This window comes from Paenibacillus sp. Soil787 (assembly GCF_001429545.1).
Classification (GTDB): domain Bacteria; phylum Bacillota; class Bacilli; order Paenibacillales; family NBRC-103111; genus Paenibacillus_E.
Map to the genome: position 1 here is coordinate 1 of NZ_LMSP01000005.1, position 185,254 is coordinate 185,254.

At 44.2% G+C, this 185,254-nt stretch carries 142 protein-coding genes, 2 rRNA genes, 3 pseudogenes and 1 riboswitch; of the genes and pseudogenes, 130 read left to right on the forward strand and 17 right to left on the reverse strand.

The window, feature by feature from the left end:
* The 15 genes from ASG93_RS07950 to ASG93_RS08020 all read left to right on the forward strand — a co-directional run.
* Positions 1 to 2,741, forward strand: a 23S ribosomal RNA gene (locus tag ASG93_RS07950); the annotation flags it as partial.
* A gap of 160 nt (positions 2,742 to 2,901) precedes the next feature.
* A 5S ribosomal RNA gene (rrf, locus tag ASG93_RS07955) occupies positions 2,902 to 3,018 on the forward strand.
* 593 nt (positions 3,019 to 3,611) lie between these two features.
* Complete coding sequence (locus ASG93_RS07960) at positions 3,612 to 4,202, forward strand: chromate transporter (RefSeq protein ID WP_047685772.1); 591 nt, start codon at positions 3,612 to 3,614, stop codon at positions 4,200 to 4,202.
* Positions 4,199 to 4,732 (forward strand): chromate transporter, encoded by a 534-nt coding sequence (locus tag ASG93_RS07965; RefSeq protein ID WP_056830635.1) that lies wholly within the window; start codon positions 4,199 to 4,201, stop codon positions 4,730 to 4,732. Before ASG93_RS07960 ends, ASG93_RS07965 begins: the two co-directional genes overlap by 4 nt.
* Before the next feature lie 374 nt (positions 4,733 to 5,106).
* Positions 5,107 to 6,612, forward strand: a complete 1,506-nt coding sequence (locus ASG93_RS07970; RefSeq protein WP_056830872.1) for an ABC transporter ATP-binding protein — start codon at positions 5,107 to 5,109, stop codon at positions 6,610 to 6,612.
* 86 nt (positions 6,613 to 6,698) lie between these two features.
* A complete protein-coding gene (locus tag ASG93_RS07975; RefSeq protein ID WP_414858850.1) occupies positions 6,699 to 7,730 on the forward strand; it encodes an ABC transporter permease in 1,032 nt (343 codons plus the stop codon).
* Between the two features lie 56 nt (positions 7,731 to 7,786).
* Positions 7,787 to 8,716, forward strand: a complete 930-nt coding sequence (locus ASG93_RS07980) for an ABC transporter permease (protein ID WP_056830639.1) — start codon at positions 7,787 to 7,789, stop codon at positions 8,714 to 8,716.
* 24 nt (positions 8,717 to 8,740) lie between these two features.
* A complete protein-coding gene (locus tag ASG93_RS07985; protein ID WP_056830641.1) occupies positions 8,741 to 9,229 on the forward strand; it encodes a nucleoside deaminase in 489 nt (162 codons plus the stop codon).
* 721 nt (positions 9,230 to 9,950) lie between these two features.
* Positions 9,951 to 11,081, forward strand: a complete 1,131-nt coding sequence (gene chvE, locus ASG93_RS07990; RefSeq protein ID WP_056830643.1) for a multiple monosaccharide ABC transporter substrate-binding protein — start codon at positions 9,951 to 9,953, stop codon at positions 11,079 to 11,081.
* Between the two features lie 90 nt (positions 11,082 to 11,171).
* On the forward strand, positions 11,172 to 12,722 hold the full coding sequence (mmsA, locus tag ASG93_RS07995) for a multiple monosaccharide ABC transporter ATP-binding protein (protein ID WP_056830645.1): 1,551 nt from the start codon (positions 11,172 to 11,174) through the stop codon (positions 12,720 to 12,722).
* Positions 12,706 to 13,869 carry a multiple monosaccharide ABC transporter permease gene (gene mmsB / locus ASG93_RS08000; RefSeq protein ID WP_056830647.1) on the forward strand — a complete coding sequence of 388 codons (1,164 nt, stop codon included), beginning with the start codon at positions 12,706 to 12,708 and terminating at the stop codon, positions 13,867 to 13,869. The genes mmsA and mmsB overlap by 17 nt, the downstream gene beginning before the upstream one ends.
* Before the next feature lie 89 nt (positions 13,870 to 13,958).
* Positions 13,959 to 15,680 (forward strand): methyl-accepting chemotaxis protein, encoded by a 1,722-nt coding sequence (locus ASG93_RS08005; protein ID WP_082614783.1) that lies wholly within the window; start codon positions 13,959 to 13,961, stop codon positions 15,678 to 15,680.
* A gap of 41 nt (positions 15,681 to 15,721) precedes the next feature.
* Positions 15,722 to 16,738 carry a substrate-binding domain-containing protein gene (locus tag ASG93_RS08010; RefSeq protein ID WP_056830650.1) on the forward strand — a complete coding sequence of 339 codons (1,017 nt, stop codon included), beginning with the start codon at positions 15,722 to 15,724 and terminating at the stop codon, positions 16,736 to 16,738.
* A 31-nt stretch (positions 16,739 to 16,769) separates the two neighbouring features.
* The gene (locus ASG93_RS08015; RefSeq protein ID WP_056830653.1) at positions 16,770 to 18,632 is read left to right on the forward strand and encodes a sensor histidine kinase; all 1,863 of its coding nucleotides are present in this window, start codon (positions 16,770 to 16,772) and stop codon (positions 18,630 to 18,632) included.
* Complete coding sequence (locus ASG93_RS08020; protein WP_056830655.1) at positions 18,629 to 19,846, forward strand: response regulator transcription factor; 1,218 nt, start codon at positions 18,629 to 18,631, stop codon at positions 19,844 to 19,846. Before ASG93_RS08015 ends, ASG93_RS08020 begins: the two co-directional genes overlap by 4 nt.
* A 92-nt stretch (positions 19,847 to 19,938) precedes the next feature.
* Here ASG93_RS08020 and ASG93_RS08025 read toward each other — a convergent pair whose 3' ends face one another.
* Positions 19,939 to 20,247, reverse strand: a complete 309-nt coding sequence (locus tag ASG93_RS08025) for a hypothetical protein (RefSeq protein WP_056830657.1) — start codon at positions 20,245 to 20,247, stop codon at positions 19,939 to 19,941.
* 833 nt (positions 20,248 to 21,080) lie between these two features.
* Here ASG93_RS08025 and pucL point away from each other — a divergent pair.
* The 13 genes from pucL (at position 21,081) to ASG93_RS08090 (ending at position 36,702) form a co-directional block, all read left to right on the forward strand.
* Positions 21,081 to 22,550: a factor-independent urate hydroxylase gene (gene pucL / locus ASG93_RS08030; protein ID WP_056830659.1), complete on the forward strand. Its 1,470-nt coding sequence runs from the start codon at positions 21,081 to 21,083 to the stop codon at positions 22,548 to 22,550.
* The gene (gene uraH / locus ASG93_RS08035) at positions 22,547 to 22,903 is read left to right on the forward strand and encodes a hydroxyisourate hydrolase (protein WP_056830661.1); all 357 of its coding nucleotides are present in this window, start codon (positions 22,547 to 22,549) and stop codon (positions 22,901 to 22,903) included. Before pucL ends, uraH begins: the two co-directional genes overlap by 4 nt.
* A 48-nt stretch (positions 22,904 to 22,951) precedes the next feature.
* Positions 22,952 to 24,346 (forward strand): allantoinase, encoded by a 1,395-nt coding sequence (locus tag ASG93_RS08040; protein WP_056830663.1) that lies wholly within the window; start codon positions 22,952 to 22,954, stop codon positions 24,344 to 24,346.
* 1 nt (position 24,347) lies between these two features.
* Positions 24,348 to 25,628 (forward strand): Zn-dependent hydrolase, encoded by a 1,281-nt coding sequence (locus tag ASG93_RS08045; RefSeq protein WP_056830665.1) that lies wholly within the window; start codon positions 24,348 to 24,350, stop codon positions 25,626 to 25,628.
* Positions 25,615 to 26,859: a pyridoxal-phosphate-dependent aminotransferase family protein gene (locus ASG93_RS08050; RefSeq protein WP_056830667.1), complete on the forward strand. Its 1,245-nt coding sequence runs from the start codon at positions 25,615 to 25,617 to the stop codon at positions 26,857 to 26,859. The genes ASG93_RS08045 and ASG93_RS08050 overlap by 14 nt, the downstream gene beginning before the upstream one ends.
* Positions 26,853 to 28,448, forward strand: a complete 1,596-nt coding sequence (gene ggt / locus ASG93_RS08055; protein WP_056830668.1) for a gamma-glutamyltransferase — start codon at positions 26,853 to 26,855, stop codon at positions 28,446 to 28,448. The genes ASG93_RS08050 and ggt overlap by 7 nt, the downstream gene beginning before the upstream one ends.
* 33 nt (positions 28,449 to 28,481) lie before the next feature.
* Entirely contained in the window at positions 28,482 to 29,471 is a 990-nt protein-coding gene (locus tag ASG93_RS08060; protein WP_056830670.1) for an XdhC family protein, read from the forward strand.
* Between the two features lie 5 nt (positions 29,472 to 29,476).
* Positions 29,477 to 30,112, forward strand: coding sequence for a nucleotidyltransferase family protein (locus ASG93_RS08065; protein WP_156410845.1), 636 nt, complete (start codon positions 29,477 to 29,479; stop codon positions 30,110 to 30,112).
* Between the two features lie 670 nt (positions 30,113 to 30,782).
* Complete coding sequence (locus ASG93_RS08070) at positions 30,783 to 31,703, forward strand: FAD binding domain-containing protein (RefSeq protein WP_056830674.1); 921 nt, start codon at positions 30,783 to 30,785, stop codon at positions 31,701 to 31,703.
* Positions 31,687 to 34,071, forward strand: coding sequence for a xanthine dehydrogenase subunit D (gene pucD, locus ASG93_RS08075; protein ID WP_056830676.1), 2,385 nt, complete (start codon positions 31,687 to 31,689; stop codon positions 34,069 to 34,071). Before ASG93_RS08070 ends, pucD begins: the two co-directional genes overlap by 17 nt.
* The gene (locus ASG93_RS08080; RefSeq protein WP_056830678.1) at positions 34,064 to 34,549 is read left to right on the forward strand and encodes a (2Fe-2S)-binding protein; all 486 of its coding nucleotides are present in this window, start codon (positions 34,064 to 34,066) and stop codon (positions 34,547 to 34,549) included. Before pucD ends, ASG93_RS08080 begins: the two co-directional genes overlap by 8 nt.
* A gap of 8 nt (positions 34,550 to 34,557) precedes the next feature.
* Positions 34,558 to 35,703 carry a BMP family ABC transporter substrate-binding protein gene (locus tag ASG93_RS08085; RefSeq protein ID WP_235550781.1) on the forward strand — a complete coding sequence of 382 codons (1,146 nt, stop codon included), beginning with the start codon at positions 34,558 to 34,560 and terminating at the stop codon, positions 35,701 to 35,703.
* A 21-nt stretch (positions 35,704 to 35,724) separates the two neighbouring features.
* Positions 35,725 to 36,702: an aromatic ring-hydroxylating oxygenase subunit alpha gene (locus ASG93_RS08090; RefSeq protein ID WP_056830682.1), complete on the forward strand. Its 978-nt coding sequence runs from the start codon at positions 35,725 to 35,727 to the stop codon at positions 36,700 to 36,702.
* A 111-nt stretch (positions 36,703 to 36,813) separates the two neighbouring features.
* On the opposite strand, the gene ASG93_RS08095 is transcribed toward ASG93_RS08090, so the two are convergent.
* The gene (locus ASG93_RS08095) at positions 36,814 to 37,251 is read right to left on the reverse strand and encodes a hypothetical protein (protein ID WP_056830874.1); all 438 of its coding nucleotides are present in this window, start codon (positions 37,249 to 37,251) and stop codon (positions 36,814 to 36,816) included.
* A 521-nt stretch (positions 37,252 to 37,772) separates the two neighbouring features.
* Between ASG93_RS08095 and ASG93_RS08105 the strand changes: the two genes are divergently transcribed.
* From ASG93_RS08105 to ASG93_RS08120, 5 genes and pseudogenes are all read left to right on the forward strand, one after another.
* The gene (locus ASG93_RS08105) at positions 37,773 to 40,097 is read left to right on the forward strand and encodes a sensor histidine kinase (RefSeq protein ID WP_056830686.1); all 2,325 of its coding nucleotides are present in this window, start codon (positions 37,773 to 37,775) and stop codon (positions 40,095 to 40,097) included.
* Complete coding sequence (locus tag ASG93_RS08110) at positions 40,094 to 40,732, forward strand: response regulator transcription factor (protein WP_056830687.1); 639 nt, start codon at positions 40,094 to 40,096, stop codon at positions 40,730 to 40,732. The genes ASG93_RS08105 and ASG93_RS08110 overlap by 4 nt, the downstream gene beginning before the upstream one ends.
* A gap of 7 nt (positions 40,733 to 40,739) precedes the next feature.
* Entirely contained in the window at positions 40,740 to 41,663 is a 924-nt protein-coding gene (locus ASG93_RS08115) for a polyprenyl synthetase family protein (RefSeq protein ID WP_063891810.1), read from the forward strand.
* A 432-nt stretch (positions 41,664 to 42,095) separates the two neighbouring features.
* A pseudogene (locus ASG93_RS37125) lies at positions 42,096 to 42,281 on the forward strand (catalase); the annotation flags it as partial.
* 10 nt (positions 42,282 to 42,291) lie between these two features.
* A complete protein-coding gene (locus ASG93_RS08120) occupies positions 42,292 to 42,564 on the forward strand; it encodes a Fur family transcriptional regulator (RefSeq protein ID WP_056830691.1) in 273 nt (90 codons plus the stop codon).
* A 181-nt stretch (positions 42,565 to 42,745) separates the two neighbouring features.
* Here the strand turns inward: ASG93_RS08120 and ASG93_RS08125 are convergent, their stop codons facing one another.
* Positions 42,746 to 43,807, reverse strand: a complete 1,062-nt coding sequence (locus ASG93_RS08125) for a DctP family TRAP transporter solute-binding subunit (protein WP_056830693.1) — start codon at positions 43,805 to 43,807, stop codon at positions 42,746 to 42,748.
* Between the two features lie 114 nt (positions 43,808 to 43,921).
* Here ASG93_RS08125 and ASG93_RS08130 point away from each other — a divergent pair, with 114 nt between their 5' ends.
* The 22 genes from ASG93_RS08130 (at position 43,922) to ASG93_RS08235 (ending at position 72,262) form a co-directional block, all read left to right on the forward strand.
* Positions 43,922 to 45,520, forward strand: a complete 1,599-nt coding sequence (locus ASG93_RS08130; protein ID WP_056830695.1) for a sensor histidine kinase — start codon at positions 43,922 to 43,924, stop codon at positions 45,518 to 45,520.
* On the forward strand, positions 45,498 to 46,211 hold the full coding sequence (locus ASG93_RS08135; RefSeq protein WP_056830875.1) for a response regulator: 714 nt from the start codon (positions 45,498 to 45,500) through the stop codon (positions 46,209 to 46,211). Before ASG93_RS08130 ends, ASG93_RS08135 begins: the two co-directional genes overlap by 23 nt.
* 127 nt (positions 46,212 to 46,338) lie before the next feature.
* Positions 46,339 to 47,763, forward strand: a complete 1,425-nt coding sequence (locus ASG93_RS08140) for an NAD-dependent malic enzyme (RefSeq protein ID WP_056830877.1) — start codon at positions 46,339 to 46,341, stop codon at positions 47,761 to 47,763.
* A gap of 55 nt (positions 47,764 to 47,818) precedes the next feature.
* Positions 47,819 to 49,075, forward strand: coding sequence for a C4-dicarboxylate transporter DctA (gene dctA / locus ASG93_RS08145; protein ID WP_056830697.1), 1,257 nt, complete (start codon positions 47,819 to 47,821; stop codon positions 49,073 to 49,075).
* Positions 49,076 to 49,394: 319 nt separating this feature from the next.
* Positions 49,395 to 49,496, forward strand: a riboswitch (purine riboswitch).
* A gap of 172 nt (positions 49,497 to 49,668) precedes the next feature.
* A complete protein-coding gene (purE, locus tag ASG93_RS08150; protein WP_056830699.1) occupies positions 49,669 to 50,154 on the forward strand; it encodes a 5-(carboxyamino)imidazole ribonucleotide mutase in 486 nt (161 codons plus the stop codon).
* Positions 50,151 to 51,332 (forward strand): 5-(carboxyamino)imidazole ribonucleotide synthase, encoded by a 1,182-nt coding sequence (gene purK, locus ASG93_RS08155; protein ID WP_056830701.1) that lies wholly within the window; start codon positions 50,151 to 50,153, stop codon positions 51,330 to 51,332. The genes purE and purK overlap by 4 nt, the downstream gene beginning before the upstream one ends.
* Before the next feature lie 26 nt (positions 51,333 to 51,358).
* Complete coding sequence (gene purB, locus ASG93_RS08160; RefSeq protein WP_047676348.1) at positions 51,359 to 52,654, forward strand: adenylosuccinate lyase; 1,296 nt, start codon at positions 51,359 to 51,361, stop codon at positions 52,652 to 52,654.
* Between the two features lie 69 nt (positions 52,655 to 52,723).
* Positions 52,724 to 53,581, forward strand: coding sequence for a phosphoribosylaminoimidazolesuccinocarboxamide synthase (locus tag ASG93_RS08165; RefSeq protein ID WP_056830879.1), 858 nt, complete (start codon positions 52,724 to 52,726; stop codon positions 53,579 to 53,581).
* Between the two features lie 424 nt (positions 53,582 to 54,005).
* Positions 54,006 to 54,245 (forward strand): phosphoribosylformylglycinamidine synthase subunit PurS, encoded by a 240-nt coding sequence (gene purS / locus ASG93_RS08170; RefSeq protein ID WP_056830702.1) that lies wholly within the window; start codon positions 54,006 to 54,008, stop codon positions 54,243 to 54,245.
* 105 nt (positions 54,246 to 54,350) lie between these two features.
* Positions 54,351 to 55,046 (forward strand): phosphoribosylformylglycinamidine synthase subunit PurQ, encoded by a 696-nt coding sequence (purQ, locus tag ASG93_RS08175; RefSeq protein WP_056830705.1) that lies wholly within the window; start codon positions 54,351 to 54,353, stop codon positions 55,044 to 55,046.
* Positions 55,024 to 57,267 carry a phosphoribosylformylglycinamidine synthase subunit PurL gene (purL, locus tag ASG93_RS08180; RefSeq protein WP_056830706.1) on the forward strand — a complete coding sequence of 748 codons (2,244 nt, stop codon included), beginning with the start codon at positions 55,024 to 55,026 and terminating at the stop codon, positions 57,265 to 57,267. The genes purQ and purL overlap by 23 nt, the downstream gene beginning before the upstream one ends.
* Positions 57,252 to 58,784 (forward strand): amidophosphoribosyltransferase, encoded by a 1,533-nt coding sequence (gene purF / locus ASG93_RS08185; protein ID WP_082614785.1) that lies wholly within the window; start codon positions 57,252 to 57,254, stop codon positions 58,782 to 58,784. Before purL ends, purF begins: the two co-directional genes overlap by 16 nt.
* A 100-nt stretch (positions 58,785 to 58,884) precedes the next feature.
* On the forward strand, positions 58,885 to 59,925 hold the full coding sequence (purM, locus tag ASG93_RS08190; protein WP_056830708.1) for a phosphoribosylformylglycinamidine cyclo-ligase: 1,041 nt from the start codon (positions 58,885 to 58,887) through the stop codon (positions 59,923 to 59,925).
* Positions 59,925 to 60,536, forward strand: a complete 612-nt coding sequence (gene purN, locus ASG93_RS08195) for a phosphoribosylglycinamide formyltransferase (RefSeq protein WP_056830710.1) — start codon at positions 59,925 to 59,927, stop codon at positions 60,534 to 60,536. The genes purM and purN overlap by 1 nt, the downstream gene beginning before the upstream one ends.
* Before the next feature lie 814 nt (positions 60,537 to 61,350).
* Positions 61,351 to 62,898, forward strand: a complete 1,548-nt coding sequence (gene purH, locus ASG93_RS08200) for a bifunctional phosphoribosylaminoimidazolecarboxamide formyltransferase/IMP cyclohydrolase (RefSeq protein ID WP_056830712.1) — start codon at positions 61,351 to 61,353, stop codon at positions 62,896 to 62,898.
* A 69-nt stretch (positions 62,899 to 62,967) separates the two neighbouring features.
* Positions 62,968 to 64,230, forward strand: a complete 1,263-nt coding sequence (purD, locus tag ASG93_RS08205) for a phosphoribosylamine--glycine ligase (RefSeq protein WP_056830714.1) — start codon at positions 62,968 to 62,970, stop codon at positions 64,228 to 64,230.
* 497 nt (positions 64,231 to 64,727) lie between these two features.
* Positions 64,728 to 66,458, forward strand: coding sequence for a sensor histidine kinase (locus tag ASG93_RS08210; protein WP_056830716.1), 1,731 nt, complete (start codon positions 64,728 to 64,730; stop codon positions 66,456 to 66,458).
* A complete protein-coding gene (locus ASG93_RS08215) occupies positions 66,455 to 67,231 on the forward strand; it encodes a response regulator transcription factor (protein ID WP_056830718.1) in 777 nt (258 codons plus the stop codon). Before ASG93_RS08210 ends, ASG93_RS08215 begins: the two co-directional genes overlap by 4 nt.
* 186 nt (positions 67,232 to 67,417) lie before the next feature.
* Positions 67,418 to 69,064: an extracellular solute-binding protein gene (locus tag ASG93_RS08220; RefSeq protein ID WP_056830719.1), complete on the forward strand. Its 1,647-nt coding sequence runs from the start codon at positions 67,418 to 67,420 to the stop codon at positions 69,062 to 69,064.
* A gap of 91 nt (positions 69,065 to 69,155) precedes the next feature.
* Positions 69,156 to 70,046 (forward strand): ABC transporter permease, encoded by an 891-nt coding sequence (locus tag ASG93_RS08225; RefSeq protein ID WP_056830721.1) that lies wholly within the window; start codon positions 69,156 to 69,158, stop codon positions 70,044 to 70,046.
* An 18-nt stretch (positions 70,047 to 70,064) separates the two neighbouring features.
* Entirely contained in the window at positions 70,065 to 70,949 is an 885-nt protein-coding gene (locus tag ASG93_RS08230) for a carbohydrate ABC transporter permease (RefSeq protein WP_056830883.1), read from the forward strand.
* Between the two features lie 29 nt (positions 70,950 to 70,978).
* On the forward strand, positions 70,979 to 72,262 hold the full coding sequence (locus ASG93_RS08235; protein ID WP_056830723.1) for a CehA/McbA family metallohydrolase: 1,284 nt from the start codon (positions 70,979 to 70,981) through the stop codon (positions 72,260 to 72,262).
* A 320-nt stretch (positions 72,263 to 72,582) separates the two neighbouring features.
* Here the strand turns inward: ASG93_RS08235 and ASG93_RS36765 are convergent, their stop codons facing one another.
* Complete coding sequence (locus ASG93_RS36765) at positions 72,583 to 72,711, reverse strand: hypothetical protein (protein ID WP_268795995.1); 129 nt, start codon at positions 72,709 to 72,711, stop codon at positions 72,583 to 72,585.
* Positions 72,712 to 72,859: 148 nt separating this feature from the next.
* Between ASG93_RS36765 and ASG93_RS08240 the strand changes: the two genes are divergently transcribed.
* Entirely contained in the window at positions 72,860 to 73,822 is a 963-nt protein-coding gene (locus ASG93_RS08240; RefSeq protein ID WP_082614786.1) for an N-acetylmuramoyl-L-alanine amidase family protein, read from the forward strand.
* 1,068 nt (positions 73,823 to 74,890) lie between these two features.
* Complete coding sequence (locus ASG93_RS08245) at positions 74,891 to 75,676, forward strand: DODA-type extradiol aromatic ring-opening family dioxygenase (protein ID WP_056830727.1); 786 nt, start codon at positions 74,891 to 74,893, stop codon at positions 75,674 to 75,676.
* 214 nt (positions 75,677 to 75,890) lie between these two features.
* Here ASG93_RS08245 and ASG93_RS08250 read toward each other — a convergent pair whose 3' ends face one another.
* On the reverse strand, positions 75,891 to 76,304 hold the full coding sequence (locus ASG93_RS08250; protein ID WP_056830729.1) for a thiol-disulfide oxidoreductase DCC family protein: 414 nt from the start codon (positions 76,302 to 76,304) through the stop codon (positions 75,891 to 75,893).
* 274 nt (positions 76,305 to 76,578) lie between these two features.
* On the opposite strand from ASG93_RS08250, the gene ASG93_RS34925 reads away from it, so the two are divergent.
* Together ASG93_RS34925 and ASG93_RS08265 are read left to right on the forward strand one after the other, a co-directional pair.
* On the forward strand, positions 76,579 to 76,794 hold the full coding sequence (locus tag ASG93_RS34925; protein WP_156410846.1) for a hypothetical protein: 216 nt from the start codon (positions 76,579 to 76,581) through the stop codon (positions 76,792 to 76,794).
* Positions 76,795 to 76,838: 44 nt separating this feature from the next.
* Positions 76,839 to 78,005 carry a DUF3048 domain-containing protein gene (locus ASG93_RS08265; RefSeq protein ID WP_156410847.1) on the forward strand — a complete coding sequence of 389 codons (1,167 nt, stop codon included), beginning with the start codon at positions 76,839 to 76,841 and terminating at the stop codon, positions 78,003 to 78,005.
* A gap of 226 nt (positions 78,006 to 78,231) precedes the next feature.
* Here ASG93_RS08265 and ASG93_RS34930 read toward each other — a convergent pair whose 3' ends face one another.
* On the reverse strand, positions 78,232 to 78,858 hold the full coding sequence (locus ASG93_RS34930) for a hypothetical protein (protein WP_056830736.1): 627 nt from the start codon (positions 78,856 to 78,858) through the stop codon (positions 78,232 to 78,234).
* 238 nt (positions 78,859 to 79,096) lie between these two features.
* On the opposite strand from ASG93_RS34930, the gene ASG93_RS08275 reads away from it, so the two are divergent.
* From ASG93_RS08275 to ASG93_RS08330, 14 genes are all read left to right on the forward strand, one after another.
* The gene (locus ASG93_RS08275; RefSeq protein ID WP_029198698.1) at positions 79,097 to 79,387 is read left to right on the forward strand and encodes a YerC/YecD family TrpR-related protein; all 291 of its coding nucleotides are present in this window, start codon (positions 79,097 to 79,099) and stop codon (positions 79,385 to 79,387) included.
* 151 nt (positions 79,388 to 79,538) lie between these two features.
* Positions 79,539 to 80,345 carry a sirohydrochlorin chelatase gene (locus ASG93_RS08280; RefSeq protein WP_056830738.1) on the forward strand — a complete coding sequence of 269 codons (807 nt, stop codon included), beginning with the start codon at positions 79,539 to 79,541 and terminating at the stop codon, positions 80,343 to 80,345.
* Positions 80,324 to 81,292 (forward strand): diacylglycerol kinase, encoded by a 969-nt coding sequence (locus ASG93_RS08285; RefSeq protein ID WP_056830740.1) that lies wholly within the window; start codon positions 80,324 to 80,326, stop codon positions 81,290 to 81,292. Before ASG93_RS08280 ends, ASG93_RS08285 begins: the two co-directional genes overlap by 22 nt.
* Positions 81,293 to 81,512: 220 nt before the next feature.
* The gene (rlmD, locus tag ASG93_RS08290) at positions 81,513 to 82,976 is read left to right on the forward strand and encodes a 23S rRNA (uracil(1939)-C(5))-methyltransferase RlmD (protein ID WP_235550782.1); all 1,464 of its coding nucleotides are present in this window, start codon (positions 81,513 to 81,515) and stop codon (positions 82,974 to 82,976) included.
* A gap of 7 nt (positions 82,977 to 82,983) precedes the next feature.
* On the forward strand, positions 82,984 to 83,121 hold the full coding sequence (locus ASG93_RS35720) for a hypothetical protein (protein WP_162262838.1): 138 nt from the start codon (positions 82,984 to 82,986) through the stop codon (positions 83,119 to 83,121).
* Between the two features lie 496 nt (positions 83,122 to 83,617).
* Positions 83,618 to 84,412, forward strand: a complete 795-nt coding sequence (locus ASG93_RS08295) for a hypothetical protein (RefSeq protein WP_056830744.1) — start codon at positions 83,618 to 83,620, stop codon at positions 84,410 to 84,412.
* Between the two features lie 497 nt (positions 84,413 to 84,909).
* Positions 84,910 to 85,122: a hypothetical protein gene (locus ASG93_RS08300; protein WP_056830747.1), complete on the forward strand. Its 213-nt coding sequence runs from the start codon at positions 84,910 to 84,912 to the stop codon at positions 85,120 to 85,122.
* A 338-nt stretch (positions 85,123 to 85,460) separates the two neighbouring features.
* Positions 85,461 to 85,991: a hypothetical protein gene (locus ASG93_RS08305; RefSeq protein ID WP_056830749.1), complete on the forward strand. Its 531-nt coding sequence runs from the start codon at positions 85,461 to 85,463 to the stop codon at positions 85,989 to 85,991.
* A gap of 14 nt (positions 85,992 to 86,005) precedes the next feature.
* Entirely contained in the window at positions 86,006 to 86,143 is a 138-nt protein-coding gene (locus ASG93_RS34935) for a hypothetical protein (protein WP_156410848.1), read from the forward strand.
* 57 nt (positions 86,144 to 86,200) lie between these two features.
* Positions 86,201 to 89,101, forward strand: a complete 2,901-nt coding sequence (locus ASG93_RS08310) for a Z1 domain-containing protein (RefSeq protein WP_056830751.1) — start codon at positions 86,201 to 86,203, stop codon at positions 89,099 to 89,101.
* Positions 89,101 to 91,107, forward strand: a complete 2,007-nt coding sequence (locus tag ASG93_RS08315; RefSeq protein ID WP_056830753.1) for a hypothetical protein — start codon at positions 89,101 to 89,103, stop codon at positions 91,105 to 91,107. The genes ASG93_RS08310 and ASG93_RS08315 overlap by 1 nt, the downstream gene beginning before the upstream one ends.
* Positions 91,100 to 92,044: a hypothetical protein gene (locus ASG93_RS08320; RefSeq protein WP_056830754.1), complete on the forward strand. Its 945-nt coding sequence runs from the start codon at positions 91,100 to 91,102 to the stop codon at positions 92,042 to 92,044. The genes ASG93_RS08315 and ASG93_RS08320 overlap by 8 nt, the downstream gene beginning before the upstream one ends.
* Positions 92,044 to 92,727, forward strand: coding sequence for a hypothetical protein (locus ASG93_RS08325; RefSeq protein ID WP_056830756.1), 684 nt, complete (start codon positions 92,044 to 92,046; stop codon positions 92,725 to 92,727). Before ASG93_RS08320 ends, ASG93_RS08325 begins: the two co-directional genes overlap by 1 nt.
* 25 nt (positions 92,728 to 92,752) lie before the next feature.
* Complete coding sequence (locus ASG93_RS08330) at positions 92,753 to 93,658, forward strand: PD-(D/E)XK motif protein (protein WP_056830758.1); 906 nt, start codon at positions 92,753 to 92,755, stop codon at positions 93,656 to 93,658.
* A gap of 1,056 nt (positions 93,659 to 94,714) precedes the next feature.
* Here ASG93_RS08330 and ASG93_RS08335 read toward each other — a convergent pair.
* On the reverse strand, positions 94,715 to 95,479 hold the full coding sequence (locus ASG93_RS08335; RefSeq protein WP_056830760.1) for a DUF6602 domain-containing protein: 765 nt from the start codon (positions 95,477 to 95,479) through the stop codon (positions 94,715 to 94,717).
* A 146-nt stretch (positions 95,480 to 95,625) separates the two neighbouring features.
* Entirely contained in the window at positions 95,626 to 97,941 is a 2,316-nt protein-coding gene (locus ASG93_RS08340; RefSeq protein ID WP_056830762.1) for an AAA family ATPase, read from the reverse strand.
* Between the two features lie 916 nt (positions 97,942 to 98,857).
* Between ASG93_RS08340 and drmA the strand changes: the two genes are divergently transcribed.
* The 12 genes from drmA (at position 98,858) to ASG93_RS08400 (ending at position 119,537) form a co-directional block, all read left to right on the forward strand.
* Positions 98,858 to 102,382, forward strand: coding sequence for a DISARM system helicase DrmA (gene drmA / locus ASG93_RS08345; RefSeq protein ID WP_056830764.1), 3,525 nt, complete (start codon positions 98,858 to 98,860; stop codon positions 102,380 to 102,382).
* Positions 102,379 to 104,076 (forward strand): DUF1998 domain-containing protein, encoded by a 1,698-nt coding sequence (gene drmB, locus ASG93_RS08350; protein WP_056830766.1) that lies wholly within the window; start codon positions 102,379 to 102,381, stop codon positions 104,074 to 104,076. The genes drmA and drmB overlap by 4 nt, the downstream gene beginning before the upstream one ends.
* A gap of 132 nt (positions 104,077 to 104,208) precedes the next feature.
* Positions 104,209 to 107,964 carry a sigma-70 family RNA polymerase sigma factor gene (locus ASG93_RS08355; RefSeq protein ID WP_056830768.1) on the forward strand — a complete coding sequence of 1,252 codons (3,756 nt, stop codon included), beginning with the start codon at positions 104,209 to 104,211 and terminating at the stop codon, positions 107,962 to 107,964.
* Positions 107,965 to 108,795: 831 nt separating this feature from the next.
* Complete coding sequence (locus ASG93_RS08360) at positions 108,796 to 108,981, forward strand: hypothetical protein (RefSeq protein ID WP_056830770.1); 186 nt, start codon at positions 108,796 to 108,798, stop codon at positions 108,979 to 108,981.
* A gap of 56 nt (positions 108,982 to 109,037) precedes the next feature.
* Positions 109,038 to 109,850, forward strand: a complete 813-nt coding sequence (locus ASG93_RS08365; protein WP_056830772.1) for a ParB/RepB/Spo0J family partition protein — start codon at positions 109,038 to 109,040, stop codon at positions 109,848 to 109,850.
* A gap of 161 nt (positions 109,851 to 110,011) precedes the next feature.
* A complete protein-coding gene (dcm, locus tag ASG93_RS08370; protein WP_056830885.1) occupies positions 110,012 to 111,211 on the forward strand; it encodes a DNA (cytosine-5-)-methyltransferase in 1,200 nt (399 codons plus the stop codon).
* 86 nt (positions 111,212 to 111,297) lie between these two features.
* The gene (locus ASG93_RS37130) at positions 111,298 to 111,750 is read left to right on the forward strand and encodes a zinc-ribbon domain-containing protein (protein WP_056830774.1); all 453 of its coding nucleotides are present in this window, start codon (positions 111,298 to 111,300) and stop codon (positions 111,748 to 111,750) included.
* A gap of 369 nt (positions 111,751 to 112,119) precedes the next feature.
* Positions 112,120 to 113,679, forward strand: coding sequence for an AAA family ATPase (locus ASG93_RS08380; protein WP_056830776.1), 1,560 nt, complete (start codon positions 112,120 to 112,122; stop codon positions 113,677 to 113,679).
* On the forward strand, positions 113,657 to 114,973 hold the full coding sequence (locus tag ASG93_RS08385) for an LlaJI family restriction endonuclease (RefSeq protein ID WP_056830778.1): 1,317 nt from the start codon (positions 113,657 to 113,659) through the stop codon (positions 114,971 to 114,973). Before ASG93_RS08380 ends, ASG93_RS08385 begins: the two co-directional genes overlap by 23 nt.
* Positions 114,974 to 115,063: 90 nt before the next feature.
* On the forward strand, positions 115,064 to 116,038 hold the full coding sequence (locus tag ASG93_RS08390) for a type II restriction endonuclease (protein WP_056830780.1): 975 nt from the start codon (positions 115,064 to 115,066) through the stop codon (positions 116,036 to 116,038).
* A gap of 234 nt (positions 116,039 to 116,272) precedes the next feature.
* A complete protein-coding gene (locus ASG93_RS08395; RefSeq protein WP_235550783.1) occupies positions 116,273 to 118,534 on the forward strand; it encodes a restriction endonuclease-like protein in 2,262 nt (753 codons plus the stop codon).
* Positions 118,535 to 118,556: 22 nt separating this feature from the next.
* Positions 118,557 to 119,537, forward strand: a complete 981-nt coding sequence (locus ASG93_RS08400; RefSeq protein WP_235550784.1) for a restriction endonuclease — start codon at positions 118,557 to 118,559, stop codon at positions 119,535 to 119,537.
* A 63-nt stretch (positions 119,538 to 119,600) separates the two neighbouring features.
* Here ASG93_RS08400 and ASG93_RS33985 read toward each other — a convergent pair whose 3' ends face one another.
* A complete protein-coding gene (locus tag ASG93_RS33985; protein ID WP_082614788.1) occupies positions 119,601 to 119,825 on the reverse strand; it encodes a helix-turn-helix domain-containing protein in 225 nt (74 codons plus the stop codon).
* Positions 119,826 to 120,123: 298 nt separating this feature from the next.
* Here ASG93_RS33985 and ASG93_RS08405 point away from each other — a divergent pair, with 298 nt between their 5' ends.
* A complete protein-coding gene (locus ASG93_RS08405; RefSeq protein WP_056830782.1) occupies positions 120,124 to 120,699 on the forward strand; it encodes a DUF3238 domain-containing protein in 576 nt (191 codons plus the stop codon).
* Between the two features lie 151 nt (positions 120,700 to 120,850).
* Complete coding sequence (locus ASG93_RS08410; RefSeq protein WP_056830784.1) at positions 120,851 to 121,300, forward strand: DUF6843 domain-containing protein; 450 nt, start codon at positions 120,851 to 120,853, stop codon at positions 121,298 to 121,300.
* A 269-nt stretch (positions 121,301 to 121,569) separates the two neighbouring features.
* Here the strand turns inward: ASG93_RS08410 and ASG93_RS34940 are convergent, their stop codons facing one another.
* On the reverse strand, positions 121,570 to 121,731 hold the full coding sequence (locus ASG93_RS34940) for a YvrJ family protein (protein WP_156410849.1): 162 nt from the start codon (positions 121,729 to 121,731) through the stop codon (positions 121,570 to 121,572).
* Positions 121,732 to 121,980: 249 nt separating this feature from the next.
* On the opposite strand from ASG93_RS34940, the gene ASG93_RS37135 reads away from it, so the two are divergent.
* From ASG93_RS37135 to ASG93_RS08485, 15 genes are all read left to right on the forward strand, one after another.
* Positions 121,981 to 122,223 (forward strand): sigma factor-like helix-turn-helix DNA-binding protein, encoded by a 243-nt coding sequence (locus tag ASG93_RS37135; protein WP_414858851.1) that lies wholly within the window; start codon positions 121,981 to 121,983, stop codon positions 122,221 to 122,223.
* The gene (locus tag ASG93_RS08425; RefSeq protein WP_056830790.1) at positions 122,178 to 122,396 is read left to right on the forward strand and encodes a helix-turn-helix domain-containing protein; all 219 of its coding nucleotides are present in this window, start codon (positions 122,178 to 122,180) and stop codon (positions 122,394 to 122,396) included. The genes ASG93_RS37135 and ASG93_RS08425 overlap by 46 nt, the downstream gene beginning before the upstream one ends.
* A gap of 360 nt (positions 122,397 to 122,756) precedes the next feature.
* Positions 122,757 to 123,026 (forward strand): hypothetical protein, encoded by a 270-nt coding sequence (locus ASG93_RS08430; RefSeq protein ID WP_056830793.1) that lies wholly within the window; start codon positions 122,757 to 122,759, stop codon positions 123,024 to 123,026.
* A complete protein-coding gene (locus ASG93_RS08435) occupies positions 123,023 to 123,205 on the forward strand; it encodes a hypothetical protein (RefSeq protein ID WP_056830795.1) in 183 nt (60 codons plus the stop codon). The genes ASG93_RS08430 and ASG93_RS08435 overlap by 4 nt, the downstream gene beginning before the upstream one ends.
* A 239-nt stretch (positions 123,206 to 123,444) precedes the next feature.
* Positions 123,445 to 123,723 carry a type II toxin-antitoxin system Phd/YefM family antitoxin gene (locus ASG93_RS08440; protein ID WP_056830797.1) on the forward strand — a complete coding sequence of 93 codons (279 nt, stop codon included), beginning with the start codon at positions 123,445 to 123,447 and terminating at the stop codon, positions 123,721 to 123,723.
* Positions 123,724 to 124,059: 336 nt separating this feature from the next.
* The gene (locus ASG93_RS08445) at positions 124,060 to 124,506 is read left to right on the forward strand and encodes a hypothetical protein (protein WP_056830799.1); all 447 of its coding nucleotides are present in this window, start codon (positions 124,060 to 124,062) and stop codon (positions 124,504 to 124,506) included.
* 227 nt (positions 124,507 to 124,733) lie between these two features.
* Positions 124,734 to 124,877, forward strand: a complete 144-nt coding sequence (locus ASG93_RS36930; RefSeq protein ID WP_321166677.1) for a hypothetical protein — start codon at positions 124,734 to 124,736, stop codon at positions 124,875 to 124,877.
* A gap of 652 nt (positions 124,878 to 125,529) precedes the next feature.
* Positions 125,530 to 126,441 (forward strand): sulfate adenylyltransferase subunit CysD, encoded by a 912-nt coding sequence (gene cysD / locus ASG93_RS08450; protein WP_082614793.1) that lies wholly within the window; start codon positions 125,530 to 125,532, stop codon positions 126,439 to 126,441.
* A 1-nt stretch (position 126,442) separates the two neighbouring features.
* Positions 126,443 to 128,182, forward strand: a complete 1,740-nt coding sequence (locus ASG93_RS08455) for a GTP-binding protein (protein ID WP_056830801.1) — start codon at positions 126,443 to 126,445, stop codon at positions 128,180 to 128,182.
* A gap of 194 nt (positions 128,183 to 128,376) precedes the next feature.
* Positions 128,377 to 129,207 carry a vWA domain-containing protein gene (locus tag ASG93_RS08460; RefSeq protein WP_200984463.1) on the forward strand — a complete coding sequence of 277 codons (831 nt, stop codon included), beginning with the start codon at positions 128,377 to 128,379 and terminating at the stop codon, positions 129,205 to 129,207.
* An 11-nt stretch (positions 129,208 to 129,218) separates the two neighbouring features.
* A complete protein-coding gene (locus ASG93_RS08465) occupies positions 129,219 to 129,980 on the forward strand; it encodes a protein phosphatase 2C domain-containing protein (RefSeq protein ID WP_056830804.1) in 762 nt (253 codons plus the stop codon).
* Positions 129,981 to 129,994: 14 nt separating this feature from the next.
* Positions 129,995 to 132,187: a protein kinase domain-containing protein gene (locus ASG93_RS08470; RefSeq protein WP_056830806.1), complete on the forward strand. Its 2,193-nt coding sequence runs from the start codon at positions 129,995 to 129,997 to the stop codon at positions 132,185 to 132,187.
* An 18-nt stretch (positions 132,188 to 132,205) separates the two neighbouring features.
* On the forward strand, positions 132,206 to 132,577 hold the full coding sequence (locus ASG93_RS08475; RefSeq protein ID WP_056830808.1) for a hypothetical protein: 372 nt from the start codon (positions 132,206 to 132,208) through the stop codon (positions 132,575 to 132,577).
* 373 nt (positions 132,578 to 132,950) lie between these two features.
* Positions 132,951 to 133,262, forward strand: a complete 312-nt coding sequence (locus ASG93_RS08480) for a hypothetical protein (protein ID WP_056830810.1) — start codon at positions 132,951 to 132,953, stop codon at positions 133,260 to 133,262.
* A gap of 98 nt (positions 133,263 to 133,360) precedes the next feature.
* Positions 133,361 to 134,056: a nuclease-related domain-containing protein gene (locus tag ASG93_RS08485; RefSeq protein ID WP_056830892.1), complete on the forward strand. Its 696-nt coding sequence runs from the start codon at positions 133,361 to 133,363 to the stop codon at positions 134,054 to 134,056.
* A gap of 29 nt (positions 134,057 to 134,085) precedes the next feature.
* Here ASG93_RS08485 and ASG93_RS08490 read toward each other — a convergent pair whose 3' ends face one another.
* Entirely contained in the window at positions 134,086 to 134,847 is a 762-nt protein-coding gene (locus tag ASG93_RS08490; protein ID WP_056830812.1) for a ThiF family adenylyltransferase, read from the reverse strand.
* A complete protein-coding gene (locus tag ASG93_RS08495) occupies positions 134,844 to 135,458 on the reverse strand; it encodes an N-acyl amino acid synthase FeeM domain-containing protein (RefSeq protein ID WP_056830814.1) in 615 nt (204 codons plus the stop codon). The genes ASG93_RS08490 and ASG93_RS08495 overlap by 4 nt, the downstream gene beginning before the upstream one ends.
* A 197-nt stretch (positions 135,459 to 135,655) precedes the next feature.
* Between ASG93_RS08495 and ASG93_RS08500 the strand changes: the two genes are divergently transcribed.
* On the forward strand, positions 135,656 to 136,867 hold the full coding sequence (locus ASG93_RS08500) for an HD-GYP domain-containing protein (RefSeq protein WP_056830816.1): 1,212 nt from the start codon (positions 135,656 to 135,658) through the stop codon (positions 136,865 to 136,867).
* 466 nt (positions 136,868 to 137,333) lie between these two features.
* A complete protein-coding gene (locus tag ASG93_RS08505; RefSeq protein WP_056830818.1) occupies positions 137,334 to 138,464 on the forward strand; it encodes a glycoside hydrolase family 105 protein in 1,131 nt (376 codons plus the stop codon).
* A 66-nt stretch (positions 138,465 to 138,530) separates the two neighbouring features.
* Here the strand turns inward: ASG93_RS08505 and ASG93_RS08510 are convergent, their stop codons facing one another.
* On the reverse strand, positions 138,531 to 139,352 hold the full coding sequence (locus ASG93_RS08510; protein ID WP_056830820.1) for a helix-turn-helix domain-containing protein: 822 nt from the start codon (positions 139,350 to 139,352) through the stop codon (positions 138,531 to 138,533).
* Positions 139,353 to 139,551: 199 nt separating this feature from the next.
* Here ASG93_RS08510 and ASG93_RS08515 point away from each other — a divergent pair, with 199 nt between their 5' ends.
* From ASG93_RS08515 to ASG93_RS08570, 14 genes and pseudogenes are all read left to right on the forward strand, one after another.
* Positions 139,552 to 141,855: a helix-turn-helix domain-containing protein gene (locus tag ASG93_RS08515; RefSeq protein ID WP_056830822.1), complete on the forward strand. Its 2,304-nt coding sequence runs from the start codon at positions 139,552 to 139,554 to the stop codon at positions 141,853 to 141,855.
* Between the two features lie 14 nt (positions 141,856 to 141,869).
* A complete protein-coding gene (locus ASG93_RS08520) occupies positions 141,870 to 143,363 on the forward strand; it encodes an extracellular solute-binding protein (RefSeq protein WP_056830824.1) in 1,494 nt (497 codons plus the stop codon).
* 268 nt (positions 143,364 to 143,631) lie between these two features.
* Entirely contained in the window at positions 143,632 to 144,525 is an 894-nt protein-coding gene (locus tag ASG93_RS08525; RefSeq protein WP_414858852.1) for an ABC transporter permease, read from the forward strand.
* 34 nt (positions 144,526 to 144,559) lie between these two features.
* Entirely contained in the window at positions 144,560 to 145,432 is an 873-nt protein-coding gene (locus ASG93_RS08530) for a carbohydrate ABC transporter permease (protein WP_056830827.1), read from the forward strand.
* 39 nt (positions 145,433 to 145,471) lie between these two features.
* The gene (locus ASG93_RS08535) at positions 145,472 to 147,037 is read left to right on the forward strand and encodes a glycoside hydrolase family 43 protein (protein WP_056830829.1); all 1,566 of its coding nucleotides are present in this window, start codon (positions 145,472 to 145,474) and stop codon (positions 147,035 to 147,037) included.
* 68 nt (positions 147,038 to 147,105) lie between these two features.
* A complete protein-coding gene (locus ASG93_RS08540) occupies positions 147,106 to 148,626 on the forward strand; it encodes an extracellular solute-binding protein (protein ID WP_056830831.1) in 1,521 nt (506 codons plus the stop codon).
* Positions 148,627 to 148,751: 125 nt separating this feature from the next.
* Positions 148,752 to 154,637 (forward strand): pectinesterase family protein, encoded by a 5,886-nt coding sequence (locus ASG93_RS35725; RefSeq protein ID WP_063891813.1) that lies wholly within the window; start codon positions 148,752 to 148,754, stop codon positions 154,635 to 154,637.
* A 33-nt stretch (positions 154,638 to 154,670) separates the two neighbouring features.
* Positions 154,671 to 161,165: a pectinesterase family protein gene (locus ASG93_RS36255; protein WP_056830833.1), complete on the forward strand. Its 6,495-nt coding sequence runs from the start codon at positions 154,671 to 154,673 to the stop codon at positions 161,163 to 161,165.
* A gap of 341 nt (positions 161,166 to 161,506) precedes the next feature.
* On the forward strand, positions 161,507 to 163,690 hold the full coding sequence (locus ASG93_RS36935; protein ID WP_056830835.1) for a glycosyl hydrolase family 28 protein: 2,184 nt from the start codon (positions 161,507 to 161,509) through the stop codon (positions 163,688 to 163,690).
* 35 nt (positions 163,691 to 163,725) lie between these two features.
* Positions 163,726 to 165,315 carry a glycoside hydrolase 43 family protein gene (locus tag ASG93_RS08560; RefSeq protein ID WP_056830837.1) on the forward strand — a complete coding sequence of 530 codons (1,590 nt, stop codon included), beginning with the start codon at positions 163,726 to 163,728 and terminating at the stop codon, positions 165,313 to 165,315.
* 550 nt (positions 165,316 to 165,865) lie between these two features.
* A pseudogene (locus ASG93_RS37140) lies at positions 165,866 to 165,925 on the forward strand (hypothetical protein); the annotation flags it as partial.
* Positions 165,926 to 165,951: 26 nt separating this feature from the next.
* Positions 165,952 to 166,074, forward strand: coding sequence for a stalk domain-containing protein (locus tag ASG93_RS34000; RefSeq protein ID WP_414858849.1), 123 nt, complete (start codon positions 165,952 to 165,954; stop codon positions 166,072 to 166,074).
* A 122-nt stretch (positions 166,075 to 166,196) separates the two neighbouring features.
* Complete coding sequence (locus ASG93_RS08565) at positions 166,197 to 166,508, forward strand: DUF1806 family protein (RefSeq protein ID WP_056830839.1); 312 nt, start codon at positions 166,197 to 166,199, stop codon at positions 166,506 to 166,508.
* Positions 166,505 to 167,209 carry a PIG-L family deacetylase gene (locus tag ASG93_RS08570; protein ID WP_056830841.1) on the forward strand — a complete coding sequence of 235 codons (705 nt, stop codon included), beginning with the start codon at positions 166,505 to 166,507 and terminating at the stop codon, positions 167,207 to 167,209. The genes ASG93_RS08565 and ASG93_RS08570 overlap by 4 nt, the downstream gene beginning before the upstream one ends.
* Before the next feature lie 13 nt (positions 167,210 to 167,222).
* Here ASG93_RS08570 and ASG93_RS08575 read toward each other — a convergent pair whose 3' ends face one another.
* A complete protein-coding gene (locus ASG93_RS08575; RefSeq protein WP_056830843.1) occupies positions 167,223 to 168,383 on the reverse strand; it encodes an acyl-CoA dehydrogenase family protein in 1,161 nt (386 codons plus the stop codon).
* 165 nt (positions 168,384 to 168,548) lie between these two features.
* Here ASG93_RS08575 and ASG93_RS08580 point away from each other — a divergent pair, with 165 nt between their 5' ends.
* The 4 genes from ASG93_RS08580 to ASG93_RS08595 all read left to right on the forward strand — a co-directional run bounded on the left by ASG93_RS08580 (position 168,549) and on the right by ASG93_RS08595 (position 172,617).
* Positions 168,549 to 169,373: a hypothetical protein gene (locus ASG93_RS08580; protein WP_056830844.1), complete on the forward strand. Its 825-nt coding sequence runs from the start codon at positions 168,549 to 168,551 to the stop codon at positions 169,371 to 169,373.
* A gap of 84 nt (positions 169,374 to 169,457) precedes the next feature.
* Positions 169,458 to 170,003 (forward strand): hypothetical protein, encoded by a 546-nt coding sequence (locus tag ASG93_RS34950; protein WP_156410850.1) that lies wholly within the window; start codon positions 169,458 to 169,460, stop codon positions 170,001 to 170,003.
* 547 nt (positions 170,004 to 170,550) lie between these two features.
* The gene (locus ASG93_RS08590; protein ID WP_056830849.1) at positions 170,551 to 171,984 is read left to right on the forward strand and encodes a patatin-like phospholipase family protein; all 1,434 of its coding nucleotides are present in this window, start codon (positions 170,551 to 170,553) and stop codon (positions 171,982 to 171,984) included.
* 156 nt (positions 171,985 to 172,140) lie between these two features.
* Entirely contained in the window at positions 172,141 to 172,617 is a 477-nt protein-coding gene (locus ASG93_RS08595; protein WP_056830851.1) for an N-acetyltransferase, read from the forward strand.
* A 71-nt stretch (positions 172,618 to 172,688) separates the two neighbouring features.
* On the opposite strand, the gene ASG93_RS08600 is transcribed toward ASG93_RS08595, so the two are convergent.
* The 3 genes and pseudogenes from ASG93_RS08600 to ASG93_RS34005 form a co-directional block, all read right to left on the reverse strand.
* Complete coding sequence (locus ASG93_RS08600; protein WP_056830853.1) at positions 172,689 to 173,687, reverse strand: type I glyceraldehyde-3-phosphate dehydrogenase; 999 nt, start codon at positions 173,685 to 173,687, stop codon at positions 172,689 to 172,691.
* Positions 173,688 to 173,772: 85 nt separating this feature from the next.
* A complete protein-coding gene (locus ASG93_RS08605) occupies positions 173,773 to 174,000 on the reverse strand; it encodes a DUF896 domain-containing protein (protein ID WP_056830855.1) in 228 nt (75 codons plus the stop codon).
* A gap of 102 nt (positions 174,001 to 174,102) precedes the next feature.
* Positions 174,103 to 174,210 (reverse strand): annotated as a pseudogene (locus tag ASG93_RS34005) (FAD-dependent oxidoreductase); the annotation flags it as partial.
* Between the two features lie 521 nt (positions 174,211 to 174,731).
* Between ASG93_RS34005 and ASG93_RS08610 the strand changes: the two are divergent.
* From ASG93_RS08610 to ASG93_RS08640, 8 genes are all read left to right on the forward strand, one after another.
* Complete coding sequence (locus ASG93_RS08610) at positions 174,732 to 175,256, forward strand: DUF5317 family protein (protein ID WP_056830857.1); 525 nt, start codon at positions 174,732 to 174,734, stop codon at positions 175,254 to 175,256.
* Positions 175,246 to 177,612 carry an EAL domain-containing protein gene (locus ASG93_RS08615; RefSeq protein ID WP_056830859.1) on the forward strand — a complete coding sequence of 789 codons (2,367 nt, stop codon included), beginning with the start codon at positions 175,246 to 175,248 and terminating at the stop codon, positions 177,610 to 177,612. The genes ASG93_RS08610 and ASG93_RS08615 overlap by 11 nt, the downstream gene beginning before the upstream one ends.
* Positions 177,613 to 178,132: 520 nt before the next feature.
* Complete coding sequence (locus ASG93_RS08620; RefSeq protein WP_056830861.1) at positions 178,133 to 180,571, forward strand: TOTE conflict system archaeo-eukaryotic primase domain-containing protein; 2,439 nt, start codon at positions 178,133 to 178,135, stop codon at positions 180,569 to 180,571.
* Positions 180,572 to 180,654: 83 nt separating this feature from the next.
* Positions 180,655 to 181,173, forward strand: a complete 519-nt coding sequence (locus tag ASG93_RS08625; protein ID WP_268795998.1) for a DUF6155 family protein — start codon at positions 180,655 to 180,657, stop codon at positions 181,171 to 181,173.
* A 385-nt stretch (positions 181,174 to 181,558) separates the two neighbouring features.
* The gene (locus ASG93_RS36770; protein ID WP_261304047.1) at positions 181,559 to 181,687 is read left to right on the forward strand and encodes a hypothetical protein; all 129 of its coding nucleotides are present in this window, start codon (positions 181,559 to 181,561) and stop codon (positions 181,685 to 181,687) included.
* Positions 181,688 to 181,739: 52 nt separating this feature from the next.
* Complete coding sequence (locus ASG93_RS08630) at positions 181,740 to 183,278, forward strand: amino acid permease (protein WP_056830866.1); 1,539 nt, start codon at positions 181,740 to 181,742, stop codon at positions 183,276 to 183,278.
* 65 nt (positions 183,279 to 183,343) lie between these two features.
* Positions 183,344 to 184,096, forward strand: coding sequence for a YwmB family TATA-box binding protein (locus tag ASG93_RS08635; protein ID WP_056830868.1), 753 nt, complete (start codon positions 183,344 to 183,346; stop codon positions 184,094 to 184,096).
* A 296-nt stretch (positions 184,097 to 184,392) separates the two neighbouring features.
* Positions 184,393 to 184,629, forward strand: a complete 237-nt coding sequence (locus ASG93_RS08640) for a hypothetical protein (RefSeq protein ID WP_056830870.1) — start codon at positions 184,393 to 184,395, stop codon at positions 184,627 to 184,629.
* Positions 184,630 to 185,254 lie beyond the last annotated feature (625 nt).

Consider the following 185,254-nt stretch of genomic DNA (forward strand, 5'->3'; position numbering starts at 1 on the left):
GAGGCATACCCAGGGAACTGAAACATCTAAGTACCTGGAGGAAAAGAAAACAAAAGTGATTCCGTCAGTAGCGGCGAGCGAAAGCGGAATAGCCCAAACCAAGGAGCTTGCTCCTTGGGGTTGTAGGACCTCGWTRTGGGGTTAGTTCGGTAGGCGAAGYGATCTGGAAAGGTCCGGCATAGARGGTAAAAGCCCYGTAGCYWAAATCGAACGAAACCCCTAGAGGTATCCTGAGTACGGCGGGTCACGTGAAACCCCGTCGGAATCSGGCAGGACCATCTGCCAAGGCTAAATACTCCCTAGTGACCGATAGTGAAGCAGTACCGTGAGGGAAAGGTGAAAAGCACCGCGGAAGCGGAGTGAAAAAGAACCTGAAACCGTGTGCTTACAAGAAGTCAGAGCCCTCTATATGGGTGATGGCGTGCCTTTTGTAGAATGAACCGGCGAGTTACGTTCCCGTGCGAGGTTAAGYTGAAAAGRCGGAGCCGCAGCGAAAGCGAGTCTGAATAGGGCGCTTTAGTACGTGGACGTAGACCCGAAACCGTGTGATCTACCCCTGTCCAGGGTGAAGGTGAGGTAACACTCACTGGAGGCCCGAACCCACGCATGTTGAAAAATGCGGGGATGAGGTGGGGGTAGCGGAGAAATTCCAATCGAACTCGGAGATAGCTGGTTCTCCCCGAAATAGCTTTAGGGCTAGCCTCGGATGTTGAGTTGTGGAGGTAAAGCACTGATTGGGTGCGGGGCCCGCCAAGGGTTACCAAGTCCAGTCAAACTCTGAATGCCACAAACTTAAATCCGGGAGTCAGACAGTGAGTGCTAAGATCCATTGTCAAAAGGGAAACAGCCCAGACCATCAGCTAAGGTCCCCAAGTGTGTGTTAAGTGGGAAAGGATGTGGAGTTGCACAGACAACCAGGATGTTGGCTTAGAAGCAGCCACCATTGAAAGAGTGCGTAATAGCTCACTGGTCGAGTGACTCTGCGCCGAAAATGTAACGGGGCTAAACACGCCACCGAAGCTATGGCTTGCACGTWAGTGCATGGGTAGGGGAGCGTTGTATGTACGTTGAATTCTGACCGTAAGGACAGGTGGAGCGCATACAAGTGAGAATGCCGGTATAAGTAACGAAAAGATCAGTGAGAATCTGATCCGCCGAAAACCTAAGGGTTCCTGAGGAAGGCTCGTCCGCTCAGGGTAAGTCGGGACCTAAGGCGAGGCCGAAAGGCGTAGTCGATGGACAACAGGTGGAAATTCCTGTACCACCGTAGCCGTTATGAGCGATGGAGTGACGCAGAAGGATAGTGACGCGAGCTGATGGATGCTCGTCCAAGCAGTGAGGCTGATGTGTAGGCAAATCCGCACATCGTAAGGCTGGGCTGTGATGGGGAGGGAAACTTTAAGTACCGAAGGTCATGAGTTCACACTGCCAAGAAAAGCTTCTAGCCAGGCGAAGGTGCCCGTACCGCAAACCGACACAGGTGGGTGAGAAGAGAATTCTAAGGCGCGCGGAAGAACTCTCGTTAAGGAACTCGGCAAAATGACCCCGTAACTTCGGGAGAAGGGGTGCCTCGGTAGGGTGAATAGCCCGAGGGGGCCGCAGTGAAAAGGCCCAAGCGACTGTTTAGCAAAAACACAGGTCTGTGCGAAGCCGCAAGGCGAAGTATACGGGCTGACGCCTGCCCGGTGCTGGAAGGTTAAGAGGAGTGGTTAGGGGKYAAMCCCGAAGCTATGAATTGAAGCCCCAGTAAACGGCGGCCGTAACTATAACGGTCCTAAGGTAGCGAAATTCCTTGTCAGGTAAATTCTGACCCGCACGAATGGCGTAACGACTTGGGCGCTGTCTCAACGAGAGATCCGGTGAAATTTTAATACCTGTGAAGATGCAGGTTACCCGCGACAAGACGGAAAGACCCCATGGAGCTTTACTGCAGCTTGATATTGGACTTTGGTACGATCTGTACAGGATAGGTGGGAGCCTTTGAAGCCTGAGCGCCAGCTTGGGTGGAGGCGCCGTTGGGATACCACCCTGATCGTATCGGAGTTCTAACCTGGTACCGTAATCCGGTATGGGGACAGTGTCAGGTGGGCAGTTTGACTGGGGCGGTCGCCTCCTAAAATGTAACGGAGGCGTTTAAAGGTTCCCTCAGAATGGTTGGAAATCATTCGCAGAGTGCAAAGGCATAAGGGAGCTTGACTGCGAGACCTACAAGTCGAGCAGGGACGAAAGTCGGACTTAGTGATCCGGTGGTACCGAATGGAAGGGCCATCGCTCAACGGATAAAAGCTACCCTGGGGATAACAGGCTTATCTCCCCCAAGAGTCCACATCGACGGGGAGGTTTGGCACCTCGATGTCGGCTCATCGCATCCTGGGGCTGAAGTAGGTCCCAAGGGTTGGGCTGTTCGCCCATTAAAGCGGTACGCGAGCTGGGTTCAGAACGTCGTGAGACAGTTCGGTCCCTATCTGTCGCGGGCGTAGGAAATTTGAGAGGAGCTGTCCTTAGTACGAGAGGACCGGGATGGACGTACCGCTGGTGTACCAGTTGTCTCGCCAGAGGCATCGCTGGGTAGCTATGTACGGAGGGGATAAGCGCTGAAAGCATCTAAGCGCGAAGCCCCCCTCAAGATGAGATTTCCCAGTATGTAAGACCCCTTGTAGACGACGAGGTTGATAGGTTCGAGGTGGAAGTGCAGCAATGCATGCAGCTGACGAATACTAATCGGTCGAGGGCTTAACCTTTAACCTAATCCCATTAAAGTGATGAAGAGCTCCGAAGTGGACTCAAGTACTTTAACGGGGCCCAAAGGATTTAACCCCTAAGGGCCAAGAAATCCTAAGTGATTCAACTTTACGCTAAGTTTCGTATCTAGTTTTCAAGGCGCAAASCACGCTTTGACTGTTTGGTGATGATGGCGGAGGGGACCCACGCGTTCCCATMTCGAACACGACCGTTAAGCCCTCCAGCGTCGATGGTACTTGAACCGCAGGGTTCTGGGAGAGTAGAACGTTGCCAAGCACATTAAAAACCTTACAAGGAGAAATCCTCGTAAGGTTTTTTTTGTTTACAGGTGTTCCGATCGGTCAAAAAGCTTGTCCTAGGAGTAAGAGTCTCCAAAGACTCCTATTTCCACGAAAAGCACCACAAATTCAAAAATAGCAGTCTCTAGAAGCTCTTATTCAGCTCAAAGCAACCCAAATCCAAGCCCCACCCCACAAATAAGAGTCTCCAAAGACTCCTATTTCCACGAAAAGCATCAGAAATTCAAATATAGCAGTCTCTAGAAGCTCTTATTCTGCTCAAAGCAACCCAAATCCAGGCCCAATCTCACAAATAAGAGTCTCCAAAGACTCCTATTTCCACGAAAAGTACCACAAATTTCAATAATAGCAGACTCCTAGAAGCTCTTATTCTGCTCAACGCATACCCATAATAAGCACAATCCGCCTATACAAGGCCATTTATCCACTTTCAAGCCAAGTCCCAAGAATCTGAAGAATCTTTGTCATTTTTACAAAGATGAGAAAAGAATCGAATGAATCCTTTCAACTTATATTACAATAAAACTTAGTATACTTTAATGGGCGCTACAGAGACAGGAGTGATACATAGTGGGAAATGCCTATGTTCAGATAGGTATGGCGATGTTCCGGACGGGGATATTGGGATATGGCGGTGGGCCGTCGATTGTGCCGTTGATACGGTACGAGGCGGTGACGCGATTTCAGTGGATGAAGGATGAGGAATTCATGGAGGTGCTGGCGATAGCTAATACGCTTCCAGGACCGATAGCAACGAAGCTCGCGGGCTATTTGGGATATCGGCTCAAAGGGGGATGGGGAGCGGCGATTGGTGTTTTGGCTCACATCGTTCCTACCTGTGTAGCCATGGTGGGGTTGTATTCGTTCATAAATTTCTTTAGTACTTCTCAAGTGATTAAAGGCATGATAGCAGCGGTTGTGCCTATTGTGGCGGTTATGCTAGGCGTGATGGCGTATGAGTTCGGAGAGAAGGCGGTTAAAGGTTTGGGTTGGGCGGCAGGCCTCACATTTTTTGTTATTTCTTTCTTGCTGCTACAGACTTTCTCTGTGCATCCGGCTATTGTTATTTTTATGTTTTTACTATATGGTGCTTTTCATCATAAGTTAAAGGACAAGTGGAGCAAGAACAAGAAACAGCTTGGCAAAGGTGAGGGTGTATGAGTGAGTGGTTGCATTTACTTGTTAGCTTCTTTTTAGCCAATGTATTCGGATACGGAGGCGGACCCTCGTCGATCCCGCTCATGTATCAAGAGATTGTTCCGAATCATGCTTGGATGACCAGCAGTGGATTCTCGAACATGTTAGCGCTTGGGAATGCGCTGCCGGGTCCGATCGCCACGAAGATTGCCGCATATGTCGGATTTCAAATCGGTGGCTGGGTCGGTGTTCTAATTGCCGTGGCTGCAACGGTTGTTCCTTCCATTATTGCACTCGTTATTTTGTTGAATATCCTGCAGAAGTATAAGCAATCTACGGTTATCAAAGGTATGACGCTGCTTGTTCAACCAGTTATTGCGATCATGATGGTGTTGGTCACTTGGAGCAGCATGGTGGAATCAACGAAAACGATAGGATATTTGCAGTTTATTGGTATTGCGGCTGTAGCTTTCTATCTCATTCAAAAGAGGAAGATTCACCCTGCGTTTGTGATTGTGGCTGGTTTCGTTTATGGCGGTATATTTCTTTCTTGATGAAAAGACTAGGATGTTAATGGGAGCATTCTCCATGGAGGAGTGCTTCCATTTTGCTGTCTGCGTAACTTAATGTAACATTCTGAGAGGACGAGTTTTGAGACTTTGGTATTAGGCACAAATGAATCGTCATTTTTCGTTAGCTACCCTAATATGATGTGATGTTAATTGACGTATAATTCACCTGGACAGTATAGTGGGGGAAGATAGATATAGACTAGGTTCACGTAAGATAAGGCCTAAACGATATCCAAGTTATTGTTTCCAGCAACAGCAGATCCCAAAATGGGAGATGCTGTTTTGAATATATAGGGGTGTGTAGAGGACCAGAAGGAGGGGGCTCATTGCTTAAAACGGAGGGTTATTCAGTTGAGATGAACCAGATCGTAAAGCAGTTCGGTTCTGTTGTGGCTAATCATCATGTTGATTTCCGGGCGAAGGCTGGAGAAATTCATGCGTTGTTAGGTGAGAACGGCGCCGGTAAAAGCACAATGATGTGCATGCTCTCAGGTGTATATCGCCCAACAAGCGGAGAGATTCTCATCCACGGAGAGAAGGTGCGAATTCGTTCGCCGAAGGATGCGATGAATCTAGGGGTTGGCATGGTCTTTCAGAATTTTCGGCTTGTTCAAACGTTAACTGCCGCGGAGAATATTGTGCTTGGGGAGTCTTCTTCGTTCTGGCGCGGTCCACGATGGCTCGCTAAAAAGTCCGAGGAGATCGAGGCAATCTCCAAACATTTTGGTCTACCGTTTCCGGTGGACCGGCCTATATGGCAGCTGTCGGTCGGGGAACAGCAGCGTGTTGAAATTGTGAAGACGCTATATCGGGGAGCGGATTTCATTATTTTGGATGAGCCTACCTCGGTGTTGACACCAGGTGAGGTAGATCAGTTGTTTGAGACACTGAATCGCATGAAAAATGAAGGCAAGACCGTCATTATGACGACGCATAAACTCAAGGAGGTTATGTTTGCTGCGGATCGCATTTCGGTCATGCGTAAAGGCGAGATGATTGCAACGATGGCGAAGTCAGAGACGAGCGAGAGGGATCTAGCGCAGTTGATGGTCGGCAAGATGAGCCTAGAAAGCCGCACGGTTGTTAGAGAGAAACCGCAAGGAAAGCCAATGCTTGTGGTGGGTGGTTTGGATGTTTATGCGGATCATGGACGTAAGGTGCTGGATGGGCTTCATTTTCAAGTGTGTGAAGGCGAGATTGTAGGTGTTGCCGGGGTATCGGGAAACGGGCAAAAGGAGCTTGCGGAAGTGCTAACAGGGCTCCGCGTATGGAAACAAGGCGATGTCGAGTTTGACGGCAAGGCATTGCGTAACGGATCGGTGCGCGCGGCCATTGAGCTGGGGATTGCCCATGTGCCGGAAAACCGCATGAAGAGCGGTCTAGCAGGCAGTTTAGGCGCCGTGGATAACCTGCTCTTGAAGACATATCGTTCTCCGGAACGATCGCGATTCGGTTTACTTCGTACAGGTAGCAATCGAAGCTGGTCGCAGAAGCTTGTTGAGCTTTTCGAAGTGAGGACATCGGGGATTGATGCACCTGTTCAGTATATGTCGGGGGGCAACCAGCAGAAGCTGCTTTTTGCCAGGGAAATTGATCAAGATCCAAAGCTGATGGTAGCTGTGCATCCAACGCAGGGGCTTGATGTGGGCGCCACTGAGGGTGTGCACCAATTGTTAGAGGAACTACGCAGCAAGGGGAGTTCTGTACTCCTCATATCGGAAGATTTGGATGAGGTGCTGCAGCTAGCTGACCGAATACTGGTCATGTACGACGGGCGCATCGTGGGCAATATTCCCCGAGAGGAAGCGAGCCGTGCGTATATCGGCATGTTGATGGCGGGGTCTGAGGAGGATGCAGGGTGAGCGAACAACAAACGGCGGGAACCATTCCGATAGAAAATAAAGTACCTAAGCGAGAAGCTAGCTTTCGTTTGCCTTACCGTTTTGAGATGGATCCTGCGGGGCCAGCCAGTCCGTGGTGGGTGACGATTGTATCCATTGTTTTGGCGCTTGTGGCCTGCGGTATTTTTATAGGTTTGAATGGCATGAATCCGATTACGGTGTATGCCAAAATGTTGAAAGGTGCTTTTGGTTCTTCCTTTGGTATTACGGAGACTCTTGTGAAGGCGATTCCGCTGCTGCTTTGCGGTCTTGGCGTGTCGATCGCGTACCGGATTTCGGTATGGAATATCGGTGCCGAGGGGCAGTTCCTGGCTGGAGCGATGGCAGCTACCGCGGTTACGGTTTATTTTCCGCAGCTGCCAATGTACATTTCGATTCCATCTATGGTGGCGGCGAGCATCGTAGCCGGCGGGGTCTGGGGATTGCTGACGGCGATTCCGAGGACTTATTTTCAAGTTAATGAACTGATTACATCCTTAATGTTGAATTATGTGGCTCTTCTTGCCTTAAATTATGCGGTATTCGATCCATGGAAAGATCCGAAAGGCTTTAACTTCCCAGGAACCCCGATGTTCACCGCCGCGCAGTCATTGCCTACTTTTGGAGCTACCCGACTTCATTTTGGGGTCGTTTTTGCTATTATAGCTGTGCTGCTCTATGCCTTTATGATCCGATATACACGTTGGGGTTATGAATTACGACTCATTGGTGCGAATGCGGAAGCTGCGCGGAACGCAGGAATTCGAATTTCCAGACATGTTCTCGTCGTTATGATCATTAGCGGCGGGATGGCTGGATTAGCGGGAATGAGCGAAGTTTCCGGTGTGGCGCACCGACTTATGTATGGTATTTCGCCGGGATATGGGTACACAGCGATTATTGTGGCTTGGCTTGCGAAGCTGAATCCGGCAGGGCTGGTGATATCATCGGTGCTTTTCGGAGGGCTCATTGTTGGAGGATACAGTGTGCAGACGATCGGTCTTCCTTCATCGACCTCTTCTATGATTCAAGGGGCTATCCTATTTTTCCTCATTGCGGGCGGTATGGCTGGGAAAATCCGCATTCGCCGCAATCGGTAATAGGTGAGTTTAAGGGAAAGCGTAGATTGAATCATGCTGAAAAGGGAGGGAATGTCATGGATATCGTCACACAATTAATTGTTTCCGCTATCTCTTCCGGTACGCCGCTGCTATTAGCTGTATTGGGTGGAATTCTTATCGAGAGATCTGGCATCACACAATTGGGTGCGGAAGGACTTATGTTGATGGGGGCAGTGACTTCTTGTCTTGTCTTCATTCAAACTGGGAGCTTGGCGTTGACCCTCCTCTGTGTACTTGCGGTAGGCGGTATTCTGGGTCTGCTTCATGGATTTCTTTGTGTGACCCTGCACGCCAATCAGGTCGTAAGTGGTCTGGCCATGACGATATTCGGCGCAGGTCTTAGCGCTTATCTGGGGAAACGTGTTAGCGGCATCCCATTACTCGGAGCGGTACCGAAGTTCGATTTGCCATGGCTGGAGAATGTACCGTTTGTTGGGAAGGTTTTTGCGCACTTGGATCTTTTTACTTGGTTTAGCTTTGTACTGGTTATTGTCATGCATCTATTCATTCATCGTACATCATGGGGGTTGCATCTCAGAGCGGTGGGGGATAACCCGGCAACAGCTGACGTTATGGGCATTCCCGTTATTGCGATTCGTTACGTTTGTATCATTATTGGCTCTATGTTGATCGGTCTTGGGGGAGCAGATTTGCTGCTCGTTTACACGCCAACGTGGAATGAAGGCATGACCTCTGGACGCGGTTGGATTGCGGTGGCGCTTATTATTTTCGCGAGATGGAATCCTGTTCGTGCCTTGGTATGCGCTTATTTCTTCGGTGTGCTCGATACGCTGGGGTTCCGTGTGCAGCTGATAGGCAGTCATATCCCTTCTTATTTTCTGAAAATGATACCCTACATCGTCACCATTCTGGTTCTGATGTTCCTCGGTTGGCGTAATCGAAATAAACCTTCGGGTGCGCCAGAGGCACTAGGAGTACCTTATATTCGAGAGCAAAGATTTTAACATTGAGCGCAGGGGTGATGGTACGTGTTAACTGACCGTGATAAGCATATTCCATTTTTGAAAAGATGTGTGGAGTTATCTGTCCTAGCTAGAGAATCGGGGAATACCCCGTTTGGTGCTTTGCTGGTTGGACCGAGTGGAGAAATTTTGCTGGAACAGGGAAATATCGAGATCACGGAGTCGAACTGCACTGGTCATGCGGAGACAACTTTAATGGAGGCAGCTTCCAAACGGTATAGCAAGAAAGAGTTATGGGAGTGCACCTTGTATACGTCTACAGAACCATGCGCGATGTGTGCCGGATCGATTTATTGGGGGAACGTTGGGCGTGTAGTTTACGGCATATCGGAAAAACAGCTAGCTATATTGACGGGGGATGATGAACAGAATCCGACACTCGATCTACCATGTCGTGAGGTATTTGCCAGGGGGAATAAGGCCATTCAAGTGGTCGGTCCTTTCCCAGAGGTAGAAGTAGAAGCTGTAGCTGCTCATGCTGGATATTGGTCTTAAACGTAAAACAAAAAAATGAGGAGGCAAGGTTATTCTTGCCTTCTTATTTTTTTGTTTTCTGTCGATAGCATGGGAAAGTCACCCAAACTCTAGTTAGCGGAACGCGTTGATTCGCTTCAAAGATTGATGACCAAGCAATCGAAAGGGAACTACGATTCGTTATTTTGATAAATCTGCGCGAAAAATCGAATTTGAGGAACGTGGGTTCGCTATTTGTTCGAAATTAACGCTCAGGACGCAAAAACCAAGAAATAACGCATCGTCGTTCCTCTTCCTCATGTTTTAGGCTGTTTTTCGTCCCAATAGCGTATTCACGTTCCGTCAACTCAGCAAATTCCGGTTACCTTAGCAAAGTAGGGCAGGGGAAAGGGGGTAAAGGATAGAGAGTAGAGGGTAAAGGATATAGAGTAGAGGGTAGAGAGTAGAGAGTAGAGAGTAGAGAGTAGAGAGTAGAGAGTAGAGAGTAGAGAGTAGAGAGTAGAGAGTAGAGAGTAAAGAGTAAAGAGTAAAGAGTAAAGAGTAAAGAGTAAAGGTTAAAGAGTAGAAAGGCGTTTTTCGGGACAGCCCCTATTCTATGTTTCGTGTACACATATTTGAAAGCGGTTTAATAAGTTTAATATTTATAAAAACGAGTTGTTTTTTTGAAAAGACGCTGACTGCCATCAGCCCTATACTTATGACTATGAAACACGAACTTGAGGCAAAGAGAGGGGTAGTTCAGATGAAAAAAGTGTTATCTTTAGTGTTATTATCTTTGTTATTGGTGATTTCCGCTTGTGGTACTAAAACCGCGACGACGGATCAAAAAGATGCGGCAAGCACAGCGGCGCCGACAACAGCAGCCAAAACGGATGCGAAAGCCGGAGGTAAAGTAGGGATCTCGATGCCGACGAAATCATCCGAAAGATGGGTGAGCGACGGAGCTAACATGGTGAAGGAATTCGAAAAGTTAGGTTATAAAACTGACCTGCAATATGCGGAAGACGTAATTGAGAACCAAGTCGCTCAAATTGAAAATATGATTACCAAAGGTGTTAATATCCTCGTTATCGCACCGATTGACGGAGAATCTTTGACTGACGTTCTTAAGAAAGCGCATGATGCCAAGATTGAGGTTATCGCGTACGACCGTTTAATTAAAAAGAGTGAGTTTGTGAGCTACTATGCGACTTTCGATAATTTCAAGGTAGGCGTACTGCAAGCTTCCTATATCGAGAAAAAGCTAGGTTTGAAAGATGGCAAAGGCCCTTTCAATATTGAGCTTTTCGCTGGATCACCTGATGATAACAATGCACATTTCTTCTTTGATGGAGCTATTTCCGTGCTGAAGCCTTACCTGGATTCCGGTAAATTAGTGGTGAAGAGCAAGCAAACAGGGTTCGAGCAAGTGGCTACATTAAGATGGGATGGTTCAGTTGCCCAATCCAGAATGGATAATCTGTTAAGTAAAAACTATGCTTCTGAGAAAGTGGATGCGGTATTGTCTCCTTATGATGGCATCAGTATCGGAATCCTATCTTCCCTTAAAGGTGTTGGCTATGGAACAGCAGGCAAGGCGCTTCCTGTAATTACTGGGCAAGACGCAGAGCTCGCTTCCGTTAAATCGATCATTTCTGGGGAACAAACACAAACAGTATTTAAGGATACTCGTGAGTTAGCTAAAAAAGCGGTTGCCATTGCAGACAGTATTCTAAAAGGAACAAAACCCGAAGTAAACGATACGAAAACGTATAACAATGGCGTTAAAGTTGTTCCTTCCTACCTGCTTGAGCCAGTATCCGTAGATGTATCCAACTATGAATCAATCTTAGTAGGCAGCGGCTACTACACAAAAGATAAATTAGGTAAATAATTGTCAACTTAGGAACTGCCTAAATGATCTAGTGATAGCCGAGCGTGACTATCGCTAGATCATTTATTACATGGAAGGCTTGGTGATCGCATGTCGGATGCCATATTGGAAATGAGAAATATTACGAAAACATTTCCGGGTGTGAAAGCGCTCAGTAATGTGAATTTACGCGTTCAAGAAGGTGAGATTCACGCCCTGCTTGGCGAGAATGGTGCAGGCAAGTCCACGCTTATGAAAGTTTTAAGCGGCGTATATCCACACGGATCTTATGATGGCGACATTCTGTTCAGGGGTCAGGTTTGTGAGTTTAAGGATATCAAACAAAGTGAAAATCTGGGGATCGTCATTATTCACCAAGAATTAGCGCTTATTCCCTATTTATCGATTGCAGAGAATATCTTTTTGGGGAATGAACAAGCTTCACGAGGGATCATCAATTGGAACGATACGATTGTGAAGACAAGGGAACTGCTGCAAAAGGTTGGATTAAGTGAGCAGCCCACGACACTGACCATCAATATTGGTGTCGGCAAGCAGCAATTGGTGGAAATCGCAAAGGCGTTATCTAAAAAGGTAAAGCTGCTGATCTTGGATGAACCTACAGCGGCCTTGAACGAAGAGGATAGCGATAATCTGCTGAATTTATTGCTGGAATTTAAGAAACAAGGAATCTCTTCGATTCTGATTTCCCACAAATTAAATGAAATTTCTAAGGTGGCGGATTCGATTACCATTCTTAGGGATGGTCAAACCATAGAAACGTTGGATATGAGGAAAGACCAAATTACGGAAGACCGCATTATTAAAGGCATGGTAGGCCGGGATTTAACACATCGTTATCCAATCAGGGAGCCGCGAATCGGCCAGACGCTGTTTGAAGTAAAGGATTGGAATGTCTATCACCCCCTGCAAGACAATCGTAAAGTCATCGATCAAGTAAATTTGAACATTCGTAAAGGTGAAATTGTCGGTATTGCCGGGTTAATGGGAGCAGGTAGAACGGAACTGGCTATGAGCATTTTCGGCAAGTCCTATGGGAAGAAAATCAGCGGTCATTTATATAAAGATGGCAAGGAAATTCACCTGCCAACGATTGATAAGGCCATTCATCATGGTGTTGCTTATGTGACGGAAGACCGCAAGAACTATGGATTAATTTTGATTGATGATATTAAAAGAAACATAACCCTGGCAAGACTGGATAAGATTTCGAGAAATAAAGTCGTCAATGAGAATGAAGAAGTTATCCACGCGGAGAGCTTTCGCAAAAAGATGAATATTAAGACGCCAAGCATTTTACAGAAAACAGGGAATTTAAGCGGCGGCAATCAACAGAAGGTCGTTTTAAGCAAATGGATCTTCTCAGAGCCGGATATTCTCATTCTTGATGAACCTACACGGGGTATCGATGTGGGGGCCAAATATGAGATTTATACGATCATCAATCAGTTAGCAATGGAGGGCAAAGGAATCCTGCTTATTTCCTCGGAGCTTCCCGAAATTCTGGGTATGTGTGACCGTGTTTACGTGATGAATGAGGGGAAAATGGTTGGCGAATTAAGTAAAGAGGAAGCTTCACAGGAAGAAATCATGAAGTGCATAACGAGGGCAGGGGGACACATGCATGGAAACACTGACTAAAATGTTTAAAAGCAACATCCGTCAATACGGCATGATTATTGCACTAGTCTTAATTACGGTATTTTTTCAAATTATGACGGATGGGGTTCTGTTAAAATCGCTGAATGTAACGAATTTGATTTTGCAAAATAGTTACATTTTGGTGCTGGCGATAGGCATGCTATTGGTCATTATCACCGGAAATATCGATCTATCTGTAGGATCTGTAGCCGCTTTTGTAGGGGCTGTGTCAGCCGTTCTGATGGTCGATATGAAAATGCCTTTTGTCTTAGCGGTTATCATTTCTTTGCTCATTGGAGCATTGGTAGGGGCTTGGCAGGGCTTTTGGGTCGCCTATGTGAGAATCCCATCTTTTATCGTTACGCTGGCGGGGATGCTCCTCTTCCGGGGGTTGACGATGATCGTTTTGAAGGGGATGTCTATCGCACCGTTTCCGAAGGCTTTTCAGAAAATCAGCTCTGGCTTTATACCTGATGTATTAAATGGAAGCACAATGCATAACACTACACTGATCATCGGAGTTGTATTATCCCTTATTTTGGTGTGGAGTGAACTTCGAAAAAGAAAGAATCAAATCAAATATGATTTTGATGTTATGCCGATGGGATGGTTGATTGCCAAAATTGCCGTCATGGTCCTGATCATTAACGTATTTACGTATGTATTGGCTACCTATGAGGGTATTCCCAACATTCTGGTTCTATTGTTTGTACTCGTTGTTATTTACTCCTTCGTTATGAATAGAACGGTCATGGGTCGCCATATTTATGCGCTTGGCGGAAGTGAGAAAGCGGCTAAATTATCAGGAATCAAAACGAAGCATGTGACCTTCTGGGTGTTCGTAAATATGGGAGTCATGGCAGCGCTATCCGGTCTCGTATTTGCGGCAAGATTAAATGCAGCTACGCCTAAAGCAGGTGTTAACTTTGAGCTGGATGCCATCGCGGCGTGCTTTATTGGCGGTGCTTCTGCGACTGGCGGCATTGGTACGGTTATTGGTGCAATCATCGGTGGACTTGTAATGGGTGTCATGAACAATGGGATGTCCTTAGTCGGTCTAGGTATTGACTGGCAGCAGGGGATTAAGGGATTGGTGCTGTTATTTGCGGTAGGTTTTGATATTTACAATAAATCCAAAACTGCTTAATAAGATATCCAGGCAATATAGGTTCAAATAAGACTTTTCCTGAAGGGGAAGGTCTTATTTGCGGCTTACACCTACGGAGTGGGGGATAAATGATGAGTAAACGTATGGCATGGCCAAGAAGTAATCCCTTCAAGCTCTCTCTTTCCTTGCGTTCAAAACTGATGATAGCCTTTGTGGTTATCGCTTTATTGGTCGCAGTGACGAGCGGATTATCGTACTATTTTCTGAAAAAGATTAATCAATCCTATGTGAATTTGTTAAATCATCATGGAGTGATTCTTCAGTCTGCGTCTGATATCCAGTACCAAACCCAATTGCAGTATAGCCTTATGTCCAGCTATGTCATTGAACCTTCACCGGAGAAAGTTCAAGCTATTCTTGAAAGCAATCAGAAGCTTTCAGCTTTGGTGCAAGACGTCAAGGGTATAGATGAGAATACGGAAGATCAGACTTATTATAAGGTCATGGGTGAGTCCATCGAGACGATTGCCGGATTGGTGCATGATCTTGAGAAGACGAAATCCAGTTTTCAAAGGACCGTCCCCCTCACTCAAAATTTAACCAAGCTTGCTGAGAAGATTCAGAAAAAGCAAAAGAACATCATGGAATTGAAGAAAGTGGAAAATGGCAATATGATGGATCAAACCATATACAAACTTATATGGGTAAGCATCACGGCTTTAGTGATCGCGTTAGCCATAGGATTGATGGTGTCCAGAATGATTATCGTTCCTCTCAGGACGATTGTTAAAGCGGCGAGAGATATCGCTTCTTGTGATTTAACGGGCCCGGATATCAGAGTCCGCAGCCGCGATGAGCTTCATGACTTGGCGGAAGCTTTCAATCAAATGAAAGGCAATTTGTTTAAAATCATTAGCCAGGTTGACGATCATGCGAAGCATGTATCTGCAGCGGCAGAAGAACTCAGCGGCAACACCGAGCATTTGAGCCAAGCGTCGGAGCAAATTACGACGGTTGTGCAAGAGATTTCCGCAGGCTCCGAATCCCAGGTACAACAGATGATGACGGGTGTCTCTTTCCTTGCGCAAATGGATCATTCCGTACAGCAAATTGCCTCGATTACGGGATTAACGAATGAAACGTCGTCTCACGCATTGATTGCTGTTAGTAAGGGGACGGCCTCTATCGAATTATCCATTAGCCAAATGAACGCCATTTATTATAAAATGAAAGTGCTTTCGGATTCCGTTGGGCGCTTAGGTATTCATGTCATGCATGTCCTTGCCGCGAACGGTCTTATTGCCAATATTTCCAGACAAACCAATTTGCTTGCACTTAACGCTTCGATTGAAGCGGCTAGAGCAGGTGAAGCGGGCAAAGGCTTCGCGGTTGTTGCTCAAGAAGTTCGTCATTTGTCTAAGCAAACCACAGAGGCTGCAGATGAAGTGACGAGATTGGTGAATGCGATTCAAGAGGAAATGAGCGAAGTCGTACATTCCTGTGAGGCAGGTTCACAAGAAGTGAGCACAGGGATTTCAGTTGTCAATGAAGCGAATGTGGCGTTTGAACGAATAAAAAAAGAAATCGAAGAGGTTAGCGCGCAAATAAGTCAGGTATCCCTGCAATCCTCTGACATTTCTCAGAAATCGCAAACAGCTCTAGAAGTTCTTCGTTCAATAGAAGATGTGGCCAAGCATACGGCTTCGGGAACGAAAGAAGTGTCCGTAAACATGGAAGAGCAATACGCAAGCATGGAAGAAATCGTTTCTTCAGCCAATGTTTTAAGCGGGATGGCGGAAGAATTAGATGAATTAATCGGTAAATTTCAATTAAAGTCGAATGACATATAGAGCCCATCTACGTTCGTGCAAAAGTTATAGGAGGAACAAGTATGAAAAAGCTGTTGATGGTGTATGCGATACTGATCGCAACTTTTTTGCTTTTCCTTTATTTTTATCAATACAACGGTTCTACGGATCAATCGCTTAAGCAAATGAATCGCGGTCTCCAAGGACAAATCGAAGAAAAGTATGTGATGGTCAACTTCCAATCCGGCATTGATTATTGGAAAAGCTGTCTGAAAGGCTTCGAGGATGCCGCGAAGATATTGAATGTTTCCGTTGAGTATCGAGGTGCTACACAGTACGATGTGTACGAAGAGATAACGGTTTTGGAACAAGTAATTGCCAAGAAGCCGGCAGGAATTGCGGTCTCGGCGATTAATCCGAACGCACTCGTTGCTACCATTAATAAAGCTGTCGAAGCGGGCATACCTGTCGTATTATTCGATTCTGGCGCACCTAAGAGTAAAGCCTACTCTTTTCTGGGAACGAATAATTATAATGCTGGCGTAAGCGCGGCTCACAAAATGGCTGAATTGACCGGGACTAATGGTAAGCTTGCAATTATTACGCTGCCTAATCAACTGAATCATCAGGATCGCATGGCCGGATTTCAGGATACGATCCGAAGCAGCTACCCCAATCTACAAATTGTAGCGATAGAAGATGGTAAAGGGGATCAATTGGCATCCGAACGGATTGCGGCTAAAGTTCTCAAGGATCATCCGGATTTGAACGGTATATTCGCTACGGAGGCCAATGGCGGTGTGGGTGTTGGCAATGCAGTGAAAAGCTTGAATCGGCTGTCACAAGTGAAAATTATTGGATTTGATACCGATAAAGGGACACTCGATATGGTAAAGAACGAGACGATTTCCGCAACACTCGCGCAGGGTACCTGGAATATGGGGTATTGGTCGCTGATGCACTTACTCCATCTTCAAAAGGAAGCCCAGAAATCGCATTTACCGCTGCAGAATGCCAAGGAACCGCTTGTTCCTACCTATGTGGATACAGGAATTACAATCGTTACGAAAGAAAATGTCGATATTTATTATGCCAAATGACAGCTTAGAGGCAAATGATGAGGTGAAGCGCATGAAGATGTTCAAATGGATTACACTAAATAACTGGCCCATCCGTTATAAGTTAATCATGCACTTCTTGCTAATTAGCATTTTGCCTGCTATTTGTCTCGGTATTCTAATCGCGTTAGCGACGGATCGCATTATCGAAAAACAGGTTAATGAGCATACGTCTCAATTAATCGGCAATGTGAATAAATCGCTTGAAGCGTATGCAGGGAATTTGCAGAATATTACCTATTTCACTTCCTTTAACCCACAAGTCAGGCGGTTTCTAAGCGGGGATCCAGCCATTCCGGCATCGGAAACCTACGATATGCGGATATTCCTTCAAGGATTTACAACCCTGTACTCAGAAGTGGCGGGTATCCTGGTGGTGAATGCGAAGGGGGATTACATCAGTAACGAAATGTATGCCCGAACAACTCGGAGCCTAACCGAAGAAGGTTGGTATAAGGAAGCTGTTGATCAAAAGGGGATATTCAGTATCGTGGGTCATCCCTCCGGAAGAAATGTCACCACTCACGTTGACTACAAGGATGAGGATATTGTCTCCGTGGTTAGAGCGATTCTGGATCCCGAAACCCAAGCGGTCAAAGGCGTCATCCTTATTGATTTAAAGCTTAGGGTCATCGCAGAAACCGTACAGGACGTAAGCTTAGGCAAATCGGGCTACTTGATGGTTATAGATGATAAAGGCGAAAGTATCTATACACCGGACCATCCTCTTGTGAGCAAGTTTCAGCGAAGTTGGATTGACGAGAATCCCGCGGGTACTTTTTCTAAAACGATCGATAGCATCAACATGCAGTTCATTTATCGGAAATCCGCCTTTACGAATTGGACGACGGTGGGTGTATTTTCAACGCAAGAGACGGTCCGAGAGGTCCGAGAAATCCGCTTATATTTAATCACGTTTGTTTTCGTTGTATGCTTGCTCGGGATTGCGGCTTCCTATTATTTATCCTATACCATCTCGTTCCCCATTTGGCAGCTCACGTCATTCATGAGGAGAGCTGAGGATGGTAATCTGTCTATCCGTTTCAAGGATGAAAGAACAGATGAAGTCGGCATGCTGGGACGAAGCTTCAACCATATGCTGATGCAAATTACGAAGCTGATCGGTTTGGTCGAGAAGGAACAGCGGCAAAAGAGGGAAGCAGAACTGCGAAGTCTGCAAGCGCAAATTAAGCCGCATTTTTTATACAACACACTCGATACGATTCTATGGTTAGCTCGTAAAAGCGGAGCGCATGAAGTGACAGAAGTGGTCGATTCCCTATCAAGGCTTTTTCGCATAGGCCTTAGCAAGGGAAATGAAGTCATTACGCTTATGGAAGAATTCGAACACGTGAAGAGCTACCTCATCATTCAAAAAACAAGGTATAAGGAAAAATTGAATTATTCCATTGTCATTGACCCCTCGCTCCATCAGCTTTATGTGCTCAAATTGATTCTTCAACCGATTGTCGAGAATGCTATCTATCATGGGATTAAAGAGCGCCGTGGACCTGGTAATATCGATATACACGCTTGGAATGAGAATGAAAAAGTGGTCATCACGATTAGGGATAACGGAGCTGGAATGTCCGAGGAAAAGCTGGAACGTTTAAGACGAACCTTGGAAGCGGCTGCTTCTAAATCAAATCCGTCAGCAAGTGAGTATAAGCAGGATACGCCGCCTGTAAGCTTGCAGGATTCGTCATTTATAGTAACAAACCCTCAATCGGGTGAGGGGTATGGATTAACGAATGTACATGAACGAATTGTGATCAGCTTCGGAGAAGCTTATGGGGTATCCATCGAAAGCATAAAGGGAGAGGGAACAACCGTAACGATTACACATCCTGTTTTAAAAAGAGAGGTGCCCGTATGATCGTAAGTCCGCACTGGAAAGTATTGATTGCAGATGATGAATCGATCATTCGTGAAGGCATACTGAGTTCAATAAATTGGCAGCAGCTTGGCCTGGAGGTTGTGGCAGAGGCTGAAGACGGTGAAGAGGCCCTAGAGCTTGCGCGTCAGCATAATGTTCATATCCTCCTTGTTGATCTCAATATGCCCATAATGAACGGAATGTCATTGATCAAACATATGCGTGAGGAGCTGCCGGATTGCAAGATCATCATCATAACCGGACATGATGAGTTTGCCTATGCACAAGCAGCCATTCGCCTGGATGTGGATGATTATATCCTCAAACCGGTGAATCCCGCGCAGCTTGCTGATGTTTTAACGAAAATAACGAAGCAAATGGCTTCTTCCTTGGAGAAAGAAGAGCATTTGCAAATGGCTTCCAAACAGATCGAAAGGAACTTCTCGCTATTAAGAGAACGCTTCTGTCTGGAATGGATGGATGGGGGACTTAGTGAGGTTGAGATCAGAGAGCAGCTTGCGTTTCTCAAAATGCCCGATCGAGCGCCGAGCACGCTAGGCGTTATTCAATGGTCTGGGAATTCAAGAGGTAAGGAGCTTTTATCTGAAAGAGACCGGCAGCTATACTTGTTTGCCATTGAAAATATCGTTGAAGAGCTGTTATCTCCCTACACGCTGGTCAAATTTCGAGACCATTTGGGGATGCTGGTTGTACTCGTATGGGAACCGATGCCAGCAGATCATTTCGTGAAAATTGATGCAGCTGTGCAAACGTATTTGAAAATATCCATAGCCACTCAATTCCTGACAGACATAGAAGGCGTTACGGGTGTTTCTAACGTGTACCAGCAAGCGAGAACTTCCTTGTATAAAGAAGTCCATCTGTCTCCTTTTGTTCGTTTGGCGAAGGATTTTATTGCACAGAGATATAGCAACCCGGAAATAACACTGGAAATGATCGCCAATGAAATGAAGGTATCCCCTGTGTATTTGGGAAGAATATTTAAACAAGAAGTAGGTATACCTTTTGTGAATTTGCTTACGCATACGCGTATTAAACATGCGATTCATTACCTGAGTACAACGGATATGACGATAATTGAGATTTCTGAAAAAGTGGGCTATGACTCCCAGCATTATTTCAGTACAGCCTTTAAAAAAGTAGTAGGCATAGCGCCAAATCAGTACCGCAAAGAAGGAAGCATGCAGTCGTAATCGCCTAGTCAAGATAGTCGCTAAATTAAAATCCCCTCTAAGTAAACTTTAGTGTCAACTCTTAACACTGTCTACTTAGAGGGGATATTAGCTTAATATTTTGTTGCTTTTACATATGTATCATTTTTCTTTATAGCAACAGAATTTTTTTGATCAACACCCCATATTTTATATAATTTACTCCCTACTTCTGTGTCATTTGCTTCACCATTTTTTTGAGGCATAGGACTTACTTTTTTTCTTATTTCACCTATTTCATCTCCAATATCTTTTGATTCTACAATCTCAGTCGATACACCATAGATGGTATCGTCCCACATAAGTTGAGAAGGATATGTTCCTTTTTTAGCACAAGCAGTAAGCAATGCAAGCATTATAATCATACATACTAATTTTTTCATCTGAGGTCACCTCAACAAAAATTTTTTATAAATCGAATAATATAATTTCGCAACAAAATCCTCACCCTTTTCAAAATTAGGGTATCCTTCGGAAATAACTTTAACATCTTTAGTTCCCCCACGATCAATTCTAATTACCAGAAATCACTTTTAGTAGTCACTCCGTTTATTAAATATTTCTTTGATTAATTACATAAATCTACCACTATCTATCTTTTTTTGACAATATGAAAATACTACTATTATCTATCATGTAGTATCTGGATTCAATTGCATATAAGCTAAAATACGATCAATATCATTGGAGAAAATCCAATAGATTACTTGTTGAGACATGAGATATCGTACTTTCATTGGAAAAAATCCAATGGAATCCCAAATTCCCCATCCTAATTATCATTTGGAAGCAGTTTGATTGGAAAATATCCAATAGATCGTGTCATCTCTATGCGCAAATGAGTAAAACAGTGGATAATACTTCGAAGTGGAGAGTTTGTTGTGTTGGTTGACGATGCGCTTCAACAGGAAAGTGTATTAGAACGTCTCCAACATGTTGATTACAACACTTTGATCAAGAACGTAGCAGATGGCACGAGCGTCTTCATGAAGGGACTAAACATCAAAGCTTTAGAATCGCTTGTATGTTAATTGGTCAATCCGTAGTTTTTTACATAATGACACGAAAAGGTGCAGGCTCACAAAAAAAGTTGCCGGTGTTATGAAAGTTTACAAACTTCATTCATATAAATTGACCATGATACACAGCGGATTTACAATGAAACAAATCTTGATGAAGAATGGTTGGATTTTCATAGAAATAGAGGTGACGGGTAGTGAAGTTGACGCTGCATAAAGTGAATGATTTGAATCAGGAAGAATTCATCGATAGGTTCGGACCTCTATTTGAGCACTCACCTTGGGTGGCAGAGCGTGCTTGGAGCTCGCGGCCTTTTGCAGCGGAGCAGGATTTGATCAGTGCTTTGGAACGAGAGGTTTGGCGTGCTGATCGGGTGGAGCAGCTAGCACTGCTTAGGGCGCATCCAGACTTAGGGACGCGAGTGCGGATGACGGATGATTCTGTGCAGGAGCAGTCCGGTGCCGGTCTTGACCAGTTAACAGCTGAAGAATATGAACAGTTTCTAGCTTACAACAAGCAGTATACGGACGCCTTTCAGTTTCCTTTTATCATGGCGGTCAAGGGCCAGACCAAAGAGACGATTCGAGAAGCGATTCGCATTCGGATACAGCGAGATAAAGAAGAAGAATTCGGTAAAGCTTTGCAGGAGGTTTGTAAAATTGGGCGGTTCCGTCTAGAGGCACTGTTAGTCAATGAAGCGGAGGGGAAAGCGATGAGGCAGGGGAACGGATCAGAGAGAATCATGTACTATGGTAAAGGTGATGTATGGGTGTATCGTTCTTATGCGAAGCCGCTGACGAATCTGACGTTAATACCGGAATCGGGCTTTACCGGACGAGATAATGTGCTGTTTGGGATGAATATCAAGGTGGCGGTTAGCGGAGAGAAGTTCTTTACCTCTTTTACAGAAGGTGATAACTCGTTGGTTGTTGCCACAGACTCGATGAAGAATTTCATCCTGCGCAAAGCTGGAGAGTATGAAGGCGCTACTGCTGAAGGGTTTCTGGAGTTCGCCGGCCGCCACTTTCTAGAGACGTACCCACAGATGACAGGTGTGAAAATGACGGCAGATCAAGTATCTTTTGAAGTGCTGCCGGTTCCTGCTGCAAAAGGATTTGACGGAAGTGATCTTGTTTACCGTTATTCGCAAAATGAACACCCGACCGCGCTGGTTGAAGTCGTGCGCACAGATGAGGGGATCGCTACCCTAGATCTTGCAGGCGGCATAGCTGACTTGAAGCTGATTAAAGTAAAAGGAAGTTCCTTCGCGGGCTTCGTTCGAGATGAGTATACGACGCTTCCGGAATCTTTTGACCGTCCTTTATTTATTTTCTTAGACATTGCTTGGAGTTATGAAGAAGTGGCGGATGCACTGGACTCTGATCTCGGACGCTATGTGGCAGCTGAGCAAATTCGGGATATTGCGCATACCGTATTTCATGAACAACATTCACCGTCGATCCAAAATCTCATTTATCGAATCGGGCAGCGCTCGCTCACTCGTTTTCCTCAATTACAAGAAATTCGCTTTGAGTCTAACAATCGCACATGGGAAACGATTCTGGAGCAAGCTTCCGTTGGTGAAGGTAAGGTGTTTACAGAGCCTAGACCGCCGTATGGTTTCCAAGGCTTTTCCATGACAAAGAGAGACCTGGAGGGCCTATGATCGCTGGTTTAACATCGCACGTACTGGATATTAGCAGTGGACGACCGGCTAGTGGAGTGCGAATTGATTTGTTCCGTCTGCAAGAAGGGCGCTCAGACCTGCTTCGCTCGGAAGTGACGAATGCGGATGGACGCCTTCAGGGGCCGATGCTTAGCGGGGATGATTTTATACCGGGAATTTATGAGCTGGTCTTTCATATAGGAGATTATTTCAGAGGAATCTCTGCTAACCTTGCAGAGCCTGCATTCCTGGATCAAGTACCGGTTCGGTTTGGCATATCGGCTAAAGATGCTCATTATCATGTGCCGCTGCTCATCGCGCCATGGGGTTATAACACATATCGAGGAAGTTAACGCTGGCAGGATGGCTGCAGCATGAAAGACTCCGAGGGAGGGTTTCGTATGACTAACCAATTTGACCTCGTAATTCGGAAGGGTACCGTAGTCCTGAGAGAGGAAGTACGCCAGTTAGACATCGGTATTCAAGACGGCAAAATCGCTGCGCTAGGCGAAAACCTCACATACTCGGAGGATACACCTGTCTATGATGCGGAGCATTTGCACATTATGCCGGGGATGGTTGATGCGCATGTTCATTTCAATGAGCCGGCACTCGGTCACTGGGAAGGCTTTGCTACCGGATCAGCGGCGCTTGCGGCTGGCGGATGCACGACTTATATTGACATGCCGCTGAATGGCGTGCCTCCAACGGTTCGGCTAAATGCGCTTGAGCGGAAGCTGGAAGCGGCTGAAGGACATTCCTTGGTCGATTATGCGCTGTGGGGCGGACTTGTTCCCGGCAATGCGGGCAATCTTCAAGAGCTGGCTGAAGCTGGCGTCATTGGATTTAAGGCGTTCATGTCTTGTCCTGGCGGAGAAGGGGAAGATATATTCGCTGAAGTGGACGATGTGACCCTCCTGGAGGGAATGAAGGAGATTGCCCGTTTGGGTATGGTGTTAGCGCTTCATGCCGAAAGCGAGGAGATGGTATCCAAGCTGGCTGCGCAAGCTGTGAAGGAAGGCAGGCGCGAGCCGCTGGACTTCGTCGCGACGAGACCAATTGCAGCGGAGCTGGAAGCGGTGAATCGCGCACTGCTCTACGCCGAGGAGACGGGCTGCAAGCTGCACTTCGTGCATATTAGCAGCGCGGAAGCTGTGCACGCCATCACGGAGGCGAAGGCCAAAGGGCTGGACGTCACGGTGGAAACGTGTCCGCATTATTTAGTGCTTACTAGCGCCGATTTGGAGCGGCTAGGTCCAGTTGCCAAATGTGCGCCTCCGCTGCGCACACCCGAAGATCAAGCTCAGCTGTGGGCCGCGCTGGCAGCTGGGCAGCTGGACATCCTCGCCTCGGATCACTCACCTTGCCCAACGCATATGAAGCAAGGGGATTTCTTTGAGGCGTGGGGCGGGATATCCAGCGCGCAAAGCTCGCTGGAGCTCATGCTGGACGAAGGCTGCCTACGCAGAGAGGTGCCGCTGCCTATGTTGTCGCGGATGCTTTCTCTGGAGCCGGCTAAGCGGTTTGGGCTGCATCCCCGCAAAGGTGAAATCGCTGTAGGTGCGGACGCTGATCTAGCTCTAGTGGATATGAAGCTGAGTTATTCGCTTCAGGAAAGTGATTTATTTTACCGCCATAAACATAGTCCCTATGTAGGAAAAGAGTTCGGATGTCGAGTGAGGGCGACCTTCTTACGAGGTACTAAGGTCTATGAGCTTGGCGAAGGGGTAGCGGAGAAAGCAGACGGGATTTGGTTGCGCCGCTCAGCCGTGATCGGAGGTGAGGAAGGTGGCTAAAATGACACCAAACTCGCTGGATTTGCTGTCCCAATACGCCGAGCAGATGCTCGATGTACTGGAGAGGCTTTCCTCTTATGGGGCTGACTCAGGCGGGGGAGTTACCCGTTTGCTATATACGGAGCCATGGCTGCAGGCGCAGCAGGCTCTTACCCGGAAAATGCATGAGTTGGGGCTGGAAGCAGGCTTCGATGCTGTTGGTAATGTATTTGGTAAACTGCAAGGGAATAGCCAAGCCTTGAAATCGGTTCTCACAGGTTCGCATGTAGATACGGTGAAAAATGGCGGTAAATACGATGGGGCATACGGCGTAGTAGCCTCTATGATGGCACTTGGTTATTTGAAGGCGGTTTATGGGACACCGAAGCGAACTCTAGAAGTGGTTTCTTTTTGTGAAGAAGAGGGAAGTCGCTTCCCGCAAGCTTACTGGGGCTCAGGACATGTGACGGGTGTGAGGTCGCTGAATGGAGCTTCGGGGATTGTTGATCTAGAAGGTGTGACTCTGCTTGAGGCGATGCAGCAAGCTGGATTCGACACGGCAAGTGTAGGTGAACAACCTGCGAAGCGCGAAGGTATTGGAGCGTATATGGAGATTCATATCGAGCAAGGCTCTGTTCTGGAGTATAAGCAGAAACAGATCGGTGTAGTAACAGCTATCGTAGGTCAGATTCGGTTGACTGTAGTGGTAAAGGGGACCTCGAATCATGCCGGGACGACTCCGATGACGATGCGAAAAGATGCTCTTGCAGGAGCTGCTGAAATGGTGGCTTTGACGGAACGTCTGGCGCTGCAGGAGGGTGAGCCGCTTGTAGCTACCGTTGGGCGTTTGGAAGTGAAGCGGGGAACGTCGAACGTGGTGCCGGGGGAAGTTGAATTTACGCTGGATATTCGGCATACTGACGAGTGGAAGATGGATGCTTTTCGTACGAGATTGCTGGTTGAGTTCGAAGTAATCGCGATGCGAAGAGATCTTCAAATAGATACAATTGAAAATTTACATGCTTCGCCAGTGGCTATGCATGAAGGGATTTCGGCAGAAATTGAAGCTGTCTGCGATGCCCATGGGCTCCAGAGCATGCGGCTGCCGAGTGGGGCAGGGCATGATGCTCAGCTGTTCGGGCCCATATGTCCGACGGCAATGATCTTCGTTCCAAGTCGGGCAGGTATTAGCCACAGTCCTGATGAGTTTACGGAACCGGCCGATTTGGTCGCTGGTTTCCAAGTACTAGTGCATGTGTTATACCAATATGGCTATGGGGGGAAAGTAGATGAAATCTTATAAAGACTTGTCGCCCTCGCTGCGAACGATAATGACCCCTGGACCTGTAGAGGTCGACCCGCGGGTACTGCGGGCGATGTCTTATCCGATTCTGGGACAGTTCGATCCTGAATTCACTGAATTGATGAATGAAACCATGGAAATGCTTCGCGATGTATTTCAAACCAAAAATCAATGGGCTTTTCCGATAGATGGCACCTCGCGTTCTGGCATTGAGGCTGTTCTTGTGAGTGTGATTGAACCGGGGGACAAGGTGCTTGTTCCTATTTATGGCCGCTTTGGCAATCTGCTCGTCGAAATCTCGGAGCGCTGCGGTGCTGAGGTTGTCCTGCTGGAGAGAGAATGGGGCACGGTGTTCGACCCAGAGGAAATCATCGCTGCCGTACATCGGGAAAAACCGAGCATCGTTGCGATCGTCCACGGCGAAACCTCCACGGGTTGTATCCAACCGTTTGATGGCATCGGAGCAGCCTGTCGTGAAGTGGATGCCCTGCTCGTTGTTGATGCCGTCGCTACGATTGGCGGAGTTCCGGTTAAGACTGATGAGTGGCAGCTGGATGCTGTAATCGGCGGAACGCAAAAGTGTCTATCTGTCCCATCCGGGATGTCGCCAATTACGTATAACGAGCGAGTCGAAGCCAAGGTGTTGCGGCGCAAAACCATTGAACGGGGACTGCGTGAGAAAGGCTCAGCGGTGTCAGCTGGGAAGCCGGTCGCGAGCAACTATTTCGACCTCGGCCAACTTCAAGACTACTGGAGTCCGAAACGGCTCAACCATCATACGGAGGCAACTTCGATGCTGTACGCTTTGCGCGAAGGTCTGCGTCTTGTCCTGCAGGAAGGCCTAGAGGAGCGATTTTATCGTCATAAACGACATGAGGCTGCGTTAGTTGCAGGTCTTCAAGCAATGGGCTTATCGCTATATGGAAATCCAGACTGTAAGTTGACAGTTGTGACTTGCATCTGTATTCCAGACGGAATCGCTGGTGAATCCGTGCGTTCGATGCTGTTAAATAGTTTCGGGATTGAAATCGCCAGTTCTTTCGGACCTCTGAAGGGTCAAATTTGGCGAATCGGCACGATGGGCTTTAGCTGTAATCAAAAAAACGTGCTCCACGTGCTCGGTGCACTGGAAGCCGTTCTTCTATGGCACGGAGCCGATATTACAGTCGGCAAGGCTTTGCAAGCAGCGTTAACGTTATATGCTCGTAAAGAGGAGGGGCTGCCATGTTAAACATTATGCCTCGAGCCGAGCGTGCCATGATTGCTACGCCTCATTATTTGGCTAGCAGTGTGGGAAGTGCCATTTTGCAGCAGGGAGGCAATGCGTTTGATAGCGCGATTGCGATCAGTGCGACATTAGGAGTCACCTACCCACATATGACGGGGCTTGGCGGCGATGCCTTTTTCCTCATGCACGATGCTGCGGCGGGCACCTTTACGGGCTTTAATGGAAGCGGGAAGTCAGCTGCGCAGGCGACGCCTGATTTTTACAAAGATAAAGGGTTAAATACGATTCCCCAAAGAGGAATTCTAAGCGCGATAACCGTTCCGGGCATGGTCGATGCCTGGTGGCAAGTATGGGAGAAATACGGGAAGCTGCCGTGGGAGAAGCTGTTTGATCCAGCGATTGCTTATGCGGAAAACGGTTTTCCTATCTCGCGTAATTTGTTTTTTTGGATGCGCAAAGACGAGGCTTTCATTCGGGCTTCCGAGCAGCTGAGTGCCTTATATATGGCGAATGGCGAGCTTTTGAAGGAAGGGGATCGTCTTGTTCAGAAAGATATGGCCCAAACGTTACGTATCGTTCAACGAGAAGGTAAAGAGGCCTTTTATAAGGGTTCCTTGATGCAAACTATGATTGATAGCATTCAGCGGGATGGCGGATTGCTGCAGGAAGATGATTTCCGTACTTATTCGGGAGAATGGGTGGAATTGCTTTCGACAACCTACCGTGGGTATGACATTTATCAAATGCCGCCGAATTCACAAGGATTCACGGCGCTCATGATGATGAATATGCTGGAAAATATAGAGGTAAGCAGCGTTCCGCGGGCCTCCGCGAACTTTTATCATATCATGTCAGAAGTGATCAAAAAGGCGTTCAAAGACCGTGATCTTTACTTGACGGATCCTCGTTTTCGGGAAATTCCGCTGGAGCGCCTGCTTTCAAAAGCCTATGCGGCGGAGCTCTGGAATGAGATTCAGGCAGAACCTCTCAAGGTGAGTGAACACCTCTCACCAGCAATCGGGCAAGATACGGCTTATGCGGCTGTTGTTGATGATGAAGGGAATTCGGTTTCATTTATCCAAAGCTTGTATTTCGACTTCGGTGCTGCTTACGTACCAGGCGATACGGGCATTATTATGCAAAATCGAGGTTCTTTTTTCTCACTGGATCCTGCGTGTGCGAACGTTCTAGAGCCGAATAAAAGGTCGTTTCATACGCTAATGCCTGCCATGGTGAGCAAAGCGGGGAAACCTTACATGCTTTTTGGGACACAGGGTGGAGAAGGCCAGCCACAAACACAGCTTTCCATACTCACTGGCGTGCTGGATTATGGTTTGTCCATTCAAGAAGCTATATCGCTGCCGCGTTGGGTATACGGCCGTACGTGGGGGGAAGATGACGATGCGTTGAAGCTCGAGCACCGTCTGGACGGCGATGTGTATACGCGTTTGAAAAAATGGGGGCATCGAGTTGAACCCGTGAACCCTTGGGATGGGATTATGGGGCAAGCGCAGGGTATTGTGATTGATGAGAAGGGTTTCATGAGCGGTGCTGCCGATCCTCGGGGCGACGGTTTAGCCATCGGTTGGTAGGAGAATAAATCCATAAGCGAGGTGCGATGAGTGATGGAGGCTTATGACATTTTGCAAGCGGTGGAGAGTAATGCGCAGGCGCGTGTATTAGCGACGGTTATTCATGTGGAGGGCCATGCTTATCGCAAGCAAGGAGCAGTTATGCTGCTGATGGCGGATGAAAGCTCGCTAGGCAATATTTCTCCCGGCTGTTTGGAAGCAGATCTATCCTCATATGTACCTGCTGTATGGGAGTCGCAAAAACCGCAAATGGTGGAGTACGACATGAGACCGGCGGACGATTTCGGCTGGGGCGAAACGATTGGGTGCGGCGGGTTGATTCGTATCCTGCTGGAGCCTGTTTCCGGGGAACTGCTTGTTAACCTGCTGGCGGCAAAAGCCAGCTTGGACCGCGGGGAGTCCGTACAGCTGCTGCGCACATTCTCGGATGGGTATTCGAATATAACCTATACGTTGTGTGATCCCGTTGAGGGAGTGCCATCTGATCGACACGCTGGGTATGTCTCGCTGTTTACGCCGAAGCCGAGGGTTATTGTGTTTGGGGCGAATCCAGATGCGATTCCGCTTGCTCAAATGGCGGCCAGTGTTGGGTTTCGCGTGGTGGTAGCGGACTGGAGGGAAGCTTTCTGCAATGAGGAGCTTTTTCCGGGGTTGGAGACGGTTGTGGCTTTCCCTGAGAAATTGGTGGAACAACTGGAGCTGAATGAGCAGGATTACGTCATCGTCATGAGTCACCAGTTTGAGAAGGATTCAGCCTTCGTACGAGGAGCTATGGAGTCAAGACTGCGTTATCTCGGTATCATGGGTTCGAGGGTTCGAACAGAGAAGATGCTTGAAGGACTAGAGCGGCCGGATTGGCTGCATTATCCCGTTGGTTTAGACATTGGCTCGGAAGGCCCTGTTGAAAATGCAGTCAGCATAGCAGCTGAATTGATACGTATGAAGCGTGGTGTTCGCACGACTGCAGAGTGGACCTCCGCTGTAGCCATGGGGCGAGATATCCAAAGCTGCCGCCCTTGGTGAGCATTGTGAAGAAGAAGATCGTTGGCGTGTACTTGGCGGCAGGCAGCAGCAGACGGATGGGGACAGCGAAGCAATCGCTAGAAATGGTCGAAGGAGTACGGCTTGGCGGTGTTGCTTTACTGCAAGCTCTTCATTCTGAACTGCATAGTGTGGTTGTTGTCGTACGTGTTGGTGACTCCTTGGATTGGTTGCCAAAAGAAGTTCACATGCATATGTTATTAGGCAGATGCCGTATTGAGAGATGTGCGAACGCTGAAAGCGGGATGGCGCACTCACTGCGCACGGGGATCCAGGTGGCAGAAGAGATGAGTGCAGATGGCGTCTTAGTCCTGTTGGCGGATCAGCCTTTCGTAGATGGTCAGATGCTATTACGACTTATGAATGCGTTTAATAAGGAAGCGGGTTACGATTATATCGCCAGCGGGGATAAGGGGATGCCGAAGCCTCCTGTTATTTTGGGGCGAGGGATGTGGCCGGCTGCTGCTGCCTTGGAAGGGGATGCCGGAGCGCGATCCTTGTTTCACTTACCTGCATTCCGTGGTCAAATTGTGGAAGAGGATAACCAGGTGAAATTTATGGATGTTGATACATTGGATCGTTATGAACAGGCGAAAAAAATATATTTGCTCCATTGTATGTAAACTTAAATGACATAAAAGAGGGGATGAGTGCATTATTACTAATAATGCGCTATTTTTTATACAAAAACACAAAATGGTGTTAAGTAAGTTGACGCGGTTTTTGAAAATTGTTTATAGTATATCTAATTTATATGCGGATGGCTTTTGAGTGATGGTGGGTAAGTAAAGTAGATGGTGTTTGATGGGCATAGGATGAATAATGGCATGAGCTGCAYGGAATGAGTGACATGRRATGAGCTGCATGGAATGAACTGCATGGAATAAGTGACATGGAATGAGCTGCATGGAATGAGCTGCACGGAATGAGTGACATGAGATGAGCTGCATGGAATGAGTGACATGAGATGAATTTATGACTGTGAAAATTATTCGGGGAACGTGGGTTCGCTATTTACCGAGAAACGTTCGATTTCATGAGGAAAAGGAACGACGATTCGTTATTTCGTTGTTTTTGCCTTAAAAGAGCACGAATTTACTCAATTAAGTACTCACGTTCCGCGAATTCGAATGATTGGGCGCTTTTACCTAATATAGAGGATCGTCGTTCCTCAAAAGCAGGCAGTTCCAACGAAAAGTGCGCAGTAACAGTTACGAAACCAGTTTTCTCGGAAAAAAGAGTAACGGTTACGAAGCCAGTTTTTCTAAAGACAAACTCTTAGGAGGGTTGTTTATGTCAGTTCCTTTGTATCAGCTACCAGAGCAGCAGCCTTCCGTATGGCAGCCTACGAGCGTAGAGGAAGCCATGCGTTTGAAGCATAAATGGGGAGATGACTCGGTACTTATTGCTGGGGGAACCTGGCTGCGTACTCGCTGGGAAAACGGCCATTCACCGATCCCACAGCATCTGATTAGCCTTGGAAATATTTCATCTCTCTCGGGATTAACGGTCGATTCTCTAGGGAGAATTCTTGTAGGGCCAGCCCTTTGTTTAGCTGATTTGATGAAAAATGAGCTGGTTAGGCAAAGATGCGGGCTCCTAGTGCAAGCCTGCTCGGAGATCGCAGCGCCATCTGTTCGTAATTTAGCCTCTATAGGAGGCAACGTAATGTCACGAACGGGGGACCTCATTCCTGTATTGCTTGTCATGGATGCCCAAATCATTTGCTCGGATGGGCAGAATGAACGTTCTCTGGCGCTGATGGAGTGGCTGGAGAGTCCGATTTCGAGCCAGAACGAGGTAATGACTGGGATTGTGCTGCCAATAGCAGCTCAGATGAATGCGGAAGAGGGAAGTATCTACGAGTTTTATCTAAAGGTGGGACGCAGAGAAGCGTTCACCCCATCAGTTGTAACGGTAGCTGGGAGGGTGGCGCTAGGTACGGATGGAACCCTCACAAGCATTGCACTAGCTGCGGGTGGAGGAAACGCTGTTCCTGCAAGGTTTAAGACTCTGGAGGCAGCTGCCATTGGTCAGCCTTTATCCAAGGAGCTTCTGAAGTATCTGCATAAGGGCGTGTTCGCGGAGTTAGATGCTGTGGCTGATGATTATGCCGGTGTAACTTATCGCAAGCAGACGGCGGCGAATCTCATCGTTTCTGAATGCTATAAAGCGTGGCAAAAAGGGGGCGGAGCGGATGCTCCTAAATCGTGATGTGTATGCGAAAAAGTGGATTATCCGACCTGACGGTGAAGAGAAGGTAACCGGAAAGCTCCGATATCTCACGGATTTAACCGCACCCGGCATGCTGCATGGGAAGGTGCTTCGCAGTCGTTACCCTCATGCATGGATTCTTTCCATCGATACAAGCAAGGCGGTCATGACACCGGGTGTGCGCGTCGTGATAACGGCAGAGGATGTGCCGGGTATGAATTTATTCGGCATTGCCTTCCCGCATCAGCCTGTGTTCTGTCATGATCGGGTTCGTTACATTGGAGACGCTTTGGCGGCGGTAGCTGCGGATACGGAAGAGATCGCTGAATATGCGCTTAGCTTGATCGAGGTTGTTTATGAGCCGCTGCCTGTTGTTGATGATCCGGAAACGGCGCTAGACCTGGGCGTTGTTATGCTGCATCCCGATGGCAATCTGCTGCACCGAACTAGCTTGAAGCATGGGGAGGCGGAAGCGGCGTTCGAGGGGTGTGCGCATATTGCCCAGGAGACGTACTTTACACCTCGTCAAATGCACACCTATATGGAAACGGAGGGCGGTTTATTTATCCCAGAGGATGACGGCCGATTGACGGTTTATTCGCCGACGCAGCATGGCTACAAGGATCGGATGCAGCTCTCACGGATTCTAGGGATGGCAGAAGAGCAAATTCGGGTAGTATCTAGTCCGATTGGCGGATCGTTCGGCGGTAAGGATGAACTCAATGTGCAGCCGTTCGGTGCCTTAATGGCACTGAAGACGGGATCTCCGATCAAGATGCACAATTCGCGTCGTGAATCTGTCATATCTGGTATCAAACGGCATCCGATGCGGATTAGGATGAAGACCGGCGTGGATCAAGAGGGACGACTCGTCGCGCATCAAGTCAGCATTCTTGCGGATACAGGTGCCTATGCAACCTTGGGTTGTGAGGTATTGAATTTTGCTACGGAACATGCGATAGGACCTTATAACATTCCGAATGTAGATATTCAGGGGACGAGTGTATATACGAATAACGGCGTATCCGGTGAGTTTCGGGGCTTTGGCGGCAATCAGGTGATTTTTGCCATTGAGAGCCAAATCGAGCGGTTAGCCGAGAAGCTAGGAATGGACTCCTGGGAGCTGCGCAAGCTGAACTTGCGTGCTCCGGGTGACCCGGGGCCGATGGGGCAGCAGATTGTGCAAACCGAGGGCGCGAACCAAGTGTGGAGCAAGGTGAAGGAGTCGCCGCTATGGGCGAAGCGCGGGAAGCCGGAGCAGGGAGGCGAAGGAGCGGTACAGCAGGGCGGGGGCGAGGAGCAACAGGATCAAGCGGAGAGGCAGCAGGGTGACGAGCGGAAAGACAAAGGCGAAGATCAAGCCCCGTGGATCCGCCGGGGCGTCGGCGCAGCGATGGTGATGCACGGCGCCGGGCTCGGCCTAGGCATCCCGGACCACTCCGGCGGCCGCATCGAGCTTACGCCGGAGGGCAAGATCCAGGCCTCCTTCGGCTTCGAGGAGTTCGGGCAAGGGCTCTATGCAGCGCTCACGTTGATGCTGCAAGACTTTTTCGGCTGCGCCGCCGAAGACATCCGCATCGTCATCGGCGATACGGATCGCGTGCCGAGCAGCGGATCCAGCACCGCTTCACGCGCCACCACGATGATGTGGCGCGCACTGCAGCGGCTGAAGCCGCCGTTCGTGCAGGCGCTGCTTCAGCAGGCGTCTGCCCTCGCCGGCCTCGCAGCCGAAGAACTGGCAACCGGCGCAGGCGGAATTCATCGCAAAGGCGATGAATCGGGCACGCCGGTTGTAACGTATGCGGAGTTGGCGGAGGCTGCGGATGCAGCAGCCAAGCCAATCATCGCGCATACGGAGTTCGACTACCCGACGACGCCGGAAGGGCTGGTCGGCGCTCATTATTTATACTCCTACGCATCCGTCATCGTGGAAGTGGAAGTGAACATGCTGACGGGGCGAGTGAAGGTACTGCAAACCGATCACGTCATTGCAGCCGGTCCTGTCATTAATCCGATGGGGTTCCTCGGACAGATCGAGGGCGGCAGCGTAATGGCGTTGGGATATACGTTAACTGAGGATGCCGTCATGAAGGAGAGCAAATACGTACGGCACAATTTGGACACGTACTTGGTGCCAACCTTCAAGGATAGCCCTCATACCATTCGGGTAGAAGCGATCGAAGATTTACCCGAGAGTGACACATTTGGCCCGCGTGGGGTTGGCGAAATCGGCTCCGTCGGCTTGGCCCCGGCCATTACCGCAGCGGTCCGGCAAGCAACGGGTATCTGGGTAAATCGGCTCCCAATTTCACCGGAAAACATCGTGCAGTCCATCGACTGGTTAGAAGGGGTGGAGGCCATTGATTAATACAACTTATGTGCTTGAATGTTCCATTAATGGCAAGGCTGTCTCGGTACCTGTCCCTGCTTCCAAAAGGATGTCGGATATCCTGCGCGATGACTTGCTTTTAACAGGAACCAAAGTTTCTTGTGAGATAGGGCGATGCGGGGCCTGCATGGTACTGCTTGATGGTAAACCCGTTAATTCTTGTTTGCTTATGGCTTATCAAGCGGCGGGAAAGGAAGTAACGACCATTGAGGGGATATCGGCAGGGGAAGAGCTGCATCCCGTTCAGCAAGCTATGTTAGAGGAAGGAGGGCTGCAGTGCGGTTATTGTACCGCTGGTATGGTCGTTACGCTTACGGCTTTATGGGAAGAGAATCCTACCCCGACTAGGGCGGAGGCCGAAGAGGCACTGTGCGGCAATATATGCCGATGCACGGGCTACGAAGGCATTTTCAGAGCAGTAGAAAGATGTGGTTTGTCGATAAAAAGAGAGGGGTAGAAACCATTATGACCAAAAAATGGATGTTTTCCTTAACAGCTATCTTACTTATGATCCTAACCGCTTGCTCTGGACAATCAACTACGACTAGCACCACGACCGCACCTAATGCGTCCCCTGCTTCAACCCCAGCTGCCAATGCAACACTCCAAACTGAGAAAAAGCTGCCTAGAGTCGCCTTTGTCTATATCGGAGTTCCCGGTGATGGAGGCTGGACCTACGAGCACGATCAAGGCCGTTTAATGATGGAAAAAGAACTCGGCATCAAAGCGACAACAGTTGAAAATATTCCTGAAGGTCCTGATGCGGAGCGTGTTTTTGAAGAGTTGGCACAGAAGAACGATATCATTTTCGGAACATCCTTTGGTTATATGGACCCGATGTACAACGTAGCTCAAAAGCACCCGAAGGTCACATTCCTACATTCAACTGGCTATAAAACACTGCCTAACCTAGGGACATACATGGGGCGCGAATACCAAAGTGCTTATCTCGTAGGTATGGCGGCCGGTAAAATGACTAAGAACAATCACATAGGTTATGTCGGCGCATTCCCAATTCCAGAAGTTATTTATACCATTAATGCTTTTACCCTTGGCGCACAAAGCGTTAATCCGGACATTGATGTGTCTGTGGTTTGGAGCAATACTTGGTTCGATCCGGCGACAGAGAAGCAAGCTGCGATTTCTTTGCTGGATAAGGGCGTTGATGTTTTGGCGGCGTACCAAGATTCACCTGCAAGTATTCAAGCGGCAGCGGAACGAAAAGTGTGGGGGATTGGAAACGATTCGGATATGGGCCGATTTGCGCCAGAGACGTATATTTCGAACCCGAAATGGAACTGGGGACCTTACTATGTGCAGACGGTTAAAAGTGTCATGGACGGGACTTGGAAATCCGGCGCATATTTCGGAAGCATGAAAGACGGCATTACAGATATAGCTCCACTAGGTAAAAATGTGCCAGCCGACGTTAAGGCCCTTGTTGAGAAGAAGAGGCAAGATATTTTGAACGGTACCTTCGAAGTATTCCAAGGACCTATCGTGGATCAAGATGGCAAGACGCGTTTTGAACAGGGTAAAAAGATGACTGACGAAGAGATTCTGGGCACAACCTGGTTTGTTAAGGGCATTAAGGGTGTCATTCCTAAATAGGTGTGAGAGGATGTTACGACAATGACGATACAAGATATTGCTTTGATTGATGAGTGGCATCCGGTGTTATTGTCGTCAGATCTGTTAGATAAGCCTATACCTGTCATTGTGTTAGGTGAAAAAGTGGCTGTATTCCGCACTTCGCAAGGCGTTCACGCCTTCAAAGACTTATGCATACATCGGGGAGTACCGTTATCGCTGGGCAAAGTGAAGGGGGATGAACTCGTCTGTGCTTACCACGGTTGGTCATACAACGGCTGCGGTACTTGTACGCGAATTCCGTCGCTGCCTGCTGATCGGGCGATTCCCTCCAAGGCGAAAGCGTTCGTTTACACAAGTGTAGAGGCACACGGGTTCATTTGGGTGAGCTTGGGTAAACCTGTTCATTCTCTACCAAAAGTAAGTTCGTTTATCCCTGACGGCTTCAAAGAAGTCATCATGGGACCTTACACCCTGCAAGCTGCAGGACCTCGTATTATAGAGAACTTCCTCGACGTATCCCACCTGATGTTTGTACATGAGGGTCTGCTGGGTGATAGTGAATTCGCCGAAATTGGCGATTATCAGGTTAATGAGGAGGACGGTGTCCTTACTTCAGAGGAAATCGTCGTCTATCAACCCGATCCGGATGGAACGGGGCGCGGCGTACATAGCCGATACGTATACGAAGTGTTCGGTCCGCTCTGTGTCGCTTTTACCAAAAGAGATCGCGATTCGGATCACATCTTCCGGTTGTTCTTGATGGTGCTGCCGGAAACGGAGCAGACGAGCAAAGCGTTCATGTTAAAGCAGAGGAACTATGCTTATGAGGAACCTGACGAGGTTTTCGTTCAGTTCCAAGATCTGCTCATTGAGCAGGATCGTGAAATGGTCGAAAACCAGAAGCCTGAGCTGCTGCCGCTCGATCTTCAGGCGGAGCTGCATCTGAATACAGATCGCTTGAGCATCGCGTACCGCAAGCGGCTTCGGGAACTGGGCGTTACTTTCGGGACGGCTTAGGGAACGGAAAGAAAGCAGTTTTTGTGCGCTAAGCGAGGCTGTAACGATGTTTTTCATCGTTAAGTTGGGGTGAGATGGAGAACTGGCTACTTTAAGGATGTTTTACATCTGTTATCTTTTTTTCCTGCTATTCTTCATCAGCGTCATTCTCCTGGAATGGCGCAGCCAAGAATAGTAGGCTCTTAAGTCACGCAATTCCATGGTTTTGGACATAAATCCGAGGAAGGTGATGATAATCATTCTATGTAAAGGCTTGCCTAGCAGATCGGTTTCATTCTCTGCCACGGTAAATTGAACAACCATTAGTAAATCATCATCGATAACGTATACGTCTTCTTCATTGCGGTAGTAGGATGCTATTTTGCCGCTCTTAAGTTTATCCCACAAATAATTACATATATCCTCAAGCTTTGTTTGTTCACCTTCCACACGAGTAATCCACCGACTATGGGCATGATGGGTGATGACAATATCGACGATCTTTTTATCAGCTAGTTCGATATAGAAGGGGTCATAGGTACTCCATCGACTCATTATTTTATCTTTCATACCTTGAGCTCCTTTCTTCTCATCCATAATAAGATTCAAGTGTGTTTTTCCATATATATACTTATTATCATAATGTTAACTTGTTATTGGAGCATCACATAAATCATTTCACTGATTTCAACCTATTTTTCATACTTGTGCAAAACATGCAAAAGGAATTGCATGAAGACGAAAAAAAGGATTGCATGATTAGCGGGTTGCTAATTATACAATCCTTTTTTTATTTGGTAAAATAATGCTAGGGATCAAGTCCAATTACCATTAAGTACTGTTAGTTCTTTCTGTCTAGTAATTGCAGTGTGACTAAAAGTTCTATCCAGTGCGGAAGACTCTTCTTTCGATAAGGATAGTTTATCCATGGAAGTGCTTTCAACTTCGTGTGAATCGCCTTTTTTCAAGATATGTACGGCCCGATGTAACTGCGGGTTTAGCTGGATTGTAAGCATTGAGATCACCACCTTCCCAGACGAATGTACTACAAAAATATTATAGCAAATAAAATGGAACATGGAGGGGAAAATATGACGAAAAGTAAGTTTGTGGTCGGGTTGTTAGTGTCAATATTCCTCGCGTTGCAGATTTGGTGTTCGTCCCTTATATTTAATTTCCCCTATATCGGGATATATCTTGAATTAACTCCACAGCAACAATGGGTGATTAACGAGTTGGATAAGGAAAGCGCCAGCATGAAGCTAGACGTTAAAGTAGGGGATATTGTCAAACAAGTAGACGGCAAGCTTCCCGATGAATTCCCGTCCGTTCAAAAATGGAGAATTATAGAACAAGCTCATACGTTGTTGATTTCAAGAGACGGGCTTGAGTACATGGCCGAGGTTAACATCAACAGCACTACTGTCTACGATCTGATTCCGCTAGTAGAGGAATTCGTGTGTCTGTTCATGGCGGTTTTCATTTTTATAAAAGTGCGCCGTTCTCCATCAGCTAGGCTGCTCTCGGCTGTATTTTTGACCATGGCTATCATTTATATGAGTCTAGGAGCTTCCGTGAGGGGAGATGTAATAGGGAAGATTGCAATTGCCAGCTTTATGATGGTTTTGCCGATTGTCTTTTATCATTTTTTGGCTGTCTTTTTCAAGGAAAAAGGCAATATGGAATTGTCGACGAGGATTTTGAAATATTTGTATTCGATTTCTGCCATTGGATTTGGTATAAGATGTCTTTACATCTTTCCCTCGATGGCATACTCGATTCATTATTATGATGCCTCAGCTACCTTGATTTTTTTCGTGATCGTATTTTTATTCAATATGTATATTTTAACCATTCTGTATAACAAAGTTCGCAAAGAACAATCCTACATGTCTAGCATTATAAAGAGTGTATGGTTTTCATTGATGATCTCATTTTTACCGGTCATCTGCATCTCCTTTCTCCCTCAATTGATCACGGGAGATCGAATTTTGGACGCTGTGTACACAAGCTGGATTATTTTATTTTTCCCCATTTCTTTTGCTTACTTGATCGCTTCCAACCAGTTGTATGATATAGGTCTTGTTGTCCGGCGTTTTTTATTCGCTGGTCTGCTGGCCATTTTACCGGTCAGTTTATTTACTGGGGCATATGCTTTCTTATTTCGCCATGTAGTGGACGAAAAACAAATTCTGTTCATTTTTGTCGGGTTGATACTGCTAGTTTCCACGGTGCTGTATGCAGCCGAATATTTGACAACGCGGCTCGAACCATTTTTGTTCCCAAGAAAATTCGCCCTGCAATCGGCTTTGAAGAAAATTTCCAAAAACCTTGGGACCATCTCCAGCTTCCGTGAGTTGAAGGAGATTATTCTCGTGGATATTGTGGGTACTCTTCAGGTGATGGGTGGAGCCATTGTGTTCCAGCATAACAACGATACCGAGATCATTTACGAAGGGGAAATAGATTCTTCAGAAGTTCAGCGGCTTGTCAACTCGTCATCCTTGCTCGATCATCCGCTTTATACGTGCATAGAGATGAATAGCCATGAAGAGTATACGAGTTATTTGATTATGACACGCAAAAAGACGAACACGATGCTTGCGAAGGAAGAGAGGCAGTGGCTGCAGCTGATTACAACCTATTTGGAAGTTAGCTTGGAAAATGTCCACTTGATCCGCAAGTTAACAGCCAGATTGCACCAATTTGCTTCCCAGCTTCCTAATGAAAACGCAGCGCAGGATATTCAATGGTTTCGTAAGGTCATGTTTGAGCTTCAGGAAGAGGAACGTATTCGGATTGCTAGCGATCTTCATGATACGACGATGCAGGATCTTTTCTTTCTCAAAAGAAGAATAACTACTCTTGCAGATAAGCCAACGATGCATCAAGAAGATCAGGTACAATTGAAAAATATGAATAATTTTGTGGAAATGATTAATGCCAGTCTGCGCCAAAGCTGCTTTGAGCTAAATCCCCATTTACTAAAAGAGGTAGGTCTGATTCAAACGCTAAAGATGTATTTGGAGAAGGAGTCATATTCAACGCCATTTGAGCTTGAATTTCAAGCAGGACATGCTGCTGTTATCGAAACCAAAGATTTGCTTATTAAACGGCACATATTCCGAATCGTCCAAGAACTGCTCAATAATGCCAAAAAGCATTCTCAGGCTTCCAAGGTTACCTTCCAAATCACGGAAAAAGACAATTATTTTTGTTTATTTTATGAAGATGACGGGGTAGGAATTCGTGACAGAGACAAAGTTCATCTGGAGATTGGCGCATCAGGCATGGGGCTAGAACAAATGAGGAGCAGGGTCTTGCACGTGGGTGGGCGTTTTGAGCTTAACACACAAAACGGAAACGGAACGAAAATTATCATCATGATACCCGCCAAGGAGGTAATTTCAGCATGATTGAAGTTGTCAAGACACTGGTTGTCGATGATCATCCATTATTTGCCCGTGCGACCAAAACGTTATTAGAAGAGATTGATGGTATTGAAGTTATCGGTGTTGTCTCTAATGCTAAACAATGCTTGGAACAAGTGGAGCTGCATCAGCCAGGTCTCGTATTTCTAGATTATCAGCTTCCTGATCTATCCGGCACAGAAGTTGCTGCTCAGCTAAAAAATAGGTATCCCAATATGCATATCGTTATTTTCACAGGAATCGATGTTACAGGTATCTTGAATAAGCTGATTGAAATAAAAGTAAGCGGCGTTCTATCGAAGGAGTCGAGCGAACGAACGATTAAAAATATGGTGAATTGTATGTTGGATGGTCATACGATGCTGCCGCTAGCATTCTTTCACCAGATGCAATTAAGTGGAGAATCTACCAAGGATGACTGTGTGTTACTAGAGGAAGAAGTACTCATGATGAACATGTTGGTTAAGGGAGCGACTCACGATCAAATTGCGGAACGCATCTTCATGAGCAAGCGAACCGTCGATAATTATTTACGCAAGATTTACGATAAATGGGGCGCCAAATCAAGAACAGAAGCACTCGAGAAGTTTATTAAGAGCAAATATTACACACAGGCTTAGGGGGGAAATGATGCAGGACATCCAGCAGCATATGCATCGTGTTATTGATGACTATATTTATGTAGAAGATTTAAATACTCTGCTTAAATCTTTTGTAGATGACAAAGAAAAGGAAAATTGTACATGGTCTAAGGTCACGATTTGCACACACAAGATGTTAGGAGGAGACTCGCCTGACATTTATCGACTTGCTGCGGTAACAGAGCTGGTCATTCTAACTTTGGACATTATGGATGATTTGCAGGATCAAGATCAGGTTGGTAAGCCGTGGATGCAATGTTCACAAGCTGTTACCTTGAATGCTGTTATGGCACTGTTCATGGGATTTGTAGGTGAATTGGGGCACTTGCAGGTCAAAGATAAGATGCTAGTTGAGGTAAGTAAAATCATCTCGAGATCGATTAATGGCCAACAAAAAGATATAACTAATGCGATATCAACCGTAGATGACTATCTGATGATGACGCAAGAGAAATCAGGTTCCTTATTCCAGCTTGCCTGTTTCATGGGCTATTCCCTACTTGCATGTACGGAGGAAACCATTGAACAGATTCATCAATTAGCTGACTGTATTGGCCTTATTCATCAAATTCAAAATGATATGAGAGATCTTACTCGGCTTGATGTGAAAAACGATGTGATTGGTAAGAAACGAACGCTTCCTGTGTTGTATTTACTATCCATTGATGATGCGGCATTCAGTCCATTGAAAGCATATTATGAAGGTGAAATTACCGTCGACTTTCTGTTGGCAGAGAAAGATAAATTTTTGCAAATGATTCACGATTCCGGATGTATGGAATATGCCCGAATTGTCCAATCCGTGTGTATTCAAAAGGCGGAAGAGATTTATGAGAATTTGCAAGCCAGTACTCCTTGGAAAGAAAGGTTTAAGCAAATTACGTTCGGGGATTTTCTGGATGTAGACTAGGAGGTCAAACGCGCTCGTTAGTCGTTTATCCTTGACTTCTCGAATCGAGTTAGAAGGAATTGAAGAGTTATGAGGAACGTCGTTCCGCTATTTTGAGAAAATACGCTAGATATTGAATTATGGGGAACGTGGGTACGCTATTTCGTGCAATAATGGCAATCTGGAGGGAAAAACTGCGAAATAGAGGATCTACGTTCCTCTTAAACCTGAATTCGGTTATTTTCGCACAAATAGCGGCTGCACGTTCCTTTAAAGGACTGACCTATGTAGATTGCAGCTAACAAGCGCAGGAAAGAAAGGGACGAGTAAGGGAAGGGCAATAGTGTCCAGTTGGAACCAGCAATCGAAGAAAGAAGGTATATGAAAGTTTATTGACAACTCTTCTCAATTAAAATAAAATGGATATTATATAATAATTATTATAAATAAACTATCCGCGATGCGATGAAATTCCCTGATATGATTCACTCCTTGAAGCCAGCGCCTGACACGAATGTGCAGACACCCGACGGCTATTGGGATTTCATGTCCCTGACACCGGAATCGACGCATATGCTGACTAGGGTATTCTCGGACTACGGCACACCTGCGAATTACCGTGAGATAAATCGAAAAGGAGGTTTCCATCATGGTACAGCATGATCTGAATCAAGCGCTGCAGCGGATGCACGCCAAAAACATACCTTTAACACCGCAGCGGTGTGCAATACTTACGTTTCTATATGCCCAGGGCAGCTACACGACGGTCAAAGACATATGTGAAGCGTTGATCGATAAGTATCCCCATATGAATGCAATGACGGTTAATAGCAGCTTGCATGTGTTTAAACAACTTGGTTTAGTTAATGAATTACCTGTAGTCGGTGCCTCCTTACGATATGAAGCGGCAATTTGTTCGTAGATAAGAAAGTATAAGTTTTATACTTTTGCTTCGCATCTACCTTGACAAACGCGCTCGTCCTGAAGGACGACGGAGTCGTTTATCCTTGGTGAATGGTTTGTAATAAGTAAGGCGCTGCAGTGGGAGAAGAGATAAGATGGACTCTTCTCATGCTGCAGCGCCTTTTTTAATATAACCCTGTTTAGTCTTTAGTGCTTTCGCGTCTAAGTTCGTACACGGCATCCATGAGCTCTTTACTAATGTACGATCGAGCTTCTTCATAAACAGGCTCAAGCGCCTGCTGCCATTCATCCCGTTCCTCTTTCGTCAGGAGGTGAACGTCCATCTGTCCAATCTTCTGTAACTCGTTCCACTGTTTACGGTTGATCTCGACCGCATTTTGATTGGCCCAAATCGTTGTTTCCTGCATGGCTTCATTAATCGTCTTTTGCTGCTCAGCCGATAATTTCTCCCAAAATATTTTATTCACTAGCACGCTATAACCAAGATAGGCATGATTACTGATGGTCAAATATTTTTGGACCTGATACAGCTTTTTAGAGTAAATGTTCGAAATCGTATTCTCTCCACCGTCTACCTGACCGGATTCCATGCTGCGATATACTTGGTTAAAAGGAATGGGGACCGTCTTCGCATTGAGTAGCCGAAATTGGGATTCGATGATCTTGCTTGGAAGGATCCGAAATTTCAAATCTCGAAAATCTTCGGGATGAGCAAGCGTACCGCGGTTTGACGTCATTTGCTGAAAACCATTAGACCAAAAACCGAGACCAACGATACCCTTCGGTTCTAACTTTCGCATCAGGATGCTGCCAATCTTGCCTTGGAAAGCTTTGGCTACATCCTCATCGTTGTGGAAAACGAAGGGAAGATCCATGGCCATCCAATCAGGAACGACTTCGGATATATTAGAGAAGCTTGGCGCGATCATTTGAATGCTGCCGCTCTGCAAAGCGCCAACTTCATCGGTTTCATTGTATAGAGTACCATTGGGGAATAATTCTACCTTAATGGTGTCGTTGGTCTTTGCTTTGACTAATTGGGCAAATTTCTGAGCCGCTAATCCTTTGGGTGTATTCTCCGCCACGACAAAGCTGAATCGAATGATCGTTTGTTGGCCGAGTCCGATCTGCTCATCATCAACCACAAGCGGACCGTTACCCAATTGCCAGGAGAAACCGAATCCCAACGCTGTCAGGAGGCCAATTAAAAGAAACATAGTGATACCAATAAACGTTCTCATATAGACCCCCATTGTTCTGTATAATAAATTCAGTGTAACATAATGTAGGATGATGTTTGAAATTAACGGCAAGCTGAAAGTGGGTGATCGGCTTTGAAGATCAAGGGGCTTCGCATGAATTGGAAAATCACGATCCTGTCGTTCGGCATTGTACTATTTGCCATTTGTATCGGCGGTATCATTTTAATAGGCCGTGTAATCCATCTTCAAGAACAAGAGCTTGGACAAAGACTGCTTGTTACAGCGCGTACGGTTACCCAATTACCTTCAATTATTAACGGGCTAACGGAAGAGGCCCGAAGGCAGGAAATTAATCCGATTACTGAACGTCTTCGAATTGTTAATGACGTTGACTATATCGTTGTCATGGATATGAACGGCATTCGTTGGTCTCACCCATCATCCTCTCGAATTGGGGAGCTTTCTCGGGGAGAGGACGAGCATTCCGCATTTGCTGAGCACACGTATCTTTCCAAGGCAAAAGGCGAGCAAGGGACGGCTCTCCGAGCCTTTGTACCGGTTATGAATGAGCAGCACGAACAAGTTGGTGTCGTATTGGTAGGGAAGCTGGTGCCGGGACTATCCGGGATCATTCTCGCTATGAGGGGGCAAATATATGTGACGGTATTCTTGTCTTTGCTGTTTGGGATTTGGGGTTCGTGGATGCTTTCGAGGCATATTAAGGAGCAGATGTTTCGCTTGGAGCCTGAGGAAATCGCCCAGCTGCTCGTAGAGCGAACCGCCACTTTCAACGCGATGCATGAAGGCGTAATTGCCATAGACAGCCATGAATCCATCACGGTTTTTAACGATAAAGCCAAAAAAATGCTTCAAATCGAAGGAGAAGTACTCGGACGCCCTATTCGAGAAGTGCTGCCGGATACGAGGCTCCCAGAAATTTTGCAGTTTAACCATGCTATTTACAACCAAGAACTGCATGTTGGTCCTGCTCATATTTTGAGTAATCGGGTTCCTATTAAAGTAGGCCAACAAGTGGTTGGCGCCGTAGCTATTTTTCAAGATCGCTCGGAGGTGACGAAAATTGCTGAAGAGTTGACGGGAGTGAGGGCATTTGTTGATGCACTTCGGGTGCAGAATCATGAATACATGAATAAGCTTCACACTATAGGAGGCTTGATTCAACTTGATCATAAGCAGAAGGCGCTGGACTATTTGTTCGAAACGGTGGAAGCGCAATCCGAGCTTAGCAGCTTTGTATCGAGCAGGATTGCGAATGAGAGTGCGGCCGGTTTACTTTTGGGGAAAATCAGCCGCGGCAGAGAGTTGGGTATTGACGTTCGTTTGGACCGGGCAAGCAGGTTAGTGCGGTTTCCGGAGCATTTGGATCAACACGACGTTGTGGTCATTTTGGGGAATCTGATTGAGAATGCCTTTGATGCCCTGAAGGAGAAGGATGGGAAGAAAGAGATCTTTATCAGTATAGAGCAGGATGATGAGGTATTATCCATTTTGGTCGAGGATAATGGTAAAGGCATGAGTGAGGAAACCAAACAGCACAAATTTGAGCGAGGCTTCTCGACGAATGCGGGCGAAGGCAGGGGCATTGGCTTGTATTTAATTCATAATATTGTGAACAAATGCGGGGCTCATCTGGAAGTGGAGTCCACACTTGGCGTGGGGACGAGCTTCATACTTACTTTCCCCATGCAGACAAGAGAGGAAGAAACTCATGTACAGAGTCGTACTGATTGAGGACGATCCGATGGTTCTTGAAGTGAACAGACAGTTTGTTGAGAGGGTTCCCGGCTTTGAAATTGTAGGGACATCCTCTAATGGCATAGATGGGATTGAGAAAGTTCGTCATTTGAAGCCTGACCTCGTTATACTTGATATTTACATGCCGGGGCAAAACGGAACCGAAGTGCTGCAGCAGATTCGTAATGAACAGTTAGGTACGGATGCCATTGTGATTACGGCCGCTAATGATATTCCAACGATTAAGCGGATGCTTCAGCAAGGGGCAGTGGACTATATCATGAAGCCTTTTAAATTTGAACGGGTTCAAGAGGCATTGGAAAATTATCGGACGATGAAGAGAAGATTAGGCAAGGAATCGACGTTGACGCAGGTTGAACTGGATCAACTTTTGCACGGAAACGAAGTCGAACCGATTTCTAAAGCGCCCTCTGTTTCCATACAAATGGATTTGCCCAAAGGATTGCAAGCACTGACAATGAATCAAGTTATGCTGTTTCTGATGCAGCAGACCAAATCGTTATCCGCAGAAGAAGTAGCCGAGGGAGTAGGATTGGCAAGAGTCACGGCACGCCGCTATCTGGAGTTTTTGGAGAAGAACAAGCACGTGAAGTTAGACCTTGAATATGGCGGGATTGGGCGCCCGATTAATAGGTATGTATGGACGAAAGAGAATAAAAGATCATAAGTCAAAGTGAAGACCAAAAAGACCATAAGTACCAATATGGTCAAATTCTTCACGTCTTCTTTTGAAAGCGATATCATGAAAACAGAAATACAAGGAACAAAGAATGATATCGCTTGAGGTGAAGAACGTGTCAATCCCATCGGGAGTTAATACAAGTATTATTTTGAGACTGGAATTAGATAAGGATAAAGCGTCGTTCGGCAGTGTGGCTACGGCCATTAGTGATGCAGGTGGAGATATTATAGCAATTGACGTCGTCAGAACGGATAAAAACATCACGGTTCGGGATATCACGATTAATGTATACGATAACAAGCATACCGAGTTGATCGCCGCGGCCATCCGTACATTGGCGGGAGTGAAAATCGTTCATGTTTCGGATCAAACGTTCCTGCTTCATTTGGGCGGGAAAATTGAAATGAATCCCAAGTATCCCATTAAAAATCGAGATGACCTCTCCAGGGTGTATACACCAGGTGTTGCCAAGGTGTGCATGGCGATCCACGAAAAGCCGTCGCTTGCCCATACGCTCACCATCAAACGCAACACGGTCGCGGTCATATCGGATGGAACTGCCGTACTTGGTCTGGGTAATATCGGACCTGAAGCAGCAATGCCCGTCATGGAAGGTAAGGCAATGTTGTTCAAGCAGTTAGCAGGCGTTGACGCTTTCCCAATATGTTTGGCTACACAGGATACAGATGAAATTGTCAATATCGTGAAAGCGCTATCGCCAACGTTCGGAGGAATCAATCTAGAGGATATATCTGCACCTAGATGCTTTGAGATCGAACAGCGGCTTATCGAGGAACTGGATATTCCCGTATTTCATGATGATCAGCATGGTACAGCGGTGGTGCTTTTGGCGGGATTGCTTAATGCCGTTAAGATTGTGGGCAAGAAGCTTGAGGATTGCAAAGTCGTGCTTTGCGGAGTCGGCGCGGCAGGAACGGCATGCACCAAAATGCTGATGGCTGCAGGTGTTCGAAACATTATTGGTGTCGATCGACAAGGTGCAATCACGCGTGAAGGCGTTTACGACAATCCGTTTTGGCAATGGTATGCGGAGCATACGAACCCGCGGCAGATTCAAGGATCGCTGTCGGAAGTTATTGAAGGAGCGGATATATTTATCGGCGTATCGGGTCCCGGTGTACTTAAAAGGGAAGACGTCGCCAAAATGGCGAAAGATCCTATTGTCTTTGCGATGGCAAACCCGACGCCGGAAATTCTCCCCGAAGAGGCTGAGCCTTATGTGCGGGTTATGGCTACCGGCCGTTCGGACTATCCGAACCAAATCAACAATGTGCTGTGCTTCCCGGGCTTGTTCCGGGGGCTGCTGGATTGCAGGGCATCCAGAGTTACTGAGAATATGAAGCTTGCCGCAGCCAAGGCGATTGCATCGGTTGTTCAAGAGGATGAGTTAAATGAGTCTTACATTATTCCAAGTGTGTTTAATCAATCGGTCGCGGAACGAGTGCGAGATGCGGTTATAGAAGCGGCTTATGAAGACGGGGTCGCCAGAAGACGTAAAGAGAAAGTCCAAGCCTAATTTAGGTAGAAATCGGTCGAAAACAAAAATAATAAAAATATAAGGAGTGCGAATCATGAAGATTAATTTCAAGAGTCTCACGTTGCAAGTTATTGTTGCCATGATCTTGGGTGTCTTGTTTGGGGTATTCTTTCCTGCACAGGCAGGAAACATGAAGGTTTTGGCAGACATCTTCGTAAAAGCCATTAAAATGGTTATAGCTCCTATTATTTTCTTAACGATTGTCACTGGTATTGCTGGAATGGGTGACATGAAAAAGGTCGGAAGAATAGGTGGAAAGACTTTACTTTATTTTGAAGTTGTATCCACAATCGCTCTTGCGATTGGAATCCTCTTCGCCAACGTGTTTCATCCCGGTACTGGCGTAAATGCTCATTTGGCTAAAGGAGATATCTCTCAATATACAAAAGCAGCAGCCGAGGGCGGTCATGGATTCATGGATTATATCCTCGGAATCATTCCTGACAGTTTTGTAGGATCATTAGCTAAAGGGGAATTACTTCCTATACTTGTTCTGGCTATTTTATTTGGCGCTTCTCTATCGGGGATGGGTGAAAGAGGAAAGGTTGTCATTGATTTCTTTGAGAGAGTTTCTGAAGTATTCTTTAAAATCGTTAAAATCATTATGTATTACTCCGCGGTTGCAGCATTTGGTGCAATAGCTTACACCATCGGTAAGTTTGGAGTCGGTTCCTTGGTTTCCCTTGGAAAGTTGTTCGCTCTTATGCTGCTTGCTATGGCAGTGTTTATAATCGTTGTTTTAGGTGCTATTGCTAAGTTCTACAACTTTAACATTTTCAAATTTATCAGCTACATCAAAGATGAAATTTTCCTAGTGCTTGGAACTTCCTCTTCTGAGTCTGCTTTACCTAAAATGGTGGAGAAACTTGAGAATTATGGATGTTCCAAATCGGTTGTGGGTCTTGTAATTCCAACAGGTTATTCCTTTAACTTAGATGGTACGAATATCTACCTCGCATTCGCAGCACTGTTTATTGCTCAAGCATACGGGGTTAACTTACCTCTAGGTCAACAGATTGCACTTCTTGGGGTTCTAATGCTAACATCTAAGGGAGCAGCAGGGGTAACAGGTGCAGGATTTATTACACTTGCAGCGACTTTAGCAGCATTCCCAAGTGTTCCTGTGGAAGGGATCGCACTTCTCCTTGGCATTGACAGGTTCATGAGTACCGCTCGTGCGATAACTAACCTAATTGGTAACGGTGTGGCTACAGTAGTTATCGCCAAAATGGAGAAAGAGTTTAAGCAACCAGTTATGGCAATTGAAAATAAGGTTAGTCTTAGTGCATAAGGTAAGAAAGCAATAGGTAATAAAAGTAAGAGTATGACGACAGAGATACCTCCTGTCTCATACTCTTTTCTTTATGATCAGATATCTAACCTTCAGCATGTCGAAAAAAATATAGATTCATAAACGTCTTCGGTATATGGCTATATGAGATAAAGAAGAGTGAAAGACGTATTTTTTGTTACGAAGCGCATGAAAGAATTAAAATGTAGCCCAAAAGCGAACTTTTTGAAAGATTCGAGTAAAAAATGTTCGTTTTTTCAAATTGACATGACACGTCAGTTGGTAGTAAACTAGGTAAGCGGGAAATCGGTCCGCACTAATTGAAAATGTCGAATCAACTCGTATAAAATCAGGGATAAGGCCTGAAAGTTTCTACCCAAAAACCATGAATTTTTGGACTACGAGGAAGCGAATGAGGGGAACCATAGGAAGATGATGGTCTTTTTGCATTCGGTTCTTTTGCTGTCCAGCGGATAGAATCATGAATTCTAGCTCTGGGCGTTTTTTAGGTTTGAGGGCATGATAGTGTAGTAATTGGTTTTAAAAGTCAGGCTTTTAAAACTACCATATAAGATGAGAGTAGGTTTGTAGTGATGACTGCACGTGTTGGTGTCATAATGGGAAGCCAGTCGGATTGGGAAACGATGAAGCACGCCTGCGACATGTTGGAAGAGCTGGGAGTGCCTTATGAGAAAAAGGTGGTCTCTGCGCACAGAACGCCGGACCTTATGTTCGAATATGCTGCCTCTGCAGCAGGCCGCGGCATTCAAGTGATTATTGCCGGAGCAGGCGGAGCGGCGCATCTACCAGGGATGGTAGCAGCCAAAACGGAGCTTCCGGTTATTGGTGTTCCAGTCAAAACGTCCACGCTGAACGGACTGGATTCCTTGCTTTCGATCGTGCAAATGCCAGGCGGCATTCCAGTCGCAACGGTTGCAATCGGTCATGCGGGGGCCACGAATGCAGGCCTCTTGGCAGCGCAAATTCTGGGCGCATTCGAACCGGAACTGCAAGCGAAGATCAGAGCGCGTCGCGAGCGCATAGCACAGACCGTGATTGAAAGCAGTGACCTGTTATGAGCGAAGCTTCAAACTCAAGCGGTAAGGTCATCAAGCCAGGCGGCACCATCGGCATCTTGGGCGGTGGGCAGTTAGGCCGTATGCTAGTCTTGGCCGGACGCAACATGGGGTATCGCTTCGTGACGCTTGACCCTACGGATGACGCGCCTTGCGGTCAAGTCGCGGATGAGCAAATTCAGGCGGACTTTGACGATGTGAAAGCGGCGAGAAAACTAGCAGTCCTGTCGGACGTCATCACGTACGAATTCGAAAACGTTGATGCGCATGTGACCAACATATTAATGAATGAGTCCTATGTTCCTCAAGGAAGTGAGCTTTTATACACGACCCAGCATCGTCTGCGTGAAAAGAAAGCAATTGAAGCAGCGGGCGTACCCGTAGCTCCATATGCTGAAATCACCAGCGCAGCTGATCTGCGTGAAGCGGCTGAACGCTTCGGGATACCGTGCGTGCTCAAAACCGCAACTGGCGGCTACGATGGCAAAGGGCAGTGGGTGCTTCGCTCGCTGGACGAGGTGGAAGAAGCTTACGAAACTCTTAGCCGCGCCAAAACAGAGCTGGTTCTCGAACAATTCATCCGTTTTGACAAAGAATTGTCCGTGATTGCGGCAAGAAGTCCCCGCGGCGAGGTAAAGGCTTTTCCCGCTGCTGAAAATATACATGTACATAACATCCTGCATCAATCGATCGTTCCGGCGCGAATCCCTGCTCAGGTGCAGAAGGAAGCTGAAGAGCTTGCTGTACGCATCGCAGAATCGCTTGGTGTGATCGGCTTGATCGCAGTGGAGTTATTCTTGACGAAGGATGGACAGCTTTACGTCAATGAGCTTGCGCCACGCCCGCACAATTCAGGTCATTACACGATGGAAGCCTGCCGGACTTCACAGTTCGAGCAGCATGTTCGCGCGATTTGCAACCTGCCGCTTGGTTCTACCGAGCTGCTGTCACCGGTTGTGATGGTCAATTTGCTTGGTGAGCATATCGAACCGCTGCAAGAGATGATCGACCAACCAGATTTCCTAGAACACAATGAATTAGGCGTTAGTGCGAAGGTTCATCTATATGGCAAGAAAGAAGCGAAAGACAAACGCAAGATGGGACACATCAATCTCCTGACAAGCGACGCAGCGAAAGCACTGACTTGGATAGAACAGACAGGGATTTGGGAAAGTAAGTAAAAGAACTCATTGGAGGAACGGATAACATGATTGAACGTTATACACGCCCAGAAATGGCACGCATTTGGACAGAGGAAAATAAATTCCAAGCATGGCTTGAAGTCGAGATTCTTTCTTGCGAAGCATGGTCAGAGCTCGGAGTTATTCCTAAGGAAGATGTGAAAGTACTGCGCGAGAACGCAAGCTTCAACATTGACCGCATTTATGAAATCGAGCAAGAGACGCGTCATGACGTGATCGCCTTCACTAGAGCAGTTTCCGAAACGCTGGGACCTGAGCGCAAATGGGTTCACTACGGTTTGACTTCGACAGACGTTGTCGATACGGCACTGGGCTACTTGCTGAGACAAGCAAACGAGATTTTGGACAAAGACATTCAGAATTTCATCGAAATCCTTCGCAATAAAGCGATCGAACATAAAGATACAGCTATGATGGGCAGAACGCATGGTGTGCATGCAGAGCCGACGACGTTTGGTTTGAAAATGGCCCTTTGGTACGAGGAAATGAAGCGTAACCTGGAGCGTTTCCGTTTTGCCGCTGATGGCGTACAATTCGGTAAAATCTCAGGTGCAGTAGGCACCTACGCGAACATCGATCCGTTCGTTGAAGAGTATGTGTGCGGCAAGCTGGGCACGAAAGCAGCTCCGATCTCTACACAAACCTTGCAGCGTGATCGTCACGCTGAATACATGGCGACGCTGGCATTGGTTGCTACGTCCCTTGATAAATTCGCGACTGAAATTCGCGCGCTTCAGAAGAGTGAGTTCCGCGAGGTTGAAGAGCCGTTTGCAAAAGGTCAAAAAGGTTCCTCTGCAATGCCGCATAAGCGCAACCCGATTGGTTGCGAGAGCATTTCCGGTCTGTCCCGTGTCATTCGCGGGCATATGGTTTCCGCTTACGAGAACGTAACGCTTTGGCATGAGCGCGACATTTCGCACTCCTCTGTTGAGCGTATTATCCTGCCGGATGCGACGCAGCTGCTGAACTACATGCTGAACCGTCTAGGCAACATCATCAAGAACTTGACTGTGTTCCCTGAAAATATGAAGCGAAACATGCGCAGCACTTATGACGTTCCTTTCTCTGGCCGCGTGATGACGAAGCTGATCGACAAAGGCTTTGCTCGTGAGCAAGCGTACGATACAGTTCAGCCAAGAGCGATGCAAGCATGGGAAGAACAGCGTTCGTTCCGCGAAATCGTGGAGAATGCTTCCGTGATTACAGAAGTGTTAAGCCCAGAAGAAATCGCGGATTGCTTCGATCCAAGCTGGCATTTGAAACATGTGGATACGATCTTTAACCGTTTAGGTTTGAAATAGTAAACAACATTTTTAGCAGGAAAGGATGTGTGGTTCGTGGCAAGCAATATCGTGGATTCAGCCGCTGAAATGATTAACGCTCCCCTGGTTCATAAGGGTAAAGTACGTGAACTGTATGATCTGGGCGAACATTTCCTTATCGTGGTGACGGATCGGATTTCGGCTTTTGATTATATGTTGAAGCCTGGAATTCCTGATAAGGGGTACGTTCTGAACGCGCTAAGTAAATACTGGTTCGACGTGACGAGCGGTTATATGAGCAATCATATTGTGCATACGGATGTGGAAAAGCTTCACGCAATTATTCCGAGTGCGGAAGACAGAGAGCTTCTAAAGGAACGTATTATTGTAGCGAAAAAAGCGGAACGTATCTCTATCGAATGCGTGGTTCGCGGGTATATCACAGGCAATGGCTGGAGACAGTACGAGAAAACCGGCGAGATTAACGGTCGCAAGCTGCCTGAAGGCCTGCGCAAGAACGAGCGCTTGCAAGATCCTATTTTCACACCTGCGGCTAAAAATGATGTCGGTCATGACGAAGACATTTCCGTGGAACAAATGACCCAATTAGTCGGCGAGAAGCTAACTTACGAGCTGCAAGAAAGAAGCATTATGCTCTACACGTTGGCTCATTCGATTTGTGAGCAAAAGGGTATTATTTTAGCAGATACGAAGTTTGAATTCGGTTTTTATGCGGGTGAACTTATTATTATTGATGAAATTTTCACACCGGATTCCTCGCGTTACTGGTCCCAAGATAAATACGCCCTGGATATCGAGATTGATTCGATGGACAAAGAGCCCGTTCGCACTTATTTAGCAGGATCGGGCTGGGATAAAAATAGTGAGCCGGATGAGCTGCCAGCTTCCGTTGTGGAAGAAACTTCGAACCGTTATAAGGAAATTTTACACCGTTTGGTGGATTAGTAGAAAAATGATGGGGCATTACTCACTGAGAAATTAGCTGTAGTGATGAAGGGCGAGGATGGCGGCGATTATTTCCCTCCAATTCCCACCGAATTCCCATGGAGTTCGCTACCGAATGCACCACCGAATTCCACGGATTTCCACCGAATTCACGACCGAATTCCCACCCGGGTTGAAAATAAGAGTCTCTAGAGACTCCTATTTCTAAGAAAAGAGCAAAAAATTGCGGAATAAGAGTCTTTAAAGCCTCTTATTTGCAGGATAGTCAGTGAAATTGCTGCTTTTTGGGGAAATAAGAGTCCTTAGAAGCTGCTATTTCCCGGATATAGTAAGAAAAGTGAGAAATAAGAGCCTTTAGGGACTTCTAAATGGGCTCCAGTCCATGCCAGCTGCTCTGGCGAATAACGTTAAGGAGAGATTAGAGATGAAAGCAACGGTCTACGTAACGATTAAGCAGAACGTATTGGATGTTCAAGGAACGGCGGTGCAAGGAGCGCTTCATTCCATGGGTTTTGAGGAAGTTGGCAAGGTGCGCATCGGGAAATACTTGGAGTTAGAGTTAGATACAACGGATAAAGCAGAAGCGGAAGCACGCGTTAAAGCAATGTGCGAGAAGCTGCTTGCGAACACGGTTATCGAAGACTACCGCTACGAGTTGGCGTAATAAATCAGAGAATATGCTTACGAAGAAAGTTTTGCTAAAGCAAAACCTCAGCACATGCTTACGAAGAAAGTTTTGCTAAAGCAAAACTCTAAGGAGGAATACGTCATGAATTTTGCGGTTCTTGTATTTCCGGGATCGAACTGCGACATCGATTTGTACAAAGCAATCGAAGATACTATTGGTCAGCCAGTTGAGTATGTTTGGCATACGGATGGCGACTTGTCCAAATATGACTGCATCCTCGTACCGGGTGGATTCTCTTATGGGGATTACCTGCGTTGCGGAGCGATTGCACAATTTACGAACGTGATGAAAGCTGTGGTTAAGGCTGCGGAAGAAGGCAAGTTCATTCTAGGTATTTGTAACGGATTCCAAGTGTTAACGGAAGCAAGATTACTGCCAGGCGCTTTGCTGCGCAACAACGGAATGAAATTCCGCTGCCACCAAACGCTCCTCAGAGTGGAGAACAACAATACGGCTTTCACGCGTGATTACGCGGAGGGCGAGCTGATTGAAATCCCGATCGCTCACGGCGAAGGCAATTATTATTGTGACGAAGCTACACTAAAAGAATTGCAAGAAAACAATCAAATTGTTTTCCGTTATGAAGCGGGTAACAACCCGAACGGATCACTCGATGATATCGCTGGAATCAGCAATAAAGCAGGTAATGTCGTTGGTATGATGCCTCATCCGGAGCGTGCCGTTCATGAAATTCTTGGCTCCGCAGACGGTAAGAGAATGTTTACATCAATTCTAAACGCTTGGAGGGAGAAACATGACGCAGCAGCTATCCGTTAATGAACCAACAGCCGAGCAAATCGCGGAGCAGAAAATTTACAAGCAAATGGGCGTAACGGACGAAGAGTTTGCCAAAATTTGCGGCTTTCTTGGACGCAATCCGAACTACGTTGAGATCGGTGTATTCAGCGTTATGTGGTCCGAGCACTGTTCATACAAAAATTCCAAACCTGTACTTCGTAAATTCCCAGTTACAGGACCTCGCGTTCTTATGGGACCTGGCGAAGGCGCAGGGATTGTAGATATCGGAGACAACCAAGCGGTTGTTTTCAAAATAGAAAGTCATAACCACCCTTCAGCGATCGAGCCTTACCAAGGCGCGGCGACAGGTGTGGGCGGTATTATTCGTGATATTTTCTCCATGGGCGCGCGCCCGGTAGCGCTTCTGAATTCCTTGCGATTCGGCAAGCTTGAGAACGACCGCGTGAAGTACTTGTTCGAGCACGTTGTATCAGGAATCGCTGGATACGGGAACTGTATCGGGATTCCGACAGTCGGCGGCGAAGTGATGTTCGACGAGAGCTACGAGGGGAACCCGCTCGTTAATGCAATGTGCGTGGGTCTTATCGACCACAACATGATTCAACGCGGTGTTGCCAAAGGTGTTGGCAACCCAGTGTTCTACGTCGGACCAGCGACTGGCCGCGACGGTATCCACGGTGCGACTTTCGCATCCGAGGAGCTTACGGCGGAGTCCGAAGCGAAGCGCCCAGCGGTACAAGTGGGCGATCCGTTCATGGAGAAGCTCGTGCTGGAAGCGTGCTTAGAGTTAATCAATTCCGGCATCGTGCTCGGAATTCAAGATATGGGCGCTGCGGGGCTGACTTGCTCCAGCGCAGAGATGGCTAGTAAAGCGGGCAACGGCATGGAGCTTTACCTTGATGAAGTTCCGCAGCGCGAAGAAGGCATGACAGCCTATGAAATGATGCTGTCTGAGTCTCAGGAGCGTATGCTTTTCGTAGTTGAGCCGAAGCATGAGGCGCAAGCTAAGGGCATTTTTGAGCGCTGGGGCTTGCACTGCGCGAAGGTCGGCAAGGTAACCGATGACGGTTACCTGAAGCTGATCCACCACGGTGAAGTCGTGGGGAACATGCCTGTCGGCGCACTCGTCGACGAGTGCCCGGTTTACAATAAGCCGAGCCAAGTGCCGGCTTATTACGAAGCTAGCGCATCGATCGACACGACTCGTTACCCGGAGGTAACGAAATTGACGGATGCGCTTAAGGCTGTCCTCGCGTCTCCGACGGTAGCGAGCAAAGAGTGGGTGTACAACCAGTATGACCACATGGTTCGTACGGATACGGCTGTGCGTCCGGGTTCGGATGCAGCGGTTGTGACCATTCGCGGTACCCGTAAGGGCCTCGCGATGACAACCGACTGCAACGGACGCTACGTGTACTTGGATCCGGAAGTTGGCGGACGGATCGCAGTTTCGGAAGCAGCGCGTAACGTAGTTTGCTCCGGCGCTGAGCCGCTCGCGGTTACGGATAACCTCAACTTCGGCAGCCCAGACAAGCCTGAGATTTTCTGGCAGCTAGAGAAATCCACAGATGGTATGGCAGAAGCTTGCCGCTTCTTGGATACGCCGGTTATCGGCGGTAACGTCTCGCTTTATAACGAGAACGCCAAAGGTGCGATCTACCCAACTCCGGTTATCGGGATGGTTGGTCTTGTGCATGACATCGACCACATTACGACGCAAAGCTTCAAAAAAGAAGGCGACATCATCATCCTGCTCGGCGAGACGAAAGCGGAGCTCGGCGGCAGCGAATTCCAGTATGTGATTCACGGAGTAACGGAAGGCCGTCCTCCTGAATTGGATTTGGCTACAGAGAAACGCCTGCAAGATGCTGTGTTGAAGGCAATTCAAGAAGGTCTTGTTGCTTCTGCGCATGACTTATCCGAAGGCGGCTTGGCCGTTGCTTTGGCTGAAAGTTGTATCGGCGGTAAATTAGGCGCAGCTGTTAATGTGGCGTCTGACCTACGTCCTGACTTCACGCTATTCAGTGAAACACAATCCCGTATTTTGTTGAGTGCTTCTCCTGATAAAGCGGACGCTCTGAAACATTGGATTGCTTCACAAGGCGTACCATATCAAGAAATTGGAACAGTTACTGGTGCAGATTTAACCGTTAAAATCAACAATGAACAGCGTCTCCAGTCTCCGGTAAGCGAGCTGGCGAAAGTCTGGAAGGATGCGATTCCATGTCTAATGGCGTGAAACAATCAAAGGCCCTGAAGCTTCCTGCTGCACCTGTTGTCCAAGTGGGCGACGGGCAGCATGAGCTTTGGACAGGTGAGTATTTCAACGAAGGTGTAGGCGGCCAAGGTGGATTGTTTGATAAGCTGAATGAGGAGTGCGGGGTGTTCGGGGTGTATGGTCATCCCGAAGCTTCCTCTCTATGCTATTACGGGCTGCATGCCCTGCAGCATCGTGGACAGGAAAGTGCGGGCATTTGTACAGTAGATGACGGTAAGTTTAACTACTACCGCGGTATGGGTCTTGCCAAAGAGGTATTCACCAATGATAATTTGGAGCCTCTCGTAGGGTCGACAGCAGTCGCGCACGTTCGCTATTCTACAGCAGGCGAGAGCAAGTTGGCGAACGCTCAACCGCTTGTTTTCAAATACCGCGAAGGCGATCTTGCGATTGCTACGAATGGTAACCTCGATAATGCGAACATTATTAAAAAAGAACTTGAGCGGAAGGGATCCATCTTCCAAACAACAAGCGATACGGAGGTTCTGGCTCATCTGATTGCTCGTTCCGAGCATGATGATATCGTGGATGCGGTGAAAGATGCATTGAATCAAGTCATCGGCGGTTATGCCTTCCTGATCACAACCAAGGATAAAATGATTGCTGCGCTTGATCCGAACGGTCTGCGTCCGTTTATGATCGGACGTCTTGGAGATGCTTACTTGTTCGCTTCCGAGTCTTCTGCATTCGATGCGGTCGGTGCAACTTATTTCCGTGATGTGCAGCCAGGTGAGATCATCGTGCTGGACCGTGACGGATTTCATGAGGATCGTTTCGCCGAGGGCCGCAACCGTGCTATCTGCGCGATGGAGTACATCTACTTCGCTCGTCCGGACAGCGACATCGATACGGTGAATATTCACTCCGCACGTAAGCGGATGGGTAAGAAACTGGCGATGGAAGCTTTTGTCGATGCGGATGTGGTAACGGGCGTGCCGGATTCGAGTATTTCGGCTGCAATTGGTTATGCGGAACAAACGGGTATCCCTTATGAGCTGGGTCTGATTAAGAATCGCTACACAGGCCGGACGTTCATCATTCCAAGCCAAGAGCTTCGTGAGCAAGGTGTTAAAATGAAGCTGAGCGCCGTTCGCAAAGTCGTTGAAGGCAAGCGTGTTGTCATGATTGATGACTCCATCGTGCGCGGGACAACGTCTTTAAGGATTGTGAATTTGCTTAGGGAAGCCGGCGCTACGGAAGTGCACGTACGTATCTCTTCGCCGCCTTTTATGAATCCATGTTATTACGGGATTGATACACCGGATCGGAAAGAGCTGATCGCTGCGATGAATTCTATCGAAGAGATTCGTAAGGCGATCAACGCGGATTCCCTGCACTTTTTGACCAAAGAAGGGTTGTTGGATTCGATCGGTCAAGGTTCGGCAGGGTCGGAGAGCGGCTACTGTACGGCTTGCTTCGATAATACCTATCCAACTGAAATTGTGGATGTTACTAAGGTTGGTTGTGCTTGCGATTAATTGGTTAAGGAAATGCGGAAAAATGGAATGGATACAACGGGTGGGTCTCGCTTAGGCGACGACCACCCGATACATAGACAAACTAAGGAGTGATTGCTAAGTGTCGGATGCTTACAAAAAGGCTGGAGTGGATATCGCGGCGGGGAACGAAGCAGTAGAACGGATGAAAAAGCACGTCAAACGGACTTTCCGTCCTGAAGTGTTAACTGACCTCGGTGGCTTCGGCGGGCTGTTCAGCTTGAACAAAGACAAGTACGAGGAGCCTGTGCTCGTATCTGGAACGGACGGCGTGGGCACGAAGCTGAAGATCGCTTTTGCAATGGATAAGCATGATACGATTGGGATTGATGCTGTTGCGATGTGCGTGAATGATATTATCGTTCAAGGTGCGGAGCCGCTTTTTTTCCTCGACTATCTCGCTTGTGACAAAGTAGTTCCAGAGAAAATTGAAGCTATCGTCAAAGGGATCGCTGACGGATGTGCGCAGTCTGGCTGCTCACTTATCGGTGGCGAAACGGCGGAAATGCCGGGCATGTATGCGTCAGGGGAGTATGACATTGCCGGGTTTACGGTTGGAATCGTCGACAAGAAAAAGATCATCGATGGTCGGGCAATCCGTCCTGGAGACGTGGTTCTTGGTCTAGCATCAAGCGGTGTGCACAGTAACGGGTTCTCTCTTGTGCGCAAGCTTTTGCTGGAAGATGGCGGTTATACGCTTCACGGGCATGTGGATGAGCTGGGTGATAAGCTTGGCAACGTGCTGCTGGAGCCAACGAAGCTTTATGTGAAGCCGGTTCTGGCGATGCTTGAAGACGTTGCGATCAAAGGGATGGCACATATTACAGGCGGCGGCTTTATCGAAAATATTCCGCGCGTTCTGCCTGATGGCGTGAACGTCGAAATCCAATATGGATCATGGCCGATCCTGCCGATCTTTGGGTTGATGCAGCGTGAGGGCAACATTACGAACAACGATATGTTCCGCACGTTCAATATGGGCATCGGGATGGTTGTTATCGTTGACGCGGATGATGCTGAGAAAGCTATTGCAGCAGCAGAAGCACAAGGCGAGAAAGCTTACCGTTTAGGTGTTGTTACTGAAGGCGAGCGTGTAGTGACGTTCCAAGGAGCTGAGGTTTAATGCAGCCTTACCGAATTGCGGTTTTTGCTTCGGGCAGCGGCTCGAATTTCCAGGCTATCGTAGATCAGGTACAGAAGGGGAAGCTTGATGTCAGCATCGAGCTTCTTGTCTGTGACCGCCCTGGGGCCTATGTAGTGGAGCGTGCTAGGGAGGCGAAGGTGCCTGTTTTCACCTTTCGTCCACGGGATTATGATAATCGCGAGGCCTATGAGGCTCTTATATTGAAGGAGCTGCAAGATCGTCAGGTTAATCTAATCGTAATGGCCGGCTACATGCGGATCATTACGGATGTACTTGTTGAGCCGTATTTCGGGCGCATGATCAACATTCATCCTTCGCTGCTGCCGTCGTTTCCGGGCGTGCGTGCGATCGAGCAAGCCGTCGAGTACGGCGTGAAGCAAACCGGCGTGACCGTTCACTTCGTGGATGGCGGACTGGACTCCGGGCCGATCATCGCCCAGCGCGCCGTGGAGATCCACGAGCACGAGACTGCGGACTCGCTGGCCGAGCGCATCCATGCGGCTGAGCACGTGCTGCTGCCGCAGGTGATTCGCTGGCTGCGCGAGGATCGCGTGAGCTTGGATGGCCGCAGGGTTAGCGTGCGGTCGTAGGTTAGTGCCGTAACTCCTGAGACTAAGGTCCCTTGTGGATAACTCGGCTGTGCGTGCTGGTGTTTTATATCACTTAAAGTAGCTGTTTTCCACCAAATGCGTGAGCTTGGTGAAGTTAAGGATGTTTTTCATCGCTAAGTAGGGATGAGCGGGAGAAATAGCTACTTTAATGATGTTTTACATCGCTACCGAGGCGGTTTTACCCTATAAGAGTGAATTTGGTTGAAGTTAATGATGTTTTTCATCGCTACCGAGGCGGTTTTACCCTATAAGAATGAGCTTGGTCGAAGTTAATGATGTTTTTCATCGCTAAGTAGGGATGAGCGGGAGAAATAGCTACTTTAATGATGTTTTACATCGTTACCGAGGCGGTTTCACCCTATAAGATGAGTTTGGTCGAAGTTAATGATGTTTTTCATCGTTAAGTAGGGCTTGGCGGGAGAAATAGCTACTTTAAGGATGTTTTACATCGCTACCGAGGCGGTGTTACCCTATAAGAGTGAGCTTGGTGAAGTTAAGGATGTTTTTCATCGCTAAGTAGGGATGAGCGGGAGAAATAGCTACTTTAAGGATGTTTTACATCGCTACCGAGGCGGTTTTACCCTATAAGAGTGAGCTTGGTCGAAGTTAATGATGTTTTTCATCGCTAAGTAGGGGTGAGATGGAGAACTAGCTACTTTAAGGATGTTTTTCATCGTTACCACGGCGGTTTTACCCTATAAGAGTGAGTTTGGTTGAAGTTAATGGTCTTTTTCATCGCTAAGTAGGGATGAGCGGGAGAAGTTACAAATATTATTTTCTGGGAGGAAGCATAGTGGCAATCAAAAGAGCACTTATCAGCGTTTTCGATAAGACGGGAATTGTTGAATTCGCGAGCGAGCTGTCGAAGCTGGGCGTTGAGATTATTTCTACGGGCGGTACGCTTAGTTTGTTGAAGGATAAAGGGGTGCCGGTGATCGGTATTTCCGAGGTTACAGGGTTTCCGGAGATCATGGATGGCCGCGTCAAAACGCTGCATCCGAATGTTCACGGCGGACTGCTGGCGGTTCGTGACAACGTGGAGCACCAAGAGAGCATGAAGAAGCTCGGCTTGGAGTATATTGATCTGGTTGTCGTGAATTTGTATCCTTTTGCTGAGACGATTGCGAAGCCTGATGTGACTTACGAGGATGCGATTGAGAACATCGATATCGGTGGGCCGACGATGCTTCGTTCCGCAGCTAAGAACCATGCGTTCGTTTCCGTTATCGTGGACACGACTGATTATGCGAAGGTGCTGGAAGAAGTGCAAGAGACTGGCGACACAACGCTGGAAACGCGTAAACGTCTAGCTGCCAAAGTGTTCCGTCATACAGGAGCTTACGATGCTTTGATTGGTGACTACTTGACTGGCCTGCAAGGCGAGCCTTACCCAGAGCGTTACACAGTAACGTATGAGAAAATGCAGGAGCTTCGTTACGGTGAGAACCCGCATCAAAGCGCGGCTTTCTATCGTAAGCCGAATGCGGCTGCTGGCAACATTACAACAGCTGAGCAGTTACATGGGAAAGAATTATCCTACAACAACATTAATGATGCGAATACAGCTCTACAAATCGTCAAAGAGTTCAGCGAGCCTGCAGTTGTAGCTGTTAAGCACATGAATCCTTGCGGCGTAGGTATCGGTACAAACGTACTTGAAGCTTACACAAAAGCGTACAATGCAGACCCGACTTCCATCTTCGGTGGAATCGTAGCTGCGAACCGCGCGGTAGATGAAGCGACAGCTCAACTGCTGCATGAGATTTTCCTGGAAATCGTCATTGCGCCTGATTTTACACCGGAAGCATTCGAGATCCTTTCCAAAAAGAAAAACATTCGCCTACTCAAAGTAAGCGGCTTAGATACAATAGCTGGCCGCAAAGCGGAGCCAGTGATCACAACGGTTGAAGGCGGCATGCTCGTTCAAGCTAGCGATGCTTATCAGCTAACCGAAGCAGATCTGAAGGTCGTTTCTGAGCGTCAACCGACGGCTGAAGAGATGAAGCAATTGCTTTTCGCATGGAAAGTAGTTAAGCACGTTAAATCTAACGCAATCGTACTCGTGGCAGACGACATGACGGTTGGCGTGGGCGCTGGTCAAATGAACCGCGTTGGCGCAGCCAAAATCGCTATTGAGCAAGCGGGCGACAAGGCGAAGGGCTCCGTCCTTTCTTCCGATGCGTTCTTCCCAATGGGCGACACACTCGAAATGGCAGCAAAAGCGGGAATCACTGCGGTGATTCAACCGGGCGGCTCCATTAAAGACGAAGAATCCATCCGTGTAGCGAACGAAAATGGCATTGCCATGGTCATGACAGGCGTTCGTCACTTTAAACACTAAAACAATTGAGAATGCTCACGATCGATTTCCAGACCGTGGGCATTCCCCATGAGAGGGGTTTCCAAAACGATGCGTGTATTAGTTATTGGACGTGGCGGACGCGAGCATGCGATTGTGTGGGCACTCAGCAAAAGCCCAAAAATCAGCAAGCTGTTCTGCGCACCAGGGAACGGCGGGATTGCCGGCTTAGCGGAATGTGTGCCGATTACGGAACTGCAATTCGAGGAGATCAGTACTTTTGCGAAGGAGCAGGCGATTGACCTCGTGATGGTAGCACCTGACGATCCATTAGCAGCAGGTTTGGTTGATCACTTGGAGTCCAAGGGTATCGAGGCTTTCGGACCTCGCGCGAATGCGGCGATTATTGAGGGCAGCAAGGTGTTTATGAAGGAGCTTTTGAAGAATTACAGCATCCCTACGGCAGCTTACGAGTCTTTCGATGCGTATGAGCCAGCTCTTGCTTATTTGCGCAGTCAATCGGCGCCGATTGTTATCAAAGCAGATGGCTTAGCCGCTGGTAAAGGTGTTACCGTTGCACAAACCATGGAAGAAGCAGAAGCAGCGCTTAAAGACATCATGGTAGGTCAGGTGTTCGGTAAATCCGCAGGCGCGAGCGTGGTCATTGAGGAGTTCCTGACAGGACAAGAAATGTCCCTGCTAGCTTTCGTTGATGGGTCCACGGTTCGCCTCATGGTACCATCGCAGGATCATAAGCCTGTTTTTGATAACGACAAAGGGCCAAATACAGGCGGAATGGGTACGTACTCCCCGCTGCCGCATATCCCTGAGTCCATCGTGCAGGAAGCACTTGTGAACATCGTTCAACCTACAGCGGATGCGATGGTAAAAGAGGGCCGTCCCTTCAAGGGCGTGCTGTATGCCGGTTTGATTTTGACCCCGAATGGCGTGAAAACAATCGAGTTTAATGCTCGTTTCGGTGATCCAGAGACGCAGGTCATTTTACCTCGCCTCAAAACTGATCTTCTCGATATTTTCCTAGCTATCAATAACGGAACGTTGGCTGACCAGCCAATCGAGTGGAGCGAGGAAGCGGCAGTTTGTGTGATTGTAGCTTCACCAGGCTACCCGGGTCCTTACCCTAAAGGGCTGCCGATTACTGGTTTGGATCAGGTGCAGGATTCCCTTGTGTTCCACGCGGGGACAGCCATCGAAGACGGACAAATTGTCACCAATGGCGGACGCGTTCTTGGAATCACAGGCCTTGGCAAGGATATCATCGAAGCTCGTCAGAAAGCTTACGCGGATGCGGATCGGATTCATTTTGACGGGAAGCATTACCGCACGGATATTGCAATGAAAGCTTTGAAATAGCGTAAGCCTATAAAGCACAGCCTTTTGTTTATCAAAAGGTTGTGCTTTTTTCGTTTTTCTGAGTCCGTTTGTAAAAAAAACTACGACAGACCAATTAACGCATACAGCTAATGAAACCAACCGGAAATAGACGTTTAACGGACCTGGGGAGGCTGTCTATTCACCGTACAATGAATAGACAGTCTCCTACATGCCGTTAACTGCCTATTTGGACATTAGATTTTCAAATTCACTCTTTTTCGGGGATTAACGTCGCTCCAGTCCTTTATCCGGGAAAGATGAATCTGAAGTTGATTTCGAACCTATTCCTTACTCAACAGCTGTATGTTGATGGGTCAGTCTTAAAAAAATATGCAATTAATTGACCGTTGTAAGCGTTTTATATGTTAGGTATACTAGGCAATGTTAGGCAACTAGCCGTATAGTTTATTCCTTGCTGATCATTCTCGAATTGTGTAGAAGGTTAACCTGATTAACAAAAAAAGCGAGGCTGAATCATGAGAATACATAAAATTACAGGTTTACATCCGAAGCCGTATTCGTTGAAATATCGTCTAATCCTGATCCTGTTTATCAGCTCACTTGCACCCTTAATTCTCATTGGGAGTATTTCCTATTTCTCCATGTATGCAATTTTACAAAATAAAGCAGAGGGCGGGGTCCAAAGTAATTTGCACCAAGTAAGGCTATTGCTTGAAGATACGCTCGGTCAGTTAAATCACGCTTCTCAGCAGCTCGCCTTTGACGGGAGGGTTGGTAAAAACCTAGAGAACTATTTATCCGCTGATTTATATGAAAAGAAAAGATTGAACGACGAGATCAGAAGTGAGTTAGGCTTGATTCATTTTACGAACCCGACCCTTGGACTAATGTTTTATTACTTTGAGAATGACAAGCAGGTATTATTTGAGAATTTTAACGTTCGTGACGATTATGACCTTAAGCAGCTGCCTATACTTATCAAATTCGACAAACTTACTTATATGGGACCGCATCTTTCTTTAAACCCGATCGACGGCAATGAAGTACTGTCCATACTGCGCAAAGTCGAGCTGCCGGATCGTGACGATGTGTATGTCTATATTGAAACTAATTTTAAATTGGCCGAAAGCATACTCAAAGACAACGATCAATTCGGCGGCAACTTGGTACATCTTATCGTCGATCATCATGGCCAAATTGTTTATAGCGAGAATTCAACTGATTTTCCTGTCGGCGTGCTGTATAGTGCCAATAACCAATCGAATAAAGACAGCAAATATATGATGTTTGAGGAGACCAGCAATCAATCTTGGAAGGTATTGGCTGCTGTCCCTAAATCCGTGTACAACCTCGAAGTAAATAGGTGGATCAAGCAGTTCGCTTTCTTTGCCATCTTAACGCTTATAGCAAGCTTCTTTATTGCCTGGCTGATTTGGCGAACGGTATACCGTCCGCTCAAGCTGCTGAGTACGGATATTCGCAATGTAAAAAGCAACAACGAGGTTTTCCCGAGAAGACAATCTCAGATCCTGGAGTTTGCCGTTATTTATAAAGAGTTTGCCGAAATGCGAAGGCGCATCTTCGAATTAATCGGCGAGGTGGAGCAGAAGGAACAAGGCAAAGCATTTCTCGAAGTCGAGAAGTTAATGACGCAAATCAATCCTCATTTCATTCATAATACGCTCGATACCATACGCTGGCTGGCTCGTGCCAATGGGCAGAAAGATATTGACCGCTTGGTATCGACGCTAAACAAAGTGCTCTATTATAATCTCGGTAAAGGCGGCCCTGCCAGAATTAAAGATGAGATTGAGGCTTTGAAAAATTATGTTGAGCTGCAAGGCATCCGTTATAATTTCCACTTTGATGTGAATATCCACGCCGATTCCAAGGCGCTTGAGCTGCCGGTTCCAAGGTTCATTTTGCAGCCGCTTGTTGAAAATGCATTGTATCATGGTTTGGAAGATAAAGGCGTGATCGAAGTCAGTGTCATAGAAGACGGCGAGTCGCATGTCATAATAGAAGTTAGAGATAATGGAGACGGGATGACAGAGGAAGAAATTGTTCAATTAATGAGCGAGAACACGTTGGAGAAGAAGAAGGTAGGTATGGGAATCGGGCTGCAATATGTAAACCGGATGGTGAAGTTCCAATTCGGAGCAGCCGCGAGTTTTCATATTAAAAGCACAATCGGCTCAGGAACGACGATCATACTTCGTCTTCCAATAGGAGGTATACTCGGATGATAAAAGTTATGGTTGTGGACGATGATCACTTGGTGCGTAAAGGCTTCATCGCGATGATGCCTTGGCGTGAGCATAATCTAGAGGTCGTAGGGGAAGCCGGTAACGGTAAAAAAGCGTTGGAGTTTCTGGAGAATAATCAGGTGGACTTGCTCATAACCGATTTGGCGATGCCTGTCATGTCAGGTATAGATTTGATGAGGTGTGTGAAAGAACGTTATCGGGATATTAGCATGGTCGTATTGACGTTTCATCAGGATTTTGAACTGATTCAGGAAGCGCTTCGCCTAGGGGCGCTGGATTATATGACCAAGGTCGAGCTTGAACATGAGCAGATGGACGAAATATTAAGAAGAATTGTAGAGAAAATGCAGGAGCAGCATGTACGAACAAGGGAAACGAAGGTGGAGAACCATCTGTTTGCCGAAGAGGATGAGGGGCCGTATTCGCCGGAAGTGAAAGCGAGTATTTGGAAGGCCGTAGACATTATTCATCAAGAGTTTCAAAATGAGCTTCTTCTGCCGGACATCGCGAAAAGGGTGAACATGAGCCGCAGCTATTTCAGCCGCTGCTTTCGGGATATTGCCGGGAAAACGTTTAACGATTTTATCCGGGAAGTGCGAGTGAATCACGCGAAAGATCTGCTTAGTCAGACAGGGAAAACAATTGGTTGGATCGCCACGCAGGCTGGTTATCCGAATGAAAAATATTTTGGCAAAGTATTCCGTGAGTTGACGGGGATGCTGCCCGGTGAGTTTCGCAAGAGCCAGAGATAAATTCGGGCTTATCTCAAACGACAGTAACACAAATCGTCTCCAAAGAAGTGCACTTTTGTCTCCTAAACGTTCCCGGAATGCTGATTTAAGAGATGATTTGCTCCTAAACGTGAGACATTAACTGACCCGAATGTCTTGCATTTTCTTTAAAATGTAAGTGCAGGGTTATTAATGAGGAGGGGCAATATGACAAAGAAAACAACGCTAATTTCTATGATGGCATTGGTTGTTCTGATGACGGCATGTTCAAGCAATACCGCAGGGACCAGCAAGGATGGCGGCGGGCAAGCTGCTATTCCGAACGTTAAAGTGGACCCTTTTAAGATGCCTAATCCGATCGAAGTGACCACCTTCAAAAGCTTAAGCCCAGGCGCAAAGCTACCTGCTGGCGATACAGTCGAAAGCAACCAATACATGAAATATATCTCACAAAAAACAAATATCAACTTTAAAATTTTATGGTATGCAGCTTCACAGGACTATGAGCAAAAGATGAAACTGGCCATCGCGAGCAATGATCTGCCGGATGTTATGCTGGTAAACGAGCAAATCTTCCTTTCCCTCGCCGAAGCCGGACAAATTGAGGATTTAAGCAAAGTATATGACAAGTATGCTTCCCCATTAGCCAAGGAATTGTATGCATCAACGAACAACAAGGCGATTGAGAAAGCAACCTATAAAGGTAAAATGATGGGTATTCCGAATATTAGCGTACAAGCGGATGCTGCAAGTATGGCGTGGGTACGCAAGGACTGGATGGATAAGTTAGGACTCCAGCCGCCAAAATCGATGGACGATGTCGTTGCGATCGCCAAAGCTTTCGTAGAGAAAGATCCAGACGGGAATGGCAAAGCGGATACCATTGGAATCGCTGGTTTCGAGAAAGCATTAACGGTAAGCGGTAAAGCGCAACGAGGCGACTTCAAAGGTATTTTCCAGGCGTTCGGCGCGTATCCTTCCAACTGGATCAAGGATAGCTCCGGCAAGGTCGTTTACGCTTCGATTCTTCCTGAAACGAAGCAAGCGCTCGGCAAGCTGCGTGACATGTATGCTGTAGGCGCAGTTGATAAGGAATTTGCTTTGCGCAAAGATCCGAACGAGAATATCGTATCCGGCAAAGCGGGTATGTTCTTCGGACCTTGGTGGTCCGGCGGGTTAGTTTCTGATGCTATGAAGCTTAATCCGAAGGTTGATTTCGTGCCTTATTTGATCCCTGATGCCAAAGGGACAGTGAACACGATGATGGTGCCGGTAAGCACACAGTTTATTGTGGTGAAGAAAGGGATTAAGAATCCGGAAGCGGCTATGATTTATGCGAACACGTTTATCAATGCTCAGCGTAAAGTAGATCCGGACGCTTTGAAATTAGACTTCACGGTAAGCGCCGAGTACTGGCCGATTGGAAATTCCACCTATGATTATGCGGATGCTGTGGAGCGAAAATCCGATACATTGAAAAAGGCTATGGGCGGACAGATCAAGCCTGAAGAGCTGAATCCGGAAATGAAAGAAATGTTTGCGAAGGCAACTCGCGATAAAGCCAATCCGAAAGCAGATCTGAAAGATTGGTCAGGATATTTCGGATACACCGTTCCAGCAGATTTGCTGAAGCAGAATATGAATAAGGTGTACAGCGAATTTACAGCTAATACGAAAACGATGGAAAGAAAATGGGTTAATCTGCAAAAATTAGAGAATGAAACGTTCTTCGGCATCGTAATGGGCGAGAAGCCCCTTGATTCGTTTGATAAGTTCGTTACCGATTGGAAAGCGCAAGGCGGCGACGAAATCACGAAAGAAGTAACGGATGAAATCAACAAGTCCAAAAAGTAACGTGTAATGAAAAGAGCGCATCGCCTAACCGAATGGTGGTGCGCTCTTTCTACAATCAAAATGGATAAGTTTGAACAGAGGTGTATCGCTTATGAACATAAAATCGTTTTACAAGCACTACCATTTGATGCTTCTGCCGGGTATCGTGCTTCTCATTATTTTTCATCTGGTGCCGATGTTCGGAATCGCGATTGCGTTCCAAGATTTCAAGATCGGGTTGGGCATATGGGACTCCCCCTGGATCGGCTTAGAAAATTTTACGTACATGTTTCAACTGAGAGACAGTAAAGTTATTTTCTTCAATACGGTATTTATTGCCGTTTGTAAAATTATTGCACACCTCTTCATTCCGCTTACATTTGCCATTCTACTCAATGAGATTAGATTTCGGATATTCAAAAGATGGGTGCAGACGGTTGTGTACCTGCCACATTTTATATCCTGGGTTATCTTGGCGGGGGTTGTGATGGATATGCTGTCGCTCGATGGCATTATCAACCATGCGTTGAAAGCGTTAGGTTTCGAGCCTGTTATGTTTATGGCAAAGAACAGCTTGTTTCCTGGCATTGTCGTCAGTACAGACATTTGGAAAGAATTCGGATTTGCTGCCATTATTTATTTGGCTGCACTAGCTGGCATTAACCCATCCCTCTATGAAGCGGCCGAAATGGACGGAGCTAATAGACTGAAACAATTGGTTTATGTGACGCTGCCGAGCTTGGTTCCTACGGTTGTTTTGCTGGCTACTTTGAGCATAGGCAATATTTTGAACGCAGGGTTTGATCAAATTTTCAATTTGTATAATCCGCTTGTCTACGAGTCCGGCGATATTATCGATACGTATGTGTACCGGGTTGGACTTGTGCAGGCTCAATATGGCTTAGCTACGGCCGTCGGTTTGTTGAAATCGGTGATCGGTTTCATTCTCATCTTTATTTCTTACAGAGTTGCCTATACGTACGCGAACTACAGAATTTTCTGATGAAGCAGGTGAATGCCAGTGGTACGTAATAAAACGATTTCGGCCCGTATAACCGAAGCAGCTCTAATCCTAGTGATGCTAGTCATCTCAGCCATGTCGCTCGCGCCTGTTGTGCACGTGTTCTCCGTCTCGTTTAGCGACAACGCGGCAGCGGCTGGGGGATTCGTTAAGTTTTGGCCTGTTGGCTTTTCTTTGGAATCGTATCGTAAAATTTTGGAAGAACCGTATTTTTTCAATGCGTTCTTAGTTTCTGTCAAACGGGTTTTGCTGGGCGGGGGAATCAATTTCGTATTGACCGTTATGATGGCGTATCCGTTGTCGAGAAGCAGCAAGGAATTCCCGTACCGGAACGTGTATATGTGGTTCATGCTGTTTACGATGCTGTTCAGCGGCGGGATTATTCCGTTATATTTGACCGTAAAATCTTTAGGGATGTTTAACTCCATCTGGGCTCTGGTACTGCCGGGCGCGGTGCCGGTTTTTAACGTTATTTTGTTAATGAACTTCTTCCGGAACCTGCCGAAGGAGCTGAGTGACGCGGGTTACATGGACGGTGCGGGACCTTGGTACATGATGGTCAAAGTTTATCTACCGCTTTCGCTGCCAGCGATGGCTACTGTCACTTTATTCAGTATTGTCGGTCACTGGAATTCGTTCTTTGACGGCATGATCTTTATGCGCAGTGCGGAAAACTATCCGCTGCAAACGTATATTCAGCAGCTCGTCGTCAACCAGAATGTGTTGGAACTTGATTCGACTAAGCTTGAGTTACTGATGAAAGTATCGGATAAGACACTCAACGCTGCCAAAATCGTGGTTTCGATGGTGCCGATTCTGATCGTTTATCCGTTTCTGCAAAAGTATTTTATACATGGCATCATGCTGGGTTCTGTAAAAGAATGAATACTCCCGCAGAACAAGGAGAGCGACAGATGAAACAGGTGGAAAGAAGACGTTCCGTTACAACAATTACGCGAAAAATTGCTCATTCGGAGCAAAGCACCTATATCGAAGTGCCTTTTAAAATGCCCGAGCATGTCGAGGAAATTGTGGTCACTTACGTGATCGAATCACACGGTGAGCAGAAGGCCGTAATCGATTTAGGCCTGAGGGACACCGAAAGAGTGAGAGGCTGGAGCGGAGGAGCGCGCAAAGCATTTCGACTCGGACAGGAACAATCAACTCCCGGCTATTTGTCGGGTGACTTAGCACCGGGAAACTGGGCGGTCCTGCATAATGCCTACAAGGTACCGCAGGAAGGTTGTTCCGTTACCATTACCATCGAGTTTCTTTATAAGACACCTCGCTGGCTGAAAGGCGATCTACATACGCATAGCGTGAACAGCGACGGCACTTTTACACTGGAAGAGAATGCGGCAAGGATGGAGGAACTCGGCTGTGATTTCATCGCCATGACGGATCACAATACAGTCAGCCAAAACATGACCTACCCGCGCCATACAAGCGTTGTCATGATACCGGGAATGGAATTTACAACGAATTTCGGACACAGCAATTTCTTGGGCGTTACCGATCCAATCCGTGATTTCCGGGTGAAGGGTCAGGAAGACGTCAATGCCAAGATTGCCGAAGCCCGTGCTAACGGAGCCAAAATCGTGATCAATCATCCGCACTGCGAGTATTGCCCGTGGGAATGGGATTTGGGTGTAGACCACGACTGGGTAGAAATATGGAATGGCCCTTTTACCGAGCGGAATGTTAGAGCGCTGAATTGGTGGCATAGTCAACTCGTCTCTGGTAGAAGGCTTGTTGCTGTTGGCGGCAGCGATACCCATCGTCCCGATCCGTATGTGAAGCATGCGATGCCATGTACTTGGGTGTACGCTACTGAGAAAACCGTGGATGGCATTTTGAGCGCCATTGGGCTGGGTCATGTGGTGATTACTTATGCGCCAAACGGGCCCTTTGTTGAACTGAACTGCGGCTCATATCGGGTTGGAGATATTGTTCCAGCAGGAGAGAAAAACAGAGAAGTGTGTTTGCAAGCCGAGGATTTGATGGCCGGAGATAAGATCAAACTGTTCAGCAACAACAGATTGGAAAAGGAAGTACTAGTGTCCTCAGACGGGGTGATTGCCATCTATTTTGACGCACAGGGAACAACGTTTGTACGCGCTGAAGTTTGGCGGCATTTCGATGGGGTCAACATGACCCTTATGGCTGCGTTAACGAATCCGATTTATTTTGACTGGTAAAGGATGGGAGGCGTCCGCTAGGACAGACCGTACATATTAAAGCAGAAACACAACCTTTTGTACGTTAAAAGGCTGTGTTTTTTATTTTCACGATACATAAACAACTAAATAAGGTCGAGTAGCATGGAATGACCTTAACAATAAAAAATTTGTGCTATTTTCAGTAAAACGCTAGAGAGCACACACAGCATAGCCGCAGCAGCTGAGCAGCAGCTTGCTTCCATGAAAGAAGTTAGCGCAGCTTTCCAATCGTTGTCCAAAATGGCTGACGAGCTCCAAGAGGTCGTCAAAGTATTTAAGGTATAATAAGTTAAGATCATTTAATTATCATCGGTGCCTCTGATATACTTGTCCTTGTCTTTGTATACGTACCAAAAGGCAACGAGTACACCAACGATTAAAGCAATCGATAACCAGTGGTGAGAAATGAAGCTCCAGAAAGTATTCATGTGAGTACCTCCTCTAAATTTTTTATATTGAGGATAGTTTTGGCAGGAGATGTTTGTTTCATGCATCGGGCGATTCGCTTAGGGCGAAGAACCAGTAAGATGAAGGCGGAGAACCGTGTGAAAGTAACAACAAGAAAGGCGGAGAACCGTGAAGGTAGCAAAAAACTGGATGCCGTGTATGGCTTTCATGAGTGTAGTTGTATGGATGGTCTTTGTAGTGGTTGCAGCTGGTTGTACGCAGCAAGTATTGGATAGACCGGCTATACTGCAGGAATCGCCTATCGTAAACAAGGAAACGCCAAGAGTAAATAACGAAACGCCCAGAGTAAACAACGAATCGCCTGTGGTTACGAGTAGTGTGACCATGCAGGCGGTAGCGGAGAGTTCTACTGCCGAGAAACCATTACAGAAGCCTGCAGCAGATGCAACAAAGCCTAGAACAGAGCCCGCGGCTTCCAAAACCGCTGCCACGCCACACCAAGGGAAGCTCGTCATGCTGGATCCCGGACATCAGCGTTATGGGAATAATGCTCCTGAGTCGGTAGGTCCGGATACGCGTGAAACCAAGCCGAAAGTCAGCTCCGGCACGGTTGGCGTACGAACGAAAAAACCGGAATATATCCTCAATTTGGAGGTATCCCTGCTGATCAAGGACGAGCTGGTCCGCCGCGGCATAGAAGTTGCGATGACCCGCGAGTCGCATGAGGTCGATATCAGCAACAAGCAGCGCGCGGATATGGCGAACGAAGCAGGAGCAGCGCTGGCTGTGCGCATTCATGCGGATGGCGATTCTTCACCGAAAACCAAAGGGTTTTCGGTGTTGTATCCGTCGGCCTCCTCAGCGGCGGTAAAGCCCATCGCATCAGAAAGCCATGAAGCTGCTGGCTTTATTCTAGAGCATCTGAAGGCTGCGACTGACACGGCTGGAAGAGGATTATCAGCACGCAGCGACTTATCAGGCTTCAATTGGTCCAAAGTGCCAGTCGTGCTGGTCGAGCTTGGCTTCATGACCAATCCGGAAGAAGATGAGCTGATGTCCGAAGCGTCATACCAGAAGAAGCTAGCCCAAGGTATCGCAGATGGGATTGAGCAGTTTTTGAAAAGCCGATGAGCCTCCCCTATCAGGGCGGTTAACCTACAGCCAGTGCACAAGCTGTAACGATGTTTTGCATGTAAAACATCCTTAAAGTAGCTAGTTCTCCATCTCACCCCAACTTTAACGATGAAACATCATTAACTTAGACCAAACTTACTCTTATAGGGTAAAACCGCCTCGGTAACGATGTAAAACATTATTAAAGTAGCTAGTTCTCCATTTCACCCAAACTTAACGATGAAAAACATCATTAATTTCAACCAAACTCACTCTTATAGGGTAAAACCGCCTCGGTAACGATGAATAACATCATTAAAGTAGCTAGTTCTCCATCTCACCCCAACTTAACGATGAAAAACATCATTAACTTCAACCAAACTCACTCATGTAGGGTAAAACCGCCTCGGTAACGATGAAAAACATCCTTAAAGTAGCTAGTTCTCCATCTCACCCCTACTTAGCGATGAAAAACATCATTAACTTCGACCAAACTCACTCATGTAGGGTAAAACCTCCTCGGTAACGATGTAAAACATCATTAAAGTAGCTAGTTCTCCATCTCACTCCTACTTAGCGATGAAAACATCATTAACTTCGACCAAACTCACTCATGTAGGGTAAAACCGCCTCGGTAACGATGTAAAACATCATTAAAGTAGCTAGTTCTCCATCTCACCCAAACTTAACGATGAAAAACATCATTAACTTCAACCAAACTCACTCATGTAGGGTAAAACCTCAGAAGCCGCCTCGGTAACGATGTAAAACGATGTTTTGCATTGTTACAAACGAGAAAAAAGCAATTATATGCGCTGAGCGAGGCTGTAAAGATGTTTTTCATCGTTACAGATGCAAGGGGATGTGGAATCGTGTCTCTAACGATGTATTTCATCTTTACAGACGAGCAGCTGGTGGATTGGTATCTAAACGAGCGAGTGATAGCAAAGAGAAGCTCGTTCCCCATGCTCAAACGTAGCTTTAGACAAGAACCTGGCCATCGGTCAGGTTTTATTTGTGCCCAAAGGCGTATAATGTATAGTATATTGGTAAAAAGTTACCATTTAGGAAGAAGGGGGATCTGCCATGCTGCCATCTTTTTTCATTGCCCATGGAGCACCGAGTTTGGCGATCGAGCAGCATGCTTATACCGAGTTTTTGCAGAAGCTGGCCAAGAGCATTCCTGCGCCCAAAGCCATCGTGCTGTTCAGCGCACATTGGGAAAGTCCCGTGCAGAAGATTAGCTCGGCGGTTCATCTGGATACGATCTATGATTTCTCGGGTTTTTCAGAAAAGCTTTATAACATTAAGTATCCAGCAAAAGGGGATTTGACGCTAAGCTTACATATACAGCGACTGTTTCAGGAAGAGGGCATTCGTTGTGAGCTCGATGATGAGCGAGGCTTGGATCACGGGGCGTGGGCACCGCTGCATATCATGTATCCGGATGCGCAGATACCGGTGGTGGCGCTCTCTGTGAATCCGCGTCTGACGGCGGAAGAGCATTATCGCATTGGTGCAGCATTAGGCCCTTTGCGGGAAGAGGATGTTCTTATCCTCGGCAGCGGAGGGACGGTTCACAACTTGCGCAGACTGGATCGGAATAACCCTGTGCCGCAGGTATGGGCGGTGGAATTCGATGAGTGGTTGGCGGAGCAGCTGGAGACGTGGAATTTGGATGCGCTGGTTCGATACGACGAAAGAGCGCCTAACGCGCGTGAGGCGGTTCCGACGCCGGAGCATTTTGTGCCTTTGCTGCTTGCACTAGGTACGGCAGACACTGCACGCAGGGCGAAGCTGCTGCATCATAGCTTCCAGATGGGCTCGCTGAGCTTGTGCTGTTGGATGTTTGGCGGGATGAGGAAGTCGTAGTCGGACTGAATAGGATGAAATGGGGCTGCTCAATTTGCACTGGAACAGAGATGGAACGTGAGTCACATATGGAAAGCGAGTGAAGGTGCAGAAACTGAGCGAGAAACAGCGTGAAATTAAGCGAGAATCGGATGGAAACCGAGCGAAACAGCGAAAAACCGAGCGAGATTCGGATGGAGCCGGAGCGAAAACTACGCGAAAATCATGCTGCTCGCTAATCCAGGAATCGCGCCTTGAACTCAGGCTTGGGCAGCATGCAGTGCTCGGCCTTGCCGAACCAGCGATATCGATTGCGCGCCACGAACGAATAACCAAGATTCCTCAGCGGAGCGGGAATGATGATGGCCGCATAGGCTAGGGGCCAAGCGCCACGCAAACGGCGGGCAATGCGCAGCGCAGCAGTCGAACGGGTATAGGAGCGGCCGCCCTCAATCAGGACGATCGTACTGATGATATCCGTAGGCAGATTGTGCTGCTCGAGCAGCTTTTGGCCGCTATCCGATTGCAAGGAAGCGAAGCGGAAAATGCCCTTCGGGTCGTTCCGCAGAATGAACTGAACAGCTCCGCTGCACAGATTGCAGACCCCGTCGAACAATACGATGGCTTGGTCATCGGTGAGCATGGTCATGGAATAGCCTCCTTTTTGGCGAGTGGGGAATAGGTGAATAGTGTGATGCAAAAAGTGCATCTAATTCCGGTGGTCAGACCGTTTCATTAGGTAGAAGCTGCAAAAAGTGCAGCAAATATGGCACATTTCGGCCAAATAAACTTGTTATGAAGAAATTAGCTGTAGTTTTTGCAGCAAATCTACTGAAAACGCCTGTTTGCGCCGAATTTGATGCACAAAATGCATTAACTTGTTTAAACACACCCATCACGCAACCAGAAGCACTCCAGCAACCATGTCGATCACCCGTAACCAGAAGCACTCCAACAAACAAGCCAATCCAGCAACCGGAAGCACTCCAGCAACCATGTCGATCATCCGCAACCAGAAGCACTCCAGCAACCATATCGATCATCCGCAACCAGAAGCACTCCAACAAACAAGCCAATCCAGCAACCGGAAGCAATCCGGTTTACACGCACATCACACTTACCAAGCAGCTAACACATAATCCCTCTCTCCCTACTATATCATAGACGCGGGTCCAACTACCTTTTGACCCACAGCACAAAAAGTCTTCTATCTATCGCATCACTAGCATATATATTTACTAGAACGATTAAGAGAAGAGGTGCAGCCCTGTTGAAATCATTGCCTATATTTCGCCGAAAAAAACTTAGAGCCTGGCTCGTCCTTGGATGCTCTGTCATAACCATTGTCGGTTGCAGCGATACGCCTGCCTCCTTGCCACCTGCCAGCCCGAATGCCGCTGAAGCCACGTCCGCCGCCGCATCGCCACCTTCCAAACCTACAGTCACAGCTGTGGAGACGGAGCAACCGTACAAATTCCCGTTAACGGGTTTGCCTACCGATAAAGAAGTGAAGAGCCGGCCCTTCATGGTCATGGTCGAAAATGCCCCGCAAGCCAGGCCCCAAACCGGCCTAGATCAAGCGGACATCGTCTATGAGATCCTCGCAGAGGGCGAGATTACGAGATTCGTCTCCGTTTTCCAGAGCCAAGCAGCGAAGACCATTGGTCCCGTGCGCAGCATTCGACCTTATTTCGTGGAGATCGGCGACGCGCTCGATGCGGTTATCGTCCATGCCGGCTGGAGTCAGGAAGCGATGGATATGATGGCAGGCCGCAAGCTGGCCCATCTCGATGAGGTGTACGGCGATGGCGCCTACTACTGGCGCGCGAGCGATCGCAAGGCACCGCACAATCTCTATACCTCTGTGGATAAAATGAAGCAAGGCGCCGAGGCGCGCAAATTCCGTTCCGAGTGGAACGGACCGCTGCTCACTTTTGCCAAGGAGGGTCAAAGTAAGCTTGCCGGCGCAGCCGTGAATTATATTCAAATTCCTTATATTCAAGGGTATTTCGTTTCCTATGAATACAATGCCGCTGAAGGTGTATACAAGCGCAGCATGGAAGGCAAGCCGCATCTCGACAGGGAGACGGGCAAACAGCTGCAAACCAAAAATCTGCTCGTACTCGAGAGCAAGCATAAGATTGTAGACAAAGAGGGGCGACGTGAAGTCGACGTATTCGGACCCGGTAAAGGTGTGATTTTGCAAGAGGGTAAATCGCAGCAGATCACCTGGGAACGCAAAAATGGCATGCTTCGCGCCTATGCGGAGGGTGGCAAGGAAGTGCCGCTGCTGCCGGGCAACACTTGGGTCCAAATCGTGCCGGAGGGCACAGCGCTGAAAATGGAATAGCACTAGATAGGCGCAGAGAAGCCGCCCTGCTTGGGTTTAGAACCAAGACGAGGCGGCTGTTCTCGTGCGCTTTTTTGCCAGAAAGTATAAGCTTTATTACACTTCGCGTCATCAGTCTTGACAAACGCGCTCGTCCCTGAAGGACGGCGGAGTCGTTTATCCTTGGAACTATTTTGACCTGCGTATGACTAGAGGTTGACCTGAGAGTAATCCGTATAGGATAATCTTATCGGCGTTTACGTTTGGTTAAGGCAGTTTTGGAAGCTCCTTTTCTTCTAGGGCCTGAGCTTGTTTTCTTACGGCGTTTGCGTTTGGGTTTAATGATTTCTTCCAAGTCAGCAGATGAATTCACTTTTCCTTTGCCAATCGAACTCAAAATAGTTTTCACCATAGGTGCCATTTGTTGAAACGTGCTCATGAATTTCTGGACCTTGCCCATTGTGCCGAGGATGCCGTCAATACCACCCATACGTTCAACGAAGCTGGAGATTTGCTTCAAATTCAAGCCGCTAAGCGGGTTAGACGAGGCCCCACCTGCAGCTCCACCGCCGCCGCCACCTAAGAGGTTGCTGAGAAAACCGCCACCACCGCCACCACCTGCGCCGCTAGGATTTCCACCACCGCCAAAAAATCCGCCACCCGCATTACCGCCGCTGGGGCCACCGAAGAGATTGCCACCTCCATCGAAAGGAGCAGGAAATCCTCCGCCTTGTGAAAATAAATTGCCGCCACCGCCTAAGCCGGGATATTGCCCGAAGCCGCCATCCCCGAGTTGAGTAGGTAAAGTGAAGCTTCTTGTATGCACCTCAGGGCGAATACCGCCATTGCCAATGATTTGTCTTTGGTTAGTCACTAGGATTCACGATCCTTTTTATCAAATTTGTCTCCTACAGGATATGTCACTTGCCTACCGTTGGTATGGACGAATGTCACGGGTCTAGTTAATTGTCACAATTCACCTCATTAACGCATAGAAATTTTAACGTTTCGCAAAGCTAAAGGAAGGAATTATTCGTCAAGTGTCGAATGATACACAGAGCTTAAACTGATCTTATAAGCTAACATGCTTTTCTACCGGGAGTTGACAACCTATGCAATTAAAAAAATTAAATGATAAAGCAATAGACCAGCTTTTTGAAGCCGTGCTGACGCTCAAAGATATTGAAGAGTGCTATGTCTTTTTTGATGACTTATGCACAGTGAACGAGATTCAATCGCTTTCCCAACGCCTAGAAGTTGCTCGCATGCTGCGCAAGGGCTGTACCTATAACCAGATCGAAGCCGAGACGGGCGCATCAACAGCAACCATTTCTCGTGTCAAAAGATGCCTAAACTACGGAAACGACGGCTACGTGCTGACGCTGGATCGTTTAGGTCGTTAATTAGTCGGCTGTTCAAAAAAGAATTCAAGATCCTGCGTTACCTTGCGTAATGCGGGATTTTTCCTGTTTATTTGCAGGTCAATTGACATGTGTGAACACATTCGTTAGCATAGGAATTATAGGCATGGTTAGAACGGGTGGGGAAAATATAATGAGTGAGTATGGTGTGCTAGTCATAAGCCATGGATCTCGCGATGAGGGCTGGGTTCAGCTGGTCGATGATGCCGTGACTGCGGTCAGGATGCCGATGAATGTTCCGATCTACGCTTCTTATCTGGAGTTGGTGGAAGGCCGATTAATTCAAGATGGTATTTATAGCTTAGAGGCGCAAGGCGTGACCGATATCATCGTCGTTCCACTGTTCGTGTCCTCTGGGAGTACACATATTGATGAAATCAGCTACGCCCTAGGTGTGATTGAGCAGCCACTGCTCGAGACAGATATGGAACCTTTTGATATCAAGGCGCGCATTCATTTCACATCGCCGATCGATGACGACCCCGTTATTGCTGAGATTATATATGCGAAAATCAAAGAGCTTTCCGAATCGCCAAGTCAGGAAATCGTCCTGCTCATCGGTCACGGAAGTAAGGAAGAAGGCTTCCATCTCAAATGGCGCCAAGGCTTAGAGCTGCTCGCAGAGCGGTTGAAAGCGTTAGGCGGCTACGACGAGGCGGATGTCGCTATGCTTTTGCCAGATCAAGTGAAACAGAAGATGACCTGGTGGGCCCAGAAGAAACCTGACCACGCAGTTGTCGTTGCACCGCTTTTTCTAAGTGAAGGCTATTTCACGACGCAAGTCATCCCTTCCCGCATGGAAGGGTTCGAATATCGGTACAATGGACGGGCGCTGCTGCCTAGTCCGCTAATTTCCAAATGGATCGAGAAGCAGATTGCTTCAGAAATCGCAGAAGGCGAAACAGGTGATGAGACACAATGGTCAAAAGAGCAAGGCTGATCTATAATCCGACTTCTGGCCGGGAAGAAATGAAAAAACGTTTGCCAGAAATACTTCAGCGCCTAGAGCGCGGCGGCTTCGAAACATCCGCTCACGCCACCATCGGTGAAGGCGACGCCACACTCGCAGCGGCACAGGCCGTTAGCCGAGGCTTCGATCTAATCATCGCTGCAGGCGGCGACGGCACCCTGTGCGAAGTCGTCAACGGCATGGCCGAGAGGGAAGGCAGGCCCCCGCTGGGCATTTTGCCGCTGGGAACGACCAACGATTTTGCCAGGGCGCTCGGCATTCCTAAGAATTTGGAGTACGCCTGCGACCTGATCACTCAGCAGTACACAACCGACATCGATGTAGGCAAAATCAACAACCGCTACTTCATTAATATCGCCGGCGGCGGTTCAATGACCGAGCTGACCTACGAAGTCCCGAGCAAGCTCAAGACCGTGATCGGCCAGTTGGCCTATTATATGAAGGGACTGGAGAAGCTGCCTAGGCTGAAGCCGATTGAGCTATACGTCAAGGCAGGCGATCTGGAGCTTCATGAGGAAGTCATGATGTTCCTTGTCGGCAACTCCAACTCCGTCGGTGGCTTCGAGAAGTTGGCTCCGGAAGCTAGTATGAATGATGGACTTTTTGACGTGTTGATACTGCGCAAGTGTAATCTTGCTGAGTTCATAAGAGTGGTTACGCTCGCATTGCGCGGCGAACATTTGAATGATCCGAATCTGATTTATTTCCAAACGAATCATATCGAGATTAATTCGCCGGACTACGTCCAGTTGAATCTGGATGGGGAGTTCGGGGGCACACTGCCTTGTGTGATGACGAATCTGAAGAGTCATTTGCAGATTATTGTGGATGAGTCGGGGCAGTCGATTTATAAGAAGACGTTCCTAGAGACGTTGGCCACGCCGTTTCAATTGAGAGGGAATGGGGATCAGGAGTAATTCAACCAGTCTAGCTACTAAGAAAGATTGTTTAATTTTAGGTTTTTATTAAAGTGAGGGTCTTATGAGAGCAAAAGGTAAATCTGGCTCTGTGTCAGGTAAAGATAGAGGAACTGGGAAGACAGGGACGGCAGGGAATAGAGGGAATTCCGGTAGGACGGGGAATACAGGGAGTTCTGGAAAGATAGGGAATTCCGTCGCGAAGGCGGCTCCGGCTTGGATGGCGGATCTGCCGGTGCAGATTGGGCAGCAATATGAGGCTGAAATCATTGGGATCAGCCATGATGGCGAAGGGGTGGGCCGTGTGAACGGCTTTACCCTTTTTGTCGCTGGTGCGCTGCCTGGTGAGCGCGCGCTTGTACGGGTGGAGCATTTGAAGAAGCAGTATGGGTATGCTGCACTTGTGGAAGTGCTGGAGGTGAGTCCGGATCGGGTCGTTCCGGATTGTGGGATATATGAGGAATGTGGCGGCTGTCAGCTGCAGCACCTAAGTTATGAGGCGCAGCTTCGTGTGAAGCGCCAGCAGGTTGTGGATAATTTGCAGCGGATTGGGAAGCTGCAGGTTGTGGGGGAGCCAACAATAGGTCATCTTGATGCTGGTGCTTCTGATGAAGGGATTATTGTTCATCCCACGCTGGGGATGACCGATCCATGGCGGTATCGGAACAAGGCGCAGGTTCCTTTTGGAGAAGAGCAGGGTGGACTCATCGGCGGATTCTATGCGCAGGGAAGCCATCGCATCATCAATATGGATGAGTGTTTGATCCAACATGAGTCGAACGACGAAGTCGTTGCTCGTGTCAAAGAGATCGGCGTGCGGCTTGGTATTCGCGCTTATAATGAAGAGCGCAATGACGGACTGCTTCGCCACGTCGTCGTCAAAGTCGGCTTCCGCACGGGGGAGATCATGGTCGTTTTGGTGACCAATGGTGTGGAGATTCCTCGTGTGGCCGAGTGGGTCGCTGGTATTCGGGCTGCGCTGCCCGGCGTGAAGAGCATTTGCCATAACATTAATGTGAAACAGACGAATGTTATTTTTGGGGAAGAGACTCGCGTCCTGTGGGGCAGCGAGGTCATCTATGACTATATCGGCGATGTGAAATTTGCAATTTCCTCGCGATCTTTTTATCAAGTGAACCCCGTCCAGACGGAAGTCTTGTACGGGAAGGCACTTGAGTACGCCGCGCTGACTGGCGGCGAGACGGTAGTCGATGCCTACTGCGGCATCGGGACGATCTCCCTGTTCCTAGCGCAGCGCGCGGGACAGGTGTACGGTGTCGAGATCGTCGAAGAGGCGATCGCGGATGCACGGAAGAATGCCGAGTTAAACGGCATGACGAACGTGCATTTCGAGGCAGGCCCCGCGGAAGTGGTCCTCCCCGAGTGGACACGTCAGGGCGTCCGGCCCGACGTGATCGTGGTGGACCCGCCCCGCAAGGGCTGCGATCCGGCGCTGCTGGCGACGATCCTCGAGCTGCAGCCGCGGCGCGTCGTGTACGTGTCGTGCAGCGCATCGACACTTGCGCGCGACTTGCGCGTGCTCGTCGACGGAGGTTACAACGTCGTCGAGGCACAGCCGGTGGATATGTTTCCGCATACGACACACATCGAATCCGTCGTACTACTAACTAAGACTAATACAATTCATAGTTTACATTCCCCCTTCTTTTTTTGGAAAATGTAGGAATGGGATGGAAAAAATGAAAGGTTTTGATTTGATCTGTGCAAGTTGTGGAGAAAAGGCTGAATTGCGCGGTGGTTACAAATCCGACGGTATAATCCCAAATTCTAAAATTAGTGTTGATTTTGAGTTCGACGAAGATGTGTAACGGATTCTAGGCTAATAATTACTTGTTACAGTTGCCACAACATATTTGACATTACAGACTAAGCACCCAAGTGGTGCTTTTTATTGCATAAAGCCTGTATAACAAAGCAAAAAAGTAGTTTTTACTGGTAAATTCTCAGATTTGGTGAGAAAGCTAGAAACCCATAACCACTGATATTAGAGTATTTGCATAATTGATGCATAAACGTTCTTTTTGTCATAGGCTAAAAAATATTATGTTTAAGGGATCCGCCGCACCGTTAAGGGGAAGTACTTCTGTACAAAATTCAACATTTTTGGGTGATTGAATGTACTTAAGAAAGGAGCCAAGACCGTAAGAATGCCATTAAGTTATGCTTGAGAAGTGATAGGCAGATGAAACCAGCTCCATAGCTGAAAAGCTTGGGTGTTAGTGCGGTGTTTATCGGAAAAATGTTCCAATTTGGGGTGAAAGGTGATAATCTTTTTTTATTAAAATAAAAAGGGGATCAAAATAAATGAAAGTAATGGATTTTTTTAATCAAGGTTGGATTGGATCCTTTATTGGAGCAGTTGGCATCATTTTTTCCATAGTGTTCTATAAGTTTACGCGTGTTAAAAATCAGCTCTCTATTAAAACAAGCTTTATAAGACTTATCGGAAAAAGAAAATCTCTATCTGATGATGTAGATATATTGTATAAAGGGATTAGTGTGCCTAGGCTTACAAAAAGCTATATAGTATTATGGAACTCTGGTACTTCTACTGTAAATGGGAACGATAACATTAAGGACGATAGGCTTAGACTCGAATTTTCCGAAGGTACACAAATTCTTAGAACAAATATAATTAAAGAGAATCGTAGAATCAATAAATTATCCGTTCAACTAGATACTGAGTGTTCTAATTTAGTTAACGTTGATTTTGATTTTTTAGATCCTAATGATGGTGCTGTAATAGAATTACTACACACGGATCAAAAAAAATATCCACATATTAAAGGGACCATAAAAGGTATTCCAAAAGGTGTTACAGATCGTGGGAGAATGATTGATATTAATGAGAAAACAACATATCGTATTTTTGGCTTTAATCTAAATTTAAGTAACTTTTCTAAGTTAGGGACAATGGTCTTTTTTGGTTCTGTATCAATTTTAGCCGGTATTTTTAGCAACCAAATGCCAGTAACATTAAAGTGGTTATTCATCATTCTCGGGATATTTTATGCTTTGTTAATATTTATGTATATTTGGATTATTAGAAAGACTACTTATCCTAAAACGCTACGGGTCGATGATTTGGATTTAGAATAGAAACGATAATTGGTTGCTTACAATCCTCGTCCTATGTTGGAAAATGTAGGTATACGTAAGAAGTGTCAGCTGCATTTAAGGAGCAGTACAAAGCGTGGAAGTCTGGACAAATAACAGCAACAGCAGCATATAAGGCGCTAGGTATGAGTGATAATACCTTTTATCGTAGGGTCAAAGAGCTGGAGCCATCGGTTTTATGAAAAGGTTATAAAACAATTATTGCCGAGGTGATGAAGGCTGACGGATAAAAAAGATATTCGCGATGATAGGTTCATTTGGAATGAAGGAGATATCGTTATCACGAAACCTGCAGGCGATAAAACAGAGCCAAAAGAAACCAATAAGAAGTAACGAGCACTCACAATTATCGTGGGTGCTTTTCGCTTGTATCGATTAAAATGATAACAATGAGAATAGGTTTATTTCCTCCAACATCTACCCAATATTATGGTAATATATCAATATATCGACAAATTTCACAGGTTGAGGTGCTAGAAATGAGCCATTTGGCTTTATACGAGAGGCATTTTGTTCATGATAAACTCAGTACTACAACCCAAACGGTTTCTGAGGCAAGACTTATGGATTCTGTTCCAGAGCAAGACGAGATGCAGCTCGACCGCATCCACTATGTTTTATCTATGCTGCAAACGATACTGAGCAAGGCGGATCCGTATTTAGTACCGAGTTCCAATTTGGATACAGCCTAGGGAAATTTAGATAATATTTTATCTTATGTCCAAGAGTACAAAAGGTCACGAAGCTCTAGGCAACTGAGTGCTGCATTAAATCATATTGACGCTATATGTAGTATTTTAAGAAGTATATATATACCTATAGGGCCAGAAGAATATGAAACAGTTAAAGATTCTGCTGTTTCACTACGTCAATCGCTCTCACAGCACATGCGTTATGCTCAGAAGGAGGCCGACGCAAGCGGAGGATAGAAACAGAACAGGTTCGTGTAGATGGAATTTCAGCAGAGTTTCAACGCCAGTTCACACTAAATGAAGGCAAGCGGGAAGAGGCTTTCAAAGATAATGAACAAGTGCGACAGGAAGACTTCGACAGTTTTTTCACGGCTTTAGAAAGTAAGGTATCCGATTTTATGACTCAGCTACAGCAAAGTGCGGAAGAAACAACAGCAAAAATGCTAGCTAACGATGAAGAAAAGATACTTTTAATTGAAAAATTACAGTTGGCATTGGTTTCCAAAGGTGATGATATAATTAAGAAACTAGCTGAGTACCAGGAAAACGCTAAAAGCATACTTGGCAACATGTCTATCAATAGCCATGCCGCTGGTTACAAAATAGAAGCAGACAAGGCTAGAAGGACAAAGAACTTATTCTACTGGTTGACCGGAATATCTTTTGTTGGTTTGATTTCGAGTGCTCTATGGAATTCCCTCCATGTCCCTGCGGAGGTAAACTGGACCGCGGTAGCTTCAAAATGGGTGGCCACATTTGCAATCTCTGCAGCTGTAACTTATTTTGCCAGACAAGCCGCCAAGCATGACATTAATGAGCGTGACAATCGATATATGCAGTTACAATTAGCCACGATGATCCATATCTAGAAATTTTTGAGGAGATGGAGCGTAAGGAAGTTAAGAAAGCTTTAGTTGATCGTATTTTCACTGGTGTTCGTCAAGGGAAGGATGCCGAGGAAAAAGCAGCCGGCTTAGCAACCGAGGATTTCGTCAAAATCATCCAGGCGCTACGAAAGTGAAATTATGTATGAAATAAATGAAGTATTTTTAAAAGATAGAAAGAGAGGCACATAATAATGGTGATGAACATGATAAACGTGATTAACGATTTTTCTTCCCCCAAATACGATGAGCATCGAATGGCAATCGAAAAGTTGCGTAATAGAGGACGCGACTGGGATTTTATTAAATATTACGGCAAGCAGGATGAGGAAGGGCTGCAAAATAAACTCGAACTATTACAAGAAGATGGTATGATTCCAGAAGATTTGAATGCACCAATCTGGTTAGCAATTGTAAAGTTTTTGCGTGAAGCAGCAGAGCGTGAACAAATGATTGAAGAGAAAATTGCCAATAATCGCATATTAAGTCGTCGTCAAGATAATGATTTGACAATCCCAAGTGGCGCTGCGAGTAGCTGGCAATTATATAAGAACAAGTTAATCCGACAAGGTTGGACTGATGAATCAGTAAAAGATATTGAAAATACAACAATCAGTATTTTAAGAAAGCTCCGAGTAGAGACTGATAAACCGATTAAAGGTTTAACTATTGGTCATGTGCAGTCTGGTAAAACAGGAAGTATGGCTGCATTAATGGCAATGGCTGCTGATTGGGAGTTTAACTTATTCATTGTTTTATCCGGAACAATCGAAAATTTGCGTAAACAAACAGAAGAACGCCTAATGAATGATTTAAAAACGTCAGGCAATCTCTCTTGGGAACGTTTAAGTCAGCTTTCATTAAAGTCAGGTTCATCGCATAAAGTAAGCAGCCTTTTATTAAATAAAGGGTCACGTGAACGTTACTTAAATGTTTGCCTGAAAAATAAAACGCGTTTGAATGATTTAATCCTTTGGTTAAAAGAAGATGGCAAAAAGCTTTCACAAATGCGTATTTTAATCATTGATGATGAATCGGACCAAGGTGGAATCAATACAAATGATATAAATGATTCATTGGCAGAACGTACAGCATTGAATAAAGCAATTGTAGAGCTAGTGAAAATTCAAGCAAAAGATGGTTCGAAATCGTTAAGTATGAATTACATCAGTTACACAGCTACACCTTATGCTAACTTTTTAAATGAAGCTTCAGAAGAGTCCCTATATCCACATGATTTTATCGCGGTATTAAATCCAGCGAAAGAATATTTTGGTGCAAAACAAATATTTGGATTAGAAAATAATGAATATTATCGCGGGCTACCAATGGTACGTGAAATTACTGAAAATGACTGTGATTTAGTCAATAGTATCCATAAAGAAGAGGGGGGTTATTTACCACAATCATTTAAAGATGCACTTCATTGGTTTTTATTAGCGACTTCGATTATGCGTTATCGCAAATATAAAAAGCCGATTAGTATGCTTGTACATACAAGTCAGAAGCAAACACATCATCAAATTTTTGCGGATTTAATCAACAGTTATTTCAGTAGTACATCGAAAGTGAAAATCATTGAAGCGTGTCGTGTACTATACGAACAAGAGCAAAAAAAGTTTACAAAAGAAGACTTCGATATGGAATTTGAGGTATACCCAAATAAAGATGATGTGAAAGATTATCCACCATTTGAAAAAATTGAAGAAGAGCTAAAACGTTTAATCCGTAATCATCCTTCTCATATAAATGTGTTAGAAGATACAAAACGATTGGAATATCATGACGGTCTTCATTTATGTATCGATAACTGTGCAAATAATGGGATCACGGAAGATTTAGAGCATGTCCGTTTAGTTTACCCAGATCCCAAATCACCGAATTACCCAGCCCCAGCCCCAGCATTTATTGTTATTGGTGGTAGTACGTTATCGCGTGGTTTAACAATTGAAGGGTTAGTGAGTACATATTTCCTTCGTACGACTTCTCAGGCAGATACATTACTTCAAATGGGGCGTTTCTTTGGTTACCGTAAAGGTTATGAAATGTTACCGCGTATTTGGCTAACAACGGATACAGAGGCGAAGTTTAAATTTATGGCGACCCTTGAAGAAGAATTACGTGAGGATATTGAAACATATATTTTAGAAGGCATGGATGCCAACGAATACGGACCGAAAATTAAAAACTCACCAAAACTAACATGGCTACGTATTACAGCGAAAAATCGTATGCAAAGTGCAGAGGAAATCGATTTAGACTTCTCTGGGACATCGAGTCAAACGATTGCATTTGATGATGATGCAGCCATTCAAAGACAAAATATCGAAGTAACGGAGCACTTATTAAATCGTCTAGGCACGCCAAACGAAACACGTAATAGTCGTGGTCTTTATTGGGAAGATGTGCCGTTCCAACAAATTATGGATGACTTTTTTCGTAAATTCACGTTTAGTAAACAGAGCGAATTCTCCAATATGGAAACCTTCTTTGAATGGTATTCAAAGAAAGAAACGGAAGCCGGCTTTACGAATTGGAATGTCGTGTTATCCGGTAGCGGTAAGTTAGATGATGACGAACATAAACAATGGATAGTCGGTGGTCGTGGTGTAGGGCTAGTGACACGTAGCCGTCGTGGTTCGGCAACTGGCGAAAAAATTAATATTGGTGTGTTACGTGCGCCATCGGATTTATATGCAGATATGACGAAAGAGATGTATGACTCGATTCGAGAGGAATTTAAGTTAACGCAAGCTGGGAAAGCAGAACGTGCACGTATCGAAGATGAATTAGAAGAAATTGATCAAGAACAACCAAAGAAAAGTGTTGTGAATGAGTTGCGTAAAGCTGCTGGTATTGGTTTAACACCGCAGCTACTTTTATATCGTATTGATCAAAATTCGGAATTTAAAAAAAGAAATAGACCAAATACAAAAGAAGCTAATAGACGTTATGGCTTAAATGCTTCAGAAGATCTAATTGGTGTTAGTTTATTTGTGCCGGGGTATCGTTCGGGCAAAAATTTAGCGACAAAATTATCGATTCGTATTGAAAATCCAATTGGAGAGTCTGAAACGGAAGAAGGAAAAGAGTAATGCAAATCGAGATTGCAGAGTTCGGGAAAATGTCCCAATCCGGCAATTCATTATTAAAACTTATTCAAAATAACGATTTACCAATTTTAGATTTACTTGTACGTGAAGCTGTGCAAAATAGTTTAGATGCGGGTATTTGTGTAGAAGGGCACGATTCTGTATATGTGGACATTGGCATCAAGGATGTCAATGTCCCAAACTTTGCTAAGCATTTAGATGGAATTACAGATCGATTAAACGAAAAGTTTGGAGTCTCGCCACAAAAGGCGATTTATATTGAAGATGCCAACACAACCGGATTAACGGGTTCATTAGACTTTAAACATTCGCCAAACGGTAATATTTTCAAACTAATTTATGGGATTAGTATGGCACAAGAAACACCAGGTGCTGGCGGGTCTTGGGGATTAGGGAAGACTGTCTATTTCCGTTTAGGCATTGGCTTGGTTGTTTACTATTCACATATTTTAAATGACGATGGTCAGTACGAGCATCGTTTAGCTGTGACATTGGTAGAAAACGAGAAATTACCAGAAACGATTATTCCAAAATCTGCCGGAAAAGTCCCAAGCGGAATTGCTTGGTGGGGCCAACGTGTAGCACCAGTTAGTTATGATACAATTCCAATTACAGATGAAGCAATGATTCGTGATATTTTACAATCATTATCAATGAAGCCGTTTGAGGGAAAGCGTTTAGGGACAAAAATCATTATTCCATTTATCGATGAACAGCAATTACTTATTAAGCACGAAATTAATCCAGATGAAAACAAACCGTGGGAATCGAATGCAGTAGATTATATTCGTGTGGCAATGCAACGTTGGTATGCACCGCGCTTAGCTAATGAAAAATATACTTATGGCAAATATTTAGACGGACATATCAATGGAGAGAGACTGGAAAAGGATGATTTTTTACCATTATTCCTTGAGCTACAAATGATGTACAACGCAGCTGTAATCGGTAGTAAATCCAAGCGTTATTTTGTCAATGATATTCAAATTCGCAATTATTTTGAAAACAATACCATAAATAATGCGGGGCGTGTAGCATATAAAAAGTTCACGAAGAATGAGCTAGATATGTTAGCACCACTGAATGGTCCGAGTCCGTTTACATGTGTGAATGAGAAAAATCCGTTAGGTGAGCAAAATGCACCGTTGATGGCTTATGCGAGAAGACCAGGAATGATTGTTAATTATGAAACAGATGGCGAATGGTGTAAAGGACTTAGTGCAACAGAAGAGCACGAATATTTAGTGGCTATTTTTGTGCCAAATTCCATTACGAAATTAGTGAATCCAGATAATGATGTCCTCGATTTAGAGGCGTATTTACGAAAAAGTGAGATGGCCGATCACACCTCTTGGACAGACATTATTATAAAAAGTAAGCCTCTTGACATTGTTGAGAAAATTCGCTCGCAAATTCTTCGGAAAATTAAAGGGTCATATGAAAATAAAGAAGAAGTGAAAGAAAAGCAAGGTATGAACAAACTAGCACGTAATGTCGGAAAGATGCTGTTACCACCGACCGGTTTTGGTCGTCGTGCTTCTAGTCGCAATCGAGCTGGAGGTACGAAGCTTCCTACTGATATTGGTAGTCGTGGTAATAGTTTTGCGATTGTATCACAAAAATATTTAGATACTGGTGCTTTAGAAGTTCATTTTCAACTGAAACTAGCGAAAAATGTCGCTGTATTTACAATAGAGTTATTTATTGCTTCTGAAGGTGGAAAAATCTCAGCAACAGATTGGGAATCAGCTGATAGTGTAGGGACACCATTCCCAGCAGTAATTACGGGTATTTTTTTCCCAAATACGGTTGGTCTATTTGGTCGATCCGCGGCTCAAAAAAGTGACAACAAAGTGTTGCATGCTGTACGTATTGAGAAAAACGATGTGCCTGTTGAATGTTCAGGCAATTTAATATTCACTTGTACGGACCCTCATGTACAAGTCGAAATCTCGATGAAGCCAGAAGGAAGTGTAGACAATGGCTAATAAGGTTAGCATGAATCGACTTTATGATGAGGCTATGGAAGAATTGTTAAATGTCTCGATAGATTTGCAGTTCTTTTATAAAGATGAAGATGGTTCAAAGCAAGTCCTTAATCAAACCGAAGACTATGAGTATAAAACATTATTGAGTAATGACGATGATAGCTGGGACTATGTAGAAAAAGGTTTTGGGCTCTCAGGTAAAGTAATATTAGGTAGTCCGTCTAGTATGTTTGGTCCTACGCAATTGGTCAATGCTGATGCAGAGTTAGGGTTTGCATTGCAATGGTTGTCAAAGCAATCTTCTCAGCGCGGTGTAATCCCTTTTGCAACCATTACAAGTACAACGCCAAATGACGTGATTATCCCGATTGATTATTATTTCCTAAATGATAAATTATTTGGCGAAGTACATATTTCGCTTGTTGTTTATTTGAAAAAGGCGAGCCGCAATAGTATGCGAGGACAGGCACAACTACCAGGTACAATTTTAGGTAGGTTAGTAGAATGGGTTGTTATTTTAGATGGCTCTGGTTCGACATTCCCGATTGTGGTTGTAAATGAACCGGATAAACCTTTATGGTTTGTGGATTTCAATTATTCGGAGCCGTTAGTCGAACCGTTTGATAAAGAATATATCGCGATTTATTTAAATAAAGCACATGTTGCATTCCGATCGATTCAAAAACCAAAAACGAAGCTTGATCAGGCATTGTATGTAGAGTTTTTAGCAAGCGCCCTGCAGCTTGTTTTGCAAAACTTGATGGAATGTCCGGATTGGCAGGATATTCAAGACGGGAGAAACTGCGAGGAAGGTTCTATCGGGCAAGTCATGCATTATTTTAAAACAACACTAAATTGGGATTTCGATACACCAGAAAAACTAGCGATGTCTCTACGCAAAGATTTAGAAACACGAGTAAAGATAGGTGAAATGTAGTGTGGGAGAATGTAATTTATACAAAAGCCCAAGCAAAATTTAAGTTTCAACAAATTGAGGCCGAACCAGAAAACTGTGCACCACGTCAAGTCAAAGCACCTTTTGATCAGCTACGTGATATCATGATGAACGAAAAGAAAACATTTTTAATGGATGAAATGAAGAAAATTAATTCTTATGCATTTGATTTGCATATGGGATTGACATTGTACCATGTGCTAAATGAAGAATACGGCTTTAACGAGAGACTAGCAGCTCAAGATGAGATGTGGCGTTATTTATCGTTGGAGGTATTTCCTGACTTAGTATACGAACGTTTTGGGATGAATGATCAACGTTTTTATAAAGGAACACGTCGTATTTGGTTGAAAAGTATTTGGTGGTATATTCATCTTTCTTGGCAAGGAACAGAGGAAGAAACATTTGATATATTAAAAGGTAATTCGGCAGATGAAATCCTTCAACTACTCGACCGTTCAGGTAGTGGTGGTTATCGTGTGGAATTAACACGCAAAATGATGCGCCAGTTTAAAGTACATGCTAATAGCAAAGTGCCACAATTATTTCGTCGTGTGTTGAAATTGAACACAGCACGGTTAAATATGATTGAACCTAGTTTAGTAGAAGGTGGCATAGAAACATACGTAACAGATTTGTATAAGTATTTTCAAAAGGACTTTTAGAAAAATTGGAGAAAGAGTCGAGTATATGGAAACAATACAAAAAATTAGAGAAGGCTTCGCATATTTTCGAACATCTGCAAAACGTTCCATTACATTGAAAGAGCAGTATTATTGGATTGCGAAAATTGATGGTACGCAAGGTGTTGCCATTGAAATCCCAGCAGATAAACATGTAAATGAGCAGTTAACTAGCATTTCTTATTATACGAAAGAATATGTAATTGGTGGTGAAGAACGCCATTTATTAATGCTCGTATCTGATCATCCGAAGTTATACGATGATTTTGCTATTATATGTGCTGGCTTTTTAGAGAAGGTGCTCGATGCAGAATCGTATCAAGAAATCCAACAGAATCCGATTTCTTGGTGGCATGCGATGAAAGAACTGATGGGCAATGCCAATATTGAAAAAGCAGCCTATAGCGTACTAGCTGAAATGCTAAGTTACCATTATTTGTTGAAACAAGAAAAAGACGTTTCTTGGGTAGGGCCATTTGATGGTTCTGTTGATTTTAATTGTAATGATGGTTGCTATGAGGTGAAATCGACTGTAGCACGTTATGGCTCGCAAATTATAATTAATAGTCAATATCAGCTAAAAGCAAAATATTTGTTGTTTTATCGTTTTGAGCCTGATGCTTACGGTATTTCGATTCAAGATATGCTTACAAAATTAGTAGAATTGGACGTAGAAGAATCGGAAATCGAACGTGCACTTGAAAAACTAAAATACCCAATTGGCAGTGAAGTTCGTACAAAATCATATCGCCTGCTCGAAGTAATGAAATATGAAATCGATGAAAGCTTTCCAAAAATTGTACCAGAAAGTTTTATAGATGGACAATTGCCTAAACATATTAGTGGACTCATTTATAAATTAGAATTAGATGGTTTGAATGGGGAAGTTATTGATTTAAAGGAATTCAAATAGAATTAGTTGATGTTCTTTATAATGGATATCGACTATATCTGAAGCTTCCAACAAAACTCTTAATAACAACTCAAATATACTTCGACCAGTGGAATTTACAAATTAGCCTTGATAGAACTAATAAGGCTAGTAATCCAATGCTGTATTGACTTTTGAGTAGTTTTTTGATGTTTCCATCGAATTAATTCGAGATATCTTAAAATTACTCTATTAGCTATTTTAATGAAACAGTTCATCCAATATGTTTATTTCATCACATAATTAGTGATTTGTTCTGTATGTAGAAGATTTTCCTACGATAGAAGAGGAAAAAGTATGTTGCAGAACTATAATATAATCATTGGATGAAAATATCATTGGACTAAAGTGCATAAAAAGGGGTGCTATTTGTCAAAGAGCCACAATTGCAACCCTTTTCTTCTAGTTTCATTTTCTTTCCTGCTCGGTTAACAGAAGTCCGGATTTATCTTGTTATTTTTAGTCACGAAGTGTTTTTTGGTTCTCTTTGGCTTGATCGATAAACTGGACCATTCCCTGATTGGTCATCTCAAAATCTCCTTTGACATTTCGGTACAGCTTTGAAACCCAGTAGTTGTTATTATATATTTTGTACTTTCAATTCATGAAATTAGTAATTTGTCTCAACAGGGGTATGGTGTTGCTTAGTAGAAATAGCAAGATACGGGAATCAATATAGAGGGTTACTATTCAACCTCCCTAAATATCCTCTCATCAAGAGGCTTCAAATTGTAATTTACACAAGACACGGTTCGTCTGCATTTATAAATCATTGGGGACGAAAGCACTCAGTGTCTATTACATTGCACCAAAATATAACAATACTAATGTTGAGAAAACCCTAATAAATCAAGACTTTAGCCCACCTCGCAAGATGGTAGCAAAGAGGGCTATGTTCAGTGAAACGGTGCATTTATGGAAGACTTCTTATACTAAGAACATTATTTATAAAGGTTGTACTGCCGTGTTGGTGGAAACTTGGTGTAATATAAAAAAATCAAATAAAGGGATCTAAACATTCGAAAACCCCTTATTTTATTAATTATCAACAAAAACATCTGCTATTTTTTTACTTTCCTTTCCTCCTTCTATAGGAAACAAGAACCATTGTCTGTCAAACATCTCAATTTCTAAACTAAGAGATTCTATCAAGTTTGAAATAAAGTAAGAAAAAGATAATTGGTTAATTTCATATATAGAATAACACGGTCTGTTATCATATCCTCTGTTAGTAGGATTACCATTACTCCAATACTTTACAAAATAATTTTCCCCAATACATAGGTGATTGATTACTCCCTTTGAGCATTTTAGTGCAGTTACTAGATACTCTTTAATGTTTTGGTCAGTAATTAAACTACCTGAGTTGTATGAAAAAATACCATTGAATCTGCATGGTGCAAGCATTTTACCATTGTCTGTAGCGGACTTAAATATTTTATCTAAAGTTTCCTTATCTGAAGCAAGCCTTGTTTTTACTTCAATAATAGCTTTTACGTTTGAAGGTGTTGTAATAATAAAATCACCTTCTTTAAATAAAAGGGGTATTGTATTGTCATATATAATTAAATCAACTTGTTTAGAGCGCTCAATATCTCCATTATTAGCCTCGCGTACAATAAATCCAGAACCAATACTTAGATTACCTGGTAGTCGTTTAGCTATTACGCCCTTGAGAATTTCTTCTTTATATCTACCTTCCTCGGCCCAGTTACCATCTGCAATAAGATACCGTACACGGTCCTGAATTGCTTTAAGTTCAAGTGTCACTGTTTCTTGGTATTTAATAGGATTAATTCGCATAAAATATCTCTCCTAAGTAGTATTATTTACCTTTGATGATTTTCAGTTGTACTCTCAATAAATTGCCAATAGTATTTAACGGAAATAAGATATATCAATGGCCTGCAACTTCTGTAGCAGGCCATATTACAATTTTGATAATAAAATCAACTCACCGCATTATGTAAGCCCCTGACAGCTTGTATGGTTCTTTCAACATAAGTTAGCAACTCGGATTCGTTTATTGGTTCACTGTCTGCAAAAGGGTTTTGATCGTGATGAAACTTTTTACTATAATCATTAATTTCCTCTAGATCCCTTAATTGACACTGCATTTGAACAAGAGGCCCCTCAGTTGCTGTTCGGACGTTTTCGATAAATCCTCCCAACCATTCAGTACTTTTAAAATCACGTGGGTATCGAATGCGTAAATTGCCTTCTAAAAGAGGCCGAATACACATTGCAACGGCTCGATAATTCAAATTCGCTTTTCCCTCCAAAAAATCAGCGAGAGTGAAAAAGCTTTGATAGTAGTCGGACTTTGTAGCTTCTTCTATATCCCACACGTCTATTGTGCTGTCCAGTACTCCATCTCTTCTTAAACAAAGTTGAGTTAATAAAGTCTTTTTCTCGGAAAATTTACTCCAAAGAGCCCTTGCAAAGAAAGTATCATGTGTCAACACAATAACCTGCTTAGCAAGTTGCGAAATTTTCATTACTTGATCGGCAGTATGACCTTTTCTATGATTGTCGAGACTCGATATTGGATCATCGAAAATGATAACCTTTTTATCAATTTCTGGGTCGGACTCAAGTTTTGCAAGGAAGAATGCGAATGCTAAACTGCTTTTATCTCCTTCGCTCAAAGTATTTTTAAATGCTGGAGTGGTTGAAGGAGTTTTTTCATTTCCAAGATCAACTTCTACATTATTAATAAGTAAGGTGAAATTACTGCTAGGCTTACCACCTAGAAAGCTTGATTTATAACCGGAGATCTTAAAGCTTGCTCCACAATTTTTCAGATGGTAATTAATTCGTTCTTCATATTGTGTAAATATGTTTTTAGTGTAAGTATTTAGAGAAGTTCTAAGCTCGGTCTTTTCATTTTCTAATTTCTTGATTACTTGGTCCTGTGATATATATTGTTCAATAACCGATTTCTTCTCATCACTTTGGCGTAATTTAACGTTTCTCAGATAGCCTAATCTACTTTTGATATCCTGAGCCTTAATGTTATCAATAGATGCCTTTCTTTCTTCTACTTTTCGGTTTATTCGATCCACTATATCATTGTAGTCCATGAGTGTGTCTAATATTGAGAGATAGCTTTCAATAACGGAATTAAGTTCGTCAGGGATAGTCAATTTGTCTAAAGGTGACATCTTTTTTGTTTCGATTACAGACTTAATACCAGCAGTGAGTTGTTTCCAGACTAAACTTATCTCATCTAAAGCAATAAGTAATATGTCATCAATCTGTATATATTGTCCCCAAAAAGTAAGTAGTTCTGAATTTAGTGCGATGTTTTTTTGAAGATTAATTATAACTTCGTAGTTAAACCTTTCGGTGAGTCCAACTTCCATGGCTTCAATTGTTTTTAATGTTTTTTTGTATTCTTCACTAAAATAGGATCTGAATACTTTGATTAGTTCAACGTCACGGATATCCTGATTGCAGAATGGGCAAGACTCATCATGAATCTTATTAATACCATACTCGATCCATTTTTCACCATTCTTATCTAACTTTTCTGCAATGTGTTTTCTTGTAAGAGCTTCTGCGTTATTGAAGACATGATCGACTTGAGTTCCCCCAAAAATACTTTGTAATTTAATCTTATCAATGATAGGAAGCTCAAGCTTAGTAAGAATAGACTTACCTTTAATCTCCATTTCCCTGGCTAGTGCAAGTAAGGATTGTTCATTACGAAGAATTTCATCTTCAACTAGATCCTTTAATGGTAATTTGATAAAATCAACTGCGGATAGAACCCCTTCTACCCCGAAGAGAACTTCTTTTTCAAGCTCTTTCCTTCTAGTATTTGCCTTTTTTAAGTGTTCATCGCAATCAGATAAATGTTCGGCTAGGGTTACTCCCTGTTTTCCAATTGTAAATAGGTAAAGATGCTTTTTTTGGTCATGTTCAATAATGTGTCTAGAGTAAATGTTTTGACTTACAAACAAAGAATCAAATATTTCAAATTCAAAATCTACCTTGCTTTGCCATTTATTGTTTCTAAATTTTAATGGCCCTTTATCAGTGAGAATATCAATGCTCTGTTCACCGTTCTCACCAAGCGTTTTTCTTCCAATAACTATCTGTGAATCTTGTTCGTTTAAAGATCTAAAGATATTTGTAAGGGTTGACTTACCACGGCCATTTTCAGAATATATTATGCTTAGTTTGTTAAAGAGTAAATCACCTTTGGGAGAACAGGACCTGAATTTACCTGTGTTTTTAATAGTTATTATTTTCTTAATCATATACCTCGCCTTTTCATCATAATTACTTGTTAAAGAAGTATGATTCGACAAAATGGATCAAATTTCCTTTTCATTCAGGGAAGGGATTTGTAATTTATACACGTAAATTAACTCCTCGCCATATTTTGTTCTCCCCGCGGTGTTAGGTTTTTAATGATTTGTTTTAATACATAATCTTCTAAATGCTTTTAAATTAATGGGTTGTTTTTATCATAATTGCTATTATTATTGAAATTTGATTGTAATTGTTCCATATGCTGGCAATAATTTTGGTCTTCTGATAAGAGAGCTTTTGTTCGGTATGGGGATAAAAGTTTACTGGAGTGTTAAGGGGGTAGATGGAGGAAAACGATCTATTATGTGCATGAATGCGTACAAATTTGTCTATTGCCTATTGAAAGAAGATGGTGTGTACAATTTAAACATAATGCACACACTGATGCCCGTTTGAAATATTATGAATCGTTAGAGTTAGCAAGTAAGGGAAATGATTTAAAGCCATTCGGTGCATGTGGAATCTGTTCACTAATAGTGTGGGATGGGAAAAAGACAATAAAACAGTGAAATAAGTGGAATTGAAAACATCCCTTTGCATGAAAGTTGCAAAGGGTTTTAATTTTATTAGAGTTCTTTTTATTTAATTCGATTCAGTGATGTAAAATTGTATTATAATCAAAAATGTACGGAAGGAAGGAGATCTATGCCAACAATTGAAATTGATTAGTTAGAGAGAACTTATTGTTTCGTGCTTGGAATAGATCCCTAGTTAAAACGTCATTTTCTTACATTCCCCAAAAAATTATGGAGTGAACACGATAACAAGGGATTACTATGAAACATACTTTATGAAATATCGTAAACTTCAAAATTTTTTTCAGTTTTAAGGTGAAATCAGGAGAGAGAGGTATGAATAACCATGAAACTTACTCCAATATCGAAGAAAATACAAGAAATTCTGATCTTAAACCCTGAGGGATTAACGATTGAGACTCTAACGCAAACTGTGCAAAATGTAAATTCTCATATAAAAACAGAGCAAGTTGAAAGAACTCTTGAAACTTATTCCGAATTGTTTATAAAATCAGTTTCAAGATGGAGAATTAGATCAATTGCTGAGAATGAAATGTACTCAGCAGAAGTGATGAATATCATTGATTCAAATAATAAAGAAATAGATCCTCTTGAAAAGACTAAAGAGATTTCATCCCATGAATATGAAATGGTTCGTAATGAACTAGAAAAAAGACTACTCCATAATCTAATTGGACCAGTGGAGGAAAAAGAAATTCTTCTTGAAAGACCTAATGTGTATTATTTGGGTGGCATGCTATACCCTGCTAACTCTGAGCTGCAAATAGTTGATGATAATTTCGAAATGGAAAGTGAAACGAAAGAAGACGACCGAACTGATGATGAAAAGGGGTTTGAGGAAGAACCTCAAGTCAATAGATATTACCCATCATCGATCGGTCTTACCTGTAATCTTACTTCAGAACTGGAATCATTAATGGTTACTTGTAAGTACGGTATTTATGTTGAAACTAAAGACGAAAATGGAAAAAAGGCGTATGTTCGAGAACCTAAAATACTTTGCCAAGAGATTATCATTGCCGAGCAAAAAGGCGAATTTATAGAGAATAAAGCACAATGTAAATGGTTCGTTCGAAATAATAAGAATGGGAATGCATTGACAATTTTTTTTGTAAATCGATTTCCAGCTTCGCACGATGTACCCATAGAGCAAATTTTTTATCAGCCGGAGATCACTGTTGAATCAAATAACAATCTAGTAAAATATCCTTTTGTTAAAAGGAACATAGAACTTCTTAATATTCTTGATGATTCTGATGTTGATTCGAATAATTTACTCTACCGAGATGTTGCAGAATTTGCGGTTGGTCATGGATGTGCCGTTGATTGGAGAGAAAGCGATTATAACCATGGAAAAGCTTGTCGAATAAAGACAACGCTTACTCCGTCGTATGAAGTTCCAGCAGTTCAACATTTAGAATTACCGGATCTTATCGGGCTGGATATGAAAGTGTTAGCTTACATAAAGAGACAAGAAAGATTAAAAGAAATTCTTACTCCTTTAGTTGAAAATTATAACTCATGGATTAAAAAGAATAAATCTATCAAACTTGAAAAGTATAATGAACAGCAACAAAAGCATATGGAAATATGCCAAGAAGCATCAGATCGAATAATGGATGGAATTGAAATACTTTCTAGCGATGCAGAAGTATTTGAAGCTTTCAAGTTTGCCAATGAAATAATGTTATACCAAAGGTCTTATTCGCAGTGGGCAGCGCGGTATAGGAACACCAAAATCAGAGATGCTGAGCCAGTGCTCCAGGGTAAATGGCGTCCTTTTCAGCTTGCATTTATTCTTCTAAATGTCAAAAGCTTTTATAATCCTGCAGATAAAGAAAGGAACCTAGCTGAATTACTATGGTTCCCGACAGGTGGGGGTAAAACAGAAGCTTATCTAGGGTTAGCTGCTTTTGTTATGGCATTACGCAGAATACGAGGCAATAAGCAAGGTATTTCTGCCTATGCCGGTACGACGGTTCTGATGCGGTATACATTGAGACTCTTAACGATTCAACAATTTCAAAGGGCAAGTTCGTTAATATGCGCGGCGGAATTCCTAAGGAGTAGAAATCCAATAAAATGGGGCGAGGAGAAGTTTAGTATTGGATTGTGGGTAGGTGGAGGGACAACACCAAACACCTTTATGGAAGCAAAAGAAGTTTTAGCCGATCTGAAACGGGGTAAGCGTGTATTTGATGGTAACCCTGTTCAACTCCACCACTGTCCTTGGTGTGGTGAAGAGTTGAGTGCTCAAAATTATTTTGCCGATAAAGAAGTTTTTAAGATTATATGCCCAAATCTAAATTGTCATTTTTCTACTAACATAATTCCTGCCTACACTGTGGATGAGGCTATTTATTATCAATGTCCGTCCATTTTAATTGGAACAGTGGATAAATTTGCACGGCTACCTTGGAATGGTGATATTGCAAGTATGTTTGGTCATGTCGATAGGTATTGTCAAAGACATGGTTTCATAAGAAAAGGCGATGACCATGAGGATTCGCATCTTGCAGCTAATGGATTTTTAAAATCAATGACTTTCGAGATTCAGCAATTACTTCCACCAGAGTTAATCATTCAAGATGAGTTGCATCTAATATCCGGACCCCTTGGATCGATGGTGGGACTTTATGAAACAGTTGTAGATTTTTTATCTACATGGAATGGGGTAAGGCCAAAGGTTGTTGCTTCGACTGCAACAATCAGAAGGTCTGACGAGCAAATGAAAGGTGTATTTAATAGAACAGTCAAGCAATTCCCACCTTCAGGGATTAATTCTGATGATTCATTTTTTTCCTACGCTGTTTCGAAAGATGAGATACCGGGTCGTAAATATGTAGGGTTATTTCTCCCAGGTGCATCAGGCAAGACTTCATTAGTGAGGATATATGCTGCTCTTCTGCAAGCTGTGTATGAATTGAAATCCAAGTTCTCAGATGAACATCTAGATCCTTACTGGACCCTAGTAGGATATTTCAACAGCTTAAGAGAACTTGGAGGAACTGTAAGATTAATAGAGGACGACATTGATGATCGCATCCGGTATCTAAAAGACAAAATATCAGGACGAAGATATATAAATAACACAGAGGAATTGACAAGTCGAATACCGGCAACAGATATTCCGAAAATATTATCAAAACTTGAACAAACTTTAGCATCTGGTAAGAGTCCGGTTGATGTATTGTTAGCGACCAATATGATCTCAGTCGGAGTAGATATTGATCGATTAGGTCTAATGGCAGTAACTGGTCAACCTAAAGGAACATCTGAATATATTCAAGCGACTTCTCGTGTTGGACGTAAATATCCAGGGCTTGTGTTTGTATTATATAATTGGTCCAGACCTAGAGATATTTCTCACTATGAGCAATTTATATCGTATCATTCAAAACTCTATTCATATGTAGAAGCGACGAGTGTAACTCCTTATTCATACAGAGCTAGGGACAAAGCTTTAGCAGCTATAGTTATTGGTATGCTAAGACAAATAGATGATTCTTTGTTTAGAAACTCGTATGCCAAAAATTTTAACGATCAGAATCAGTATATTCAACGTATAAAAGCGACAATTATTGATCGTTGCAAGCAAGTTGAATTAGTTGATAATAAGAATATTGAGGAAGAAATTGATGATATTTTGGGTTGGTGGATGAAGAAGTCAGAGGAACATGCTAGTTTACTTGATTACGCTCAATACAAATTTTCAAAAAAAGATACGCCTGTGTTGCTACGCGGTATAAACCAAGATATACCTGGGGCCAGATTAGTCCCAGACTCACTACGGGATGTTGAGGCTGAAGTAAAAGTGTATTATTTGGATCTTGAGGAGGAAGCCAATTGAAAAGCCCAGGCGGATTAAGACCGAGTCAATTAATCACTACATTCGGACCTGGATCTTTAGTAGATTACAGAGATGATACAGTTATGATAATGGGATTACAGGACTGGACTGATGATCCGATTTACTATAACAAAATCCTAGAACCGAGGCTGTCGAGTCGACTTAATGTATCCTCATTTAGACAACCAAGGACGATAAATGGTCGTGGAGGAGTTCCATGCATTTCATTCCCGAAATACAGAATTTGTTCTGTTTGTAATTCACTGAAAAATGATTTCACTCGTGATAATAAAGGTGCATACCATTGTGAATGCAAGGGGAAGAATCCTACATACCCCGCTAGATTAATTGTTGCTTGTGAGAATGGGCACATAGATGATTTTCCATGGGCGGCATGGTGTCACAAAAAAAGAGGCGTTTGTGCTTCAGCAGATTTAAAAATATATACACGAGGACAAAGTTCTTCGTTAGATGACATAGTTGTTGAATGTAAATCCTGTAAGGCCAAAGAAAACTTAGGGGGAGCTTTAAAGCGAGATGCACTAAGAAATGTTGTAGGTACATGTAGTGGATACAGTCCGTGGATAAAAAAAACGCAACGAAATTGTAGGAGTATACCGAGAGGGATTCAGCGAGGCGCTTCTAACGTTTATTTTTCATCTACAATCAGTGCTCTATCCATTCCTCCGTGGTCCGATGAAACTCAACAATTAGTAAGTAGTAAGTGGGCAGATATTAAAAAATCAATAGAAGAATATGGTCTTGAGGATTTGCGAGGAGGAATAAGATATATTTTTCCAGGTAAAGCGAAGGAAGAATATGAGCGACTTTTTGCGGCGATAAAAGACCAATACGAAATGGAATACAAAAAAGAAGATATACGGTTGGAAGAATGGAAGGCTTTTCAGGAAAAGTACAAAAAAACAAAGAATTTTCATATAGAAGAGGAGCAGGTTGATTCTTCGATATCAAAATTCATTTCAAGGGTAGTATTGGTACATAGATTGCGGGAAGTTAGGGCTTTAAGAGGTTTTACACGTATAGATTATCCAGACCCGCATGATGAGTCTAATGTATCTTTTTCCTTTTTATCAGGTAAGCCAGTAGATTGGCTACCGGCAGTTGAGGTTTTGGGTGAGGGCATTTTTATTCAATTGAGTCAAGATGTCTTAAAAATCTGGGAAGAATCAGAAGCTGTAGTTCAGCGATATAAAAAAATGCTTGAGAAATACCAAGATTGGCGTTTGGAAAAAGGTTGGGATGAAGATGAGTTTTTTTCTATTCGCTTTATGCTGCTGCATTCTTTGTCTCATGCCTTAATCCGAGAGCTATCACTTTCCTGCGGATACTCTTCAAATTCAATACGAGAAAAAATTTATTCAGGTCCTTCCATGTGTGGAATTTTACTTTATACTGCTTCGCCGGACTCAGATGGCTCGTTAGGTGGAATCATCCAACAAGGTAGGAAGGAACAGTTTGGTAAGCTTATTAAGCAAGCCGTGTCAAGGGCAAGGATCTGCTCATCAGACCCACTTTGCAGTGAGACCGATGAAGTGGCTGAAAATCGTTTGAATCTTTCCGCATGTCATGCATGTTCATTAATCGCCGAAACGTCTTGCGAATGGTCAAATCGATTATTGGATAGGCTTTCGCTCTTCAAAGCAGAGGATAATGAAGTAGGGTTCTTCGAGTAAAGCCAAGTTAATTAAGCTCAGCCTTTAACTTTAAGTTAAAGGCTTTTTTGTGGTTTTTTGGTAGGAAAAAACATTCTTCTGTCGAATTTATAAGACAAACAAACAGTTAATTGCAGTAAGGGATGAATAAACATGAGCTATAATAAAAAGTCAGGTCCGTGTTACAGTAACGTAAGCTTAATAAAAAAGGCTATTTATCAAAGTAGAAATGGTATGTTACCGTTCCCAGATATCGTACTCTATTTAAAACTTAATTGGAGTTACGAATCTGCTATTAGTATGAGTACAGATAAATTGGTTGAGATGGCGTTATATGCTCCGAAATCTTTTTTTCATGAGAACGAAAACGGTTTATGGGAAGCAAAGAAACAGATCGATAATAACCTAGACTTCATTATAGATTATGTAACCAAATTGCATCGTCCTTTCCAATTAAAAGAAGTGATTAAAAAATTCAGTATTAATGATGAACTTAAGATATTCGAACAAGATTTATTAAGTGATATTCGGTTTACTCAGATTCAAGATACCCCATATTTGATGTTATCGAAATGGGAACTGATGAATGATCTTGTATATGAGTATATGCAGAGAAATGAAATTGGGTATATAAAGCAAGAGGAAGCAACAAAATTAGTCGTTAATGAGTATGATCTTGATGAAGAAATGATTATTTTTGCTCCGAATATCGACAAAAGGTTTAGTGTGAAGGGTAAGTATATGTACATCGTTATAGAGGTGCAAGTAGATATTGCAAATACAATTATTGCTGTTCCAGAAGAAATAAAAGAGGAAGTAGCAAGGAAAAGTGCTGAGATACTACGTTTTATTCAGTCTGTTAGTGAAGATATTAGAACAAAGGATTTAATTCCAGCGGTATTTAATGTCAAAGCGAACGACTCAAAATTCTCAATTTACTACGAGGCGATTGAAGAATTCTTAGATACCTTTTCAGAGCTGAGCTGTTTAACAAAGGGAAGATGGATATTTAATCATTCCGTCGCTACAATTGAATTAGAAAATAAGACTTCGAGTTGGAAATATGCTATTTATGGCTCAGTGCCGGTTATTCAGAATATAAATGAACTACAACAACTTGAGAGTCAGCAAATACATAACGATCTGCCAGAGCAAGGATCAACAATAACTGAAGAAAACAATGTATTGAAGCAAATTGGTTATCATACCATTTCTTATTATGAAAGAATAAAGGGATACTTTAGTACTCCATCAGAATTGGTAACCTCTTTCAATAGTATGAATCAAAGTATTGGTTTAATTAACGCGGAAGTAGATGGCTTTAAATACGAGTGGCGGTGGAGAAATCAAGAGGGGGCATATTACTTTTATGGCGACGGAGTAGTAGACTTTTTTTCGGACTATTTAATTGAGGTTGGACAACGATTAAAGTTGCGTTGGTTAAATGAAATTAGTGTTGGAGTCGATTTACTTGGAGAAGATGAACGTTATGCCACTGAGCAAAATAGGTATTTAGATATTGGTAGGTTAGTTGAAGAAAGTAAATCAGTAAATAAGTCTATTTACACCATTATGTGCGAGGTTTTGGCAACTTACCCATCTGGAATGCATTGGACGCAATTATTGGATAGTGTCAATGAGATAAGAACGACTACCAAAAATACCGTATATAATTTACTTGGCAAGAATGATTGCTTTGAATCTGTGAAAGATAAAAAAGGTTACTGGAGATTAATTATAAGTAAGCTCTCTCGCTATTATGTAGACGAAGAGGGCAATGAAATTGAAGAAGATTTTTCGCAGAATAATGCTGATAGTAATTCGGCAATTAAACTTAATATTCCAGAAAAAGACAGTGCAATAACTGAAAAATATATAATTCAGAAAGTTAAATCAGCAGAAGGGCAAAATCGAATAACCGAGTCCGGATTCTCAGAGAAATCTAAATATCAAGACCTGTATGATTGGAACGATCAATACGAAGTTCCACCCCTATGGGAGAAGTTTCCCCAATGGGCTGAAGAGCAGAAGAATCTGAGGTATGAAGCGGAAATAGAAGAAGTCGATGATGACACTGAAAAATTAAAACTGATCACAGATGCATATTCAAAGTTACTGGTGCGATATGCAAAATCTAGATCAACCTACTCAATTGAACGAATGGATTTAGTACAAGAAGGGTTCTTTGGTATTCTAAGAGGGATGCAAACCTACAAGCATTATAAAGGCGGCTCTTTAGCTAATCATCTTGGTCAATGGGTATTTAGCAAAATATCTAGGCATTTAACCGATTCAAGAACTTTAATCAGATATCCTGCTCATATGGTAGAAAGTGTACATAAGTATGAAAAATTATATTCAGAGACATTGTTATTAGAAAACAGAAAGCCGACTATCCAAGAATTGAAGAAAGCTTTAATAAAGAGAAGTGTGCCCCAGTTAGCTGTTGCAAGAAATATTGATTACATTTCTTTTGAACAATTATGGTTAAATAATGATTTACGATCATCAAAAAAGCTTGATCATTGGTTGGTCGCAGAGTACATCGATGATAAGTCGGGAAAACACCACTATTATGAGAGAACGAAGGCTCAATTAATAAGATCATTGGATGACCTTACTAATGCGATTGAATGTAGTACAAATGAAGACGGATTGCTTGATAATTCATTTGAAGATCACATAGTGAAAAGAGAACTTCGGAGAAAGCTGTCTGATTTATTAGAAGCTTTGCCGGTAAAAGAGCAAAATGTAGTTCGATTAAGATATGGTTTTGACGACGGAATGGAAAGAACTTTAGAAGAAGTGGGTAAAGTTTTTGGCTTAACAAGAGAAAGAATTCGACAGATTGAGCTTAAGGCACTAAGGAGAATGAAAAACTTAGGAAAGAAACTAGAGTTACAAATCTTTATCCAGGATGATATATTAGAAGTGCAGACGAGAATATTTAATGATGCAAAGAACAAAGAAGATGGATGCTTAAATGAAAGTAATTTTGAGGAAATTGTAGATGAAATTGCGGAAGTGGCAGAAGAAGCAACAGAAGACGTAAAGGAAACAGTAGAAAAAGCTTCAGAAGAAGCGTTCGAGAAACAAATTGAAGCAAAAGACATCGATTTGAAAAGTGATGATAATTGGGCGCACGAAATAAATAAGGAATCGTTAAATCATGCAGTCGAAACCACTCAAGCATATGACATAACTGATTACTTATGTGGACTTAAGGTAATTGACAATAGAAAAAAAGGCGGGGCTCTATGGGTTATTGGAGGTGTAGAGCTAACAACGTTTTTTGATCAACTCATATTAAAAGGAATAGTCTTCCGTTATTCAGCCAGTGGTGGAAAAGCTACAAATCACAAACCTGCATGGTGGGTAAAAGAAGAAGTTAAACAACGTAAAGTTGAAAACAGTAAAGCGAGCAATACAAATTTAAGAACTAATCCTAGTTTTGATTTGGATCCTCGTAAACCAGAAGAAGGCGGATTTACGGAATTATCCAATACAAATTTTAAAATTACAAATACCACTGAAAGTATTACAATATTAGTTGATAATATTTCGAGTAGTAAAGTAAATCTGATTTCATTAATTCATAAGAATAAGTTAGTGGAGAATAAGTATTTAAAAGTAAAATATAACGAGGTTAATAAATCTTACTACCATTTTGATGCTGATGATTTATCTTTATTAAGCATAGAGTTTCCGGATTTGAAACCGCACAAAGTGGGTTCAATAAATTATTGGGCTGATAAAATCATATATAAATTATATGAACTTATTGATAATGGTCTTTTAAAGATAAAGGTACTGCATGAGGACAAGATTGTAACATTAAATTTTATGTGGTTGGGAGCTCCTAAAAAAGACCCCTTGCATTCAATGTTTAATACAAAAAGGACCAATTAATTTTATTAACATCCTAGACTGAAAAAAAGGGAAAAGGGTGGGTATCCAGAACAAGGTCCTGAATTACCAAAAGGTAATAATAGCGGCGTAGATATAGGTAACCATGGGGCCATGTTTAAGAGGCGTATGACGCCGTGTGCGTCACGTAGTTCTCGATCACTTGGTAGTTGTTCTGCTGACTAAGTTGGTCTCCTTTACTTACATGACATGCCTTAAGTAGATTCATTATGACTTATCACAAATCGAATTCTTTTTCATCACGCTACTACCATACCCACACCTTTAACTGAAACAGCTTATCTCTTCTAGATTTTCTGCAAAACTTTGTGGTAAGATAATTTTTGTTTAATACAGATTAGTGAAACAGAGCTATAAAATTTCCGCAAAATATGATATAGGTTTTTCGGATAAGATAGCATCGGTCAAAGAAACCTCCTGAGAAAGCTCGCAGGAGGTTTCTTTGTTTTAAACAAAAGAGTGTCGATCTTTATAAATAAGCATTACCCTTCTCTCAGTTTAAAGTTTATGAGTTAGGACTGTTAATGAAATACTTATTTGTGACTGTTGTTTTTTAGTATTTAATTTCGTTTAGAATTGAATATGTGATATGGTATGAGTAAAAGTCATCAAATTATCGTAATAGAGGTTAACAATCTGATATTGGGATTTGGAAAACCTAGATGTCTTACACAATTCTCCTTAGGAGTTTGAATTTGTTATATAGTTAAGGGTTAATAAGTAACTAGTTATTTTAAATCTGTGTCAATGAGGGGATCGTTTAGGTTGGTATAGTTATATTGATTATCATATTGTTTGAATGGAGGTTCTATTTTGGAAAAGGTAAAGCCAGCAATTGATGAGGTTATTTTCTCGATAGGGAAGTTAAATGAAGTTCTAGCAATGACAGATAGTAGTAGTTTGAAATTAATATTTAGTAATTACCCCCTTGAAGCAAAACCGCGGGAAATGTTTCAAAAATTAATAGACTGGCGAATCATGTTAGATTCATATGAGTAATATTTTTTTCCTTACTAAATGACCATTTAAGATAACACAAAGAGAAGAGGAAAGGTATGCGATTTTTCTCTAATAAAAAGGAAGTTAATAACGAAAAAATAACTTATATTAGCCCTGAAAAAATAATAGCAGACAAGAACCAGCCAAGGAAAACATTTGATGAGGAAGAATTGGTCCAACTTGCACAATCTATTAAAACGCATGGAATCATTCAACCTATCATTGTTAGACCAATAAATGGGGCATACCAGATTATTGCAGGAGAAAGAAGATGGCGGGCCTCGATGAAATTGGAATTGCCGGAAATTCCAGTTATTATTCGAGATACAGATGATCTACAAACTAGGTTCCTTGCAATTATAGAAAATTTACAAAGAGAAGACCTCACTTCGATAGAGGAGGCAAGGGCATTTAAAGCGTTAATTGATTTGTATGGTTTAACACAAGAAAGCCTATCCCAACGCCTTGGGATAGCTCAGTCAACAATAGGTAATAAATTAAGATTTCTGCATTTACCGGAACCCGTTCAACAAGCAATTTTAGAAAAAAAAGTTCATGATCGCCAAGCGCGTGCATTATTGACATTAAAATCAGAAGAACTTCAACTCAAGGTAATGGATGAGATTATAACAAAAAATCTAAATACTAGAGAAACAGAATCTAGGGTTAAAGAGCTTTTGAAGGTAGAGGAAGTTAAACCAAGGCCAAGAATGTACCGGTTTTCTAAAGATTATCGTTTAGCCCTGAACACAATACGCGAATCTTTTCTGCTAGTTACTAAAAATGGTCTTAAACTCGAAGTATCAGAACAGGAAGACAATGATGAATTTACTTTTGTAATTAAGGTTCCTAAAAAGAATAAATCCTAGTGTTTTAATTAGGATGACCAATTGATTCGAGGTTATTTTTTATGTCATTAGTACACAAAGTACTTCGCAAAAATAAACAATCACAAAATGGAATACGAACAGGTATTCCATTTTGTGATTGTTTGTGATAAAATGAGGACAAAATGTCCTCGAGGTGTACCATGGAATTTGCGGCAGAGAAAATCAAAATGAAACGTGAAAGACTGGGAATGACACAAAAAGAGATGGCCGATGTAATTGGACTTGGCAAATATGGTGATCGAACAATTAGAAGATGGGAAAACTCAGAATCAAATCCATCAGAAGTTGAATTGAAATTTATTATGGAGTTATCAGAGGAACCGCGCTATGCGAATCCTCCATTGGAAAAAGCAAGATTTAAAACTATTGACTTATTCGCGGGAATTGGTGGAATTCGGCTTGCATTTCACAAATTAGGTAGCTATACTGTGTTTTCTTCAGAGTGGGATAAATTCTCCCAAAAAACGTATAAAGCAAACTTTGGAGAAGTACCTCACGGTGATATTACGAAAGTAGACGAGAAAGATATTCAAGATCACGATATCCTACTTGCAGGATTCCCGTGCCAACCATTCTCACAGGCAGGATTAAAAAAAGGTTTTGAAGATACACGCGGTACACTTTTTCATGACATTGCAAGAATTATTGCAGAAAAGCGTCCGAAAGCATTTCTACTTGAAAATGTAAAACAACTTTATGGACACGATAAAGGTAGAACTTTCCGGAAAATTAAAAGTGTCCTTGAAGATTTAGAGTATTCAGTAGATGAAAGTGTTCTTAGAGCAGCGGATTTTGGTGTACCACAAAATAGAGAGCGCATTTATATTGTTGGTTTTGATAAAAGGAGGGGAGGAGAAGACGTAATGAATAATTTTGAGTTTCCAACCCCTCCCAAAACTAAAACTAGAGTCGGAGATATACTTGAAAAAAGAGATGAAACGTATTTTGAAAAATATACAATTTCTAATAAATTATATGAAGGACATGTACGTCGAAAGGAAATGCATCAGAAAAAGGGTAACGGGTTTGGATTTAGTATGTTTAATGAACATAGTGAGTATACCAACACCATTAGTGCAAGATATTATAAGGACGGTAGTGAGATTCTAATCGAGCAGCCAGGTAAAAATCCTCGAAAGTTAACACCAACTGAATGTGCTAGATTGCAAGGGTTTCCTGACGATTTTGTAATTCCGGTCTCAGATTCTCAAGCATACCGTCAATTTGGAAATTCAGTCGCGGTTCCTGTTATTGAAGAAATAGCAAAAGAGATGCTGAAAGCGATGAGTGAGAGAAAGATGCTAATATTGGAGAGCGAAGAAAACGTAGTTCTAGCATAGTGTTTAAAGACAGCCATGCGGGCTGTCTTATCTTTTTTTATTTGTTATATAGTTATATTCTATTATTCTAGTTTGGAGTGAAAACAATGAGGCGACCGGACTATCTAGTACAACTTCATAAAAACAGTCCGAGCCTAGCAAGTGTGCCTTTTGATTTCGTGCTTCAATGGCATCCATTGCTAAATGGTGATCTAGCACCGGAACAACTAAAGCCACAGTCAAACAGAAAAGTTTGGTGGATATGTAGTCTAGGACATGAATGGAAGGCAGCGGTACAGCGTCGTTTTTTAGGTGACGATTGCCCATTTTGTAGCGGAAAAAAAGTAACTGAGCATACATGTTTAATGAATAAGAATCCCAAGCTTGCAGAAGAGTGGGATTTTCGGAAAAATGGAGATTTAACCCCAGAAAATGTATTGCCAGGAAGTACAAAAAAAGTTTGGTGGTCTTGCGTTCACGGGCATCAATGGCAGTCTAGGATTGATCATAGGAATAATGGTTCTGGATGTCCTCAGTGTAGGGGGAGGGGACGGAAGTAAGCAGGTAATCTAATCACTCATACATCTTAGTGGATATATATAATGGCAATTGATTCTTAGTATTTAAGAGAATCGATTGCCTATTTTTTTATAGTTTCATAAATTTTAATAGTAGGTACAAAGATTGCAAAATTGATTTAAATGGAGTATTTCACTAATCATAATTAATCTTTTATGAATTATGAAATATATGTTTCCAAAAGGAAGCTATGTTATTATTTGAAAAAGAGGTATATAGTCCTATATGTCGAAAATAACGTACTGTTAGAAACGTAATAATGAATTGAATATTAAATGGATTTTACTTACAGATATAATTCGGGATGCGAATAATTCTGAAATACTAACAATTACCGGGGGAAGCGCTATATGTTATTAAGAAATCTAAACCATCTTGCAAATGAATCAAGAAATAGATATTTAACTGAATATATTAACGAAGACAGAAAATTAAGCCAACAGTTCAAAGACGCATATTCGCGGATTGCAAACAATGGAGTAACTACTATCCGCTTTCTTGATTATTCGGCCGAACTAAAAAATGTTAAAACTATATTTTTGCCTAATCAGTGGTTTTTTATCGCAGCATACATGGCAGAGTATGTTTCTGAACTAATTAAATATAAAATAGCACTTGAAGAAATATTTTCTTCCAAGAATACTGGAACTTCTAAGGATAAGCTTCCTGCATTTAAAAATCAAACATTAAATTCGGTATTTTTAAATGCAATTTCGGATTATTTTCAAGGTGAGACTGAACAAGTTGATTTTATGAGTAAATTTATTACTGAATATGATTGGTGGAATGGATCTAAAACAATAGATCGGCACGATTTTTATCTTTCTCCTGTTCTGAGTCTACTCGGGGTTGTTGCCGTATCACAAAGTTACATAGCAGATATAGCTTCGCTTTATGCGAATAATAGTGTCTTGAAGACAGAAGCAATTGCATTAATAGATCAACTGCCATCTAACCCTGTTGCTAATCTTAGCGTAAGTGCACCAGGAATAGCCGCGGTTACAGGAGGGAAAAATTTAATTGTTTATGGAGCACCTGGGACCGGAAAAAGTCATTTTTTAGAGAATAATTCTACTGTATTAAAAGAAAATGTAACAAGGATAACGTTTCATCCCGAATATACTTATTACGATTTTATAGGAAGTTATAAACCTGTCACAATTTACCGAAAAATAGATGGGACTTTTTCGGAAGAGCCAATGGGTGAGCCGTTAATCGATTATAAATTCATACCTGGTCCGTTTACTTTAGCACTTGAGAATGCACTGGAAAAAACAGGGGAAATGCATATGTTGTTAATTGAAGAAATTAACCGAGCAAATGCAGCTGCAGTGTTTGGTGATTTATTCCAACTCTTGGACAGGAATGATGCAGGGGAAAGTGTTTATCGTATTAAAAGTGACAGTCATATTTTAAAATATTTAAAAAGAAGAGAAATTTTCATTCCATCAAACTTACATCTATTCGCTACAATGAATAGCGCAGATCAAGGTGTTTATGTTCTTGATTCAGCTTTTAAAAGAAGATGGAATTTTATGTACATGCCGATTCAATTTACAGCCTCTACCAAACATTTCGATGAACTAGTCAGTTATGAAGGATCGCATGTTCCTTGGTGGAGATTTGTAACTGCAATTAATAAGAAGCTAGGTCAACTTAACATTAATGAAGATAAACATATCGGACCTTATTTTATGAAACCTGGGGAACCTTCTAAACCAGAAAATATTGCATCTAAACTCTTGATATATCTATGGGATGATGTTGTACGTTACCATCGAAAAGAGTTTTTCGCTCCAGTCACGACATTTGCAGAGCTTGTACAGAAATATTATGACGATGGGGATATTATTCCATCTCTTGAATTGAATGATGGAAGAGTAGTAGATGATTCCGATGATGAAGAATAAAAAATATGTGAATTTTGAAGTAGCAGAGCATCAATACAAATTGAAGATTAAATGTTTTGTTGAGCTGCTTAGTTACAATGAAGATGAAGTTGCAGGGATAGACTTTCAGTCACTGATAAATCTAGGCTATTGTAAACTAAAACGAAGCCAATATTCATTCCACCTTATTGGTTTTTTTATGGCTGGTTCTACACTTGTTGTTATTTTTCCAAAAGGTTATCGTCTCCCAACGGACTATTCAGAAGTGTTAAGCCACATAAAAATATTGGCTGGGGCTCTTTTTAGGTATAAAGAAGAAGGTAATATTGATCCTGAAGAAGCAGAGTTACTCTCCGGTGCAGAGTTTGGAGGGAGATCTAACATTGCTTCAGCACTCTGGCTTATGAGAGATTACATTAATTATGGTTTTATTAAACGGGAATTAAAAGTTCAAAGAGTTAAAAATGGAGCAACTGTTGACTGGGCGCGAACTGTAAAAACTATGGATCCGTATGTCATAAATAATAGACCGGTCTATCTTGACTATGTTGTTAGAGAAAAAAGTAACGATTACTTTAATAGACTTGTACAATTACATCAATATGCGGTAAAAGAAAGCTTTCAATCATATGGATGGATGCTTAATCAGAATGATATTAATGCAGATCTATTAGATTCTGAAATGCCTTTTAGCGAAAGAGAGATTGGGGTTATTTTACATGACGAATTATCAGTAACTAATTCGGATCGAGAGATTATTTTGATTCGAACTTTGCAACGATTTTTATTAGGATCGGAAAATCAAAACAAATCCGACAGCTTGGATACTTTTGCGACACCTTACTTTCACAACGTTTGGGAAAAAGTTTGTGGAGTACTATTTAAAAATGAATATCATAAGTTAAAACATCTCATACCTAACCCTGTATGGAAATGGTCAAGTAGCAATAAGAACAAATCTACTGTACAAATACCTGATATTTTATTTCGAGATGATGGGGTCTTGTATATTCTTGATGCTAAATATTATGATACTTCAAGAAATTTACCAGGATGGCATGATCTTGTCAAACAGTATTTCTATGCATATTCTTTAAAAGATATCGAATCATCATATGTTAATGTAATGGTATTTCCGACCATTAAAGATGATCTGTTATCATACGAGGGTTTCTCAATTGTAGAAGACAGACATGATTTGGGTAGGATTGAAGCTGTAAGTTTGAACACACATCATGCACTTAAGAGTTATTCGTTGTATAGAGAGTGTGACTTAAGAGAGTTTTTAAAACAAGTCTTGTCACAAAATAACTAATAATTCTTGTGAAGACTAATTACTGATTAAAAGTTATTATTGAAAATCTGGGACTATAGGTATAGTCGCATGATGTGAAAAGGAGTTCCTATGGATATTAATGAATATAAATCTAAAGTAATACCAAAATTGCGTAAAAGACATATAGAAACTTCTGCAGAAATGATAAATGAAGCTATGCAAGTTTATGGCTTTGATATTAAACCACAATCATATTTTCTAAATAATTCATCTGATTTTATCATGACTATGCGAGATATACTTTGGAATAACTTTAGAAATGCTGAAAAAAAATTCAATGCTGCTGCTACAACTGCTCTATTTGATAATCCGCAGTTAATGGAACAGCTAAATACACTTTTATATGATGTGAGTTTAGATGATAAACAAAAATTAGTTAATATAGTTACAGGTTTCTCTAGTAATTATGAAGAACATTTGTTTGAATTAAATAAAAGTAATACTAATTCAAGGAGGTCAAGAGCAGGGAAAGAATTTGAAGGTTTATTAAAAAAAATCTTAATTAAATCTAATATATCCTTCGATGATCAAGGAGCAGTTGGAACCAAAAAATTTAGTGAAGGTGGTCTCAGTAAGATAGTTGATTATGTGGTTCCTGGGGTTTTAGAGTATGGAATTGAAAAGACTCATTGTGCTTTGATATCGATGAAAACATCACTAAGAGAACGTTGGCAGGAGGTGCCTGAAGAATTAAGTAGAACAGGTGCACATTTTATGTACTTATTCACATTAGATCGCGATATATCGAATGAGGTAATAACAAGTTTGTCTGAGCACAAAATTTATCTTGTTGTTTTAGATGTACATAAGAATGACTATTACTCATCAGACAATAGAATATATGGATTATCAGAATTACTTACTGAATTGAAGCGATTAACAGAATATTGGCAAGAGCGAACAAAGCAGAGTGTATTTACCCAATCTAAATCTAATTATATTCAAGCTAAGATTGACTTATTTGAGAGAAGATATAAAAAAACACGATTAGAATATGAGAAAACCTTCTATCAAGATAGATTAGACCATTTCAGAAATTTATAAACTGCTTTGAGTCTTATACTGCTACGATCATCAGAAAACGATGAACAAATATAATGAGTGACTTCGGAAACCATCTGACGTCGCTCTTTATTATTTCTCAAGCAAAATATCTTCGTTATCTTATGTATAATCTTAATCGCATCAATATTTCGAACTTCAAGAAATTGTTCTAACACTGCCGTTTTATCAAAACCATTGGATGTGAATCTCCATCGTAATGTGGATGAGGAGTGGGTGGATGCCCATTTTCACGCTGCGTCGCTGGTGGATTCGTTGGTCATAGATTCTATTTCTGTTTTCTCTCATGAACACAGGGCGATGACAAGTTGGAGTTCAGGTGATATGTGTTCGCCGACTTTTTATGAAACGCAGGCCTACGAACTGGTCATTGAAAAGAAGGCGGATATCACCTTAACCTTTTACCACGATAATATCCATGTGAGACAGGCGATTAAGCCGCTGGGGAAGATGATTTTATCAGGGATTCTTAATTTTCAAAATGAAGTGGGACTCTCTGAACTTGAGATTCGATTGAATGGTGAGGCTATTTTTCGACTCCAGTTAGAGATTTTTCCATCGAAAATCGATTATAAGAACGACTACCAGATGATCCTTAACGATGTTAATGAACAGATTTATAATCTTTCTTTTGACTTTCTGCGGAAAACGTATAACCTGACAGGGTTAAAAGAAACGAATCATCAGAGTTTGACGGAGTATTTTACCATATTGCAGCATGTATTTACGCAGCTTGTGCAGGCTGTTGAGAGAATCAAGCTATCGCCACATTCTAAGCTTCAAAGCGAGAATCGCCTGGTAGATGCTGCACATGTGAAAAGAGCCGGAAAAGAGAACATTGCCTTCCTAGCCAAGCGCCCACATCTATTAGCCAAGGATCCGGTGAACGGGGTTATTGAGGTAGAGGGCCAGCGATATACACCGACTCATTTGCTTGAGACTAGACGCCATGTTCATTATGATACGGCTGAGAATCGCTTCGTAAAATGGGTGCTTGTACGCATTGGGCAGAAGCTTAAGGATGTTAAAACGCGTTTAGCTCAAAAAAGTCGTGTGGAAGATCCTAATCTTACGAAGAAGCTTAATCTTATGCAGAGTCAGGTGCAGCGGTTGTTGCAGCATGATTTTTTGGATGTTGGCGAGATGAGGCAGCTGTCTATTTCTCTGGTTTTGCAAATGGCATCTGGTTACCGAGAGGTATACCGGTATTATTTAATGCTGTTAAAAGGTTTGTCGATTCAGAATGATCTTTTCCGATTATCGATGAAAGATTTGGCTCAGCTCTATGAATACTGGTGTTTCTTGAAGATTCACCATCTATTAAGCAAAAAGTATGAGCTGCTCAAACAAGATATTATCAAAATCAATCGGAGTGGGCTGTTCGTCACATTGGATAAGTCTCAGCAGGCTAAGATGGTGTATAAAAACCCGCTCAATGGCGAGATTTTTACGCTGTATTATAATTCGTTGCCCAAAGATGATCGCAGTAGTCCAACCTTGTCTCAGCGGCCAGATAATGTCCTGACTTTGAAAAAGAACGACGCCGCGGCGGAGTATAAATACATTTTCGATGCTAAGTATCGGATTAATCCTGCCTATGAGGGTACGCCATACTTCGAGAGGTACCGGATGCCGGGGCCGGAAGAGGATGATATCAATACGATGCACCGCTATCGGGATGCGATTGTGTATTCGGAGGGGCAGGGGAAAGAGTACGAGCGGAGCATGTTTGGGGCGTATGTGTTGTTTCCCTATCATGATGAGGAGCGGTTCCAGCAGCATAAGTTCTATAAAAGTGTGGAGCTCATTAATATTGGGGCTTTTCCATTTTTGCCGAATTCGACGAGCTTGATGGAGAAGTTCCTGGACGAGATTATCACGGATAGTCCGGAGAAAGCCTATGAACGGACGACGAGGCCGCGAGGGACGAAGGAGTATTACGGGAATAAGTTGTCTGGGAAGAATGTGTTGGTTGGGACTTTGAGTAAGAAGCCGCAATTGGATGCTGCGTTGGAGCATGGATTTTACCATACGCCTTTGCGGAATATTACGGATCATAAGGTGTTGACGAGATTGGAATTCGTCGCTTTGTATCAGTCAATTCGTTTGTTTGGTGCGGATGAAGCGGGCATTTCGTGGTATGGAAAAGTGAAGGCGTGGAAGGTTGTTCCACGCTCTGAGATAACGGCGATTCCCTCTAGTCGAGGTGCGACGGATGAGCTTTATGTTGTTTTTGAGGTGGAGGAGTGGGTTAGAAGAGAGACGGCTATAATTCCCGCGGGGCATGGGATTTATCGAATTTTATATACGACGGGTTATATGCTTAGCAGGGCGAATGAGGTTTCCGAGTTGCGTTTGGAAACGGAAGAAGAGCTGCGCGAGTGGAGAGAAAAGCGACGTGCGGGTAAGGTTCGCGTGACGCTGGATCGGGAGCATTTGGATTTGGGTAGTGAGGTTTTGGGGATTGGTTTGGAGTAGAGGGGGGAGGAATCTATTACGTTTGAATAACGAATTAGGACAACTTATGAATCAAAGTTTTGTATTTCCATTTGCATTTATTGCAGCAAGTATCACAATATTTTCAGTAATAGGAGTTATTATTTACTATCGAGTCTTAAGTAACTGGGTACCAGAAAAGCTTGCAACTTTGATTTGGTTTCTAGGAGCCGTTTTCATCTTGTTTAAGTACGTGGATCATTACGATGGAATAAAGAATATGACTAAAAACTGGACTATAACAGGTATAATTATAGGGTTCATTGTTATTATTGTCTTGATTAGTGTTAGTGTAGTTGTAATACTGAGTAAGAAAAAAGGCATGGTAAGGAAATCTAAAAATAAATATAGTAGCTCCAGTAAATCGCAACAGCCACGAATGTTACAAAATAGATCAGACGATGAAATCTTGAATAGTTCATTTGATCGGTTATCAGGAGCAGAGTTCGAACGTTTGCTTGCGCTATACTTTCGTGATCAAGGCTATAAGGTTCATGAGGTAGGTGTGGGAGGTAATGATGGTGGAGTAGACCTTGTTATTATTGACCAACGCGGCGAAAGAACGGCAGTGCAAGCAAAATGCTACGCTGATCATAACAAAGTAGGGGTACAGATCGTGCGGGAATTGGTCGGGGCAAAGAGGAATCATGGTTGCATTCTTTCCCTATTAATCACTACATCAGACCTAACGGAACCAGCGAAAAAGGAAGCGGATCAGTTCAAAGTTGATTACTGGCATGGAGCAGTATTGGAACAGAAATTAAAAGCATGGGGGAAATGGCAACCAACCAATAAAAGCTTGAAAGCACAACCTGAAAAACAGATAGCTCGGGCGGAAATACAAAGGTCTCAAGCACAAGTGTCTTCTTCGAGAGAAGCGATTTGTTCATGTGGAGCCCCTATGGTTTTGAGAAAAGGCAGAGAGGGAAAGCAATTTTATGGTTGTACTACATTCCCTAAATGCAGACATACGAAGTCATTATAAAATTGGAACCCTAGGAGCTTAACGCTTCTAGGGTTTTATCAATGTTTATTTCGCTTGAGTTGTCTATTCATCAACTTCAACCAAATCAATAATCTCCCGTATATCCTGTATTTCCAGCGCCTCAGCAACCCTCTCAATATGGCTAAAATTAATATTCTCCCGTTTCCCATTTGCCAACTCACTTAGCGCGGCATGCCTAACATCCGACAGCCTGGATAATTCACGCAAGGAGATGTTGCGCTTTTTAGTAAGTTCACGGCTAGATTTATTGCTTTTTAAATGCGTCAATCTGGCCGCGAAATTGACATATTTATTGGTGTTAGATTATATCGAACGATGCTCTATTAAAAGAAGTTAAAACAAGCCGACATCAATACAGTAAAATTGTCGGCATGTATTGAACTAAATCGTTCTATTGGCACTTTTGGAGTTTTTTAGAAAGCGGTTGTAAAGCAGAAGATATATTCTCCTTTAATAATGAAGCAAGGTGATTAAATAAAAGAGATAAAGAAGATTTGGACGTCCGTTATCTCATAGTTCAATCATCTATGTTTTCTAGCCTAAATTTAAGGGAGATGAGTTTACGATGGCAAATATTGTAGAAGTTCGTGTTGCAGCATTTATTGATAATGATTGGATTTTCTTCTCAAGTAATTCAAGTTTTCATTATTATTTTGAAGGTAACAATCGTGGTTTCACTTACTACACTGAAAATCAACCAAGTTTATTCAAAATGGCACAGCATGCAGTTGTGAACTTTAGTTCTAAGACGGTTCAAGTTTACAATGCAGTAGGTCCAACAAGACAGAAATCGGTAAACTTTGTAACTGGCGAAACGACTTATCAAGCAGGACAAACAGACACAAGTAAGATGAATTCGAATTGGTCGTTTAACTCAGCTGGTACTGAAGCATCTATTTGGATGCGTGGTGCTTCTTCAAATCCTCAAGTTAATTTATCACCTGATATTGATTGGGATTACAATATTAAAGTAAAACAAAATGGCGAAGTATCTGTTCAAGGATACCATGACGGGTATCCTAACCATGAAATTTACAAACGTGTTGATTCAGGTACTCCTATTGAGATTTATAGATTCAATAAACAGACTGTATTATCTTTAGCCGCACCAATGGAGCATTCCATGAATATTACAAACTAGTCTTTTAAAGAGACCTTACGTCAGGTAGACATATTCTACTTTACGCAAGGTCCCTTTTTATATGGAAAAATTTGCACATTAACATAAATTGCATTAAGCTAAAATATATAAAAATTGGAAAAATAAATTAAATTAGAAAGAAGGGATAGTTATGAAGAAGATGCTAGGAATTACATTTGTAGTTGCAGTGCTTGTTTGTCTTGTAGTAGGGGCATTATTTATTTCAAATAAATCAGATAATCCAACTAATAAATTTTTATTACCAAAGGATTATACAGGGTGGGTAGAAGTAACATTCGCCCAAACAGATTCTACAGCATTAAAAAATGAAGGAAATAATATTATATTTGAAGTCCCTCCATCTGGAAAAATAAAGACTTCAAGTAAAAACGTAACGGGTCCCATGAGATTTTATTATGTTGATGAAAAGGGCACACAAAAAGAAATTCCTACTAATGTGGAAATGATTCATGGTGTCTCTACTAGTTCCGCAACAATAGGAAAAGCAGATGGCAAATCAGAAGATATAACAGAAAAACTTAGCTTTTATGTAGGTACAAAAGAACAGTGGGATCAAGTAAGACCTTCCAAGGAACCATAAGTCCTGCATCTTAACTAAAAGTAAAAGGAGCCCTCAGGGGCAATGTCATTAGGATAAGGCGCAAGGCCAAAAATCAAGAAAAAGAGCAGGTTATCGAAAAGATAGCCCGCTCTTTTTTTGTACGAAAAATAGAAATGGACTGGACAAACAGGTGGAAATGTGTGGCGAAGCCCCTTAAAAAACGAGGAGGTTACGCCAATGAATGAGTACGCGAATTCGTTAAAAAAAACGCTGACATCCCTCATACGAGAAATGTCAGCAGCACCTCCTTAGTCCTTTGATATTTTTTTAATTAACTCTGTAATTACTAATTCGATTCTATCTAACCGCTTTTGTACATTGAGCAATACAAAAAAAGTCACAGAGATAGGAAAGCCTAGGTCAGTTACGATTTTAACGATTTGACTGGCATCTAGAATAGTAGTATCCATTGTGACTAACCTCCTTATCTTACTAGTAAAAAATTTATTAGATTAAACAACCGTAAGGAATTTACAAAAAATCCTTAATTTACGTCCAATAGACATTATATGTTGTAAAAAATGTATTAATTTTACTTACTAAGTGAGAGGAGAAGTAGAGGGGGATGGTGAGTGGCAAATGAGTTTCCATTAATAGAACAATGTCGGCAAGTGTTAAGAAGATTTGCGTGGCGAATGCAGTATAGGGCTCGAAAACAGATGAATCATGAACTTTTATCGATAGACCTTAATTATGCCCAAAAAACGGAGGGGAATCTGAACATCTACGTTGTTGAATTAGTTCAAAGCATCCAGTCCGAGAAGGGCCGCTACGTCATTAAAAGGATTTACTTAGACGGCTTGAATGAAAAAGAAGTAGCTAATGAACTTCAAATATCTCAACAGGCGGTGAGTAAATGGAAAAAGAAAGGCTTGGAGACTATGAGGAGGCAAGGGTTTTAGAAGATTTATTACAAAAGGCGCAGGGTGGTGATAAAGGAAGTATCGAGATCATCTTGCAATATTTTGAGGAGGAAATTATATATCTTGCTAAATTTATTAAGATGCCAAAAGAGGATGCAATACAGACGTTGAAGTTGGAGTTGATTGAATATATCTTTCAAAAAAGCAAGTAGAAAACGGGTAAACTCGGGGAGAAGGGAGATGGGAAAGAATAATACTAACGTGGATTGGGAAGATAGGAGCAACCATTAAATGTATGCTTCTTTTTTTATTAACGTAAATATAAAATCAACCTTTTTCTTTGTCATTAAAGTTGGAAAAGTATTTATGGGCTTTTATTAAATTTGGACAAAGTCAGAGGGGAATTCTTCAATCTGAAGAAGTCATTAAAGGATATTGGGTTGGAGTAGGAAAAGGAATGATCTTTTTTCGACTAAATAATAAGATGTTAACGGTTGAAAACACTAATGCGTTTATTGCCATTGTGTAATATGGTATCGTAATCATATACATTCAAATAGGCGGTGATTATTATGGATGAAGTACGAACTACAGAAGACTTAATGGAACAGTTATCAAACATGAACAGAGAGAATTCTGTGCGCCAGGTCTTTATTCCTGGAAAAGGGAAATTTACAATTGTTCTACAAGAGGAAGATCCTAATTCCATTGCCACGGATATTGAATTAAATCCTTACCTAAAACAAATGATGAATGAGAGTATGGAAGCATATAAAGTAGGGCGAACAAAGTCCACATTAGAGTTACTAAAATCCTTATCTCCAAAGGATTTTAGTAAATGAAATCCAATCAGGTGATTTGGCCTGAACCCATTGTCGAGAAACTGCGTTCTTTTCGCAGCGAGCATTTTACCGGAAGAAACGTACGATTTTATAGTACAACTATTTTGGAGTCCGAGGATCTTCTTTTGAACCCAATCCTTGGCCGGGCTTATTTGTTGAAAATCCTAGGTGCCCTCTAGGGTTTATTACTTTCATTCAAGGCAATTTTCATTATCAACATCAACTAGATCAATAATCTCTCTAATATCTTCGATGTTATGACACTGGATCGGGAGCATTTGGATTTGGCGAGTTCAGTTTTGGGGATTGGGTTGGAGTAGGGGATCTAACAAATGTAGTAAAACACTTAAAGCAACCGATATGACGTTGTTATTTATCATAATTACGATAAAACAAGGATATGAAAGGAGGGGGAGATATGCCGCAAATTAGACCTGTATCCGATCTGCGAAATAATTTTGCTGAAATATCAAAAATTGTTCACGAAAGCCGCGAGCCCGTTTTTCTTACGAAGAATGGATATGGTGATATGGTTGTCATGAGTATTGAGCAATATGAGAGTATTCAGCTCGAGAATGAGATTTTTATAAAGTTGAAAGAAGCGGAACTCGAAGCGAAGAATTCAGATGTACGTTATAGCCACTCTGAGATTTTCGATAAAATAAAGAGCCAACTCAACAATGGAAAAGACATATAGAAGCAACACAAAGAACTGGTGGCTTAAAATCTCTTTGATCAAAAAAAGGTACAGTTTCTCAAATTATGAGGAGACGGTACCTTTTTTTCTGTATAATTAAGGTATCGAATTTTAGTGGGTGGATCCAACTCAAAAACTCTTATTGATTGAGCAATTAGGCATTAATGAAAACAAACAGTAACTACACTTAGAGGAGCCGCGCTGATGGAAAAGAAGTATAGGTTAAGCTATGGAGCAACTAATTTAATCTAATTAACTGAACTAGATGTTGTGGGGAAATATTACAGTTATTATTTTCCCTTTTTGCCTAATTCGACGAGCTTAATGGAGAAGTTCTTGGACGAGATTATCATGGATAGTCCGGAGAAAGCCTATGAGCGGACGACTAGGCCGCGTGGGACGAAGGAGTATTATGGGAATAAGTTGTCTGGAAAAAATGTATTGGTTGGGGCTTTGAGGGAAGTCTCCCAGCTTGAGATGGCGCTGAAGTATAAATTCTATCATGTGCCACTAGAGATTATCTCAGACCATAAGCTATTAACACAGATAGAGTACATAGCACTCTATCAATCACTTAAGGAGTTCCGATCTTCAGGTGAAGTAGGGATTCATTGGATTGGCAAAGTACTTGACTGGAAGGTAGTGAAGCGCAAGGAGATTATTGAACGACCAGCGAGACGTGGTACCGAGGAAAAGCTGTATGTGAAGTTTACGGTGGAGAGATGGTTAAAGCGGGAAAAGCCGATTGTTCCTGGTGGTCTTGAGAGACCGAGGAGGACTTGATGGGTGGCGTGAGCAGCGACGCTTGGGGCGTGTAAAAGTGGAGTTAGATCATAATCAGGTGGATTTGGCTGGAAATGTACTGGGGGTTAGGCTCTGGGAGTGAATGGTTGAATCGAGTTAGGATTGGAGCAGTTGGATATAGGTTTATCGTGTAACGGGATACAGTGATATGGAACAGTAAATATATGTTATACTAAATAAAACTGATATTGAAGGGGCTGTATGATATGAAATGGTCTGAAATTTGCAGCCATTTCCCCAGTCGATTTGTTTTAGTAGAAGCAATTAAAGCAGTTTCAAAGAATCGTTTACGTACGATTGAAGAAATGACAGTTGTAGAAGAATCCTATAAACGCTTGGGAAGGTTATAAAATCCACCATAAGGAGAATCCTGAGCGTGAATTTTATGTTTTTCATACCAGTAAAGAAGAAATTGAAGTTATTGAGGAATATTTCACAGGAATTCGAAAATCATGATGGAACTTAGACTTGAGAATGGTCTTCCGATAATTTCATTTTCGTTAGTCTATCAGGAACAAAAAATGAATATTGAATTTGATTAGACCCTGTCTTTAGGATAGGGTTGTTTGTTTTATTTAGACTATATTTTTTCCCTAGTGTAAAATATTAGTGATAAATGTGAAACTGGTGAGTAAAAGATTATTAGGGCTGTGGACTGATTGGGGACGCGAATTGTTGCGTCTCCAATATTTATATGAAGAAACTTTAATTCATTACGAGTAGAATTTAATGCTCGCATGGACAAAATGAACAGGGGTTAGACTCCCCAAGCTTCTCTGAACCCTCTCCATGCAGGCGAGACAAAGTGAACTTTAATGTGATTATTTCGAGAAAAAGTGACACTTTCGGAAAAAGTACGACAATGTTTCGAGGGAAATGATAAAAATATAGAGAATTTCACTTTCTTCCACTTTGCATTAAAGCTAGAATCTGATAGGATAGAAAGAAAGACGATAGATTTAGTAAGAATTAAAAGGAGGCACCTTTTCCATGGAAAAAATGATGCTTGATTCTATACAAGAAATGACGCATCTGGATCAACTCGAGGCTGAAGCGATTTATATTATACGAGAAGTAGCGGCGGAATGTGAAAATCCGGTGATGCTGTATTCGATCGGGAAGGATAGCTCCGTGATGCTGCATTTGGCGCTGAAAGCTTTTTATCCCGAGAAACCGCCATTTCCTTTCATGCATATTGATACAACGTGGAAGTTCAAAGAAATGATCGAATTCCGCGATCGCAAAGCGAAAGAATTTGGGATCGAAATGATTGTTCACTCGAATCAGGAAGGTATTGATCAAGGGATCAACCCAATGGATCATGGTTCCGCGTACACCGATATTATGAAAACTCAAGCATTGAAACAGGGATTGGACAAATACGGATTTACGGCTGCGTTCGGCGGTGGAAGACGTGACGAGGAAAAGTCACGTGCGAAAGAGCGGATTTTCTCGTTCCGGAATAAGAATCATGCATGGGATCCGAAAAACCAACGGCCGGAAATGTGGAAGCTTTTCAACACAAGAATTAATAAAGGAGAAAGCATCCGCGTCTTCCCAATATCCAATTGGACAGAAAAAGATATATGGCAATACATTCGAAGAGAAAACATTGATATTGTGCCTCTCTACTTTGCAAAAGAAAGACCCGTCGTCAATCGCGATGGACATATGGTCATGGTGGATGATGATCGGTTGAAACTCGAACCCCATGAAAAAGTTGAAATGAAGAAGATGCGGTTTCGCACATTAGGCTGCTATCCTCTTACTGGCGGTGCTGAGTCGGAGGCGGATACGATAGATGCCATTATCGAAGAAACGCTTGGTGCGGTATCATCCGAACGGACAACTCGGGTTATTGACCAAGAAGCGGCGGGAAGTATGGAAAGACGTAAACGGGAGGGTTATTTCTAAAATGAAAAGTCTGCTTAAATTTATTACTTGCGGAAGTGTAGACGACGGAAAATCCACCTTAATTGGACATATGCTTTATGAGGCCAAGCTATTATTCGCCGACCAGGAAAGAGCGCTAGAGCTTGATAGCAGACTGGGCAGCCGGGGCGGCAAAATTGACTATTCCTTGCTTCTAGATGGATTACTGGCCGAACGTGAACAAGGGATAACGATTGATGTGGCTTATCGGTATTTTACGACGGACCACCGTTCTTTCATTGTAGCGGACACGCCGGGACACGAAGAATATACACGTAACATGGCCGTTGGCGCATCCTTTGCGGATCTGGCTATCATTCTTGCGGACGCTACGAAAGGGGTTATTACCCAAACCAAGCGCCATACTCGGATTTGTGCACTCATGGGCATTAAACATCTTGTTTTGGCTGTAAACAAAATGGATTTAGTGAATTTTGATCCTAAGAAATTTGAGGCGATCAAACAAGAGTTCTCTCAATTGACCGCTGAGTTTCACTTTGAAAGCATTCAGGTGATCCCTGTTTCTGCGACAGAAGGGGATAACATTACGAAAAAATCAATCAATACCCCATGGTACGAGGGCCTTGCTTTGCTGCCGTATTTGGAAAATGTGGATGTTCATCAAACCGATGACACGAAGCAGTTTATGATGCCGATTCAGCGTGTATCTCGACCGGACCATACGTTCCGCGGTTTCCAAGGCCAGATTGAGGCAGGGACAATCGCGGTCGGCGATGAGCTGACGACGCTGCCTAGTCGTGAAAAAGCGAAAGTCAAACGTATCTTAGTGACAGACCAAGATCGTGATTCAGCACGTGCCGGACAACCGGTAACCATTCAATTGGATCGTGAAGTCGACGTTTCGCGGGGTTGTGTATTTACGAAAGATGATCAAATCCAAGAAGCTGATCGTTTTAGCGCTACGATTCTTTGGATGGATGATTCCGTACTGACTCCCGGTAAAAATTATTTGGTCAAAGTAGGAACGAAAGTACTGCCTGGTACCGTGACGGCAATTAACCATAAAATCGATATCAATACTGGAAAGACGGTTCCAGCCGATCACATTGTTAAAAATGAATTGGCAAAATGTGAATTTTCATTATCGGATAGTATCGTCTTTGATTCCTTTGAACAAAATAAAAGCATTGGCGGATTTATTCTGATCGATCGTGTAACCAATATGACATCCGCTTGCGGAGTCATTGACGAAGCCCTTCAAGGATCGGACAGTTTGGTAGGGCTAGATACGGAAATCAACAGAGATGTTCGTGCTCAGCAAAAAGGTCAAAATCCATTAACCCTCTGGTTCACCGGTACGGTTTCGGATAAATCAACGCTTGCGAAGGAAGTCGAAAAACGTTTGGTATCGACAGGCCACCATACCATGTTCCTGAGGAATGGCCAGGGAGAATCGTTGCAGCGATTAGCAGAAGTTGCAAAATTGATGAACGATGCGGGACTTATTGCTTTGGTATCGAATGATTCCCCGAACGTTAACGACCGAGAAACCGCGCGAGACATCATTGGCAAAGAATATATTGAAGTTTATGTAAATGGACCGCTTGCAGGCAGTTCGAGCACAAATGATACACCTGGGAACGCGGAAATCGAAATCGATACAAGCAAGTTTTCAATTGAAGAAGCTGCAAATTATGTAGTGAAACGAATTATCAGATATTTAATCAATGAGAGTAGTCGTGGGCAATTCCTTAATTTCTAATGCTTAAACAAATCGATGCAACGAAATAGTCTTTGAAAAATAGTATCCCTACATCACCGTGAATAGTGATGTAGGGATATTTTTTTTCTTCAAAAGTACAAATCTCCGTTCCTGCCGGAATATGATGGGAATATGTACAAAAAGGAGAGACTTTGAGCTCCGCTCAAAGATCCCTATATTAGGAGGAAAAAATCATGTATTCAGCAGAAATCAGCCGTTCAGATCCGTCTTGTTTTCTGTTTATTATTGACCAGTCCGGATCGATGTCCGACCCGTTCGGGGCTAGCTCAAAAGCTGGAAGTGTTTCCGATGCAATAAATCGTTTATTACAAAATCTTATTATAAAGTGTGCAAAGTCGGAAGGTATACGCGACTACTATCATGTTGGTGTGATAGGCTATGGCGCCAGCGTTGGGCCGGCATTCGGCGGTGTATTAGCCGGAAAGGAATTAGTGCCGATTAGTGAAATAGCAGATAATCCGTCAAGATTGGAAAAACGTCTGAAGAAAGTTCCGGATGGGGCAGGCGGGCTTGTCGATCAGCTTGTTAAGTTTCCTGTCTGGTTTGATCCTATCGCGAACGGCGGTACTCCAATGTGCCAGGCGTTGAATACAGCCCATCTCATCTTGAGTCAATGGATCAGTGAATACGCTCATTGTTTTCCCCCGGTGGTCATTCATATTACGGACGGAGAATCCACCGACGGTGATCCGACTGCTGCAATGGAACAAATAAGAGCACTAGCAACGGACGATGGAAATGTATTGCTGTTCAACTTGCATATATCCGGCATTCCAAGTGCGGATGAGGTGCGTTTTCCGGAAACCTCGGATGGACTGCCTGATCAATACTCCAGGATGCTCTACGAAGGCTCAAGTCTGCTGACACCATTTATGATCCGGGTGGCCAATCAGGAACATGAATTGAATCTTTCGGATGGAGCAAGGGGATTTGTATTAAATGCCGATCTAACCCTTGTGATCCAGGCGTTTGACATTGGAACGCGTCCCGCCAATCTTAGGTAGGGGGCGCTATAATGCAAATAGAAAACACATGTTTTTCATTGCCAAAGGCGGGAAACCGCAAAGATGAATATGAAGATGCCATTGGCAGCAGCATTTTTGTTAGTAAGGATACTGCGTATTATAGATTCGCCATAGCCGATGGGGCTAGTGAATCTTCGTTTGCCGACATATGGGCTGATTTGCTCGCAAGCGGTTATTGCAATGGCAAATTTGAAAGTAAACATATCGATAAATCCGTTTCCAAATTGTCAAAGGCTTGGAAGAGAAAACTAAATGCCAAAAACCTTCCCTGGTACGCTGAAGAGAAGCTAAAAAGCGGGGCGTTCTCTACATTAGCCGGAATCACTTATCGTTTGACGGATGCCTCAACCGCGGGGTTTGATGCAGTAGCGATCGGTGACAGCTGTATATTTCAAGTTCGGGGTGATAAAATTATCGCCTTTTTTCCTTTGAGCTCCGTCGATGATTTTCATAATAGGCCGGTTCTTATATCGAGTAACACAGCCAATAACACTCACCTTAACATGTTCGTTAAAAAATGGACCGGTACTGCCCAAACAGGAGACACCTTTTTGTTAATGACCGATGCCCTGGCATGCTGGATATTAACTCGTTACGAGGAAGACCCAAGCGTAATAAAGAAAATACAAGGGTTAGCCGGTGAACATGACTTCATAAATTTAGTTCAGTCCGAAAGGAAGTTAATTTGCCGCGACGGCGGCTTTTATCTAAGAAATGATGATGTTACATTAATTCGGGTAAATCTATTGTAAGGGGATGTGAGGTGATGTTGTGGCCCACTCCACAGGATTATAGGGAAGCGATACAAAATCCGCAAATTTGTTTCAAGGACCCGGAGCTTCAATCCGGACTCCCTGAATTGGATAAGCTTGGACTGCCTCGTCCTATTTCGGGAGGTTTCGCTAGTGTTTACAAAATAAAGTGCGGAAAGACGGAATGGGCGGTCAGGTGCTTTACCAATAACGTGAAGGATCAAAAGGTCCGTTACGATGCCATCAGCTTGCATTTAAGCTCCGTTAATCTCCCTTATATCGTCCCTTTTGAGTACCTCTCTGAAGGCATAAAAATAAACGGCAATTGGTTTCCAGTCGTTAAAATGATGTGGGCCCAGGGGGAATCGCTGCTTCATTATATCCAAAGAAATTTGCATAACGTTGAAATATTGAAAGGACTAGCAAATAAATGGCTAAAAATGATCACTGAGCTGCACATGGCAAATATTGCGCATGGCGACCTGCAGCATGGCAACATATTGATTCACAATGATGAAATTATTCTGATCGATTATGATGGTATGTATGTACCAGGCTTAAACGGCATGAAAAGCAACGAGCTCGGTCACAGAAATTATCAACACCCCGGAAGAAACGAAGAACATTTTGGGCCGTATATCGATAACTTTTCAGCGTGGGTCATTTTGATTTCAATTGCAACCGTTTCTGTGGATGCTTCATTATGGAATTCGCTTGGAGTGGGAGAGGGTGAAGAATGTCTTCTCTTTCGGCAGAAAGACTTTGTCTCGCCAGGCGCATCTCGCGCTTTTGAATTTCTGGAACTTGTTGATGATGAAACGTTACGTTTTTTGGTAAACTCCTTTCGTGATGTTACGGCCATAGAAATGCCGAAGGTGCCTCGGCCCCCTGATCCCGAATCACTGGTTGATGCCGTGCATCCTTTAGCCGCCTCTATCTCAGCCGCCTCTGCAACGAAATTAATGACTCATCTAGCAGCCTTCTCTGATTGGCTCACTAGGAAGATGCGGTCAGCCGCTGTCCAGTCACAACCAGAAACATCGTATCCTGTTGGTTCGTCGTGGGTACTGGATTATCTCACAACGGAAGCAATACCTTGCAAGCCTCTGTCAAAAGATAGGTTCGTGTTGGAAAGAACCATTTCATTATTGGTATTAACTACCGTAGCATCGGCTGCAACTGTTATGTATGGAAACGCCCCGGTTACAGCTTTAGTATCCTGCACGACTTTGGGATTAGGTGTGGAGATGGCCTTTTTAAGCTGGTGTTATGTGAAACTTCCCACTGTTAAAGTAAAGAGAACCACGTCTGAAAAAATAAAGGAGCTTGAATATGTTGTTTCCGATCTGACAAGCGAATTGAACGAAGTCAACGATATAAAGCATAAGTTCCAACAAATGGAGGAAGACAAGATAAACGATATATTACGAAGGCAAGGGGAAGTATCGGAACGAGAAAAGAATGAAACGGAAAAATTGCAGAAGGAACTCCGGAGTCATATAAGCGAAATCGTGGGTGAAAGACAAACCATAGATCAGGAGGAAAAAACTGAGCTTGCCGGCGCATTGGCCTCTTTCCGAAAAACTTGGCTGGAAGATCAATTAATGAAGATTAGGATTAGCCAAGAAAAAATACCGGATATAGACGATGAAATCAAACGGCGTTTAAGATCGAGCGGAATTCGTACGCCGGCTGATTTTTTGGACATTAATATCTTTCAGTCCTATGGCCGCAAAAAAATTGAAAAGGTGTATATGATATTAAAAAACGGGGGCTCGGTTCATGTAGGAATGAGTCCATCCCAAGCGAAAGCGCTGGTAGAGTGGAAAAAAAAGATAGAACGCAAGTATAGGACTAAAATCCCCCAATCCGTTCCTCGTAGTGAAATCATAGCCATAAAATCAAAATTTATGGACAGGAAATCAATATTGAATAACTTAGAACAAACTTATCAAAACAGGTCGCAGGACATGATATCTAACATAAGGCAAACCTATAATCCGGAGTATGATTTCTTAAAGAGGGAAGAAGATACCGCCAGAATCAACCTGAATAACGAACTCAACCAATTCGATAAGGAGATAGCTGAAATAAATAAGCACCTTGCAGGAAAACAATGGGAGCTTCACCATCTGAGCAAGCAAATGGATTCTTTTAAGGACGTTAATTTCTTGAGATTCTTAAGGAGAGTATTCCTTTTCAATTGAGAAGTATGCGGCGGCCTTTTGAAGTGGGAGCAATGGGGTAAGGGTAACAGATCACCTATTTTAAAAGATGAGGAGCGGTTCCGGCAGCATAAGTTCTATAAAAGTGTGGAGCTCATTAATATTGGGGCTTTTCCATTTTTACCGGATTCGACGAGCTTGATGGAGAAGTTCTCGGACGAGATTATTATGGATAGTCCGGAGAAAGCCTATGAGCGGACGACGCGGCCGCGAGGGTCGAAGGAGTATTACGGGAATAGAGTGAGAGAGTGGAAGGTTGTTCCACGCTCTGCGATAGCGGCCATTCCCTCCAGCAGGGGAGCGACGGATGAGCCGCTGGATCGGGAGAATTTGGATTTGGATAGTCGGGTTTTGGGGATTGGGTTGGAGTAGAATTTAAGACAAAGCAGAATAGGCTGCCCTTAAGGGTTATTAACCTTTTGGGACAGCCTATTTTTCTGTTCAATATCTCGGAGTATTTAGAATTAAAGGGGGAATTAGGAATATTGTCGAATATTATATTGTTTTAGTGAAGTTTTTGATTGTTGTCAAAATAATACTCTTTAAAGGTCGTTCTACAATGGCAAGAACGTATTATGCAGAAGGAAGACAAGTGGCCTATAGGACGATGGAAAGCCCAGAAGGGCATTTCTTAGACCTAAATTTAAATCGAAAGGGATGGCAGAGTGAAACGTAAGAAACTTACAATTTCAACATTTTTATTTAGTGCTATGGGACTCATTGCAATGTTAAAGTATTTATTTATGTGATTGAACATTTTGTATTTCAAACTACTGGAGAAAATGGATTAAAGGTTGATGAATCAGATTTAAATATTGCGTTTGTCATAGTAGCAGTTTTGCTTTTGATTCGGATTAGTTATGTTATTGTGAAGCATAAAATTGTAAGTGCTAATAAAAAACAACACACCAAAATTAAAGTTCAAGAGACTACAGAATCGTTTGTATGTGCCGAATGTGGCAAAAAGGTCAGTGAAAAAGTTAGGGATTACTGTTTGGAACGCCCAAATAAATTTGCAGGACAAGTTTATTGTTATGACCATCAGAAAACAAATTAGCATACAGAAATTGTAGACTTGCAACTTTTGCTGATTAATTAAGCCCAGGAGGTTTAGCTAATCTTAAAATAAAAAGTATGATTGACGAGAGGGTACATATGTTTAAAAAAATACTAGAGTTCTTTAGATCATCTCCAAAAAAAGAAATTGAAAAGAAGAGGACAACTAAAAAAAGTGTGAAACCAGTTAGAAAAATTGAGCCTGCCCGAATTGGTGAATTGGGTGAGCACAAAATTAACATTCAGTTAGACCAACTTCCTAAGGACTGCAAATATCTGAGTGATATTTTGATTGCAAATTCTAAATCAAAAACAGGATATTCGCAGGTCGATCATCTAGTCATTACTCCATATGGTTTATTTGTTATCGAAACTAAAAACTATAACGGTGAAATAAAAGGAAACAAAAATGATAGGTATTGGTCAGTAAGTAATAGATTTAAAATGTATAACCCATTTTTTCAGAATTACGGTCACATAAAAGCTTTGGAATACATATTACATGAGTTTAAAACATTAACCTTTGTATCGATGATTTCTTTTACAATGCGTTGTAGATTCAGTGTCGATCCTGAACTTAGAAAAATTCATTCCAACGATTTAATTGTTTACGATGTGGAGTTAACCGAGTTTATTCAAAGGAAACTTCTAAGATTTAAAGCGGAATCCCCTGAACCAAAACATAACGAGATTGCAATCAACCGAATATATGAAATAATTCAAAAAGCCAATATAGTAGATCCCATTATTAGGAATGAACATATTGAAAGAGCAAAAATTTCATCTGGAAAATAAAAGAGAATATTGATCCGGGTTTGGCGAGTTTATAATTCAAACTGTAATTCAAATTTCTCTGGTACGATGACAGGCTCTTTTCTGTTTAGAAGATGAAGAACTAGATGAGATACTAACACGCCAGGACCTAGTGCTTGTCCCACACTAATAGTAGGGATCGTTTTTGCTTGGATCCATTTTAGAATTTTATCTGGAGTTGCATAGGCTGGGAGAGAACTGGTGTAGTTTCCAGCCGGGAAGGTGAGTTCATTAAGCTTCTCGGGCGAAAGGCCATCCGGTAAGCCCAAATATTGTTCTAGTGACATCCCCGTGGGTGAAAATGTTAAAACCGATGTACCAAAGCCAAGCGCTACCGCAGTAATGATATATAGATGTTCTTTTCTTGCTGCCTGGTGCATGAACAATGACGTTGGAAACTCAAAATAATCGATGGCATCGATGACATAATCGGAGCCATGAATGAATTGTTGAACATTCTCCTTAGTAACGCCTGACAGGTATTCTTCTACAATAAGTTCAGGATTTATTTTTAATAAATGATCCCGTAATGCTAGAACCTTGGACTTGCCAACGGATTCAAAGGTAGCTGCACATTGCCTATTAATATTGGAGATATCAAAAACATCGGGGTCAGCGAGCTTTACCTTTCCTATACCCATTCGGACTAGTAATTCTGCGGAAAATCCGCCTATACAACCGCATCCTGCAATAGAAATTGTACTTTTTTGAAGAATATTGATTTCCTCTTCCGACATAATCCCTAAATTACGGCTAAATTGTTCTTTGATCATAGTACCACCTCATTAGTTTTATAAGAATTTTCTGATAAATAATTATATAGAGTGGGCCGATAAACTTCTAGTGTGCTTAAACATTCTTTTAGATTTAATAAGCATGGAATACTAGTTGAGCCAAGGTATAATTTGGGTGCTCCTACAATCTTGAAAGGGAATTTGAACATGCGGTGCATATAATTATAGACTCTCTCATCAATGCAGCATATCCAGTGGGTGATTCCTGTATGCTGAGAATATTGTAGAACAGTTCGGATCAGTCCCATTCCGACATCATGTTGAGGCATCTTCGTAAATGCACTGATTTCCGCGTATCGACTTTGATCCATTTGCATTAATTTGGCTTTTTCGAGGTCATATAACGAAAAGTATTTCATGGTCGGCAATTCTTCTAATCTCTCAAAAATAAGGCGTGTTACTCCGACAATCTTCTTCTCCGTTATCGATTCTGCGACAAAATAGATAGAATTTGTTTCATAGGGATCCTTATCGTCTTTCCCAAAAAAACCCACCTCCTGGTATCTTTGATGATGAAGCAGAATAGCGTTATCTCTTTCTTTACCAAAAGCTTCATAAAAACTGTAGTTGTAGCTCAAATTATTGCTCATAATAATAACGCTCCTTTTTATTTTTTCTCTATTTAATTATAGAAGAATGTCGTAATTTGGTTGGAATAATTTTCTTATGATACGAATTGTATCACTACAGGTTCTTTTTTACTATAGGAAGTTAAGATTCCATAGTCTATCATTGTTAAAAATGATACAATGAAGTTCAAATAAATCAATTGGGATGGACTTTCTATATGGGGAATGCCGAGCAAAATAGACTACTTTTGTCCTTTTACAAAATTCATCAAGGCAACCTAAATAACAACATTTTACAAGTTGGTTTTGTATATTTAATCTTAAGTATTACTTGGAATTATTTTTTTAGAGTTATGCACTTGCCTTACTCAAGAGCAGATATTGGGGTTTTATTACTTTGTCTAGTAATTTGCGTTATTACGTATTCATTAAATAAATTTTCTAAACTTCCCGTATCAGTATTGAAACATATAACTTTATGCTTTGTTTGTTATGTAGTCATATGTTTATATTTTGGTTCGGGTTATAGGGAAGCATGGAGTTTTTTCCTCTTGATACCTTTAATTTCTGCATTATATGGCGATATTATTTCTTTATTGGTATATTCCGTTCTTGGATTAGTCAGCATGATTACTCTCGATTTATACTTTCCCTTGATTCCAAATACCACCCTTGATTCTATTGATCTCTCGAACCGAATTCTTCTTTACATCATTCTTGCAACTTTCAGTCATATCCTATACAAAAAACTACTTGGTCTTTATTTAAATTTGGTTTCGATTATATCTAAATCTGCTGATGAATCGATTGAACAAGTTGTTAAAACGTTTATCGTTTCTGTTGAAGCTAAAGATACATATACTTTTGGTCATAGTGAGAGAGTCAGTAATTACGCTGTTGACCTTGCAAGTAAACTGCCTGAATATCAGCAAGAACCTAAAAAACTGCACTCACTTAAAATGATGGGGCTTCTCCACGACATAGGGAAAATAAATATATCAGAGACAATCCTTGCAAAGCCATCGAAGCTTACAGATGAAGAGTATGAAATTATTAAGACCCATTCAGTTGTGGGTGCAAAAATGGTAGAAAAGATTTCGGTCTTAGGAACATTACGAGAGGGCGTACTGTATCATCATGAAAGGTGGGATGGGCTAGGTTATCCTACTGGCATAAAAGGGGAGGAGATCCCATTAGAAGCGCGAATTCTTGCAATTGCCGATGCGTTTGATGCGATGACTTCTAATCGTGCTTATCGGGATGCTATGTCTCCAAATCAAGCTTTCCAACGCTTAATAGAAGGTAAAGGGACATTTTATGATCCTAGACTTATAGATGTACTAACTCCGCATCAATTATCTTGGTTAAAACTATTTAAACAATTAAACAACGAGATTGATGAATTTGAGACATTAATGAACCTAATTTAATATTTCCATTTTATTTCTCGCATACGGTGCATGTAGAGAGTGCCGTCCTCCTGGCATGTGAGTAAATCCTATAGAAACGACGAAAACCCTTGATTCACAAGGGTTTTTATCATATTAATTTAAAGTTGTAGCCCCTGGGTGTCCTATCACGTGGTAGCTCTGCAGAAGCAACAAAAGTAACGATATATTAGGTGGGATTTCTGCATCTTTAGGAGATGATATCGCATCCGGATTTGGGTTCCCGCATCAAGAATAAAAGTGGAGAGTCCCCTTATGGGAACCTAATCAAAAGGTTCTCTTTTTTTATTTGGAATAATAAAAAGCGCATATATAGCAAAGTTCCGGAAAAATGAACAAGGATGGACAAAGAATTTCAATTGAATTTGGCATACAATGAGATCCAATGGGTACCATCTTGTGTTAAATGCTCGAAAACATAGGAAGGAAAAAGAGAGGATAAAAAACAATGACGAAACATCTTGATTGGGCTGTAAATACGGCAAATACATTTATGTCCGAAGCAGATGCAGAGGGCTATCATCCAGAGCTGGCGAAACGGTGGGCCTACGTTCCCGGTATGATGCTTCTCGCATTGGGGAGGCTGGCGGAGCAAACCGGCGATGAACGCTATTACGAATTTATGAAGCGTCACATTGACCTTTTCGTTCAGCCTGACGGTAGGATTCGGACTTATGTGATCGAAGAATATAATCTGGATCAAGTGAACCAAGGAAAAGTACTGTTCCCCTTGCTTCGGCGAACCGGTGAGAAGGGGTATGAGCATGCAGCGCATCTGCTCGCTGTTCAACTGAAAGGACATCCAAGAACAAGCGAGGGCGGGTTCTGGCATAAGAAGATTTATCCGTTCCAAATGTGGCTTGACGGGCTGTACATGTCCTCTCCGTTCCTTGCGGAGTATGCGAAGACGTTCGGTCGGGAGGATCTCTTCGACGATGTAGCTAACCAACTGCTGCTGGTAGAGAAACACACGCGAGACCCAAAGACAGGGCTGCTCCGTCATGGCTGGGACGAAAGCAGAGAACAAGCGTGGTGTGATTCGAACACAGGACAATCCTTTCATTTCTGGAGCCGGGCGATGGGGTGGTACGCGATGGCGGTTGTCGACGCACTGGAGCACTTTCCTGTGGATCACCCAAAGCGGGGAACCATTATCGGGATTTTTGAGCGCATGGCAGAAGCGCTGGCTAAGGTACAGGACCCAGATACGGGCCTTTGGTATCAATTGCTGGATATGGGGAACAGGGAAGGCAATTATGTAGAAGCCTCCGGTAGTGGCATGTTTGTTTACGCGCTGGCTAAGGGGACTAGACTTGGTTATTTATCTGGGAAATTCAAGGCCGTAGCGTTAAAGGGGTTTCAAGGAATGATCGATCATCTTGTGGAAACCGATTCAGCCGGGGTGCATCTGCATGGGATTTGTCATGGAGCCGGACTGGGTGGAACCCCTTACCGAGATGGTACCTTCAAGTATTATGTGGAAGAGAAAGTAGTTAGCGATGTTATGATGGGCTTGGCACCATTCCTGTTGGCCGGCATGGAGTCAGAAAAGCTGGTGCAAGTGGAACCTATTCATTAACAGCGGATTTACGGGAAGGTTGTATAAGCCATTCGATGGCTTCAACCTTCCTTTTTTCACGGATGTTTATTTTACATTCGTTCTAATCATTTTCTTATATTCGAGAGGTGACATTTTGGTTACCTGCTTAAATTTGCGATTAAAATGAGTGATGTTCAAGTATCCGACTGATTCTGCAATATCGATTACTTTGCTGGAGGTTTCCCGCAGCAGTCTTTGTGCCTCTCGAATTCGGAGCGTTAGAATGTATTCGGTAAAGTTGAAGCCTGTATATCGCTTAAAGAGACGGCTGAAATGAAAGGGACTAATGAAGAATTGAGCAGACGCCTCCTTCATCGTAAGGATTTTCATATAATGCGTGTTGCAATATTCGGTGATCTCTGCAATTTTTTTGTTCATCGGAAGATAGGCGGTTTCCGCCGTGTCCGCTGCCTTGCGAGAGGCGAACAGCAGCAGTTGGACGAGTAGTGTTTCGAAATAAAGTGCCTGCCCATGACGATTGGGGTTGGTATATTCGTTATTCATTTGAAAGAGAAGATTCTCAATATAATTCTGTTCCAAGTTGTTAAAATCAATAACGCGGTTGATTTGCATAAAAGGCGACAGGAGCAGATCCAGATGGGATCCGCGATACGGCTCCAGAAATGCATCCGTGAAGTAAACGATCGCGCGTTCATGAAGTTTACCGCCTTCTAGTGTTTTATGAATGTCATGTTTCTTGATAAAAATCAAAGAGCCCTTCTTCACATGATAGGTTCGATTCTCTATGTAAAAATAACGCTCCCCGGCGAACAAATAATAAATTTCATAGTGCTCATGGTAGTGAGTACGCTGCATCGGCAGGTTGGTAGGCTGCTTGGCAAAGCTAATTTCAAAATCCCCATTCATTCGGTATCCCACTCCTTTAAAGTTTTCGAAAGAAAACTTTGCTTCGTAAGTGTAATCTTTATTAAATAATAACAAACTTTCGTAAAGTCTCAATGTATAAAAAAGAGAACAATCCTGTCTATTTCCCATTTTCCATATATAATAGAAATAATCAATTTCTAGACAGCAGGCAGCGGTGCTTTCGAAGGGGGGAATCGTATTGCGCAGATATTTGCTTAGGTTACTGGCATTTAGCTTTTTATTAGGAGTACTTCCCGCTGTAATTATTGGGATTGTCTCATATTCGATTGCAACTAGGGATCTTGAGGACAAGGTAAAAGAAGGCAATATGCAGTGGTTGACACAAACCCAGATGCGTGTGGAACAGATCTTGAAATCCATTGAGAAATCGGCGACGCAGTATGCCAACTCTTCCCTGGTTAAGACAGCGATGAACACGACTTATTCGTCCACTGATTTTGAACAAATACGTGATCTTTCCGTGTCGCTATATAATCTTCAATCAAGTGATGTTGTCATCACTGAGGCCTTTTTAATCAATCTGGAGCGAAACTGGTCTATAAATTTGAGCGCCTTGAAACCGTTAGATCAGGTTGAAAACAATGAGGAGTTCTGGGATTACGCCAAGCAGCCGAGAAGCATTTATTGGAGTACGGAAACGGTGTCTGCAAATGGCGTTGAGCATGAAAATCCTGTGGAAATGATAACCCTCGTACATAAAATACCGATCCTGCCCCAAACAAGTAAGCCGCAAGGGCTTGTGGTTGTACGTATTTCGGCAGCCGATATTCGGGAAGCGCTGTTACCCGGCAATCCGTCCAACCGAAATTATATCCTGAACCGCACAGGAGCGGATATTCTTGTAACGGCTGAGGTAAAGGAAGGGTATCGGGAAATCAATCGGGTCATCGCTGGCAGACTGGAGGCGGAGCCGGAAAATAAACAAGGACTTTTCAATACGCATCTAGGTAATGAAGAGGTGGCGGTTATGTACCGTTCCTCAGGCTACAACGGGTGGACGTATGTGTCGGTTATCTCTATTGGTGAAATCACTAGGGAACCCCAGAAAATTGCCAAGCTAACACTGATTGTTTGCGCAGCCATCCTATTGGTCGTTCTAGCTTTTGCTTTATATGGCAGTCGCCGCATGTATCGACCTATACAGAATCTATTAGATGTTGCCAAGGGTATTGATCATAAATTTAACGCTCAATCGATACAGCCTAGAACCGATGAACTGGAGTTCATTAAGGTAAGCATGCAGTCTTTGGCTATTTCAAGAAATCATATCGAACAGCAAATGCTCGGTCAAGCGGGACATTTAAAAGAATTTTTTGTTCTAAAGCTGTTTACAGGACAGTTATCGGAGAACGACTATTTATTCCGCTCTACTATGTATGGCTTTCCAACCGGATGGAAACGTCTAGGGGTGCTGACTCTGAAAATTGATAATTTACAGGATTCGAAGTATCAGGAGCAAGACCGGGAGCTTCTGCTTTATGCCGTAAATAACATTGCCCAGGAGGTACTGCCTCCTGAGTTCCGGTTTACACCGATCATCTTGAACCAGTCGCAAGTCACGCTTGTGGCAACGGATGTGGAGGATCCGTCGGAGGTTAAGCGCATTTTATATCAAATGGCTGAATCCATTAAAACGAATGCCAAGCATTATTTACATATACAAGTAAGCATCGGAATCAGTAAACCGTTTCCTACATTAACAGATACAGTCAAAGCGTATGGAGAGAGCTTGTTAGCTATGAAATCACGTATAAGTCTTGGCCCGGAGATTATTGTTCACTATGAGGATATCGAAAATAACCCCGGAGCAGATAAATATGTCTACACGCACCTTAAGGTAATGGAGGAGCAGCTTGTGTATGCGCTTCGTGAAATGCAGCTGGACAAAGCCACCGAGCTGTTTCGGCAATATTTGAATGCGCTGCTGCATAAGGACGGCTTCTTGTACGAGCATCACATTTTACTGCTGCAGCTTATTTCTCGGATTCTTCAGATCGTACAGGATCAAGGCATTTCGATAAAAAAAGTTCTTGGGGATGAAGGCGCGGTAGAACGATTGCTGCATTTGCAAACGCGGGATGAAATTGAGTACTGGTTCGAATCCCGATTGTTTGCTCCAATGATTCAGGTTTTATCAGAGATATCAGAAACGCAATACGTAAAGATCGCGGATAGGCTTGTAAGGATGATTCAGGAGCAATTCGATCAGGAAATTACATTGGAATCGTGTTCGGAAATTCTTAGCTACCATCCGGTGTATCTAAGCCGCATTTTCAAGAAGGAAATCGGTACGACGTTTAGCGATTATTTATCTGATTATCGGATGAAGATGGCCAAGGTCATGCTGGAGACAACGGATATGAAAATTTCGGAAATCGGTGAAAGGCTTCAGTATAAAAATATAAGCGCATTCATTCGGAGCTTTCGGAAAATGTTCGATGTAACACCGGGACAGTACCGTGAGAAGATGGATCAAAAGTAGAAGGGGAGAACAGAATGAAACGATATTCCGTCTTCATTGTAAGCTTACTTATATCCTCCATTTTGCTGACAGCATGCAGCCAGAGTAATAAGCAGGAAGGGGTAAATGCTGCTAAACCCTTCTCCCTTTCGCTTGTGGTCAATCAAATTGAAGAAATTCCTCCCAAGAACAACGAGATCGAAAAGGCTATCGAAGCGTACACCAATGTAGATTTGCAAATTCAATGGATTCCCTTTTCGGCTTATGATGAGAAAGTAAAGCTGATGATCGCTTCCGGAGAGCTCCCGAAGCTGATCAAGCTTACTTATACACCGACGATCATCGCTACGCTGAAGGCAGATCAGTTTTGGGAGATCGGTCCCTATTTAAAGGACTATCAACAGTTATCCGCCCAAAATAAGCAGTATTACGATAATATCGCTGTCGGCGGAAAAATATACGGGGTACCCTTGTACCGCCCACTTGGTCGTGCAGTTATTCATTACCGTAAAGACTGGTTTGACAGCTTGGGTTTAAAGTTGCCAAAGACGCTCAATGATTGGTATGCGGTCATTAAAGCGCTTACGCTGGATGACCCGGATAAGAATGGGAAGAACGATACATACGGGATGATCTTGGAGAAAAGATACAATCAGGACGTAAGTTCTATACTGACACGGCTTTCCGTATCGCAAGGAGGGCCGAACAAATGGAAGGTTGAGAACGGCCGTTTCACCCCCGAATTTATGACCGAGCCATTCTATGAAACGATGAAGCTGTTTAAACGGCTTTATCAAGAAAAGCTGATGAACCAGGATTTTGCAGTTGTGGATGCTACGGAAACGTCAAGGTTATATAATTTGGGGCGGGCGGGTACTCAGGTTGTCGGAGGGAATGCCCAAAGCTGGCAAGATAAGTTGGTAAAGACGGTTCCTTCAGCAGTTGTGGAGGTGGCTCCGTTAGAGGGTCCTGGAGGGATTCGCCTCCCTGGCGAACCGGGCAATGTGGGTTTCCTGGCTATTCCTAAGGATGCGGTGAAAACGGAAGCGGAAATGAGAAAAATTTTAACCTTTCTAGATAAGCTGTTGGGGCCTGCCATGCAAACCGTGCTTTCCAGAGGAATCGAAAATAAACATTGGATCGACAAAGGCGAGTATACGGAGGTTCTCGATCGTGAACTGGATCTAAAGGAGGTTAAGACTTATAGAGATTCTTTCCCGTATATTGACAGTAATTCTGCTCTGAAGCCTATACGCCAACCCGACCTCTATCGGAAATACCAGCAGATCATCAAGGAGAATGAGTTGTATATCGTCCCTAACCCAGCGCTAACCTTAGAATCAGAAACCTATGCCGAGCGAGGCAAGGAGCTTGAGGTCCTGATTACGGATGCGCAGACGAAGTTTATTATGGGTAAAATCGATGAATCAGGCTGGAAATCCGAAATCAACAAGTGGAGAGAAGCCGGCGGCGATAAGATGATCCGGGAATATGAAGAAGCTTATACCAAGCAGGACAAGGATAAATAAGACCGCCAATACTGGAAAATGCCGTAGAACCCTTGAGAAATCAAGGGTTTTTTCGTTTGTGCATATATAGTTGTCTGGAAGCTATAGCTCTGGAAAAGGGCAGAAAAGCGAAAGAGGTTATGCCGCAGGTATAGCCTGCCACAAGGATTCTGTCCAATAATAAAGGCATAAACAAAGAGATGTGGAGGAGCTTAAGATGAAAGCAGACTTGACTTTGCAGTCGGGACGATCGGACGGACAGGTTCGAAAATCGAAATTCGGTTTACTGATGAAGGAATTCATTAGGGACAAATGGTTATACCTGATGATGTTACCGGGTGTGGCATACTTTCTTATTTTCAAATATGTCCCTATGTACGGATTGATTATGGCATTCCAAGATTATAAGCCCCACCTTGGTTTTATGGAAAGCCCTTGGGTTGGGTTAAAGCATTTTGAACGGTTCTTTAGCGAGCCGCAGTTCGGCATGCTGTTTAGAAATACAATTATTATTGCGATTTATAATCTGGTCTTTTTCTTCCCGCTGCCGATCATTCTTTCGTTAATGATGAATGAGCTTCGCAGGGAAAGGTTCAAACGATTCGTACAAACGCTTATCTATATTCCTCACTTTGTTTCATGGGTGGTTGTCGTAGGTATATTCTATATGCTGCTTACGACGGAGAATGGGATTTTAAATGAACTGATCTATGCGATCAGCGGGAAGAAAATCGCCTTCCTGCTTGAACCGGAATGGTTCCGGACGATGATTATTTCGCAATCCATATGGAAGGAAGTCGGTTGGGGCACGATTATTTTCCTTGCAGCTTTATCCGGTGTCGACATGCAGCTGTATGAAGCTGTGCGCATAGACGGAGCCGGAAGGTGGAGACAACTTTGGCATATTACCCTCCCGGCGATTCGAAGCACGATCATTATCCTGATGATTCTTCGTCTCGGAAATTTTCTGGATTCCGGCTTCGAGCATATCTTCTTGATGATCACGCCAACCAATCGGGAGGTAGGGGAAGTATTCGATACCTATGTATACACGAAAGGATTAACGCAGGCGCAATATAGCTATAGTGCGGCGGTAGGTTTATTTAAATCGGCAATAGGTTTGGTCTTGGTGCTTGGCTCGAACTGGCTTGCCAAACGATTCGGCCAAGAAGGTGTGTACTAACACCGTCTTGTTTCAAAAAAAGGAGGACATCGTAATGTCATACGATAAAACTTTAGGCAACCGCCTATTCGATATTTTTAACTACAGCTTCTTACTCATCTTCTCTGTTGCTTGCGGACTGCCGTTTCTATATATTCTGGCGGTTTCTTTCACCAGTCCGGAGGAGGTAGCAAGAGGGGGCATCATTTTGTTTCCCAAGGAATGGTCCCTTGCCTCCTACCGATACATTTTCTCAACAAATACGTTGGTCAGAAGTTTAATGGTTTCTATTTACATCACGGTTGTAGGCACCTTCATTAATCTGCTGTTTACATCACTGATGGCCTACCCGCTATCGAAGGCGCATATCCGGGGCAGAAAATACATTTTGCTGGCCGTATTGTTTACGATGCTGTTCGGAGGCGGGTTGATCCCCACTTATTTTATAGTAAAAGCGCTGGGTTTAACCAATACGCTGTGGTCTTTGATGATTCCAAGCGCAATTAGCGGCTTCAATCTCATTGTGCTTAAAAACTTTTTTCAACAAATACCGGATGGTTTGGAAGATTCGGCGAAAATCGATGGATGCAGCGATCTGGGGGTATTATTCCGTATCGTTCTCCCTTTATCGATGCCGGCCATGGCCACATTCGCTCTTTTCTATGCGGTGTCTCATTGGAATCAATTTTTCAATGCTATTCTGTATATCAACGATAATACGAAATGGCCGATTCAGGTGCTCCTGCGGGAGATCGTTATTTTAGCGCAAAGCCGGATCGGCGATGCAAGTATCGATGAAGCCCAGATTCAGCCGTTAACCATTCGTATGGCTGTTATTGTATTTGCTACCGTTCCGATTCTGTTTGTATATCCGTTCTTGCAGAAGCATTTTACGAAAGGTGTGCTCTTGGGTTCGGTGAAGGGATAGAGAGTTTTAAACAACCTCTTAAAAGAAGGGAGAAGTTGAATGGAAACGTTCCGTAATCCAATTCTTGCCGGGTTTTACCCTGATCCTTCCATCTGTAGGGTGGGGGCGGATTATTACATGGTCACATCGACTTTCGAATATTTTCCCGGTGTCCCCATCTTCCACAGCAAGGACTTAGTCCATTGGCGTCAGATCGGACATGTGCTCGATCGACCGTCGCAGCTCAATCTGGATGGTATTCCAGCTTCTCGGGGGATCTATGCCCCCGCGTTAAGATATCATGAAGGCGTTTTCTATATGATTACGACGCTTACGGAGAGAGTCCCCGGTGGGCGCGAGAATTTCTTCGTTACTGCCACAGACCCTGCCGGACCCTGGTCGGACCCGTATTGGTTGGACGATGCGCCTGGGATTGATCCTTCTTTGTTCTTCGATGATGACGGCAAAGTCTACTATACAGGAAACCGGGTGCCGCCGAGCGGACAGCAATACCCAAAGCATATGGAGATTTGGCTTCAGGAGCTGGATTTGGAGACGAAGCAGTTGGTCGGTCCGAAGTATAGTCTTTGGGATGGGGCGCTGAAGCAAGCTCACGCACAAGAAGCCCCGCATCTTTACAAAGTGGGCGGGTACTACTATTTGCTTATTGCTGAGGGAGGAACGGGCTTTACTCATGCCGTTACCATTGCACGGAGTGAATCGCTTATAGGACCTTACGAGGTATGCAAACGCAATCCGATCCTGACGCATCGGCATCTTGGCAAACAGCACGGTATTGCCAACGTAGGCCATGCGGATCTTGTTCAAACGCAGACTGGGGAGTGGTGGATGGTATGTTTGGCTTCCCGGCCGTATGGGGGGCAATACCGGAATTTGGGGCGTGAAACATTTCTCGTTTCCGTGGAGTGGGAGGACGATTGGCCGTTAGTGAATCCGGGTAAAGGAATCATTGAATGGGAGATGCCTAAGCCGAATTTACCCGAAGCAAGGTGGCCTGCTTTACCTGCTTGCGATCATTTTGACGCTCCGGCATTGGAGCACCGGTGGAATTTCATCCGGACTCCGAGAGGAGAGTTTTGGAGCTTAAGCGAGCGCCCGGGTTATCTAAGGCTGAGGCTTAAATCAGCGTCGATTTCCGAGGTCGGCAATCCAAGCTTTGTAGGCCGTAGGCAGCAGGATATTTCCTATGCCGTACGGACAAAGATAGAGTTCATGCCAAATACCGGCAAGGAAGCGGCGGGTTTGGTGTTATTGCAAAACCAGGACTATCAATACCGTTTGGAATGCGGTCTGGATGATGACTCTAGGCTGGAAGTTCGCCTTGTGAGCAGGATTAACGGCGAGGAAAAGGTGCTTTCCAGCCGGAGTATGGATGCGGTCCCGCTTTATTTGAAAGTGGAAGCGATCGGACAATCCCTTCGTTTCGATTATGGGACGGAGGCTGAGCAGTGGCTGCCCGTGGCGAACGGTATAGACGGCACCATTCTCAGTACAGATATTGCGGGGGGCTTCACCGGAGCATACATCGGTCTTTTCGCTAGCAGTAACGGTGGGTCCAGCGTTAACCATGCGGATTTTGATTATTTCGAATACATTGGTTTATAGCTTATCTTTCACAGGATGACTGAGAGGGGTAGGTTTTAAATAAAATTTCATAATGAAGGGGTAGAACGATGAAAAAGCAAAAGGTTGCATTAGGAATGAGCACAGTGCTGCTTGCATCGGTGATGCTGTCGGCCTGCGGCAGTGATAAGGAAACAGGCGCGAGCGCCACAGAAGGCGCGAAGAAAGTGGACAGCAAGCCCTTCCCGATTTCAATCGTCATCAACCAGGTAGGGGAAGCTCCCGCGAACGACAACGATATGGAAAAAGCGATGGAGCAGTACACGAATACCGATCTGAAATTCCAGTGGATTCCTCTATCGGCCTATGACGAGAAGGTCAATGTCATGATCGCTTCCAACGAGCTTCCGGAACTGATCAAGCTCAACTACAATGCTGTAGCTATCGGAGCATTGAAAGACAATCTTTTTTGGGAAATCGGCCCATACCTGAAAGATAACAAAAACTTATCGGCGCAAAATCAGATATTCTACGACAATATTGCCGTAGACGGAAAAATTTATGGCGTCCCTTTGTTCCGCGGTTTGAGCCGTTCCGTCGTACATTATCGGAAGGACTGGTTTGACGCTGCCGGCCTCAAGGCGCCGAAATCTCTGGATGAATGGTATAACGTAATCAAAGCAATGACGCTGGGCGATCCCGACAAGAACGGAAAGAACGACACCTACGGAATGATGGTGGAAAAGAAATACAACCAGAATGCAGATTCAATGCTGACCCGGTTCTCGGTGATGAATGGCGGTCCGAACAAGTGGCAGTACGAGAATGGAACCTTTACGCCTGAATTCATGACCGAGCCCTTCTTCGAAGCAATGAAGTTCTTCAAACGTCTTTATGACGAAAAGCTGATCAACCAAGACTTTGCCGTAGTCGATATCTCTGAGATCGACAAGGCTTACGATACCGGGCACGCCGCGATCCGAATCTCCGGAGGCAATGCTCAGAGCTGGCAGGATAAGATTGCTAAGGTCGTACCGACCGCCGTTATCGATAACGCTCCGTTGGAAGGCCCGAAAGGCATAAGAGTACCGGGAGAAAGCGGAAACAATGGCTTCCTGGCCATTCCGAAAAGCTCAGTAAAAACGGAAGCAGACATGAAAAAAGTGTTGTCTTTCATGGACAAATTGATGGATCCGCCAATGGCGACCCTTTTGGTAAAAGGAATTGAAGGCAGGCATTGGCAAGACGGAGGAGACGTTACTTTGCCGTTAGACCGAGATGCGGATGTGAAGGAAGTGAAGCCTTACCGGGATAATTTGCCACAGCGGAACGAGGACTACAACATTGCCAAGCGGATGAAGCAGCCCGATCTATTCCGTAAGAATCAACAAATCGGCAGTGAAAGCGAGAAGCACGTTGTTACCAATCCGACGCTGACGCTGAGCTCCGCAATCTTCTTGGAAAAGGGCAAGGAGCTTGAACAAATCATGACCGATGCGGAAACGAAATTTATTATGGGCAAGATTGACGAGGCAGGCTGGAAGTCTGAGATCGAAAAGTGGAAAAAAGCTGGCGGCGACAAGTTGATAACGGAGTACAAGGAGGCATACGAGAAAATCAAGAAGAAGTAACCCATCCTTTAGGAAGACAGGAATGTTCCCTGAACCCTGATCGGGGAACATTCCTGATCCTATTCATCGATTAGCATATGGTTACGAAGCCAGTTTTGCTCTACAAAACTCTAAGGAGGCACGTTATGAAGAAATGGTTTTCACAAATTCTTGTTGCAGCTTTGCTTGCCGCATCCATTCCTGTAAGCGCTCACGCTGAAGCAGCAGTCGATTCGCTGCCGGCATTCCCAGGCGCCGAAGGTGGAGGCAAATATGTGACCGGCGGCCGCGGTCAAGCGGTATATGAGATTACTACACTCGCGGATTATAAGATCAATGAAACGCCAATTCCCGGCTCTCTGCGAGACGCTGTAAGCCAGAGCAACCGGACGATCGTCTTCCGCGTCGGAGGTACGATTCGATTGAAGGAAAGCCTAAAAATTACAGGCTCGAACTTGACCATTGCAGGACAAACCGCCCCCGGCGACGGCATTACTGTAACCGATTACACGACGACCGTCGAGGCGGATAATGTCATTGTCCGGTATATGCGTTTCCGCTTGGGCGACCGTGTTCCCAGCGAGGACGATGCTTTCGGGTTTCGCTATCACAAAAACATCATTGTCGACCACTGCTCCTTCAGCTGGTCGGTCGATGAGGTGCTAAGCCTTTACGACAATCAGAACACGACGGTGCAGTGGTCGATTGCCGAGGAAAGCATGCTGATGACGACACACCAAAAGGGGAGGCACGGCTACGGCGGCATCTGGGGAGGAAACAATGCAAGCTTCCTTCATAACCTTGTTGCAAACAACTTCAGCCGTAATCCGAGATTCCCGACGGTCAAGAGAGAATATGACATTCTTGAGTTGACCAACAACGTGATTTACAATTGGGGCCTGAAATCCTCATACGGCACCGGCGGCGAAGGGCTGTACAACTTGAATAACAACTATTATAAATATGGTGCAAACACTTATTATGATGTGCGTAATCAATTGTTCGATGAACTCCTTTCACCGAGCAAGATGTACATAGGCGGAAATATTATGGATGGCGACGCTGCGGTCACATCGGACAACTGGCTTGGCGTGACAAGCGTGCAGGACCCTTCCTTGAAGCTGTCTGAGCCTGCACAGGTTGCCGGGGGCTACACGCCTGAATCTGCTCAGGACGCGTACAATCATGTTCTCTCGGATGCGGGGGCGACTTTGCCGAAGCGAGATGCGATCGATGCCCGAATCGTGGGTGACGTGAAAAACAGAACCGGCCGGCATATGAATTCCCCCCTCGAAGTGGGTGGATATCCCGATTATCCGGCAGTTATCTCCAATGCAGTCGATCAGGATCATGACGGCATGGATGATGCTTGGGAATTGGAAAAGGGCTTGTCCCCTGCAAACTTGGACGATCGAAATGGTATGAATTTGTCTTCGGAAGGATATACGAATCTTGAGGTGTATCTAAACGACTTGATTGTGAAAGGAAGCGCGGGCAACAAAAATACGGATAATCCTGTTGTCGCGATTACTTCCCCCGTTAACAATACCTTGAAAGATGTCGGAAGCAATATGACCGTGGATGCTGTCGCTTCCGACAGCGACGGAATTGCCAAAGCCGAATTGATTGTTGACGGCGTTGTCATAGCGGAGGATACAACTGCTCCGTACAGCTTTGATTGGAACAATGTGGCCGACGGCACCCATTTCCTGGTCGTTAGCGCAACGGACAAAGCAGGACTATCGACGCAATCGGACAATGTTGCCGTTCACGTCAACAAAACCGGTCCGATCGTTCCGTGGCAATCGCAAGATATCGGATCTGTAGGCATCCCGGGCCATACACAGCTGGAAGGCGACGCTCAGACGGTAACAGTCAAATCTGCGGGGGATATCGGCGGTACCGCCGACGCATTCCACTACGCGTATCAAACATTAACAGGCAACGGCGAAATTATCGCCCGGGTCGACCATGTAACGGCTACGGACGACAATGCCGAAGCGGGGGTCATGGTTCGTGAAACGATGGACCCTTCGTCCAAGATGGCATTGCTTGCGACTTCTTATGTCAAATTTGGAAAGAAAGGCGTCATGATCAGCCGCTCGGCAGCAGGAGAAGATTCAGTACGAGCGGAGCCGGACGATTTCATAGCGACGCCTTATTGGGTAAAGCTCGTTCGAATCGGCAGCCAGTTGACAGGACTAATATCCGCAGACAAGACGAACTGGAGGCAAGTCTCATCTCTTAACATTCCGATGCCGGAAACCGTCTATATCGGATTAGCGGCGGACGCCTCCAAAACGATCGACGATGTGAATAAATACAACACTTCTCTATTCAGCGGCGTGGAAATTCATACGTTGGCCGCAGATTTTCCGACGCCTCCGCAGACGCTGACGGCAACGGCAGGAGATAATAGCGCGGTGCTGACCTGGTCCCCGGTAAGCGTGGCAACCGGCTATAACATCAAGCGAAGCGATGTTCCGGAAGGACCTTACACGACGATTAAGTCAAATGTGGCGTCCTCGTCCTTTACCGATACGAAACTGGTGTCTGGCAAAACGTATTACTATGTCATTAGTTCGATAAACGCGAGTGGAGAAAGCTTCGATTCGAAGGAGGCAAGCGTGACTCCTGAAGGCGCTTCCGAGGTCATTTGGCTCGCTCAGGACAATTTTGAAGGAGATACCATTGGAGAGATGCCTGCTGGATATACCTTGGTCAATCCAATTCCGGCGACAGCCACGAATAAAGTCATTACACAGGCAGTTCCGGGGACGAGTACAGGAAACAGCTCGGACAAAGTTATGCAGCTTTTTGATACAGGCTCGGTAAACACGAGGGCAGCTAAGACCTTTACACCGCAAAAGGGTACAGTCATCCTCGAAGCGGATTACATGCAGCAATCGATGATCGGCTCTGCCGGCCTGCTCCAGCTGCAAACACCGGATGGCGGTAAGACGCCTTTGTCTTTGGAAATCCGTAAAGCGGATGGAACCAATAATGTGTTCGTCATCAACAATGGCAGCACGTACATCAAGGTGACAAATGAGCTGCCGCCATTGAACCGTTGGATCAATTTCAAGATTGAAGCGAACGTTCAAACGGGCAAAGCAAAGATTTATGTGGATAATGTTCCGGCGGTGACTCCGGAAATTGATTTCCTCAGCACGGCGCTAGCCGATACACAAGCAAAGGGAATTGGCCGTATTCATTTCTCCACACCGGGAAGCGGATCGGGCAGCCCCTATTGGGATAACGTGAAGGTGTATGTGGAGCCGGTAGCTTCTCCAAAGGGGTTGGTTGCGGTACCGGGCAATGGGGCTGTTGAATTGAAATGGCCGGATGTACAAGGGGCGACCTCGTACAATGTGAAGCGAAGCGAAACGGATGGAGGCCCTTATACAACCATCCAATCTGAATTGCAGACAGCTTCGTTTATCGATAACACAGTAACGAACGAGAAGACGTATTACTACGTCGTTACGGCCAACGGAGTTGGCGGGGAATCTGCTACTTCCAATCAGGTGCAAGTAACCCCGTCAGCATCCGCTATAAAGCCCGTGGCGCCTATAGGACTGAAAACGGTGAGCCGGGATTCGCAATTAGATTTGAGCTGGAACGCCGTGGACAATGTCAACTTCTATACGGTGAAAAAAGCGGCCAGCCCGTCGGGACACTTCGAGGTCGTCGCTTCCAATATTACGGACTTGGCTTATCGGCTGGGCGGTGTACCGGATGGCATAACCGAATATTACGCTGTAACGGCTACGAATGTAGCGGGAGAAAGCGAAGATTCGGCTTCTATAAGCGGTGTTGCCCTTGCACAGATTGGTACGCCTAGCTTGACGGCGGAGGCGGGTGACGCCCAAGTAACGCTGAGCTGGACCCCGGCTGCACAAGCCAACCGTTATACACTGAAACGGGCCACGAGCATAGAGGGGCCATATACGATTCTCGCTGCAGATGTGACGGGAACGAATTATACCGACACGAAGCTGGTTAACGGTCAGCCTTATTACTACAAAGTATCTGCCGCTAACGAGTCGGGTATCGGTCTGGAATCTGCCGTTGCAGCGGTTCGTCCCGTACTGAATATCGGCCAGCCGGGTGTACCGGATGGCGTCATAGCGGAGCCGGGCGATACGGAGGTTCAATTGAGGTGGAATGCGATCGGCGGGGCTGCCGATTACCAGGTGATTCGCTCAACGGGCAAGAACGGACCGTTCTCGGTTATCGCTGATCAAGTAGCTGGGCTGGCGTTCACCGATAAGGGGCTGGCCAATGATACAGCTTACTATTACGCTGTTGCGGCGCACAACGATAAAGGTCTTAGCTATCATTCCTTGCCGGTTAAGGCAGTACCGGGCGCCGTGTTCGCCGTGGCCAAGGATGGAAGCGGGCAATTCACAAAAATTGCGGATGCAGTCAATGCCGTTCCGGACAACAGCACGAGGCTTACGATCATCAAAGTGAAGAACGGTATTTATAACGAGAAAGTGCTTGTCCCTTTGACGAAAAAAATGATCACGATGATCGGGGAAAGCCGGGAAGAGACTGTGCTTGTCAATGGAGATTCCGCAAGCACGATCGGTCCGAACGGACAGCCGCTCGGTACAAGCAACAGCTATACGCTGAGGACGTCGGGAACTGACTTTACGCTGGAAAATATGACGGTTCAGAACAATGCCGGACGGACTGCAGGGCAAGCCGTCGCGCTCTATGCGGAAGGCGACCGGGGGATTTTCCGCAACGTGAAACTGTTAGGTTACCAGGATACGCTGGAGACCGAAAGAGGACGGCAGTATTTTGTCAACAGCCACATCGAGGGAACCGTCGACTTCATTTTCGGAAGCTCTGCGGCCGTATTAGAGAACAACATCATTCAAAGTGTAGGCCCCGGTTATTTGACGGCGCCGTCGACGGAAACGGGTAAGCCGGGATACGTGTTTATCAACAATCAACTGATTGCCAGTGCAGATGCGTCTGCCGGAACTGTAGACCTCGGCAGACCATGGAGAGATTACGGCAGCACGACGTATATCAATAACTACCTTGGGGAGCATATCCGGGCTACAGGCTGGAACGAATGGGTTGCCGGCCGTTCGAAGACTGCCCGCTTTTCAGAATACTTAAGTTACGGACCGGGAGCCAACCCGGCTGGGCGTGTCAATTGGTCGACACAATTGACAGCGGAAGAAGCGGCACAATATACCATAGCATCCACTCTTGGCGGCTCCGACGGTTGGAATCCGAAAGAATCGATTGGATTGATTGACAAAGCTCCGGTTGCTCTCGCGCGGGTGTCATCCATCTCGGTAATTGCGGCTGGCGGAATGAACTCGATCACGTCGAAGAATGGCTCGCGGTCCTTGCAGGCATTGGTTCTTCCGGGCAATGCGACAAACCCGTCGGTTGCCTGGGAAGTGTTTGAAAGCGACGGAATTACGTCTTCGAGCCGGGCGGCGATTGACGCCGACGGATTGCTGACAGCGAAGAATAACGGTGTAGTCAAGGTTGTCGCGACCGCAAAAGACGGCAGCGGGGTTCATGGAAGCATGTATATTTTCATCATCGGCCAAACGAGCATCCCTGCCGACTTGCCGATCGCAAAGCTTAGCGGGCCTGCGACCGTATATTCGGGGCAGGAGTTCAGCTACCGGGTAGGGTTAAGCAATGTTTCGTCCTCCCCATACTCGTCGGTGTATGCATTGGATTTCACCATGCAATTCGGGACGAACACTGTGGAATTTGTTTCCGCCGATTCGCTCAAACCGGGCTTCCAGATCATCGCTCAGAAAACGGACATTCCGGGTCAGGTGAGGATTACCGCGTCCAGTCTGGGATCTTCCAACGCCATAACCTCCAACGGCGATATTATGGAATTGAAGTTTAAAGCGAAGCCGGTCTCGGGTATGGATGCAGCGACGCTTAGTTTCACTTCCTTTAAAGTCTCCAACGGGGCGGCTCAAAGCTTTGCTGTGTTGCAGGCTAATCCATCCATCATACAAGTTGCTCCTTCTGCCAAGTAAACGATAACGTTACATGAAAAGGAAGTGGTCTGGTTGAATAGGTTATTGAAAATTGGGTTGGCAGCACTTTTATTAACGGCATCCTTTCCTCAAATAGAAAGCAAGGCAGCGGCTGCCGTGTCCGTGCCTTCCGGGAATACCGCGCTAATCAATGACGATTTTAATGGGGTAACCGATGCGACGGTGACGAAAACGACAAACCCTATGACGACGGTAGCGGGTTATACGCCTGCGATTACCGGTGCCAACAGCTCGGTTGGCATTGCCCAAACCGGAATGGACGGAGGTGAAGCCGTTACCTCCGATGCTTTATTACTCAGGGACCTGGACGGCAAGAGCGGGCTTGGCCTAACTGTCGGCGACGGTAGCGGTTCTACGGCCATAGCCAAATCATTGGGACAAAATGTTAAAGAAGGCATCTTGACGATGGAGCAGGATATGTATTTCTTCGGAGACACAACGGTCCCGAACGGAACGAACGATATCAGCCGCGGTCGAACAGTCCTGGCCTTGTCCGGCGGGATCAATGATGCGAACCGTACGACGGATACGATCATTCAAGTTGACCTCAAAACCGGCAAAATCGCATGGAAGGACAGCGCCGGAGCTTTTACCAATATTACACCGAACAGCGTCTCGAACGGGGTATGGTACCATTTGAAGGCAGTTGTCAACTTCACTTCGTTCCGTGCCGACTACTACGTTACCAAAATGAGCGACGGAACGATGCTCGGCAAGCTGGAGGGCCAACCGTTCTCGCTGAAAACGCTCGGTGCTGCGCCGACGGATTATGCGGTCGCCAAGTCGTATTCGGCAACTACCGGCGGCACGACAGCGCAAAATATTTTGCTGGATAACATCATTGTCTACAAGCCGAATGCGCTGCCGGATGCGCCTGTCTGGGGAAGCCTTACGCCTTACGCCTCCAAAGTAAAATTGTTATGGAAGGCTGCGAAAAACGCGGAATCGTATTCGATTCTGCGCGGCACGACTTCCGGCGGACCGTATACGACAATTGCTTCGGGACTTCCTGTGACGCAATTGGATTACTACGACTCGACCGTAACGAATGAAACGACCTATTACTATAAGATTAGCTCTGTCAATACATTCGGCAATAACGATTCGGTGGAGCAACCCGTAACGCCTACGGCATCTGCGGCGTTGCCCCAGCCTCCGGCGAATATAGCCGTTGTCGCCCGTGATTCAGCGGTAAGCCTATCATGGAGCCAGGTTTCAAGCGCAAGCCAGTATACGTTGAAACGCAGTACGTCTTTGGAAGGACCGTATACAACCCTTTCAAGCACGCTGCCGTATACGAAAACAAGCTACTATGATTCAGGCTTAACGAACGGTACGGCCTATTATTATACATTGGCAAGTCAAGCGCCCGATGGAACGCCCGGCAACGATAGCACGCCTGTTGTTGCGAAGCTGGAAGCGCCGTTTGCGTCGCCTGCGAATGTTACTGCCAATATTGCCGATTCGCAGGTTGCTATAAGTTGGGTGCCTGTCAACGGCGCAGCCTATTATACCGTGAAACGCAGCACAGACTCCGGCGGCCCTTACGCAACGATCGCAGCTAACGTCGCCTCGGAGAGCTATACGGATGTAACGGCGGTCAACGGAACAACCTATTATTATGTGGTTTCCGCTTCCAACGGACAGCTCGAAAGCATGAATTCCATACAAGTTGCCGCATCGCCTGCTTCCATAGCGGCAGGGGCGCCGGCCGCCCCAGACGGAGTTGCCGTTAACCCCGGCAATAACAAAGTGGCATTGCAGTGGAATCCTGTACCGGGGGCGGCTTCCTATACGGTGAAGAGAGCGGCCTCGTTTGCCGGACCGTATACGGTTTTGAGCGCAGGCTTGATCGGAACAAACGCCAACGATAACACTGCTTTGAACGGTACGACCTACTACTATATTGTGACGGCTACGAGTGCAAATGGAGAGGGTGCGACCAGCAAGCCGGCCATTGCGACGCCTGCGCCAATGATCGTCGTTGCGAAGGACGGTACGGGAGACTTCACTTCTATTCAAGATGCGGTAAATTCTATCGCATCGAACAATACGGTCAGAACCGTTATTTTCATCAAGAACGGCGTGTATAAGGAAAAAATCTTGGTCAATAAGCCTTATGTTAGCTTTGTCGGCGAAAGCCGGGACGGCACGATCCTAACCTACGACGACTATGCCTGCAAGGAGAGCCCGACCGGAACTCCGGCGGCTGCGGGTTTCTGCTCTGCTTTGCCTGCAGGAACGCTCATTTTGGGAACAGGCAACAGCTACTCGGTCAGCGTAACCGGAAGCAATTTCACGGCGGGCAGCTTGACGATTCAAAATACAGCGTACCCGAGAACGTTGGTTGCACCGGCCGTTGCGTTGTCTGTAACAGGAGACCGAGCCGTATTTACGAACGTGAAGGCGCTCGGCTTCCAGGACACTCTCTATGCGAACAGCGGCAGACAATACTATAAGGACGTTATTATTGAAGGCGATGGCGATTATATCTTCGGCAACGCGAAGGCGGTCTTCGACAGCTCGGAGATCAAATTCGTAGGGAAGGCCGGAGGCCATGTCACAGCCGCTTCAACGGATGCGACAGCTGAATTCGGTTATGTGTTCCTGAACTCGAGATTGACACGAGGCACTTCTGCATTAAAATCTTTCGTAACGGTAGGAAGCTGGGATTCCTCTTGGGATATCGATGCCAATATCAGCGCAACGAACAGCACCGTCGATTTGGGCAGACCCTGGAGGCCGTACGCCAATGTGAAATATATCAACAGCTGGATGGACGCCCATATCAAAGCCGTCGGTTGGGACAACTGGGGCAGTGTCAGCAATGAAGCGACGGCCAGATACGGGGAGTATAACAGCAGCGGGCCGGGAGCCAACGCGAAGGGCAGATTCAGCTGGACCAGACAATTAACGGCTAGTGAAGCCAATGAATATACGCCGCAGCGAATATTGGCGGGAACCGACGGATGGGAGCCGACGTTAATCAGCATGCTGCCCGGACAAGAAGCTCCACAAGCACTGTCAGCCCCGGGAGGAATGAACGCGACGGCGGGCAACGGGACAATTACGCTGAATTGGAGCCCCGTTGCCGGAGCCGCCTACTACAACGTACAACGCAGCACTACAAGTGACGGCAGCTTTACGGCGATCGCCGGTCCCGTATATGACACGACCTATCTAGATGTTAACGTAATAGCAGGCCAAACCTACTATTATACGGTGACCGCAAACAATACGGATGGTCAAAGCGCGCCGTCCGCGACGGTGAGCAGCACAATAAAAGGGAGTGTGAATGCGGATATATCGGTTCTCCACTTCATTATTGTCAATGCGGAAGCTGCGGTCCTCGCCGCAGTGGAAGGAACAGGCACAGGGCAGTACCCGTCTGGAGCGAAGGCAACGTTCCAATCGGCGATCCAGACTGCCAAGGCGGTTGAGAGCAACGGTGCATCGACACAGCAGGAGATCAATCAAGCTGCCCTTGAGCTGAATAAGGCGATTCAAAATTTCTCTAACACAGTCAATTTCAATTATGATCCTATGGATGTCAACAAGGATGGGGAAATCGGGATCGCAGATTTGGGATGGATCGCTGCTCAGTACGGCAAATCATCCGCGGATTCCGACTGGGACTTGGTCAAAGCGGGGGACATCAACTTGGACGGAAAAATCGATAATCAGGATTTGATGGTGATTGCTAATCTCATTCAGAATGTACCCGACAAAGTCGAACAGAGTACCTACAAATTTAATTTTACCAACACAGCTAAAGACGGATACACGTCAGTGGTTTACGGTCTGAATAACGATGTTCCGCTGTACAACTCTTCGGTTGGCTACGGCTTTGTTAACGAGACCGGCGCGCTGCCGGCAAGACAAGTGCATACGGCTCCAATTACTTCGGACGGAACCGGTTTTGCCATTAGCGAACCGCAATTTTATGCAGAGAAAGGCTTTGAGAAGGACAACTACAACAATTACGGCATGGCATTTCGAATCAAAGCTCCTCCGGGAGCGTACCAGGTCTACGTTAAAACAACCTCCGCTGCTGCGGATACAACCGTATCGGTTTCGGGCATGCAATCAAGCCGGCTTCTAAGAGGCGGGTTCTGGGATACAGCCCGGTTGGTGCCTATACGTAATTTCATTACTGCGAGCGGTAAGGAATGGACCTACAACTTTGTCAACGGTCAGAGCTTTATTGATATCGAGATTGAACCGAACAAAGTGAATACGCCTGTTGGCGTACAGGAAATCGTTCTTACACCGATCGCGCCCCAAACGCGCCCGGCTGGAAGTTCTCAGACGATTTTTACGCTGGGGGATTCTACGGTCAAATCCTATACCTTTGACGAAACGCCGATGAGTGGCTGGGGTCAGGTATTTGACAATATGTTCGATTTGAGCAAAGTGAATGTCGTTAACTATTCGATGGGCGGACGTTCGTTCAAGAGCGCTTATACGGAAGGCCGATTTAACGATATTCTGATGACGGGAAAAGTCGGAGACTACGTGCTGGTTCAGTTCGGTCATAATGACGAAAGTACGGATGAGAACCGTCGATTCGGCAGAGGCGCTACGGAAGCCATGTATGAATCTTATATCAAGGATATGTATGTTCCTGCCATTCGGGCTCGCGGGATGATTCCCGTACTGGTGACGCCGATGTCCAGAGTCAACGGTGCCGCACAGCCAGGATCTGTCTATACGAACTCTTTTAAAACCAGACTGTTCCCGGATATTATGCAAAAGGCAGCTGCGGAATTAGGAGTCACCGTTGTTGATCTGAACTCGGAAAGCCTCAAGTATTATAACGCTATCGGAGTCGAAGCGACGACCGCGATCTTCATGTCCATTGAAGCGGGGGAAACTCCCGGCAAAACGAACGATGGGAGCTACGCCAACGGACATCCATCGAACAAAGTAGACGGAACTCACTATAAGGAGGCTTTGGGGAAACAATTTGCCCGGATCATCGTTACAGACATCGCGAACAAGGGAGCAGCAGGCGATCCGAAAGCCGCGGATATTGCTTCTTATCTGAAGCAAGACGTCAAGGATGCCGTCGCATCAAATGATTGGGCGCACATTTTCCCTGAAATGGCCAAGGATACAACGATCGGCGCAGGCTCTTACTATCGGAATCAGATTGAGAAGATGCTTCAGTTTGGTGTTATGTACAAGGATAGCAATGGAAACTTTAATCCCGATGTGAATATGACGGCGGGCGAATTCATTACCGCCCTCAGCGAGCTAATGGACGTGGATATATCGACATCGTCGGAAATTACGAGCGGAATTCTTTCGCGAGAGGTGATGGGCTCCATTCTGGATGACGCCTATCGCGCCAAGTTCGGCACTGCGAAGCCGAAGTACATGACCGATTATAACGGCACAACCGCTGTGCCTGGCGACTCGAACTATGATCCGAATCTGGATGCCGGCACCAAAGGTGTTATGTACTATCCGCTTGTTTCCTACGAGCAGCTTACGGATACAGCCGATATATCGCCGGCTTTGGTCAATAAGGTTAAGGATGCATATGAATTGGGTCTCTTCCGCTCGGAGAAGGGGATCGCCAGAGGCAAGATGATTAACGGCACAGAGCTTGAACCGAAGAAGAGCGTTACAAGAGCGAAAGCAGCTAAAGCATTATATTTTATGTGGGTGCTTGTACAACCGATAAATGTTGAAAATGATTTTGTTACCGTCCACATCGACAAAGTTGCGCCTACGGCAACAGTGGCCTACAGTACGACATTGCCGACCAACCAAGATGTAGTTGCAACCATTACGCCAAGCGAAGCTGTAACTGTTACCAACAATGGCGGTTCAACCAGCTATACGTTTGCTGACAATGGCAGCTTTACTTTCGAGTTTGTTGATGCGGCGGGCAATCAAGGCTCGGTTGTAGCTGCTGTGTACAACATCGATAAAATCGCGCCTATGGCAACAGTGGCCTACAGCACGACAGCGTCGACCAACCAAGCTGTAGTTGCAACTATTACGCCAAGCGAAGCTGCTACGATCACCAATAATGGCGGTTCCACGAGTTATACATTCACGGCCAATGGCAGCTTCACCTTTGAATTTATGGATGAAGCAGGAAATCAAGGAACGGCTACGGCCAACGTTAGCAACATCGATACGACATTGCCGACATTGACATTGATTCCGGATAAGCGGTCTTTATCGCCTGCAAATCACAGTCTGGTATCCGTTCAGATAAGTGTCTATGGGCAGGATGAAGGCTCAGGTGTCAGTACGATCGTGCTGACCTCGATTACGAGCAATGAGTCTGACGACGGCTTGGGTGACGGAGATACGGCGGGAGATATCGTGGGCGCCGATATCGGAACTTTCGATACAGAGTTTCAGCTGCGTGCCGAGCGGTCAGGCAATGGGCAAGGTCGCATCTATCTGATTACTTATACGATTACTGATCTCGCAGGAAACCAAACGACGGCTACTACAGAGGTTGCGGTGCCGCATGACAACAAATAACTAGTTACTAAATTTCATAGGTCATGGGGGAAATACTTTCAAAGCGAAGCCGCGCAGAATAGTATTTCCCCCTTTGACTTTTGGGGAAAAAAGGAGAATGAGAGACCAAAAGTCAGATAAGATCTATGATCTTATTCACCCAAAAAAGTAACCTTGTTCTACCGTTACTGATTGATGCCAACGATGAGAGCAAATATTGCAAAGGTTGAGCAAATACAGCAACATTAGTGTGGAGAGGTATGTTTATTTTGTGCTAGGTTGTAGATAGAAGTCATATCGGTTCTAGATCGACCCCGCAGCGGGTCATTCAACTGAATCCTATATACGGGGAGCGTACCATCATGAAACCGATTCGCTTATTTATTGCAGGAGATTCCACCGCAGCCTCTTATCCGCAAGAACGGTCGCCGATGGCCGGATGGGGACAGATGATCGGGCGTTACTTCAACGATTCCGTCGTTGTTGTCAACGAAGCCCGTAATGGGCGAAGCTCCAAGAGCTTTATCAACGAAGGTCATTTGAATCGAATAACGGATGCGATGCAGGAAGGGGACTACCTGCTGATACAGTTCGGGCATAACGATCAGAAGCCGGAACCGGAGCGACGGACGGAGCCTTTTGGCACCTATCAAATGACCTTGCAAACGTACATTAATGCTACTAGGTCCGTGGGGGCTACACCGGTTCTTCTTACACCGGTGCAGCGGCGTCAATTCGACGAAGAGGGGACATACGTCGAGTCTCATGGCGATTACCCAGAGGCTGTCAGGCAATTAGCGCAACGGGAAGGTGTCGCTTGTATTGATTTGTGCACGTTAAGCGAGGAGAAACTCGTTTCGCTCGGTCCTGACGAATCCAAATCGTTATTCGTCTGGCTTCGTCCCGGCGAGCATCCGAACTACCCGGACGGTTGCACAGACAATACGCACTTTAACGAAAGCGGAGCGTGTGAAATGGCGCTGCTTGTGCGTGAAGGGCTCATGCGCGCCGGCCTGCCGATCAGCACTTATTTTACACAGGAGAACGGTATCCCGCACTGGGTCATGCCGGAGGTGCTCCTGCCGGACATTCCGGATCGTACATTCCGGTTGACCGATTTCGGAGCTGTAGGCGACGGACTGACGGACAATACCAACGCGTTCCACCGAGCGATCCAAGCTTGTGCGGAAGCGGGAGGTGGAAAGCTGATCATTCCGGCCGGACTTTGGCTGACAGGGCCGCTGACGCTGGTGAGCCGATTGGAGCTTCATGCCGAGGAAGGCGCAGTCGTTCGATTCAGTCAAACGTTCTCCGACTATCCACTTATTCCGTCTACCTATGAAGGACTGACCGCTGTACGTTGTCAATCGCCTTTGGACGCGGAAGGACAGGACCATATTGCCATAACAGGGAAAGGTGTGTTTGACGGCGGGGGAGAAGCGTGGAGGCCGGTAAAGAAGTGGAAAATTGCGGAGCTTCAGTGGAAGCAGTTGCTCCAGAGCGGCGGTGTTACGAATGAAGCAGGCGATATGTGGTGGCCGTCGGAGGCAGCCATGCAAGGGGCCGTATGGGTCAATCGGCTAAGCCGGGAAGGTGTTAAGGATGTGGCAGCTTATATACCAGCCCGTGATTATTTGCGGCCGAACCTGCTTAGCTTTAGGAGATGCCGACATATTCTGCTGGACGGACCTACATTTCAAAATTCCGCGGCGTGGTGCTTGCATCCGTGGGGTTCCGAACATGTGACGATCCGAAATGTTACCGTGCGTAATCCGTGGTATGGCCAGAACGGTGACGGTCTTGATCTGGAATCGTGCCGGTATGCGGTCGTGGAGCATTGTACCTTTGATGTCGGCGATGACGCGATATGCCTGAAATCCGGCAAGGATGAAACTGGACGCAAGCTAGGTCTTCCTTGCGAGTACGTGGCAATCAGGAACTGTGTTGTCTACCATGGCCACGGCGGGTTTACAATAGGAAGTGAAATGTCCGGGGGCGTGAGATATGTATCTTTGACGGACTGCACATTTATCGGAACCGACATCGGCCTTCGTTTCAAAAGCGCGCGCGGGCGGGGCGGTATTGTGGAGCATATTTCCATCGAGCGTATTCGGATGATCGACATTGCAATGGAAGCGATCTCTTTCAATCTCTTCTACGAAGGGAAGGAAGGCTCAGGTGTCGCTCAAAATGAAATGCAGCCGGTGAACGAGGGAACGCCGATTTTTCGCAGTATCGAAATCATCGATGTTGTTTGCACAGGCGCGAAAACTGCGCTGCTTATCAACGGCCTTCCTGAAATGCCGCTGGAACGGCTGTACATCCATAACGTTACGGCAGCAGCTGACCGGGGAGTAGTCTGCCATTATGCGAAGCAGCTTGTATTAGAGCAAATGGACTTGCATGTAAAAGACGGTTCGCTTATTACCTTGCATCAATGCGAACAGGTGGAGCTGATCCGCCTACAGGAAGCCGGAGTGGCGGCTGACAAACGAAACGTACACATTTCGGGAGCTCGTTCCTCTGCAGCCAATGACATTCGTTAAAAACTCTCAAAACTACAAAAAGGGGATCTTCAAAAATGAAAATAACACCTATACCATCGTCCGTTTGGACCGCAGACTTAGGCAACGGCTTTTACCGAAATCCGATTATGTACGCGGATTATTCGGATCTGGATATTGTTCGGGTCGGGAACGACTTCTACATGACAGCCTCGAGCTTCGTCAGCACACCTGGTTTACCGATTCTACACTCGAATGATTTGGTGAACTGGACGCTCATCGGGCACGTAATAGATCAATTGCCCGATGGCTTTGAAGGGCGCGTTCGCCACGGGGACGGGGTATGGGCACCAAGCATCCGTCACCACAACGGGACGTTTTATATTTATTTCGGCGCTCCGGACGAGGGGATTTTCATGACGACCGCGCAAAACCCGGCAGGGCCTTGGTCACCCTTACATCTGGTGAAAGACGTAAAGGGTTGGATCGATCCATGCCCGTTCTGGGATGAAGACGGACATGCATATCTGGTGCATGCGTTTGCCAATAGCAGGTGCGGCATCAAGCATAAGCTGAACATGTGCCGCATGAAACCGGACGGAACGGCGCTGCTTGATGACGGAAGTATTGTATTCGACGGGACAGTGGATCATCCTACCATGGAAGGACCGAAGCTTTACAAGCGGGGCGGCTATTATTACATTTTCGCGCCAGCCGGCGGTGTTAAGACAGGCTGGCAAACGATATTGCGGTCGCGAAGCATATTTGGCCCTTATGAAGATAAGATTGTGCTGCATCAGGGCCATACGGATGTTAACGGGCCTCATCAAGGCGGATACGTGGAGCTTGATTCGGGAGAGTCGTGGTTCATGCATTTCCAGGATCGGGAGGCATATGGCCGCATTGTTCATTTGCAGCCGATGGGCTGGGAGAACGATTGGCCGACGATGGGTATCGATTCGAACGGCGACGGGATCGGCGAACCGGTATCCGAGTATCGAAAGCCTAATACGGGGAGCAGTTGGCCTATTGCCGTACCTGCTACTTCTGACGAGTTTGCCCACTCGACGCTTGGTCTCCAGTGGCAATGGCAAGGAAACAGCAAGCCGGAATGGCTCTCACTCACGGCAAGTCCCGGACAGCTGCGGCTTATGGCTCATCCTCTGCCGCAAGGAGCATCGACGTTATACGAAGCTCCTAACGTCTTATGTCAAAAGCTGCCTGCGCCTGAGCTTACGGTGACGACGAAGCTGACGCTGCATGCCGGGTCAGGCATAGAACGCTCCGGGCTTACAGTGTTCGGGCATCAATACAGATACATCTCATTAGAGTCGTCCGAGGCAGGCCTGCGGATCGTGCTTGTAAGTGGTGAAGGAAGCAAGGAGGGGACGACGGAACGGTTGGATGCTGAGGTACCGGCGGATATTTCAACTGTTTATCTACGTGTAATTATCGTACGAGAGGCGAAATGCTTATTCCAGTATAGCTCCGACGGTGAGGTGTATGAGCCGCTGGGCGACACGTTCGACGCTGTGCCGGGAGGCTGGGTAGGCGCGAAGATCGGACTGTTTTGCCTTAAGTTCGGCGAGGCTCGCGGAAGCGGGTATGCCGATTTCGACTGGTTTCACGTGGAGAATAACGACTCTTTGAACGATTTCAACGAATAATAAGTACAGGAAACCACGGAGGCATAACATGCGAATAACAGCAAAAGCAATAATATCTTTTCTAATTTTCATTCAGTTCTTAGGTGTGAATTTAATAGGCCAGGTTAATGTTGCAGATGCCGAATCGGCAAGTACATCTCTCTTTATATGATAATAGGATTACTAATATTGAACCTAATGAGGAAGGATATACTCGAAAAATCATACAGAATAATCCTTTAATCGGAAAATTCCATAATTCTATTTGATAATTCATACACAGTAAATCTAATTGAGAAAAAGAGAACGATTCTATACGATATTTCACATAGAATCATACTTCCCGAAAACTGAACTTTGCTTGCCTGCTCCGATCATTTCTTCAACCCGCCCCTCGGTTTATCCTTATTTTTACCACAACCTCAGTAACAACTCTCTTTCTGGATGCTAATCCGGTTAAAGATTTTACTTTACTTGGTAAATTCGATTCATTAACATTTTTAACGCTTGGTTCAAATCGCTTAGAGAATATAGACTTTCTCTCTAGTTTGAATAAGTTAGATATTTATTTCTAGATCACAATAACATTACTGATTTGAGCCCATTGAGGAATCTTAAAAGACTTCGAAGCTTAGGTTTATCAGACGCAGTATTCAATTGGATGTGTCCCCTCGTTTACACAATGATACGACACTGGTTCCCGTTCGATTTGTTAGTGAAGCGCTAGGGGCGAAGGTAAGCTTGGATCAACCGAATCAAACTGTTATTATAGGGAATTAAATGTAATTTAAAAGGTTATCGTGCTATGGATATAGCGGTATGGAACTTTAGATGTATGTTAAACTAAATAAAACTGATATTGGAACACAATTTAAATCCTTCGGAAAAGAGAGCCTAACGTGATGATCAAAATAATCAGGTCGAAAGTAGAAGCCGAGCTTCAGGCCTTCGTCGGGACTGACGCTTATATCCACAGCGAAGCGACTTCATTTGTCTTCGTTCGCAATTTCAAGGTCAAGGTTACCCATGTCTTTATAGCGGGGGAAGGCCCTTTTCGTGCCGCTCTACGATTCGATGGGCATGGCTGGCTGCGAATGGAGGCGCTGACGCATTATGAGGTAGACGGTAATGGTCGTCTTTTGCTAGCCGGCTATGATGACAGAGGTCGGATGAATGTTGCTCTGCACTTGGGAAAGGAGCCGTTTCCAGAATGAACAATACCGATAAAGCCAAAAAGCTGCTAGCTGTGTTTGCCCATCCTGACGACGAGTCGTTTATTTGTGGAGGTACCCTTGCCAAATATGCCAGTGAGGGGGTCGACATTACGCTGGTGAGCGCCACGCGGGGTGAAATGGGACGACGCATGGGCAATCCACCTTATCTCAACCGGGAATCGATGGCGGCTGCACGCGAAATGGAACTACGGCAGGCCTGCGAGAGCCTGGGCATTCGGCAGCTCCTATTTTTGGATATCCGCGACAAAACAGTTGAGTTTGCCGATGAGGATAGCCTGACAGCACGGATTGCGGCTCTCATTAACGAAGTGGATCCCGATGTCGTACTTACGTTTCACGAAACGCTGGGTGGACATCCAGATCATTGCGCAATTGGAAAAGCGACGACGGCCGCGTTTGGGCGAATAGGACATCGGGGCGCTTTGTATTTCATTACGTTCGGCGACGCGATGAAGCGTCCGGAGCGGTACGGGTATTCCCGCAAGGATGTCATTAAAGTCGACGTGCATGTTCATCTGGAAGCAAAGCTCGCCGCGTTTCGTGCCCACCGCTGCCAGACCGAAATCGACGAATGGGTATGGCTGCCCGACCAAGAGGCGCTGGCGAGATTCGGCAGATATGAATACTTTTTGAAGGCGGATAGGGAGGCTCCAGCGCGGGTTCCCGATGATTTGTTTTAGCGTCTCTCTCGGATTACAAAGGTGTCTCGGCTAAAGCGGCTTTAGCCAAGGTATGAAGCACCGTGCTATCCATTGGCGGATTATGCAGGCCTGCACGAACATCGCGGTAATACCGTTCCAAAGGTCGATTGCGGGACAAACTCGCGGCACCGACAATTCTCATTGCCAAGTCCACGATTTTGATGGCGTTGTTGGTGGCAACATACTTGGCCAAGCCGAGCTCAGGTTTCAAAGCGGGTCGGTCTTCAATCTCACGATCCCAGCGATCCGCCGCCGCATAAAGGAGCGAACGTGCGGTTCGTAATTCGATTTCCATCTCTCCGATCGAATGCTGGACGGAAGGGAGTGCGGCGATCGGTTCGTTCATATGGTTGGGTCGATAGGAGCGGGCAAATTCAAGGGCGTAATCACGTGCCGCCATGGCAATGCCCATGTAACAGGCCGGAATATGCAGAAGCCAGCCGCCCCCGTCATCCATGCCTTTTCCGGAGAGCCTCATGTCTTTGTCCACAAAAACGCCATTCAACACCACATCGTGACTTCCGGTCGCGCGCATCCCGAGTGTATCCCAGGTTTCCACCAAGGTCACCCGGTCCGTCCAATGAATCAGGAAGTCGTCCGTACAGTCTTCATCCGGGATATACGCCGATACCACAAAACGATCGAGGATAGGGGAAAGCGTACTAAACGTTTTGCGTCCCGTAATCCGCCATCCGCCGTCAGCAGGGACTGCCGTCGTTTCGGGCTTTCCGCCCCGGCTTGGGCTGCCGGATGCTGCTTCGCTAGCGAAGGTATTGATCATCGTCCCGTCGCTCACGACGGAACGGCACAAATCGGCAAAAATGGCCTCCGGCCATTTCCGGGTTGTCTGGAGATGAAGAATCTGACCAACATGCCAGCCAACGGCCAATGCGGTCGATCCGTCCCCGTAAGCTAGCCTCTCCTGCAGCATGACGAGGGTGTAAAGCGAGATACCATTCCCGCCGAATTCTTCAGGAACGGTAAGCTTTAAGTACCCGGCCTCGCGCAGGTCTGCGAAATTCTCAAATGGAAACGATCCCTCTTGGTCATGCCGCGTGGCCCTCCCCGCAAAAAGGGCAGCCAGCTCCTCTGCTTTTCTGACCCAATCCTGCTCTTCCTCGCTGCGAATATATTGATCGATGACTCGATTCATCCATTTCACACTCCCTTTCCTTACTTATTATATCAGCTGGCGTATAGCCGAGTTAAACAGGAAAAACAGTGCGGCTGAAAAGTTAAGCATTCACATAACTTCGAAATTCCACATATAAAAATAGGTGAATACCGCTTATAGATCTTTCATAATGAGGAGAAGTCCATGATTTTAATCGAAGGTACCAGCAAAATAGCCTTTGAGGAAGGTACGCTGTCTGAGTTAGAACTAACCATTTATCAAAAGAAGCAGAACAGCCCTATTGAGTATCGGTATGATTCCGTTTATACCCTGTTGTTTGAACTGTACATGCGAACGCAGATTGCGGAGTCCGCGAAAGAGCTGAGTAAAGCTGGTGTCTATTTTGCAGATTTCAAAAAAACGCTATGTAACCCGACGTATTGGCACTTAACTAATCAAGGGAGGTTCCAGCTGAATAGCGGATTTGCTCCACAAGATGCGATAAGGGATATATTTACAAACGGCAGCTCCTACGCATTCGAATGCTCAATGGCTGTCGTCGTCGTCTTGTACAAAGCGCTATTAGAATCCATAGATCCTAGACAATTCGATATATTGTTTGCGGACCTTTTATTATTTGATTGGCATTCCAACAGCAAATTGCACCTAATCGATCGGACCTATAATGAGGAAGCTGTGATTGGTGATGTGCTCTATTTTGAGAACCCCGACTTTGTACCTTCGGTACCCTGGTGGAAAGGAGAAAACGTCGTCTTGATAGAAAACGACCTTTTTTATGGACATGGACATGGCCTCGGAGTTACTTCTGGGGAAGAAGTCATTAAAGTCCTGAATAATAACAGAATGCTTGGCAGTACAAAATCAGCATTTCTGACAGATCGTTATGTTCATCCGGATTTCTCCTACTTCGCAGAGTTTCAGCATCGTTTACGGGAGAAACCCATTATTGCGAAAGTAGGAGATTGGATTTATGTTCGAAAAAGCTGGATTTTTAACCAAACATGTTAAATGAGCCCAATTTTTATAGACAATGCCCTATTTACGAAGCCTTGCATATGATGACGTATGCCTACTTCAGAAAGGGGAAAGAAAATGACAAATCGCAATTTATCAACGGAGGATAACCTTCCTATTTATCAAGCTGCAACAAGGACTGAGACTTATCATCCTGCTCAACTAGCTCCGACATTGACGGAGACCTACCATCCAGTTCAACAAGCGCCTACATTGACGGAGACCTACTATCCAGTTCAACAAGCGCCGACATTGACGGGAGATAACCTCCCTATCTATCAGCAGCCTTCAGTAGCACCGGGAGCGCATTATCCAATGACTCCACATCACGAACATGCTCATTATACACAGCCTCACCATTCTCACCATGCTTACCATCCGCAGCATCATTCCGCCTATCACCCACACCACCATCATGCCTATCATCCCATGCATCACCTTGCTCACCATCCGATGCATCACCACGTTGCCTACTACCCACATCATCATTACATGCATCATCATCCTATGCATCATCTTCAACACCATACTCAGCATCCTCATCATACACAACATCACCACCATACTGGGCAAACCCATCCTCATCATCACCAACAGCATCATATGCCTTCACAATCACACTAATCGGTCACCGACCACTCACTATAAGCAGCTACTAGAGCCGAGAGCCATTGACCCGCATAGGAAGTGCATGTAGATAAATATTAAAGACAAAAACCTAGAAGCTGTTGCTTCTAGGTTTTCTTGACAAAGGCAAGAGCTTAGCTTCCTATTTGAACGGAGATTTGAACTCTCCAAGCATATTTCTGTTTTCTGTATTGCGAAAAATGCAAGTTTCTGTAGAGGATAATTCTCCCATGTGTCGAACTGTAATCATCAGGGGGTGGCGATTGATGTCAGATAAAGAGAAACAACAGGAAACGGCTAAGGAACTAACGGACAGCCAGCGGGATAACCAAGCAAGCCTGGAAGAAGCGTTTCCGACGTCGGTGAATGATCAAATAACCGATTAACAGCAGGCACCCTACGTGGTGCTTTTTTTGTAGATAAGAAAGTATAAGTTTTATACTTTTGCTTCGCATCTACCTTGACAAACGCGCTCGTCCCAGAAGGACGACGGAGTCGTTTATCCTTGGTAGTTGCAGTCTAACGAGCGGGAGAGTGAACAAATATGATTGGATTGGCCTTATCCGGCGGCGGTTACCGGGCGTCCTTGTTTCATCTTGGTGTAATGGCCCGACTGGCCGATGAAGGATTGTTGAAGGATGTTGACGCTCTATCTACCGTTTCCGGCGGTTCGATTGTGGGCGCCTTTTATTACCAGATGCTGTGCGAGGAGCTTCGGAACGATCGGCCGTTGACCGACCAGGACTACCGGGACCTAATGCAGCGGGTTATCCAGGCGTTTGTTGCTGTTGTACAGGAAGATTTACGGAATCGCGTAGTCATCACCGGCGGCATCTCACGTTTGGTTCCGGAGCCGATCCTGAAGTGGCTGCTACGGCTGGTTCATAAGGTAGTACCTGCTATGAACCCGGCGGTCATCTTCGACTCCAAGCTGGAGCAGGGAATGAGAGCTCTTATGTTTCGGACGGCCGTTCTGGGTGACCTGATGGACCCTCCTGTCCATCCCAAGAACAGGAAGCCTGAACTGATCCTGAACACCTCCATTCTGGAGAATGGACAGCCTTTATTTATCTCCACGAAACTGACCAGCTTACTATGGAGGCAAAATGAGCGCAATCATGCGATTCGCGCTGATGAGATGATAAATCTACCCCTATCCAAGGCGGTGGCGGCCTCTGCTTGCGTCCCCGGTCTCTTCAACCCCATTACTATCCCGTTCGGGGATCGTATGGTGCATGGGGTGGACGGAGGAGTATTGGACAATCTAGGCGGCCATGCCATTCAGTTGCTTTGGCAGAAGGGAATGTCGGTCCTGCTCAGCGATGCGTCCAAGCCGCTAAGTATTGAGAATTATGTGGAGGTCGATGCTGTTGAGTCGTTCTTTCGCATTCAGGACCTTTTCATGAGTGCCATTCGCGACCTTCGGATCGAGGGGACGGATGATACCATTGTGGACATGCGAAAAGAGATCCCCGGCATTGATCCGACGGTACGGACGCTGGCGATGACGATGAGGACCGATCTGAACGCGTTCTCCGAGGTGGAGGCGTACTCGCTGATGTATGTCGGGTACTGTGCTTGTGGTCAAGAAACGGACAAGCTGCAGGGACAATGCGCCAGCGAACGGCCTTCGGCGAAGAAGGTCGGGGAAGACTGGCCCTTCATGTCCATTCGTCCTTATATGGAGACACCGACGCCGGAGTATTTGGTGTTGATGGGCCAGAAGGCGAAGAAACGTTTCTCGGTGCCGAACCTGACGTTGTCCCGTGCGGTCAGCTTGGGCTATCTGCTGCTCTACCTAGCGGTGTTTGTCTATATATCGGTCCATCACGGAGTGTATGAAGCTATCTGGTATGTGGGTTTTATTCCTGTTCTTCTCATATCGCTCGGGGGCGTTTTGTTTATTCAGCGGCACGTTGCCAAAGGCAAGCGCAAAGGGACGATGGCATCTTTGAACGAGAGCAGTCTGACTTCGTAAATGCTTGATAATCTGATATTTTATAAAGCAAAATACTAGTGAATATTACGAAGCGTATACATGATTAGCTATAGTTAACACTATTAACCAACATAAGGGATGTGGTGTAGATATATGTTATACTTCCGTTAGCGACAAGTGAAAAGGAGATTTATAATGCCTACAATTACGAAAAGACCATTCGATCAAGAGTTCCAAACGATATTAAGTGAATTGCTATCCGGCTACCATGCAGGGGAATTGAGTAAGAAGGAAAGCTCGGAACTGCCTAATGATGTATATCTTATTGAAGTTGATAACACGATGGTAGGGTATGCCGTGGTTTGGGAATACACGAGTGCGAAACAGTTAATTCAGAAAGCGGAGAACGATTATTTTAACGATGATGAAAAATACTTAGAGCAAGACTTCTATATTGATATCAAGAACAAAACAGATTATGTATTTATAGAAGCATTGGATATACTGAAAGAATTTGAGCGGAAGGGCTATGCAGCTTTCTTCATGGATTGGCTTAAACTGAAATACCCTAATAAGAAAATGTATGTTTATTCGTTAGAAAAGTCACGTAATTTTTGGTATAAGCAAGGTTTTGAGGTTGTGGGAAATACGGTATGGATGTCATATAATTAATTGATCGAGCTGAAGTAGGATCACCTCTATTATAAACGGAGGTGATCCTACTTATTCAAAGGTAGCCGATTTTATTTATTAACCAGAAAAGCTGCAACTTCTGCTAATCGCGAAGCGTAACCCCATTCATTATCGTACCAAGTTGCGACGGATAGGATTTCACCCTGCAGTTGGGTCAAAGGAAGGTCAATGATGGAAGAGTGGGGGTCGCCGACAATACGAGATGATGCCCATTCACCTTCCAGAACATCAAGAACACCCTTCAATTGACCATCTGCAGCAGCGCTGCGGAAAATATCATTTACCTGCTGTACCGTACATGGCTTTTCTGTCACAAGGTTTAATTCAGCAATACTTCCGGTGCGCGTTGGAATCCGGTATGCCTTTCCGGTAATCTGCAGATCATTCCAGATAAATTTAAGGGCTCTTGCAGCCCCTGATGAAGAAGGAATGATATTCTCAGCTGCAGCCCACGAATCTCGGCGATCCTTCATAGGCTGATCCGTTAGTGACTGAGTGTTCGTATAAGAATGGACAGTGGAGAAAAGACCATACTTAATCCCGAAGTTTTCTTTGACTATTTTGACCACTGGAGCCAATGCGTTGGTCGTACAACTCGCCATACTAATAATTTTATGCTTTTCCGGATCAAAACTATCCAGATTTATCCCTTTCAGCAATACAGCGTCACAATCTTCAAGGCTCTTGCTAGGACCACTAACTAATACTCTATTTGCCCCGCGATCCAAATGGACCTGAGCAACAGCTCGGGTGACAGCTCGGCCTGTACAGTCAATTACCAGATCTACATCTAATTGTTTCCAATTAGGGACTTCCTTCGATGAGTCGATAAACTGAATTTCGCGTCCACCGATTACCATACTACCTTCTTGTGCCGATACAGCTTCGTGCCAGCGCTTATAATTGGTATCAACTTCGAACAGAGCGGCAAGTGTTGCTGCGTCTTTAATATCGGAGATGGACACGGGAACGAATAGTTGATCCTGTAAAGCCACTCTTAATAATTGTCTGCCAATACGCCCAAATCCGAATATTCCTATTTTGCCCATGGTGTAACCTCCATTGAATAATATGAATTCCTTACCGGTATGCCTCAATTTTAGCACATTTTGGTTCCTATCACTCAGGAAGCATTTATTTTGCAGCTATTCTGGCCTGTTCATTTTTTAATCTTTCAGGGGTAACATTATCTCCGTTCGGATCAATAATTGTAGAATTCAAGAGCAAGCTGTCTATTGAACCACGAAATATTTGAAGGTATTCTTTACGCAGATTGGCTTGTTCTGTTTTTTCAATCTCCGTTAATCCGATTTCCTTCTCTTTTCTTGAAAGCTCATTAATTTTATTTAAAATGGTAAGCATAGTGAACCACTCCTTTTACGAATTGTGTAAAGTTGGTCAATTTTTATTCAGAAGTTTCAAAATATCATGATCAACGTATCTCTTGCCATTCATTTCGCTAATCATACTTTTATCATTATGGATGAGTAAAGTATTCTTTCCTGCTTTTGCTGCAAACAATGCTGCACTTGCTCCCGCGGGACCTGCGCCAATCACTGCGATATCGTACATATCAACACTCCTTCGAATGTGTTTATTTAATTTCAAGTATCTCAAAATTAAGATTCTTAGTTATGAGATAATAATAGGCTTTATAAAGTGAAAAGTCAATAGGTATTTCATTTTTTCGATTTGCCATTTATGGGCAGAGATAAGGGATCATTGGCCGCGGCATTCAATTTAATTCGGCATCTTCAGAATAGAGGTATATGGGTAGCCAATTTCATTGCATGGGAACATCGAATGTCATTTTATATCGAATTATCGAATATTTTGAATATTTTCGTTGTATAAAAAATCCATTAAAAGTATAATTTCTTTAGTGGATTTTTCCATTTGACTAGACACATTCTTTTCAAACAAAGGGGAGGAAATGCAATGAAAAATTGGAAGAATTGGATACTTATGACTCTTGTTTTGACTGCTATGGTTTATTCATCCGTTGTATCACAGCCTTGGGGGCCTTAATCCCAAAAAAGGAGCTAGGCAAAACCTAGTTCCTTTCATTTTTTTATATAAAGGAATGAACATATATGATTTACTTCATACTTGCAGGCCTTCTACTTTGTATCATCCTGAAACGCAATTTATTGACAATTGTTGATTCCTTTGCAGCTTTCAGAATGCCTTACTTATTGATCGGTACCTTTGCGTTTCAAATTTTTATATATTGGTTGAGTAATAGAACTGGGCGCGATTATCCTATTCTAGTCGAATTCTCGTTTGCTATAATGATCTTAGGCTTATGGATGAACAGGAATTTACCAGGAATTAATTTTATATGTTTTGGGGCTTTGTTTAATTTATTTGCCATTAGTATACACGGCGGTTTAATGCCAGTATCAGAAAAGGCGCTGATGATGTCTGGGTATAATGGTTCTGCTTTTGTTACAGGCGATCCTCGACATCAGCTAATGAATACATCCTATTATTGGTGGTTGGGAGATTGGATTCCTTTTTTCAAACATGTGATAAGTATTGGAGATATTAGTGTAGGATTCGGATTTATTAGATTTCTATTAGGAATCACTTCGAAGAGGGAGCAGCATGAAGGATAAAAATCTATACACTCTGATATTATTCTTAATTGGCATTTACACAACATTTATCTGTCTGAAATTTCTTGAATCTAATAGAGTTTGGGAACCTATAGTTCTTATATGCGTCTTAACATTTATAGTTGATATATTTCCAATTAAAATGTCTAAAGGACTTTTGTACAATGGATCAACATTAGGAATTCTTTATTTGATGTATGTTATGGGAATTTCAGCAAGTACAGTTCCTATCCTTGTAAGCACAATAATGTTTTTTTTGTTAGCTACCAAACCATTTTATAAGATTAACTGGTATCGGTTATTTTCAACAGTAGGCATGTATTTTATTAGTATGGTGTGTGCAGCAGCGATTCTGCAGTTTACAACCAAGCTACCACTGATTGTTCAAGTTATTTGTATGACCTTTGTTTTTGAGAATGTTAACTTATTCATACGTGCGGGAATCATGAAATTTGTAAGTAAAATTCCTTTTTTTAATGAAATTTCAATTATTAAGATTGTTAAAGTGCAAGCTTCATTAGCCATAGTAGCCATTTTTTTGTACCATTTTCTGAAACAAACAAATTCGAGTGACTTAGTTATCGAGATCATTTTTGCGGTCTTTCTCATGATCTTCATTAACTTCCTAATCACAGCGTATAACAAGCATATGTATAAAATAGAAGAAAGCAAACAACGTTACCAGTCATTATTTGACCGTAATCCAGATATTGTTTTTACATTAGATCTATCTGGTAAAATTACGAGTATTAACCCGATGTTAGAGAAATTACTTGGCTATTCCCCAGAGTCTATAATGGATGTTAATTTATTCGAATATGTGAATTCTACAGGGAAACAAGATGTGATACATCGTATAGAACAAGCGCTGCTGGGAAATCCGCAACAATTTACGATGGGCTTTTTAACAAAAGAAGGTAAGAGCCGTGATATGTTCATAACTTGTGGTCCGACGGTAGTAAATGAGCAAATTGTTGGCGTCTATGGAATTGCTAAGGATATTACTGAACAGAAGCAAGCGGAACAGATTATTCATAGAATGGCTTACTTCGATGAAATAACCGGGCTGCCGAACCGAAGCAACTTTCAGGAGCGCATGGCGGAAACATTAGAAAAAGCTCGTAGCAACTCCTTAGCAGGATTAATGTTTCTGGATCTAGATAAATTCAAACAAGTAAATGATACGTTGGGGCATTATACAGGTGATCTTCTATTAGTAGATGTGTCCAAACGTATTATCCAAGCTGTTCCGGAAGGATCTATCGTATCTAGGCTGGGGGGCGATGAATTTACGATTATTTTTCCGAATCTAAGCCATACAGATGAGGTCATTCCAGTTGCCGATGAGATCCTGCGAGCATTAGCTGAACCGTTTTACTTATACAATAGAGAATTATATATAACGACCAGTATAGGGATTTGTATATATCCTGAACATGGGACCGATGTGGGAACGCTGATCAAAAATGCAGATGCCTCTATGTACCGCGCCAAAGAATCCGGCGGAAACACCTACAGCGTATATTCGGAAAATATTCAAGAGCTTAATGAAGCCAAGCACAAGATACATTCTAACTTGCACAAAGCGATTGAGCGTGAAGAATTTTACTTGCATTTTCAACCGAAGATCGATTTGATTAATGATAAAATTAACGGAGTAGAGGCCCTCATTCGATGGGAAAATCAAGAATTGGGACTTATGTCGCCTGTTCAATTTATTCCGATCGCTGAGGAGAGTGGATTGATCCTGCCCATAGGGGAATGGGTATTAAGGACGGCATGTAGGCAGAATAAAGCTTGGCAGGATGCGGGTTTTCCTCCTATCGTGATGTCGGTTAATCTTTCCTCCATTCAATTACAGAATGAGCATTTAGTTCGTACGATTGGGCAAATTTTGCGGGAAACGGAGCTAGATCCTCAGTGGCTTGAAATTGAGATAACGGAAAGCATGCTGCTGCAGAATACCCAACATACGATGAAGGTGCTTGAAGAAATAAAAGAGCTCGGTATATCTATTTCCATCGATGATTTTGGAGTGGGTTACTCTTCGCTTAGCTATTTGAAGCATTTTTCATTTGATTATTTGAAAATGGATAAGTCTTTTATTGATAACTTAAACATGTCTCCAAAAGACGAATTGATCATAAGCGGAATTATCAAATTGGCGCATAGCTTAAACATGAAAGTAATCGCCGAAGGAGTCGAATCGAGTGAACAGCTTTCTTACTTGCGTGAACAAGGTTGTGATGGTGTTCAAGGATATTTGATCAGTAAACCTTTGTCGGCTGGGGAGTTTATTGAGCGGGTGTGGTCTCTAAAAAATGAGAGAGCACATAAATATCTAGATTATATATAAGGTATTTCTAATGGGATGAGGCGGAGTCTTCTCTACGTGAACTAATATTGGGGGAATTCTGTGGAAACATGGTCAGTCTACAAATTTCATCGCGTAGCCCCAACCCCTGTGGAACGAGGATACCTTATTTTGCTCGAAACCGTGTATTTCATGGTTTCGCGGAACGAGGAGCCTCTATTTTACACTTCAGAGGTGTAAAATCCGCAAAAACACCAAAATAGCGTCCCCACGTTCCGCATAATGGCCCAATATCGATATATTAGTCAAAATAGCGTCCCCTCGTTCCCCACGAGCCTCGGATCGGCAGCTTAGTACCGAATTTGCAGATTTTCAACCCACTATTTTATAGGAAAACGTTAATCAAGGTCATTGAGCGATAAAGGAATGAAAAGGGGACTCCTTCATGGGGTCTCTTTTCAGTCTGTATCACAATTTAATGTGAAAGGACGGCTTTTTTATTCCTAACCTCTAATATTAATATGATAAACTAACCTTATAAAGTTACGTTCCCGGAGGAATTATGAACGATCTAGCAAGAAAGCTGGAGCTCGCGCTGAAAGAAATTGAACGATTGAATCAGGAGAATCATCAACTGAAGCAAAAGCTTGCTATTTTTACAAAAGATGATTCTGAGGTTGTTAATTGTAGTCTTCTTCAAGATGCTATTGTGATGAAAGAACCAATTGTTAAGCTAGAACTCGAAAAAGGCAACGTCCATAATTATTCTACACCGAGTGAAAAGATTGCGTTATTTCGCAGTCTTTTTCGTGGTCGTGAAGACGTTTATCCAAACAGGTGGGAAAGTAAAACGGGGAAATCTGGGTACTCTCCAGTGTGCGGTAACGAATGGTCATTTGTTTGTAAGAAACCTCAAATCAAGTGCTCAGATTGCTCCCATAAAGAGTTTCTCTCTGTAACGGATGAGATCGTATCACACCATCTTGATGCAAAGATTAACCGTACGATTGGTGTTTATCCAATGCTGCAGGATGAAACTTGTTGGTTTCTAGCCATTGATTTTGATAAACAAGATTGGAAACAGGATGCAGCTGCCGTCATAACAACTTGCGAAGAACTTCAGATCCCTGCTTCGTTGGAACGCTCCCGTTCGGGAAACGGCGGGCATGTATGGATATTTTTTGATCAGCCTGTTGAAGCAAGTTTGGCACGGAAATTCGGCTGTGCGCTTTTAACCAGGACGATGGAAAACAGATATGAGCTTGGTCTAGATTCCTATGATCGTCTATTTCCTAATCAAGATACACTTCCAAGAGGTGGGTTTGGCAATTTGATAGCTCTACCTTTGCAAGGAGGACCTCGAAAAGAAGGGAATAGTGTTTTTGTAGACAAGGGTTTTATTCCGTATGAAGATCAATGGGGCTTTTTATCAGGTTTAAAGAAAATGAGTATTTCTGAAGTAGAAAACAAGCTGCAGCAGATTACAAGAAATTCAAAAATTTTAAACGCAGGTATTTGGGAAGAGGAAATAGAAGAGGGTAGACCATGGGAATTAAAACAAATGAATTTGGACGTAGAAGAAATGGATATGATACTGCCATCGAAAGTTCATATCACTTTATCTAATATGCTCTATATCGAAAAGAACGGATTATCAGATAAAGCAATTAATCGAATCAGGCAGCTCGCCAGCTTTCAAAATCCAGACTTTTATAAAACTCAAGCGATGCGGTTGCCTACTTATGGCAAACCTCGCGTCATCGGATGTGCTGAAGACTTTCCTAAGCATATTGCTTTGCCCAGAGGGTGTCTCCATTTAATCATTAATTTGTTAAATAAGTACAATGTTGAATGTTCAATAACCGATGAAAGGAATAAGGGATTAGAAGTAGATATACAGTTTTCAGGTCAACTCTCAATCCTGCAGGATGCAGCCGCGAGATCAGTCCTGGCTCATGATACAGGTATTCTTTCTGCTACAACGGCTTTTGGAAAAACGGTAGTTGCGGCTTCAATTATTGCTTCCAGAAAAGTGAATACTTTAGTGTTGGTGCATCGCCGTGAATTAATGGATCAATGGAAGGAAAGATTAACTACTTTTCTTAATCTGCAAACAAAAGATATCGGTGTCATCGGAGGCGGGAAGGAGAAGCGAACGGGTATTATCGATATTGCTGTCATTCAAAGCTTAAATAATAAAGGTCAAATAAAGGATTACTTAACAGAGTATGGGCAAATCATTGTAGACGAATGTCATCATGTTTCTGCGTTTAGCTTTGAGCAAGTGTTGAAAAAGGCAAATGCCAAATATGTAGTTGGTTTAACGGCTACTCCAACCAGGCAGGATGGACAACAACCAATTGTACTTATGCAGTGCGGTCCGATTCGAACTAGAATAGACGCGAAGTCCCAAGCTATTTCAAGAGGATTTGAACATAAAGTATTGCCAAGGTATACATCTTTTCAATTACCATCTCAAACGGTCAGTCCTCCTATTCAGACAATTTATCAGTTATTAGTAGAAGATGAAAAAAGGAATGAGATGATTTTTGACGATTTATTAAAATGTTTGGATCAAGGAAGATCACCGATCCTCCTAGCAGAGCGAACAGCGCATGTTGAGTATTTTGAAAAAAAGCTTGAAAAGTTCGCGAAAAATGTAATTGTATTACGAGGCGGTATGGGAAAAAAGCAAAGAGAGGCCATTAGGCAGCGAATTGCAAGCATACCTGATAACGAAGAACGAGTTTTTATTGCAACTGGTAAATTGATTGGAGAGGGCTTCGATGATGCCAGGTTGGATACGTTATTTTTAGTTCATCCGATCTCGTGGAAAGGAAGCTTGCAGCAATACGCAGGGAGATTACATCGTTCACATGCTAACAAACAAGACGTTCAAATTTATGATTATGTTGACATTCAGGTACCACTTCTCATGAGTATGTACAGAAAAAGGGTAAAAGGATACCGAACAATGGGGTATAATGGGATGGAATTGTAGTTGAAACAGAATGAATAATTACTTGAAATGAAAGGAAAGAGAGTTACTATGACCAAGATTTCCATACCAGAGCTTAAGAAACAATTAAGTATAAGGCTGAAGAGCTAGTCTCTATCATTATCGATTGTTATAAATCAAGTAGCGATGTAAAAAGCTATATTCATATGATGCTGGAACCTGAGAGTACAGAAAATCAATTGTTTGATGAAGCCAAAAAGAAAATTGAGCATCAGTTCTTCCCGGATCGCGGACATCCAAAGCTTAAATTGTCAGAAGCGAAAAAAGCGATTTCGGAATTCGGTAAACTTTGCAACAATCAGGCGAGAACGATAGATTTGATGATTTATTATGTAGAGCTGGGTGTGAGTTTTACGAACAGTTACGGTGATATCGATGAACCATTTTATTATAGTATGGAGTCTATGTATCAAAATGCTTTAAATAAAATCAGAACAGATAGCGGTAGCGGATTGTATCATCTCTTTCGCGACAGGCTTAAGGGAATCGTTCGGGATACAGATGGGATGGGTTGGGGATTTCATGATCAACTAGCTGGAATGTTTTATGAATTTGCAGCCGACTATGAAGATGATATTGAGTAGGCGAAAAGATAAAGGAGATATGTCTTGTGACGTATCTCCTTTTGAATCTCAATCAACGATAGAGATCATATATTTATGCTAGATGAGGATGCATCTAAGGTATCGTCGAATAATTGTTTATGAAAGACCTCGCCATCTTCCATTCTAGCTATTAGTTCAAACATAGTCCTTGCGTGGCTCAAATTCATTCACTAGCTGAAAGAAAAATAGAATCGGAATATTCCTTGTACAACCCTCATATCCATAATCAAAAGGATAACTAGCAGGCAAAGGTGCCATAGGTCAAGAATGACACGTCGTTCTCTGCACCTGGGCACCTTTTTGTTTTCATTCATCAACTAGGAAATCTAAGGGTCAAGATTCTGGAGAAGGAGGTGGAGGCCGAATGGAACTGACGATTGGCATCGTAATTATTGCGGTAACGTGTTTGTTTGCTTTATGGATTGTCAGAATCGCCAACAAAAGCATTCGCGAATTCGATGAAAGCAAGCATGAAAGTTTCCTAGGGAAATGAGACTTGTAACTTGTTTGTACAAATCGTATTTATTTGATGAGGAGGATAAAAGATGAGCAACCCTTCCAATCATCATGAAAAAGACAAAAGGGATTTAAACAAGTTCGGTTATGCCCAAGAACTGCTTCGCAGTATGGGTGGATTTTCTAATTTCGCGATTTCATTCTCCATCATTTCCATTCTTACTGGCGCTGTATCTTTATATGGTCACGGATTAACCTATGGCGGTGCGGGGATGATGGGTTTTGGCTGGCCGATCGTCGCTCTTTTTGTCATGTTCGTCGCGGCTGTCATGGCTGAGCTAGCTTCCGCGATTCCGACGGCTGGTGCCTTGTACCATTGGGCAGCTATTTTGAAAAACAAACGCTGGGGCTGGTACACCGCATGGATCAATCTGATTGGCCAAATCGGGATTGTGGCTGGTATCGATTATTCGGTAGCGCTATTCGCAGATCCGCTCATCGCGAGTGTGTTCGGTTATGAATCTAACAATACAACCGTGTTGATTTGTTTCACGATCATCTTACTTACGCATGGTATTCTGAATCATATCGGGATTCGTATCGTTTCTAAGCTTAACGACTTCTCGGCATGGTACCATATCGCTGTGGTGGCGGTGCTGGTTTTGTCACTTGCCTTTTTCACCAAAGGCAGCTTGAATCCTGTCGATTATTTATTCAAAGTGGGCGAAACGTTCTCGGATAAACCGTATATGTTAGCTTTTCTAATCGGACTTTTGCAAGCGCAGTGGACATTTACGGGTTACGACGCCTCCGCTCATACCATCGAAGAGACCATTAACCCTCGTGTGCGCGCGCCTTGGGGTATTTTCACATCCGTTGCCTACTCGTTTGTCATTGGATTCGTTATGCTTGCTTTTGTTACCTTGTCCATCAAGGATGCCGGTGCTGCTGCCGGTTCAAGCAATGCTTTCATCTATGTCATCAGCCAAGCGCTGGGCGGTACATTCGGTTCCGTCATTCTATGGCTTGTCACCGCCGCGATGTGGTTCTGCGGTCTAGCTTCTATCACTTCCTTTTCACGTATGATGTATGCCTTCTCTCGTGACAAAGGGATGCCGATGAGCCATCAATGGGCGCAAATTTCAAAGAAATACCGTACACCTGCCAAAGCCATATGGCTGGCCATTATCCTATCCTTCCTGCTCGCTTTCATCGACTATATCATCAAAATGGTGAATCCAGATGCAACTTACACGACGATAGCGTTCCTAACCGCGGTCAGTGTTGTGGGCTTATATGTGGCTTACGGCATTCCGATCTATCTCAAACTGAGAGCGAAAGCGGAAGGCAGATTTCAAGATAAACATCTCGGGCCATGGAATCTCGGAAAATATAGCACATTCATTTCTATCGTCGCGCTTTTGTGGATCATTTTCATCTGTATCGTCATGGTGATTCCTCCGAATCAAATGGCTGGCTACGCCGTAGCTGGGATGCTGATTCTTCTGATTATTATGGATTTGGCTTATTATAAAAAGCACTTCCCTGGGCCACAGGCCGCACTTAACACTTCCATGGAAGAAATCGTTCGCCGGGAAAAAGAACTTGAGAAAACCTCCTCTGTTTAACATTTGCTAGATTTGGGCATCCTTTTACTAGAGTTTAAGATTCTAGTAAAGAGGTGCCTTTTTATATGCAGAAATCCTGGTTATTATCCATTATATGTATGTCCATTATAAGTATGATTTTTGGATGGGTTCGTCATGCCGATGCGCAAGGTGAACAAGAAGCTCTTCAGTTATTGAACACAGTGAAACCGTACATGACGAGTGAGAATCAAATAACCTTCAAATATACAGGCTATTATGGAACGTGCGGTCGTATTGATCAGGATATGCTGCAGGTTGGGAAGAAACTATCTCAAGCATTTGGAATTCCTCAGGCAGAAGTATTGAGTGAATCTAATTCACATCCGATTTATACAGCGAAATCCGAGGTTGTGCCCGGGGCGGTCGTCACTTTAACAGTTGCAAGTCCACAAGGACAATCAGCCTGCTATGTCGTCTTGCGATTAGAAGCTTATAATGGAGCCGAACAGTCGGATTTGGTCAAATGGCAGGAACAAGCGGGCGAACAATTGAAGAAACTCGGAATAAATGGCCAATGGAATGTGATGGTGCAAGGTTATGTAAATGAACAAGAACAATCTGGTCAAAAGAGCTCCTCGGAGCTGGTAGATTCTATTGCTCTAGCTTTTAAAGGCAAAATCGTAGAAAGCTATAAAGATCAAAATACGGTAAGTACGTCTCTGGCATCTAAGCAGTTCCATTCTTCTATTAAGAGTGGTGACCAAACAGTAAATCTGCAGATTGCTCTACATCAAGAATCTACGACTGGCAAGTCTCGACTAACCGTAGGTACTCCGATCATAACGATGGAGTATTGAAAATACAGTGTGAAGGTGCAGTTAATGCTGCTCCTTCTTTATTTGCTTCTATTTTTGGTTCGGATCAAAATTAATAGTTTTCTGAGGTTTAATAGATTAATAGATTGGTTAGAATGAGTAACAAGTACATAAGAAAGTAAGCAAGGAGGTGAACTTAATATGCTGAAGAAAGCCAATCAAAAGAAGCCGATCCTGCCAACGAATAATCCTGTTATTATAAATAATCGCTATTGTTTCCTGATGTGGGCAAAAACGGGTAATAAACGGTATCTGAATATACTCCGAGGAGTGGGAATATGACAACGATAACCAAGCCGGTCATCCCTAGTATAATTGCAGAATCGATTGAAAGCCTCCGTTGTGAGGGTTGGGTAGATGATGACTTCTTTAACTTTTCGCAATATGATGAGGAGCGTTCGGAAGCTCGTATTTTGTTTCATTACTTTCGAAACAATCGGGCAACGTTTGCGGCTGCCATTGTTAACAGTTATGTGGTTCATGAGCGTATGATGGAAATTAGTGCAGCTGAGTGAGCTGTCGAGCGCTTGTTGAGGAAGCTTCTTATAGAGTGAACAGAATTATAATGCCTTTGTTTTCGGATTACTAAACATTAAAAGCGTCGGTTTTAAGATTGCTTTCAAAAAAGTGAGTATAAAGAACACGTGCTTAAGCAGCAGGTGTTTTTTTGTTATTAAAGAGGTAAGAATCAACCTTAGAAACTTTTTTGTAATTGGAAAAATAAAACATTGCATTACGTTTGATAACCATGGTATATTATCACTCCGGCCGCAAGACAGGCTGGTGAAAGTAACTAGAAAAACTAGTTGCAAAATAAAAATCAGTATGGTATATTACTTCTCGCTGCTTCGGTAACACGGCAGTGAACGAAAGAAATTGATCTTTGAAAACTGAACAACGAGTGAGTAAGCACGAACGANCAGTATGGTATATTACTTCTCGCTGCTTCGGTAACACGGCAGTGAACGAAAGAAATTGATCTTTGAAAACTGAACAACGAGTGAGTAAGCACGAACGAGTAATCGTTCAAAAAAGAGATTGCAAAATCTCGCTAGCAACGCAAATGAGCAATTAAGCTTTCAAATAGTTTTATCTATTATGGAGAGTTTGATCCTGGCTCAGGACGAACGCTGGCGGCGT

Bases quoted from the DNA above. Each gene is read 5' to 3' on its own strand.
- ASG93_RS08335 (WP_056830760.1), bottom strand. From the start codon at position 95,479: ATGCGAATTAATCCTATTAAATACCAAGAAACAGTGACACTTGAACTT.
- ASG93_RS08095 (WP_056830874.1), bottom strand. From the start codon at position 37,251: ATGAAAGATAAAATAATGAGTCGATGGAGTACCTATGACCCCTTCTAT.
- ASG93_RS08560 (WP_056830837.1), top strand. From the start codon at position 163,726: ATGAAAATAACACCTATACCATCGTCCGTTTGGACCGCAGACTTAGGC.
- ASG93_RS08120 (WP_056830691.1), top strand. From the start codon at position 42,292: ATGGTACAGCATGATCTGAATCAAGCGCTGCAGCGGATGCACGCCAAA.
- ASG93_RS08575 (WP_056830843.1), bottom strand. From the start codon at position 168,383: ATGAATCGAGTCATCGATCAATATATTCGCAGCGAGGAAGAGCAGGAT.
- ASG93_RS08105 (WP_056830686.1), top strand. From the start codon at position 37,773: ATGACGAAAAGTAAGTTTGTGGTCGGGTTGTTAGTGTCAATATTCCTC.
- purF (WP_082614785.1), top strand. From the start codon at position 57,252: ATGTCTAATGGCGTGAAACAATCAAAGGCCCTGAAGCTTCCTGCTGCA.
- purL (WP_056830706.1), top strand. From the start codon at position 55,024: ATGACGCAGCAGCTATCCGTTAATGAACCAACAGCCGAGCAAATCGCG.
- ASG93_RS08640 (WP_056830870.1), top strand. From the start codon at position 184,393: ATGACAACGATAACCAAGCCGGTCATCCCTAGTATAATTGCAGAATCG.
- ASG93_RS08280 (WP_056830738.1), top strand. From the start codon at position 79,539: ATGAGTGAGTATGGTGTGCTAGTCATAAGCCATGGATCTCGCGATGAG.
- ASG93_RS08460 (WP_200984463.1), top strand. From the start codon at position 128,377: ATGTATTCAGCAGAAATCAGCCGTTCAGATCCGTCTTGTTTTCTGTTT.
- ASG93_RS08165 (WP_056830879.1), top strand. From the start codon at position 52,724: ATGATTAACGCTCCCCTGGTTCATAAGGGTAAAGTACGTGAACTGTAT.
- dctA (WP_056830697.1), top strand. From the start codon at position 47,819: ATGAAGATTAATTTCAAGAGTCTCACGTTGCAAGTTATTGTTGCCATG.
- purQ (WP_056830705.1), top strand. From the start codon at position 54,351: ATGAATTTTGCGGTTCTTGTATTTCCGGGATCGAACTGCGACATCGAT.
- ASG93_RS08615 (WP_056830859.1), top strand. From the start codon at position 175,246: ATGAAGGATAAAAATCTATACACTCTGATATTATTCTTAATTGGCATT.
- ASG93_RS08355 (WP_056830768.1), top strand. From the start codon at position 104,209: ATGAGCTATAATAAAAAGTCAGGTCCGTGTTACAGTAACGTAAGCTTA.
- ASG93_RS08215 (WP_056830718.1), top strand. From the start codon at position 66,455: ATGATAAAAGTTATGGTTGTGGACGATGATCACTTGGTGCGTAAAGGC.
- ASG93_RS08235 (WP_056830723.1), top strand. From the start codon at position 70,979: ATGAAACAGGTGGAAAGAAGACGTTCCGTTACAACAATTACGCGAAAA.
- ASG93_RS08570 (WP_056830841.1), top strand. From the start codon at position 166,505: ATGAACAATACCGATAAAGCCAAAAAGCTGCTAGCTGTGTTTGCCCAT.
- ASG93_RS08425 (WP_056830790.1), top strand. From the start codon at position 122,178: ATGGAAAAAGAAAGGCTTGGAGACTATGAGGAGGCAAGGGTTTTAGAA.
- ASG93_RS08380 (WP_056830776.1), top strand. From the start codon at position 112,120: ATGTTATTAAGAAATCTAAACCATCTTGCAAATGAATCAAGAAATAGA.
- ASG93_RS08285 (WP_056830740.1), top strand. From the start codon at position 80,324: ATGGTCAAAAGAGCAAGGCTGATCTATAATCCGACTTCTGGCCGGGAA.
- ASG93_RS08405 (WP_056830782.1), top strand. From the start codon at position 120,124: ATGGCAAATATTGTAGAAGTTCGTGTTGCAGCATTTATTGATAATGAT.
- ASG93_RS08520 (WP_056830824.1), top strand. From the start codon at position 141,870: ATGAAACGATATTCCGTCTTCATTGTAAGCTTACTTATATCCTCCATT.
- mmsB (WP_056830647.1), top strand. From the start codon at position 12,706: ATGGAAACACTGACTAAAATGTTTAAAAGCAACATCCGTCAATACGGC.
- ASG93_RS08090 (WP_056830682.1), top strand. From the start codon at position 35,725: ATGACGATACAAGATATTGCTTTGATTGATGAGTGGCATCCGGTGTTA.
- ASG93_RS08310 (WP_056830751.1), top strand. From the start codon at position 86,201: ATGGTGATGAACATGATAAACGTGATTAACGATTTTTCTTCCCCCAAA.
- ASG93_RS08025 (WP_056830657.1), bottom strand. From the start codon at position 20,247: ATGAAAAAATTAGTATGTATGATTATAATGCTTGCATTGCTTACTGCT.
- mmsA (WP_056830645.1), top strand. From the start codon at position 11,172: ATGTCGGATGCCATATTGGAAATGAGAAATATTACGAAAACATTTCCG.
- ASG93_RS08455 (WP_056830801.1), top strand. From the start codon at position 126,443: ATGAAAAGTCTGCTTAAATTTATTACTTGCGGAAGTGTAGACGACGGA.
- ASG93_RS34940 (WP_156410849.1), bottom strand. From the start codon at position 121,731: ATGGATACTACTATTCTAGATGCCAGTCAAATCGTTAAAATCGTAACT.
- ASG93_RS08540 (WP_056830831.1), top strand. From the start codon at position 147,106: ATGAAAAAGCAAAAGGTTGCATTAGGAATGAGCACAGTGCTGCTTGCA.
- ASG93_RS08045 (WP_056830665.1), top strand. From the start codon at position 24,348: ATGACACCAAACTCGCTGGATTTGCTGTCCCAATACGCCGAGCAGATG.
- ASG93_RS08135 (WP_056830875.1), top strand. From the start codon at position 45,498: ATGTACAGAGTCGTACTGATTGAGGACGATCCGATGGTTCTTGAAGTG.
- ASG93_RS35720 (WP_162262838.1), top strand. From the start codon at position 82,984: ATGGAAAAAATGAAAGGTTTTGATTTGATCTGTGCAAGTTGTGGAGAA.
- ASG93_RS35725 (WP_063891813.1), top strand. From the start codon at position 148,752: ATGAAGAAATGGTTTTCACAAATTCTTGTTGCAGCTTTGCTTGCCGCA.
- ASG93_RS08115 (WP_063891810.1), top strand. From the start codon at position 40,740: ATGATGCAGGACATCCAGCAGCATATGCATCGTGTTATTGATGACTAT.
- chvE (WP_056830643.1), top strand. From the start codon at position 9,951: ATGAAAAAAGTGTTATCTTTAGTGTTATTATCTTTGTTATTGGTGATT.
- ASG93_RS08605 (WP_056830855.1), bottom strand. From the start codon at position 174,000: ATGCTTACCATTTTAAATAAAATTAATGAGCTTTCAAGAAAAGAGAAG.
- ASG93_RS08300 (WP_056830747.1), top strand. From the start codon at position 84,910: ATGAGCCATTTGGCTTTATACGAGAGGCATTTTGTTCATGATAAACTC.
- purE (WP_056830699.1), top strand. From the start codon at position 49,669: ATGACTGCACGTGTTGGTGTCATAATGGGAAGCCAGTCGGATTGGGAA.
- ASG93_RS37130 (WP_056830774.1), top strand. From the start codon at position 111,298: ATGAGGCGACCGGACTATCTAGTACAACTTCATAAAAACAGTCCGAGC.
- ASG93_RS08015 (WP_056830653.1), top strand. From the start codon at position 16,770: ATGAAGATGTTCAAATGGATTACACTAAATAACTGGCCCATCCGTTAT.
- ASG93_RS08500 (WP_056830816.1), top strand. From the start codon at position 135,656: ATGGGGAATGCCGAGCAAAATAGACTACTTTTGTCCTTTTACAAAATT.
- ASG93_RS08525 (WP_414858852.1), top strand. From the start codon at position 143,632: ATGAAGGAATTCATTAGGGACAAATGGTTATACCTGATGATGTTACCG.
- ASG93_RS08250 (WP_056830729.1), bottom strand. From the start codon at position 76,304: ATGACCATGCTCACCGATGACCAAGCCATCGTATTGTTCGACGGGGTC.
- ASG93_RS37135 (WP_414858851.1), top strand. From the start codon at position 121,981: ATGAATCATGAACTTTTATCGATAGACCTTAATTATGCCCAAAAAACG.
- ASG93_RS08435 (WP_056830795.1), top strand. From the start codon at position 123,023: ATGAAATCCAATCAGGTGATTTGGCCTGAACCCATTGTCGAGAAACTG.
- ASG93_RS08225 (WP_056830721.1), top strand. From the start codon at position 69,156: ATGAACATAAAATCGTTTTACAAGCACTACCATTTGATGCTTCTGCCG.
- ASG93_RS08390 (WP_056830780.1), top strand. From the start codon at position 115,064: ATGGATATTAATGAATATAAATCTAAAGTAATACCAAAATTGCGTAAA.
- ASG93_RS08610 (WP_056830857.1), top strand. From the start codon at position 174,732: ATGATTTACTTCATACTTGCAGGCCTTCTACTTTGTATCATCCTGAAA.
- ASG93_RS34925 (WP_156410846.1), top strand. From the start codon at position 76,579: ATGTCGATCACCCGTAACCAGAAGCACTCCAACAAACAAGCCAATCCA.
- ASG93_RS08275 (WP_029198698.1), top strand. From the start codon at position 79,097: ATGCAATTAAAAAAATTAAATGATAAAGCAATAGACCAGCTTTTTGAA.
- ASG93_RS08320 (WP_056830754.1), top strand. From the start codon at position 91,100: ATGGCTAATAAGGTTAGCATGAATCGACTTTATGATGAGGCTATGGAA.
- ASG93_RS08535 (WP_056830829.1), top strand. From the start codon at position 145,472: ATGGAAACGTTCCGTAATCCAATTCTTGCCGGGTTTTACCCTGATCCT.
- ASG93_RS36770 (WP_261304047.1), top strand. From the start codon at position 181,559: ATGGAACTGACGATTGGCATCGTAATTATTGCGGTAACGTGTTTGTTT.
- purB (WP_047676348.1), top strand. From the start codon at position 51,359: ATGATTGAACGTTATACACGCCCAGAAATGGCACGCATTTGGACAGAG.
- ASG93_RS07980 (WP_056830639.1), top strand. From the start codon at position 7,787: ATGGATATCGTCACACAATTAATTGTTTCCGCTATCTCTTCCGGTACG.
- ASG93_RS08495 (WP_056830814.1), bottom strand. From the start codon at position 135,458: ATGAGCAATAATTTGAGCTACAACTACAGTTTTTATGAAGCTTTTGGT.
- ASG93_RS34950 (WP_156410850.1), top strand. From the start codon at position 169,458: ATGACAAATCGCAATTTATCAACGGAGGATAACCTTCCTATTTATCAA.
- drmA (WP_056830764.1), top strand. From the start codon at position 98,858: ATGAAACTTACTCCAATATCGAAGAAAATACAAGAAATTCTGATCTTA.
- purS (WP_056830702.1), top strand. From the start codon at position 54,006: ATGAAAGCAACGGTCTACGTAACGATTAAGCAGAACGTATTGGATGTT.
- ASG93_RS08410 (WP_056830784.1), top strand. From the start codon at position 120,851: ATGAAGAAGATGCTAGGAATTACATTTGTAGTTGCAGTGCTTGTTTGT.
- ASG93_RS36765 (WP_268795995.1), bottom strand. From the start codon at position 72,711: ATGAATACTTTCTGGAGCTTCATTTCTCACCACTGGTTATCGATTGCT.
- ASG93_RS08060 (WP_056830670.1), top strand. From the start codon at position 28,482: ATGGAGGCTTATGACATTTTGCAAGCGGTGGAGAGTAATGCGCAGGCG.
- ASG93_RS08365 (WP_056830772.1), top strand. From the start codon at position 109,038: ATGCGATTTTTCTCTAATAAAAAGGAAGTTAATAACGAAAAAATAACT.
- ASG93_RS08620 (WP_056830861.1), top strand. From the start codon at position 178,133: ATGAACGATCTAGCAAGAAAGCTGGAGCTCGCGCTGAAAGAAATTGAA.
- cysD (WP_082614793.1), top strand. From the start codon at position 125,530: ATGCTTGATTCTATACAAGAAATGACGCATCTGGATCAACTCGAGGCT.
- ASG93_RS08485 (WP_056830892.1), top strand. From the start codon at position 133,361: ATGTTTAAAAAAATACTAGAGTTCTTTAGATCATCTCCAAAAAAAGAA.
- ASG93_RS08600 (WP_056830853.1), bottom strand. From the start codon at position 173,687: ATGGGCAAAATAGGAATATTCGGATTTGGGCGTATTGGCAGACAATTA.
- ASG93_RS08565 (WP_056830839.1), top strand. From the start codon at position 166,197: ATGATCAAAATAATCAGGTCGAAAGTAGAAGCCGAGCTTCAGGCCTTC.
- ASG93_RS36930 (WP_321166677.1), top strand. From the start codon at position 124,734: ATGAAATGGTCTGAAATTTGCAGCCATTTCCCCAGTCGATTTGTTTTA.
- ASG93_RS08595 (WP_056830851.1), top strand. From the start codon at position 172,141: ATGCCTACAATTACGAAAAGACCATTCGATCAAGAGTTCCAAACGATA.
- ASG93_RS08635 (WP_056830868.1), top strand. From the start codon at position 183,344: ATGCAGAAATCCTGGTTATTATCCATTATATGTATGTCCATTATAAGT.
- purK (WP_056830701.1), top strand. From the start codon at position 50,151: ATGAGCGAAGCTTCAAACTCAAGCGGTAAGGTCATCAAGCCAGGCGGC.
- ggt (WP_056830668.1), top strand. From the start codon at position 26,853: ATGTTAAACATTATGCCTCGAGCCGAGCGTGCCATGATTGCTACGCCT.
- ASG93_RS08020 (WP_056830655.1), top strand. From the start codon at position 18,629: ATGATCGTAAGTCCGCACTGGAAAGTATTGATTGCAGATGATGAATCG.
- ASG93_RS08385 (WP_056830778.1), top strand. From the start codon at position 113,657: ATGATTCCGATGATGAAGAATAAAAAATATGTGAATTTTGAAGTAGCA.
- ASG93_RS08125 (WP_056830693.1), bottom strand. From the start codon at position 43,807: ATGAGAACGTTTATTGGTATCACTATGTTTCTTTTAATTGGCCTCCTG.
- ASG93_RS08010 (WP_056830650.1), top strand. From the start codon at position 15,722: ATGAAAAAGCTGTTGATGGTGTATGCGATACTGATCGCAACTTTTTTG.
- ASG93_RS08210 (WP_056830716.1), top strand. From the start codon at position 64,728: ATGAGAATACATAAAATTACAGGTTTACATCCGAAGCCGTATTCGTTG.
- ASG93_RS07970 (WP_056830872.1), top strand. From the start codon at position 5,107: ATGAACCAGATCGTAAAGCAGTTCGGTTCTGTTGTGGCTAATCATCAT.
- ASG93_RS08490 (WP_056830812.1), bottom strand. From the start codon at position 134,847: ATGATCAAAGAACAATTTAGCCGTAATTTAGGGATTATGTCGGAAGAG.
- ASG93_RS36935 (WP_056830835.1), top strand. From the start codon at position 161,507: ATGAAACCGATTCGCTTATTTATTGCAGGAGATTCCACCGCAGCCTCT.
- dcm (WP_056830885.1), top strand. From the start codon at position 110,012: ATGGAATTTGCGGCAGAGAAAATCAAAATGAAACGTGAAAGACTGGGA.
- ASG93_RS34935 (WP_156410848.1), top strand. From the start codon at position 86,006: ATGGAGCGTAAGGAAGTTAAGAAAGCTTTAGTTGATCGTATTTTCACT.
- ASG93_RS08220 (WP_056830719.1), top strand. From the start codon at position 67,418: ATGACAAAGAAAACAACGCTAATTTCTATGATGGCATTGGTTGTTCTG.
- ASG93_RS08470 (WP_056830806.1), top strand. From the start codon at position 129,995: ATGTTGTGGCCCACTCCACAGGATTATAGGGAAGCGATACAAAATCCG.
- purD (WP_056830714.1), top strand. From the start codon at position 62,968: ATGCGTGTATTAGTTATTGGACGTGGCGGACGCGAGCATGCGATTGTG.
- ASG93_RS08510 (WP_056830820.1), bottom strand. From the start codon at position 139,352: ATGAATGGGGATTTTGAAATTAGCTTTGCCAAGCAGCCTACCAACCTG.
- rlmD (WP_235550782.1), top strand. From the start codon at position 81,513: ATGGCGGATCTGCCGGTGCAGATTGGGCAGCAATATGAGGCTGAAATC.
- ASG93_RS08530 (WP_056830827.1), top strand. From the start codon at position 144,560: ATGTCATACGATAAAACTTTAGGCAACCGCCTATTCGATATTTTTAAC.
- ASG93_RS07965 (WP_056830635.1), top strand. From the start codon at position 4,199: ATGAGTGAGTGGTTGCATTTACTTGTTAGCTTCTTTTTAGCCAATGTA.
- ASG93_RS08630 (WP_056830866.1), top strand. From the start codon at position 181,740: ATGAGCAACCCTTCCAATCATCATGAAAAAGACAAAAGGGATTTAAAC.
- ASG93_RS08315 (WP_056830753.1), top strand. From the start codon at position 89,101: ATGCAAATCGAGATTGCAGAGTTCGGGAAAATGTCCCAATCCGGCAAT.
- uraH (WP_056830661.1), top strand. From the start codon at position 22,547: ATGATCGCTGGTTTAACATCGCACGTACTGGATATTAGCAGTGGACGA.
- ASG93_RS08590 (WP_056830849.1), top strand. From the start codon at position 170,551: ATGATTGGATTGGCCTTATCCGGCGGCGGTTACCGGGCGTCCTTGTTT.
- ASG93_RS08330 (WP_056830758.1), top strand. From the start codon at position 92,753: ATGGAAACAATACAAAAAATTAGAGAAGGCTTCGCATATTTTCGAACA.
- ASG93_RS08040 (WP_056830663.1), top strand. From the start codon at position 22,952: ATGACTAACCAATTTGACCTCGTAATTCGGAAGGGTACCGTAGTCCTG.
- ASG93_RS08505 (WP_056830818.1), top strand. From the start codon at position 137,334: ATGACGAAACATCTTGATTGGGCTGTAAATACGGCAAATACATTTATG.
- ASG93_RS08430 (WP_056830793.1), top strand. From the start codon at position 122,757: ATGGATGAAGTACGAACTACAGAAGACTTAATGGAACAGTTATCAAAC.
- ASG93_RS08005 (WP_082614783.1), top strand. From the start codon at position 13,959: ATGATGAGTAAACGTATGGCATGGCCAAGAAGTAATCCCTTCAAGCTC.
- ASG93_RS08295 (WP_056830744.1), top strand. From the start codon at position 83,618: ATGAAAGTAATGGATTTTTTTAATCAAGGTTGGATTGGATCCTTTATT.
- ASG93_RS07975 (WP_414858850.1), top strand. From the start codon at position 6,699: ATGGATCCTGCGGGGCCAGCCAGTCCGTGGTGGGTGACGATTGTATCC.
- ASG93_RS08110 (WP_056830687.1), top strand. From the start codon at position 40,094: ATGATTGAAGTTGTCAAGACACTGGTTGTCGATGATCATCCATTATTT.
- purN (WP_056830710.1), top strand. From the start codon at position 59,925: ATGCAGCCTTACCGAATTGCGGTTTTTGCTTCGGGCAGCGGCTCGAAT.
- ASG93_RS08465 (WP_056830804.1), top strand. From the start codon at position 129,219: ATGCAAATAGAAAACACATGTTTTTCATTGCCAAAGGCGGGAAACCGC.
- ASG93_RS08245 (WP_056830727.1), top strand. From the start codon at position 74,891: ATGCTGCCATCTTTTTTCATTGCCCATGGAGCACCGAGTTTGGCGATC.
- ASG93_RS08580 (WP_056830844.1), top strand. From the start codon at position 168,549: ATGATTTTAATCGAAGGTACCAGCAAAATAGCCTTTGAGGAAGGTACG.
- ASG93_RS08085 (WP_235550781.1), top strand. From the start codon at position 34,558: ATGACCAAAAAATGGATGTTTTCCTTAACAGCTATCTTACTTATGATC.
- ASG93_RS08130 (WP_056830695.1), top strand. From the start codon at position 43,922: ATGAATTGGAAAATCACGATCCTGTCGTTCGGCATTGTACTATTTGCC.
- ASG93_RS08070 (WP_056830674.1), top strand. From the start codon at position 30,783: ATGTCAGTTCCTTTGTATCAGCTACCAGAGCAGCAGCCTTCCGTATGG.
- ASG93_RS08050 (WP_056830667.1), top strand. From the start codon at position 25,615: ATGAAATCTTATAAAGACTTGTCGCCCTCGCTGCGAACGATAATGACC.
- ASG93_RS08440 (WP_056830797.1), top strand. From the start codon at position 123,445: ATGCCGCAAATTAGACCTGTATCCGATCTGCGAAATAATTTTGCTGAA.
- pucD (WP_056830676.1), top strand. From the start codon at position 31,687: ATGCTCCTAAATCGTGATGTGTATGCGAAAAAGTGGATTATCCGACCT.
- ASG93_RS08340 (WP_056830762.1), bottom strand. From the start codon at position 97,941: ATGATTAAGAAAATAATAACTATTAAAAACACAGGTAAATTCAGGTCC.